This is a genomic window from Leifsonia sp. 2MCAF36 (genome assembly GCF_052115525.1).
GTDB lineage: Bacteria > Actinomycetota > Actinomycetes > Actinomycetales > Microbacteriaceae > Leifsonia.
Genome location: NZ_JBFRGV010000002.1, coordinates 56,520 through 283,308, shown reverse-complemented (window position 1 = coordinate 283,308; position 226,789 = coordinate 56,520). Strand labels below are relative to the sequence as shown.

Genomic DNA, 226,789 nt, shown 5'->3' with positions numbered 1-226,789 from the left:
CCAGGTTCCAGATCTCGACGTAGCGGTCGTCATCCGTCGCCGGACCGCCGTCGATGCCGTACGCCGGACCGCGGTCGAAGAAGATCTCCGAGCAGGGGCCCGCGGGTCCGGGCTGGCCGGTGGACCAGTAGTTGGTCTCCTTGCCGAGGTCCTGGATGCGCTCCGGCGGGAGGGTCGACACACGCTGCCAGATCTCGCGCGCCTCGTCGTCCTCCTCGTACACCGTGACCCACAGGTCCTTCGGGTCGAAGCCGAGTCCGCCGTCGTCCTCCGAGGTGGTCAGCAGGTCCCACGCGAACGTGATGGCCTGCTCCTTGAAGTAGTCGCCGAACGAGAAGTTGCCCGCCATCTGGAAGAACGTCCCATGGCGGGGGGTCTTACCCACCTCGTCGATGTCCAGCGTGCGGATGCACTTCTGCACACTCGTCGCGCGCGGGAACGGCGCCGGCACCACGCCCGTCAGGTACGGCACGAACGGCACCATTCCGGCCACCGTGAACAGCAGCGACGGGTCGTCGCTCACCAGCGAAGCGGAGGGGACGACGGTGTGGCCGCGCTGTGCGAAGAAGTCGAGCCAGCGGCGGTGGATTTCAGCGGTCTGCATGGGTTCCGGTCGATCGAAGTCGGAGTATGGGGAGGACGGGGCGTCAGTCGCCCTGGATGGCCGAACGGATCTCGGCCTCGCGCTGGCGGTAGCCGTCCGAGACGGCCTCGCCGAAATCGCGTGCCTTCTGGTCCATGCTGCTGAAGAATTCGCGACCCTTTTTGGTCTCGTTGACCTGGTGGGCGACGGCGAAGCCGACGGCGACACCGATGAGCAGCCACAGGAAACTCTTCATGCTGATCCTCCCTCTCTGGACGACGCCGCGCGCGGGCGCGCGACGCACGAGAACAAAGTCTAGTGGGAGTCGCTGCGACGCTTCCGGGAAGACGAGGCACCACGGGAGGCGAACCCGCCGGCGGCCGTGAAGGCGGCGCGGACGGCCGCACTGAATCCGGCCAGCTTGATCAGCGGACCGCCGACCGTGGCGGCGAACAGGGCCACCAGGGCGGAGACGTTGCCGGTCACATCCGCCACGTTCTTCGTGATGACGTCGACCCGGGCGAGCTGCTTGTTCGTCTCCTGCAGGGTCGTCGCCGTCTCGTCGAGGATCGGCGTGATGCCGTCGCTCGCCTCTTTGATCGCGGCGCGCGTCTGGTCGAGCACCCGCCCCAGTTTGATCAGCGGAATGGCGATGAAGCCGACGAGGACCGCGAACACGAGGGCCGCGATCAACCCTGCGATGTCTCCACCGGACATGTGGGCTCCTTCCATTCCGCCACGGGCATACCGGTCAAGCGTAGCCGTACGAACGGGCTGCGGGAACGCGGAACGGGGCCGCGGCGTGATGCCGCGACCCCGTTCCGGGAGTGAAGACGCTGTGCCTCAGCGGGCCGCGTAGTACTCGACGACCAACTGGACCTCGCAGGTCACGGGGACCTCGGCACGCTTCGGGCGGCGCACGAGGCGGGCCTGGAGCTTGTCGATCTCGACCTCGAGGTAGCCAGGGGTCTTCGGCAGGACGTCGAGGTGACCGCCGGCGGCCGCGACCTGGAAGGGCTCGGTGCCCTCCGAGCGGGCCTTGACGTGGATGAGCTGGCCCGGCTTGACGCGGAACGAGGGCCGGTCGACGAGCTGGCCGTCTACCAGGATGTGGCGGTGCACGACGAACTGACGGGCCTGCGTGATGGTGCGGGCGAAGCCGGCACGGAGCACGAGGGCGTCGAGGCGCATCTCGAGGAGCTCGACCAGGTTCTCACCGGTCAGGCCCTTGGTGCGGCGGGCCTCTTCGAAGGCGATCTTGATCTGCTTCTCGCGGATGCCGTACTGGGCGCGCAGACGCTGCTTCTCGCGCAGACGCACCGCGTAGTCGGAGTCGGCCTTGCGCTTGGTGCGGCCGTGCTCACCCGGAGCGTAGGGGCGCTTCTCCATGTAGCGCGCCGCCTTCGGGGTGAGCGGGATGCCCAGGGCCCGCGACTCGCGGGTCTTGCTGCGGGAACGTGAAGACACGGTTTCCTTTCGATTTCTCTCTGAAGTAGTGGATGCGGGCGCACATGCAGGTATAGACGCGTGCCCCGCAGAGAGAGGGATTGTCGCCAGGGACGCCCGGCTACAGGGCCAGTCCCGTCGAACTGTGTACGTGGCAGCCGCACCCCGGACACAGTTGTAGGCGGATCAATGATAGCAGAGCGCAGTCAGCGTCCGCGCACGATCCGGCGCAGCTTGGCGAGCCGCGCGGACACGTCGCGTTCGTTGCCGTGCTCTGTGGGCGTGTAGTAGGTCGTGCCGTTCAGCTCGTCGGGCAGGTACTGCTGTTCCAGCACCCCCAGCGCGTCGTCGTGCGGGTACTTGTAGCCCTTGCCATGACCGAGGCGTTTCGCACCGGAGTAGTGGGCGTCGCGCAGGTGCTTCGGCACCCGGCCGATCTTCCCGGCCCGCACGTCGGCGATGGCGGCGTCGAGCGCCAGATAGGAGGCGTTCGACTTGGGCGCCGTCGCCAAGTGCACCACAGCCTGCGCGAGCGGGATGCGCCCCTCCGGCATCCCGATCATCTGCACAGCGTCGGCGGCTGCGATCGCGATCACCAGAGCCTGCGGGTCGGCCATCCCGATGTCTTCCGACGCCAGAACGATGATCCGCCGTGCGATGAAGCGCGGGTCCTCCCCCGCCTCGATCATGCGCGCGAGGTAATGCAGGGAGGCGTCCACGTCGGAGCCCCTGACCGACTTGATGAACGCGCTGATCACGTCGTAGTGCTCGTCGCCGTTGCGGTCGTAGCGCAGCAGCGCGCGGTCGACGGCCTGAGCGACGAGCTCCGCCGTGATCACCGGCTTCTTCTTGGACGTGGCCGGCGTCGAGGACGCGGCGGTGACGGAAGCTGCCTCCAGCGCCGTGAGCGCACGTCGCGCGTCCCCCGACGCCAGGCGGATCATGGCGGCACGCGCCTCCGGCTCGAGGGTGTACTGGCCGCCCAGCCCGCGCTCGTCGGTCACGGCGCGGTCGATGACGACACCGAGGTCGTCGTCGCTCAGTGTCTCCAGCGTCAGCAGCAGGCTCCGGGAGAGCAGCGGAGAGATGACCGAGAACGACGGATTCTCGGTGGTCGCGGCCACCAGGATGACCCAGCCGTTCTCGACTCCCGGAAGCAGCGCATCCTGCTGCGCCTTGGTGAAACGGTGGATCTCGTCGAGGAAGAGGACCGTCGAGACGCCGTAGAGATCGCGGGTCGAGAGGGCCTCGTCCATCACGAGCCGGACATCCTTCACGCCGGCGGTCACCGCGGAGAGTTCGACGAAGCGGCGACCCGAGGAATGCGCGATCGCCTGCGCCAGCGTGGTCTTGCCCGTGCCGGGCGGACCCCACAGGATGACGGAGACAGAGCCGGACTGCCCCTCTTTGTCGGAGGCGAGAGCCACCAACGGCGAGCCGGGCTTCAGGAGGTGGCGCTGACCGGCGACCTCGTCGAGCGACTTCGGGCGCATGCGCACCGCGAGAGGAGTCGCTCCGGTGCGGAGCCCAGGTTGCACATCGACCACTCGTCAAGAGTAGTCGCCGCCACCGACACTGCCCCCGGGGAAGGCGCGCGCCCGATGACGGCGAGTTGGTCCTCCATAGGTCGGCCGGATAGGGTTCTCCATGATCCAGCGGGCGAGGCCTCGCGGACATCCCCCGTACGGACCGCCGGAGGACTTGACGTGGCACCGAAGCAGAACGACCGCGAAGCGCGACAGGCGCGGGAACGGCTCCGCGCCTACCAGGCGCGCCAGACCGTCCACGAGCACAAGGTCAAGCGCCGCAAGCGTGACAACTGGGTGGCCGGAATCGCGGCTGTGGTGATCGTCGCTCTCGCGGTCGGCACCCAGCTCCTCTACTTCTCGGCGGGACCGGGAATGGCCAAGGCGTCCTCCTCTGCGTCGCCGTCCGCCGCACCCACCGCCTCGCCGTCGGCCGGCGCCGTGCCGTCCAAGACGCTCGCCGAGGACCGCACCTGGACCGGCACGATGACCATCAACGGCATCCCGCTCGGAATCTCCCTCGACGGCGCCGCCGCCCCGCAGGCGGTCTCGTCGACCGTCTCGCTCGTCCAAAAGAAGTTCTACGACGGGCTCACCTGCCACCGCCTCACGAACGGCGGCTTCTACGTGCTGCAGTGCGGCGATCCGGAGGGCACCGGCGCCGGCGGACCCGGGTACTCCTACGGCCCGATCGAGAACGCACCGACGGACAACGTCTACAAGGCGGGCACGATCGCCATGGCGCGTCAGAGCAACAACGCCAGCAGCCAGGGCAGCCAGTTCTTCATCGTCTACGAGGACACCACCATCCCGGCGGACCCGGCCGGCGGCTACACCGTCATCGGGCAGGTGACCTCGGGCCTCGATCAGCTCAAGGCGCAGGTCACCGACAAGGGTGTCCAGGGCGGCACGACCGACGGGAAGCCCACGGTGCCGACCACCATCGACACCTTCACCCTGCAGTGATCCCGGCACGTGCAATAGGCTGAAACCCAACGTGGGGCGGCATCCCGCCCGCATCGCGCAGCAGCAAGGTGAGGCTCTTGGCTACTTCTGAACAGCACCCCTGGGGTCGGGTCGACGACACCGGGACCGTGTACGTCCGTGAGGGCGACGGCGAACGCGTCGTCGGCGAGTACCCCGACGGTACGGCGGAGGAGGCGCTCGCATACTTCGAGCGCAAGTACACCGACCTCGCCGGCCAGGTCGGGTTGCTCGAGCAGCGCGCCCGTCGGGGCGCTCCGGCCGCCGACATCGCCAAGTCCGTCGCGAACCTGCGGAAGTCCGTCGAGGGCGCCAACGCGGTCGGCGACCTCGCCTCGCTCCAAGTACGGCTGGATGCGCTGGGCGGCACCGTCGAAGAGCTGACCGAGCAGCAGACCGCCGAGGCCAAGGCCGCGGTGGAGGCGGCGATCGCCGAGCGCACCGCCATCGTCGACGAGGCGGAGGCCCTCGCCGCGCAGGACCCCGCACGCACGCAGTGGAAGACGACGAGCACCGCCCTGGACGAGCTCTTCGCCCGCTGGCAGGCGCACCAGCACGACGGCCCGCGCCTGCCCAAGAACGAGGCGAACGAGCTGTGGAAGCGGTTCCGTGCCGCGCGTGCGACCATCGAGCACAACCGCAAGGCGTTCTTCGCCGAGCTCGACACGCAGCACCGCGACGTGCGCAACCGCAAGAACGCGCTGATCGAGGAAGCCGAGAAGCTCATCCCCCTCGGCGCGGACGGTGTGCCGGAGTACCGCCGACTGCTCGACCAGTGGAAGGCCGCCGGTCGGGCGGGCAAGAAGAACGACGACGCCCTGTGGGCGCGCTTCAAGGCCGCCGGCGACGCGATCTACTCGGCCAAAGCCGAGGTGGACGCGCGCGACAGCGCCGAGTACGACGACAACCTCCAGCTCAAGCTCGCCCTTCTCGAAAAGGCTGAGCCGCTGCTGAAAGCGACCGACCGTGAGACCGCCCGCGCCCAGCTGCTCTCCATCCAGGAGCGGTGGGACCAGATCGGCAAGGTTCCACGCGATCAGGTCCGCCCGATCGAAGACCGCCTCCGCCGTATCGAAGCGGCGGTCCGCCGTCTCGACGAGGAGCACTGGGAGAAGAACAACCCGGAGAAGAAGGCGCGCTCGGAGGGACTGGCCAGTCAGCTCAACGCGGCGATCGCCAAGCTCGAGCAGGAGCTTGCCGACGCGCAGGCGACCGGCGACAGCTCCAAGGTGAAGGCTGCGCAGGAGGCGCTGGACGCCCGCAAGATCTGGCTCGACGCGCTGGGCTGACGTCGCGGGCATTTTGTCGGGCTGATCCGTCCACAACCCGGCTGACCGACGAGTTCTCCACTGTTTTGGTTCCTCCGAACCTTTGACGGGTGCGCCCGACGAGGCTGGAGGCATGACCTCGATATCGCCTCCTCTGCTCGATGCGAGCGTGCTTCCCATGGTGGAGCTGCTCGCCCTCTGCCTCGACGGCCACCTGTACCGGGTGGGCGACGCCTTCGCCACGGTGGAAACACCTGACGGTCCGGAGCTGCGCGCGCACGCGTTCGCCCTGTCCGCGCCGGGGTGGACCGTCGCTGACCGCGGCTCGGCCGCCTGGATCCACGGCACCCGAGCGTCCCCGCCACCCGTTCCGCAGGTCTGCGTGCCGCCGAACCGGCGAGGTCGTGTCTCCTCCCCCATGGTCGACGCCTGTCACCGCATTCTGAAACCGGAGGAGGCGGTCCTCCTGGGCCCGACACGGGTGACGACACCCCTCCGAACCGCCGTCGACCTCGCCAGCATGCCCGGCCGGTTCGACTCTGCCAACGCGCTGGAGGTGCGGCATCTGCTCGCCCTGGCCGGCGTCACTCCGGCGGAGTTCGACCAGCGGCTACGAGCGAGCCGCCGGATGGGATGCGCGCTGGCGCGCAGTCGCGTGCCCGCGGTCGCCCGCGCCACGCTGCCGTCGCCGGGTCAGCCGCCGGGTCGGCCGCCGGCTCAGCCGCCGCTGACGCGGTAGACGTCGTAGACGCCGTCGATGCGGCGCACGGCGTTGAGAACGCGGTCGAGGTGGGTGGTGTCGCCCATCTCGAAGACGAAGCGACTCAAGGCCAGCCGGTCGTTCGAGGTCGTGACCGTAGCGGAGAGGATGTTCACATGGTGCTCGGACAGCACCCGCGTCACATCACTGAGGAGGCCGGAGCGGTCGAGCGCCTCCACCTGGATCTGCACGAGGAAGATGCTCTTCGAACTCGGGGCCCACTCCACCTCGATCATCCGTTCGGGCTCCTGCAGAAGCGACTGCACGTTGTGGCAGTTCGCCTGGTGCACGGAGACACCTTGCCCGCGGGTGATGAAGCCGACGATCGGGTCGCCGGGAACGGGAGTGCAGCACTTGGCCAGCTTGACCAGGATGTCCGGGGCTCCGCGAACGAGGACGCCGGAGTCGCTGTTGCGCAGCTGGCGTCGACCCTTGACCGGGATGTCCAGCTCGCCGTCCGACTCGACGTCGGTCTGCAGCGACGCGACGATCTTCTCGATCATCGACTGCGTGGAGACGTGGCCCTCACCGATGGCCGCATAGAGCGCCGAGACGTCCGGGTACTTGAGCGAGGAGGCGACCTCGACGAGGGCATCCTGCGTCATCAGCTTCTGCAGAGGCAGGTTCTGCTTACGCATCGCGCGAGCGATGGCGTCCTTGCCCTGCTCGATCGCCTCGTCGCGACGCTCCTTCGTGAACCACTGACGGATCTTGTTCCGCGCCCGGGGGCTCTTGACGAAGTTCAGCCAGTCCTGGCTCGGTCCGGAGTCCGGGTTCTTCGAGGTGAAGATCTCCACCACATCGCCCGTGTTGAGGCTGCTCTCCAGCGGAACGAGACGCCCGTTGACCTTCGCGCCCATGGTGCGGTGGCCGACCTCCGTGTGCACGGCGTAGGCGAAGTCGACCGGGGTCGCCCCCGCCGGGAGGCCGATGACGCGACCCTTCGGCGTGAACACGTAGACCTCTTTGGCGCCGATCTCGAAGCGCAGGGAGTCGAGGAACTCACTCGGGTCGGCGGTCTCCGCCTGCCAGTCCGAGATGTGCGCGAGCCAGGCCAGGTCGGTGTCATTCCGCCCGGGTGCGCCCGCGCTCTTACCGGTCGTCTGCTCCTTGTACTTCCAGTGCGCAGCGACACCGAACTCGGCCCGCTGGTGCATCTCTTCCGTACGGATCTGGATCTCGACGGGGCGACCCTGCGGGCCGATCACAGTGGTGTGCAGCGACTGGTACAGGTTGAACTTCGGCGTCGCGATGTAGTCCTTGAACCGGCCGGGCATCGGCGTCCAGCGCGCGTGGATCTGGCCGAGCACGGCGTAACAGTCGCGCACAGTGTTCACGAGCACGCGGATGCCGACGAGGTCGTAGATGTCGTCGAACTCGCGGCCCCGCACCACCATCTTCTGGTAGATCGAGTAGTACTGTTTCGGCCGGCCGACGACCTTGCCGCGGATCTTCGCGGACTTCAGATCGTCGTTGATGGCATCGATGACGTGCTGCACCAGACGCTCGCGCTCCGGCGTCCGCTGCTTCACAAGGCTCTCGATCTCGGCGTACAGCTTCGGATACAGGACTGCGAACGAGAGGTCCTCCAGCTCCCACTTGATCGCCTGGATGCCGAGGCGGTGCGCCAGCGGCGCGTAGATCTCGAGGGTCTCTGTCGCCTTGCGTGTGGCCGACGCGGCCGGCACGAAACCCCAGGTCCGAGCGTTGTGCAGGCGGTCAGCGAGCTTGATGATGAGCACGCGGATGTCTTTCGACATCGCGACGATCATCTTGCGCACGGTCTCCGCTTGCGCACTGTCGCCGTACTTGACCTTGTCGAGCTTGGTGACACCGTCGACGAGCATCGCGATCTCGTCGCCGAACTGGTCGCGCAACTCGTCCAGCGTGTACTCGGTGTCCTCCACCGTGTCGTGCAGCAGCGCCGCGGCGATCGTCTTCGCCCCGATGCCGAGGTCCGCGATGATCTGCGCCACGGCGACCGGATGCGTGATGTACGGCTCGCCCGAGCGGCGCTTCTGGCCGCGGTGGGCCTGCTCGGCGACGGTGTACGCGCGCTCGATCAGCGACAGGTCGGCCTTCGGGTGGTGCGTCCGCACCGTGCGCATGAGGGTCTCGACCGCGCCGGAGGGCTGCGCCCGCGAGAAGATGCGCGGCACGAGACGGCGCAGGGATGCGCTCTGCGATGTCGTCGTGTCAACCATTCGCGCGCCTCCTTCGTCCATTATGGCCGTTCCGGGTCACCGTTCTTTCACGGTGAACGCCGTCAGACCTAGACGATCGCTCCTGGCGTACCGTCGTCGCGCTCGACCGATGCTCCGAGCGCGTGCCAGGCGAACATCCCGCCCGCGACGTTGGCGGCCGGGTAGTTCGCTTCGTTGAGTGCGTCCGTCACCATTCGTGACCGGCCACCGCCGCGGCAGACGACGAGGATCTGCCGGTCCTCCGGCAGTTCGTGCTGACGTGCCCCCAGTTCCGCGAGCGGGATGTGGTGCGCGTCCGGAGCGTGCCCGGCCTCCCACTCGTAGCCCTCGCGGACGTCCAGCAGCCACGCCGAGCCGGCGTCGGTCAGCTCGCGCGCCTGCGCAGCAGATACCTCGTCGACGGCGAGGAAGCCTGTGGAAGCGGCGGAGTCTGTCATCCGGCCGGGCTACTCCGCGGCCGTGGTGACGGCGTCGGTCTTGATGACGGCCTTCGGTCGGATGGAGCGCACCTTCTGGTCGTGCTTGCGGATCGCCGGTTCCTTCTCGCGGAACTGCGAGTACATCGGGGCCGCAAGGAAGATCGTCGAATACGTGCCGACGATGATGCCGATCAGCAGCGCGAGCGAGATGTCGCGCAGCGTCGCCGCACCGAGAGCGTAGGCACCGATGAAGAGGATGGACGCGACAGGCAGCACAGCAACGACCGCCGTGTTGATCGACCGGACCAGGGTCTGGTTGACCGCCAGGTTCACCGATTCAGCGAAGGTCCTGCGGGTGAGCTCCAGCTCTTCCTTGGTGTTCTCGCGGATCTTGTCGAAGACCACGACCGTGTCGTAGAGCGAGTAGCCGAGGATGGTCAGGAAGCCGATCATGGTCGCAGGCGACACCTCGAATCCGACGAGCGCATACACGCCCGCCGTGATGATGAGGTCGTGGAACAGCGAGACGATCGCCGCCGCCGACATCTTCCAGGTACGGAAGTACAGCGCCATCGCGATGAACGCCAGCAGGAGGAACACCACCAGGCCCTGGATGGACTGCTGGGTCACATCCGCACCCCACGACGGTCCGATGAACGTCGCGGAGACCTCCGACGGGTCGACGCCGTACGCGCTCGCCAGCGCATCCGAGACGTCGTGGGTCTGCGACTCGGACAGCTGGTCGGTCTGCACCCGCACCGCGTTGTTGCCGACCACGCTCACGTGGGAGACAGCGCCCGGCACCACACTGGTGACCGCTGCCTGAGCCTTGGTCGTGTCGGTGCTCGACACGTCGCTGACCTGGAACTGCGAGCCGCCGCGGAACTCGATGGAGAAGTTGAACCCGCCCCTGATCACCGGGACCAGGATCGAGAGCACCACCATGACGGCGGCGATGGAGTACCAGATCTTCCGTCGGCCGACGAAGTCGATCGAGCGCGCCCCGGTGTAGAGGTCGTTACCGAATTTCACGAGACGGTTGGCCATCAGGAGTCCTTCCCGTCGGTGGAGCGATCCGAGGACGCCGAGGCCCCGGCGAGCTCGGCCGCCTTGCGCTCGGCGATCGTCTGGCGGCGTGCCGCCTCCTTGCTGCTGCGGGCGGCCGTACCGGCGCCGACGGGGACCGTCGGAGCCCGGAACTTCGCCGCACCGCGATACACGGCGCCCAGCGCCTGCGGGTCGAGACCGGACAGCGGGTGCCCGGAGCTGAAGAACCGGGTGCGGGCGAGCAGCTGCAGAGTCGGGTGCGTGAAGAGCAGCACGACGATGACGTCGATGATGGTCGTGAGACCCAGGGTGAACGCGAACCCGCGGACGTTGGCGGCCGCGAGCACGTACAGCACCACTGCGGCGAGGAGGTTGGTCGCCTTCGACGCGTAGATGGTCCGGCGTGCCCGGTTCCATCCGGCTTCGACCGCGGATTCGAGTCCGCGTCCGTCGCGCAGTTCGTCTCGTATTCGCTCGAAGTAGACGATGAACGAGTCGGCTGTGAAGCCGATCGCGACGATCAGGCCGGCGACGCCCGCCAGCGAGAGCCGGTAGTCGTAGTGCCACGACAGCAGCGAGATCGTCAGCCAGGTGAGGACGCCCGCGACGACGAGCGAGAACATCGTGACCAGGCCGAGCAGTCTGTACTGGAAGAACGTGTAGATGGCCACCAGGATCAGGCCGATGAGACCCGCGATCAGACCGCTCAGGAGCTGAGCGGTTCCGAGCGTCGCCGAGATGGTGTCCTGGCTCTGCACCTTGAAGCTGAACGGCAGCGCGCCGAACTTGAGCTGGTCGGCCAGCGCCTTGGACGTGGTCTCGGTGAAGTTACCGGTGATCTGCGGCTTGCCGTCGGTGATCGCAGCCTGCGTCGTCGGGGCCGAGATGACCTTGCCGTCGAGCACGATGGCGAACTGGTTCTGTGAGCCCTGCAGGGCGACGAGGCGCGTCGTGACGTCGGAGAAGGACTTGGTGCCTGCGTCGTTGAAGACGATGTTCACGGCCCACTGACCGGTGGTGACGCCCTGCGAACTCTGGACGAGTCCCGCGCTGGCATCCTTGATGTCCTGACCCTTCACCTCGACCGGACCGAGCAGGTACTTGACCTGGTTCTGGTCGTCGCAGGTGATGAGCGGCTTGTCGGTCGGAGCCGAACTCGAGGTCTTGTTCGCGTTCGCCTTGCAGTCGTAGGCGTTGAACTCCGCCTGCAGTTGCGGCGTCACCCAGGCGAGGTCGCTGCCGTTCGTCGGCTTCGTGGACGGCGTCGACTCCAGGCCGGGTGCCGGGGTCGGCGCGGGAGTGGACTTGCCGTCCGCACCCACGACCTCGTTCGTCGGGCCGCCGGCGACGAGCACCGGGCGGAAGTCGAGCCGAGCGCTCGACTTGACGCGGTCGAGCGTCGCCTGGTCGGGCTTGCCCGGCAGCGAGACGACGATGTTGCGCGAGCCCTCGGTGGAGATCTGCGCCTCGGACACGCCGGACGCGTCGATGCGCTGACGGATGATCGACACCGCCTGGTCGAGCTGCTCCTGCTGCACCGACTGACCGTTCTGCACCTGAGGCGAGAGGATGATCTGGGTGCCGCCCTCGAGGTCGAGGGCGAGCTTGGGCAGCCACGTCGCGTTGGAGAACAGGACGCCCGCGGTGAGGGTGCCGAGCAGCACCACTACCAGGACGCCGAGCCACGTCAGCGAACGCCAGGCTTTTTTGACCGGGGTCGACTTTGCCACCTAGGTACTCAGCTTTCTACGAGTGCTCCGGCGCCTCTCGGGCGCCGGAGCCCAGGGAATGTGTCAGTCGTCGCTCTGCGAGCCGCGCTTCTTGGACTCGTCGAGGCGCTCACCGTATTCGGGCTGAGCGGCGTCGGAGTCCGAGGAGATCGCGTGGTCCTGGTTGAGCTCGACGCCCGGGGCGTCGGCGACTTCGTCGTCGGTCTCGGTGGCGGGCTCGGCGACCGTGGGCTCGACCACGCGGGCGAGGACCTGACGGTGCACCTTGACGACGTGGCCGGGGCTGGTCTCGATGAGCGCGGTGTTGTCGTTCTCGTCGACAGACACGAGTGTGCCGTAGAGGCCGAAGTTGGTCATCACCTCGGCGCCCGGCACCATCTTCGATTTGGTCTCATCCTGCTCACGGCGCCGCTTGCGGCTGTTCCGGAACATGAAGAAGACGAGGGCCGCCAAAATGACGACCATCACGATGGTCAACGGATCCATGGAGATTTGCCGAGCCTTTCAATGGGGGCAAGAGGTTGGCCGAACGGCCAGGTTGGATTATATGTCATCCACGAGGGTCGGAGGCTGGGAGGAAGCCACCTTGCGGCTGGGGATCCCCAAGTGGCGCCACGCCGCAGCCGTCGCCATGCGCCCGCGCGGGGTCCTGGTCAGCAGCCCGATGCGCACGAGGAACGGCTCGACGACCGACTCGATCGTCTCCGCTTCTTCTCCGACGGACACCGCCAGCGTGTTGAGCCCCACCGGTCCCCCGTCGAAGCGCTCCAGGATGATGTGCAGCACCGCGCGGTCGAGCCGGTCGAGGCCCAATGCGTCGACGTCGTACAGCTCCAGGGCGGCGCGTACCGCATCCACATCGGCACGGCCGCCGTGCACCAGTGCGTAGTCGCGCACGCGGCGCAGGAGGCGGTTGGCGATGCGCGGAGTGCCCCGGCAGCGACCGGCGATCTCGGCCAGCGCCTCCCGGTCGACGTCGAACTCGAGCATGGTCGCCGCTCGGGTGAGCACCTGGGTCAACTCGGCCTCGTCGTAGAACTCGAGGTGAGCGGTGAACCCGAAGCGGTCGCGAAGTGGATTGGGCAGCAGCCCGGAACGTGTCGTCGCCCCGACCAGGGTGAAGGGGGCCAGGTCGAGCGGGATGGACGTGGCGCCGGCTCCCTTGCCGACCATGATGTCGATCCGGAAGTCTTCCATCGCGAGGTAGAGCATCTCTTCGGCGGAGCGCGCCATCCGGTGGATCTCGTCGATGAACAGCACTTCTCCGGGAGTGAGCGACGACAGCAGTGCGGCGAGGTCGCCCGCGTGCTGGATCGCCGGCCCGCTGGAGAGCCGGAGCGGCCGCCCGCTCTCGTGGGCGACGATCATCGCGAGCGTCGTCTTCCCCAGGCCGGGAGGACCGGCGAGCAGGATGTGGTCCGCCGTCCGCTCCTGCATCCTCGCCGCGGTCAGCAGCAGCTGCAGCTGGCCGCGGACCTTGGCCTGCCCCACGAACTCGGCGAGACTGCGCGGTCGGAGGGCTCCCTCGAAGGCGAGCTCCGACTCCGACTCGACGTCGGGAGTGGTCAGGTCGTCGCTCATCGCGCCACCTGCTGCGCCGGACCGAGGCGCGCGAGGGTCAGCCGCAGCAACGTCTGAACGCTGTCGCGCTCCTTCTCAGCGGTGTCGGCGACGACGTCGGCGATGGTCTCCGCTGCCGTCCGCTCCGGCCAGCCGAGCCCGACGAGGGCGACGAGAACGCTGTCAGAGACCGAGGACGGCGCCCCCGCGGCCTTCGCCACCGGCGTGGGGCGGCGCACAGCGGCGAGCTTCCCCGTGAGCGAGACGACGATGAGCTTGGCCGTCTTCGGCCCGATTCCGGACACCTTACGGAACGGTGCGTCGTCGTCGGCCGCGACCGCGGACGCGATGTCGTCCGGCGAGAGCACGGACAGCACACCGATCGCCGACTTCGGCCCGACCCCGGAGACGCCGGTCAGAAGATCGAACACTTCCAGCTGCTCGCGGTCGAAGAACCCGAACAGCTGCAGCGCGTCCTCGCGGACGATCAGGGAAGTGTGGACGAACGCCTCCTCCCCGACGCGGAGAGACAGCACGTGGTCCGGGGTGAGCTGCACGGCGAAGCCAACGCCGCCCACCTCGATGACAGCGGTGCCGCCGCTCGCCGAGAGCACGGTACCGCGGAGGGAGGAGATCACCGTGCCAGCCTACGGGGAGCCGCCGACGCCCGGCCGGAGCGCTCTGCGGCGCGCCACGCCGACTGCGCAGGGGTGAGCGCCGTGCCCGCCCCGCCTGCGTCCGGCGCGACGGGGCCGCCCCGCCAGGCGTGGCAGATCGCGATCGCGAGAGCGTCCGCCGCATCCGCGGGCTTCGGCGCCTCGGCGAGCCCGAGGATGCGGGCCACCATCGCCTGCACCTGCTTCTTGTCGGCCGAGCCGTAGCCCGTGACGGCGGCTTTCACCTCGCTCGGCGTGTGCAAGCCGACCGGCAGGCCACGCTTGGCGGCGGCGTGGAGCGCGACTCCGCTCACCTGCGCGGTGCCCATCACCGTGCGGAGGTTGTGCTGCGCGAAGACGCGCTCGATCGCCACTGCTGCGGGCCGGTGCCGTTCCAGCAGCTCCTCGATCCCGTTCCCGACGGCGAGGAGGCGCTCCTCGAGCGGCATGCCCGGAGGCGTCCGGATGACGGTGACCTCGACGAGTGTCGCCCGGCGGTCGGGACGCACATCCACGATCCCGACGCCGCAGCGCGTCAGACCCGGGTCGATGCCGAGCACCCGGATCGTCACGGTCGCGACCTACTCGTCGTCGTCGAGCTGCGCCTGCACCTCGGGGCTGATATCGAGGTTGGTGTAGACGTTCTGCACGTCGTCCGAGTCTTCGAGCGCGTCGATCAGGCGGAACACCTTGCGGGCGACCTCGGCATCGGCGTCGACGTTGACCGTTGCGACGAACTCGGCGTCGGCCGAGTCGTAGTCGATCCCGGCCTCCTGCAGCGCGGTGCGCGCGGCGACCAGGTCGGACGCCTCGGTCACCACCTCGAAGCTCTCACCGCGGTCCGTGACGTCTTCGGCGCCGGCGTCGAGCACGGCGGCGAGGACGGTGTCCTCATCCACCCCGTCGGCGTGCGGAACAACGATGACGCCCTTGCGGTGGAAGTTGTAGGCAACGCTGCCCGGGTCGGCCATGGTGCCGCCGTTGCGGGTCATCGCGGTGCGGACCTCGGCGGCCGCGCGGTTCTTGTTCTCGGTGAGGCACTCGATCAGCAGGGCGACTCCGCCGGGGCCGTAGCCCTCGTACATGATCGTCGTGTAGTCGATCGACTCGCCGCTGAGCCCCGCGCCGCGCTTGATGGCCCGGTCGATGTTGTCATTCGGGACGGAGGTCTTCTTGGCCTTCTGCACCGCGTCGACGAGCGTCGGGTTGCCGGACATGTCGGCGCCGCCGGTCTTCGCCGCGACCTCGATGTTCTTGATGAGCTTGGCGAAGGACTTCGCGCGGCGGGAGTCGATCACCGCCTTCTTGTGCTTGGTCGTCGCCCACTTGGAATGCCCGGACACTGGTGCTCCCTCGTCTTACGCCTGAAAACTCGTCCATTGTACGCGAGCGTCGTCCCCGACCCTCTGCGCGTCGGCCACCTTCTGGAGGAAGTACTCGTGGAATCGCGTGTCGCCGGTGATCTCCGGGTGGAACGACGTGCCCAGGAGGTTGCCCTGCTCGACCGCGACCACGCGGCCGTCGGCGACCTGCGCAAGCGCCGTCGCGTTCTCACCGACGCTCTCGACGATGGGCGCACGGATGAATACCGCGTGCATCGGCTGCTCGCCGACGGCCGGAATGTCCAGGTCGGTCTCGAAGGAGTCCACCTGCGAGCCGAACGCATTGCGCCGCACCGCCACATCCAGACCGCCGAGGGTCTGCTGACCGGCGATCCCGTCCAGGACGCGGTCGGCGAGCATGATCAGGCCGGCGCAGGTCCCGTAGACGGGCAGGCCGTCGGAGATCGCAGCGCGCAGCGGCTCGGCCAGCCCGAACGCGCGGGACAGCTTGTCCATGACGCTCGACTCGCCGCCCGGGATGACCAGGCCGCCGATCTCGTCGAGCTCGGCGGCCCTGCGCACCGGAACGGCGTCGGCGCCCAGCCCGCGGAGGACCGCGAGGTGCTCGCGGAAGTCTCCCTGCAGGGCGAGGACGCCGACTTTCGGTCCGTTACCAGCCACGCTCGGCCAGGCGGTGCGGCGCCGGGAGGTCGGACACGTTGATGCCGACCATGGCCTCGCCGAGGCCGCGCGACACCTCCGCGATGACCGACGGGTCGTCGTAGAACGTGGTCGCCTTGACGATCGCGGCCGCGCGCTGCTCCGGGTTGCCCGACTTGAAGATGCCGGAGCCGACGAAGACGCCGTCCGCGCCCAGCTGCATCATCATCGCGGCGTCGGCCGGGGTGGCCACGCCGCCCGCGGTGAACAGCACGACGGGGAGCTTGCCGGTGTCGGCGATCTCGCGGACCAGTTCGTACGGCGCCTGCAGCTCCTTGGCCGCGACGTACAGCTCGTCCTTGGTCATCGAACTCAGCGCCTTGATCTCCGAGGTGATCTTGCGGATGTGCTTAGTCGCCTCCGACACGTCGCCGGTGCCCGCCTCGCCCTTGGAACGGATCATCGCCGCGCCCTCGTTGATGCGGCGGAGCGCCTCACCGAGGTTGGTGGCGCCGCAGACGAACGGGACGGTGAAGTTCCACTTGTCGATGTGGTTGACGTAGTCGGCGGGCGACAGCACCTCCGACTCGTCGATGTAGTCGACGTCGAGAGCCTGCAGCACCTGCGCCTCGACGAAGTGGCCGATGCGGGCCTTCGCCATGACCGGGATCGAGACCTCGGCGATGATCGCCTCGATGAGGTCGGGGTCGCTCATCCGCGCGACGCCGCCCTGTGACCGGATGTCGGCCGGAACGCGCTCCAGCGCCATCACGGCGACGGCTCCGGCGTCTTCGGCGATGCGCGCTTGCTGCGGCGTGACGACGTCCATGATGACGCCGCCCTTCAGCATTTCGGCGAGGCCGCGCTTGACCCGGCTCGATCCGATTGCGGTGCCCTGTTCGCTGTCAGTCATGGTCGCCCTCTCGTGCATACTCGTGCGGTACAAAAATAGTTTTGGCCTATGCCGAACGATAGCATCCTCGTCCCCTGTGGTTAGACTCGCAGGCGTCGGGAGGGACATGGACCAGCAGATCATCACTGGCGCGACAGCGTCCGAGATCGCGGCGAGCGTGCGGGCGCTGCACGAGCGCGGAGCACTCCGCACCGGCGACCCCCTCCCCCCGGTCCGCGAACTCGCCGCCCAGCTCGGGGTGAACCGCAACACGGCGGTCGCCGCCTACCGACTCCTCGCCCAGGCCGGCGTGGTCACGGCCCGCGGTCGCGCGGGCACCGTCGTCGCCGGCGTCGCGGCTGTCGCTCAGGAGGGCTACGCCCCCGACAGCGTGCTGCGCGACATCGGCACCGGCAACCCGGACCCCGGCCGCATCCCCGACCTGACATCCGCACTGGCCCGAGCGGTCGGGCGGCCCGTGCTCTACGGCGAGCCCGTGATCGACCCGGCCCTGGAAGAGCGCGCGCTCGCCTGGGTCGGCGACGCCCTCCCGGACCGTCCCATCCGGATCACCGTCACGAACGGAGCGGTGGACGCGGTCGAGCGGCTGCTCGCGCAGGCGCTGCTCCGCGACGACGCGGTCGCGCTCGAGGACCCGTGCTTCCTGGCAAGCATCCACACCGTCCGGCTGGGCGGCTACCGCGCCATCCCGGTACCGGTGGATGCCGAGGGCATGACCGTCGACGGCCTGCGCGCTGCGCTGGACGCGGGCGTCCGCGCGATCATCTGCACGCCCCGTGCCCAGAACCCGACCGGGGCCACCCTCTCGCCTGCCCGCGCCGCGGCCCTGCGCGCGGTGCTGGCCGACCATCCCTACGTGCTCGTCATCGAGGACGACCACTTCTCGATGCTCTCGCAGCGCCCGTACGAGACGCTGATCGGCCCGGACCACCGCCGCTACGCGCTCGTGCGGTCGGTGTCCAAGTCGCTCGGCCCGGACATGTGCCTCGCCGTCGCGGCGACCGACCCGGAGACGGCCGAGCGGCTCTCCTTCCGGCTCAGCCCGGGGACCACCTGGGTGAGCCACATCCTGCAGCGCCTCGTGCTGGCGCAGCTCACGGACGAGTCGGCGCTGAGCGAGGTGGCCGCCGCCGGCCGTCACTATGCCGAACGCAACGCTGCCTTCGCGGCCCGGCTGACCGAGCGCGGGCTCCCGACGGAGGCTGGCGACGGGCTCAACCTGTGGGTCGACCTCCCCGTCGAGGCACGGGTCGTCGCCGACCGTCTGATGCGACGCGGCTGGCTGGCCCGCACCGGCGACGAGTTCCTGCTGGGCGAGCATCCCGCCCCGTCGCACCACCTGCGGCTGACGGTCCACGACCTGACCGAGGACGAGACCGAGCGGCTCCTCGACGATCTGGCCGACGCCGTGAAGTGAGCGTGGGCCAGGATGAGAGGATCGAAGGATGAAGATCCTCTCGATCCAGTCCGCGGTCGCTTACGGTCACGTCGGCAACTCCGCCGCCGTCTTCCCGCTCCAGCGCATCGGCGTCGAGGTGCTCCCGGTCTACACGGTGAACTTCTCCAACCACACCGGCTACGGCGCCTGGCGCGGTCCGCTGATCTCCCCCGACGACGTCCGTGACGTGATCACCGGCATCGAGGAGCGCGGCGTGCTCGGCCAGGTGGATGCGGTCCTCTCCGGCTACCAGGGCGGCGAGGGTATCGGTGACGTCATCATCGACGCCGTCGCGCGCGTGAAGGCCGCCAACCCGCACGCCGTGTACGCCTGCGACCCGGTGATGGGCAACGCGAAGTCCGGCTGCTTCGTCGCGCCGGCGATCCCGGTGCTGCTGCGTGAGCGCGTAGTCCCGGTCGCCGACATCATCACGCCGAACCAGTTCGAGCTCGGCTTCCTGACCGACACCTCCCCCGACACTCTCGAGTCGACCTTGGAGTCGGTGGATGCGGCCCGCGCGATGGGGCCGAGCACCGTCCTCGTGACCAGTGTCGAGCGTCCCGACGCCCCCGACGACACGATCGAGATGCTGGCCGTCGACGACGCCGGCGCCTGGATCGTGCAGACTCCTCGGCTGCCGATGAAGGCGAACGGCTCGGGAGACGTCACGGCCGCGCTGTTCACCGCGCACTACGTCCGCACCGGCGACGCGGAGCTCGCGCTCCGGAAGACCGTCTCCAGCGTCTTCGACCTGCTCACCCGCACGCTCGAATCGGGCGAACGCGAGCTGCAGCTCGTCGAGTCGCAGGAGTCGTACGCGCACCCCCGCGAGCAGTTCCCCGTCCGCCAGCTCCGCTGACCCCGCACTCCCTCCGCGCCCCCACCAACGCGTCCTCGCTTAATCCGCGATCGGTCGGCGTGTCCCCGGATTAACCGAGGAAGCGATCATTACGGAGTCGGCCAGGCTTCGGCGATGGCGGCACGGACCTCGCCGAGCAGCTGGGGCAGCGCCTTCGTCTTGGCGATGATCGGCAGGAAGTTCGCATCCTGAGCCCACCGCGGCACGACGTGCTGGTGCAGGTGCGCGGCGATGCCTGCCCCTGCGATGACGCCCTGGTTCATGCCGAGGTTGAACCCGTCGTTCTTCGAGACCTCGCGGATGACGCGCATCGCGGTCTGGGTGAGGCTGCCGATCTCGGCCACCTCCTCCGGCGTCGCCTCGTCGTACAGGGCGATGTGGCGGTACGGGCAGACCAGCAGGTGACCGCTGTTGTACGGGAACAGGTTGAGCAGCGCGTACGCGTGCGTCCCGCGAGCAACGATCAGGGCATCCTCGTCGCTCATCGTCGGTGCGACGCAGAACGGGCAGTCGTCTTTCCCGGGCTGCTGACCGTTCTGGATGTACACCATCCGGTGCGGAGTCCACAGTCGCTGGAACTCGTCGGGCACACCGACCAGGTACGACGGGTCGTCGATGCGGACGCCGTCCTGCGACGCGCCGTCCTGCGACGCGCCGTCCTGCGACCCGCCCCCGTACGAGTCGAGGTTCAGTCGTGCCATGCCGTGTCGACCAGCTCGTGGCTGCGAATGCTCTCGACGATCCGCTCGATCGCCTCGTCCACGGTCACGCCGTTGCGCTGGGTACCGTCGCGGAAGCGGAAGCTCACCGTTCCCGCCGACGCGTCCTCCTCGCCGACGATCAGCTGGAAGGGCACCTTGGCCTTGGTGTGCGTGCGGATCTTCTTCTGCATCCGGTCGTCCGAGTGGTCGACCTCGGCGCGCACGCCGCGGGCGCGAAGACGCGAGATCACGTCGTCGAGGAACGGCGCGTACTGGTCGGCCACCGGGATGCCTACCACCTGGACCGGAGACAGCCAGACCGGGAACGCTCCCGCGTAGTGCTCCAGCAGGATTGCGAAGAACCGTTCGATGGAGCCGAGCAGTGCCCGGTGGATCATCGCCGGCTGCTTGCGCGTGCCGTCGGCGGCGTTGTACTCCAGCTCGAACAGCTCCGGCTGGTTGAAGTCGAGCTGGACGGTGGAGAGCTGCCAGGTGCGGCCGATCGCGTCGCGTGCCTGCACCGAGATCTTCGGGCCGTAGAAGGCGGCCCCGCCCGGGTCGTCCACGAGCTCCAGGCCGGACTCGATCGCGACCTCGCGCAGGGTCTCGGTCGCGGTCTCCCAGCTCTCGTCGCTTCCGACGTACTTGTCCGGGTCCTTCGTCGACAGTTCGAGGTAGAAGTCGGTGAGGCCGTAGCCGCGCAGCGTCTCCAGCACGAACTCGAGCTGGCGCGCCACCTCGTCCTTGATCTGCTCGTCGGTGACGTAGATGTGCGCGTCGTCCTGGGTCAGACCGCGGACTCGGGTCAGACCGGCCAGCGTGCCCGACTTCTCGTAGCGGTACACCGTCCCGAACTCGGCCAGGCGCAGCGGCAGCTCGCGGTAGCTGCGGCCGCGTGCCCGGAAGATCAGGTTGTGCATCGGGCAGTTCATCGGCTTGAGGTAGTAGTCCTGCCCCTGGCGGGTGATGTTGCCGTCGGCGTCACGCTCCTCGTCCAAGTGCATGGGCGGGAACATGCCGTCCTTGTACCAGTTGAGGTGCTGACTGATCTCGTACAGGTGCGCCTTGGTGATGTGCGGCGTGTTCACGAGTTCGTAGTCGTTCGCGATCAGACGCTCGCGCATGTAGTTCTCGATCTCGTTGCGGATGATCCCGCCCTTGGGGTGGAACACCGCCAGGCCCGAGCCGATCTCGTCGGGGAAGGAGAAGAGGTCCATTTCGGCGCCGAGCTTGCGGTGGTCGCGCTTGGCGGCCTCCTCCATGCGCGTCTGGTACGCGCGCAGCTCCTCTTTACTGGGCCACGCCGTCCCGTAGATGCGCTGCAGCTGCTTGTTCTTCTCGTTGCCGCGCCAGTAGGCGGCGGCGACGCGGGTGAGGGCCCAGCCGTTGCCGATCATGCGGGTGTTCGGCAGGTGCGGACCCCGGCAGAGGTCCTTCCACACGGTCTCTCCGGACTTCGGATCGACGTTGTCGTAGATGGTCAGCTCGCCGGAGCCGACCTCGACGCTCTCGCTCTCGTCGAACGCGGCGGTGTCGCCGTGCTGGGCGCCGCCCTTCAGGCCGATCAGCTCCAGTTTGTAGGGCTCGCCGGCGAGCTCGGCGCGTGCCTCCTCGTCGGTGACGACGCGGCGGACGAACCGCTGGCCCGCCCGCTGGATGCGCGACATCTCCTTCTCGAGTGCCTTCAGGTCCTCCAGGGTGAACGAGTCGAGCACGTCGAAGTCGTAGTAGAAGCCGTCGGTGATGGGCGGCCCGATGCCCAGCTTCGCCTCCGGGTTCACGGCCTGTACGGCCTGTGCGAGCACGTGAGCGGTGGAGTGGCGCAGGATGCTGAGGCCGTCCGGCGAGTCGATGGTGACCGGTTCCACGGTGTCCGTGGTCGTGACGGTCGTCGCGAGGTCCTTCAGCTCGCCGTTGACGCGCATCGCGACAACGGAACGGTCGGTGAAGAGCTCGAAGCCGTCGGCCACCTGTCCACTCCTTCTTCGTGGGTCGTCAGAGAACCCTCCAACTCTAGTCGGCTGCGGGATACGGCCAGCGCCGCCGTCCGCTTGGCCAAACCGCCCGTCATCGGGCAGCGAGCACGGCTTCCGCAAGCCAGAGGTACGACGCCCGCGAATCCGGGAGCTCGACCGAGTCTTCGCCATAGACCTCGTACGCAATGTCCACGAGTCGTTGCGGATCCGTGATCCCGGCGTGCCGAGCGAGGACACGCAGGTCGTGAAGATCCTGCTCCCGAGCGGCCGCCAGCTTCATCGCTATGAGCTGCTACGCCGATGCGACGATGACCTGAAAGTCGTCCACATCAGGTGACGGCGGGTCGACCTGCAGCCAGGAGGCTCCACGCGCGTTGCCGCGGACGCCGGCTCACACGCGCGCCAGCGATCGCTCATCGATGAAGATGTTGAGATCTCTCAACTCACGAGGCGTCGTCGTCTTCGCCCGCTCTCGGAGCGGCTCGAACTGGGAGACGAACCAGGGGCGTGGAAGCTTCCGCGGTACCGCCCACGACGGCTTGTCTTTGCGGGGAATGGCCTGCCCGTATACGGCCGCGAACAGCGTCTCCCACTTTCGATCTCTGATCACCGACGAACGGGACAGCTCGCGTTCGCCGAACTCGTCGCCGCGCTCCCGGAGGACTTGTGCGGCACGCGTAAGAACGCGGAACGCGTAAGCCTCGCTGCCGGAGTCGAGTGCAGCGTTGATCTCGTCGGTCACGGCCTCGGCACTGTATCGCGCGAGTGGCCCTTCCTGGATCACCGAATAGCCGAGCTTGCTTCCCATCCCGGCGAGAGCACGCTCGAGAGATTCGACTCGGATCGTCCCCTCCCGTTCCGATCTCTCCAGTTGCGATACCGCCCCAGGGGTGACACCGAGACGTCGCGCGAGTTCGGCACCGGAGATACCCAACTCCTGCCGAGTCGCCTGGATGAGATTAGACATGGCCAAAGTTTAGCTGTAGCTAAAGAAATGCACAACGATCAGCCCGCCGATTCGCGCGTACCGTGTTCGGCGTGAGCGCGAACCGCCGGAGCCTCCTGGACCGGACGTTCTTCGTCAGCCTGGTCCTCAAAGGGCTCGACGGAGCCGTCGAACTGGTCGCCGGCTTCGCGCTGCTCGTCGTCAGCCCGGCCCAGCTCGAGGCGGTCACCCGGGCGCTCACCCGCCACGAACTCCACGAGGACCCGCACGACCCGATCGCGAACGCGCTGGTGAACTACGCGGGCGGTCTGAGCGTCTCGACGACACTGTTCGGCGCCATCTACCTGCTGGCGCACGGGATCGTGAAGGTGATCCTGGTGGTCGCCGTGCTGCGTGACAAGCTGTGGGCCTACCCGTGGCTGATCGGGTTCCTGGTCGCCTTCATCGGCTACCAGAGCTACGAACTGGTCGTCCACTTCACCTGGGGCCTGGCCGCCCTGACCGCGTTCGACATCTTCATCGTCGTGCTCACGGTGCGGGAGTACCGGCTGCATCGGCGCCGGAGTCGGCATCCGGATGCGGTGGCCGCCTGACCGAACACGCGGAAATTCACCGAGCGGGGGCTGCCGCATCCCGCGCTCTCGTGCTTGCCTTACGGACAGGGCACGGTGAGGACAAGCGAGGATGCGAATGGCGTCGACACAACGGGTGATCGTGTTCATCCAGGAGAACAAGACCACCGACTTCTACTTCCCGACCATGGCGTCGTGGGGAGCGGCGGTGAAGAACTCCGGCAAGCTCCTCTCCGCCCCGCCGAACTTCGACCAGCCGCACGACCGCAACGCCTGGGTGCACTACGCGCTCGGCGACTACCCGGCCGAGGTCGCCCAGGTCGACAACGACACCGTCATCCCCTTCTACAGCTGGCTGGCGAAGCAGTTCGTGTTCAGCGACCACCACTTCGGTTCGGGGTCCAACTCGACGCCGGGTCACATGCTGGCGATCGGCGGCCAGATGCCGACGCTGAAGAACCCGCCGTTCGTCGGGCCGCACCCGGTCTGGAACCTGCCGTCGATCTTCAGCCTGGCCGAGTCGGCGAAGGTCTCGTGGGCGGCGTTCCCCGACCAGAGCGGCTACCCGACCAAGTTCTACACCTCGCTGACGCAAGCGCCGGGCAACGAGAATGTGCTGCGGCCGAACGAGTTCATCCCGATGGCGAAGGCGGGGACGCTCCCCCAGGTCTGCTACGTCTGGTCGCCGTCGGGATATGACGAGCATCCCCCTGCGGTCAGCGCGCCCGACTACATCACCAAAGGTCAGGACCTGGTGTGGCAGCGGGTGCAGGCGGTCATCGACGGCGGCGGCTGGGAGGACACCGTTTTCATCCTCACCTGGGACGACTGGGGAGGCTACGCGGACTCGGTGCCCACGCCGGACATCGAGACCGCTCCGGACGCGCTGCACCCGGACGGTTTCCAGATCATCGGCGGCTCCCGCATCCCCCTGCTGATGTTCGGCGGCCGCGTAGTGCAGGCGATCGACCCGGAATGGCACTCGCACGCGTCCATCCCGAAGACGATCATCGATCTGCTGGGACTGCCGAAGCTCGGCGTGAGCCGTGTGGACGAGGCACCCTCCCTCGCGCACCTGGTCGACCCGTCGCTGAACCGCCCGGTCCCCCCGGCCGCTGGCTCGAGCGTGGTCCAGCCGACGCCCCCGTCGCCGACCCCGAAGCCGGTCGCACCGAAGCCCTGGCGCGGACCGCTGAACACTCCCCTCCCGGCACTGGTCACCCTCGACGGGTCGGCGCTGCCCGCACCGACGGACGGAAAGGTGAACAAGAACCCGCCCAAGCCGCCGAAGAGCGCCTGAGGCGGCGAGGGATGCTGACCAGGCGTCAGCGGTAGGCGACGCTCAGGTTGAGGGTGGTGTCGCGGAGCAGCGTCGTGTCGCCGCGCCGCAGCTGCGGGTTGAGGTAGAACAGCTGATCCAGGGTGATCCCGAAACGGGCGGCCACGGCCTGGGAGTTGTCGTTGCCCCACACCGCGTAGCTGGCGAGCTCGCTGCCGAAGGACGTCACCGTGCCGCGTGCGAACGGTCGGGGACCGGAGTCCTTCAGGGTGAGCCCCGGAAAGAAGTCGGGAATGCTCCACGTGATCGGTGCCGCCGCGTACACCTTCCCGTCGCTCACCCGACGCTGTTGAAGTACGACAGGTCGCCGCGATCCCGCCGGCCGGCGGAGGGGAAGGGGAGCACAGGGTTGCCGCTGGTGGTCTCGATCTCGCCGACGGGATCGTCGCGCGCCGGGACGGTGGGCTCCCCCGTCGTCGATCCGAAGCGGTCAACGCTGAGGGCCACCGTCAGGCCGGGGCCGCTCGTCGTGCTGAAGCCGTCGATCGCGACCTGGAATCGGAGGTCCGGTGCGACACCGACCGTGACATCGCCGGTGGCGTGCCCATCGACGTCGCGGAGCGTCCCCGAACCCATGACGGTTCCTGCCGGGGGGAGGTACTCGAACTCGTCAGCGAACGGCGTCTCGGTGGCCGGAGTCGACTCCGGCACCGCCGTCTGGTGACTGCCGACCACGGCCTTCGCCGTGTGCGCCGGGTGGGCCGTCGTCTCCATCGCGGTGCACCCCACGAGCAGGGTGCTGCCGATGACGACCAACGCCGCTCCCGCGCGCAGCGCCGCCGGATGCATCCCCTGTCCCACACGGACACCCTGCCGCATCCGCACACGGCGCGCAATGACGTACGTGATGGGCTCTACCGCACGCTGATGGTTGCCGTGTAGCCGGCGCAGGACCCGAAGGTGGAGTCGGCGCAGTCGTCGTACGGGCTGCCCTTCACCACGATGGTCGCGTCGCCGGACGGGAACGTATTGGCGACCAGCACCGACGTCGAGAACGACCCGTCCTGATTCACCGCCACGGATTCCGGTGCCAAGCCCGTGCCGGCGCGGAGCAGGCTGACGTTGTACATCCGGTCCGGCGCATATCCGAGGTCGCAGCCGGCGGCCCTACTGGACACGGTGACCACCTGACCGGGCGAAACGACGGACGGTTCCACCTGCAACGGAGGCGGCAGGCACCTCGCACGCGAAAGGTCCGGCTGTTCCTTGCAGCCCAGCAGGGGCAGCGCGAGGACGGCGAGAGCTGCCGCTGCGGCCATCCGCCGGCCGATGGCCGCGGTCACCCCCACAGCCGGAAAGCCTTCGCCGTCCACCCCAGTTCTTTCCGCGCCCAGATCGGCGTCCCGTCCGGGTCGGGCTGCTGCGAAGCGTCCGCTTCGATCCGGTAACCGTCGGACGGCACCAGCGCGCGGCTGCCGGTGAACAGCAGCACAGCGGATACGGCCAGCAGCAGCGCGGCCGCAACCAGAATCCAGCCGAGGCCGTTGCCGTTCACCAGCCAGACGACACCCAACGGTCCGGTCAGGAAGACGCCCAACAGTGCCACCACCACCGCGACCATCAGCCAGCGCGCCTCGAGCACGATGCGACGCTCCCGGTCGCACTCGTCGATGAGACCCCCCACGATTCCCCCAATCGTTCGTGGGACCACTTTAGGGGCAAACTGTTGGGAGTCGCCAACAAAGCCGACCGAGCTCCCCAGTACAAGCGTTAACGGCGAGTATACTATCCGCTATTACATATTAGGAGGCAGCCACATGGTCAGCGTGCAGCCAGCAAGGGTCATCCGCGCCGCCAGGGAGATCGGCGAGGACTTCGCCGGCTGGCGAAAGATCCTGGGTCTCACCACTCAGCAGGTCGCCGAACGCGCGGACATCACGCGAGACACACTGCGCAAGCTGGAGCACGGCGACCCGTCCGTGGGCTTCCATGTCGTCCTGAAGGTCGCGCGTTCCCTGGGGATACTGGACACCCTCACGGAGGCGATGGATCCGCTGAACACCGACCTCGGCCGTGCCCGGGCGGCGCTCCTCTCTCGGCAGCGTGTGCGATGACGCATCACGAGGCACTCCAGGTGCATCTCGCGCTCGGCGGTACAACCGTGTTCGTCGGCCACGCCCAGTTCCACCGCAGCCGCGGCGCCCTGGCTTCGACCACCTTCCAGTACGACCAGAGCTACCTCGCGAACCCGACCGCCTACGCCATCGACCCGGCGCTGCGGATGGTCACCGGCACGCAGTACGTCCAGGGCCTTCCCGGGGCCTTCGCCGACTCGGCGCCGGACCGCTGGGGCCGCAACCTCATCACCAAGCGTGAGCGTGCCATCGCCAGGGAAGGATCTCGCCGTCCGCAGCAACTGGACGATGTGGACTTTCTGACGGGCGTCAGCGACATCACCCGCCAGGGCGCTCTCCGGTTCCGGCCGGATGACCGCGCTCGCTTCGTCGACCATGGTCACACCGTGCCGAGACTGGTCCGGCTGCCCGAGCTGCTGCGCGCCGCGGACGCCGCGGCCCACGACGGCGACAACCTCGACGCCGTGAAGGCCCTCCTGGACGCCGGAACCGGCTCGCTGGGCGGAGCCCGCCCGAAGGCCGCCGTGCTCGGAGAAGGCGGCGAGCAGCTGATCGCGAAGTTCCCGCACCACGAGGACGCCTGGGATGTCATGGCTTGGGAGGCCACGGCTCTCGACCTCGCCGCTGCTGCAGGAGTCACCATCCCCCCGCACCGGCTCGTCCGCATCGAAGGCCGGCACATCCTCCTGATCAACCGCTTCGACCGCACCCGCGGCGCAGACGGCGCTGATCCTGGCCGCGTCGGATACATCAGCGCGATGACCCTCCTGGAGCACCGCGACGGCGAGAGCGCCGACTACCTCGACATCGCCGAACGCCTCGAAGAGATCAGTGCCAGCCCGAAGGACGACGCCCGCCAGCTGTTCCGCCGTGTCGTGGTCAGCGTGGGCCTGAACAACACCGACGACCACCTGCGCAACCACGGCTTCCTCCGCGGCCGCGCCGGGTGGAACCTGTCACCGGCCTTCGACATCAACCCGAATCCTGACGCCGACGCCCGGCAGACCACCGTCGCCGGCGCCGACACCGCGGCCGACGAGGCTGATGGTCTGCGCGTGCTGGGCCGCGCCTGCAGACTCAGCAGCGACGAGATCGCCTCAGAGCTGGGGCGGACCGCCGAAGTGCTGGCGGGATGGCGCGAGGCTGCTGCGAGAAACGGCGTCAGGAACGCGGAACTCAGCCGCTTCGAGCGGAGCTTCGACGCCGGGATCACGACACTCCTCGAGGCCGCCGCACTGGCGCCGACCATCACCACGGATTAATTCGGCGGGATTCATACCTCCCGTCCGCGACGGCGATATTGCAGCAGCAGGCAACCGCCCGAGCGCTCGGAATCGATCAGCTCGAAGTGCTGCAACGCGCCATCGTCGGAGAACAGCCGCTTGCCGTGGCCTGCCAGACTCGGGGCGAGAACGAGGCGCACGTCATCCAGCAGCTGCGCGGCCAGCAGGTCGCGTGCCAGCGATAGGCTGCCGTGGATGCCGATGTCGCCGCCCTGTTGCCGCTTGAGTGCGGCGACGAAGGATGCGGCCGGATCGGTGATGGGGGTCGAATTCGCCCACTCGAGAGCCGATGGCGACGACGTGAAGACGTACTTGTGCGTGCCGTTGATGAAGTCCGCGAAGGGCTGCACTCGCGCTGTCGGCCAGTAGGGCGCCCACTTCTCGTACGTGCGCCGGCCGAGCAGCACGGCGTCCTGCGTCGCGATCGTCTTGCTGAGAAACTCTTCCAGGTGCTCACCCGTGTCTTGTAGCCACTCGCCCTCGCCGGGGTCGTCGGCGAAGCCGTCCAGCGACATCAGTTCGTAGAGGACGACGCGCCGGTTTCCGGCGTCAGCCTCGGTGCCGCGTGGGTCGTTGCCGCTCATGGTGCCTCCTCGTCCACGGCCTCCACGTGGAGGCCGTGAACCGAAAGCTACCGATCCGGAGCCGTTCGGGTCTTGTACAGCAGCGACAGCGGGCCATCCGGATGGGCGCCTGTCGCGAGCTCCGTCGCGGATGGGCCGATGAACCGGCGCAGCGACCGAGCCAGGTGCGGCTGGTCGAAGTAGCCGACGTCGTGGGCGACAGTAGCGGGCGGCTCCCCCGCCCTCAGGCGGACGGCCGCGTGATTCGCCCGCTCTATCTGACGGACCGTACGCTGCGGGAGACCCGTGGCGGCCAGGTACCTGCGCTGTCGCGTCCGGTCGCTCGGGACCGAGCCCTCCTGAAAGGTGGCAGAGAGCAGCAACTCCGTGCGAATGAGGACCTCGATGAACTCTTCGGCCTGGTCGAAGCGGGGCAGTCGTAGCCGTTCGCCTCCGAATCGGAACGCGTCCCCGTCGACAGGAAGGCTCACGAAGCGGTCGACGAACGCCGGCACGGGGAGGCCGGCGAGGAAGGTCCCGAGTGCGAGCCGGATCCCGGTGAATTCGGAGTCGTCCGCGACCGGGGCCCGCGTCGCGCGCGATTCTGGACCGTGCACTCCGGCATGGATGCCGTCGGGCGCCTCCCAGAACACGAAGTCCCAGTGGGCTCGGGCGACAGAGGTCATCCTCGTCGTGCCGGTGCTCCTGCTTCGCCAGACCCGCTCGATCCATGGCGAGTCGGACGCCCGGTGCTCGAATTCGAGGGCCACCGCTCACCCGCTCCAGGCCCGACGCCGCATGCGCATGCAACGACTCTACGGCTGACGGTCGCTGCAGGAGCGAACCGGTCATCCCCCGGGTGGATGTCTCCTCGCACGGTCGCGCGTTAGCGTCGATGCCATGAGTGGACGAGGAGCTGCTGTGGTCGCGATGCTGCTGACGGGGGCACTTCTCTCCGGATGCAGTGCCCTCCGCGATCTGGCAACGGGCGCAACCGGTGACGACTCGACCAACCCCGGCCAGACGTGTCTCCCTCGAGGCGCGGCACCAGACCGGTCACCCACCCTGGCGCCCACCTCGACGCCGACGCCGACGCTCGACCCTCACGTCGCCGAAGAGGTCCGATCGGCGGTCCGTGCGGTTCGTGAACTTCCCGCGGTGGACAACGTCGGCGAGCGCGCCTCCAACGCACAGAGCACCTCCCCGGACCCGGAGCGACCTGACTGTCTGCTCGTCGAAAACCACTTCTCGACGATGGTCTCGGTCACGATGTCGCCTGAGGCTACTCCGGAGGAGGCGGGAGCCGTGCCCTCGACGATGGCCGAGCATCTCGCCTGGACCGGGGTGAGCCTGACCTTGACGGTGCCCGCAGGGGACGGTCACGTGGGGACCGTCGTGCATTACGACCGCACCTTCGACCAGTCCATCCCCCGGGAGACATCGACTGGTGTCGCCGAGGGACTTGCGCTGATCGCGTCGACGCCGCAGGTCACGTCCGTTGAGGCGTCCATTCCCTACACGATGCGGGTGGACTACGGATCGCTCACGGTGACCGTCGATCCAGCAGACGAGGCGACGCTCGCTGCGGTGCGCAACATCATCGACATGACAGTGTTCTCGGACACGACGCTTCACGGATCGTTCCACAACGGCGCCAAGCCGTAAGGAGCGTCTCGATCCTGGCAGCCCTAGCGCGACCCGCAGATCGTCGCGACGTCGTCGCCGGGACGTGATCCGAGAACGGCCTCGCCGGTGAGCGGCACTCCGGGCCTCTGTGCGAATCGCAGCATCGCCCGGCCGCCACGCGAGAACAGCTCGTACCGGCCGGCCGAGAAGGCGTCGTAGCCGTCAAGCGGCAGCGCGTCACCGCACAGGGCCACCTCATGGAACATCAGCCCGTCGCCTTCCAGGAGGTGCTGGCTTCGGTGGTGCCAACTGAATGTCTGTACGACGACGCTGTGCTCCGGGACAGCAAGCGGCCGATACTCGTTCACCGTGGTGATGGCCGCAGCGAACACCAGCACGTACCCGACGGGCAGCGCCGCGACGAGCACCAGACAGGAAGCCACCCGTGCGAGCACACGGAGCGGCCACCGACGCAGCCGGCCCGCGAGGATCGCCGTCTGCACCGCGGTGAAGATCCCGCATCCCACCCCGAGGAGGAGGACCAGCATCCCGGCCTGGGATCCATCGACAGTTCCCAGCAACAGCACCTCGGGCGCGCCCAGATCGAGAGCGGCGAGCGACCACCCTGCGGCGACCAGCAACGCGAAGAGCGAGGCGGGGACCCAAGCCAATATCGATCGCCAGTGCACCCCTTCACCCTCTCGCCGTGCCGGCGCGGGCGCATCGCCCGAGCGGAGGAGTCGTGTCGCCCGCTAGGACGATCCGAGGCTGTCCTGATGGCGGCGAGTCCCGGTCTATCTGCTCAGCCGGACCTCTACCGGCTCGTACGACCACGGCCCCGGGCACTGACCCGACAGGCCCGTGCGCTCGGAACGGACCGGGATGTCGTGCACACCGTCGTGAAGCACCTCCGCATCCTTCGCTACGACGACGCGGACGGTCGTCAGTTGCACGGTCGCGCTCTTGAGGTAGGGTGCCCGCTGGGGCACTCGATGGCTGCCGTACGCGCCTGCCCCAACGGCCGCCGGCTCGCAGTCGCTTCCGAAGCACGCCGAGACCGTGGCGTCCGCGGGCAGGGACCCTTCGAACGCCAGCGCCACTGGTGAGGTGTCCAGGTATCCGACCGCCGGGCATGCGTCCAGTACGCACCCCGACAGTGCAAGTGTCGCCGCGAGGGCCGCCGCCGCGGCCGTGACTCTGCTCGCGCTTCGCCGCATGTCAGAAGGGTAGCTCTGTCGCTCCGCACGTGTCGCGTCGCGCTGCTCATCAGTGTCGGTGCCGCGATGGTCGGATGGGCCTCTGGCCCAGCGGTCAGCTGATGGTGATGGGCGTGCCGAGGGGCAGCAGGCCGGCGAGTTCGGTGATGTCGGGGTTGGCCAGGCGGATGCAACCGTGGCTGGCCGCGTGGCCGATGCTACCCGCGTCGTCGGTGCCGTGGAGCCCGATCTGGCCCGGGCCGCCGCCGAAGCTGGAGAGGACGTCCGAGAAGGCGGACAGCCCGAACGCGAACGGGCCGTACCCGCCGTTCGTGGGCTCCAGCAGTTCGGTGATGTAGAACGAGCCGTGCGGCGTGGGCGTGCCACCCGTGCCGGTCGCGGCGGAGTACGTCTTCACCGGCTCCCCGTTCTTCAACAACGTGAGCGTGTTCTGTTCCGTGGAGGCCTGCAGGCTGTAAACGAGGCTGTGAAGGGCGACGGAATCCGCCTGGATCCAGCCGGTGCTGCCGTTGGGACGCTGGGCCAGGTCGACCTGCAGCCAGGCGCCCTGACTGGATGCGACGAGGAACGTCAGCGGCGCTCCGGACGGCTGGGGGTTCGCCAGGTTCTCGATGACTGAGCCGTTCGGCGAACCGTACACGGCGACCTGTGCCGAGGTCGCCGTGGCCGAGGTTCCGATCGCGGAGGGAGCCGACGGTGTGGGCGTCGGCGTGGGTGACACGCTGCGCACGGTCGGGTGCGGCGCCGGGGAGTGCGTGGGTGCTGCCTCTGATGCGCAGCCGGTGAGGAGCAGGCCGGACATGATCGCCGTCGCGATTGCGACCGACGCTACCAAGCGGTTGGACATGAGGGCTCCTCCGAAGGGGCTGCTGATGGAAAACACGTTCGCCGGGCGGGAGCGAAGGCCCCTGCCCGGCGAACGGGTGATGCGTTCGGTGCTCAGCCGGTGAAGCTCGCGACGTGCTTGACCGGGGCAGCGGGTGCTGCGACGGGGGCGGCCGGTGCTGCAGCTGGGTCCGCGGTGACCGTCAGGGTGGCGGGCTCGGCGACGAGGCTTCCGTCAGCGTTGAAGGCCGTGAACGTGTACGTTCCCGGGGTCGAGTACTGCGTGCCTGCTGTCGCGACGTAGTGGAGAGTCGCGACTCCGGAGAGGTCCACGACCACCGGGGAACCCACCGGGCCGCCGGAACCCTGGTCACCCAGGCCGAAGGAAACGGTCGAGTTGGGCGTGAAGTTGCGGAAGGTCACGGTCACACCCGTGCTGAGGTAGGCCGACAGCGCGACAGTGGACGGGCTCACCGAGCTGGTCGGCGCGGCGATGAGCGTGATCGCGGTCGCCGCCGGTCCGGTTGTCGCACCGGTAACGGTGATCGCGTGCGTGCCGACGGTCGCGGCGCTGGGGACGTAGACGGTCGCGACGTACTGGCCCAAGCCGTCCGTGGTGTCCTGCGTGTACGCGCTGTCGGGGTAGGTGGTCAGCGGGGACGAGTCGAATGTCACCGTGAGGGGTTCGTTCGCCGCGAAGCCGTCGACTGTCAGCGTCAGTTGACCGTCAGCGGTCGCCGTAGGCGCGTTGACAGTCGCGGTGGCGAGGGGGGCTGCCTGAGCAGCGACAGTGCCACCGAGGCTCAGAGTAGCGGCGATCAGCCCGGCGGAGACGATGAGCGCCGAGCGCCTCGCCTGGGAACGGGTGGGGGTGGACGAAGCGAATGGCACGGTATTTCCCTTCACAGTGCTCGACGGCCGCGACTCGGAACAGAGAACGACGGTGGGTGGCGCGCACACTCTCGAAGGTTCGCGATCGGGTAAGCGCGTAGTCATACTATGTGCGCAAACATACCGACCGGTCGGGAATGTTCGCAGAGCACACACGTCGCCCCGAACGGGGGGCAACTCGTGGCTGGCGCCCGAGCGCTTACACGAAAAACCCGCCGGGTTTCCCGGGGATTCCTTGGTGGAATCCCCACCCGTTCGGCCTAAGCGATGACGAGATGAGCGGCGCACGATCCCGTGGCAATACGCTGCGTTGTGCCCGTGACCGACGACGAAACGCGCTTAGGTGCAGTTATCCCTTGCCCGACGTGCGGACTGTCCGCGCGACCCACGTGGGCCATTCATACAGGTCCCTCGAGGGCCCTATGGGTTTGCGTTATCCAGCTGGTCGCAGCCTTCGCTGCAGTTTCGTCAGTTCCAAGCCGACGGAGGAGCTGTGGATTCCTTTGGTAGTGGAACACCTGGTTTCGGAAGATTCGAAAGTGGTCGACGAATGGATCCTTCAAGAGCTCATCGAGTGCTTCGTCCCTAAGTCCGGTCTCGTTTCACCCGTCTATGACAACGTAAAGAGCCGCGTACCAGAGACTCAAGGCAATCAGATTGTCCTTAGTCTGAGCCTCGTTGAGTTGGTCCGGAGGGGGTTGCTTCCTTACGCGGCGGAGACCTTGTTCATGGCGGAACGCTAGCCCCGACTGGGAGGGACTGAACGGAGGGTCCCGAGGACGCACCCGCAAGGTTCCACGCACGCACGTTCTTCGTTCAAGACCGCCTAATGTAAAAATAGATAGCAGATGCCGTCTAAACACCACAGAACCCACTAGAATTGACAGGAAAACACGTCAATCGCGGGAGAAATCATGGTCAGCAGGCAATCGCCCGCACGAACTCGCCTACTCAGCGAACTGGGCGCGAACATCGAACGCTGGCGGAAGCTCCAGGGCCTCAGCGCCGTGCAACTCGCTGAGCGTGCTCACGTGACCCGCGACACCCTCCGGGCACTCGAGCAGGGCACCGGAGCTCCGCGCATCGACTCCGTGCTGGCTGTCCTCACCGCTCTCGGCATCGCGAACACCGTTATCGAGAGCACCGACCCATGGAACTCCCCCGCCGGACGCGCCCTAATGGACGAGGAAGTCGGCGTCCAGTCACAGAAGCACGAGAGGAGGTAGCAATGGCCGCCGAACAGATCACCCTGCACGACATCGTCGACGTCTACCTCGACGAAGGTCCTGACGAGCCCGTCCGCGTCGGCACGCTGCGCGCGTCTTTCATGGGCGGCCGCACCCTGGCCGGCAGCTCGTTCGAGTATGCAGCGTCCTACCTGGCGAGCCAGGAGAGCTACGCGCTCTCCCCCGACCTGCCGCTCGTCGCCGGCAAGCAGTTCTCCGGCGGCGACACGACGCTTTTCGGTGCATTCGCTGATGTCACGCCGGATGACTGGGGTGTCGGTCTCATCGACGCCGAGTACGCGCTGCAGCGCGGCGACCGGCTCCCGCCCGCGATCGGTGAGTTCGACCACCTGGTGCAGCAGAACGACCTCACCCGCATGGGCGCTCTGCGCTTCACGGCGCCTGGTGTGCTGCCCAGCGCCGACCGGTGGCTCACCGCGGCGAAGCACACGGCTGCGAACACGCACGACGTGCGCCGCATCGCGGAGGCCGCTACCCGATTCGAGGAGTACGAGGCCACTGACGAGGACATCGAGATCCTCGGTTTCGTGGGCTCCAGCCTCGGCGGTGCCCGTCCTAAGGCGACGATCCAGGAGAGCGACGGCACCCTGTGGATGCTGAAGCTCCCCTCCAACCGTGACCGCCGATCAGACCTCGAGGCCTGGGAGGCCACCGCGCTGGACATCGCCCAGCAGGCAGGCCTTCGCGCGCCGCGGCATCGGCTCATCCGCCTTGCCGAGCACGAGTCGTCGCTGTTGGTCGAGCGCTTCGACCGAGCTGGTAACCCCGGCACTGCCAGCCAGCACAGGGTCGGGTTCATCTCGGCGATGAGCGCGATGCAGCTCACCCAGCAGAACCAGCAGGCCACCTACGCCGACTTCGCGGACACGGTTGATCACCTCAACCCTGGGTCGTCCCAGGCCGACCTGCGCGAGCTGTTCCAACGGGTGGCGTTAACGGTGCTGGTGGGCAACGTCGACGACCATTGGAAGAACCACGGCTTCATCCGTGAGGAGACGAGCACCGGTGGCACAGCCTGGCGGCTGAGCCCGCTGTACGACGTCAACCCGACCAGGGCTGGAAGCCGGGTGCGCTCCCGGCGGATCAGCGACCGCGATGACCCGGCGAACCGCGACATCCGCCTGCTGATTGAGTCCAGCGGCGTCTACCAGCTGAACGCAGGCGACGCCGCCGAGGCTCTACTGCCGGTCGTGAGCGCCGTCAGCAACTGGCGCGAGATCGCCGCCGGCAACGGCATTCGCGCTGCGGAGATCGAGAGCATGGCGTCCGCATTCGACGAGACGCAGCTCGAGCGCGCCGCGGAGTTCGTGTCCAAGCACGAGTCCCCCACGGGCGCGAAGAGCCTCTCCGATCGACGACGCCGGCTCCCGGAGCTGTTCACGGACGACGGGCGGCCTAACCCGTAAACCGGTGACTTTCGGTCGATCGACAGGCCGTTCTAGCTGCAGCCTGTCGGATGGGTGCGGCGAGACCATCCGCCCTATACTGCCGATTGAGCAGCCGGGAGAGAGCAATGGATCTGGTCTTCATCATCGTGTACTTGATCGGCGGCCTGATCGGGTTGGCCATCCTGTACAGCGTGATCCGCTCGGCGGTACGCAACGCCCTTGAGGATCACTACAAGGTTGTTCGGTGGTACGAGCTCACGGGTGAGTGGCACGGTAGGCGGAAGCCCCGCGAGTTCACGCCCACCTCGCCTGCTGCGACCCAGAGCGTCCCACCCACGGAAAAGTGAGCTCAGTCCGCAAAAAGTCCGCAGCAATAGTGCACGTGTAGTGCACGAGCCCCCCAGGCAAAGCGAAAACCCCCGGTCTCCCGGGGGTTTCGTGGTGGGCGATACTGGGATCGAACCAGTGACCTCTTCCGTGTCAGGGAAGCGCGCTACCGCTGCGCCAATCGCCCGAGCCTGAACGTGAAGCTCAGGATCGAGGTGGATACGGGATTCGAACCCGTGTATACGGCTTTGCAGGCCGCTGCCTCGCCTCTCGGCCAATCCACCGAACTGCCACAACACGGAAAAACCGTACCGTACCTGAGAGGCCCGATCCGAAGACCGGGCCGACTCGAGCGGATGACGAGACTCGAACTCGCGACCCTCACCTTGGCAAGGTGATGCGCTACCAACTGCGCTACATCCGCATTGTGTTCCGCAGTTCCCTGCGGCACTTGAAAGACTCTAGCCGATCCCTGGGCGCAAGACAAAACCGGTTACGCCCGCCCGGGTGTGTCGTTCGGAGGGGCCGCGTCGATGTGCATCCGGGCCCGTGAGTCGGCTAGTATCGAATCTCGCGAGCCCCGGGCGATTGGCGCAGTTGGTAGCGCGCTTCCTTCACACGGAAGAGGTCGTCGGTTCGAGTCCGGCATCGCCCACATCAGAGAAACCCCCGGTCCGCCGGGGGTTTCTTCGTGGGTGCGGTGACATCCCGCCACATCGTGCTGACCGGCGCACCGTCGATCACCGACCGGAAGCGTCCCACCACCCGGTAGCCGGCACGCTTGTAGCGGTGGTCGTTGGCCGGGTTCGTCGATTCCAGGTAGGTCGGGAGCCCGTCCGCGTCGAACCGGGCGAGGGTCTCGGTGAGCAGTTGCTGGGCGATGCCACGGCCGCGGTGGTCGGGATGCGTCGCCAGCAGGCTGAGGTACATGTGCGGCGTCTCGTGCGGGTGGGTCTGCTCGAACAGCGTCCACAGGCGCCGGTAGGCGTCGAACCGCTCGGGCGTCAGTGTCCGCTGTATCAGCGCATCCGCCTCCCGTTCTTGCGCCTTGGTCAGTTCGTCGGCGCCCGGCGGGATCCAGAGGGCGACGGTGGCCGCCTCGCCGTCGGGGCCGTCCCGCAGAAACACCGTGCGGTGCGGGATGGCTCCCTCGGCGAAGAAGCGCCAGAAGGTCTTCAGGTGCCCGGCGCCGCCGTCCGCCGCCTCGAGGGCGGGGCCCCACACCGGGTCGTCGCGGAAGGCGAGCGCCAGGGTGGCGGCGATCGCGTCCGCGTCGTCCGGACCGGCGATTCGGGTGTCCATACCGGAACTGTAGCGATCGCCCCCGACGCCAATGGCGGCCTACCGCCAGCCGTAGCGCGACGCGAGCGCATCGCGGACCACACCGAAGCGACGGGCGTCCAGCGCGGCGGCCTCGCGGCGCATCCCGGACTGCTGCACTCGGAAGACCCGGTCCAACCGCACGAAGCTGGGTCGGCGGCGGCCGTCCCAGTCCCCCGTCCCGATGGGCAGGTATTCGGGTCGGCCGGTGTGCTCCTGGCTGGTCAGAGCGACCGCGAGCACCGAGCCGGAGGGTTCCGCTGCGACGACGAGCACCGGGCGGTCCTTGCCGCGGCCGTCCGCCTCCTCGTAGGGCACCCAGGTCCAGACGATCTCGCCGGGGTCGGCCGTGCCGCCGACGCTGGGGTTGTAGGAGGTGCGGATGCGGCCGAGCGTGCGCGGGTCGACCTGCCGCGTGATACCTACGCCGGAGCGGCCGGGCTCAGCGAGCGGGCCCGACCTCCGGGGGGTCCGTGACGGTGCCGGAGACCGGCGGCGCGACGGTGCCGGCGCCCGCGACGGGCGGAACAGTGCGGTCAGGGCGGACAGGACGCTTCTCAGGGATGCCACGAGCGGCACCATAGCGGATGCGCGTCAGCCCGACGCTGAAGCGCAGCGCCAGAGCGATCAGCAGCGACATCGTCGTCGCGTACAGGAGCACCGCCATCCCGGCGATCCCCTGTGCGATGAACAGGTCGAAGTTGCCGCTGTCGATCATGCCGCCGCCGCTGGCGAAGAGCCCGGGGAACAGCAGCCCCACGAGGCCGCCGACGGTGGTCACGACGCAGAGGGTGAGCGACGGCCCGAAGCGGGCACGGGCGGCCAGGTCGACCATCGTCGCGCACGCCAGCGCGGACAGCGCGCCGACGAGCATCGCCCAGCCGAGCGTCAGCACCCCGGAGGCCGCGGTCACCGAGACGAGTCCGGCGAAGGAACCCCAGAGCGCGCTGCCGAGGGTCGGGCGGCGGAGGAGGACCGCATCCACCAGCATCCACATCAGCACGCCGGCCGCCGACGCCACGAACGCGCCGACGGCCATGAGCGACGCGTAGGCGTCGAGGGCGCCCTCCGAGCCGACCACCAGTCCCAGCCAGCCCACCCAGACGGCCGCCCCGCCGAACGCGACCAGCCCCGGGCGGCTCGCCTGCGTCGGCTGGCGCTCGCCACGGCCGCAGGCGAGGAGCACGCCGATCGCGCTTCCGCCGGCCGCGATCACGGGCAGCGCTCCCCCGAAGTCGACGACCTGGAGCCCGGCGGCCGCCCAGCCGTCGTCGAGCGACAACACGCCGTACGCCACCGGGCTGACGACGAGGAGCAGCCAGACGACGGAGAAGACGATCCACGCGCGCAAGGTCAGCCGCGACGAGACGGCCACGGCGACGACCGCGGTGCAGAGCGCGAGCACGGCGATCACGTAGCCGGCATGCGCGGCAGGATACGGCGACGAGGCGGCCGGGTCGGTCCCGCTCAGCGACGCGAAGCCCGGGTCCGGAATCCCCAGCAGGTGCGGAATGAGGGGCGCGCCCGCCACCATGCCGTACCCGCCGAGGGCCGACAGCAGGATCGTCGCCACCGCACCCAGCGCCACGAAGCGGAAAGCGCGCGCGGCGCGAGCTCCGCCCGACAGCCCGCCGACGAAGAACGCCAGCCCGAACGCAGCAAGGAGGACGAGAGCACCGCAGAAGAACAGCAGCAGCGCATCCACCTGGTCCGGCGTCGCCTGCGCCAGGGTGCTCGCTCGCCCGGGGATCACGGACTCACCCTAGCGACGACGCCGGGCACGACGGTGCCCGGCGCGGTCGAACCACATGAGAACGGGGCGCCGCCCGCAGGCGACGCCCCGTCTCGTGTCGGGAATCGAGGTGACGATCAGACCGTCTCGAGGGCGTAGCCCTCTTCGCCGTGCACCGCGGTGTCGACACCGGCCAGCTCGTCCTCGTTCTTGATGCGGAAGCCCATCGTCTTCTGGATGGCCCAGCCGATGGCGTACGCCAGCACGAACGAGTAGAGCAGCACCGCGAAGGCTCCGAGTGCCTGCACGCCGAGCTGCTGGAAGCTGCCGCCGTAGAGCAGGCTCGAGAACGGCTTGGAGGCGTCGCCGTCCACGTGGGTGAAGCCGAAGAAGCCGATCCACAGGGTTCCGATGATGCCGCCGACCAGGTGGATGCCGACCACGTCGAGCGAGTCGTCGAAACCGAGGCGGAACTTTAGGTCGATGGCCAGGGCGCAGACGGCGCCCGCGACGACGCCGAGGAGGATCGCCCAGCCCGGGGTGAGGATGTTACAGGCCGGGGTGATCGCGACCAGGCCGGCGACGGCTCCGGATGCTGCACCGATCGACGTGGGCTTGCCGTCCTTGACCTTCTCCACGATCAGCCAGCCGATCGTCGCGGCGGCGGGGGCCGCGAGGGTGTTGATCCAGGCGAGGGCGGCGACGCCGTCCACAGCGGCCTCGGAACCGGCGTTGAAGCCGAACCAGCCGAACCACAGCAGGGCTGCGCCGAGAAGGGTCAGCGGCACGTTGTGCGGCTTGTTCATGCCCTTCTGGAAGCCGACGCGCTTGCCGAGCACCAGGGCGAGGGCAAGGCCCGCGGCACCCGCGTTGATGTGGACCGCGGTGCCACCGGCGAAGTCGTTGACGTGCAGGCCCGCGACGATCCAGCCGTTGGAGAGGTTGAACACCCAGAACGCGACCGGGAAGTAGACGACCGTGACCCAGATACCGGCGAACACCATCCAGGAGCTGAACTTGGCACGGTCGGCGATGGCACCGGAGATCAGGGCGACCGTGATGATCGCGAACGTCGCCTGGAAGCCCGCGAATGCGAGACCGCCGAGGTCGGGGGTGATGCCGTCCTTGCCCATCAGGCTGGAGAGGAACCAGTCCGGCGTGCCGAGGATGCCCTTGATGGAGGCCGGGCCGAACGAGAGACCGTAGCCGTACAGCACCCAGAGGACGCCGACCAGGGCCATCGCGCCGAAGCTCATCATCATCATGCTGATGACGCTCTTGGCACGGACCATTCCGCCGTAGAAGAAGGCGACACCGGGCGTCATCAGGAGGACCAGGGCCGCGGCGACGAGGAGCCAGAGGGCGTTGACCGTCCCTGCCTCCGCGTATTGCGCTGCAGTGTGGAGCACCATGCGAATTGTTACCTCTCTGTGCAGTGCCCCGCGGGTGACGCGTCCCGATCCGGGTGGGGGGCGCTTTCGGGGTGGAGCCAGTCTCGGACGGAGAGGTTTCCGCAGAGGGTTTCCCGTGTTTCGCGAGTGTTACGCATTCCCGCCTCGTGTAAACACTGTGTTTCGGGATGCTCCCGAAGTGCTCGGCAGGGGTACCGGCGCGTCAGGCGGCGAGCTTCTCGCGCACCTGCCGTTGTGCGCGGCCCAGCAGAGCCGACATGCCGCGGAGGCGCAGCGGCGACACGGCCTGCGTCAGCCCGAGGGTCTGCGGGTAGTCGTCGGGCACGGCGAGCACCTGATCGGCGGTCAGGCCGGCGAGACCCTGGACGAGGATGGAGGCGAAACCACGCGTCGTCGGCGCCTCACGCGGTGCCGTGGCGAACAGGTGGACGATGCCCTGCGCATCCACCTCGACGAAGATGAACACCGGCGCCTGGCACTCCTCCACCCGCTCGAGCAGGTCGGGGTGGTCGCGGTAGCGGTCCGGCAGCTCGGGCAGTTCGTCCGAGAACTCCAGCAGCAGCTGGAGCCGGTCGTTCTGCTCCAGCGCCTGGAAGTCGTCGCGGATTTCGGCGAGCGCGCCCGTCAGTTCGGCCATACTCCAAGCGTACGTCTGTTTGCGGGACGCGTTCCGCGAGCAGGGACCTCAGCGGGGCAGGGACCTCAGCGAGCCGGGACCTCGCCCGGCTCGGTGCCGGTGGCGATCGGGACGCGCACGGCGGATCCCCACTCGGTCCAGGAGCCGTCGTAGTTCTTCACGTTCTCGAAGCCGAGCAGGTGGGTGAGGACGAACCAGGTGTGGCTGGAGCGCTCCCCGATCCGGCAGTACGCGATGACGTCGTCGCCGGGCTTCAGGCCTGCGCCGTCGAGGTAGACCTGCTCGAGTTCCGCGCGGCGCTTGAACGTCGCATCCGGAGCCGCCGCCTTGGCCCACGGCACGGACTGGGCCGACGGGATGTGGCCGGCGCGCAGGGCGCCCTCGGTCGGGTATCCGGGGATCTCGGTCCGCTCTCCGCTGTACTCCTCCGGCGAGCGCACGTCGATGAGCGCCGCTCCTCCCGAAGGAACGAGCCCGAGGTGGGCGAGCACGTCGTCCTTGAACGCACGTTCGACGGTGTCGTCGCGCTCGACGACCGGGTAGTCCACCGGGGTCACCGTCACGGCGTCACGGGTGAGTTCGCGGCCTTCCGCGATCCACTTGTCCCGTCCACCGTCGAGCAGGCGCACATCCTCGTGGCCGAACAGGGTGAACACCCACAGCGCGTAGGCCGCCCACCAGTTGTTCTTGTCGCCGTAGATGACGACCGTGGTGTCGCGGGCGATGCCCTTCGAGCCGAGCAGCTCGGCGAAACGCTCGCTGCTCACGTAGTCGCGGACGACAGGATCGTTGAGGTCGGTGTGCCAGTCGATCTTCACCGAGCCCGGGATGTGGCCGGTCTCGTACAGCAGCACGTCCTCGTCGGACTCCACCACCACGAGTCCGGGTTCGCCGAGGTGCGCGGCGAGCCAGTCCGTGCCCACCAGGCGCTCGGGGTGCGCGTAGCCGGCGAACTCGGGCGACGGGTCGGTCTCGATGGTCATGCTGATGTGCCTCCAGGCGTCGGTTCAGGAAGTGGTCCACATCGCGCGCGCTAGGCTTGGGGAGGCCTGCGACAGCTGCGGATCCACCTCCAGCGTAGGCGGCCGCGAGCGGCCACGGTAAGACTTCGACACAAAGGTGCACACCCCGCCATGACCCTCGAGCAGACCGACGCCCTCCCCCGCCTCGCCGACCGTTCGCCCCAGATCACGGGCGCCGAGATCGCCGCCAGCCTGGTGCCGCCGTCGCAGTTCGAGCACGCGACGTTCGAGTCGTACCGACCCGACCACGACTATCCCTCGCAGGCCGAGGCGGTGTCGATGCTGAAGCTGTTCGCGAAGACGTGGGAGCCGCAGCGTCCGGCCGGCCTGTTCAGCCGCAGCCGCCGCAAGGTGGAGGCGATGAAGCCCGGCGTCTACTTGGACGGCGGTTTCGGTGTCGGCAAGACGCACCTCCTGGCGGCCCTGTGGCACGAGGCGCCCGGCCCCAAGTACTTCGGCACGTTCATCGAGTACACGGCGCTCGTCGGGGCGCTCGGGTACGCGGGCGCTGTCGACCTGTTGCGCGGGTCCACCCTGATCTGCATCGACGAGTTCGAGCTGGACGACCCGGGCGACACCATGATGATGACCCGGATGCTCGGCGAGCTCGTCGCGTCTGGCACCCGCATCGCCGCGACCAGCAACACTCCGCCGAACGCACTCGGCGAGGGCCGCTTCGCCGCAAGCGACTTCCTGCGAGAGATCCAGTCACTGTCCGCCAACTTCGAGACCATCCGCATCGACGGGCTGGACTATCGTCGCCGCGACACCACGGGCAGCGCGATCACCGTCGAGCCGGACGTCTACGAGCGCATCGTGGCCGCCATCGCCGGCCGCGGAGAAGCGGTGACGAGCGACGGCTTCCAGGACCTGATCGCCCACCTGGCCACGGTGCATCCCTCCCGCTACATCAAGATGCTCGACGGTGTGGATGTGATCGGCCTGACCGGCGTGGAGGTGCTGCACGACCAGATGGCCGCGCTGCGCCTGGTCGCCTTCATCGACCGCGTCTACGACGCCGAGATCCCGGTGGTGCAGACCGGCGTCCCGCTGAGCGACGTCTTCGACGACGAGATGCTCGGCGGCGGCTACCGCAAGAAGTACCTGCGCTCCACCTCGCGCATGATCGCCCTCACCGCGGGCGAGCTGCCGCCGCACGACGAATAGCCGCCGCGCCGGCCGGGGTGACCAGTCTTCTTCGATAGAGGCGGCGGCACCTATCGTCGGAGAAGGAGGGCCGAATCTCCGACGCACCGCGGTGGCTAGGAGAAATCCACGGTCAGGCGGCCGGATCTCCGACGGAAGCGGCCGGATCTCCGACTGAAGCGGCCGGATGTCCGACTGAGGGGGCAGTGGCGGCGGGGGCCGCGGCCGGGATGTGGTCGGCCAGCCAGCCGGAGATGGCGGCGGTCCACTTGGCCTCGTCGTAGTTCCACAGCTTCGTGTGGAGGGCGACGTCGAACGACACCAGCGTGACGATGTCGCTGCGCGCCTCGGCGAGCGCCCGCGAGCCGGTCGACGGCACGAAGCCGTCGTCGTCGCTGTGCAGGATGAGCATCGGCAGCTGCAGCTCGGAGGCGCGGGCCACGAAGTCCATGCTGCGCAGGTCGATAGGGGCACCCTGGCCGGTGATCGGTCCGCTCCACTCCGACTCGATGAGGCGCATCGCCGCACGGGTCACCACATCCGGCAGCCGCAGCAGGTTGCCCTGGTACTCGAGCGTGTCGACCCAGTCGATGACGGGCGACTCCAGCACGATGCCGGTCACGTGCTCCAGCGCACGCGAGCGGGTGATCGTCTGCAGCACGACGGCGCCGCCCATCGACCAGCCCATCAGGACGACCGAGCGGGCGCCGTGCGCCACCGCGTACTCGATGGCGGCCTCGATGTCGCGCCACTCCGTCCCGCCCAATCCGTAGCGGCGGTCCACGCTCTCGGGGGCGTCGCCGTCGTTGCGGTACGACGCGAGCAGGCAGGTGAATCCGGAGTCGTGAAAGGTGCGGACGGCGCGCAGGCCCTCCTGGCGGGAGGCACCCCAGCCGTGCACCTGGATCACCCAGCGACCCGGGTCGACGTCGTCCGGCGCGGGGAAGATCCAGGCCGGAGCCTCACCGAGGTCGGTCGGGATGTCGACGCTCGTCACCGGGAGGTCGAGCTCCTCGGGCTGCAAGTAGTAGTAGCCGCTGATCCGGGCGCGGCCGGCACGCAGCTGCCCGAACTCGACGCGCTCCACCTCGCGGGTGACGGTTCCGTCGCCGCGTTCGATGAGGCCGCCGAGCTTGGCGAAGCTGGTCTCGCTCCCCCACCACAGCCCGAACCGGCCCGGCATGGATGCGTCGGGCGTCGCCCGCAGGGTCACGGTGCCGAGTTCCTCGTCGAACGAGCGGATGGTCTGGTTCTGCGGCCGGCGCCGCACCGGCGTGATGACCGTCCGCGCGACCCGCGTCGTCACCCACGCAGCACCGGCCGCGGTCGCCAGCACCAGGACCCCGGCGACGATCGCCGCCGTGCCGAGTGCCTTGCCGAACGCCGAACCCGTGCCGCTCTCCGCCATAGTGTGCAGCGTACCGGCGGCCGACCGGGCGTGCCCTCAGGACATCCTCAGGCGGCGTGCCTTACGGCCAGGACCCGGCAAAGGCTTCTAGTGTTCGAAGCGTGCCGACACCGACATCCCCACCGCAGAACCCGGCGGAGTTCGCCACGGCGCTGCAGTCCATTCGAGCCGCAGTGTCGCGTCCGGAGCTCGTGATCGAGGAGATCCCCGCGCCCGCGCAGCTCGCGCCGTACTCCGTCGCGCTCGCCGCCGACGTACGCCCGGCCCGGCACGGCAGCGACTCGGACCTCGGCACCGGACGCTTCATCCTGCTCTACGACCCCGACGAGCCGGAGGCCTGGGGCGGCCCGTTCCGCATCGTCTGCTTCGCGCAGGCGCCGCTGGAGACCGACATCGGGCTCGATCCGTTCCTCGCCGACGTCGCGTGGTCGTGGCTGGTGGATGCGCTGGATGCGCGGCACGCCCGCTACACGGCCGCGAGCGGCACGGCCACCAAGATCATCTCCACCGGCTTCGGCGAACTGGCTGCACAGGGCGACGGCTCGCAGATCGAGCTGCGCGCCTCCTGGAGCCCGCTGGAGTCCGACGTCTCGGCGCATGTCGAGGGCTGGGGCGAACTGCTCTGCATGCTCGCCGGCCTTCCTCCGACCGGCGAAGGGGTCAGCCTGCTGAGCGCGCGGGCGACCACGCCGAGGAAGACACCGCGTGGCTGATCACATCGTCATCGACACGCGCGCCGCCTACCTGGCGGCGGTCGAGCGGATCGCTGCCGGGAACGGCCCCGTCGCCGTTGACGCCGAGCGCGCCAGCGGCTTCCGCTACTCCCAGCGTGCGTACCTCATCCAGGTGTTTCGCCGAGGTTCCGGCACCTTCCTGTTCGACCCGCCCGCGGTCGGTCGCTTCGACGAGCTGAACGACGCCATCCTCGACGACGAGTGGGTGCTGCACGCCGCCACGCAGGACCTGACGTGTCTCCGCGAGGTCGGGCTCGACCCGTCGATCATCTTCGACACCGAACTCGCGGCACGCCTCCTGGGGCTACCGCGCGTCGGCCTCGGGACGGTCGTGGAGGAGCTGCTCGGCATCCACCTGGCCAAGGAGCACAGCGCGGCCGACTGGTCGACGCGTCCCCTCCCCGAGCCGTGGCTGAACTATGCGGCCCTGGATGTGGAGCTGCTGCCGGACCTGCGGGACGCCATTGCCGCGCTCCTGGAGGAAGCCGGCAAGGTGGACATCGCCCATCAGGAGTTCGCCGACGAGCTGGTGCGCGAGCTGGCGCCGGTGCGCAACGAGCCGTGGCGCCGGCTGTCCGGCATCCACTCCATCCGGGGGCTGCGCAACCTGGCCGTCGCCCGCGAACTGTGGCTGGCCCGGGATGCGCTGGCGCGCGAGATCGACACGGCGCCCGGGCGTCTGGTGCCCGACGCCTCTCTGACCGCCGCTGCGAAGGCGATGCCGGAGAGCAAGCGCGCCCTCTCAGCGATGCGGGAGTTCACCGGCCGCGCCAGCCGCACCGAGATCGACCGCTGGTGGGAGGCGATCGAGGCCGGCCGGCAGACGGACGACCTGCCGGTTCTGCGCGGCAACGGCGACACCCTCCCCCCGCCCCGTGCATGGTCGGACCGCAACCCGGACGCCGACGGGCGGCTCAAAGCCGCACGCATCGCGCTGACGGCGGTGTCGGAGGAGCGCTCGATCCCCCTGGAGAACCTCCTCACGCCCGAGACGCTGCGCCGCGTGGCGTGGACGCCGCCGGACGAGATCACGCCAGACTCCGTCGGCGAATCGCTCGCCGACCACGGCGCCCGGCCCTGGCAGGTTGCCGCTACCTCACAGGCGATCGCCCAAGCATTTGTGGAAAGTACCCAAAGCGCCGACGAGGGGTCCGAGCCCGTTTCGTAGGAAGGATCAAACGATTCTTTCGTGCACAACGGTGTACCTAGGATCGTTTCCGACCTTGATTTGGGAGGCACTGTGGCCGAGAAGAACGAAGTCGTGTTCGTCGACGGAGTCCGCACTCCGTTCGGGCGGGCCGGCGAAAAAGGGCAGTACTGGAACACCCGCGCGGACGACCTCGTCGTGAAGGCGATGATCGGACTGCTCGAGCGGAACCCTGAGGTGCCCAAGGACCGGATCGACGATGTGGCGATCGCCGCCACCACCCAGCAGGGCGACCAGGGGCTCACCCTCGGCCGCACGGCCGCACTCCTCGCAGGCCTGCCGAAATCGGTCCCCGGTTTCGCGATCGACCGGATGTGCGCCGGCGCCATGACCAGCGTCACTACGCTCGGCTCCGGCGTCGCGTTCGGCGCGTACGACCTCGTCATCGCAGGCGGTGTCGAGCACATGGGCCGCCACCCGATGGGCTTCGGCGCCGACCCCAACCCGCGCTTCCTCTCCGAGAAGATGGTCGCCGAGGACGCCCTGAACATGGGCATGACCGCGGAGCGCATCCACGACCGCTTCCCCGCACTCACCAAGGAGCGCTCCGACCGCTTCGCGATGCGCAGCCAGCAGAAGCTCGCCGCCGCCTACGAGGCCGGCAAGATCCAGCTAGACCTGGTGCCGGTCGCCATCCGTTCCGAGTCCGGCTGGGGCCTCGCCACGCAGGACGAGGGGATGCGCCCGCAGACCACCATGGAGGGCCTCGCCACGCTGAAGACCCCGTTCCGCCCGCACGGGCGCGTGACGGCCGGCAATTCCTCGCCGCTCACCGACGGCGCCACCGCCTCCCTCCTCGCCTCGCACGACGCGGTGAAGGAGCTGGGCCTCACGCCGAAGATGCGCATGGTCAGCTTCGCCTTCGCGGGCGTCGAGCCGGAGATCATGGGCCTCGGGCCCGTCCCGTCCACCGAGAAGGCGCTCCGCAAGGCAGGCCTGACCATCGACGACATCGGGCTGTTCGAGCTGAACGAGGCGTTCGCCATCCAGGTGCTGTCGTTCCTCGACCACTTCGCGATCGCCGACGAGGACCCGCGCGTCAACCAGTGGGGCGGCGCGATCGCGATCGGCCACCCGCTCGCCGCGAGCGGGGTCCGCCTGATGATCCAGCTGGCCGCGCAGTTCGCCGAGCACCCCGAGGTGCGCTACGGCATCACCGCGATGTGCGTGGGCCTCGGCCAGGGCGGCACCGTGATCTGGGAGAACCCGAACTACGACAAGCGCGCTGCGCGGAAGGGCTGAGCCTCAGTGACCGACTACAGCACCATCGACTTCAGTCCGCTCGAGAAGATCACCGACGACGAGGTCGTCACCCACTCGTTCGTGAAGGACGTACGGCTCCCCAGCGGCAAGACCCTCGCGCTGGTCACCCTCGACAACGGCCGCGACCACACCCGCCCCAACACCATGGGGCCGGCGACGCTGCTGGAGCTGGGTCGCACCTTCGACGCACTCACCGAGCGCGCCGCCCGCGGAGAGATCGACGCCGTGGCCGTGACCGGCAAGCCGTTCATCCTCGCCGCCGGTGCCGACCTCAGCCGCGTCGGCGACATCCCGAGCGTGGAGGTTGCCAAGCTGCTCCCCCAGCTGGGCCACTACGTCCTGGGCAAGCAGGCGACCTTCGGGGTCCCCTCGTTCGTCTTCACGAACGGCCTGGCGCTCGGTGGCGGCGTGGAGATCGGCCTGAACGCCGACTACCGCACCATTGACCGCAATGCGGCCGCGTTCGCCCTTCCCGAGGTCTTCCTGGGCCTCATCCCGGGCTGGGGCGGTGCGACCATCCTGCCGAACCTGATCGGCATCGAGAACGCGCTCAAGGTCGTCGTCGAGAACCCGCTCAAGCAGAACCGGATGCTGAAGCCGCAGGAAGTCTTCGACCTCGGGATCGCCGACGCGATCTTCGACTCGGCGAACTTCCTGGAGGACTCGCTGCTCTGGGCCGACAAGGTCCTGACCGGGTCCGTCGTCGTGAAGCGACCGAACGAACCGGGCAAGATCGAGCGGATGGTCAAGTGGGACGCCGCCATCGGGATCGCCCGCAAGATGCTGGAGTCGCGCATCGGCACCGTTCCGAAGTCGCCGTACAAAGCCCTCGACCTGCTCAAGGCCGCCAAGGCGAACGACCGCGCTGGCGGCTTCGAGCTGGAGGACGACGCGCTCGCGGAGCTCATCTCCGGCGACCAGTTCCAGGCCAGCATCTACGCCTTCAACCTGGTCCAGAAGCGGGCAAAGCGTCCCGCTGGCGCCCCCGACCGGAAGCTGGCGAAGAAGGTCACCAAGATCGGTGTGATCGGCGCCGGCTACATGGCCAGCCAGTTCGCCCTGCTGTTCGTGCGCCGCCTCCGGGTGCCGGTGGTCATCACCGACCTCGACCAGGCGCACGTCGACAAGGGCGTCGCCTACATCCACGACGAGATCGGCAAGCTGCAGGAGAAGGGACGCATCTCCCCCGACGAGGCGAACCGCCTGCGCGCGTTGGTCACCGGCACGACGGATAAGGCCGACTTCGCCGACTGCGACTGGGTCATCGAGGCCGTGTTCGAGGAGCTCGGCGTCAAGCAGGACGTCTTCGAGCAGGTGGAGCAGTACATCTCCGACGAGGCCGTGCTGGCGACCAACACCTCCTCGCTCTCCGTGGAGCAGATCGGCGCCAAGCTGAAGCACCCTGAGCGTCTGGTCGGCTTCCACTTCTTCACGCCGGTCGCGGTGATGCCGCTCATCGAGGTGGTCAACACCCCGCAGACCGACGAGGCGACGCTGTCCACCGCCATGATGACCGCTGCCGCGCTGAAGAAGAACGCCGTCATCACAGCGGACACCCCCGGTTTCGTCGTCAACCGCGTGCTGGCGAAGATCCTCGGTGACGCGATGCACGCGGTCGACGACGGCACGCCGTTCGAGGTGGTCGACGAGGCCATCGCGCCCCTCGGCCTCCCGATGGCGCCGTCCGCCCTCCTCGACCTGGTCGGGCTGAAGGTCGGCGCGCACGTGCTCGACACCCACCACGCGGCCTTCCCGGACCGGTTCTACCGCTCCGAGAACCTCCACAAGCTGGCCGAGTACGGCACGCTGCTGGAGAAGGACGCCAAGGGCAAAGTGAAGGGCCTCGACAAGGGTGCGGCGAAGATCGTCTCCGGCGGCAAGAACCCGTGGACGAAGGAGCAGATCCTCCGCACGCTGGAGGACGGCCTGGCCGACGAGATCCACCGCATGCTGGCGGACGACCACGTGGTCGAGGCGCCGGAGGACATCGACCTGTGCATGATCCTCGGCGCCGGCTTCCCGTTCCAGATGGGCGGCATCACGCCGTACCTCGACCGTGTGGGAGCGTCGGAGCGGGTCTTCGGCGACACGTTCCATCACCCGCTGGTGAAGGGCGTCGCGTAACGCGCATCCACCGTTCACCCCGTCTCCGTTCACACAGAAGGCCCGTCCCGGTTCCCCGGGGCGGGCCTTCTGGTCGTATCGTGGCGGACGTCGGGAACGCAACGAGGAGGAACGCATGGAGAAGATCACACTCGGAACCGAGAAGCTCGAGGTGTCGCGCCTGGGGCTCGGCTGCATGGGGATGTCGGCCTTCTACACCGGGGCGGGCGCCGACGAGGGCGGCTCAATCCGGACCATCCACCGGGCCATCGACCTGGGGGTGACGTTCTTCGACACGGCCGAGATCTACGGGCCGTACACGAACGAGGAACTGCTGGCGAAGGCGTTCACGGACGGCCGGCGCGAGCGGGTGGTCATCGCGACGAAGTTCGGCACCATCCTGCACCGGCAGAACGACGAGCGCGGGCTCGACGGGTCGCCCGACAACATCCGCCTGTCGGTCGAGGGGTCGCTTCGGAGGCTGCAGACCGACTACATCGACCTCTACTACCAGCACCGGATGGACCCCGGTACGCCGATCGAGGAGACGGTCGGCGCCCTCAAGGAGCTGATCGGCGAGGGCAAGATCCGCCACTACGGCCTCTCGGAGGCGGCGCCGGAGACCATCAAGCGCGCCAACGACGTGCACCCGGTCACGGCCATCCAGACCGAGTACTCGCTGTGGACACGCGACCCGGAGTCGGCGGTGCTGCCGACGGCCCGAGACCTGGGCATCGGCTTCGTGCCGTACTCGCCGCTGGGCCGCGGCTTCCTGACCGGAACCATCAGGTCGCTCGACCAGCTCTCCGACGACGACTTCCGCCGCTTCAACCCGCGCTTCGCGGGCGACAACCTGGAGGCGAACATCCGCATCGTGGAGCAGGTGGATGCGGTGGCGCGCGAGGCGGGCGCGAAGCCCGGCCAGGTGGCGCTCGCATGGCTGCTGTCGAAGGGCGACGACATCGCGCCCATCCCCGGCACCACGAAGGTCGAGAACCTGGAGCAGAACGTCGCGGCGGCCGATCTCGACCTCAGCCCCGAGCAGCTCGCCCGCCTGGACGCCGTGGCCGCCCCCGTCGGCGACCGCTACGCCGACATGAGCCCGCTCAACCGCTGAGCCCGCCGCGCGCCGCCCGCGCCCGCGCCCGCCCCCGCGCGTCGAGTCGCGAGCAGACGCTCCAATCCGCGCCGAGTGGTGACATGATGTCGCCACTCGGCGGGGGTGGCGCCGAGGGTCAGGCGCGGCGCTTCTTCGCGGGCGTTGCCTCGTCGGCTGCCGCCTCGTCCGGGAGCGGGCGCGCGATCGGTACGCGGCTGCCGAGCACCTGGGCGACCAGGTCGCGCGCGATCTTCTGGGGCGTGAGGCCCGCGTCCTCGAGGATCTGGTCGCGGGACGCGTGGTCGATGAACGCGTCGGGAAGCCCCAGCTCGTCGACCGCGGTGTCGATGCCGGCCTCGCGCAGGTCCTGACGGACGCGCGTGCCGATGCCGCCGACACGGATGCCGTCTTCGATGGTGACGACGATGCGGTGCTCCGCGGCCAGCGAGAGGATGCTCTTCGGCACCGGAACCACCCACCGCGGGTCGACGACGGTCGCCCCGATCCCCTGCGCGGCCAGCCGGTCGGCGACCTTCAGGCCGAGGTCGGCCATCGGGCCGACCGTCACCAGCAGGACGTCCTTGCGGTCTCCCTCCCGCAGCACGTCGACGCCGTCGTCGAGGCGGCGCAACGCGTCGATGTCGGGCTGCACCGATCCCTTCGGGAATCGCAGCACGGTGGGGGCGTCCTCGACCGTCACCGCCTCCCCCAGCTCCTCACGGAAGCGGGTGCCGTCGCGCGGCGCGGCCAGGCGGATGTTCGGCACCACCTGCAGGATGGCGAGGTCCCAGATCCCGTGGTGGCTGGGGCCGTCCGGGCCGGTGACGCCCGCCCGGTCGAGCACGAACGTGACGCCCGCCTTGTGGAGGCCCACATCCATCAGCACCTGGTCGAACGCGCGGTTCATGAACGTCGCATAGATGGCGACGACAGGATGCAGCCCACCGTAGGCGAGACCGGCCGCGCTGGTGGCGGCGTGCTGTTCGGCGATGCCGACATCGTGGACCCGGTCGGGGAAGCGCTCGGCGAACTTGTGCAGGCCGGTCGGGCGGAGCATCGCGGCGGTGATGCCGACGATCTTCGGGTTCTTCTCGGCCAGCCGGACGATCTCATCGGCGAAGACGTCCGTCCACGCCGGCTTGCTCGACCCGTCCGTCGGCTCGCCGGTCTCTGGGTCGATCTGGCCGACCGAGTGGAACTGGTCGGCCGCGTCGCGGAGGGCGGGCTCGTAGCCGCGGCCCTTCTGGGTGATCGCGTGCACGATGACGGGCGCGCCGTAGTTCTTGGCCTGCCGGAGCGCCTCCTCCATCGCCTCGATATCGTGGCCGTGGATCGGCCCGATGTACTTGATGTCGAGGTTGGAGTAGAGCGCCTCATTGTTGGTGAAGCGGCTCAGGAAGCCGTGCAGGCCGCCTCGCACGCCCCGGTAGAACGAGCGGCCCGGCGTGCCGAGCTTGTCGAATGCGCGACGCGACGTCAGGTACAGGCTGCGGTAGCTCTTCCGCGTCCGCACGGTGTTGAGGAACCGCGCCATCCCGCCGATCGTCGGGGCGTAGGACCGCCCGTTGTCGTTGACGACGATGATGAGCTTCCGGTTGTTGTCGTCGGAGATGTTGTTGAGCGCCTCCCACGTCATGCCGCCGGTCAGGGCGCCGTCACCCACCACCGCGATCACGTGGCGATCGTTCTGCCCGGTCAGCTGGAAGGCGCGCGAGATGCCGTCCGCCCAGGACAGCGACGAGGAGGCGTGGGAGCTCTCCACAATGTCGTGCTCCGACTCGGAGCGCTGCGGGTAGCCCGCCATGCCGCCGCGCTGGCGGAGCTGCGAGAAGTCCTGCCGTCCGGTCAGCAGCTTGTGCACGTACGACTGGTGGCCGGTGTCGAACACGATGGCGTCCTGCGGGGAGTCGAAGACCCGGTGGATGGCGATGGTCGTCTCGACCACGCCGAGGTTCGGGCCGAGGTGTCCACCGGTCTTCGATACGTTGGCGACCAGGAACGCCCGCACCTCCGCGGCGAGCTGGACGAGTTCCCCGTCCGTCAGCCGGTCGAGGTCGCGTGGACCGTGGATGGTCTCGAGGATGCCCATGGATTCGAGTCTAGGCTCGCGGATATCAAGAGAGGCTCGGAACGTTCATTCCGAGCCTCCCGTGATGTGCCGCTGCTTAGACGAGGCTCCGCAGGACGTACTGCAGGATGCCGCCGTTGCGGTAGTAGTCGGCCTCACCGGGGGTGTCGATGCGGACGACCGCGTCGAACTCGACCGGCTGCTTGCCCTCGGGCGAGTGCTCGCTCGGAGTGGCGGTGACGTGCACCGTCTTCGGCGTGGTGCCGTCGTTCAGCTCGGTGAGTCCCGTGATCGAGAAGACCTCGGTGCCGTCGAGCCCGAGCGAGTCGGCGGACTCACCGTCCGGGAACTGCAGTGGCACGACGCCCATGCCGATGAGGTTCGAGCGATGGATGCGCTCGAAGCTCTCGGTGATCACCGCGCGGACGCCGAGAAGGCTGGTGCCCTTCGCCGCCCAGTCGCGGGAGGAGCCGGAGCCGTACTCCTTGCCGCCGAGGATCACGAGCGGGGTGCCCTGCGCCTGATAGTTCTGCGACGCGTCGTAGATGAACGACTGGGGGGCATCGGGCTTGGTGAAGTCGCGGGTGTATCCGCCCTCGACACCGCTGCCCTCGTTGAACGAGCTGAGGAGCTGGTTCTTGAGGCGGATGTTCGCGAACGTCCCGCGGATCATGACCTCATGGTTGCCGCGGCGCGAGCCGTAGGAGTTGAAGTCCTTGCGGTCGATGCCGTGCTCGGTGAGGTACTGGCCGGCCGGGCTCTCCGCCTTGATGGAACCGGCGGGCGAGATGTGGTCTGTGGTGACCGAGTCGCCCAGCTTCGCCAACGCGCGAGCATCGACGATGTCGCTGACCGGGGTGGTGTCGAGCGTCATGCCGTCGAAGTACGGGGGCTTCCGCACGTAGGTCGACTTCTCGTCCCACTCGAAGATCGAGCCGGTCGGGGTCGGGAGGGACTTCCAGCGCTCGTCGCCCTCGAAAACCGACGCGTACTGGTGGACGAACATCCCCTCGTTGATGGACGAGTCGATCGTCTCCTGCACCTCGGCGGCGTCCGGCCAGATGTCCTTCAGGAAGACGTCGTTGCCCTCGCTGTCGGTGCCGAGCGGGTCGACCTCGAAGTCGAAGTTCATCGAGCCGGCGAGCGCGTACGCGATGACCAGCGGCGGGCTGGCCAGGTAGTTCATCTTCACGTCGGGGTTGATGCGGCCCTCGAAGTTGCGGTTGCCCGAGAGCACCGCGGTGACGGCGAGGTCGCTGTCGTTGACCGCCTGCGAGATCTCGTCGATCAGTGGACCCGAGTTACCGATGCAGGTGGTGCAGCCGTAGCCGACCGTGTAGAAGCCGAGCGCCTCGAGGTCTTTGGTGAGGCCGGCCTTCTCGTAGTAGTCCGTGACGACCTTCGACCCGGGAGCGAGGGTGGTCTTGACCCACGGCTTGGCCTTCAGGCCCCTCTTGGCCGCGTTGCGCGCCAGGAGGCCGGCCGCGAGCATCACCGACGGGTTGGACGTGTTGGTGCACGAGGTGATCGCCGCGATCGCGACGGCACCGTGGTCGAGCACGAACGCCTCGCCGCTCTCGGCCAGCGTCACGGGAGTGGGGTTGGAGGCCGTCTTCGGCGCGTGGCTGTGGTGCGAGTGCACATGGGTGTTGTGGTCGTCCTCCGGCTGGAGCTCGCCCGGGTCGGACGCCGGGAAGGACTCCGAGATGGTCAGGTCGACCAGGTCGTGGGAGATGTCGGCGTAGTCGACCAGGTCCAGCTCGAACTGCTGCTTGGCGCGGTCGAGCTCGATGCGGTCCTGCGGGCGCTTGGGACCGGCGATCGACGGGACCACCGTCGACAGGTCGAGCTCCAGGTACTCGCTGAACACGGGCTCCACCGAGGGGTCGTGCCACAGGCTCTGCGCCTTCGAGTACTGCTCGACCAGCTGTACCTGCTCCTCGCTGCGGCCGGTGAGGCGCAGGTAGTCGAGGGTCACGTCGTCGATGGGGAACATGGCGGCGGTCGAGCCGAACTCGGGGCTCATGTTGCCGATGGTGGCGCGGTTGGCGAGCGGCACCTCGGCGACGCCGGCGCCGTAGAACTCGACGAACTTGCCGACGACGCCGTGCTTGCGCAGCATCTGCGTGATGGTGAGCACGACGTCCGTCGCGGTGACACCGGTCGGGATGGTGCCGGTCAGCTTGAAGCCGACGACCTTGGGGATCAGCATGGAGACCGGCTGGCCCAGCATGGCCGCCTCGGCCTCGATGCCGCCCACGCCCCAACCGAGCACGCCCAGGCCGTTGACCATGGTGGTGTGGGAGTCGGTTCCGACGCAGGTGTCCGGGTAGGCGAGCAGCTCGCCGTCGATCTCACGGGTCATGGTGACGCGAGCGAGGTACTCGATGTTGACCTGGTGGACGATGCCGGTGCCCGGCGGGACGACCTTGAAGTCGTCGAACGCGGTCTGGCCCCAGCGCAGGAACTGGTAACGCTCGCCGTTGCGCTCGTACTCGATGTCGGTGTTGCGCTCGAGCGCATCCGGCTGGCCGAACAGGTCGGCGATGACGGAGTGGTCGATGACCATCTCGGCCGGCGCCAGCGGGTTGATCTTCTCGGGGTCGCCGCCGAGAGCGGAGACCGCCTCGCGCATCGTGGCGAGGTCGACGATGCAGGGGACGCCGGTGAAGTCCTGCATGATCACGCGAGCGGGCGTGAACTGGATCTCGGTGTTCGGGTCGGCCGCCGGGTCCCAGCTGCCGAGGGCGCGGATGTGGTCGGCGGTGATGTTGGCGCCGTCCTCCGTGCGGAGCAGGTTCTCGAGCAGCACCTTGAGGCTGAACGGCAGACGCTCATACCCCTCGACGGTGTCGATTCCGAAGATCGTGTAGTCGCGCGACCCGACCGTCAGCGTCTTCTTCGCGCCGAAGCTGCCGTGCCCCGAGTTGTCCGTACCAGCGTTCTCCGTAGCCGTCACAATGCCCTCTCCTTCGTTGGCAGGCGATGTTCACGCACGCCTCGTCCATCTTCGTCGTCCGTCGAAGCGCCTTTCCAGCAAGGTAAGCCTAATTCAGCCTTGAGGGAAAGTATCTTGACGTCGAGATAAATCTACCACGATCAGAGCCGGTCGAAGACCAGCGCGCGCCGCTTCGCGAAGCGGTAGAACAGTTCGACCCCGGCGGCCCCCACAGCTCCGGCGGCAATGCCCCAGGCGAGTGCAGCATCCAGTTGGAGATGCATCTCGAAGAACGACGATGTGAAGGGGATGACGCAGACCAGGACGAACGCTGTGGCGACCGCTGCGAGCAGCAGCCAGCGCACCCCGGTCAGGGGCCGGGTGAGCACGCACAGGATCCACAGCGAGACGCAGAACAGTGCCACGGTCGTGACACTGCGGGCTTCATGCAGCGGAAGGCTGCGGTACAGCGGCGCGTAGGTGACGATCGCGGTGACCCCCGCGATGAGTCCGGTCGGCACGGAGTACTTCAGCACGCGTCCGAGCACGCCGGGCGTGTAGATGCGCTTGTTGGGTGCGAGAGCCAGCACGAACGCGGGGATGCCGATGGCCAGCGACGAGACCAGGGTGAGCTGGCGCGGGAGGAACGGGAACGGCCACAGCAGCACGGCGCTGACGAGCGCCAGCAGGATGCCGTACGTCGTCTTCGCCAGGAAGATGTTGGAGACGCGCTCGACGTTGGCGATCACCCGCCTGCCCGAGGCGAGAACGTCGGGCAGCCGATCGAAGCGGTCGTCCAGCAGCACAACGCGGGAGACCGCTTTCGTGGCGGCGGTGCCCGTGCCCATCGCGATGCCGAGGTCGGCGTCTTTCACGGCCATCGCGTCGTTGACGCCATCGCCCGTCATGGCGACGGTCCGCCCCTGCTCTTTGAGCAGGCGGACGGCCGCGCGCTTCTGGTCGGGGCTGACCCGGCCCAGCACGCCGGCTGTTTCGAGGGCTTCGGCGAGCGCCTCATCGGTCGCCAGCGTGGAGGCGTCGACGGTCTCGCCCTCCAGCTGGAGTTCGCGGGCGATGGCCGCGACCGTGACCGGGTTGTCGCCCGACATCACGACGACACGCACCGCCTGCTCGCGGAAGTAGCCGAGCGTGTCGCGCGCCTCCGGCCGGAGCGTCTCCGACAGCAGGACGAGCAGCGCCGGTTCCCGTCGGGTGCCGGAGAGCGGCACGTGGATCTCCTGCGGCAGCGGGTCCACTGCGCGCGCGAGAGCCAGGGTCCGCAGCCCCGTCGCGGCCAGCTCGGTCGCCCGGGCGAGCGCGTCGGGGTGCCCCTCGAGCACGCGTTCCGGCGCTCCCAGCACCCAGGCGCTCTCGGCACCGTCGACGGTCATCGCCAGCGCGCTGTATTTCGTCGCCGAGCTGAACGGGATGCGCCTGGTCACCCGGAAACGGTCGCTGCGAAAACGCGAACCCAGGATGCCGGAGGTCGCGTTGCCCGCTTCGTCCGAGCCGAACGCCGCGAGCGCGGTCTCCGCATCGACGGCCGATCCACTCTCGTCGCGGCCCACCCACTCCGTGCCGTGCAACGACAGCTCGCCGGTCGTGAGCGTCCCCGTCTTGTCGAGGCACAGCACATCCACGCGGGCGAGCACTTCGACCGCCGCGAGTTCCTGCACGAGCACCTTGCGGGTGGCGAGTTGGATGGCCGCGACACCGAAGGCGAGGCTGGTGAGCAGCACGAGACCTTCGGGGATCATGCCGACGACCGCCGCCACCGCATCGAGGAGCGCCCGCCGCCAGCGGCCGTCGACGAACACCTCGGTGAAGCCCCCGTAGGTCAGCACACGACCGATGAGCGTGATCAGGATGAGCGGCCCGAGCACCCAGGAGAGGTAGACGAGGATGCGATTGGTCGCCTCCCGCAGCTCGGACCGCACCAGCGAGTGCTTGCGGATCTCGCTGGTCAGCCGGCTCGCATACGAGTCGGCACCGACCGCGGTCACGACGGCGAGCCCGGTGCCGGTGACCACGTGCGAGCCGGACAGCAGCGGGGCGTCGTCGTCTTTGAACATCGGGTCCGACTCACCGGTCAGCATCGATTCGTCGAGCGACAGCCCGACGCTCTGCACCACGACCGCGTCAGCGGGCACCTGGTCGCCCGGGCGCAGCACCAGCAGATCGTCGAGCACCACGTCTTCGAGCGCCACCGTGACGACCTCGCCGTCGCGACGCACGCGACTGTGCGGAGCGGCCAGCAGGGCGGCGCGGTCGAGGACCCGCTTGGCGCGGTATTCCTGCACGATGCCGATCAGCGCGTTGACGATGACGATTCCGAAGAAGAAGCCGTCTCGCAGGTCGCCGAGGAGCACCACCACGGCGAAGCAGGCAGTGAGGATGCCGTTGAACAGCGTGAAGATGTTCTCGCGCAGGATGTCGCCCACCGAGCGCGAGCTGGGCTGCGTCTGCGTGTTGACCCGGCCGTCGGCGACGCGCTCCGCCACCTGCGCGGCGGTCAGCCCCTCGCGTGTCCCCGCCTCCAGCATCCGTCCCCCTCCGTCGCCGCGAGCTGCGTCGTGCTTCTACTTCTGAGACGTGGTTCGGCCCGCGTTCGTGACGGGCTTCTGCGGAAATTGACCCTTGACCACGAACCAGGTCACGAGCAGCAGCGGCGCATACAGCGGCACGCCCATCAACAGTTTGGTGAGCGCGAGCGCGCTGGTGGCCGCATCCGTGTGCGCCAGGTAGAGCGGCACCTGCACCAGGAGCCGCGCCGCGAAGAGCAGGAACCAGAGGAACGTCAGCGCCTGCATGACCCGGAACTTCCGCTTGTCGCGGCGCCAGGCCACCCCATCGCCCATCAGGTATCCGGCGGCGAGCCCGATGATCGGCCAGCGCAACAGCATCGAGATCAGGATGCCGGCCGCGTAGGCCGCGTTCGTCCAGATGCCCAGCAGGAAGTTGTCCTCGCCGCGCCCGGAGATGAGCGCGAGGATGGCCGAGATCCCGACGCCGATCAGGCCGGCGAGCGCCTGCGTGAGCGGAGTCTTTCCGATGACGCGTGCGACCGTGAAGACGACTGCCACGGCCACTGAGGACACGATGGACAGCGGAACGTTCTGCGTGAACGTGAAGAGCACGAGGAAGACCAGCCCCGGGAGGATGGTCTCGCACAGCCCGCGAACGCCGCCGAGGGCGCCGAGCAGCGCCGTGCCGGTGGAGGTCTCCGTCTCGGCCAGCTGGCCGAGCCCTGAGCGGCGGGCGGCGGCGGCGATGCTCTCGCTGAGGCCCGGGGCTGCGGCAGCGTCGGCGCCGGCGGCGTCGCGGCCGGACGCACCCGCTCCTGCGCCGGCCTGGGTCTCCGGACGGTCCTGATCGGTCATGCTCGCGCCTTAAAGAGAGGAATAGTCGTTCTCGTTGCCCGTCGTGGGCGCCGCCGGCATCCGCAGCGGGATGAGGTCGCGCGGGGGCATCGGGACGGAGCCGCGCACGACGACGATGCTGCGGAACAGGTCTTCGACGAGCGCCGCGGCTTCCGGCTGCACGGCAGCGTCGCCCGCGATGACGCCGCGGAGGAACCAGCGCGGCCCGTCCACGCCGACGAACCGTGCGACACGCGTCTCGACCGGGCCGCCCTGCGGAGCGGCGACGGGGATCTCTGCTACGAGCTCGGGGCCGAAGGCGCCGTCGCGTTCGGTCACCCGACCGCCCTGGCGCTGGATCTGGTCGGTGATCTGGTCGCGGATCTCGTGCCACAGCCCACTCGACCGGGGAGCCGCGAACGGCTGCACCTGGAGGGTGGAGTTCGCGTAGTCCAGCCCGACGGCGACGACGCGCTGCGACTCCTCCTCGACCTCGAGCCGCAGGTGCAGGCCCTCGCGCGGCAGGATCTTCACGCCGCCCAGGTCGACGTAGGGGCGGACCGGGTTGGCCTCGCTCTCGTCGAGCGGCCCCTCAGACTCGCGGTCCTCGGGGGCCGACTTCTCGAACTCGAGGTCGTCGCCCTGCAATTCGAGCTCGGCGTCCCCCTCGGACCCACGAGGGGTGTCGCTGATGTCGCTCACGCGTGTTCTCCTGACTCGGTGACGGTGTACCCGGACGAGCCGAAGCCCGCTGTGCCGCGGTGGCTGTCCGGGAGGGTGTCGACGGGGATGAACCGGGCTCGCGTGACCGGCATGACGATCAGCTGGGCGATCCGGTCGCCGACGGCGATATCGTACGGCATCGATCTGTCGGTGTTCAGCAGGGTGACCCTGATCTCGCCGCGGTAGCCCGCATCCACGGTGCCCGGAGCGTTCACGATCGTGAGACCGTGCCGCATGGCCAGACCGCTGCGCGGGACCACGAAAGCGGTGTAGCCCTCCGGCAGGGCGATCGACACGCCGGTCGGCATCGTGAACCGCTCCCCCGGACCCAGCACGACGGCCTCGGCGGCGCAGAGATCGGCCCCTGCGTCGTCCGCGTGCGCGTATGCGGGGAGGAACGAGGCCATGATCGGGACGTCGACGGTATCGGTCACGTGTCGAGGGTAGTGCAGAAGTCTGATCGAATAGGGGGCATGGACCTGTACCGAGAGCGACTGTGGGCGACGCCCTGGCTCTTCATCTCCACCCTGCTCGTCATTCCGGCCATCATGCTCGTCTTCGCGCCGATCAACCTGACCGTCGGTGTCGTGCTGGCGATCGTGGTGTACGTCGCGTGGGCGATCTTCCTGATCACCACGGCACCCGTCATCCGCGTCACCGAGGGCGAACTGGTCGCCGGGCCCGCGCGCATCCCGCTGCCGCTGGTCGGTGAGCCGACCGCCTACCGCGGCGAGGATGCGACGCTCGAGCGCGGGCGCCGCCTCGACGCGCGGGCGTGGCTGCTCATCCGCGGCTGGATCAAGCCGGTCGTGAAGGTGCCGCTCCTCGACCTCGACGACCCGGCGCCGTACTGGCTCCTCTCAACAAGAAACCCGGACCAGCTGGTCCGGGTTCTCGGTGAGGCTCGACGGTCTTCGTGACTTATGCTGCGCACTCCGCGCAGATCGGCCCGAGCTTCGTCTCGTGGTCGATCTGCGAGCGGTGCTTCACCAGGAAGCAGTTCACACAGGTGAACTCGTCCGCCTGAGGAGGCAGCACCACGACGTCGAGATCGAGGTCCGAAAGGTCGGCACCGGGCAGTTCGTATCCGCCGGGATTGTCGGCGTCCTCGACGTCGACGACGCCCGACATCTTGTCCGGGACACGCTCCTTGAGGGCCTCGATCGACTCGGAGTCGTCCTCGGTCTTCCGCGGTGCGTCGTAATCCGTTGCCATGCCCATCCACTTCTCGTCGTAACGGCCGATTCTCGCAATCGGCGGCCATAGTTTGCATCAATCGCCCCGGAATAGCAAAACCACGCAGGGGGCTCTCGGTGATTGCTCGGTGTTCAACTTCCGGCACGCCCGCCGTATTCCCCGGAATGCCCTCGTTCGCGTGGCATCCTGAGGCCGTACGAACGAGCTCGGAAGGCAATCCACATGCAGGATTTGAAGGTCATCGGGGTCGAGAACGGCGCACTCGTCGCCGTCGGCGACGACGGTGAGCGTTTCCGCATCGCCGTCGACGAAGCATTGCAGTCGAAAGTGCGGCAGGTGCGTCAGGAGACGCCGGCCGACGCCCCCAAACTCTCCCCGCGCGAAGTCCAGGCGCACATCCGCTCCGGCATGTCCGCGGAGGATGTGGCCGCGGTCACCGGCGCGCCGCTGGAGTACGTCCAACGGTTCGAGGGACCGATCCTCGCCGAACGCGAGCACATCGTCGCGAGCGCGCTGAGTGTGCCCGTGCACACCACCGACGCCGTCGACCCGCTGGGCGAGGCGGAGACGTTCGGCACGGTCATCCGCGACCGGCTCGCATCGCTCGGTGTCTCCGGCGAACGCTGGGCGAGCTGGAAGGACAGCGAGACGGGCTGGATCGTCAAGCTCGAGTTCACGGCCGACACCATCGACCACGACGCGCGCTGGTCGTACGACGCCCGCAAGCACTCGCTCGCGCCGCTGAACTCGGAGGCGACCACGCTCTCCCAGGCAGGCGAACTGCGCGGCGGGGCGCTCATCCCGCGCCTGCGCGCCGTGCTGCCCAACGAGGGCGAGCCGGACACCTCGCGCTTCGACAGCGGCGCCTTCACGTTCCCCGCCCCCTCCGTCGACCTGCTCGGCCCGGAGATCACCGCGCCGATCGAGCCGTTGCCGCAGGGCCGGACGCCGGGCGCCAACAACTCGATCGCGGTCTCCGCCATCAAGCGTGCCGACGACGGAGCGCCGCGCGACCTGCACCAGACCGCCGACCTACTGGAGGCCCTGCGCCGCCGCCGAGGCGAGCGCGAGGCAGCGACGTACGACGATCGGGCGACGTCGGCGGAGTCGCCGGTACCGGCCGAGCACCCCGTGACGCCTCCGGTGGCGCCGACACCTCACGCCTCGACACCTCACGCCTCGACATTTCGGACGCCGACAACGGTTCCGCCGACGCACGACGCTCCCGCGCACGACACCCCGGCGCCCGCCGCGCCGACGCCGTTCCGGGTCGTGACCGACCGGCCCCCGATCGCCGAGCAGCCGCCGCTACCGCTGGACGTGCCCGCTCCCCCGCCTGCGTCGTCGAACGACTCGGGGCCGCAGCCGTCCGCGCGCCGCAAGGGCCGTGCGTCGATGCCGAGCTGGGACGAGATCGTCTTCGGCGCGCGCACGGACGACGACCTGGCCTAGGAAGGTCCCTGTCGGCCTCAGCCGGCCGTGCCGAACCGCAACAGCGGAACCCGCGTCTCCTCCGGCGTGATCGAACCGTGCTGGCCGACCATATTGCGGCCGATGCGCTGCGGGTCGCGACCGTCGTAGTACGCGATGCGCTTGCGCGCGGCGACCAGCACATCCCCGATCCGCGGCGCGACCTCCGCGTCGACGGACGGCCCGAACCAACCGGCATCGGTCGCCTCGGTGCGCGTCGCCACCCAGGAGCGGTCGCCCTCCGAGTCGCGCCAGCGTTCCGCGACCGCGGTGGCCGACGCGCCCGGTTCGAGATAGATGTGGAGCAGCCGCGGCTCTCCCGCGATGCCGGCAACACCATCCAGCAGCTCCGGCGCCGTGTCGTACAGGATGTGGCCGCTCTGCGGAACGTCGACCACCCCGTGGTCGGCTGTGAGCAGGGCACCGCGTCCGGGGCCCAGGCGGCGGGTGAAGGAGGCGACCAGCGCATCCACGGTCTCCAGTGCGGCCGTCCAGTCGGGCGACTCCCAGCCGCGCGCGTGCGCGAGCTGATCGAGTTCGGCCACATACAGGTAGGTGAGGCCCGGGCCCGAGCCGGCCACGATCTCGGCCGCGGTGTCGAACCGCTGACTCAGCGACTGCACGCCGATGAACTCGGCGCCGCGCAGCACAGCTGCCGTGAAGCCGGTGCCCTCGAACTTGGGCAGGCCGATCGCACGAGCGCGCACACCCTCGTCGGCGGCGCACTCGAACACGGTGCGGGACCGCTGCCAGGTGGCGGGATCCATATCCGCGTCCCAGCCGGACAGCTGGTTGGTCAGTCGACCTGACCCGTCGCGGACCCGGTAGCCGACCAGACCGTGCTCGCCGGGGGTCGTTCCGGTCGTGAGGGTGGCCAGCGCTGCGGCCGTCGTGGTCGGGAAGCCGGCGTCGATCGTGGTCGCCTTGCCGAGAAGCGGCGCCAGCGTCCGGGCGTGACCGGAACGCGCCCGCAATGCGGCCGCGCCGAGGCCGTCCACCACGATGAGGACCAGGTGCTCCATGCGCGGCAACGCCAGGTCGTTCGACGCACCGGTGACGGCGGCCAGCGAACTCGGCAGAACCGTGGCGAGGCTCGCTCGGGTGGTGAAGGCGGCCGGTAGCATGGGTGGCATCCGGCCCAGTCTGGCACAGCCCTCACAGGCCGGCCGAGCCGCCCCCACGCTCCACCCGAACCCTGCTCCACCCGAGCCCCACTGCACAGAATGCACGAATGACACCAGCAGACGACCAGCCCGCCGCCGGAACGACGGAACGCATCGAAGACGTCGACGTCACGACCGAGATGCAGGGCTCGTTCCTCGAATACGCCTACTCGGTGATCTACTCGCGCGCCCTGCCTGACGCCCGCGACGGTCTCAAGCCGGTGCAGCGCCGCATCCTGTACATGATGACCGAGATGGGCCTCCGCCCCGACCGCGGCCACGTCAAGTCGGCGCGTGTCACCGGTGAGGTGATGGGAAAGCTCCACCCGCACGGTGACAGCGCTATCTACGACGCCCTGGTGCGGATGGCACAGGACTTCACCCTCCGCGTGCCGCTGGTCGACGGTCACGGCAACTTCGGCTCGCTCGACGACGGGCCGGCCGCCGCGCGCTACACCGAGGCGCGACTCGCCGCCGCCGCACTGGCGATGACGGAGGACCTCGACGAAGACGTCGTCGACTTCGTCCCCAACTACGACAACCAGCTGATGCAGCCCGATGTGCTGCCCGCCGCCTTCCCCAACCTCCTGGTCAACGGCGCGAGCGGCATCGCCGTCGGCATGGCGACCAACATGGCGCCGCACAACCTGATCGAGGTCGTCGGCGCCGCACGTCACCTGCTGGAGAACCCGGAGGCGACGCTCGACGACCTGATGGCGTACGTGCCCGGCCCCGACCTGCCGACCGGCGGCACCATCGCCGGGCTCTCGGGAGTGCGCGACGCGTACGCCACCGGGCGCGGCAGCTTCCGGATGCGGGCGAAGGTCGCCGTGGAGCCGATCACCGCGCGCAAGAGCGGCCTGGTCGTCACCGAGCTGCCGTACCTGGTCGGCCCCGAGAAGGTGATCGAGAAGATCAAGGACGGCGTCAACGCCAAGAAGCTGAACGGCATCTCCGACGTCACCGACCTGTCCGACCGCCAGCACGGCCTGCGTCTCGTCATCGGCATCAAGACCGGGTTCAGCCCGGAGGCGGTGCTCGAGCAGCTCTACCGGCACACCCCGCTGGAGGAGGGCTTCGCGATCAACAACGTCGCCCTGGTCGCCGGCGGCCCCCAGACCCTCGGCCTGCGCGAACTGCTGCAGGTCTACCTCGACCACCGCGTCAGCGTCGTCACCCGGCGGTCGCAGTTCCGCCTCGCCCGCCGTACAGAGCGACTGCACCTGGTCGAGGGCCTGCTCATCGCCATCCTGGACATCGACGAGGTCATCCAGGTCATCCGCACCTCCGACGACACGGAGCAGGCGCGCGGCCGGCTGATGCAGGTCTTCGACCTGAGCACTCTGCAGGCCGACTACATCCTGGAGCTGCGCCTGCGGCGGCTGACCAAGTTCAGCCGCATCGAGCTGGAGACCGAACGCGACCAGCTGCTGGCCGAGATCGCCGAGCTGGAGGCGCTGCTCGCCTCACGCCAGCGCATCCACGACCTGGTGTCGGACGAGCTGGAGCGGGTCGCCGCGACGTTCGGCACCCCGCGTCGCACGTTGCTCACCGAGGCCAAGCCCTCGATCGCCGGAACGTCGCGCAGCAAGGCCGCGAACGTCCAGCTCGAGGTGGCCGACGTGCCGACGCGCGTGTACCTGTCGACGACGGGGCGCATCCTGCGCGTGGATGCGGTGGCCGGGGCGGACGGCGCGGAGGGCGGGCTCGACCGCATCCAACCGCCGGCCCGGCGCAGCAAGCACGATGCGATCCTGTCGCAGCTGGACACGACCAGCCGTAGCGAGATCGGCGCGGTGACGAACCGGGGACGGTTGATCCGTTTCTCCCCCGTCGACCTTCCGGGCGTGCCGGCCAACTCCATCCAACTCGGGGCGGGAGTCCGGGTCGGCGACTACCTGGCGCTCGCGGACAAGAAGGAGCGCATCCTGGCGGTGGTCTCGCTCGGCTCCGACCGCACGATCGCGCTCGGGACGAAGCAGGGCGTCGTCAAGCGCGTGACCGCGGGCGACTGGGCGAACAAGCCGGAGTTCGAGGTCATCTCGCTGAAGCCGGGCGACGAGGTCGTCGGCGCGACCACGGTGACGGATGAGGACGAGTTGGTGTTCATCGCCAGCGACGCGCAGCTGCTGCGGTTCGCCGCCTCCAGCGTGCGCCCGCAGGGACGAGCGGCAGGCGGCATGTCCGGCATCAACCTTGGCGCAGACGCGCGGGTCGTCTACTTCGGCGCCATCGCCGCAGCCAACGCGGAGGAGGCGGTCGTCGCGACCATCGCGGCGAGCGACGCCACCCTGCCCGGCGCAGACCCGGGAACGGCCAAGGTGAGCGACTACGCGGAGTTCCCGGTCAAGGGGCGCGCGACCGGCGGTGTGCGTGCCCAACGATTCCTCAAGGGCGAGAACGAACTCGTGGTGGCGTGGGCCGGCCGCGGTCCCGCGCTGGCGGTCGCGCCGGACGGCGCTGCGCGCACCCTCCCCGAGGGCGGTGCCCGCCGCGACGGCTCAGGCACGCCCCTCGACACGGTCGTCGGCTCGATCGGCCGCCGCGTCGGCTGACCCCCGCGGCGGCGACGGAGGAGTTTCGCGCCGTCGCCGACCGCGCCGTCCTCCGTTTCCCGCCGTCCGGCAATCCGCGCGCGGCTTCTCCTCCGCTTCCCGCAGTGGGGAAAACGGAGGAGTCGGCGGCCGACGCGCCGCGACCGGTTGGCAAACGGAGGACCTACGGTCCGGTTCAGGCGTCGGTCTCCTCCGTAGCCGACGGGCCGTCATGGCTGGCTACACGAGCAGACAGACAGAGCACCCGACACCACGGGCGGGGTCAGGCGTCGATGCGGGCGCGGCTCAGGTCGTCGGCGCCGGCGATGATGAACTCCTTGCGCGGGGCGACGTCGTTGCCCATCAGCAGCTCGAAGACCCGGTTGGCCGCCTCGGCGTCGGGGACGCGCACCCGGCGGAGAGTGCGGTGCGCCCGGTCCATGGTGGTGGTCGCCAGCTGGTCCGCATCCATCTCGCCGAGCCCCTTGTAGCGCTGGATCGGCTCCTGGTAGCGCTTGCCGCGCTTCTTGAGGTCTGCGAGCACCGCCTGGAGCTCCGCCTCCGAGTACGTGTAGATGGTGTCGTTCGGCTTCGAGCCGGGATTGATCGCGACGACGCGGTGCAGCGGCGGAACCGCCGCGAAGACGCGCCCCTCCTCGATCATCGGCCGCATGTACCGGAAGAACAGGGTGAGCAGCAGGGTGCGGATGTGCGCACCGTCCACATCCGCGTCCGACATGATGATGACCTTGCCGTAGCGGGCCACCGACAGGTCGAAACTGCGACCGGAGCCGGCGCCGATGACCTGGATGATGGCCGCGCATTCGGCGTTCGACAGCATGTCCGAGATGGATGCCTTCTGCACGTTCAGGATCTTGCCGCGGATGGGCAGCAGCGCCTGGTACTCGCTGTCGCGTGCCCGGCGCGCGGTGCCGAGAGCCGAGTCGCCCTCGACGATGAACAGCTCGCTGTTGGCGACGTCGTTGGAACGGCAGTCGACCAGTTTGGCCGGCAGGGAGGAGGTCTCCAGCGCGTTCTTGCGGCGCTGTGTCTCCTTGTGTGCGCGGGCGGAGATCCGCGACTTCATCTCGGCGACGACCTTGTCGAGCACCAGGGCAGACTGTGCCTTATCGTCGCGCTTGGAGGAGCCGAAGCGCTCCGCCATCGCCTTCTGCACGACGTTCGCGACGATCGCCCGGACAGCCGGGGTGCCCAGGATCTCCTTCGTCTGACCCTCGAACTGCGGCTCCGGGAGGCGCACCGTGAGCACGGCGGTCAGGCCCGCCATCACGTCGTCCTTCTCCAGTTTGTCGTTGCCGGCCTTCAGGCGGCGGGCGTTCAGCTCCATCTGCTGCCGCAGGAACTTGAGCATCCCCTGGTCGAATCCGGCCTGGTGGCTGCCGCCCTTCGGCGTCGCGATGATGTTGACGAAGCTGCGCATCACCGTGTCGTAACCGGTGCCCCAGCGCAGGGCGATGTCGACCTGGCAGTCCCGCTTCAGCTCGGTCGGCAGCATCGCCCCCGAGTCGGAGAGCACCGGGACGGTCTCGGTGAAGTGTCCCTCGCCGGTCAGGCGCCAGGTCTCGGTGATCGGGCTGTCCGGCGCGAGGAAGTCGACGAACTCCGAGATCCCGCCCTCGTAGCGGAACGTCGTCAGCCCGGTCGGCTCGCCGCCCTCGGCCGCGGGACGCTTGTCATCGATGGAGATCGAGATGCCCGGCACCAGGAACGCCGTCTGACGGGCGCGACCGATGAGATCGGAGGTGGAGAACTCGGCGCCCTTGGTGAAGATCTGCCGGTCGGCCCAGTAGCGGATGCGCGTTCCCGTCACGCCCTTGCGCACCTTGCCGACGACCCGCAGCTCGCTGCCGCTGACGAACGGCGTGAAGGTGCTGTCCGGGCTCGGCACGCCGTTCTTGTCGTCGAAGGTCCCTGGCTCGCCGCGGTGAAACGACATGGCCCAGGTCTTGCCGTCGCGGTCGACCTCGACGTCGAGTCGCTCGGAGAGGGCGTTGACGACGGAGGCGCCGACGCCGTGCAGGCCGCCCGACGCGGCGTACGACCCGCTGCCGAACTTGCCGCCGGCGTGCAGCTTGGTGAAGACGACCTCCACCCCCGACAGTCCGGTCTTGGGCTCGATGTCGACGGGGATGCCGCGAGCGCTGTCGTGGACCTCCACGCTGTCGTCGGAGTGCAGGATGACCTCGATGGAGGTTCCGTGCCCGGCGAGGGCCTCATCCACCGAGTTGTCGATGATCTCCCAGAGGCAGTGCATGAGCCCGCGGGAGTCGGTGGAGCCGATGTACATGCCCGGTCGCTTGCGCACGGCCTCCAGCCCCTCGAGCACCGAGAGGTGCCTGGCCGAATAGTCCGAACTCGCCACGGGCGCTCCTTGCAGGATCGAAGGCGCCCAGCGGGCGCATGCTCCCTCAAGCGTAAGCTGCGGGCGCGGCAGCCTACGCCACCGACACCCGGGGCTCCGGGATGCTACGCGTTGAGCGAAATAGCAGCCAACACGCGCCTGGTTGCCGAGTATCCGTGGTTCTATAGAGGTACCGAGTTCATCGGTTGCGACGGAAGGAGCATCACATGTCGACACTTACCTCGGAGAACGGGGCCGTTGACGAGCTCGCATCGGGGCCGCAACTGACGGCCGCGGACCGTTGCGACAGCTGCGGAGCGCAGGCATACATCCGGGTCGTCGTGAACAACGGCGAGCTGCTGTTCTGCGCCCACCACGGCAAGAAGCACCAGGAGAAGCTCTCTCAGATCGCCCACAGCTGGCACGACGAGACCGCTCGCCTGTTCGAAGAGCAGCGCGCCTGACCCCGGGCTCCCATCGCGAAGCGCGAGGCCGACCGGAAAGACGAGCTGACCTGAGCATGGCGAACAGGACGAGTGTGCGCCGACGCGCCCACATCGATCTCGACGCCATCCGCTCGACGGCAGCCTCCGCCGGTTCCCCGCTTCCCGACTGCACCGCCGATCTCCGCGCCGACGCGTACGGACACGGGCTCATCCCCGTGGCCCGTGCGCTGACGGATGCGGGGGTCGGCGGTTTTGTCGTCTCACGGGTGGAAGATGCGGCCAGCATTGCGGACGAGGGTTTCCCGGTCCGCGTTTCGGTGGGCGCCCCGCGTTCGTCAGCCAGCCGTGACGGCCGGCTTCTCGGCCCCGAGCTCTTCGGCCTCGACCCGGTACAGGCTTCGGCGCCGGCCATGCGACTCGAGGGCGAGGTCATCGCCGTGAAGCGCGTCCCTGCCGACCGTGGTGTCTCCTACGGCTACACCTACCGCACAGCGCGGGCGAGCACGCTCGTGCTGGTCGCGCTCGGCTACGCCGACGGCATCCTCCGGGTCGCATCCAACAGGGCGCCGGTGAAGGTCGGCGACACGGTCGGCCGCATCACCGGGCGCATCGCCATGGACCAGTTCGTCGTCGACATCGGCGACGACTCCGCTTCGCCGGGCGACCCTGTCATCCTGTTCGGAGACCCGGCCCGGGGTGAGCCGACGGTGCTGGACTGGGCACGCGTGCTGGGCATCGCGGCGCCGGTGATCACCAGCCGGCTCGGCCGGCGCATCGAGAGGATCACCACCGGATGAGGACGCCCGCATGACCATCGTGGACGCCGTCGCCGAGCCGCTCCCCCGCGCCGTCGTCGACCGTGCAGCCGTGCGCCACAACGTGGCGCACCTGACACGGCTGATCGCACCGGCCGAGACGATGCTGGCGGTCAAAGCCGACGCCTACGGGCATGGGCTGCTGCCGGTGGCCGAGGCGGGGCTGGAGGCCGGGGCGACCTCGCTCGCCGTCCTCGAGATCCCCGCCGGGCTCGTCCTCCGGCACGCCGGCATCACGGTTCCGCTGCTCGCCTGGCTGCACGGCCGCGACACGGACTGGCGCGCGGGTATCGAGGCCGACATCGAACTCGGCATCTCTGCCACCTGGCAGCTGGAGGCGATCGCAGCCGCGGGGGCCGACCGTCCCGCCGTCGTTCATCTCAAGGTGGACACCGGGCTGAGCCGAAACGGAGCGACCCGCGAAGAATGGCCCGGCCTCGTCCGGACCGCGCTCGACCTGGAGCGCCGCGGCGTGGTCCGCATCCGCGCCGCCTGGTCGCACCTGGCCGACGCGTCGATCGCGGACGACGAGGCAGCGCTGGAGGAGTTCCGCGATGCGGTCGCCGAAGCCGAATCCCTCGGCGCCCACTTCGAGGCGCTGCACCTGGCGGCGAGCTCCGCGGGCATCCGGATGCCGGAGGCGCGGTTTTCGTTCGTGCGCTTCGGGATCGCGGCGTACGGCTTCTCGCCGTTCGACGACTCGACCGGCGCCGAACTCGGGCTCATCCCGGCGATGCGGTTGGAAGCGCCGGTGATCGAGGCGCACGTCGCTGGCACGACTCGGGCGCGCCTTGGCATCGGCTTCGCCGACGGCGTCCCGACACTCGGCATCGCGAAGACCTCGATCCAGCTCAATGGACGGCGCTGCCCGGTCATCGAGGTCGCCGCCGACAGCATGCTGGTGGATGCGGGACCTCACCGCGTCGAGGTCGGCGACACCGCCATCCTCTTCGGACCGGGCACCGACGGTGAACCGACCGCGGAGAAGTACGCCGACTGGGCGGAGACGATCGCCGACGAGATGATCACGGGCGTCGCCGCGCGCGTTCCGCGCGTCTACGTCAACTGACCGGTCGCGCAGCGCCGAAAGGCTAGAGCGAGACGCCCAGTCGGTCCGCGATCGCGCGGCGCGCGTTGTGGGCGTAGCGATCCACTCGCTCCGTCTGCGGAATCGGCGGAACCTCGCCCCGCAGCGCCGCCCCGAGCAGCCGGTCGGCCAGCGCCGGGTTCATCGGGAGCACCGGGCCGTGGAGGTGGGTTCCGATCGACGAACCGAGGGCCACGCCTTCGGCCCCGTCGCCATTCCCGGTACCGCTGGCGACGCGCCCGAGCGGTTCGGCGCCGTCCAACACGGTGCGCGCGGAGTGGTTCTCGAAGCCGGCGACCGACGAGCCGTCCGCCAGCCGCACGACGATCTCGCCGACGTGACGCTTGGCGCCCAGTGCGGCGCGGGTCGGGAACACGCCGGCACCCGCCAGCAGGTCGCCCTCCGGCGTCTCCAGTCCCGTGCCGAGCAGCTGCCAGCCGCCCGCGATCGCGAGGAACGGCACACCGGCGTCGCGCCACGCGCGCAGTTGCGGAGCAATGCGCAGAACGTCCTCGTGGACGGCACGCTGACCGGAGAGCGGACCGGAGCCGATGTGCACGATGTCGACACTCGCGGGCAGCGTGGCGCCGCTTGCGTGAGAGACGACCTCCACGTCGACGCCACGCCAGCGCGCACGCTCGGCCAGCGCCAGCACATTGCCGGCATCGCCGTTGATCCCGAGCTCGGCCGGGTACAGGTGCAGGATGCGCAGGACGGTCACCGCTTGCTGCCCTCCAGATCGAGGAAGCCCAGCTGCTTCCGGATGAGCATCATCTGCTCGTAGTTCACGATCATCGTCTTGGTGCCACGGGTCGGCTTCGGGAGGGCGAGGAAGGCCTGCAGCGCGGGCTTCAACTCGGGGACCACCTGATCCACCGCGATTCCCGCGTAGGCGAACCGGGTCGCGAACTGCCAGGCCTTGGTACCGGACACCACGTCGACCCTGGCGAGCTTGGTCAGGTCGATGTCGTAGATCCAGGACGGGTCGGGCGTCCCTTCGTCGACCGCGACGAACACCTGCTCGGGCGACTCGGCCAGATAGTCGAGATTCAGCTGAAGGCTCGGCGGGTTCTTCATCATGATGATCTCGACGTCCTCGTCGCCCACCCGCAGGGTCTCGCCACGGCCGTAGACGGTCCGCAGCGCCGCCATCGCGGCGACCACGGTGTTCGCCCGGAACCGGTCGCCCAGCAGGCGACGCGCCATCGCGGTGGCGCCGGCCGCATCCACCGCGTAGTGCAAACCACGAGCAGGCAGGCCGATGCGGACGCTCTCGCCGCCGATGCTGAGCTGCGCGCTCTGCACTTCCAGTTTGCTGACGAACACCGACGGAACGGGAAGGGAGCCTTCGGCCGCGCCGGACAGGTCCTTCACGTTCGCAAGGCCGTTCGGAGACGACTCGATGATGGAGGGCGCGACAGCGAACGTCGTCACGTCACGACCCTGCGCTGTGAGCTCGGCGCCGACGCGCGCGAGGCTGTCGTCGTCCGCGTTCACGACGACGAACTCGGACGAGCCCTCGGCGATGGAGCGCAGCATCCCGATCACCCTGGTCGGCTCGAAGAAGCGGTTGAGCTGGTCGATCTGCACGTTGAGGAGCAGCGACCCGCGCGGCTTCAGTACCCGCGCCAGGTCGACCCCGTACGCCTCGTCGACCTCGATCACACCGACGTCGCCGCGGACGAAACCGTCGAGCGGGACGTCCGCGAGCAGCGCCGAGGCGATCCCCTGCGGGAGGTTGCCGCCGGACGGGTTGGTGAAGACATCGAGGCCGTGCTCGCGCAGGATCGCCGTGAGCATGTTGGTGGTCGTGGACTTGCCGTTGGATCCGGACACGAACACCACGCCGAGCGGAAGTCGACTGACCGCACGCTCCAGGAACTTCGGAGCGATCGCCAGTGCGACACGGCCGGGGACCGCGGAGCCGCCTCCCCGCAGGCGCAGAAGCCAGCGGGCGAGGCGGCCGGCGATGACCGCCAGTCGGTAGCGCACCGGTTTACTCGAGGTAGTCGCGCAGCGACTGCGAGCGCGACGGGTGACGCAGCTTCGCCATCGTCTTCGACTCGATCTGACGGATGCGCTCGCGCGTCACGCCGAAGGTGTCGCCGATCTGGTCGAGCGTCTTCGGCATTCCGTCGCCGAGGCCGAAGCGCATGCGGATCACGCCCGCCTCACGCTCGGAGAGCGAGTCGAGCAGGCTCTCCAGCTGCTTCTGCAGCATGGTGAAGCCGACCGCGTCCGCCGGGACGACCGCCTCGGTGTCTTCGATCAGGTCGCCGAACTCGCTGTCCCCGTCTTCACCCAGCGGGGTGTGCAGGGAGATGGGCTCGCGACCGTACTTCTGCACCTCGATGACCTTCTCCGGGGTCATGTCGAGTTCCTTCGACAGCTCCTCGGGGGTGGGCTCGCGGCCCAGGTCCTGCAGCATCTGGCGCTGAACGCGCGCCAGCTTGTTGATGACCTCGACCATGTGGACCGGGATGCGGATGGTGCGAGCCTGGTCGGCCATCGCACGCGTGATCGCCTGACGGATCCACCAGGTGGCGTAGGTGGAGAACTTGAAGCCCTTCGTGTAGTCGAACTTCTCGACGGCACGGATGAGGCCCAGGTTTCCCTCCTGAATGAGGTCGAGGAACTGCATCCCGCGACCGGTGTAGCGCTTGGCGAGGCTGACGACGAGTCGCAGGTTGGCGCCGAGCAGGTGGCTCTTGGCGCGCTGGCCGTCGCGGGCCACCCACCTCAGCTCGCGCTCGAGCTCCTTGGTGAGGTTCGGCGTGTTCGCGAGCTTGTCCTCGGCGAAGAGTCCGGCCTCGATCCGCATGGCGAGCTCGACCTCTTCGGCCGCGTTCAGCAGGGGGACCTTACCGATCTGCTTCAGGTAGTCCTTGACCGGGTCGGCCGTCGCACCGGTGATGGTGCTGGAGTAGACGGGGATGTCGTCGTCTTCGTCGACCGCGCGCAGCACGAGCGCGTCGGTCGGCAGCGGAAGGTCGCCGGCCGGAGCGACGACAGCGGGCGCGGCGCCCCCGGTCGCTGCGTCACCGTCGGAGTCCTCCGCGTCGTCCGACTCGGTGTCGTCCGTCGCTTCGGTCTCCTCCGCGACGTCCTCCGCCTCGATCTCGACCTCGGCGTCGTCGTCGACCTCGACATCGTCCTCGTCCGTCGCGCTGCCCTTGGCCGCGGCTGAGGTCTGCTTCTTCGCAGCCGCCGTCTTGGCCGGGCCCTTCGCGGCCGTCTTCTTCGCAGCCGGCTTCTTGGCTGCGGGCTTCGTCGTCTCGTCCGCCGCGACGGTCGTGGTCTCGTCGACCTCGACCTCCGCTTCGCGGGTCTTCGTTGCTGCACGGGTTGCCATGTGAACACCTTTCATACCAAGCAGAGGGGCCGGATCCTGACGGCCGAGCCTGGCTCAGGGTTGCGTGCGGACACTACTAAGACCCGAGTCAAGTCCTGGTGGTGGCGTCGGGCATCGTCGAATGCTCCGACCCAGGGACATGAACGGGTCCAGACACTAATTATTGCACGTTCTGCACGAGCCCCCGACCACGTTCGGCCATTTCGGAACCGGATTCGCCTCAGCGCCCTCAGCGCCGGCTACAGCGCTTCGTGCCCGCCGCGCCTCCTCCACGCTCCGACGAGTGCAACCCAGAGCGGGGCCACTTCTATTCCCTCTTCCTCCTGCAGACGACGGCGGGTGCGGCGGCGCGCACGCACCAGGAAGCCGACGCCGATCCCGACGATGACGTACTGGATGGCGAACGCCCAGCGGAAGTGGTCCAGCTGGTAGAGCTGGGCGTCGCTGCCGGCTCCGTGGGCCTGCAGGTCGAGGGAGACGCCGATGAGGAACATCATCACGAAACTCGCCAGGAAACCGCCGACATTCACGATGCCGTTCGCCGAACCGAGGCTGTGCAGAGGGTTGAAGGTGCGCGCGAAGTCGAAACCGATCAGAGACCCGGGCCCGCCGATCCCGATAGCCGTGATCAGCACGATCACCGTCCACAGCGGCGGCTTGCCCGGCCAGAGCAGGACGAGCGTCCACGCTGCGGCCATCATGACCACGATGCCCAGGACGAGGTTGCTGCGCCGGAGCGGGAACCGCGCGGTCAGGATGCCGAGGATCGGACCGGAGATGAGGCCTGCGCCGACCAGCACCGTGAGCAGTGCGGACGCCTCCGCCGGCTCGATCCCCATGGCGAAGACCAGGAACGGAATGCCCCACATCAGGCTGAACACGGTCCCGGACGACTGGGTGACGAAGTGCGACCAGAAGCCGAGCTGTGTGCCCGGACGGGCCAGGCTGATCCGCAGTTGCCGCAGCGAGTCCGACCAGGTCGCCGGCCGTGGCCCCTCGCTCGCGCCGACCGGGCGATCGGAGACGGCCACCGCGACCCCGATCAGGGCGACGACCGACAGCGCCGCAGCGGACAGGAAGGCGACCGTCCACCCCGACAGGTGCAGGAGCAGGGCGAAGGGTATGGCCGAGAGCACCTGCCCGAGCTGGCCGACATTCCCGATCCATTGAGAGAGCTGCGGAACGATGCGACCGCGGAACCAGGAATTCACCAGGCGCATGAGGGAGGTGAAGACGGTGGCGTCCCCGGCACCGACCAGGATGCGGCCTACGATCGCGATCGCGATGCTCGGCGCGAACGCCACAGCCACCTGCCCGACCACCATGAGGGCGGTGCCGATGAGCATGAGAACGCGGGAGCCGATGCGGTCGATGAGGACGCCGACCGGCACCTGCATCCCGGCATAGACGATCAGCTGCACGACGGCAAGCGTGGAGAGGACGGACGCCGAGACGTGGAAACGTTCGGTTGCTGCGACGCCCGCGACACCGATCGTCGTGCGCTGCATGACGGCGATCAGGTAGGCGAAGACGCCGATCCCGTAGACGACCCAGGAGCGACGCGAATTCACCGGACGATCCTACGCCCGGCTATGCACTCCCGCCGTCCGCAGCGGTCGGCCGGCCCACGCGGTGTGCGCTCACCGGTCGCCTCGCCCGTTCTCCTCGTCGCCGTGACGGCGGAACGCGAGGAAGTTCTCCAGTTCGGCCGCGATCTCGTCGGCGCTCGGAAGCTCCCCGTCGCTGTCGGTCAGCGGCGAGCGCAGCTGCGTGTCCTCCATGTAGGAGTCGTGGCGCTCCTCCAGCGTGCCGACCAGCCGGCCCAGCTCGGTGTTCCCGGCGACCTGCTCGTCGATGTTCGCGATGAAGTCGCGGTCCTCCTGGCGCAGGCGGTCGGTCGGGAAGATCAGCCCCGTCGCCGCGCTGATCGAGTCGAGCGCCGCGACCGCGGCCGCCGGGTACTCGGTGTCGGCCAGGTAGTGCGGGATGAGCAGGATGAAGCCGGCGATCGGGTACGACAGCTGCTGCAGCCGGTACTCCAGCAGGTGCAGCGCGTTCGCAGGGACCTGCGTGTTCGGCTTCCAGATCGACATGGAGTCGATCAGGTCCTGTCGGTTGCCGCTCACCGTCACGCCGATCGGGCGGGTGTGCGGAACCGGCATGGGGATCGAGTGCACCCAGGTGATGCTCTTCACCCGGAAGCGCTCGATCAGGCCGAGGACGGCCTCCGTGAACGCCTCCCAGCGGAAGTCCGGCTCGAACCCGGAGAGCAGGAGGAACGGCTGGCGGAGCTCGTCGTAGGCCAGGTACAGCTTCAGGGTGGCGGGCTGGTAGTCGGTCAGGTGGTCCTGGTCGAAGTAGATGATGGGGCGGCGCGCGCGATAGTCGAGAAGGATGTCCGCGTCGAAGGTCGCGACGACTTCGCTGTCCAGCGTCCCGAGCAGGTAGGTGCCGAGCTGGCTCACGCCCGAGCCCGCGTCGGCGAAGCCGGTCAGGCCGGCGACCAGGGGGAGCCCCTCCGGCACCTCCAGTGCCGGATTGAGCTCGAACAGTTCGCGGGGGTCACGCATGGTTCAACTCTAGAGCGGACCTCGCCGGACGGCCCCCGTCGAGGCTCCGCCGTGGCAACGCCCACAGCGAACACCCGCGTTAGGGTCGAGACATGACCGTTCCCACGCTGACCGTGACCGACTCCCCTACCCCTACGACCTCCGCCGACGTCGTCGTCGTCGCCGCCCGGGTCGCGCGCGATGGCGTCACCGTGCTGTCGGGAGATCGTCGGGACGAATTGGCGCAGCAGCTCCGCGAGGTGGGCTTCTCGAGCGGCAAGGACGAGCTGGTGCGACTCCCCGGCCACGGCGACGGCCCCTCACTGGCGGTGATCGGGCTCCCTGAGGGCGGAGAGGACGCGCTGCGGTACGCCGCCGGCAGTGCGGTGCGCCAGCTCGCCGGGACCGCCGCCGTTGCGCTCGACCTGCCGGCCGGGAGCGGATCGGAGCTCGCTGCGGTGCTGGAGGGCGCGGCTCTCGGCGCGTATGCCTTCACGGAGTACCGCGAGAAGAGCCGCGCCGCCGCGAAGGACCCCGTGGGGTCGATCGAGGTGCTCGGCGGGGGCACCGACGCGGACATCGATACGGACGTGCTGGTCGCCCGTGCGACCGCTGTCGCCGAGGCGGCCTCCCTGGTGAAGGACCTGGTCAACATGCCACCGCTCGACCTCTACCCGGAGACCTTCGCGGAGCGCGCGACCGCCGCCGCGTCCGACCTGCCGGTGACCGTGACGGTGTGGGACGAGCAGAAGCTGGCCGCCGACGGGTTCGGCGGCATCCTGGGCGTCGGCCAGGGCTCCGCCCGGCCGCCCCGGCTGGTCAAGGTGACCTATGCCCCCGAGGGCGCGGAACGTCACCTGGCCCTCGTCGGCAAGGGCATCACCTTCGACTCCGGCGGCCTGTCGCTGAAGCCTGCGGGTGGAATGGTCGGCATGAAGTACGACATGACCGGCGCTGCGACCGTCCTCGCGGTCGCGCTCGCTGCCGCGCGCCTTGCTCTGCCCGTGCGGGTGACCGCTTGGCTTTGCCTCGCCGAGAACATGCCGTCGGGTTCTGCCATCCGCCCGAACGACGTGCTCCGCATCCGTGGCGGTCGCACCGTCGAGGTGCTGAACACGGACGCCGAGGGCCGGCTCGTGCTCGCCGACGGCCTCGTCGCCGCGAGCGAGGAGCAGCCGGACGCGATCGTCGACGTGGCGACCCTGACCGGCGCCGCCATGGTGGCGCTGGGCACCCGCTACGCCGCGCTCATGGGGTCGGATGAGCTGATGGATGATCTGCTCACGGCAGCGAAGGAGACCGGCGAGCTGCTCTGGCCGATGCCGCTCCCGGCCGAGCTGCGCGCCACGATCAACTCGGATGTCGCGGACATCGCGAACGCCAACCCGGGTAACACTGCGGGCGGCGCTCTGCTCGCCGGTGTGTTCCTGCAGGAGTTCGTCGGTCGCACAGGCGACGAGGACGACGCGCCGCGCATCCCGTGGGCGCACCTCGACATCGCTGGGCCCGCGAAGAGCCCCGCGGCGCCGTACGGCTTCACCGGCAAGGGACCGTCCGCCGTCAGCGTAAGGGCGCTCATCCGCCTGGCCGAGAGCTTTTCCGGGAAGTAGTAGGGTCGTATGGGCGGGAAAACCCGCCCATCAACACGTCTCCCGGAGCAATCCATTCCGGGTGGCTTCGTGTCAATGATCCTGATGCGCGAGGGAGTAGCTGGGTGTCCGAGCAGAACTTTGACATTGTGGTGCTCGGCGGTGGGAGTGGAGGCTACGCAGCAGCGCTGCGTGCGGCCGAGCTCGGTTTCACCGTCGGGATGATCGAGAAGGACAAGGTCGGCGGCACGTGTCTGCACCGCGGCTGCGTCCCGACGAAGGCGCTGCTCCACGCGGCTGAGATCGCCGATTACTCGCGTGAGTCGTCCAAGTACGGCATCGTCACCCAGCTGCAGGGCATCGACATCAATGGCGTGACCGAGTACCGCCAGGGAATCGTCGCCAAGAAGTACAAGGGCCTGCAAGGCCTGGTCAAGGCTCGCGGCATCACGGTGATCGAGGGCGAGGGCCGCCTCGTCTCCCCCACGACCGTCCAGGTCGGTGAGGACAACATCGTCGGCAAGAACGTCATTCTCGCCACTGGCTCCTACTCGCGCTCGCTCCCCGGTCTGGAGATCGGCGGCCGCGTGATCACCAGCGAGCAGGCGCTCGAGCTCGACTTCGTCCCGAAGAAGGTCGCCGTTCTCGGCGGCGGTGTCATCGGCGTGGAGTTCGCCAGCGTCTGGAAGTCGTTCGGTGCGGACGTCACCATCATCGAGGCGCTCCCCCACCTGGTCCCGAACGAGGACGAGGCCATCAGCAAGTCGCTGGAGCGCGCGTTCCGCCGCCGCGGCATCGACTACCGCCTGGGCATCCGCTTCCAGGGCGTCACCCAGAACGAGAGCGGCGTGGTCGTCACACTCGAGAACGGCGACACCGTCGACGCTGACCTGCTCCTCGTCGCCGTGGGCCGCGGCCCGCTGACCCAGGGTCTCGGCTTCGACGAGGTCGGCGTGACCATGGACCGCGGCTTCGTCATCACCGACGAGCGCCTGCACACCAACATCCCGGGCGTCTACGCCGTCGGCGACATCGTCCCCGGCCTGCAGCTCGCGCACCGCGGCTTCCAGCAGGGCATCTTCGTCGCCGAGGAGATCGCGGGCCTGAACCCGATCATCGTCCCCGACGTCAACATCCCGAAGGTGACCTACTGCGACCCCGAGGTCGCGTCGGTGGGCCTCACCGAAGCCAAGGCGGCCGAGAAGTACGGCGCCGACAGTGTCTCGAGCTACGACTACAGCCTCGCGGGCAACGCGCGCAGCGAGATCATCGGCACCAACGGCAGCGTGAAGGTCGTCCGTCTGAATGACGGCCCCGTGCTCGGCGTGCACATGATCGGCGCCCGCGTCGGCGAGCTGATCGGCGAAGCGCAGCTGGTGGTGAACTGGGAGGCGTACCCGGAGGACATCGCGCCGCTCGTGCACGCGCACCCCACGCAGAACGAGTCCCTCGGCGAGGCGTTCCTGTACCTCGCGGGCAAGCCGCTGCACACCCTCTAGGACCACCGGGCGGGTCCGCCTCTCGCGGGCCCGCCTGCAATAAGCTACTGAACGATCAGGTTTGAAGGAGAGAAGCTCATGAGCGAATCCGTCAGCCTCCCGGCGCTCGGAGAGAGCGTCACGGAAGGCACGGTCACCCGCTGGCTGAAGAATGTTGGCGACCGTGTCGAGGTGGACGAGCCTCTGCTCGAAGTCTCGACCGACAAGGTTGACACCGAGATCCCGTCGCCGGTCGCCGGCGTCATCGAGGCGATCCTGGTGCAGGAGGACGAGACGGTCGAGGTGGGCACCGCGCTCGTGACCATCGGCGACGGCTCCGGCGCGGGCGCCGAGGCACCGGCCGCTCCGGCTGCCGAGGCAGCTCCTGCAGAGGCCGCTCCGGCCGAGGAGGCCGCACCGGCCGAACAGGCCGCGCCCGCTGAGGAGTCCGCTCCCGCCCAGGCCGCACCGGCCGAGCAGGCCGCCCCTGCACCTGCTCAGGAAGCGCCGCAGGCTCCGGTCGCACCGGCGCAGCCGGCCCCCGTCGAGGAGGCTCCCGCTCCGCAGCCGGCCCCCGTCGAGGAGGCTCCGGCCCAGCAGGCCGCACCCGCTCCGGCGGCCGCACCCGCTCCCGCTCAGCAGGCTCCCGCACAGGCGGCGCCTGCCACCCCGGCTCCGGCCTCGTCGGGCGCTCACGCCGGCAACGCCGGCTACGTGACCCCTATCGTCCGCAAGTTGGCGAACGAGCAGGGTGTCGACCTGTCGACCATCACGGGCACGGGAGTAGGGGGTCGGATCCGCAAGGAGGACATCCTCCAGGCCGCAGCACCGGCCGCGTCCGAGTCCGCGGCTCCCGCCGCCGCTGCACCTACGCCTGAGGTCTCGCCGCTCCGCGGCACGACGCAGCCGATGTCGCGACTCCGCAAGGTCGTCGCCGAGCGCGCCGTCGTCTCGATGCAGTCGACCGCTCAGCTCACCAGCGTGGTTGAGGTCGATGTCACCAAGGTGGCCGCATTCCGCGACCGGGTGAAGGGCGACTTCCTCTCCAAGACCGGCGTCAAGCTGTCCTTCCTGCCGTTCTTCGCCCTGGCCGCGGCCGAGGCGCTGAAGACCTACCCGGTCATCAACGCCACCGTCGACGGTGACAGCATCGTGTACCCGGACCACGAGAACCTTTCGATCGCCGTGGACACCGAGCGCGGCCTGCTCACCCCCGTGGTGCGCAACGCGTCCGAGCTGGACCTCGCGGAGCTCGCGAAGCAGATCGCCGACCTGGCGGGCCGCACGCGCGACAACCGCCTGAAGCCGGACGAGCTCGCCGGTGGCACCTTCACGCTGACGAACACCGGTTCGCGCGGCGCCCTGTTCGACACCCCGCTGGTCTTCCTCCCGCAGGTCGCGATCCTGGGTACGGGCATCGTCGCGAAGAAGCCGGTCGTGGTCTCCGCGGACGGTTCCGACTCCATCGCGATCCGTTCCACCGTCTATCTGGCGCTCTCGTACGACCACCGCATCGTTGACGGCGCCGACGCGGCCCGCTTCCTCGTCGCGGTGAAGAACCGCCTCGAGGGCGGCAACTTCGAGGGCAACCTCGGTCTCTGACCCCGTCACGGGAACACCGCCCGCAGTCGCCAACCGGCCTCGCCCCTCACCAGCAGGAGCGAGGCCGGTTCGCTGTGCGGGGTCCGCATCGTGTCCGGCACCACAGCGATCAGCGCCGCGTCTCCCCACCGCTCGACGAGGCTCAGACCGGCCCCGGTGTAGTCCCGAGTCGCACCTGCTCCCTCAGCCTCCAATGCGTGCGTCTCCTGTGCGACGAACGCGGGCTCGCCATCCAGGACGTCCTCAAGGCACGCCTCCACGACCGGCCGGGCGGTGTAGCACGCATGTCGCGCGTCGAGCACGGCGCCGGCCGCCACCACGGGGTCATCCGACTGTGTACCGCCGGCCACGAGCGGGCGTCCCTCGGATGCAGGGCGAACCGATGGTTCCCCCTTCGGGGTCGGCGGTGCTGTCGCGTGAGAACTCCTCGTCGGGTGCGCTGCCGGCAGCGGCGACCCCATCGGCGACCGCGATGCCGATGTCGGACTCGTGCCAGAGGGGGACGGTAGGAGGGCGACGAGGGCCAACCCGGCGGCCAACGGAACAAGCCCGGCGACCACCACCGCCGGGCGGCGTTTGAGCCACGCGCCCAGCCGCTGACCCACCGCGCGAGCGGGATCGCCGTCGAGGAAGGCCAACGCCGTCTCCCACGGGTCTCCAAGCCTCCGTTTCGGCAACCGGCGAGCGACGACCGACTGCGTGTCGCCGGCCGGATCCTCCCGGCTCTCGGCGGGATCACAGAGCCTGACCGGTTCGGGCCCGATCGCGGACAGCACGGCCTGCTCCACCGACGGCCAGCTCCCCTGCCGCAGGCCGGCTTCGAGTGCCGACAGCAACGTCATTCCGGAGCCGTCCGTCACCTTCAGGCAGATGCTGTGAGCCAACGAATAGAAGGCCTCTGCGTCCGCCACGGCCGCCTCCGGCCCGTAGGGCACCACCCCGTCGAGCACATCGAGCGCAGGGCAGCCGTCCGCAGCGAACACGATCGCGCCAGTGGTCAATCCGGGGCGCGCCCATCCGCTCGCGTGCAGCGCCGCGAGACCGGCGGCCACTCCCAGCAGCACGGTCGCCGCCTCACCGCCACGCAGGCCACCGTCGCGGCGCAGGAGCTCATCGAACCCGCCGGCGGGGGCGTGCTGGAGGAGGACCGCATCCCACTCCCTTCCGCGTACACGACGCACCGGAAGTTCCCGCACCACCCCGACCACGTGCTCGGAGGCGGCGTCACGGCGAGCCCGGACATCGCGCGGCTCCTCCCCTCGTCGTTCGCGGACGCGCAGGAGGCAGGGACCGGGCAGCCCGCTCCCGGATACCACGACACGCGCTTCGGGCGGCCCCTCCGCTGGGTCGGCACCCTGCCGTGCGTCGCGCACCTCGACGACCCGCCACCCTTCGGCATGAACATGGAACGTCGCAGCGCGGTGGAGCTCGACAGAGGTGGGACACAGGGAGCGAGTGGAAGTCGTTCGGATCATGAATCCATTCCAGGCGACACCGCAACGGTGCACCGGGCCATCGCTGAATCTGTGGAGAGCCCGACTCTTCCCTGTGCTGTGAACGCATCGCCCGATCGCGCTTAGACTGAACCCGTGACCACGTATGACGTCACGGGGCTAAGCGCCAACTCCGTGCCGTATCTCGAGGCCCTTCAACAGCAGCGTGCACTTCACGCCGCTGTCGTCGCAGGCCGGGCGCCCGATACCGTCATCCTCCTCGAGCACCCGCCGGTGTACACCGCGGGCAAGCGGACCGCCCCGGACGAACGTCCGACCGACGGAACACCCGTCGTCGACGTCGACCGCGGCGGGAAGATCACCTGGCACGGGCCGGGGCAGCTCGTGGGGTACCCGATCCTCCGCCTCCACGAACCCATCGACGTGGTCGGCTACGTCCGCGCGCTCGAACGGGTGCTCATCGACGTGCTCGCCCGGGTGGGCGTCACCGGCGTGCAGATCGAGGGCCGCTCCGGCGTGTGGATGCGACCTGAACACAATCCCGGAGCCGTCAACGACGAGAAGATCGCCGCCATCGGCATCCGTGTCGCTGAGGGCGTCACCATGCACGGCTTCGCGCTCAACTGCTCCAACAGCCTGGACGCGTACGAGCAGATCGTCGCCTGTGGCATCCGCGACGCCGGTGTCACGACGATCTCGCGCGTGCTCGGCCGCACCGTCACGCCGCAGGACGTCGCGCCCCTCGTCATGGACGCGTTCGACCTCGAGTTCACCGCCGCCGAGGCCGTCGCGTGAGCGCCGTACCCGAGGGGCGCCGGATGCTGCGCCTGGAGGTCCGCAACGCCCAGACGCCGATCGAGCGCAAGCCCGAATGGATCAAGACCAAAGCCAAGATGGGCCCGGAGTACCGCCAGCTGCAGAGCCTGGTGAAGTCGGAGGACCTGCACACGGTGTGCCAGGAGGCCGGCTGCCCCAACATCTACGAGTGCTGGGAGGACCGGGAGGCGACCTTCCTCATCGGGGGGTCGCAGTGCACCCGCCGCTGCGACTTCTGCCAGATCGACACCGGTAAGCCGGCCGAGTTCGACCGGGACGAGCCCCGGCGCGTCGCCGAGTCGGTGCAGCGAATGGGCCTCCGCTACGCCACCGTCACCGGTGTCGCGCGCGACGACTTGGAGGATGAAGGCTCCTGGCTGTACGCGGAGACCATCCGGGAGATCCACCGCCAGTCCCCCGGGACCGGTGTCGAGATCCTCGTCCCCGACTTCTCCGGCAACCCCGCCTACCTGGGTGAAGTGTTCTCGGCGAACCCGGAAGTCTTCGCGCACAACGTGGAGACGGTGCCCCGGATCTTCAAGCGCATCCGGCCGGCCTTCCGGTACGAGCGCTCCCTCGACGTCCTCACGCAGGGACGCGCCGCCGGCCTGATCACGAAGTCGAACCTCATCCTCGGGATGGGCGAGGAACGTCACGAGGTCAGCACAGCCCTGCGCGACCTCCACGACGCCGGCACCGACATCATCACCATCACGCAGTACCTGCGACCAAGCCCGCGTCACCTGCCGGTGGCGCGCTGGGTGCACCCCGACGAGTTCGTAGAGCTCAAGCAGGAGGCGGAGGAGATCGGGTTCCTCGGCGTGCTGGCCGGCCCACTGGTGCGTTCGTCCTACCGGGCGGGGCGGCTGTGGGCCCAGTCGATGCAGGCCAAAGGACGGCCGGTCCCGGACGAGCTCCGGCACCTCGCGGACGCATCACTCGGTTTCGCGCAGGCGGTCTCCTGAGCACCCTCTCCCCGTAGCGAACGGGTCATCTGAAACCCCGCCGAACCGGTATCCTTGGACTCATGGCAAAGGACAAGTCCACCAAGGAGCCCGGCCGTCTGAAGCAGATGTGGCAGGTGTTCCAGATGACCCGGCGGTACGACAACCGCGCGGTGCTCTACATCGTCCTCGGGGCTGTCCTTCCGATCATCCTCGGCGTGCTGCTCGCGGTGTTCCTCTCCGGCGGCAACGTCTTCACGATGGTGCTGTGGATCCTCGCGGGCGTGCTCGCGGGTGTCCTGATCGCGCTCATCATCCTGGGTCGTCGCGCAGAGCGCGCCGCCTACTCGCAGATCGAGGGCCAGCCGGGCGCCGTGGGCGCCGTGCTGCGCTCGTCGCTCAAGAAGAGCTGGCGCGGCTCCGAGATGCCGGTGGCCGTGAACGGCAAGACGCAGGATGCGGTCTATCGGGCGACCGGCCGCGGCGGTGTCGTGCTCATCAGCGAGGGCCCCGCCACGCGGACCAAGCGCATGGTCGACGAGGAGCGCCGCAAGGTCAACCGGGTGCTTCCGAACGTTCCCGTCACCGTGATCACGGTCGGACCCGACGCCGACTCGGTGCCCTTGCACCGCGTCCCGCGCACGCTGGCCAAGATCAAGCCGACGCTGACGAAGGCCGAGGTGCTGGCGATCAGCAACCGCCTCCAGTCGATCGAGAACCAGATGCCGATCCCCAAGGGCATCGACCCCATGAAGGTCCGCGCGCAGCGAGCCCGCTGAGCCGCCCAGGCCCCAGCTGCCGAGTACACAAGAACTGCACGGAATCCGCTCGATTCCGTGCAGTTTCTGTGTACTCGACGGCGTGGAAGTGCGCGGACGGGACCGCGTCAGGCGCGGATGAGGACGGTTCCGGCGACCTTGTCGTGGAAGCCGCGCTGGTCCGAGTCCCAGACGAGCGCCGGGATCGCGAGGCACAGGAGCAGTGTGCGCACGCCCGGGCGCCACACCCCGACCCAGCCGCCGCGGACCGCGACCACACGCATCCCGAAAATACGGTGGCCGATGCTGCCGCCGATGGTGGGGATGAAGACGATCTGCAGGAGAGCGAAGATGCCGATCGTCGCCCACGAGTCATAGCGGAAGAACGCGAACGACAGGAACGACGCGATCGCCCAGTCGACGACGATCGCCCCGATCCGGCGACCCAGCCGACCGACCGAGCGCGGACCGGCCTCCGGCAGACCGAGGCGCTCCCCCGGGTAGCGGCTGGGGGCGACGTCTCCGGGGCGGTTGGCGGGGTTCTGCGGCACCCGCCGAGTCTACCGAGCGCCGCGCGGCGCATCCCGCACCATCTCATCCCCGACCCGGGTACGCGTAACATGCTGGAAACATTTGCGTCACCCCGGGGAAACGGCCTCCCCGTACCTTTGACCCGTGGGCTGCACGTGCAGCCCCTCACCCGCAAAAGCCATTTGGGAGTCGTCCGCATGTTCCGTGATTCTTCCGAGGTGCTCAAGTTCATCAAGGACACCGACGTCAAGTTCCTTGATATCCGCTTCACCGACCTTCCCGGTGTGCAGCAGCACTTCAACATCCCCGCCGCGACCGTCGACGAGGAGTTCTTCTCCGTCGGTCAGCTGTTCGACGGCTCATCGATCCGCGGCTTCGCGTCGATCCACGAGTCCGACATGCAGCTCATCCCGGATGTGTCGACGGCGTACGTCGACCCCTTCCGCGCCGAGCGCACGCTGATCATGGTGTTCGACATCTACAACCCGCGGAACGGCGAGATCTACGCGAAGGACCCGCGCCAGGTCGCCAAGAAGGCCGAGAAGTACCTCGCCTCCACCGGCATCGCCGACACCGCGTACTTCGCCCCCGAGGCGGAGTTCTACATCTTCGACGACGTGCGCTACGAGGTGAAGCAGAACTCCAGCTTCTACTCCGTCGACTCCGAGGAGGGCGCCTGGAACTCGGGCCGCGTCGAAGAGGGCGGCAACCTGGGCAACAAGACCCCGTACAAGGGCGGCTACTTCCCCGTGAGCCCGGTCGACAAGCAGGCCGACCTGCGCGACGACATCTCGCTCAAGCTGATCGACGCCGGCCTCATCCTGGAGCGCGCGCACCACGAGGTGGGCACCGGCGGCCAGGCGGAGATCAACTACCGCTTCGACACGATGGTGCACGCGGCGGACGACATCCTCAAGTTCAAGTACATCGTCAAGAACACGGCGAACGAGTGGGGCAAGACGGCGACGTTCATGCCGAAGCCGCTGTTCGGCGACAACGGTTCGGGGATGCACACGCACCAGTCGCTGTGGAACGACGGTAAGCCGCTGTTCTACGACGAGGCGGGCTACGGCGGCCTCTCCGACGTCGCGCGCTGGTACATCGGCGGCCTGCTGAAGCACGCCCCGGCCGTCCTCGCCTTCACGAACCCGACGGTGAACTCGTTCCACCGTCTGGTCCCCGGCTTCGAGGCCCCGGTCAACCTGGTCTACTCGGCCGGTAACCGCTCGGCGTCGATCCGCATCCCGATCACGGGCAGCAACCCGAAGGCGAAGCGCATCGAGTTCCGCGCGCCCGACGCCTCCGGAAACCCGTACCTGGCCTTCGCGGCCCAGCTGATGGCCGGCCTCGACGGAATCAAGAACCGCATCGAGCCGCACGAGCCGGTCGACAAGGACCTCTACGAGCTTCCGCCCGAGGAGGCCAAGAACATCCCGCAGGTGCCGGCATCGCTCGGCGAGGCCCTCGACGCGCTCGAGGCCGACCACGACTTCCTCACCGCAGGCGGCGTGTTCAGCCCGGAGCTCATCGAGACCTGGATCGAGTACAAGCGCGAGAAGGAGATCAAGCCGCTCGCGCAGCGTCCGCACCCGTTCGAGTACGAGCTGTACTACGGCGTCTAACCAGAAACCCGCGGCAACACGCGGTTTCTGAGATGTCGCGGGCTCGCTAGTCCGCATAAAGTCCGCACGAGTTGCAGGACGGTCCGCGAAAGCGACCGAAACCGCAGCTCGTGCGGACTTTTCTTTGTGCAGGCAGACGTTCGATCGTCGCTCGCGATCACCCAGCCGGATGTGGGTTCGGCGGCCCCTTCCAATACCCATCCTTGGGCGTGTTGTCGTACCGCACGAGATCGTCGGCGCGCTCCAACGTCTCGCATACAGCCATGAGCCGGCGCTGTGCCGGGTCGAGATCCCACCTGATCACCAAATACTGGTCGGCACCGCGCTTGTCGGTGTACCGGCGGATGACAGCTTTCGGCAGCACAGGATTGTCGCGCATCACCAGCCAGGTGTCCCTGTCGTAACGGATGGGCTTCGGACGCGTCACATGATCATTAGAACATACGTTCGAATGCGCGCAACTATGGAACCATTCCGGCCCGTCCGGACATTAGTAGGTGAGGGCACCCGCCCATCAACACCTTGGGGGACCACATGAAGAAGCTCACGCTGCTCGTAGCCGCGGCCATCGTACTGACCATTTCCGGCTGTTCGGCACCGCCGCTGTCCGGTACTGCGCCCGTGGCGCTGGTCTCTGCGCGGCCGAGCGTGAGTGCTCCCGCGAGTGCGACACCGGCGACACCGGGAACCAGTACCAACTCCGCAACTCCGACCGCAGCCGCCCCCACGCCTTCCGCCGCAGCGCCGGCCGACGGCGGAGCGGTCAGCAACACCACCCCGGACCCGCAGCGTGTGCAGCCCGTGCAGCCCACTCAGCCGGCTCAGCCCTCACCTGCGCCTGACCCGAACGGTGTAGACCCCGCGGGCTATGCTTCGCACGCCATCGACCCCGGGAACGGTGGCGTTGCACTGCCTGGCCTCGAGTTCATGACGGCTGACGGGAATGTCATCTGCGGGATCAAGCCGACCACCGACGGAGCTCCCGGTTTCGCGACCTGCACACCGAGCACCTGGCGCACCGTCATCCCGCAGAACGGTAACGGTATGCCGGAGCACGCGGTCATTCTTTTCACATCCAACGCCGCAGGTTGGCTGTTCCCGGACTTGTACTCACAGCCGGCGCGCACGATCCCCGTCCTTCCGGAAGGGAAGAGCATCCGCCTGGAGAGCATCACCTGCTCGGTCAGCGGCGGAGCGGTGACGTGCGTGAACGCCCCAGGGGGCGCTGACTTCGTCGTGTCGACGGCCGCGGTTACCTACCACAACTGACCCCGTTTCCATCTGTTGCGGTATGTTTCCGGCCGCCTGGGAGAACGCCGTGCGCCCACCTAGCGTGGAAGCATGACTTCGCTCTCCACATCCTCACCAGGCCAGGTGACGCGCCGCCGTCCGCGCTGGTTCCGCTCGTTTGGCGTCCAGGTCACCGCCGCCCTCATCCTCGGTGTCGTCGCCGGACTCGTCGCCCGCCAGCTGGGCGCGCCGGGCGGCCAGCCGAACGCCCTCACCGCGACCCTGAACACGATCGGGCAGTCCTACGTCTCCCTGCTGAAGGCGGCCGTCGTCCCCCTGGTCTTCCTCGCCATCGTCTCCAGCATCGGCAACCTGCGCCGGGTCTCCAACGCCGCACGGCTCGCCGGTCGCACCCTGCTCTGGTTCGCCATCACCGCGTTCATCGCCGTGAGTATCGGGATCGCGCTGGGCGTCGTCATCCAGCCGGGCAGCCGGGCGTCGCACGGCGAACTCGCGGCCTCCGACCCTGGAGTGACCGCCACCTGGTGGAACTTCCTGCTCGGTCTGGTGCCGTCGAACTTCGTCGGCGCGCAGGTGAACACCCACGTGGATGTGGCGGATGGCGTCGCGACCGCCACCTCCGCTGTCAGCTTCAACGTGCTGCAGGTGATCGTCGTCGCTGCCGCGATCGGCATCGCCGCGCTGAAGGTGGGCCGTCGGGCGGAACCGTTCCTGGCCTTCACGGATTCGGCGCTCAAGATCGTGCAGCGCGTGCTCTGGTGGATCATCCGCCTCGCGCCGCTCGGCACCTTCGCCCTCATCGGCAACGCCGTCGCCACCTACGGCTGGACGACGATCGGCTCGCTCGCCTGGTTCGTGTTCGCGATCTACCTGGGCCTCGCCATCGTCCTCTTCGTCGTGTACCCGATCATCGTCCGCAGCAACGGGCTTTCGATCCGCCAGTACTACTCGGGCGTGTGGCCCGCCGTCCAGCTCGGCTTCGTCAGCCGGTCGTCCATCGGGACGCTGCCGCTCACGCAGCGGGTCGTGGAGCGGAACCTCGGCGTCCCGAGTGCGTACGCCTCGTTCGCCGCTCCGCTCGGCGCGACCACGAAGATGGATGGCTGCGCCGCCATCTACCCGGCGATCGCCGCGATCTTCGTGGCCCAGTTCTACGGGCTCCACCTCAACATCCTGCAGTACGTGCTCATCATCGTCGTCTCCGTGGTCGGCTCGGCGGCAACGGCGGGGACGACCGGCGCGATCGTCATGCTGACCCTGACGCTCTCGACACTGGGCCTGCCGCTGGACGGCGTCGGCCTGCTCCTGGCGGTCGACGCCATCCTGGACATGGGCCGCACGGCGGTCAACGTGGCAGGGCAGGCGCTGGTGCCGACGATCGTGGCCAAGCGCGAGGGCATCCTCGACCTGGAGCTGTACAACGCGCCGCGCACCGGCGACCCGTTCAACGACAGCGACGAGGCGACCGCTGAGGGTGCCGAGCCCGACGCGACCGTGCACGGCGGCGAGTCGGAGCCGTCTCGCGATGAGGTCGCTCAGCCCGCCTGACCCCACCCGATTCCCACAAAGGGCCGCTCCTGAGGAGCGGCCCTTTCGTGCGTCACCGGTTGCGTGTTGATCCGCAAGAAAATTTCCCGACCCGTGTCGACCTCCACGCGCGCCGTTCGACACGAAGATAGGAGGGTGCGAGAAGCGCACCCCGGACGTTGAAGGAGTCACCCATGAAGTACATGCTGATCATGCGATCGACGGATGCCGCCAAGGAGGCCTACGAGGAGATGGACTTCAACGAGGTCATCACCCGGATGGGCCAGTACAACGAGCAGCTCATCTCCGCCGGCGTGCTGCTGGCCGGTGAGGGGCTCTCCGACGATGTGGAGACCACCGGCTTCGTCGTCGACTTCTCGACGACGCCGCCCGCCGTCACCGATGGACCCTACGGGGAGACGCACGAGCTGTTCAACGGCTTCTGGATCCTCGACGTCAGCTCGAAGGAGGAGGCCGCGGAGTGGGCGAGCCGCTGCCCGCTGGGGCCGGGGTCGAAGCTGGAGGTGCGACGTGTCACCGACGAGAGCGACTTCGCCGCGTTCGCCGACAACGAGTACATCCAGAAGGAGGCCGAGTGGCGGGCGGCCGCCGACAAGGCGTGACCGGCGCGACGACGAGGAGCGCAGTCCGGTGAACGGGATCCCGGCCCGGGTCGACGCCGTCTGGCGCATCGATGGGGCGCGCGTCGTTGCGACGCTCGCCAAGATGACCGGCGACGTCGGCCTGGCCGAGGATCTCGCCCAGGAGGCTCTCGTCGAGGCTCTCCGGCAGTGGCCGAGGGATGGCGTCCCGGACAACCCTGGCGGCTGGCTGACGGCGGTGGCCAAGCGCCGCGCCATCGACCAGTGGCGCCGCCGGGACCGGCTCGACGATCGCTACCGGGCGATGGCGGCGACCCTGGAGGAGGCAACCGAGTCGGACTGGGAGCCGATCGACGACGACGTCCTCCGCCTCGTCTTCACCGCGTGCCACCCGGTCCTCTCGCGGGAGGCGCAGGTCGCGCTCACGCTGCGCATCGTCGCCGGTTTGAGCACGGAGGAGATCGCCAGGATGTACTTCGTGCCGGTGGCGACGGTGCAGCAGCGGATCGTCCGGGCGAAGAAGACCATCTCTGCCGCGCGCATCCCGTTCGCCTCCCCCGAGCCGGCCGAGTGGAAGGACCGCTTGGCGGGCGTACTCAGCGTTGTCTACCTGGTCTTCACCGAGGGGTACGCGGCGACCACCGGGCCCGAGTGGATGCGCGCCGACCTCGCCACCGAGGCGCTCCGCCTCGGCCGGACTGTCGCAGCGCTGCTCCCCCGCGAACCGGAGGCGCACGGCCTGGTGGCTTTGATGGAATTGCAGGCTTCGCGATTCGCCGCGCGGACGAGACCCGACGGCACCCCGATCCTGCTCACCGACCAGGACCGGACGCGGTGGAACCGTTCGCAGATCGTGCGCGGCCGGGCGGCGCTGGAGCGTGCGGATGCGCTCGGGCGCGGGCGCGGTCCCTACGCCCTGCAGGCGGCCATCGCCGAGTGCCACGCGGTCGCCCCGAGCGCGGACGACACCGACTGGGACCGCATCGTGGTCCTCTACGAGGCCCTCGGCCGCATCGCGCCGAGCCCGGTCGTCGAACTCAACCGCGCGGCTGCGGTCTCGATGGCGACGGGCCCCGCCAGCGCGCTCCGGATCGCCGACGAGCTGGCCGCCCAGGGCGCCCTGCGCGGCTCGCACCTGCTCCCGAGCGTCCGTGGGGAGTTGCTGGCACGCCTGGGCAGGACCGAGGAGGCGGTCTCCGAGTTCACGGCAGCGGCGGCGCTCGTCGGAAACGACCGCCAACGGCAGGTGCTGCTGGACAAGGCCGCACGCCTCCGCACCCTCTGACCGCCGAGCGCCAGGCCTGGGACGGTCAGCCGGCCAGAAGGGGCCGGATCTCGTCGAAGTCGGACGCGTGAGTGGACAGCGCTCGCTCCAGGTCGTAGTGCGCCTGCAGGTTCAGCCAGAACTCTGCGGTCGTCCCGAACGCCCGCGAGAAGCGCAGGGCCGTGTCCGGAGTGATCGCCCGCTTTCCTGCAACGATGTCGCCGATGCGCTGGGCAGGAACGTGCACCGCCTTGGCCAGGGCGTACTTCGTGAGGCCGAGGGGCCGCATGAACTCCTCGTAGAGAACCTCGCCCGGAGTGATGAAGTCATTCATGGCGCCCTCCTCGATAGGTGACCCGTGGGCTCTGGGTCAGTGGTAGTCGACGATTTCGACAGGTCGGCGGCGGCGTTGAGCATCGTGAGCTTCCGTCGTGCGACCCGTCGAAGGTCTGGCCCGAAGCGCTTGACGGCGATTCCCTGCCACACCGCCTCGATATCGCGGTCGGCGAAGGAGTGGAGCATACGCAATAGTAACGCGGTGCATTAATAACGTCAAGCGTTACTATCTACGCGGTGGGCGGCGGGCGCAAGGGCAGGCCGTAGAAGCCGCGCTCGAAGACCTGGCGGGCGCGGCGGGTCACGGCCAGGTAGTCCTCCTCCAGCCGCGAGGCGGAGCCGGGAGGGTACTCCATCAGCCGCGCGACGCCGTCGAGGGCGACGCGGTCCGAAGGCAGCACGTCAGCTGTCTTGTCGGTCCAGAGCGTCATCGCCGAGCGGGTGCGAGAGGCGAAGAGCCACGCGTCGCGCAGGCGGGCCGCATCCTCCTCGGTCACGAAACCGTGCGCGGCGGCCGCCGCCAGCGCGTCCAGAGTGGAGGTCGTGCGCAGGGCGGTGACCTCGGCGGCGTGCTCCAGCTGGATGAGCTGGACGAACCACTCCACGTCGCTCAGCGAACCACGCCCCAGCTTGAGGTGGCGGGACGGGTCCGCGCCCTGCGGGAGGCGCTCGTTCTCGACCCTGGCCTTGATGCGCTTCACCTCGCGCACCTGCTGTTCGCCGATGTCGTCGGGATACCGGACCTCGTCGGCCAGCTCGGCGAAGTCGGCGAGGAGTGCGGCGTCCCCGGCGATTCCTCGGGCGCGGAGCAGCGCCTGCGCCTCCCACGTGAGCGACCAGCGCCGGTAGTAGGCGCGGTACGACTCCAGGGAGCGGGCCGGCGGGCCGTTCTTGCCTTCAGGCCGCAGACCGATGTCCAGGTCGAGCGGGAGGCGGTTGTCCTCGGTGAGACGGTTGAGCTCCGACACGATCGCCAGGGCGCCGCGGTTGGCCGCGTCCTGCTCCGCATCGAGCGGACGGAACACGTACATCACGTCGGCGTCGGAGCCGAAACCCAACTCCCGGCCGCCGAACCGGCCCATCGCGATCACCGCGAACTCGAACTGGTCACTCTCGCCGCGAGCCGACCGGACCGCCTGCAGCACGCCGCCGATGATGTTCTCGTTGACGTCGGTCAGGCCGTGGGCGAGCTCCTCGATGGTGGCGAAGCCGAGGATGCCCGAGATCGCGAGCCGGAGGACCTCCCGACGGCGCATCGCGCGCAGGGCGGAGGCCGCCGCGTCCACCGACTCGTGCCGCGCCAGGATCGCGGCGGTCTCATCCCGGAGCAGGGCAGCCGGTCGCGGACGGAGCTCGTCCTCCGACTCCAACCATGCCGCCGACTCGGGGATACGCCCCAGCAGCTCCCCGGCGAACCGTGACCCCGACAGCACCCGGGTCAGACGCTCGGCGGCGCCGCTGGAGTCGCGCAGCATCCGGAGGTACCAGTGGGTGCCGCCGAGCTCCTCGCTCAACCGGCGGAAGGTCAGCAGCCCGTAGTCGGGGTCCGGGCCGTCGGCGAACCACTGCAGCATCACAGGCAGCAGGTGCCGCTGGATGGTCGCCCGCCGTGAGACGCCGGAGGTGAGCGCGCCGATGTGGGCCAGCGCACCCCGAGGGTCGCGGAAGCCGATCGCCGCGAGCCGCGCCTCCGCCTGCCCGCTGGTCAGTCCGGCTCCCCCGGCCAGGCGGGCGTCCTCGCTGGAGGTCGCCGCGACAGCGCTCAGCAGCGGGCGGTAGAACAGGCGCTCGTGGAGACCGCGCACGCGGTGCTTGATCTCGTTCCAGGTGGCCAGCAGCTGATCCGCATTGGCCGCCAGACCGGTTGCCCGCGCCAGGATGCGGACGTCGGCCTCCTCGCGCGGCATCAAGTGTGTGCGAGTCAGGCGACGCAGCTGGAGGCGGTGCTCCATGAGCCGAAGGGAGCGGTAGTCGTGCGAGAAGGCCGCTGACTCCTCCCGCCCGATGTAGCCCTGGGCGGCCAGCGCCGCGAGCGCACCGAGGGTGTCCCGTTGCCGGACCCGTTCGTCGGTCTGCCCGTGGACCAGCTGCAGGAGCTGGACCGTGAACTCGACATCGCGCAGCCCGCCCGGCCCCAGCTTCAACTGGTAGTGCACCTCGTCGTCCGGGATGTTCTCGGTGACGCGAACGCGCATGCGCTGCACGGACTCGACGAAGTTCTCGCGGGAGGCGCTGCTCCACACCTTCGGGGCGAGGGCGTCGACGTAGCGCTCCCCCAGTGCCCGGTTGCCGGCGAGGGGACGCGCCTTCAGCAGCGCCTGGAACTCCCACCCCTTCGCCCACCGGTCGTAGTAGGCGAGGTGCGATTCGAGCGTGCGGACGAGCGCGCCGTCCTTGCCCTCGGGCCGCAGGTTGGGGTCGACCTCCCAGAGGCCCGGCTCGATCGCGGGCTCGTAGATCCCGCGCATGGTCAGCATCGCCAGCCGCGTCGCGATGTCGACGGTACGACCCGGCTCGAGGCCCGCATCCTCGACACCTTCGGTGACGAAAATGACGTCGACGTCGCTCAAGTAGTTCAACTCTCGGGCGCCGGCCTTGCCCATCCCGATGACGGCGAACGGTGTGGCCCGCACCTGCGCCTCAGGGAAACGGCCCGGACCGGTGCCCACCGTCATGCGACGGGCGACGGCGAGGGATGCGTCCAGCGCCGCCGCGGCGAGGTCGCTGAGGGCGGCGGCCACCCCGTCGAAGCCTGCTACGGGGTCCACCTGCTCGAGGTCGAATGCAGCCAGTTGAACGAGGCGGCGGCGGTACCGGATGCGCAGGGCGGTCCACCCGCTCTCGTCGGCTTCGGCGGCGACGCCGTCGACCGCATCGACCGCGTCCAGGAGGTCGTTGCGCAGATCGTCTGCCGACGGAAGGTCGCGCGTCGGACGAGCGAGCGCCTCGAGCTGGTCGGGCTGCCGTAGAAAGAACTCCGCGATCCCCTCCGACGCCCCGATCACCCGGAACAGGCGCCGGGCGTCCTCTTCGGAGCGGAACGACTCGGCCGCCCTGTCGGGCGCCTGCCGCACCAGGCGGAGCGCCCAACTCAGCGCGGTATCCGGGTCGGCGGCCACGGAGATCGCGCCCGCGAGGGTCTCCGCGGGCAGACCGGTGAGGTCGGCGAGCTCGTCCAGCTCGGCCCGGACGGAGCTCAACCCGACGAACCCGGCGCGCGCCAGGGCGGTGAGGGAGAGCTGTTGCCGGGTCACGACGAACGGGTCAGAGGATCTCGAGGTTCGACCGCAGCTCGTACGGGGTGACCTGCGCCCGGTACTCCGACCACTCGCGGCGCTTGTTGAGCAGGACGTAGTTGAACGCCTGCTCCCCCAGCGTCTCGGCGACGAGCTCCGAGTCCTCCATCAGCGAGATGGCGTGGTCGAGGCTCGCAGGAAGCTGGCTGTAACCGAGCGCACGACGTTCCCCATCGGAGAGCGCCCAGACGTTGTCCTCCGCCTCGGGCGGGAGCTCGTACTGGCCCTCGATGCCCTTGAGCCCGGCTGCGAGCAGCAGCGAGAACGCGAGGTACGGGTTCGCCGCCGAATCCATGGCGCGATATTCGACGCGCGAGCTCTGACCCTTGTTCGGCTTGTACAGCGGGACGCGGACCAGCGCGGAGCGGTTGTTGTGCCCCCAGCTGACGAAGCTGGGCGCCTCATCCCCGCCCCACAGGCGCTTGTAGGAGTTGACGAACTGGTTGGTCACCGCGGTGATCTCCGGCGCGTGGCGCAGCAGACCGGCGATGAACTGGCGGCCGATCTTCGACAGCTGGTATTGGGCGCCCGCCTCGAAGAAGGCGTTTGTGTCGCCTTCGAAGAGCGACATGTGCGTGTGCATCCCGGAGCCCGGGTGCCCGGACAGCGGCTTCGGCATGAACGTCGCGTAGACGCCCTGCTCGATCGCCACCTCCTTGATCACCGTGCGGAACGTCATGATGTTGTCCGCCGTGGTCAGCGCGTCGGCGTAGCGCAGGTCGATCTCGTTCTGGCCCGGACCGGCCTCGTGGTGGCTGAACTCCACCGAGATGCCCAGGTCTTCGAGCATCCGCACCGAGCGGCGGCGGAAGTCGTGCGCGGTGCCGCCTGGCACGTTGTCGAAGTAGCCGGCGGAGTCCACGGGCTCAGGACCCTCCTGGCCGAACGCCGACGACTTGAGCAGGTAGAACTCGATCTCGGGATGCGTGTAGAAGGTGAAGCCGCGGTCGGCCGCCTTCTCGAGCGTCCGCTTCAGGACGTTGCGAGGATCGGACACGGCAGGCTGGCCGTCCGGCGTCGTGATGTCGCAGAACATGCGGGCCGTCGGGTCGATCTCGCCGCGCCACGGCAGGATCTGGAACGTGGTCGCATCCGGGAGCGCGAGCAGGTCGGACTCGTAGTTGCGCGTCAGGCCCTCGATGGCGGAGCCGTCGAAGCCGAGCCCTTCGCTGAAGGCCCCCTCGACTTCGGCAGGGGCGATGGCGACGGACTTGAGTGTGCCGACAACGTCGGTGAACCACAGCCTCACGAACTTGACGCCACGCTCCTCGATCGTGCGAAGAACGAAGTCGCGCTGCTTGTCCATCCTGCCCCTTTCCTCGGCCGCTCCCAGACTAGTGGGACAGCGAGCTCGATGAGGCGGTGCAACACCATTGTGTGGGGTGGTACACTTCGAGCCATGCCTACGACTCTGCTCCGCACCCAAATAACCCACACTCCGTCGGTGACACGTGCGCTGCAGGCCGCTCGCGAGACCTGGTCGGCCGAGACGGACGGCAAACTCCTGTTGCACCTGATCGAGGTGGGCGAGCGAGCACTCCGTGAGCAGCGCGACCGCGATGATGAAGGACGACGGGCGGAGATAGCTCGGATCAGCGGCCGATACGCACACGCGTTCATCGAAGGGACGTCGAGCTTTCGCGGAGGTCGGGCCGAATGACCTTGGTCCTGGATGCGAGCGTGCTCATCGGATTGCTCAATCCGAAAGATGCGCATCACGCAGCATCCTCGGAAGTGTTCGCCCTGGAGCGCCGGTTCTTGGTCCATCCCGTTAACGTCGCGGAGGCACTCGTACACCCGCATCGGGTAGGGCTCGGGCTGGAGGCCTTCGAAGACCTGCGAAGCCTGGGCGTCGTCCCCACACATCTCGGCGAGCGGGGGCCGCTCATCCTGGCGGGGGTCCAGGTGACTGACGGATTGAGCGAGATGGACGCCTGCGCGCTCGGCCTGGCGATGGACAACGACCTACCGCTGGTCACCTTCGACAGGCAACTGGCCTCAGCAGCTAGTAAGCGCGGACTGCTCCAACCGGCTCCCGCGTGACTCGGGCCGCGCGTCGCGCCGTCACTAGACTGGCCGCATGAGCGAGCAGTCACCGGTGCCCTCCGTCCATCCCGCCACGTCATCGATGGAGGCGCTCAAGCGCGTACGCACCCGCCACTTCCAGGCGGCGAAGGAAGAGGGCTCGCCGTTCACCGGGCTGACCAGCTACGACATGCTCACGGCGCAGATCTTCGATGAGGCCGGGATCGACTTCCTCCTCGTCGGCGACTCGGCCGGGAACAACGTTCTGGGCTACGACACGACGCTTCCGGTGACGGTGGACGACCTCATCCCGCTCACCCGTGCCGTCGCCAAGGCTGTGAAGCGCGCCTTCGTCGTCGCCGACATGCCGTTCGGCTCGTACGAGACAGGTCCGCTGGAGGCGTTGCACACCGCCGTGCGCTTCATGAAGGAGACCGGCGCGCACGCGGTGAAGCTCGAGGGCGGACGGCGCAGCGCCGAGCAGATCCGGCGCATCGTGGACGCGGGCATCCCCGTCATGGCGCACATCGGCTTCACACCGCAGAGCGAGCACGGCCTCGGCGGTCACCTCGTGCAGGGCCGCGGCGACAGCGCCGACGAGCTCCTGGCCGACGCGCACGCGGTGGAGGAGGCCGGCGCGTTCGCCGTCGTCCTCGAGATGGTGCCGGCCGAGGTGGCGAAGCGGGTCACGGCGGAACTCCGCATCCCCACGGTCGGCGTCGGAGCCGGCCCGCACGTCGACGGGCAGCTGCTGGTGTGGACGGACTGGGCCGGCTTCACGACCGGGCGCATCCCCCGCTTCGTCAAGCAGTACGCCGATCTGAAGACGGTGCTCGGCGATGCCGCCGCCGCCTACAAGGCCGACGTCCAGGGCGGGACGTTCCCCGGCCCGGAGCACAGCTTCTAGCGGTTGTCCTCCGCGTCCTCCTCCGCCCACTTGGCGGAGTTCTCGCGAAGCTTCTCGAGCGCGTGCTCGGCCTCCTCGCGGGTGTCGAACGGGCCGACGCGGTTCGGTGCGGGAGACAGGAAACCCTGCTCGACCTCACCGGTCTTCATGTTGTACCAGTACTTGTGCTCGGCGTCCTGCTTGATGCCGTACTCGTCGCTCGTCATAGAGTTGATCGTATGCCCAAGGATTCCGCCGGTCACCTCCTCCCTGGCCGCGTCACCGCGATGCGCCCGGTGCCCAGCCGCATCCCGCGACCGGAGTACGTTGGCCGGCCGGGACCGGCGCCGTACACGCGCGGCGACGTCTACACGCCCGGCGAGGTGGAGTTGATCCGCGAGTCGGGGAGGATCGCCGCGCAGGCGATCGCGACGGTCGGCGAGGCGGTGCGCCCGGGCGTGACGACCGAAGAGCTGGATGCGATCGGGCACGAGTTCCTGCTGGCCCACGACGCCTACCCGTCGACCCTCGGCTACCGCGGCTTCACGAAGTCGATCTGCAGCTCGGTCAACGAGGTCGTCTGCCACGGCATCCCGGACGACACCGTGATCGAGGACGGCGACATCGTCAACATCGACATCACGGCCTACAAGAACGGGTTCCACGGCGACAGCAACCAGACCTTCATCGCGGGCACAGCCTCCGAGGAGGTGACGCAGCTGGTGGAGCGGACCAGGGAGGCCCTCAATCGCGGCATCAAAGCGGTCGCACCGGGTCGTCAGGTCAACGTCATCGGGCGCGCGATCGAGTCGTACGCGAAACGCTTCGGATACGGCGTCGTGCGCGACTTCACCGGTCACGGGGTCGGAGCGGCCTTCCACTCCGGCCTGATCATCCCCCACTACGACGCGGCACCCGCCTTCGACGACGTGATGGTGCCCGGGATGGTGTTCACCATCGAGCCGATGCTCACGCTGGGCACGCACGAGTGGGAGATGTGGCCGGACGACTGGACGGTCGTCACCCGCGACCGCAGCATCACGGCCCAGTTCGAGCACACCCTGGTCGTGACCGAGCGCGGGGCGGAGATCCTCACCCTCCCCTGACGCCGAGCCGCGGAGACGCGGAGCCGCGGAGCCCCCGCCGCCGTGACCGGCGAATGCGCGGTAGATTCGTGCCATGACTTCGCAGAAGCACGCGATCGGCATCGACATCGGCGGCACCGGGATCAAGGGAGGGCTGGTCGACCTGACGACCGGCGAGCTGGTCAGCGACCGGGTCAAGCTGCCCACCCCGGACGGCGGCAAGCCGGACGACATCGTCGAGACGACCAAAGAGATCGTCGACCAGCTGGCGAAGGCGGAGCCCGACGCGCCGGTGGGCGTCTGCTTCCCCGCGATCGTCAGTCACGGCGTCACCCTGTCGGCAGCGAACGTGGCGAAGGACTGGATCGGCCTGCACGCCGAGAACCTGTTCGAGAAGGCACTGGGGCGCGACATCCACTTCGTCAACGACGCGGACGCGGCCGGCTACGCGGAGACCCGCTTCGGCGCGGCTAAGGGCAAGGACGGCCTCGTCATCATGACGACGCTGGGCACCGGCATCGGCTCGGCACTCATCTACGACGGCATCCTCATCCCCAACGCCGAACTCGGCCACATCGAGATCGACGGTCACGACGCGGAGTCGCGCGCGGCGTACTCGGCCAAGGAGCGTGACGACCTCAGCTGGGAGAGGTGGGCCAAGCGCCTGCAGAAGTACTACTCGGCCGTCGAGTTCCTGTTCACCCCCGACCTCTTCATCGTCGGAGGCGGGGTGTCGAAGCACTACCAGGAGTTTCTGCCGCTGCTGAAGCTGAAGACGCCGATCGTGCCGGCCGTGCACCGCAACAACGCCGGCATCCTGGGCGCCGCCGCGCTCGCTGTCCGCAGCGAGCGCCGGCAGGCCGGCCACCGCGGCCGCAGCGGCGAGGTCGGCACGCCGGACGACGCTCCGACGCCCGCCGGCGTCACGCCGGGCACCTGACCCGGCCTCCCGCGCCAGCGTCCCGCAGAGATTCGTGGCCGGGGCGTTAGGGATGCGTTAGGACGCTCCTCCCGCACCGTGCGCGGGTGTGGACTCTCTCCTGCTGCGACCGATCGGTCGCAGCGTCCAGATGGATGGAGAGAGTCGTGCTCGACGTCGTCTACCTCCTCGCCGTGGCCGTACTCGCGCTCGTCGTGGGTCTGGCCGGCCGGGGGGTCGAGAAGCTGTGATCGTGATCACTCTGATCGCCGCGCTGCTGGGGGTGGCCGCGATCGGCTACCTGGTGGTCGCACTGGTGAGACCGGAGCGGTTCTGATGGCGCCGGGAGTACTCCTGTTCGTCGCCCAGCTGGCGACGGTCGTCCTCGTGCTCGCCGTCGCCCACCGACCGCTCGGCGACTACATGGCGCGGGTGTTCACCTCGCCCACCGACCTGCGGGTGGAGCGCGGCGCCTACCGGCTGATCGGTGTGGATCCGCGCTCGGAGCAGTCCTGGCCCGCGTACCTACGGGGCGTGCTGGCGTTCTCGGTGGTGGGCATCCTGTTCGTGTACGGGATGCAGCGGCTGCAGCAGTTCCTGCCGTACTCGCTGGGCATGCCCGCCGTGCCGGAGGGGACCGCCTTCAACACCGCGATCTCATTCGTCACCAACACGAACTGGCAGTCGTACTCCCCCGACGTCACCCTCGGCTACACCGTGCAGGCGGTGGCGCTGGTCGTGCAGAACTTCGTGTCGGCCGCCGTCGGCATCGCTGTCGCGGTGGCGCTGGTCCGCGGGTTCGCCTCCCGGTCGACCGGCACCATTGGGAACTTCTGGGTGGACCTGCTGCGCGCCACCGTCCGCATCCTGCTGCCGCTGTCGCTGGTGGCTGCGGTCGTGCTGATCGCCGGCGGTGTCATCCAGAACCTCAACGGTTTCGAGCACGTGACCACGCTGACAGGGGCGACACAGTCGATTCCCGGCGGGCCGGTCGCATCGCAGGAGGCCATCAAGCTGCTCGGCACCAATGGAGGCGGCTTCTTCAACGTCAACTCGGCGCACCCGTTCGAGAACCCGACAGCGTGGACCAACCTGGTTGAGATCGTGCTCATGCTGCTGATCCCGTTCTCCCTCCCACGGACCTTCGGGACGATGGTCGGCGACAAGCGTCAGGGGTACGCGATCCTGGCGACCATGGGGCTGCTGTTCGCCGTCTCTCTCGTCGCCATGACGGTGTTCGAGTCGACCAGCGGATCCCTGGAGGGCAAGGAGACGGTGTTCGGCGACCTCGGCTCGACGCTGTTCGACACGACCAGCACGGTCACCTCGACCGGCGCGGTGAACTCGATGCTCGACAGCTACAGCCCGCTCGGCGGGATGATGGCCCTGATCAACATGATGCTCGGCGAGATCGTACCGGGCGGCGTCGGCTCGGGACTGTACGGCATCCTCGTCATCGCGATCATCGCCGTGTTCGTGGCCGGCCTCATGGTCGGACGCACGCCGGAGTGCCTGGGCAAGAAGCTGGGGCCGCGGGAGATCAAGCTGGCCAGCCTCTACATCCTGACCACCCCTGCGATCGTGCTGATCGGCGCCGGGCTGACGTTCGCCGTTCCGGCGATCCGGGCGGATGTCGAGAAGACCTCGATGCTCAACCCCGGTCTGCACGGCTTCAGTGAGGTGCTGTACGCGTTCACCTCGGCGGCCAACAACAACGGCTCGGCGTTCGCCGGGCTCACCGCTGCGACGCCCTGGCTCAACACGGCTCTCGGAGTTGCGATGTTCTTCGGACGGTTCCTGCCGATCGTGTTCGTGCTCGCCCTCGCCGGCTCTCTCGCCGCGCAGGGCCGCGTGCCCGCGAACGCCGGCACGCTCCCGACGCACCGCCCGCAGTTCGTCGGGCTCCTCACCGGGACGATCGTGCTCGTCTCGGCCCTGACCTACTTCCCCGTTCTCGCGCTGGGCCCCCTGGCGGAAGGACTGAACTGACATGACCACCACCCTCCCCACCTCCATTCCACCGGCTCCCCCTTCGGCCCGGAAGAGCGCGGCGCCGCCCCGGGCCTTCACCGGACGGCAACTCCTCGCCGCCCTCCCCGGCGCACTGCGGAAGCTCGATCCCCGCTCGATGTGGCGCAACCCTGTCATGTTCATCGTCGAAGCAGGCGCTGCGCTGACGACCGTCGTCGCCGTCGCACAGCCGTTCGTCAGCTCGCCGGCGACCGGCCCCGCGGCGGCAGGCCCCGCCGGACTGGCCTTCACCTGGTCCATCGCCGTCTGGCTCTGGCTCACCGTCGTCTTCGCCAACCTGGCGGAGGCGGTGGCCGAGGGCCGCGGGAAGGCGCAGGCTGCGACACTCCGGCAAACCCGCTCGACGACGCAGGCCAACCGCGTCCAGCGCTACGACGAGGCCGACCCGGATGCCCGGGAGACAGCGGTCGAGCAGGTGGCGTCGAGCGACCTGCGGCTCGGCGATGTCGTCGTCGTGACCACCGGTGAGCTCGTCCCGGGCGACGGTGATGTCATCCACGGCATCGCGACCGTGGACGAGTCGGCGATCACCGGCGAGTCCGCGCCGGTGGTACGCGAGTCGGGCGGCGACCGCAGTGCCGTCACCGGCGGCACCCGCGTGCTCTCCGACCGGATCGTGGTGCGCATCACCAGCAAGCCGGGCGAGACCTTCGTCGATCGGATGATCGCACTGGTGGAGGGCGCCTCACGCCAGAAGACGCCGAACGAGATCGCGCTGAACATCCTGCTGGCCAGCCTGTCGATCGTGTTCGTGGTGGTCGTGCTCGTCGTGCAGCCGGTGGCCGGCTACTCGGACGCCGCACCGACGGTGCCGGTGCTGATCGCGCTGCTGGTCTGCCTCATCCCCACCACCATCGGCGCTCTGATCTCGGCCATCGGCATCGCCGGCATGGACCGCCTGGTCCAGCACAACGTCCTCGCCATGTCGGGTCGCGCCGTCGAAGCGGCGGGCGACGTCACCGCCCTGCTGCTGGATAAGACGGGCACCATCACCTACGGCAACCGCCGCGCGAGCGACTTCGTCGCGGTCGGCACGACCTCCGCCGACGAGCTCGTGCGGGCGGCGGCGCTGTCGTCGCTCAGCGACCCGACACCCGAGGGCGTCTCCGTCGTGGAGTTGGCGGAGACCCGCGGCTACAGCCGGTCCGACCGGGTGAGCGGTGAGATCGTGCCGTTCACCGCGCAGACCCGGATGAGCGGTCTCGACCTCCCCGACGGGACGCAGATCCGGAAGGGTGCCGCGAGTTCGGTCATCTCCTGGGTGCGCACGGCCAGCGAACCCTCCGATGCGGTCCTGGGCGAGCTGGAGGCGCAGGTCGAGCGCATCTCTCAGGACGGCGGCACCCCGCTCGCCGTCGCAACGCGGGTGGCCACCGGCGAGGCGTCCCTGCTGGGCGTCATCCACCTCAAGGACGTGGTCAAGGAGGGGCTCGCCGAGCGCTTCGCGGACCTGCGCCGGATGGGCATCCGCACGGTCATGGTCACCGGCGACAACCCGCTCACCGCCCGCGCGATCGCGGCGGAGGCCGGCGTCGACGACTTCCTGGCCGAGGCGAAACCCGAGGACAAGCTGCAACTGATCCGGAAGGAGCAGGAAGGCGGACGGCTCGTCGCGATGACGGGAGACGGCACCAACGACGCTCCGGCGCTCGCCCAGGCGGATGTCGGTGTGGCGATGAACACCGGGACGTCGGCGGCGAAGGAAGCCGGCAACATGGTCGACCTCGACTCCGACCCGACCAAGCTGATCGACATCGTCCGGATCGGCAAACAGCTCCTGATCACGCGCGGAGCGCTGACCACCTTCTCCATCGCCAACGACGTCGCGAAGTACTTCGCGATCATCCCGGCGATGTTCGTGGCGACCTTCCCCGGCCTCGGGGCGCTGAACGTGATGGGTCTGCACTCCCCCGCGTCGGCCATCCTCTCGGCGGTGATCTTCAACGCGATCGTCATCGTCCTGCTGATCCCGCTCGCCCTCCGCGGGGTCCGCTACCGGCCGGTCGCCGCCTCCCAGTTGCTCAGCCGCAACCTCCTCATCTACGGTCTCGGCGGGATCGTCGCCCCGTTCATCGGGATCAAGCTGATCGACCTCGTCGTCTCCCTCCTCCCCGGCTTCTGACGCTCAGAACCTGAAAGGCACTCCGCACATGAATCGTCTCCGAGGCGCCTGGCGCCACTACTGGGTCGCGCTGCGTGCCATGGTCGTACTGACCGTGGCGCTGGGCATCGGCTACACCCTCATCGTCACCGGGATCGGGCAGCTCGCGTTGCCGGCGCAGGCGAACGGCTCACTCGTGACCGAGCGCGGCACGGCCGTCGGCTCGGCGCTGATCGGGCAGTCCTTCACCGACGCGAAGGGCGCACCCCTCGCGCAGTGGTTCCAGTCGCGCCCGTCCGCCGCGACCGCGAACGGTCCGGCCGGCTACGATGCCTCCGCCTCGTCGGGCAGTAACCTGGCGGCCTCCAACCCCGCACAGGCGAAAGCCGTCCGTGAGCGGACAGCCGCGATCGCGGCGTCGGACGGCGTGCTTGCCTCGCAGGTTCCGGACGACGCGGTCACCGCCTCCGGCTCTGGCCTCGACCCGCACATCTCCCCCGCATATGCGCTGCTCCAGGTGAAGCGCGTGGCCGAGGTGCGCGGGCTTCCGGAGGACGCCGTCCGGAAGCTCGTGACGTCTAGGATTCAGGGACGGGACCTCGGCTACCTCGGGGAACCGACCGTGAACGTGCTCCAGCTGAACCTGGCCCTGGCCGCGCTGGACCGATAGCAGAGGGCGGACGCATGCCTCGTGGTCACCTCCGGGTGATGCTCGGCGCCGCCCCCGGCGTGGGCAAGACCTACGCGATGCTCGAAGAGGGCAGACGGCTGAGCGCTCTGGGCAAGGATGTGGTGGTCGCCATCGCGGAGACGCACGGCCGCGCCGCCACCGCTGCGATGCTCGACGGCCTCGAGATCACTCCCAGGTCGACGACCGAGCACCGCGGTGTGACCCTGGACGAGCTGGACCTGGATACCGTCCTGCGACGTGCACCGCAGGTCGCACTGGTCGACGAACTGGCTCACACCAATGCCCCCGGATCGCGCAACCCGAAGCGCTGGCAGGACGTCGAAGCCATGCTGGACGCGGGCATCGACGTCATGTCGACGGTCAACATCCAGCACATCGAGTCACTGGGCGACGTCGTCCAGCAGATCACCGGTGTGCAGCAACGGGAGACGATCCCGGACGCGGTCCTGCGGCGTGCGGACCAGATCGAAGTCGTCGACCTGGCCCCGCAGGCGCTGCGCGACCGCCTCGCCGAGGGCGTCGTCTATCCCTCCGCCCGGATCGACGCAGCACTGTCGAACTACTTCCGGCTGGGCAACCTGACCGCTTTGCGTGAGCTTGCGCTGCTCTGGCTGGCCGACGAAGTGGACAGCGCGCTGCAGCGCTACCGTGCCGAGCACGGCATCGCGGGCACCTGGGAGGCGCGCGAGCGCGTGGTCGTCGCACTCACCGGCGGCCCCGAGGGCGAGACCCTGCTGCGGAGGGGAGCCCGGATCGCGGCACGCAGCGCCGGTGGCGACCTGATCGCGGTGCACATCACCAGCCCGGACGGCCTGCGCGAGGCGGCACCAGACGCCCTTGCGGCTCAACGTTCGCTGGTCGAGCAGCTCGGCGGCAGCTACCACCAGGTCGTCGGCGACGACATCCCGAGAGCGCTGGTGGAGTTCGCCCGAGGTGAGAACGCGACCCAGCTCGTCATCGGGGTCTCCCGTCGTAGCCGGCTGGCCGCGCTCCTCACCGGGCCCGGGATCGGCGCGACCGTCATCCGCGCATCCGGCGACATCGACGTTCACATCGTCTCCCACGGTCGGGCGGGGGGACGATTCTCGTTGCCGCGACCGCGCGGCGGCCTGACCGCTCGCCGCCGGGCGTATGGCTTCGCGGTCGCCCTCGTCGGCGGCCCCCTGCTGACGCTGGCGCTCGCGAACTCACGCTCTCCCGAGTCGATGACCGCGGATGTGCTGAGCTACCAGCTGCTCACCGTGGTGGTCGCGCTGGTTGGAGGCATCTGGCCGGCGCTCTTCGCCGCGCTGCTCTCGGGACTCACGCTGGACTACTTCTTCGTGGAGCCGCTCTACACGATCACCGTTGGCGAGCCGCTGCACCTGATCGCCCTCATCCTCTACGTGGTCATCGCCGCCCTGGTCAGCCTGGTCGTCGATCTCGCGGCACGACGCACCCGCGAGGCGCGGCGCGCGGCGGCGGAGGCGGAACTGCTGGCGACCGTCGCGGGCGGTGTCATCCAAGGCGAGGATGCCGTGCAGGCGTTGGTGACGCGGACCCGCGAGGCGTTCGGCCTCACCTCGGTGCGGTTGTGGTCCGCCGACGGCGCCGAGCTGATCGCAGCCGACGGCGACGCGACGGGCGCGGACACGGCTAACACGGCTGGCTCGACTGGCACAACCGGCATGCCTGATGAGGCCGACGCCGAATCGGGGACGCAGCGCCTGCCGGTCGGGTCGCGGGCGGTTCTGGAGCTGTCCGGCCGGGACCTGGAAGCCGGGGATCGACGCCTCCTCGCCGCGATCGTCGCGCAACTGGACGCCGCCCTGGAGCATCGGATCCTCGCCGCAACCGCCTCCGAGCTGGACGCGCTCGCCGAGGCCGACCGGGTACGGACCGCGCTGCTGGCCGCCGTCGGGCACGACCTGCGCCGACCGCTCGCTGCGGCCACAGCCGCGGTCACCACGCTGCGTCAGCCCGATCTCCCGCTCAGCGTCGACGACAGGGAGGCGCTGCTGGAGACGGCCGAGGACAGCCTCCGCGGGCTGGCCGGCCTCGTCACCGACCTGCTCGACGCGAGCCGGATCCAGGCAGGCGTCCTCGCGGTGTCGCTCGCCTCGACTGAACTCGACGACATCATCCCGCCCGCGCTCGACGAGCTCGGGATCGGTCCAGGCGATGTCGAGCTGGAGCTGCCCGCCGACCTCTCACCCCTGCTCGCCGACGGCGTCCTGCTGCAGCGTGTGGTCGTCAATCTGCTGGGCAACGCCCTCCGCTACAGTCCGGTGGGTGTCCACCCGGTCCTCGCCGCGAGCGAGTTCGCCGGCACCGTGCAGCTACGTGTCATCGATCACGGTCCGGGCATCCCCGCCGAACGCCGGGAGGCCGTCTTCGCGCCGTTCCAGCGACTCGGCGACACCGACAACGACAGCGGCATCGGGCTGGGCCTCGCCCTCTCCAAGGGTTTCGTGGAGGGCATGGGCGGGTCGCTCGAAGCGGAGGACACCCCGGGCGGCGGACTCACCATGGTGATCGCGCTCCCGGCATCCGGGGAGGACGCCGCATGAGGATCCTGATCGCGGACGACGACCAGCAGATCCTGCGCGCGCTGCGCATCCTGCTGACCGCCCGCGGCTACGAGGTGCTGACGGCCCGCACCGGCGCCGAAGCCGTCACCGAGGCCGTCGAACACCACCCCGACCTGGTGATGCTCGACCTGGGGATGCCGGAGCTCAACGGCATCGAGGTGATCGAGGGGCTGCGCGGCTGGACGAGCGTGCCGATCCTGGTCGTCTCCGGCCGCACCGGGTCCGGCGACAAGGTGGATGCGCTCGACGCCGGCGCGGACGACTATGTGACGAAGCCGTTCGCGGCGGATGAGCTTCTCGCCCGGATCCGCGCCCTTACCCGGCGACAGCAGGCCGTTCCGGACGAGCCGGTCGTCATGTTCGGGGACGTGACGGTCGACCTGGCCGCGCGCCAAGTCACCCGGCGGACCGCGGACGGGTCGGACACCGTGCGGCTGACACCGACCGAGTGGACGATCCTCGAAGTGCTGCTGCGGAACCCCAGCCGCTTGGTGACCCGCCAGGCGCTGCTGACGCAGGTGTGGGGGCCGCAGTACACCAGCGACACGGGCTACCTGCGGCTCTACCTTGCGCAACTGCGCAAGAAGCTGGAGCCCGAGCCGTCGCGACCCCGCTACCTGCTGACCGAGCCGGGGATGGGGTACCGGTTCTCTCCGGACTCCGCCTGAGGCGGCGGAAGGGAATGGGCCGGCTGATACGCCGGGTTCTGTCACGGTGCGCTGCACCGCGGACGGCCATCTATCTCGGGACGACGTTGCCGCCGCCCTCCAGCGGTCTACCCGGGGACGAGACGAGCAGCCTCATGGTCCCCTGTCCGACCTTGCTCCGGGCGAGGTTTACCCAGCCGGCCGGGTCACCCCGGCCGCTGGTGGTCTCTTACACCACCGTTTCACCCTTACCGCGGGCCGGAGCCTGCGGCGGTCTGCTTTCTGTTGCACTTTCTCGCGGGTTGCCCCGGGTGGGTGTTACCCACCGCCCTGCTCTGCGGAGCCCGGACGTTCCTCGGCGGCCCGCTGACGCGAACCGACGCGACCGTCTTGCCGACCCATTCCGGGCTCCACCCTAGCGCAGGCGCCGGTGGGCGGATGGGCCGATCAGCGTGAAGTGACGAGTCCGGGGTCAGAGCCCGGATTCTTCGCCGCGAACCAGGATCGCACTGCTGTCCGGGCAGAGCACGACGTCGTCCGCGGCGGCCTTGCGGATGTCCGAGAGGTCGGACTCGGTCAGCTTCACGTTCGATCCCATCGAGACGCCGCGCACGAGTGCCGCGGCGCCGAGGCCGTAGCGGGCGCGTTGCCGCTCGTACAACTCCACCAGATCGGCCGGCAGCGCCTCGGCGATGGTGGCCCGGTCGGCCGCTGCCGCCTTCCGCTGCACCTCCAGCTTCGCGCCCTCCTCGGCGCGCTGCGCCTCCAGCGCCTCGACCCGGCCGCTGAGCTCGGCGCGCTCCCCCTCGACGGCGGCGAGCGCCTCTTCTAAGCCCTCGACGCGTTCCATGACCGTGAGCTCGATCTCTTCGAGGTCGTCCTTGCGCTTGGCGAGGGACGCGAGCTCGGACTCGAGCGCCTGCACATCTTTCACGGACGACGTCTGCTGAACGCGGTCGCTGTCGCGCTTGACGCGTGCCTCGACGATCTCGACGTCGGATTCCACCCGCTTGAGTTCGGCGCGGGCGTCCTCCAGTTCACCGGTCGCGGCGATCCAGCGCGCGCGCAGGGCGTCGACCTCCGGCTGCAGCTTCGCCAGTTCGGCCGACTGCGGGAGGTTCTTGGTGGCGTGCGCGAGCTGCGCCAGGCGGGTGTCGGCGGCCTGGAGGCGCAGGAGCTCGTTCTGGTCGGCGGGACTGGCTTTCACGATGCGGTGCTTCCTTCGGGGAGGGTGGTCATTGGAGGATGGCGAAATCCCAGGGGTCGGTGCGCAGCTCGCTGACGACGACCTCCGTGCCGGGGAGCGCCGCGCGGAGCTGTTCGGCGGCGGTGTCGAGCCACAGCCATTCACTCGCCCAGTGCGAGACGTCGAGGAGCGCCGGCCCGCCGCCGAGCGCCGCCTGCTCGCGCGCTTCGGACGCCGGATGGTGGCGGAGGTCGGCGGTGATGTAGACATCCGCAGCGCGGACGGCGTCGCTGCCCAGCAGGGAGTCGCCTGCGCCTCCGCAGACGGCGACACGGGTCACCGGCTGGTGGTAGTCGCCTGCCGCTCGCACACCGCCGGCGGTCGGCGGCAGGAGGTCGGCGACCGCGCGGGCGAGCAGCCCGAGGGTCGTCGGCTGGGCGAGGTCGCCGACGCGCCCGATTCCGGTCACGCCGTTTGTAGCGGGCGCGATGGGACGCGTGTCGCGCAGTCCGAGACGCGCGGCGAGCACGTCGCTGGTGCCGTCGGCGACGACGTCGGCCGTCGTATGCGCGGCATAGAGAGCAACGCCGCCGCGGATCAAGCGTGCGAGCAGAGCGCCCTTGTACCGGTCTTCCGCGACGCTGGTCACCCCGCGCAGCAGCAGCGGGTGGTGCGCGATCAGCAGGTCGGCGCCCACCTCGACGGCCTCGTCGACGGTGGCGGCAACCGCGTCGACGGCGAGGAGGATGCGCTCGACGGGCGCCTGCGGATCGCCCGCGACGAGACCGGGCGCATCCCAGCTCTCGGCACCGGCGAGCGGCCAGAGCTGCTCGATGGTGTCGCGGACGGAGGTGAGGGTGTTCGGCACGTCGATCAGCCTAAGGGATGGGTCCCGGCCGACGCCGGGCGGAATGGTTTCTGTGGAGAAGCGGCCGTGCTGTGGGCAACCGTCACACGGCGGCCTGCTCCTGCCGGCGCACAGCAGGTGCCGCGGATACGAGAACACCGACCAGGCCGATGACCAGGGCGATCAGGACACCGATGTTGCTGGTGCCCACACCGGCGTGCGGGTCGATGCCCACCAGAGTGAAGAGGTAGCCCTCCCAGCCGAGCCACGGCAGAGGAGAGCTGACCGTGCCCCACCCCACCACCGTGCCGACGGCCAGCAGCGCGAGATTGATCCAGCGCCAATCCGGGTAGACGCCTCCGCTCTTCAGAAGCGACGGCTGGTGGAAGCGCCGGGTCCGCAGCATCATCTCGCCCGAGAACACGCCGACCCAGGCGGCCACCGGCACGGACAGCGCTGTCGGCACACCCCGGATCACCGCGGACAGATCGCTGACCGTGGCGGCGAGCACCCCGCCGGCGATCGCGACCACCACGCCGGCGGCCACTGTGCTCCAGCGCCGTCCGAGTCGCACCCCCAGCGCGTCGATCGTGAAGCCCGTGGAATAGAGGGTGAGCACGAGCGCCGACACCAGCGACAGCCCGACCGCCAGCAGCAGCGGTACCGGGTACCAGTCGGGCAGGCCCAGACGCACGAGAGCCGACACCGGATCCCGCGCCAACTCCCCCGCGAAACCCGGGTTGGAGGCGGCGAGCAGGCCGCCGTACGACACCAGCACGAACGGCGGCACGGCCGCACCGAAGGTCGCCCACAGCATCGCGGCGCCACCCGACGAGAGCGGCCGCTGGTAGCGCGCCACCTCCGCGCTGCTCATCGCCCACGCCAGGCCGACATAGCTGAACACCAGGACGGCTCCGGTCACGGCGTGCGTCCACAAAGCGTCCGGGGTGTTGAGCGCCCTGGTCATATCCACGTGCCGCCAGGTCGCCATCACCATCAATCCGATCAGCACGGCGGAGGCGATCGTCAGAACCAGCTGCACCCGGGCGACGAGCCCGTAGCCGACGTACGCGACGGCGACGGCGAGGATGATCGTGGCGGCGAGCCCGACCGACGTCTCGACGAACACGTTGCCCGGCCACCGCTCGGCCCGCGTCAGCGAACCGGCCGCGGACCCCGCCAGCCAGAGCAGCACGGCGCCCCAGAACAGTTTCACGATCAGCGCGAGGACGGTCGGGACGACATTCCCCCGGACTCCGAAGGCCGCTCGCGACACGACCAGGGTCGGCTGTCCGCTCCACTTGCCCGCCAATGTCCCGAGCCCGAGCGGAAGGAAGCTCAATGCGACACCGACGAGCGTCGCGACGAGCAGCTGACGCAGGCTGAGGCCGAGGACGAACAGTGTTGCACCGACGCCGACACTGATCAGGGAGGAGGTGCCAGCGAACCACAGCCAGAACATCCGCGAGGCCCGGCCCAGCCGGCGCTGGACGGGCACCGTCTCGAGGTCGGTCGTCTCGGGCGTGAGGATGCCGGAGCGGATGTGACGGCCGGCGACGAGCGCGGAGGCTTCGCCTGATTGCGGATCGGATGCCGGGGTGCCCGCCGGGGCGTCGGCGCCGGCGTCGCGAGCCTGGTCGGGGTCGCCGTCGGGTTCTTTCGCGGACTCGGCCTCCGGTTCGGACGGCGAGGCGGGTGTCGGCGGGATGGGCAGGAGGGGCACGGGTTCGGAGTCTCGCGGAGCCATGTCGGGCGGCACCAGGTCGAGCGGCTCGGCACGGGCGACACGCTGGAAGGTCGGCGGTTTCACCGGATCCGCGGTCTGTTCGGGTTCGGCGATGGGAGTGGACTCCGGCTCGGACGTGTTGACCGGCTCGGCCCGCTGGACCGGGGTGGCCGCCGTCGCGACCCACGGGCTGAACGTCGGTTCGGGTCCGGTCGGCTCGCGCTTCGCCGGGAGGTCGTCGAAACTGATTCGCTCCGCCGGCTCCGTCGGCGGCCGGACGACGATCGGGATGGCGGATGTGATGCGCGCGACCTCCTCCTCCAGCGCGCTGGCCAGCTCGTCGTCGCTGTGCCGGTCGTCGCTGTGCCGGTCGTCGCTGTGCCGGTCGTCGCTGTGCCGGTCGTCGCTGTGCGGACCACCGCCGTTCTGCCGGTCCTCGCCGTGCCGGTCGCCACGCGCTGCCGAGTCCATGACGCCAGACTACGACGCGCCGCGCCCTCGCGGAGAGAGGCGACCCGCCCGGCGAAGTACGATCGGAGCGTGAGCCAGATTCCCACCCCGTACGAGGACCTCCTGCGCGACGTGCTGGCCAACGGCACGCACAAGTCCGACCGCACCGGAACCGGCACGCGCAGTGTGTTCGGGCGCCAGCTGCGGTTCGACCTGGCCGACGGTTTCCCGCTGATCACGACGAAGCGCGTCCACTTCAAGTCGATCGCCTACGAGCTCCTCTGGTTCCTGCGCGGCGAGAGCAATGTCGGCTGGTTGCGCGAGAACGGCGTCACCATCTGGGACGAGTGGGCCGACGAGGATGGCGAGCTCGGCCCGGTCTACGGCGTCCAGTGGCGTTCCTGGCCGACGCCGGACGGCCGCCACATCGACCAGATCCAGCAGGTGATCGACACCCTGCGAACCGACCCGGACTCCCGACGGATCATCGTCTCCGCCTGGAACGTCGCGGAGATCCCCGATATGGCGCTCGCGCCGTGCCACGCGTTCTTCCAGTTCTACGTCGCCGACGGCAGGCTGTCGTGCCAGCTGTACCAGCGCAGCGCCGATATGTTCCTCGGCGTTCCGTTCAACATCGCGAGCTACGCCCTGCTGACCCTCATGGTCGCCCAGCAGGTGGGTCTCGAGCCGGGCGAGTTCGTGTGGGCCGGCGGGGATGTCCACATCTACGACAACCACCTGGAGCAGGTGACCGAGCAGCTCACGCGCGACCCGTTCCCGGCGCCGACGCTGCGGTTCGCCCGCACGCCGGACAGCATCTTCGACTACGACTTCGAGGACTTCGTGGTCGAGGACTACCAGCACCACCCGGCCATCCGCGCCGCCGTCGCCGTATGACGCTCGGTCTGATCTGGGCGCAGGCCCGCGACCGCATCATCGGCGCCGACGGTGTCATGCCGTGGCATCTGACCGAAGACCTGCGGCACTTCCGCGCCCTGACCGGGACCGATCCGGTCGTGATGGGACGCCGCACCTGGGAGTCGCTGCCCGAACGCTACCGGCCGCTGCCAGGTCGCGAGAACGTCGTGGTCACCCGCCAGCAGGGCTGGCAGGCTCCGGGCGTCGCCGTGGCGCATTCGGTCGAGGATGCCCTGGCTGCCGTCGCCGACGCAGCCACCGTCTGGGTGATCGGGGGCGCCGAGCTCTACCGGCAGACTCTTGCCGCCGCCGACCGCCTGGAGGTCACCGAGATCGACCTCGACGTGCCCGGCGACACGCGCGCTCCCGAGCCCGGTCTGGGATGGAGCGTCGACGCCGGCGAGTGGCTCACCGCGTCGAACGGCCTGCGCTACCGCTTCCTCACCTACACCCGCTGACGGCTGCGTGGGGTCGGAGCGGAGGATTTGCCGCCCATTCGCGCTTCCGACTCCTCCCCTACCGGCCCTCGCCCGGCGCGCCGGCCACGACATCCTCCGTTCCCCACATTCCCGACGCCCGGGCTCGAGTGCGGGAATGGGAGGAGGGACGACCCGAAACACCGGCGAATGTCTCCGAACGGAGGAGAATCTCGCTATCGAGGGCCCCGAGACCTCCGCCACCTGCCGCGGTCAGCCGAGGCCGGCGACCAGGTTCACCGTCGCCGCAACGATGACCGTGCCGAACAGGTACGACAGCAGCACGTGATGCAGGATCGACCGGCGGATGTATGAGCTGGAGATGTCGGTGTCCGACACCTGGAACGTCATGCCGAGTGTGAACGACAGGTACGCGAAGTCGCTGTACTGCGGCAGCTCCTTCTGGTTGAAGTCGATTCCGCCGCCGGAGCGGTAGAACATGCGGGCGTAGCGGAGGGCGTACAGCGTGTGCACCAGCGTCCACGACAGAGCGACGGACACCACCGCCAGCAGCGCGACGCCCAGCTGTTTTCCGCCGCTCAGGTGTTTGGCGTCGACCAGGATGTAGACCACGGCCACCACACTGGCGGCGGCGGCGAGGATCAGGATCAGGTCGGCGGTGCGGCGTCCCGGATCCTCCAGGGTGGCGTGACTCTGGGTGGACTCGCCGTCCAGTTTCCAGACGGCCGACCAGACCCAGGTGACGTAGACCAGGCAGGCCGCCGCCCATCCCGCGATGATCGCGTAGTGCCAGGCGTTGAGGAGGCCGACGACCACACCGACCACGAGGCCGGCGCCGAGCGCCGTCGTCATCTTGACAGCGGTGCGCCCACGCCGGTGCTTCAGTTCGTTCGTCACAGTTCGGATGTTCGCACACGTCGGCCGAGCGGCCCGGCCAGCACGCCGGTACGATCGATGACGTGACGTCCGCTACTCTCTCGCCCTCCCCCCTGGCCGACCTCGACACCGCCTCCCTGCGCGAGGCGCACTCCGCCTTCGCCCGCGCCTACGACGAGCTGAAGGCCGCCGGTCTGAAGCTCGACCTCACCCGCGGCAAGCCGTCCGCCGAGCAGCTCGATCTCTCGAACGACCTCCTTCACCTGCCGGACGGCCGGTTCCGCGACGCCGCCGGCACCGACCTCCGCAACTACGGCGGCGCCTCCGGGCTGCCGGAGCTGAGGGCGATCTTCTCCGACGCCCTCCGCGTCCCCGTCGACCAGCTCCTGGCGCTCGGCAACTCGAGCCTCACCCTGATGCACGACACGATCGCCTTCGCGATGCTGCACGGCGTCCCCGGCGGCGAGCTGCCCTGGGGCAGCCGGGGCATCTCGTTCCTCGCGCCGGTCCCCGGCTACGACCGCCACTTCACGATCGCCGAGCGTTTCGGCATCCGTCTGATCCCGGTGCCGAGCGACGAGAACGGGCCCGACATCGAGGCCGTCGCATCCCTGCTCGAGACCGACGACAGCATCCGTGGGATGTTCTGCGTGCCCGTGTACTCGAACCCCTCCGGGGCGGTCTACAGCGAGGAGGTCGTCCGCGCCCTCGTCTCGCTGCCCGCGGCCCCCGACTTCCGCCTGATCTGGGACAACGCCTACGCCGTCCATCACCTGACGGATGAGCGCCCCGAGCCGTTCGACGTGCTCGCTCTCGCAGCCGAGGCCGGCAACCCGGACCGCCCGCTGGTGTTCGCCTCCACCTCCAAGGTCACCTACCCTGGCTCCGGCGTCTCCTTCTTCGGTGCCTCCCCGGCGAACGTCGAGTGGATGCTGCACCACCTCTCCGCACAGAGCATCGGCCCGGACAAGATCAACCAGCTCCGCCACGCCGAACTGCTGAAGGACGCCGACGGGCTGGCGGCCCACATGGAGAAGCACCGCGCCATTCTCGCGCCGAAGTTCGCGGCCGTGGATGCCGCCCTCCGCGACCGGCTCGCGCCGTGGGGCGCCGGTGCGTGGTCGCAGCCCAAGGGGGGCTACTTCGTGAGTCTCGACGTCCCCGACGGCGCCGCGAAGCGGGCCGTGCAGCTCGCGAAGGAGGCCGGCATCGCGGTCACCCCGGCGGGTGCCACCTTCCCGTACGGGGATGACCCTCGCGACGCCAACATCCGCATCGCGCCGACGTTCCCGCCGCTGGGCGAACTGACGACCGCGCTCGACGGCCTGTGCACGGCGATCCTGCTCGCCACCGCTGAGGCGCTACTCGCCGACCGGGTCTGACCGATGGCCGGCTGGGTCGTCCGCGCGAGCACCGAGGACGACTGGCAGGCGTACCGCGCCCTCCGGTTCGAGATGCTCGAGGATGCGCCGATCGCCTTCCTGGAGACCCTCGAGCAGGCGCGGCAGCACCCCGATGAGCACTGGCGGCGCCGCGCATCCAACATCGCCCGCACCACCCGGCTGTTCGCCGCGGTCGCAGAGGACGGCCGGTGGCTCGGCAGCATGGGCGGCTTCCAGTCCGCCACGTCGCACGACCCGTACCTGGTCGGCGTGTACGTCACCCCGACCTGGCGCGGCCGCGAGCACGGGGTGACGGATGCGCTCCTCGACGCGGTCATCGACTGGGCACGTGGGCGCGGTGAGCGGCTGCTGCTCGAGGTGCACGAGGACAACGAACATGCCATCCGCTCCTACCTGCGCCGCGGCTTCGTCTTCACGGGACGGACGCAGCCCTACCCGCTGGACCGCACCGCCAACGAGCTCGAGATGGCCCTGCCCCTCGCGACGCGCTCCACCGACTGGTGAGTCGTTGTCGTTATCCCGAGCGGATTACGACAACGACTCACCAGTCGGCGGTGGATGCAGGAGGTCGGAGGTCAGGCCTCGCCGAAGCCGGTGTCGACCAGGTCGGCCAGGGCGTCCACTGCGCCGCGGCCGTCGGGGGCGTCCGACGCGATGCGGGCGGTCGCGCCGGCGGTCAGCCCGAGCGACATGATGCCGAGGAGGCTCTTCGCGTCTTTTCCGTTGACGGTGACCTTGACCGGGAAGGTGTTGGCCAGCTTGACGAACTCGGCAGCCGGCCGCGCATGCAGGCCCTCCGGGTTGCGGACGAGCACCTCGCGCTCGTAGGGGCCGGCCATAGGCGTCGCCTCCGCGGGAGCGGACGGCGCCGCGTCGTCGGTGCCCGCGCCGGCCCAGGCATCCACCGCCCCGCGGGCAGCAGCGGCGACCTCGTCGAGGGGGCTTCCGGATTCGGCGGCGACCGCCGCGGCCACCCCGCCCTCCACGAACGGCACATCGACCACGCGGACGCGCGTGCGCTGCTCCTCGTCCAACAGGTCGAGCACGGTCTCCGCGGTCAGCAGGGCGGATCCGAGGTCGCTGACGACCACGACCCCATCTCCGCTGTCCGCCTCGGAGACGCCGGACATGACCTTTGTGAAGCTGGTCCCGATCCCCTCGTCATCGGTGCCGCCGGCCGCGACCAGGCGGACCGAGCCGGCCATTTGACCGGCGAGGTCCACCATCCCGGCCGCGATCTTCGGACTGTGCGAGACGAAGACGATGCCGACCCTGCCGGTCATCCGGCCGCTCCCGTTGCCGCGCGCAGCAGCAGGGCCGTGGATTGGGCACCCGGGTCGCGATGTCCGGCCGACCGTTCGCCGAGGTAGCTCGCGCGGCCCTTCCGGGCGACCAGCGGCTCGGTCGCCTCCGCGCCCTTCTCGGCGGCGTCCGCGGCGGCAGCCAGGATGTCCGAGGCGGATGCCCCGGCCTCCTGGGCCGACCGCGCCGCATCGACCGCCGGGGTCCAGGCGTCGATCATGGTCTTGTCGCCGGTCTCCGCCTTACCGCGGGACACGATGCCGTCGCGCGCGGCCGCCAGGACCGCCACGAGGGTGGCCTCGTCGATCGCGGCGGCGTCCCCCACAGGGTCCGCCGCCTTGAGGAACGCGGTCCCATAGAGCGGACCGGACGCCCCGCCGACCGTCGAGATCAGGGTCATGGCGATCGAGCGCAGCGCCGCATTGGGCGTTGCGTCGTCCGGGAGCTTCTCCAGCGCCGCGACCGAGGCACGCATGCCGCGGTCCATGTTCTCGCCGTGGTCGCCGTCGCCGATCTCACGGTCGAGTGTGTTCAGCTCCTGCTTGTGCTCCCCGATGGAGTCCGCGGCGGCGGAGATCCACCCCTTCACCCAGTTCGTGTCCAGCGTCATCGACGCCTCCTCCTCTTGTCGGTTCCGGCTCTAGAGTCCCCAGCGCAGCGCGGCCGTGTGGACCGGTGCGTCCCAGAGCTGCGTGAACTCGTCGTCCAGCTTCAGCACCGTGATGGATGCGCCCTGCATCTCCAGCGAGGTGACGTAGTTGCCCACCAGCGACCGGCTCAGGGTGATCCCGCGCTCGTCCAGGATCTCGGCGGCGCGACGGAACAGGATGTACAGCTCCGACAGCGGCGTGCCGCCCATCCCGTTGACGAACAGGAGCACCGGCGAGCCGTCGAACGACAGGTCGCCGAGGATCGCGTCCATCATCCGGTCGACCAGGCGGTCGGCCGGCTCCAGCTTGATCCGCTCGCGGCCCGGTTCGCCGTGGATGCCGACGCCGAACTCGATCTCGTCCTCCGGGAGCACGAATCCGGGCTGGCCGGCGTGCGGCACTGTACCGTCGGTCAGCGCCAGGCCGATCGAGCGGACGTTCGCGTTCACGCGCTCGGCGACCGCCGTGACCGCGTCCAGGTCGTCACCGCGGTCGGCGGCGGCGCCCGCGATCTTCTCCACCAGCACCGTGCCGGCGACACCGCGACGGCCCGCCGTGTACAGGGAGTCCTGCACCGCCACGTCGTCGTTGATCACGACCGAGCGGACGTCGATGCCCTCGGCGCCGACCAGATCGGCGGCCGTCTCGAAGTTGAGCACGTCGCCCGTGTAGTTCTTGACGATGTGGAGCACACCGGCGCCGCCGTCGGCGGCCTTGGTGGCCTCCACGATCGGCATGGGTGTCGGCGAGGTGAACACCTCGCCGGGCACAGCAGCGTCGAGCATGCCCTTTCCGACGAAACCGGCGTGGAGGGGCTCGTGGCCGCTGCCACCGCCGCTGACCAGGCCGACCTTGCCCTTCACCGGGCCGTCGGCCCTGGCCACGAACATCGGATCCTGCGACACCCGGACGATGTCGGCGTGAGCCCGACCGAACCCCGCGAGGGACTCGGTCACGACGTCGGGAACGTCGTTGATGAGCTTCTTCATCGAAACCCTTCCTTCCACGTGCAGCGGAGCATCCACTGCGGTCAGTGCGTCGCCGCCACCCACTCGTCGAGCTTCGCGGCCGCGGCCCCGGAGTCGATCGCCTGGGCAGCGACCGCCATTTGCGAACGGAAACGATCCAGGATGGACACCTGGACCCTCGACGGGTCGGACGCGAGCTCGTAGGACACGAGCCCGGCCGCCGCGTTGAGCAGGACGATGTCGCGCACGGGGCCTTCTTCTCCCGACAGCACGGCACGCACGACCGCCGCGTTGTACGCGGCGTCCTTTCCGAGCAGGTCCTCGATCCGCGCCCGAGGGATCCCCAGATCGCGCGGGTCGATGTCGTGCTCGGTGACGAGGCCCCGGGAGACCTCCCAGACGTGACTGTGACCGGTGGTCGACAGCTCGTCCAGCCCGTCGTCGCCGCGGAACACCAGCGCGGTCGCACCGCGGGTCTGGAACACGCCGACGATGAGCGGGATGCGGTCGAGCGCCGCGACGCCGACCGCTGATGCCTCGGGGCGCGCCGGGTTGCAGAGCGGTCCGAGGTAGTTGAAGACGGTGGGCACGCCGAGCTGTGCGCGCACCGGTCCGGCATTCGCGAAGCCGGGGTGGAAGGCGCTCGCATAGGCGAACGTGATGCCCGCGGTGCGCAGCACCTCGGCGACGCGCTCCGCCGAGAGCGTGAGGTCGATCCCGAGCGCCGCAAGCACATCCGACGACCCCGACGACGAACTGGCCGCGCGGTTGCCGTGCTTGATCACCGGGACACCGGATGCGGCGGCGACGATCGAGGCGGTGGTGGAGACGTTGACGGTGCCGAAGCGGTCACCGCCCGTGCCGACGATGTCGAGCGCCATGGGGTCCACCGGCAGCGGGACGGCATGGTCGAGGATGGCGTCGCGGAAGCCGACGATCTCGTCGACGGTCTCGCCCTTGGCCCGCAATGCGATGAGGAAAGCGGCCAACTGGGCATCCGTCGCCTCGCCGCTCATGACCTGGTCCATGGCCCAGGCCGCGTCCGCCACGCTCAGGTGCTCTCCGGCGAGAAGAGCCGTCAGCACGGACGACCAGGACTGCGTATGGACCATGATGCGATCCTATCGGCGGCCGACACGCCACGGCGATACCGGCCGATCCACCCCGCTGAGGCTGCCCAAACCGGAAATCGGGCCGATTCAGGCCCCATGAGTGGGAAAACCATGGCTTCTTTTCAGCCATAATGGGTTACGTGACGAGCACCTCCCTTTCTCCCTCAGCGAGTGCGCCGGCGATCAACCGGCCCAATGTCGTGGCCGTCGGCACGATCGTCTGGCTCGGCTCGGAGGTGATGTTCTTCGCGGGCCTGTTCGCGATCTACTTCACCCTGAAGTCGACGTCGCCGGATCTATGGGCCGCGGAGACGCAGCACCTCAACATCCCCTACGCGGCGACGAACACCCTGGTCCTGGTGCTCAGCTCGGTCACGTGCCAGTTCGGCGTCTTCGCCGCTGAGCGCATGCAGCCGCGTCGCTCGGGTGGCGCGTTGCAGTTCTGGCGCTGGGGCATGGTCGAGTGGTTCACGCTCACCTACATCATGGGAGCCATCTTCGTCTCCGGCCAGGTGTTCGAGTACGCGACGCTAGTCTCCGAGGGCATCTCGCTCAGCGCCAACGCCTACGGCTCGGCCTTCTACCTGACCACCGGTTTCCACGCCCTGCACGTGACGGGCGGCCTCATCGCCTTCCTCCTCGTCATCGGCCGCGCGTTCGCGGTCAAGATCTTCGGCCACAAGGAGGCGACCAGCGCCATCGTCATCTCCTACTACTGGCACTTCGTCGATGTCGTGTGGATCGGACTGTTCGCGGTCATCTACCTCATCCGATAGAAACAGGAGCGTTCTTCACCCCATGCGTCCGAAAAACCGCAGCACGGCCAAGCCGGCCACGACCACCGGTCGAGGCCAGGCCTCTCGCAAGGCCGGCCGTCGCCACCCGCTGGCCACCGTCGCGCTCCTCGCGATCGGTCTGGGGCTGACCGGCGGCGCCTACGCCGCGTTCACCACCACCACCGCGTCCGCCGACGAGCCGCAGGTCGCCGCTGCCAGCCAGAGCTCGGTCGACCAGGGCAAGAAGCTCTTCCAGGCCAACTGCGCCACCTGCCACGGCCTGAGCGCACAGGGCAGCTCCGTCGCCCCGAGCCTCATCGGAGTGGGTGCCGCGGCCGTCGACTTCCAGGTCGGCACCGGCCGCATGCCCATGCAGATGCAGGGCCCTCAGGCGCAGGAGAAGCCGGTCCAGTTCACCGACGACCAGGTGAAGGCGCTGGCCGACTACGTCGCCTCGCTGGCCCCGGGTCCCTCGATCCCGGAGCAGAAGTACCTCGCGGGCAAGGGCGACGCCGCCCACGGCGCCGAGCTGTTCCGCATCAACTGCGCGATGTGCCACAACGTCGCCGGAGCGGGTGGCGCGCTGACCGAGGGCAAGTACGCCCCGCCGCTGACCGGTGTCAGCGCCCAGCACATCTACGAGGCCATGGTGACCGGTCCGCAGAACATGCCCGTGTTCAACGACCTCAACATCACGCCGCAGGGCAAGGCCGACATCATCACGTACCTGAAGTACATCCAGAACAACCCCTCCCCCGGCGGCTTCGAGCTCGGCTCGCTCGGCCCGGTGGCGGAAGGCCTCTTCCTCTGGATCTTCGGGCTGGGCGCCATCGTCGCCCTCACCGTGTGGATCACGGCCAAATCGAATTAGCGGACGGCCAACCAGCCGGCACGCAGGTACGAACACCCCCTAAGAAGGAGAGCAATGGCACAGGACGAGAACGGTGGTCACGAGCTGACTCCCGCCCGTTCGCCTGAGGAGCACCGGACCGGCGACCCCGGCACCGCTGTGATCATCCGCGACGCCGTCGAGAACCCCGGGTTCCCGCCGCACCGGCCGCGGGTCACCGACCTCGACCCGCGGAAGGAGCGGCGCGCCGAGCGCACCGTCTACACGCTGTTCTACCTGTCGATCGCCGGCTCCGTCTGGGCGGTCGCCGCCTACCTGGCCTTCCCGATCGTCGACGGCGACCCGGGTTCGGTCCGGCTGAACAACCTGTTCATCGGTATCGGCAGCGCGCTCGCACTCCTCGCCATCGGAATCGGCGCCGTCCACTGGGGCAAGGCGCTGATGCACGAGAAGGAGGGCGTCGACCTCCGCCACCCCGTGCGCGGCAGCGAGACCACGACCGAGCGGGCGGCGGAGATCTTCCGCCAGGCCGACGAGGAGTCCGGCTTCAGCCGCCGCACCCTGGTGCGCAACAGCCTCATCGGCGCCCTGATCGCGTTCCCGCTCCCTGCGGTCATCCTGTTCCGCGGCCTCGCGCCTCAGAACGAAGACCCGGCCAACCTCCTCGCCAACACCATGTGGGCCAAGGGCGTGCGTCTGACGCGCGACCCAACCGGAACCCCCATCAAGGCCTCCGACGTCACTCTCGGCAGCGCGTTCCACGTCATCCCCGAGGGTCTGAACGAAGCCAGCAACATGCTTGAGGAGAAGGCCAAGGCGGCCGTGCTCCTCATGCGCCTCAAGCCCGAAGACCTCCACGTCTCCAAGGGCCGTGAGACCTGGAACTACGACGGCATCGTCGCGTACTCCAAGATCTGCACGCACGTCGGGTGCCCGGTGGCGCTCTACGAGCAGCAGACCCACCACCTGCTCTGCCCGTGTCACCAGTCGCAGTTCGACATCACGCACGAAGCGCAGGTCATCTTCGGACCGGCGAAGCGGCCTCTGCCGCAGCTGCCGATCACCGTTGACGCCGATGGCTACCTGGTCGCCCGCAGCGACTTCCACGAGCCCGTCGGCCCAAGCTTCTGGGAGCGCCATTGAGCACCACGACCGCCGCACGGCCTGCGGCACAGACGACGGCTTCGAAGGGCGGGTTCACGGCAGCAGCCGCGAACTACCTCGAAGACCGCACCAGCATCTCGGGCGCCGTCAAGGAGTTCGGTCGCAAGATCTTCCCGGATCACTGGTCCTTCCTCCTCGGCGAGGTCGCGCTCTACAGCTTCATCGTGATCCTGCTGACGGGCACCTTCCTGACGTTCTTCTTCCAGGCATCCATGGCGGAGGTCGTCTACAACGGCTCGTACGTGCCGCTGAAGGGCATCTCGATGTCCTCGGCCATGCAGTCGACGTTGAACATCTCGTTCGAGGTGCGCGGCGGTCTGCTCGTTCGTCAGATCCACCACTGGGCGGCACTGCTGTTCGTGGCCGCGATCGGCCTGCACATGCTCCGCATCTACTTCACCGGTGCGTTCCGCAAGCCGCGTGAGCTGAACTGGGTGATCGGCTTCGTGCTGTTCATCCTGGCGATGGCCGAGGGCTTCACGGGCTACTCGCTGCCGGACGACCTGCTGTCGGGCAACGGCCTCCGCATCATCGACGGCCTGGTCAAGGGCCTGCCGGTGGTCGGCACCTGGATCTCGTTCCTCCTCTTCGGCGGCGAGTTCCCGGGAACGGCGATCGTCGGACGCCTCTACACGCTGCACATCCTCCTGCTGCCTGCCCTGGTCGTCGCATTCATCGCGCTGCACCTGATGTTCGTGGTCATCCACAAGCACACGCAGTACGCGGCCCCCGGACACACCCAGGGCAACGTGGTCGGCTACCCGGTCCTCCCGGTGTACGCCGCGAAGGCCGGCGGATTCTTCTTCATCGTGTTCGGTGTGGTGGCCCTGATGGCGTCGCTGTTCACCATCAACCCGATCTGGAACTACGGCCCGTACGACCCCTCTCCCGTCTCGGCCGGTACCCAGCCCGACTGGTACATCGGCTTCGCGGACGGCGCACTGCGTCTCGTCCCGCCGGGCTGGGAGTTCGTCTGGCTCGACCGCACCTGGTCGTTCAACATCATCGTGCCGGTGGCGATCCTCGGACTCTTCATCATGGTCGTCATGTTCTACCCGTTCCTCGAGGCGTGGATCACCGGGGACAAGCGCGAGCACCACATCCTGGACCGTCCGCGCAACGCCGCCAGCCGCACGGCCGTCGGCGCCGCCGGTGTCACGTTCTATGCGGTCTTCTGGGCCGCGGCAAGCTCGGACATCATCGCGACGCACTTCAAGCTGACGATGGAGGGCGTGATCCACACCCTCCAGGCGCTGCTCTTCGTCGGGCCGCTCATCGCCTACGTCGTGACGAAGCGCGTCTGCCTGGCGCTGCAGAAGAAGGACCGCTCGATCGCCCTGCACGGGTACGAGAGCGGCCGCATCGTGAAGCTGCCGGGCGGCGAGTACATCGAGGTGCACGAACAGCTGAGCGACTACGAGCGCTGGCGGCTGATCTCGTACGAGTCGTACGAGCCGCTGATGCTGCGCCCCAACCGCCGAGGCAAGATCACCGCGGCGAACCGCGTCCGCTCGGGCCTGTCCCGCTGGTTCTTCGAGGACCGCCTGGTCCCGCCGACCCGCGGCGAGCTCGAGTCCGGACACGGCCACCACTGAGGCTCGACCCCGCGACAAGCGCCGGTGCGAACATTCGCGCCGGCGCTTTCGCGTACCCCCGTCCATCCACTCACTCCCTCGCTGAGGCACCCCGCCATGCCCGTTGACCTCGTCCGGCTCGCCTCCTGGCTGCGCTGCCCCGTCTGCAACGCCGACCTGGAAGCGGCGGCTCCGTTGACGCTGGCCTGCGCCAACGGTCACCGCCACGACGTCAACAAGCGCGGATACGTCTCCCTGCTCGGCGGGGGAACCAAGCATCTCGGGGACACGGCCCAGATGCTGGACGCGCGCGACCTGGTCCTCGAAAGCGGCGCGTACTCCCCCATCGCGGCGGCCGTGACGTCAGCAGCGCAGGGTGAGCGCATCATCGACGCGGGGGCGGGTACCGGCTACTACCTGCGAGCCGCCCTCGCCTCGTCGACCGCAGCAACCGGACTCGCGATGGACCTGTCGCCGCAGGCGGTGGCACGCGCCGTACGATCGTCGGGGCGAGTCGACGGACTGGTCGCCGACACGTGGCGCCCGCTCCCGGTGCGGTCGGAGTCGGCAGACACCGTGCTCGACGTGTTCGCCCCGCGCAACCTGCCGGAGTTCCACCGCGTCCTGCGCCCGGCAGGCACACTGGTCGTCGTGGTGCCGCGCGCCGACCACCTCGCGGCGCTCAGGGCTGAGGGCAGGATGCTCGACATCCCGTCGGACAAGGCAGAGGACGTCATCGCCGCCTCAGCGGCCCTGTACGCCCTGCACAGCCGCGAACATGTGTCCTACGACGTAGGCCTCGATGACGCACTCCGCGATGCGCTGGTGGGCATGGGGCCTTCCGCACGGCACTCGGCCGCAGGGGGCACCCCGGACGCCGCAGTCGCGACCACGTCGACCACGGTCTCGGTGGATGTCATCCGCCTCACCCGTCGCTGACGCCACCCGCGGGCATCTGTGGGACGCAACACGCCGTTCAGCGAGCGTGTTGACGGCGTGTCGCGTCCCATAGATGACTCCCACACGCAGCGAGGGCCGCCTCCCGTGGGAGACGGCCCTCGCAGGTGGTGCAGGCTCAGCGCGCGAAGTAGCCGCGGTAGTACTCGTAGACCCAGCCCACGATGCAGACGAGGCTGAACGCGACACCGATGAAGCAGATCCAGATGCCGACCGCGAGGCCGAGGATCACCAGGCCGGCGCCGACCGCCAGGGAGAACGGCCACCAGCTCCACGGGCTGAAGGACCCGAGTTCGGCGTCGCCGTCGTCGATGTTGGCGTCGAGGCGGTCCTCCGGCAGCTCACCGCCCTGGGACGCGTGCGACCGACCGACGTAGAAGGCGATGAACGCCGACAGGACGGCGGCCAGGAGCATGCCGACCGTTCCGACCCACTCCACGTTGCGGTGGAACTGGTCGAGCAGGTTCCACAGCGTGTAGACGATCGCGGACAGGACGAAGAAGACCGAGAGGATCCAGAACAGGATGGCATTGGCGCGCATGGGTTACCTCACCTGGTCGTTCGCGACGTCGTGCACGGGTGCGTCGGGGGCGTCCTTCGCCGAACCCACACCGATCGGGATGCCCGCTTCGGGGTGGTTCAGGTCGAACGCCGGCGACTCCGAACGGATGCGCGGGATCGACGTGAAGTTGTGCCGCGGCGGCGGGCAGCTGGTCGCCCACTCGAGCGAACGGCCGTAGCCCCACGGGTCGTTCACCATCACCTTTGGCGCGTTCCGCGCGGTCAGGTACACGTTCACGAAGAACGGGATCATCGAGATGGCGAGGATGCCGGCGCCGATCGACGAGACCTGGTTCATCCAGGTGAACCCGTCGGACGGCAGGTACGTCGCGTACCGACGCGGCATACCGACCACGCCCAGCCAGTGCTGGATGAGGAAGGTGGTGTGGAAGCCGATGAACAGCAGCCAGAAGTGCCACTTGCCCAGCCGGTCGTTGAGCATCTTGCCGGTCCACTTGGGCCACCAGAAGTAGAACCCGGCGAACATCGCGAATACGACGGTACCGAACACCACGTAGTGGAAGTGCGCGACCACGAAGTACGTGTCGGACACGTGGAAGTCGAGCGGCGGCGACGCCAGGATGACACCGGTCAGACCACCGAAGGTGAAGGTGATCAGGAAGCCGATCGACCACAGCATCGGCGACTCGAAGGTCAGTGAACCGCGCCACATCGTGCCGATCCAGTTGAAGATCTTCACACCGGTCGGAACCGCGATCAGCATCGTCATCAGCGAGAACCAGGGCAGCAGCACCGAGCCGGTGACGTACATGTGGTGCGCCCACACGGTGACAGACAGGGCGGCGATCGAGATCGTCGCGTAGATCAGCGTCTTGTAACCAAAGATCGGCTTCCGGCTGAACACCGGGAAGATCTCCGACACGATGCCGAAGAACGGCAGCGCGATGATGTAGACCTCCGGATGCCCGAAGAACCAGAACAGATGCTGCCAGAGCAGAGCTCCGCCGTTCGCGGCGTCGTAGATGTGCGCGTCGAACACGCGGTCGGCGGCCAGAGCGAACAGCGCAGCGGCCAGAACCGGGAAGGCCATCAGCACGAGGATCGAGGTCACCAGGGTGTTCCAGGTGAAGATCGGCATGCGGAACATGGTCATTCCGGGAGCACGCAGGGTGATGATCGTCGTGATGAAGTTCACGGCACCCAGGATGGTGCCGAAGCCCGACAGCCCGAGGCCCAGTACCCAGAGGTTTCCGCCGATACCGGGCGAGAACGTCGTACTGGAGAGTGGCGCGTAGGCGAACCATCCGAACGAGGCCGCACCCTGCGGAGTGAGGAAGCCGGCGACCGCGATCAGCGAGCCGAACGAGTAGAACCAGTAGGCCAGCGCGTTGAGTCGCGGGAAGGCGACGTCAGGCGCGCCGATCTGCAGCGGCATGAGCACGTTCGCGAAGCCCGCGAACAGCGGCGTCGCGAACATCAGCAGCATGATCGTGCCGTGCATCGTGAAGAGCTGGTTGTACTGCTCCTTCGTGCCCACCACGTTCAGGCCGGGCTCGAAGAGCTGGGCACGGATGATCAGGGCCATCACGCCGCCGATCAGGAAGTACACGAACGACGAGATCAGGTACATGTACCCGATGGTCTTGTGGTCCGTCGACGTGATGTAGTTCACGAGGATGTTGCCCTTGCGCTCCACACCGTTCGCGGTGAGGAACGTAGGCGTTGGCTTGGGAGCGGTGGTGGCTCCCGGTGCCGGTGCTGTCGTCGTCATCAGTGCGTCCTACTCGTTGCCGCCCTGGGGGCCCGGAGTGGCGCCCCTGCCCGGCAGGTTCTGGTTGCGGTCGTACTCGGAGCCCAGCTGGCCCTCGTATCCCTGGTCCTTCAAGCGCTGGATGTGTGCGTCGTACTCCGCCTGCGACACGATCTTCACGTTGAAGAGCATCGCCGAGTGGTACTCGCCGCAGAGCTCGGCGCACTTGCCGACGAACGTGCCGGTGCGGCTCGTCGTCTGGAAGTAGATGTAGTTGGTCTTGCCCGGGATGACGTCTTTCTTGTAGAGCATCGCCGGCACCCAGAACGAGTGGATCACATCGCGCGAGTCGAGCTGGATGGTGATCTTCTTGTTCTCGGGCAGGTACAGGGTCGGGACCTTGCCCTCCTGGACCGATCCCGGAGTTGCGCTGTTGTCGTCCGGCTGGACCTGGACTCCCGGGTCGTAGACGTTGTCGGTCACGTAGTTGAAGTCCCACGCCCACTGCTTCGCGTAGACCTGGATCTTGAGGTCCGGGTTCGCGTACGGCTTCTCGATCGCGGCCTGGTCACGCGCGGTGAAGGCGAAGAAGCCGAGCACGAGGATGAGCGGCACAATCGTGTAGAAGATCTCGATCGGCATGTTGTAGCGCAGCTGAACCGGGAGGCCGGTCTGGCCCTTGCGGCGGCGGTAGACGATGACGGCCCAGAGGATCAGCCCCCACACGACGATGCCGACGATGAGGAGGACGATCCAGCTCGTCACCCACAGGCCGCTGATGCGCTCGGTGTGGTTCGTGACGGGCGGTTCGCCCTCGACGAAGCCCGGGAGGAATCCGTGCAGCTGGGCCTGAGTGCAGCCCGCGAGAGCCACGACGAGCGCCGCGGCAATCGGGATGGCAGCCCATCGGAGACGGCGATTGTGACGCACCGGTGACCTTTCGAGTGACTACTGGGACAGTTCACATGCAACTGTATGTGGCTGTCTCTACCCTACTCCGACTGACACCCTGATCCGAACAAAAGAGCCGCCCCACGAGGGGGCGGCTCCAGTGAATTCCTGTGCTATACGGCTCAGTGGAACGAGTCTCCACAGGCGCACGAACCGGTCGCATTCGGGTTGTCGATGGTGAAACCCTGCTTCTGGATCGTGTCCTCGAAGTCGATCGTCGCGCCGTCGAGGTACGGAACGCTCATCTTGTCGACGATGACCTCAACCCCGTCGAAGTCGACGGTCGCGTCTCCGTCGAGCATGCGCTCGTCGAAGTACAGCTGGTAGATCAGACCGGAGCATCCACCGGGCTGGACGGCGACGCGCAGACGCAGGTCGTCGCGGCCCTCCTGCTCGAGCAGGCTCCTGACCTTCGACGCCGCGGTGTCGGTCAGGCCGACTCCGTGGGCCTTGGTCGCGGTCAGCGTTGTGTCGGTCATGGATCTCCTCACGAAAGGATGGTTCGGACTTCGGAACGAAATCTGGATCGATTGTACGTCGCCCAGGTGCCAATTCGCTCAGTGCGCGCTGCGCTCGTTCAGACGGGCCAGCAGCAGCGCCTCCGAGAGGATGGCGCGCTTGAAGACGCCGAGGTGCAGCGACTCGTTCGGGCTGTGCGCGCGCGTGTCCGGATCCTCAACGCCGGTGACCAGGATCTGGGCCTCCGGGAAGTCGCGCACGAGGTCGGCGATGAACGGAATGGACCCGCCGATACCGGTCTCGACCGCCTCCTTCCCCCAGGCGTCTGTCATGGCGCGCTTCGCCTCGGTGGCCGCCCAGCCCGCCGTGTCGACGAGGAACGGGTCGCCGAGGTCGACGTCGTCGATGGCGACGTGGGCGCCGAAGGGCGCGTGCGCCCGCAGGTGTCGTTCGAGCGCCTCGTACGCGGCCCGTGCCGGTTGCCCGGGTGCGACCCGCGAGCTGATCCGGACGGCGACGCTCGGCAGGAGTGTGTTGGAGGCGTTGGCGACGGTGGGGGCGTCGATGCCGGTGACCGTGATGGTCGGCTGCGACCACATCCGGGACAGGATGGGGCCCGTCCCGACGCTGGTGACCCCGTCGAGGAACCCGGCGTCCTCCGCCAGCTGCTCCTCGCTGAACGCGGGCGGCTCCGGGGCGTCCGTGTACGAGGTCAGGCCCTCGACCGCGACCGCTCCGTTCTCGTCGTGCAGGGTGGCGAGCAGCTTCACCAGCGCGAGCATCGCATCCGGGGCCGCGCCGCCGAACATGCCGGAGTGCGAGGCATGCTCGAGCGTCGACACGGTGAGGCGGAAGGTCACGTTGCCGCGCAGCGACACCGTGAGCGCCGGGGTGTCGATATCGACATTGTCGGAGTCGGCCACGACGATCACGTCCGCGGCGAGGGCCGCCTGGTTCTGCTCGAGGAAGTTCGCGAACGAGCGCGAGCCGAATTCCTCCTCCCCTTCGATGAAGACGGCGAGTCCGAGGTCCAGGTCGTCGCCGAACGTCTCCCGCAGGGCGCGCACCGTCGCGACGTGCGCCATCACGCCCGCCTTGTCGTCCGCGGCTCCCCGGCCGTAGAGGCGGTCGCCGCGCACGGTCGGCTCGAACGGTGGCGTGTTCCAGTTCGCTTCGTCGCCCTCGGGCTGCACGTCGTGGTGCGCATAGAGGAGGACCGTCGGCCGGCCGTTCCGGGCGGCGCGTGTGGCGAGGACCGCCGGCTGACCGAGCGTCTCTCCGTCGCCGATCGGCGCCTGCTTGATCTCCACGGTGTCGAACGCACCCGTGTCGGTCAGCAGTGCGGCGACGGCCTCGGCGCTGCGACGCACGTTCGCCGGGTCGAAAGCGGACCAGGACACCGAGGGGATGCGGACCAGCTGCGAGAGGTCGGCGACGGCCGACGGCAGGCCCGCATCGACCGCGGTGCGGACGTTCTGCTCTGCATCCTCCACGGCAGCGGCGGCGGATCCGGAGGAAGTGGGCGGAACGGGGGTCTGCTGGCTCTCTGTCATGCGGGTAATCTTAAGCGGACCCCACGATCGAAGGCACGAAGTTGGCAAAGCGACAGAACCCGGCCGAGGCGGAGACGCCTGCGGCGGAGACCCCGGAAGAGACGGCTGCCCGTCTGAAGCAGGGCAAGGGCGCCCCGACGCCCTCGCGCCGCCAGCAGGAGGCCGCGCGCAAGCGCCCCCTGGTGCCGACCGACCGCAAGGAGGCGGCCCGCACCGCACGCGCGAAGCAGGCCGAAGCCCGCGAGAAGGCGCGCGTCGGCATGGCGGCCGGTGATGACCGCTATCTGACCGCCCGGGACCGCGGACCGCAGCGACGATGGGTCCGCGACTACGTGGATGCGCGTTTCTCGATCGGCGAATTCCTCATCCCGGTGATGCTGATCGTCATCGTCCTGACGTTCCTCCCCTCGCCCGCGCTCCAGGTGTACGGCCTGTTCGCACTGTGGGGCTTCTTCGCCATCGCCGTGATCGACTGCGTCGTGCTCGGGTTCCGCATCCGGCGCCGCATCGGCGACAAGTTCGGCAAGACGAAGGTGGAGCGCGGCCTGCGCTGGTACGCCGCGATGCGCGCAGTGCAGCTGCGGGTCATGCGCCTCCCGAAGCCGCAGGTCAAGCGCGGCCAGTTCCCGAGCTGACGTGACGATCGTCGCGGCGGCGGACGGCTCCGCCCTCGGTAACCCCGGTCCGGCCGGCTGGGCCTGGTACGTGGACGATGACCACTGGTCCGCGGGTGGATGGCCGCACGGCACCAACAATCAGGGCGAGCTCATGGCCGTCATCGACCTCCTCGAGGCGACGGCGCACCTGGGCGAAGACCTGCACATCTTCTGCGACAGCCAGTACGTGATCAACGCGGTGACCAAGTGGATGCCGGGCTGGAAGCGCAAAGGCTGGCGCAAGGCCGACGGCGCGCCCGTGCTCAACCGCGAACTGCTGGAGAGGCTGGATCGTGCCCTGCAGGGGCGCAGCTACCGCTTCGAGTGGGTGAAGGGCCACGCCGGTCACGACCTGAATGAGGCCGCGGACGATCGCGCCCGCGCCGTCGCGACGGCGTACCAGAAGGGCGACGCGATCCCGATCGGTCCGGGATGGCCGGGCCGCGCGGTCGTCGAGGCGGCGCCGCCTGTTGCGCTGGCTCCCGCGCCGGCCGCTGCGGCGGCTCCGTCCGTAGCGACTGCTGCCGCTCCGGCCACCGCTGCGCCCGCCGACTCCGCACTGGAGTTCGACCTCTTCGATGCGCTCCCGCCGGAGGAGACGGACGAAGAAGCCGTCGCCCGCCTCGAGCGCGAGCTGCTTGAACCGTCCGTCCGTTCCGACGCGTCGCGCCTGGCCGAGCTGCTGCATCCCTCGTTCGAGGAGATCGGCCGATCCGGGCGCCTCTGGGGCCGCGACGCCCTGGTCTCCGAACTCGCGGTCGACGACGCTCCGGCGGCCGCCATCGAAGTGCTCGGCGTCGACCGGGTCGCCGGGGACGCGCTGCTCCTCACCGCCCGGACGACGGATGCGCGCGGCGCGACCCTGCGCAGCTCGCTGTGGGTGCGCAGCTCGGGACGCTGGCGCCTACGCTTCCACCAGGGCACGCCGGAGGCGTAGCAGCCCACGGTTGATCTGCCGCGCCCACAGCGGGCCGCGGTAGAGGAACGCGGTGTAGCCCTGCACGAGCGTGGCTCCCGCATCCAGGCGCTCCTGCACGTCCTCCGCGGTCTCGACGCCGCCCACCGAGATGACGCAGAGCTCGGGCGGTACGACGGCGCGGATGAGACGCAGCACCTCCAGCGACCGGGCCGCCAGCGGCGCTCCGCTCAGGCCACCGGCCCCGGCGGCTTCGACCACGGGGGCGTCGGTCGACAGCCCCTCACGGGAGATCGTGGTGTTGGTGGCGATGATGCCGGCCAGGCCCAGTTCCACGGCGAGTCGCGCGATGCGCTCGACCTGATCGTCCGTCAGGTCGGGGGCGATCTTCACCAGCAGCGGGGTCTCCCCCGCGACGTCCTTCACCGCAGCCAGCAGCGGGGACAGGAGCTCGAGCTCCTGCAGCCCGCGAAGACCGGGAGTGTTCGGCGAGCTGACGTTCACGACGAGGTAGTCGGCAACCGGCGCGAGCGCGCGAGCGCTGGTCAGGTAGTCGGCGGTCGCGTCCTCGACGGCGACGACACGGGACTTGCCGATGTTGACCCCGAGCACAGGACGCCGCCCGGATCGGCGCACGCGCAGCAGGCGGTCGGCTGCAGCGCCGGCTCCGTGGTTGTTGAAGCCCATCCGGTTGATCACCGCCCGGTCCGGGATGAGACGGAACAGCCGCGGCTTGTCGTTGCCCGGCTGCGGGAGTGCCGTGATCGTGCCGACTTCGACGTGGCCGAAGCCGAGGGTGCCGAGCCCGAGCACCGCCTCGCCGTCCTTGTCGAAACCGGCGGCCACGCCGAACGGCGACTCGAAACGGAGGCCGAGGGCCTCCACTGCGAGCGACGGGTCGGGCGCGGTGAACCGGCGCGCCAGCCCGCCGAGACCCACAGCCGGGAGGGCGCGGATCACCACGAAGGCGAGGTGATGGGCCCGCTCGGGGTCGAGGCGGGAGAGGACGAGGTTGAAGAGTGCGCGATACATGCCGGTTCGAGAATACCGGTAGGTGACGCGATAGAAGCGCTACTTCGCCTCGACCGGTTCCGGCTGGTGCGCCAGGCGCAGCGAGCGGATCGCCGACTCGAAGTCGTCGAGCGAGTCGAACGCCTGGTAGACGCTCGCGAAGCGCAAGTACGCGACCTCGTCGAGTTCCCGCAGCTCCGGCAGGATGGCCAGGCCGATGTCGTTGGCCTCGATCTGGGAGGCGCCCGTCGACCGGATGGTCTCCTCCACCTTCCCCGCCAGCACAGCGAGGTCGGAGTCGGTGACCGGGCGGCCCTGGCACGCCTTCCGGACGCCGAGCACGATCTTCTCGCGGCTGAACGGCTCCGCCACGCCGCTGCGCTTGATCACGCTGAGGCTCGCGGTCTCCGTGGTGGAGAAGCGGCGGCCGCACTCCGGGCACTGCCGACGGCGACGGATGGAGAGCCCGTCGTCACTCGTCCGCGAGTCGATGACACGGGAGTCCGGGTGGCGGCAGAAGGGGCAGAACATGGTTCGATTCTATCGCTCAGCTGGTGCGGAACCGCTGGGTGACGGCCTCGCCGTGGGCTGGCAGGTCCTCCGCGCTGGACAGCGCCACGATCCGGTCGGCCACCTCACTCAGCGCCTCACGGTCGTAGCGGATCACCTGCTGCGGCCGGAGGAACGAGTAGGCGCCGAGTCCGGGTGAGAAGCGGGCCTGACCCCCGGTCGGGAGCACGTGGTTGGAGCCGGCGAGGTAGTCGCCCAGGCTCACCGGCGAGTTCGGCCCGAGGAAGATCGCACCGGCGTTGTGGATGGACGCGAGCAGCGCATCCGGATCGGCCGTCTGCAGCTCGAGGTGCTCGGGGCCGTAGGCATTGCTGAACGCGGCGGCCGCAGCCAGGTCGTCGACGAGGACGACGGCGGACTGCGGACCGCCCAGCGCGGTGCGGACGCGTTCGGCGTGCTTGGTCGCGTCGACCAGCCGCCCCAACTCCGCGACGACGCGGTCGGCGAACCCGGGGCTGTCGGTGACCAGGAGGGACGCGGCCGCTTCGTCGTGCTCGGCCTGGCTGACCAGATCGGAAGCAACGTAGGCGGCGTCGGCCGTGTCGTCGGCGATGACGAGGATCTCCGTCGTCCCGGCCTCCGAGTCGATGCCCGCCTGGCCGCGGACGACGCGCTTCGCCGCGGCGACGTAGATGTTGCCCGGACCGGTGATGACCTGCACCGGCTCCAGCCCCAGCTCTTCGACGCCGTACGCGAGCGCGCCGATCGCACCGGCGCCTCCCATCGCGTACACCTCGTCGATGCCGAGCAGCCCGGCGGCGCCCAGGATGACCGGGTGGACGGCTCCCCGGAACTCTCGCTGCGGCGGGCTCACCAGGGCGACGGAGGCGACGCCCGCGACCTGCGCGGGCACCGCGTTCATGACGACGCTGGACGGGTAGGCGGCCTTGCCGCCCGGCACGTACAGTCCGGCCCGCTCGACCGGCTCCCAACGCTGCACGATACTGGCACCGGGACGGATGATGGTCTCGGCCGGAGCAGGGACCTGGGCGGCGGTCGCCTCGCGCACCCGTGCGATGGCCTCCTCGAGCGCTTCGCGCACCAGGGCGGGAAGAGCCTCCACGGCGGCATCGATCTCATCCTGCGGCACGCGAAGCGATGCTGGCGCGCCGCCGTCGAACCGCTCCGCCTGTTCCCGCAGCGCAGCGACGCCGCGCTCCCGGACGTCGGCGATGAGTTCGGAGGCCACCGTCATCGCGGCCTGCACGTCGACGACGGGACGGGGCACGAGTCGTTGGAAGGCCGCACGGGTAGGCTGGACGCCGCGGAGGTCGAGGGTCTGGATCATGGCCCGTCAAGCCTATCCGCTGGACGACCCCGCACCGGAATGGCCTCCCGCGGAATGACCGACGCAGATTCGAGCTTGTAAGCAGAGTATGAACAGCGCATCCCCCGACCCCACCGACGGCACGGTCACCGACGCCACTCCCGATCTCGCCGCTTTCCGGCAGACGTTCCGTCGCCATGCGGCCGGGGTCGCGGTTGTGACCGCACAGCGGGCGGACGGGACGCCGGTGGGTTTCACCGCCACGTCGCTCGCGTCGCTGGCGGCGGTTCCACCGTTGGCGACCTTCAACATGGCGCTGTCGGCGTCCAGCTGGTCGGCCCTCGTCGAGACGGACCGGGTCGTCATCCACACGCTCGGGGTGCGCAACCGAGGGGTCGCGCAGATCCTCTCCGGCGACAACCAGCAGCGCTTCCTCGGCGACCACTGGTACCGCGGCCCGCACGGGCTGCCCGTGATCAAGGACACCACGGCGTGGATGGTCGGCCGCATCCTGGAGCGGGTGCAGGTCCACAACAGCGCGGTCGTGATCGTGCAGATCGAACAGGGCGAGCTGGGTGAGGACGACGCTCCCCTCGTCTACCACGAGCGGACGTACTGGCGCCCCGGCACCGCCGTCTGACCGCGGGCCGCACCCTGCCGAGTCGCGACATCATGTCGCAACTCGCGTGGAATAGGCGCACCTAATCACGACTCGAGCGTCTGACCGCGGGCCGCGTCAGACCAGGCAGTTGGGGCCGAGGAGGCCTTTCAGCTCGCCGTACAGGTCGGCGGAGACCGTGACCGGCTTCGGCACCTCGAAGACCCGGGCGACCTGACCCTTCACCAGGCGCAGACGAACCTCGCTGTCGCCCGGATGGCGCGCGAGCACTTCGCTGAGCGACGTCACCGTGTCGGTCGTCGCCCGCTGGTCCGGCATGGTGATCATGAGCGGACCCGCGTCGTTCGCCTGGCCCAGATCCGGCGTCATCAGCGAGAAAGCGTGCAGGTTCATCCCGTCGTCGCGCAGGCTGACCCGCCCGCGCACCACGACGATCGCGTCGCCCTGCAGAGCCTGCGAGTACTCCTGGTACGCCTTGCCCATGAACATTACGGTGAGTTCGCCGCCGAAGTCTTCGACCTGGATCATGCCGTACTGGTTGCCGGAAGCCTTCGCCACGCGGTGCTGCACGCTGGTCACGAGTCCCGCGATGGTGACCGTCTCGCCGTCCTGGATATTCTCCGAGCCGACGAGCTCCGCGATGCCGGTGCTCGCCAGCTTCGCCAGCGGCAGCTCGAGACCGGCGAGCGGATGGTCGGAGACGTACAGGCCGAGCATCTCGCGCTCGAACGCCAGCTTGTCGCGCTTGGCCCACTCCGGCCGCGCCGGGATGTGGTGCTGAGCCTGGTTCGGCTCGTCGTCGCCCCAGAGGCTGTCGAAGTCGAACCCGACGTCGCCGTTCGCCTCGTTTCGTTTGATCTTGACTGCGGACTCCACCGCATCCTCGTGCACCTCGACGAGGGAGCGGCGGGTGTGACCGAGCGAGTCGAACGCGCCGGCCTTGATCAGCGACTCGACGGTCCGCTTGTTCGCCGCGTGAATGGGGACCTTGTTCAGGAAGTCGTGGAACGTCTCGAAGCGGCCCTTGCCCTCGCGCGCCTCCCGGATGCCCTCGACGACGTTCGCGCCGACGTTGCGCACCGCGCCCATGCCGAAGCGGATGTCCGACCCGACGGCCGCGAAGTACAGGTTCGACTCGTTGACGTCGGGGGCGAGCACCTTGATGCCCATCCGGCGGCACTCGTTCAGGTAGAGCGCCATCTTGTCTTTGGAGTCGCCGACGCTCGTCAGCAGCGCCGCCATGTACTCGGCCGGATAGTGCGCCTTGAGGTACGCGGTCCAGTACGAGATCACGCCATAGGCGGCGGAGTGCGCTTTGTTGAAGGCGTAGTCGGAGAACGGGAGCAGGATCTCCCACAGCTTGTTGACGGCCTCCATCGAGTAGCCGTTCGCCTGCATACCCTGCGAGAAGCCCGCGAACTGCTTGTCCAGCTCGGACTTCTTCTTCTTGCCCATCGCGCGCCGCAGGATGTCTGCTTGGCCGAGCGAGAAGCCGGCGACCTTCTGGGCGATCGCCATCACCTGCTCCTGGTAGATGATGAGGCCGTAGCTGGTCGAGAGGATCTCCGCGAGGGGCTCGGCGAGCTCCGGGTGGATGGGCGTGATCGCCTGCAGACCGTTCTTGCGGAGCGCGTAGTTGGTGTGCGAGTTCGCGCCCATCGGGCCCGGCCGGTACAGCGCGATGAGCGCCGAGATGTCCTCGAAGTTGTCCGGCTTCATCAGGCGCAGCAGGGAGCGCATCGGGCCGCCGTCGAGCTGGAACACACCCAGGGTGTCGCCTCGGGACAGCAGCTCGTAGGCGGGCCGATCGTCGAGCTCCAGGTCTTCGAGCACCAGGTTCTCGTCGCGGTTGTCGCGGATGTTGTCGAGTGCGTCGTTGATGATCGTGAGGTTGCGGAGCCCCAGGAAGTCCATCTTGATCAGGCCGAGCGACTCGCAGGCCGGATAGTCGAACTGGGTGACGATCTGGCCGTCCTGCTCCCGCTTCATGATCGGGATGATGTCGATCAGCGGGTCGGACGACATGATGACGCCGGCGGCGTGCACACCCCACTGCCGCTTCAGATTCTCCAGGCCCAGGGCCGTGTCGAAGACGGTCTTGGCCTCGGGGTCGGTCTCGACGACCGCACGGATGTCGACGGCCTCTTTGTAGCGCGGGTGGTCCCTGTCGAAGATCCCGGTCAGTGGGATGTCCTTGCCCATGACGGGCGGCGGCATCGCCTTCGTGAGCTTCTCGCCCATGGAGAACGGGAAACCGAGGACGCGGCCGGAGTCTTTCAGCGCCTGCTTGGCCTTGATGGTGCCGTACGTGACGATCTGAGCGACGCGCTCCGAACCGTACTTCTCCGTCACGTACTTGATGACCTCACCACGGCGGCGGTCGTCGAAGTCGACGTCGAAGTCGGGCATGGAGACGCGGTCCGGGTTCAGGAAACGCTCGAAGATGAGGCCGTGCTGGAGCGGGTCGAGGTCGGTGATCCGCATCGCGTATGCGGCCATCGAACCGGCGCCGGAACCACGGCCCGGGCCCACCCGGATGCCGTTGCGCTTGGACCAGTTGATGAAGTCGGCGACCACGAGGAAGTAGCCGGGGAAGCCCATCTGCGAGATCACGCCGATCTCGTAGTCCGCCTGCTTGCGTACTTCCGGGGTGATGCCCGCGGGGTAACGCTCCTGGAGGCCCTTCTCGACCTCCTTGACGAACCAGGTCTGCTCGGTCTCCTGTTCGGGGACCGGGAAGCGCGGCATGTAGTTGGCGGCGGTGTCGAACTGGACATCGCAGCGCTCCGCGATGGCCAGCGTGTTGTCGCAGGCCTCCGGGTAGTCGCGGAACAGCTGCCGCATCTGCTCCGGCGTCTTCAGGTAGAACTCGTCCGCGTCGAACTTGAAGCGATTGGGATCGTCGAGGGTGGAGCCCGACTGCACGCACAGCAGCGCCGCGTGGCTCTTCGCGTCCTCGGCGTGCGTGTAGTGGAGGTCGTTGGTGGCGACCAGCGGCAGTCCCAGGTCTTTCGCCAGCCGGATGAGGTCGGACATGATGCGGCGCTCGATGCCGAGTCCGTGGTCCATGATCTCGGCGAAGAAGTTCTCTTTGCCGAAGATGTCGCGGTAGTCGGCCGCGGCCGCCCGGGCGGCCTCGTACTGGCCGAGGCGGAGCCGGGTCTGCACCTCGCCGGACGGGCACCCCGTCGTCGCGATGATGCCCTGCGAGTAGCGGCTGAGCAGGTCGCGGTCCATGCGCGGCTTGAAGTAGTAGCCCTCCATGGAGGCGTACGACGACATCCGGAACAGGTTGTGCATGCCCTCGGTCGTGGCCGCGAGCATCGTCATGTGCGTGTAGGCGCCGGAGCCGGAGACGTCGTCGCCGCCCCCGTCGCCCCAGCGGATGCGGGTCTTGTCCGTCCGGTGCGTGCCGGGCGTGAGGTACGCCTCGGTGCCGATGATCGGCTTGATGCCGGCATCCGTCGCGGTGCGCCAGAAGTCGAACGCACCGAACATGTTGCCGTGGTCGGTGACCGCGACGCCGGGCATCCCCTGCGCGGCGGCGGCCTCGATCAGGGGTTTCACGCGCGCCGCCCCGTCGAGCATCGAGTACTCGCTGTGGACGTGGAGGTGGACGAAAGAGTCGCTCATGACGCCTTCAGCCTACGGACTTTTTCGCGCCCGCGGGGCGGCCGCGCGGACAACGGAGGAGGTTCCCCGCGACACGCCGACGGGTTGCGGGGAGGGGAGGAAAAGCGACGCCCGGATGGGATGAAATTCCTCCCTTTTTCGGCGGCGGGCCGGGAGGTTACGACTCTCGGAGGACGTCGAGGGCGTGCTGCAGGTCGGCCGGGTAGGTCGTCGTGAAGGTGACCCACTCCCCTGTGGCCGGGTGGTCGAAGGAGAGTTGGACGGCGTGCAGCCACTGCCGGGTGAGGCCCAGTCTCGCACTCAGCACGGGGTCGGCGCCGTACATCGCGTCGCCGACGCAGGGGTGCCGCTGCGCCGCCATGTGCACCCGGATCTGGTGGGTTCGCCCGGTCTCGAGGTGGACCTCCAGAAGGCTGGCCGAGGGGAACGCCTCGATCGTCTCGTAGTGCGTGACCGACGGCTTGCCCCCCGCGACCACCGCGAACTTCCAGTCGGAGCGCGGATGGCGCCCGATCGGGGCATCGATGGTGCCGGTGAGCGGGTCCGGGTGTCCCTGCACGACCGCGTGGTAGATCTTCTCGACCGTCCGGTCGTGGAAGGCGCGCTTCAGCGCGGTGTACGCGCGCTCTGACTTCGCGACCACCATGAGACCGCTCGTGCCCGCGTCGAGGCGGTGCACGATCCCGGCACGCTCGGCGGCACCGGAGGTGGCGATGGTGAATCCGGCGGCGGCCAGCGCGCCGAGCACCGTCGGGCCTTCCCAGCCGACCGAGGGATGCGCGGCCACGCCGACGGGTTTGTCGATCACGACGATGTCGTCGTCGTCGTGCACGACCGTCAACTCGGGCACCGCGATCGGCACGATTTCGACGTCCGACTTCGGCTGCCAGGAGACCTCGAGCCAGGAGCCCGCCGTCAGGCGGTCGGACTTGCCCGCCTCGCGCCCATCCACTGTCACACCGCCCGACTCGGCGATCTCAGCGGCGAAGCTGCGCGAGAAGCCGAGGAGCTTGGCGAGCCCGGCGTCGACGCGCGAGCCGTCGAGCCCGTCCGGGATCGGGAAGCTGCGCGACTCCATCTAGCTCTGCGGCTTGTCGTGCGTGTCTGGTGCGGGCGCGTCGGACGTGTGCGCGTCAGGAGTCGGCGCGTCAGGAGTCGGCGCGTCAGGCGCAGGTGACTCGACCGCGGGAGTGCCCTCCGCATCCCCGAGCTCTGCATCCTCGAGCTCCTCGTCCTGCCCGCGCCGGCCGTCGAGGCCGATGCCGCGCAGGGTGAGGATCAGGAACAGCGCCATGCTGGACACGATCGCCACGTCGGCCAGGTTGAAGATGGCGGGGAGCAGCGGGATCTGCAGGAAGTCGACCACATGGCCGACCCCGAACCCTGGAGCCCGGAACAGGCGGTCGGTCAGGTTGCCGAGCAAGCCGCCGAGGAGCAGACCGAAGAGCACGGCCCAGGCGACGGAGCGGATGCGCGGGGCGTACCAGATGACGAAGCCGAGGACGCCGACCCCGACGATGGAGAAGATCCACGTCGAGCCGCTCCCGATGGAGAATGCGGCGCCGGCGTTCTTGACGAAATGGAACTGAAGCAGCTGGCCCAGGACCTCGAGCTGCTGGCCCTCGTACAGGTTCGAGACGACCAGGACCTTGGCGATCTGGTCGATGAGGTACACGCACAGCGCGACCACCGCCAGGACCGCCAAGGCCCTGATGCTGACCTTGGGCCGGGAGGGACTAGCCTCCAAAACCGGGGAAGACCGGGGGCTGGCCCTGGTTGCTCGACTCGTCGGAACCACCGGCCGAGACCGGTGCGGGGACTGAGTTGCCGGCGCTCACCGGCGCGGCGGAGCGGCCGCCGGCGTTCTGGCCGCCGCCCTGGACCGGGGCGTCGAGGTCGCGCAGTTGGCTTTCGATGTACGTCTTGAGGCCCTTGCGGTAGTCGCGCTCGAACGTGCGGAGCTCGTCGATGCGGCGCTCCAGTCCGGTGCGCTCCTGGTCGAGCGCGCTGATCTGCGCGCGCTGCTTCGACTCGGCCTCTGCGACGATGCGAGCGGCGGTGGCGTGCCCCTCGGCGATGAGCTGGTCGCGCTTCTCCACACCCTCGCGCACGTGCTCCTCGTGGAGGCGGCGGGCGAGCTGGAGCAGGTTGTTGGTGGCGTTCGGGTCGTTCGCGTCGTCAGCCGGCGCCTGGTAGGCGGCGGGGGCGGCCTGAACCTGCTGCTCGGCCTGCTGCTTGGCCTGCGCGGCTTCCTGCTGGGCCTGGGCGAGGCGCTGCTTGAGCTCCTCGTTCTCGCGCTGCAGGCGCTCGGCGTCGCCGTTCCCGCCCTGCGCGGGGGCGGCAGCGACGGGGGCGCCGCCCTGGCCGGCGCTGCGCTGCAGCTCGGCGATCCGCGAGTCGGCGGCCACGAGGCGCTGCTTGAGCTCCTCGTTCTCCTGGTTCAGGCGACGCAGCTCGACGACGACCTCATCGAGGAAGTCATCGACCTCGTCCTGGTCGTAGCCCTCGCGGAACTTCGTCGGCTGGAACCGCTTGTTGACTACATCTTCCGGAGTCAGCGCCATGGCAAGCCACCTTAATCGGGATATCGGAACTCGAACGCGTGCAGCCCAACGCTAGCAAAGCGGGCGTCGGTCGCGCACGCCGACGCACGTCGGCGCGTCGGCTCGTCAACGATACAACGAGGCTGAGCGCGGGACCGGGAGCGACGCTCAGCGGAATCCCAGGGTCACGTACAAGCCGATGATGACGACGAGCATGGTGAGACTCCAGCCGAAGTCGATCGCCACCCGCCCCATCGACACCTGCGGGATGACCCGGCGGAAGAAGCGGATGGGCGGGTCGGTGACCGCATAGGTCGACTCGGCCAGCACGAGGCCGAAGCCGCGCGGACGCCACTGTCGGGCGAACACGCGCACCAGGTCCAGGACGAACCGCGCCCACAGCACGAAGAAGTAGATCAGCAGCGCGTAATAGAGGACGGTCGCGATGATCGAGACGACGAGGAACACTCTCCCAGTATGGACGACAGCGCGTCGCGTACCGGACGTCAGGCCTGGGCGAAGAAGGAGGCGTCGACCTCCGCGTCCTGCCCGCCGTGCTCGCCGGAGACGACGACGTGGCTGGGCGAGAGCAGGAACACCTTCGGGGTGACCCGCTCGATCTTGCCGTAGAGGCCCTGCGAGAGGCCGCTCGCGAAGTCGATGAGGCGGCGGGCGTCGCCCTCGCTCATCTGCGAGAGGTTGATGATGACCGGGATGCCCTCGCGGAACGACTCGGCGATCGCCTGGGCGTCGCGGTACTGGCGGGGGTGGACCGTGAGGATCTCGTTCATTTCCTGTACCGATGCATTCCGTGCGGTTGTTGAGGTCTTGCGCAGCGGCGTGACCGGAGCGCGGCCGGCCGTGGGGGCGACCGGTGCGGGGTGGGGGACGGCCTGGACCGGCGATGCGGCAGGCGTGTGGACGGGAGCCTCGCGGCGGGGCTGGTGCTGGACCTGCTCCTGCTGCTCCTCGTACTCCAGTTCCTCGTCGGCGAGGCCCAGGTAGACCATCGTCTTCTTCAGCGGGTTGGCCATCGCTTCCTCCGTACAGACCTGCGCGTCGACGCCTCGCCACGCGTGTGAACTCTTGTTTCGAGATTAACGAAGCTCTGGCCGATTCCCGGTAATGGCCGTCCCGATGCGAAGGTGTGTCGCGCCTGCCGCGATCGCCTCGCGGTAGTCCTGCGACATTCCGGCCGAGATTGCGGACGCCTCGGGAGCGAGCGAGCGCACGCGCTCGGAGGCGGCCCGTACGCGCTCGAAAGCGCGCGCCGGCTCCTCCCCGAGCGGGGCGACGGCCATGACGCCGAGGAGGCGCAGCCCGGACGTGGCGAGGACGTGCTCGACGAGGGGCTCGAGGTCGCCGTCGGCGACGCCGCCGCGGGCGGGGTCGTCGGTCAGGTTGAGCTGGACGAACGCGTCTACAACCGCCTCGTCGGAGGCCAGCGCATCCACCAGCGACAGGCGGTCGACCGAGTGGATGACGGAGGCGTACCGCCGCGCCTGGCGCGCCTTCTTGCTCTGCAGCTGACCGACGAAGTGCCAGCGGAGGTCCAGGTCGGCCAGCTCGGCCGCCTTCTCCTGCGCCTCCTGGTGGCGGTTCTCCCCCACGTCGCGCACGCCGAGCGCCGCGAGCTCGCGCACCAGCGACGCCGGGTGGAACTTGGTCACGACGATGGTCGTGATCTCCTCCGGGGACCGGCCGGCGGCCCGGGCGGCGTCGGTGACACCCTCCCGGACCGCGGCGAGCCGTTCGGCCAGCCCGTTACTTGAGGAAGTCGGGGATGTCGAGGTCGTCATTCTCGTCGTCGAACGCCGGGTCCTTCTGTGGGGCTGCCTCGGTGACCGGGTTCTCGCCGGTCTGCCAGGGAGAGGTGTCCGGGGCCGGGATCTCGCCGGCCTCGACCTCGGCCGAGGAGGCCACCTGGTCGTGCTCGGAGCCGGCCTCGACGAAGCTCGCGCGGCGCGAGTCCGCTGTCACCGGGCGGGAGTTCGGCTCGCCGCCGTCGAAGCCCGCGGCGATGACGGTCACGCGGACCTCGTCGCCGAGGGTGTCGTCGATGACCGCACCGAAGATGATGTTCGCCTCGGGGTGCACCGCCTCCTGGACCAACCGGGCGGCGTCGTTGATCTCGAAGATGCCGAGGTTCGATCCGCCCTGGATGGAGAGCAGCACGCCGTGCGCGCCGTCGATGGACGCCTCGAGCAGGGGGGATGCGACGGCCAGCTCCGCGGCCTTGATGGCACGGTCGGCGCCGCGGGAGGAGCCGATGCCCATCAGCGCGGACCCGGCGCCCTGCATGACCGACTTGACGTCGGCGAAGTCGAGGTTGATGAGGCCGGGCGTGGTGATCAGGTCGGTGATGCCCTGGACACCGGCGAGGAGCACCTGGTCGGCGGTGGAGAACGCCTCCAGCATGCTGATGCCGCGGTCGCTGATCTCCAGCAGCCGGTCGTTCGGCACGACGATGAGGGTGTCGACCTCTTCCTTCAGGCGCTGGACGCCGGCCTCGGCCTGCTGCTGGCGGCGCTTGCCCTCGAAGGAGAACGGCTTGGTGACGACACCGATGGTGAGGGCGCCGATCGACTTCGCGATACGGGCGACGACGGGCGCGCCACCGGTGCCGGTGCCGCCGCCTTCCCCCGCCGTGACGAAGACCATGTCGGCGCCCGCGAGCGCCTCCTCGATCTCTTCCGCGTGGTCTTCGGAGGCGCGGCGGCCGACCTCGGGGTCTGCACCCGCACCCAGGCCGCGGGTGATCTCGCGGCCGACGTCGAGCTTGACGTCGGCGTCGCTCATCAGCAGCGCCTGCGCGTCCGTGTTGATGGCGATGAACTCGACGCCGCGGAGGCCGAGCTCGATCATGCGGTTGACGGCGTTGACACCGCCTCCGCCGATACCGACGACCTTGATCACGGCGAGGTAGTTCTGTTGTGCTGTCACGTCCGGCCTCCACGGGAACCTTCAACCTCAAGTTGAGGCTTAAAGTCTTGCTGAGTATACAATTCTCGATTTCGACGTTAGGTCCGCGCGGGCTGTGCCCAGGGAACCCGACAGGCGTGTCGGAAAAGTCCCGGCCATCCGGCGCCTAACCCGTCGTCACGCTGTGCGGAGAGGACACGTCGTAGCGGGACGCCCCTGCCGCACTCTTCAACAGCGCGGCGAGGTCCGCCGCCTTCAGCGACGAGTCCTCCGCGCTCCCCCAGACCACGGTCGCACCACTCTTTCGGAGGGTGAAACTCACGTCGTCCTTCGTCTTCGCGGCGATCGTGTCCACCTGCGCCAGCACGTCGGCCGGCAGCGCGCTGAGCACGTTGGCTGCGGCGGCGAACCCGGAGTCCGCATCCACGTCGGCCGCGCCTCCGCCGGCGGCGATCAGCGGGAAACCGTCCGGCCGCTTCTCGCTGCTCGCGATCGGGACCTTCGCCGCATCCACCAGGGTGAATGCATTGCCGCGCTGGATGACACCGACAGGCTGCCGCTCCACGACGCGGATCACGATGGAGTCGGGCGGGTGGCTCTCCACCGTGTAGCTGCGGATCAGCGGGAACGCCGCCAGATCGCTGGAGATTCCGGCCTGGTCGAGCAGCGGCAGCGGCGTCCCGAGCTGGTCGGAGAGCTTCTTCTGGACGGCGGTCGCATCCAGCCGCGACGTCCCGGTCACCTGGATGTGCTTGAGCGCGAGCAGCGGAGAGAAGGCGATGAGCACAACGGCCAGCGCCAGCGCGACGACGACCGCCGCCGCGCCCAGCCAGGCGTAGCGGCGGCGTCGCGACCGCTTGGTGAACCGGCGGACCTCACCGCGCTCCAGGCGCTTGCGCTCGCGGCGCGCGGCGCGGAGCGCCTTGTCGATCTCGCGGTTGCTGGGCAGGCGAGAGTACGGCGACGATTCCGTGCGGGGCGTTTCCGGCGACGGCGCGTGCGGTGCGGCGGTCTCCGGTGTCTGCACGGGGATGGGGTCGGTCACGGTCCCGACCGCACGCGAGGACTCTCGGGCGGTCGCGTCGCGGCGCGACGACGCCTCGCGCGGCGGCGCGGGAGCGGCCGGCGCGGCCGACCGGTCGAAACCCTGGGGACGCTTCACCGAGTGGCCCTCGTCACTCCGCCGGCGCTGGGGACGCCTCGGCGCCCTCCGGGGACTCCCGGCGCAGTGCGTCGAGCAGCTGCGGCACGATGCGGTACACGTCGCCGCAGCCGAGGGTGATGACGTAGTCGCCTTCGCGTGCGATCTGCGCCGTGTGGTCGGCCGCCTGCTGCCAGTCGGCGATGAACGCGACGTGCTCGGGATGCTCGAAGCGGTCGGCGACCAGCGCGCCGGTCACGCCGGGCTCCGGGTCTTCGCGGGCGCCGTACACGTCGAGGACGACCGTCTCGTCGGCATACTGCTCGAGCGTCTCGGCGAACTCCTTCGCGAACAGCCGGGTGCGGCTGTACAGGTGCGGCTGGTGCACGGCGATGATGCGTCCCTCGCCGACCACGGTGCGTGCGGCCGACAGGGCGGCGGCGACCTCGGTCGGGTGGTGCGCGTAGTCGTCGTAGACGCTGACGCCGTTGACGGTCCCGTGCAGCTCGAAGCGGCGCTCCGTACCGCCGAACTCGGCGATGGCCGCGAGAGCGGCGGCCGGGTCGAAGCCGAGGCCGGTCAGCACGGCGAACGCCCCGCCCGCGTTGATGGCGTTGTGGCGACCGGGCACCCGCAGCCGGGCCGTGTAGTCGGCGCCCTGGTAGCGCAGGGTGAACGCGACCGGCCCGTCGGTGACGATGGAGTGGACGCGCACCTCGGCGTCCTCGGCCTCACCGAACGTGATGATGCGCTTCTCCGGCGCCTGCTCGCGGAGGCGGTTGGTGACGTGCACCGCACCGGCATCGTCGGAGGACACGACGACGAACTCGTCGGCCTCGCGTGCGAAGGTGACGAACGCATCCTCGAAGGCCTGCAGCGAACCGTAGTGGTCGAGATGGTCCGGGTCGACGTTGGTGATCAGGGCGACCGCGGTGTCGTAGAGCAAGAACGAGCCGTCCGACTCGTCCGCCTCCACGACGAAGAGCTCCCCCGTGCCGGTCTGCGAGCTCTTGCCGAGGGAGGCGATCACTCCGCCGTTGACGAAGCTGGGGTCTTCGCCGAGCCCGAGCAGGCCGGTGATGATCATGCCGGTGGATGTGGTCTTGCCGTGCGCGCCCGCGACCGCGACGAGGCGCGAACGGTTGATCAGCCAGGCGAGCGCCTGCGAGCGGTGCAGGACGGGCAGGCCTGTCGACAGGGCGAGCTGATACTCCGGGTTGTCCTGCCAGAGGGCGCCGGTGACGACCAGGGTGTCGGCGTCGCCGACGTTCGCCGCGTCGTGCCCGATCGCGATGGTCGCGCCCAGGCCGCGCAGGGTGTCGATGTTCGCGGAGTGCCGGACATCGGATCCGGTCACGGGGTAGCCGGCCTCGAGGAACAGGCGGGCGATGCCGCTCATCCCGGAGCCGCCGATGCCGACGAAGTGGAGCTTTCCGAGCTCCTCGGGGAGGGCGAGGGAGAGGTCGGGCTTGATCGTCACAGGTGCAGCTTTCGGTTACGAGAGAAGGACTCCATCAAGTATGAGGCTACGCGGCGAAGGTCCGGATCAGCCGAGGGCGCTCCGGATGAGCGCGACCGTCCGGTCGGAGATCCCGCTGCCTCGGTCGGAGATGCGCCCCGCCATCGCCTCCGCACTCCGACGGACCGCGGTCCGTCGGAGATTCTCACCGCGATCTCCGACGGAGGCTTCGCGTGGAGGCGGGAAGCCGGCGAAGGTCCGGATCAGCCGAGGGCGCTCCGGATGAGCGCGACCATCCGGTCGGAGATCCTGCCGCTTCGGTCGGAGTTTCGCCCCGCCGGCGCCCCCACGCTCCGACGGACCGCGGTTCGTCGGAGATTCTCACCGCGATCTCCGACCGAAGCCACGAAATTCCACGGGACCGCCGTTGCCGCTCAGGCCTCCGTCGGAGATGCACCGGCTCCCGTCGGAGGTATTCCGCGCTGTGGCCCCTCATCTCCGACGGTCCGCGGCCCGTCGGAGATTCTCACCGCGATCTCCGACGGAAGCGCCGCGTCAGCGAGCGCCGAGGGCGCTCCGGATGAGCGCGACCATGCGGTCGGAGCCGTCGATGACGCCGGCGGAGGCGGCCCGGCGGCCCATGTCATCCACGGCGGGACGGTCGGCCAGCAACGGCAGAAGCGTCGCGTCCACCCAGGACGGGTCGAAGTCGGCGTCGTCGACCAGCAGGCCGCCCCCGGCACGGAGCACACCGGCCGCGTTGTAGCGTTGCTCGCCGTTGCCGATCGGGAAGGGGACGTAGACGGCGGGGATGCCCAGTGCGGCGAACTCGCTCACGGTGGCGGCCCCGGCGCGGGCGACGGAGAAGTCGGCGATGGCGAGGGCGAGGTCCATGCGGTCGCAGTAGTCGAGCAGGCGGTAGCCCTCGACACCGGGGTCGGCGAGTTCGCCGCGGCCGCCCTGGATGTGCAGCACCTGCCAGCCTGCCGCGGTCAGCTCGGCGGCCCGTGCGGCGACGGTCTGGTTGATCCGCCGCGCGCCGAGCGAGCCTCCGGTGACCAGCAGCGTCGGCCGGTCGACGGACAGGCCGAACTCCGCGGCTGCGGCGGGCCGTGCCGCTGCCCGATCGAGCTGCTCGATCTCCACCCGCAACGGCATGCCGACGAAGGCGGCGTGCGGCAGCGGCGTGCCCTCGAAGGCGACGCCGACCCACGGTGTGTAGCGGGCGCCGAGACGGTTCGCCAGCCCAGGTCGCGCGTTCGCCTCGTGCAGCACGAGAGGCACGCCCTCCTTGCGTGCGGCCGAGTACGCGGGGGCGGCGGCGTAGCCGCCGAAGCCCACCACGGCGTCGATCCCGCGAGAGCGGATCAGGTCACGAACCGTCCGGATGCTCCTCCGGTACTCCCCCGGGAACCGCAGCGCTGCACCGTTCGGGCGCCGCGGGAACGGCAGCTTCGGGATGGTCGCCAGCTGGTAGCCGCGCTGGGGCACGAGCCGCGCCTCCAGCCCCTCCTTCGTCCCGAGCACGAGCACCTCGGCCGCCGGATCGTCACGGCGCAGACGGTCGGCGACCGCGAGCAGCGGATTGACGTGGCCCGCGGTCCCGCCGCCGGCCAGCAGGTAGCGGGTCACCGACGCGCACCAGCCCGGTCGGTGTCCTGGGCGGCGAGCGATTCCCGATGGGACTGCCGTGCGAACGACAGCACGATTCCGATGGCGACCATGGAACTGATCATCGCAGTGCCACCTGCAGAGATCAGTGGGAGCGGCACGCCCAGCACCGGGATCACCCCGAGCACCACGGCGATGTTGACGAACGCCTGGCCGATCAGCCAGACCATGATGGCGGCCGTCGTGACCCGGGCGAACGGGTCGGTGGAGGCGTGGATGATCCGCAGGAAGACCACGGCGAGCATCACGAACAGCAGTAGGACGACGACCGCGCCGATGAGCCCGAGCTCCTCGCCGATGATCGCGAAGATGAAGTCCGTGTCGGCCGCCGGCAGCCACGACCACTTGGAGTGCGAGTTGCCGAGGCCGACTCCGAACACACCGCCGGAGGCGAGAGCGTAGAAGCCGTTGTTGATCTGCCAGTTCACGTCCGGGTTGGCTGCGCTGGTCCCGCCGAAGAGGGCGGCGATGCGGCCGATGCGGCTTGCGCTCGATAGTGCGACGATCACGCCGACGACGGCCACGGCCACGACGCCGGCTGCCAGGTAGCGCATCCGCACGCCCGCGAAGAACAGGGCGCCGAGGATCAGCGCCGCCATGATCATGGTGGTTCCCAGGTCGCCGCCGAGCGTGACCAGGGCGACCGCACCGCCGGCGATCGGCACCACCGGGATGGCGACGTGCTTCCACTGGTCGAGGACGTCGCGCTTTCGCGCCAGGACGATCCCGAGCCAGACCACGAGTGCGAGCTTGATCGCCTCCGACGGCTGCACCGTGAGGGAGCCGATCTTCAGCCAGTTGCGGTTGCCGCCGATTTCCATGCCCAGCGGCGTGACCAGGACCAGCACTTGCAGGAAGCATGCGGCCGCGAGGAAGAACCAGATGGTCTTGCGCCAGAAGGTGCGCGGGATGCGGGACACCACGAACATCAGCGGCAGGCCGACCAGCGCGTACGCCCCCTGCGACCAGAACCGCGAGAAGAAGTTGTCGCTGTCGTTGTGCGACTCCACGGCGGACGACGACAGCACCATCACGAGCCCGAAGACCACCATGAACAGCGTGACGCCGAGCAGGAGGAAGTAGTTGGCCGATTCGGAGCTCATCGAGCGGCCCAGTTGGATGCGGGTCGTCAGAGCACCCAGACGGGTGGCCGGGCTCAGGCGCTCAGTGGTCGGCCGGGTCGGGACGCGAGGCGGGCTCGTCGTCATCCGCCTCACCTCCCAAGTACTCGTGGACTGCCGTCTGGAAGCGGCGGCCGCGTTCTGCGTAGTCGGCGAACTGGTCCATCGACGCCGCCGCCGGAGCCAGCAGAACGGTGTCGCCTTCGCGGGCGAGACCGCCGGCCAGCCGTACCGCCGTCGGCATGACCTGATCAGTCTCGTCGGCCTCGACCTCCAGCACCGGAAGCTCGGGCGCGTGTCGCCGGAATGCGGCGCGCAGCAGCTCCCGGTCGACGCCGATCAGCACCGCGCCGCGCAGGCGGCCGACGTGCTTGCCGACCAGGGCGTCCACATCCACACCCTTGAGCAGTCCGCCCACCAGCCAGACGACCGAGGGGTAGGCGCGGAGGGATGCGTCGGCCGCGTGCGGGTTGGTCGCTTTCGAGTCGTCCACCCAGTTGACCCCGGCCTGCGCGCGCACCAGCTCGATGCGGTGCGCGTCCAGCCGGAAGGCGGTCAGCACATCCCGGATCACCTGCGGGGCGACGCCGTACGAACGTGCGAGCGCGCTGGCGGCGAGGATGTTGGCCACGACGTGCGGCGCGTCCAGCCCCGCCTCGTGCAGCTCGTCCAGAGTGGTCAGCTCGATCGCCGAGTTCGCGCGGTCCTCGAGGAACGCCCGGTCACAGAGAATGCCGTCGACGATCCCGAAGTCGCTGGGGCCGGGAACGCCCAGCCCGAAGCCGATGGCGCGGGCGCCCTCGACGACCTCGGCCTCCTCGACCATGCGCAGCGTGTTCTCGTCCGCCTTGTTGTAGACGCAGGCGACCTGGGCGTTGTCGTAGACCTTCGCCTTTGCGGCGATGTAGGCCTCGAGCGAGCCGTGCCAGTCGAGGTGGTCGTCGGCGATGTTGAGGCACGCGGCCGAGAACGGCGAGAGTTCGCCGCCCACATTCCGGTTGACCCAGTGCAGCTGGTAGCTGGAGAGCTCCACCACCAGGACGTCGAAACCCTCCGGGTCGCGGATCGCGTCGAGCACCGGCACGCCGATGTTGCCGCACGGAGCCACCCGGGTGCCGCCGGCCAGGATCATCGTCGCGGTCAGCTGCACCGTGGTGGTCTTGCCGTTGGTTCCGGTGACGCAGATCCAGTCGGCCGGTCCCTCGGCGCCGTCCGGGCGCGCGACCTTGTCGCGCAGGCGCCAGGCCAGCTCGATGTCGCCCCAGACGGCTGTGTCGCGCTCCTGCGCCCACACCAGGAGCGGGTGGTCCCAGTGGAAGCCGGGAGAGGCGATCACGAGCTCCGGATCGAACGCGGCGAGGCGTTCGGGCGGTGCGGACAGGTCGGCCTGCTCCATGAGGTCGACGCCGATGACCTCCAGCAGCATCCGGCGCTCCTCGTCGGCCTTCGCCGCGACGACGACCACGTCGGCGCCCAGCTCGGCGAGGGTGTCGGCGACCGAGAAGCCGGTGACGCCGAGCCCGTACACGGCCACGCGCAGCCCGCTCCAGTCGGCGTGCCAGCTCGTCAGCCCCGCGAGGCGGTCCTGCAGCGCGGTCACGTTGCCAGCCACTCCAGGTAGAAGGACCCGACGCCCGCCGCCACCAGCAACCCGGCGATGATCCAGAACCGGACCACGACGGTCACCTCTGCCCACCCCTTCAACTCGAAGTGATGATGGATGGGACTCATCAGGAAGATCCGTTTGCCGTGCGTGAGCTTGAAGTAGGCCCGCTGAACGATCACCGACCCGGCCTCGATGACGAAGAGGCCGCCGACCAGGACGAGGAGGAGCTCGGTGCGGCTCAGGATGGCGAGGGCGGCGACCGCGCCGCCGAGCGCGAGCGAACCGGTGTCGCCGAGGAAGATCTGGGCGGGCGACGTGTTCCACCACAGGAAGCCGACGACCGCGCCGACGATCGCCGTCGCCACGATGGCGAGGTCGAACGGGTCGCGCACGTCGTAGCACTTGGGCACGTTCTCGGCGCTCAGCTTGAGGCTGGTGCACGACTGGATGTTCTGCCAGAACCCGATGATGATGTACGCGCCGATGGCGAGGATCGACGCTCCGGAGGCCAGACCGTCGAGCCCGTCGGTGACATTCACACCGTTGGACGTCGCCGCGACCAGGAAGTTGATCCAGATCAGGTAGAGGCCGTACCCGACCAGCACGCCGATCACGCCGAACCGCGTGATGGACCCGAAGTCGATGGCCGGCAGGTCGCGGATGAACGAGACGGTCATCGTCGCCGGGGTGTAGCCGTTGCCGTTCGGGAACCGGATCGCCAGGAACGCCCAGATCGAGGCGACGATCACCTGGCCGGCCACCTTCGCCCATCCGGTCAGCCCGAGGCTGCGCTCGCGCCGCGTCTTCAGGAAGTCGTCGACGAATCCGACGATCCCGAGCCCCACCATCAGGAACAGCACGAGCAGGGCCGAGACGCTCGTCCCGTCCCCGGTCAGCAGCAGCGCCGTGAAGTAGCCGAACAGCGTCCCCAGGATGACGACGATGCCGCCCATGGTGGCCGTTCCGCGCTTCGCGTGGTGGCTCTGCGGGCCGTCGTCGCGGATGAACTGGCCCCACTGCAGCCGTCGGAACAGCCGGATGAACAACGGGGTCAGGAACAGCGTGAACGCCATCGAGAGCGCACCGGAGGTCAGCAGGGCTTTCACGAGAAGAACTCCCCCAGTCGGTCGCCGAGGAAGCGCAGTCCGGCCGAGTTCGACGACTTCACGAGCACCGTGTCGCCAGGACGCAGTGCGCCCTGCAGGTGGTCGAACGCGGCATCCTGCGTCTCGAAGTACAGGGACTCGCCGTCCCAGGAGCCCTCGTTGATCGCCGTGATGTGCATCCGGCGGGCCTCGGGGCCGACGACGACCAGCTGGTCGATGCCGAGGCGGACGGCGAGCAGGCCGATGCGGTCGTGCTCCTCGCCCGAGAACTCGCCCAGCTCGCTCATCTCGCCGAGGACGGCGACGGTGCGCCCACCCGGCTCTGCGATCTGCGCGAGCGTCTTGATCGCAGCGGACATGGAGTCGGGGCTCGCGTTGTACGCGTCGTTGATGACGGTCACCTCGCTGTCGCCCAGCACCTCCATCCGCCACCGCTCGGCCGTCTTCACGGTCTGCAGTGCGGCGACGATGGTGTCGATGTCGACGTCGAGGACGTGCGCGGAGGCCGCAGCGGCCAGGGCGTTCATGACGTGGTGCTCGCCGAGCACCTGGAACCGCACCGGGCGCGACTGAGCCGGGGACTGACGACCCTCGCCGCCGTCTCGCGGCGGCAGGTGCAGGGTGAAGGACGTGCCCCGGCGGTCGGAGACCACATCGGTGGCGCGCACGTCGGCACGCTCGTCGAGGCCGAACCACAGCACGCGGGCGGCGGTCTTGCCTGCCATCGTGGTCACCCGCGGGTCGTCCAGGTTCAGCACCGCGACATCCGACTCGAGGAGGTCGGTGACCATCTCGGTCTTCGCCTGCAGCGTCTTCTCGATCCCGCCGAACTCGCCGGCGTGGGCGAGACCCACCTTGAGCACGACGCCGACGTCGGGCCGCGCCATGCGCACAAGGCGGGCGATCTCACCGATGCCGCTCGCACCCATCTCGGCGACCAGGAACTGCGTCTCCTCCGTCACCTCCAGCATGGTGACGGGCGCCCCGACCTCGTTGTTGAAGGAGGCGCGCGGCGCGATGGTCGGTCCGACCTGCTCCAGCACGGCGCGGAGCAGGTTCTTGGTGGTGGTCTTGCCGTTGGAACCGGTGATTCCCACGATCTTCAGGCGGCCGAGCGAACGGACCCGCGCGATGACCTCGGTAGCGAGGTCGCCCAGGGCGACCACCGTGTCCTCGACCAGCAGCTGCGGCACCGCCAGGTCGAGTGGATGGTCGACCACGACGAGCCCGGCGCCCGCCTCCGCGGCCTGCGGGGCGAACAGATGGCCATCGGTGACCTCGCCGGGCTTCGCGAAGAAGATCGTGCCGGGCACGACCTCCCGCGAATCGGTGGTGGAGAGTCCGGACACCGGCGTCTCCGGCGTGGCATCGGTGCCGTCGAGCAGCAGCGTTCCGCGGGTCGCCGCGGCGATCTCGGCGAGAGTGAGGGCGATCATCAGAGCCACCCGGCCTCTCGGAGAGCCAGGCGCACATCCTCGCGGGCGGAGTACGGCAGCCGCTGGCCGGCGACCTCCTGGTAGTCCTCGTGGCCCGGCCCGGCGTAGAGCACGACGTCGCCCTCCCCCGCCAGAGACAGCGCGGTGCGGAAGGCGGCTCGCGGATCGGGGACCTCGTACAGCTCGCGCTCCGGCTCGGCCCCCCGCGCACCCTCGAGCAAGGCGGCGCGGATAGTGGCCGGGTCCTCCCAGCGCGGGTGGAAGTCGGTGATGACCACGGCATCCGAACCGCGGGCAGCGATCGCGCCCATGTCGATGCGCTTCGTGGTGTCGCGGTTGCCGTCGGCTCCGAACACCATGACGATCCGGCCGTCCGTCACCTTGCGCAGAGCGCTCAGCATCGACAGGAAGGCGTCCGGGCTGTGGCCGTAGTCGATGAAGACGACCGGGCCGCGGTCGCCGGAGAGTCGCTCGGCGCGTCCAGGGATGTACGCGTCGATTCCGCCGTCGCGCTCGAGTGCGGCGCCGATCGCGTCCAGGTCGTAGCCCGACTCCACCAGCATCACGATCGCGAGCGCGGCGTTGGCGGCGTTGTACGCGCCGAGCAGCGGGATGCTCGTCTCGAGCCGACGGCCGTCGGGGCCCTCCAGGGCGAACGCGGTCCGCTCCAGGGTCTCCTCGAGCACGGTCAGCATCCACTCGGCATCCGTGCCGGGCGAACTGGTGAGGGTGGCGACCGGGATGCGCGACTGGTCGACGACCTGCCGACCCCAGTCGGAGTCGACGGTGACGACGCCGCGGCGGGCGCGGTCCGGCTGGAACAGCTCCAGCTTGGCGGCGAAGTAGTCCTCCATCGCCGCGTAGTCGTCCAGGTGGTCGTGGCTGAGGTTCGTGAAGCCGACGACGTCGAAGACGATCCCGTCGACGCGGTGGCGGCTGAGCGCCTGCGCGGACACCTCGATCGCGGCGGCGCGGACGCCTTCCTCGCGCATCCGGGCCAGCAGTGCGTGCAGCTCGCTGGCCTCCGGCGTCGTGAGCTTGCTGGTGATGACCGTGTCGCCGATGCGGCGCTCCGCGGTCGAGCTGAGCCCTGCGACGACGCCGAGCTGGCCGAGGATCGCGTTCAGCAGGTACACGACGCTGGTCTTGCCGTTCGTGCCCGTCACGCCGAACAGTGTGGCCGCGTTCTCGTCGGTGCGGTAGATCCAGGCGGACACGGCGCCGAGCGCTGCACGGGGATCCGGCGTGACGATGACCGGCAGCCCGGAGTCGGCCGCGAGCGTCGCGCCCTCCTCGTCGGTCAGCACGGCGACGGCCCCCGCCTCGGCAGCCGCAGCCGCATAGCTCGCGCCGTGGGAGTTCCGGCCGGGGACGCCGACATAGAGGTCGCCGGGCTCGACGGCGGAGTTCGCCAGCGCAGCACCGGTGGCCTCGACGCCGTCGAGGTCGCCGCGCGAATCCAGCCCGAACTCCGCGACCAGCTGGGCGAGCGGGCGGGCGACGGGATGCTCGGGGCGCAAAGAAGAGGGCGCCGGTCCTGTCACGAGGCTCACTTTCCGTAGTCGGGTTCAGTAGTAGGGGGGATAGTCGGCCGGGCTCGACGTGGAGGGCTTCACCCGGTAGGTCTTCAGCACCTGACTCATGATCGTGTGGAACAGCGGAGCGGCAGCAGCCGACGAAGTAATGGTAGTCGGGAACCCGAGGTTGACCGAAACGACGTACTGCGGATCGTCGACCGGAGCGACGCCCATCACCGAGACGTAGTACGACGGCAGGTAGCCGCCTTTCCCGTCCGGCTGCTGGGCCGTTCCGGTCTTCGCAGCGATGCGGTAGCCGGGAATCTGCAGCTGCTTCTTCAGCTCGCCGCTGGTGACGATCGACTCCATCATCCCGAGCGTCGTGGCGGCCGTCTGGGCGGAGACGACCGGCGTCGGCTTGGTGTTCGGGACGTCGGTGACGGAGCCGTCCGGGTGCTGGCAGCCCTCCACCATCGACAGCGGGATGCGGGTGCCGCCGTTGGCCAGCGCCTGGTACGCATCCACCATCTGCAGCTGCGTCGCCGAGACGCCCTGACCGAACATGGTGGCGTACTTGGTCTGGTCGTCCCAGTCCTTCACCGGGTTCAGGAGCCCGTCCGACTCGCCCGGGTACGCCAGACCCGTCGGCTCGCCGATCCCGAACTTCTGGAGGTAGTCGTACCGCGTCTGGTCGCTCAGCGCGCGGCCCAGCTGAGACATGCCGGTGTTGGACGACATCATCAGCACGCCGGTCAGCGTCAGCCGCAGCGGGTCGTGGTAACCGGAGTCGTGCAGGTCCGCGCCGTTGCCGGACTTCCACGAATACGGTGCGAGCACCTGGGTCGCCGGAGTCGCCTTGCCCTGGTCGATCAGCATCGCCGCGGTCAGCGCCTTGAAGGTCGAGCCCGGCTCTCGCGGATCGGTGAACGGCTGCAGGCGCCAGAAGGACGGGTCGGTCGCACTGATGTTGTTGGGGTCGAGGGCCGGCCACTGCGCGATCGCCTTGATCTTGCCGGTCTTGGCCTCCGCGACCGTGACGAAACCGAACTTCGACCCGGTCGCGCCGACCTGCTGGGCCAACGTCTGCTCGGCGAACCACTGGAGGTCGCTGTCGAGGGTCAGCGTGAGGGTGCCGCCGTCCTTCGCCTGCTTCTGCACGACCGTGCTGCCCGGGATGGCGACGCCGTCGGCGCCGCGCTGGTACGTCTCTTCGCCGTCGACGCCCGCGAGGCAGCCGTTCTCGCTGTCCTCCAGACCCGAGTTGCCGCCCTGGGAGAGGAAGCCGAGCAGGCTGCCGGCGACGGCACCGTTCGGGTAGCTGCGCGCCTGCTTCTTGGTGAAGGTGAGCCAGGGATACGGGAGCTTGTCCAGCTTGTCGAAAGCGGCCACATCCATCCCGGACTTGATCAGCACGTACTTCGACTTCGGGTTGTCCTTGAGGGCACCGTCGAGCAGAGCCACGACCGCGTCGCCGCCCTGCCCGGTGATCGCGCCGATCTTCGCCGCCGCCGCGACCATCTTGTCGCGGCCGCCCTGGACGGCGTCCGACGGGGAGGCTGCGGCGGTGTACGTGTAGATGGTGGTCGCCATGATGGTGCCGTTGGCGTCCACGATGTCGCCGCGGTCGCCGAGAAGCGGACTCGACACTTCCTTGGCCTTCACCGACTCGCGTTGCAGATCGTCCGCGCGGACCACCTGGATGTCGACGAGCTTCGCGCCGAGGATGGCGACGGTCGCGGCGACGGCGAGAACCGTCACGGCGGTCCGCCGCCGCAGCATCTTGTTGCCGACCATGCGCGCGCCCGTTCCGTCGTCAGTGCGTCACCGGGGTCGGCAACGCTCCTTGCAACGGTACGGTCGGGGCGGTCTTGGGCGCGGTAGCGGCACCCGGGGTTGCGGAATTCCCAGCTTGCGCGGCCGGCGCCTGGGTCGCCGGCGTCTGGGCCTGCGCCTGAGTGACCAGCGGGACGCCCGCGAGCAGCGAGTTCGGCACCAGGTTGCCCTGCGTGCCGGTCACCGTTCCGGCGGCTCCGGTTGCGGGCAGCGGCGCGCCGAGCACCGCGCCGTCCGAGAGGCGCAGGTACGCCGGACTGCTGTTGCTGACCATCCCGAGCGCGTTGGCGTTCGCCGCCAGGTTCTGCGGCGAGGACACCCGGTTGAGGTCCTCCGAGACGGCCTGGTACGACCGCTGGAGCTGCGTCTGGGTGGCCTGCAGCGAGTTCAGCTGGTAGGCGCCCTGCGAGATTCCGATGCTCAGCAGCAGCTGCGCCACCACGATCGCGAGCAGAGCGCCGACGGAGACGGCCGCATACAGGGCACGCGGACGAGCCCGGCGCTGCGACCGGGTCGGCACCACCTCCAGATGGGTGCGCTTCGGCTCCTCCACCGGTGCGGGGAGGGCGCCGCCGTTCCACAGCGCCGCGGGCCGTTTGCGGTTCGGCGCCGCAACGGCTGCTGCCAGGTTGGTGCTCATGGGCGCCTCCTCGTCTGATCGGTGGTGGTGATGTTCGCGGCGCGGACCCGCTCGGCCGCCCGCAGGCGCACCGGGGTGGCACGGGGGTTGGCGGCCTTCTCGTCGTCGTCCGCCAGCTCGGCGCCGCGGATCAGCAGTTTCAGTTCGGGGCGGTGCTCCGGAAGCTCGACAGGCAAGCCGGCCGGAGCGCTGGACGTGGATCGCGCCTGCAGTTCGCGCTTGACGATGCGGTCCTCAAGCGACTGGTACGCCTCGACCACGATCCGGCCGCCCACGTTGAGCGCGTCGATGGCGGCCGGGATGGCGCGCTGCAGCACCGCCAGCTCCTGGTTGACCTCGATGCGGAGCGCTTGGAAGACCCGCTTCGCCGGGTGTCCCTGGCGCTGCACGGCGACCGGGGTCGCCTTGGTGATCAGGTCGACGAGCTGCGCCGAGCGGGTCAGCGGCTCGCGCTCCCGTGCCTCGACGATGCGCGCGGCGTACCGGCCGGCCAGCTTCTCCTCGCCGTAGTCACGGAAGATGCGGCGCAGGTCCGCTTCGGAGTACTCGGCGAGCACCGTCTCGGCGGTCAGGTCGCTGGTGCCGTCCATCCGCATGTCGAGCGGGGCGTCCTTCGAGTACGAGAACCCGCGCTCCACCCGGTCGAGCTGCAGGGAGGACACACCGAGGTCGAACAGCACGCCGTCGACCGCGTCGAAGCCGAGGCCGTCGATCGCCTCGCGGATCCCGTCGTAGACCGTGTGGACGAGGTGGACCCGATTCCCGAACCGCTCCAGCCGCTCCCCCGCGATCGCCAGCGCCTCGGGGTCGCGGTCCAGGCCGACCAGTGTGGCATCCGGGAAACGCTCCAGGATGCCTGCGGAGTGTCCGCCCATCCCGAGCGTGGCGTCCACGAAGACGGCGCCGGGCCGCAGCAGGGCGGGGCCGAGCAGCTCGATGCAGCGCTCCAGGAGGACCGGGGTGTGGATGCGGGAAGTGTCGTCGCTCATGGCCGTTCGGGACGGGCCGCCGCCCCTGGTTCCGGATCCCCATCCATTCCGACCTGACACCGGGGAAGTGGTGTCAGGGCGTATGGCTGGGAGTCCGGCGTCAGGGACTTAGCGGCTCAGAACAGTCCCGGAATCACCTCCTCCTCCGTATTCGCGAACGCCGCTTCCTGCTCGGCCAGGTAGGTCTCCCAGGCGGTGGCGTCCCAGATCTCCGCGCGGCTGCCCGCGCCGATCACGACCAGGTCGCGATCCAATCCCGCGTACGAGCGCAGCGCGCCCGGGATGGTCACGCGGTTCTGCTTGTCCGGGACCTCCGCGCTCGCCCCGGAGAGGAAGACGCGCAGGTAGTCGCGGGCCTGCTTGCTCGTCACCGGCGCCTGGCGGATCTTCTCGTGCAGCGCCTCGAACTCACGCTGCGAGAAGACGTAGACGCAGTGCTCCTGGCCGCGGGTGAAGACGAGCCCGGACGCGAGCTCGTCCCGGAACTTGGCGGGAAGGATGATGCGCCCCTTCTCGTCGAGTTTGGGAGCGTGCGTACCGAGGAACATCGGCTGCCACCCCCACTCTCCGGCCCAGGTTGCGGTGTGACCTCCACTTTACTCCACTCTCATCCACAATGTCGCGCAAAAGTCACCAATTGCCCCGAAGTGGGTACGTCGAGCCGCGAAATCACGCGGATTTCGGCGGTGGAGGAAAATGGAGCGCCTGGGATGCCGGATGGGCATGAAAAAAGGGCCGATCCGGAGATCGGCCCTTCGTCTGAGAGCTGGTGGAGCGGAGTGGAGCGGCTAGCCCTCGCCGCCGTCGTTGCGCTTTTCCCAGCGGTCGTTCATGCGATCCATGAAACCGGGCTGGCCGCCGCGAGCTTTCGCGCCCTTCGGATCCGGTGCGCCCGGCTCGACCGCGACGCGCTTGCCCGGGGCTATCGCCACCAGGACGCCGACGAACATCACGATGAAGCCCAGGATGCCCACGAGGGGCTGCCGGAAGTAGACGCCGACCACGAGCACCGCAATGCCCACGACGGCGAGCAGAATGCCGAGGACGATCGATCGGTAAGCCGGCCGTGCCCGCTTGCCGCCGACCTTGGCGACGAAATCTGCATCGTTCTGATAGAGACTGCGTTCCATCTCTTCGAGGAGGCGCTGCTCGTGTTCCGAAAGCGGCATCCGATTCCCCCTCTTTCTCACGGGTTCGAGGCTAGGTGAGCCTGATTCTAGTCTCGCCGGTCTGGCTAGGCTAGGCGTGTGTCTGAAAGCATCCGATTCGTCGACCTCATCCAGTCAAGAATCGATGGATTCTTCGATGCGCGTGCCTCTATTCTCGTCTCCATCGCCGACGAGCTCGCTCCCGTCGCGGCGTTCTCAAGGGATTTTCTCAGCGGCGGCAAGCGGTTCCGTGCCTTGTTCTGCTTCTGGGGATGGCAGGCGGTTCGCAGCTCCGACGACTCCTTCGACCACGACTCCGTTGGAGGCGCCATCACTGCGGGCGGACCGCTCGACGCGGTGGTCTCCGTGGCGAGCGCTCTCGAGCTTTTCCACGCGGCCGCGCTCGTCCACGACGACCTGATCGACAACTCCGACACCCGCAGGGGCGCGCCCGCAGCGCACAAACGTTTCGAGCGGCTGCACGGCGACGAGGAATGGGGCGGCTCGGCTGCGTCGTTCGGTACAGGAGCGGCGACCCTCCTCGGCGACCTGCTCCTCATCCTGAGCGACGAGCTCTTCGACGACGGCCTCAGCCAACTGGTCAGCGCGTCCGCACGCCGGGCGGCCCGCGCCGAGTTCAACCGGATGCGGCTGGATGTGACCGCCGGCCAGTACCTCGACATCTTCGAGGAGATCGGCTGGGCCGGACGGCCGGACTCCGACCAGCTCGCCCGAGCCGAGCGCGTGATCGTCTACAAGTCGGCGAAGTACTCCATCGAGTCACCGCTGCTCATCGGCGCGAGCCTCGCCGGGGCGACGGTGGGCCAGCTGCAGTCACTGCGCGACTTCGGCCTCCCCCTGGGCATCGCGTACCAGCTGCGGGACGACCTGCTCGGGGTCTTCGGCGACGCGGAGGTCACCGGGAAGCCGAGCGGCGACGACCTCCGGGAGGGAAAGCGCACCGTTCTCATCGCGCTCACCCGGCAGGCCATCCCGTCCGGCGCGCGTGCGGCGCTCGACGAGCTGCTCGGCGACCCGGACCTCACGCCGGAGCAGATCCGGACCATGCAGCTGACCATCCGGGAGTCCGGCGCGGTCGAGACCGTGGAGCGGATGATCGCGAACAACGTCGAGCGCGCGATCGCGGCCCTCGACGCTGCGCCGATCGGCGCGGCTGCGGCGGCCCAGCTCCGCGACCTCGCGGTCACGGTGACGCGCCGAACCTCCTGACGCGCGTCTGCGTCGCTACGTCACGTCTGCGCATGTTCGCGCGCCCGCAGGCGTGACGAACTACCGCAGACAGGGCCCGTGGCCGCGGCCGCGGTCAGGCCAGGGCCTGGGCCACCCGGCGGACCTCCGCCTTGCGGCCGGCGCGGAGCGCCTCGATCGGCGACGTCCCGAGGCTCTCCTCCTCGGAGAGCAGCCAGTCCACCGCCTCGTCGTCGGTGAAGCCGTCGTCGCCGAGGACGATCAGCGTGCCCCGCAGCTCGCTGAGCGGCTGGCCGTCGCGCACGAAGGACGCGGGGACCTTCAGGACCCCGTCCACGCGCTTGGCGGCGAGGTGGCGGTCCTCGATCAGCCGACGGACCCGGCTCACGCTCAGGCCCAACTGCTCGACGAGGTCGGGGACGGTCAACCACTCGGTGGTCTGGACGTGCTCGGTCACCCCTCCAGCGTGCCACGATTCGGGAGGTTCCGCACATTCGGGCAATTGTTACGATCAGGTAAACTCATGTCACATGCGTCACTTGCGTTGACTCCAATGCACTTGTGTGCCAGCGTGGGGATCTCGTCGTGTCACTCGAACAGGGGGTCGTATGGCTCTGGCAGACACCGGTCGGATCCGCGGCGCATTGGGGACCGTCCCGATCGCTCTGGTGAGTTCGCTCGCCGTGACCCTCAACCTCGTGGCCCCGGCGCACGCCGCGCCGAGGGAGGACACGACCACCGACCACGCGGGCGACACCGGCGAGGCGAGCGCACTGCAGCGCGCGACCATCACGAGCACCATCTCGCGCGGCGCGGACGTCTCCCCGGCCCGCACCGGTGTCGCCGCGGCGCCCGCGACGTACCGCGTCCAGTCCGGAGACACCGTCTCGGGCATCGCCGCCCGCTTCGGTCTCTCCACCGCCGCCCTCCTCACGATGAACGGCCTGAGCTGGAAGAGCCTGATCTTCCCCGGGCAGGTGCTGGCATTGACCGGACCGGCGCAGAGCGCTCCTGCCGCGGCTCCGGCCGCGCCGGCTCCGGCCGCACCGACGCCGGCTTCTACCGGGACGACGTACACGGTCGCCCGCGGCGACACGATCAGCGGAATCGCCGGCCGGTTCGGAGTGACGTCGCGAGCCGTCCTCGCCGCCAACGGCCTCACAGCGTCCAGCCTGATCTTCCCCGGGCAGAAGGTGAGCATCCCGGGCATGACGACGGCCGCACTGAACACGCCCGCCGCGCCCGCGCCGGCTGCCGCGCCCGTCGTGGCCGCGCCGGTGGTCGCTCCCGCTCCGCTGCCCGCCGCCTCGGCCGGCCAGGTGGTCGCCCTCAGCGACGAGATGCGCGCCAACGCCCAGCTCATCATCCGTATCGGCCGCGAGCGCGGCGTCCCCGACCAGGGCATCGTCATCGCCCTGGCTGCGGCCGCGCAGGAGTCCGGCCTCCGAAATGTCCGCTATGGCGACCGCGACTCGCTCGGACTGTTCCAGCAGCGGCCCAGCACCGGCTGGGGAACGCCCGACCAGGTGCTCGACCCCGCACGCGCCACACTCGCCTTCTACGGCGGCCCCGGAAACCCGAACCAGGGGCACACACGCGGCCTCCTCGACATCTCCGGTTGGACCTCGATGAGCGTGACGCAGGCCGCTCAGGCCGTCCAGATCTCCGCCTTCCCCGACGCCTACGCCAAGTGGGAGACGTCGGCGCGGGCGTGGCTGGCCCAGCTGGGCTGACGCAGAATGTCACAGCCCGGTCACAGGCCTTGCCTCCACCGGTGTTTTGCAGGGTTCCCGCACCCGACGTTCCCTAGACTCGATCCGTGACCACGAGCCAGACCGACCCGATGATCGGCCGTCTCATCGACGGCCGCTATCAGGTGCGCTCCCGGATCGCCCGCGGCGGCATGGCCACGGTCTATCTGGCCACCGACCTGCGCCTGGAGCGCCGCGTCGCCATCAAGATCATGCACGGGCACCTGGCCGACGACTCCACCTTCAAGAGCCGCTTCGTGCAGGAGGCCCGCTCGGCTGCGCGACTCGCGCATCCCAATGTGGTCAACGTCTTCGATCAGGGTCAGGACTCGGACATGGCCTACCTGGTCATGGAGTACCTGCCGGGCATCACGCTGCGCGACCTGCTCAAGGACTACGGCAAGCTCACCTCCGAGCAGACCATCGACATCATGGAGGCGGTGCTCTCCGGCCTCGCCGCCGCGCACAAGGCGGGAATCGTCCACCGCGACCTGAAGCCCGAGAACGTGCTGCTGGCCGACGACGGACGGATCAAGATCGGCGACTTCGGCCTGGCGCGCGCCGCGTCGGCCAACACGGCGACCGGGCAGGCGCTCCTCGGCACCATCGCCTACCTCTCCCCCGAGCTCGTCACCCGCGGCATCGCCGACGCACGCAGCGACATCTACGCCCTCGGCATCATGATGTACGAGATGCTCACCGGCGAGCAGCCGTTCAAGGGCGAGCAGCCGATGCAGATCGCCTACCAGCACGCCAACGACGCGGTGCCCGCACCGAGCGCGAAGAACCCCGCGGTTCCGGCCGAACTCGACGAGCTCGTCCTCTGGGCGACAGAGAAAGACCCCGACCGCCGGCCGCGCGATGCCCGCGAGATGCTCGACCGCCTCCTGGAGGCCGAGAAGGCACTCCGCGGCGAGGCGGTGCTGCAGCCGACCATGGTGCTCTCCCCGGCCCTCGACGTCGACGCCGGCGACACCCAGATCATCAACCCGGCCATCCGGCAGCAGGTGGCGTCCAGCACGCCCGCCGCCACGGCGACACTCACCCAGGCGGCGGCCAAGCGCCGGTCGAAAGGCTGGTGGCTGTTCGCCCTGGTCATGCTGCTCGCGGGTCTCGCGGGAGGCACCGGCTGGTACTTCGGTGCCGGCCCCGGCTCGCTGATCGCCATCCCGAACGTCGTGAACACGGCTCCGGATGCCGCGACGACGCAGCTGCAGAAGCTCGGCTTCAAGGCCGCCCAGGCGCCCGAATACAGCACCACCATCGCCAAGGGGATGGTGTCAAGCACCGACCCGGGCGCCGGTGCACGCGCCGGGCGGGGCAGCACGGTGACCCTGCGTGTGTCGCAGGGGCCGAAGCCGGTCGACATCCCGGCTCTCGCCGGTCAGAACGTGGACGCCGCCAAGAAGTCGATCACCGACGTCGGCGCGAAAGTCGGCACTGTCACGCAGCAGTTCGACGGAAAGGCGGCGGCGAACACGGTGCTTTCGGCCAGCCGGGCCGACAATGGTGCGGACATCTCGGGCGGCGGCTCCTACTTCGAGGCGGCCGCGGTCAACCTGGTCGTCTCGTCGGGTGCCATCCCGGACGTGGCGGGCAAGTCGGTGGCCGACGCCTCCGCCGCGCTCACCAAGGTCGGCCTCCTCACGTCCGCCGGGCCGCAGAGCTACAGCGACACCGTCGCTCAGGGCGATGTCATCGCCGCGCATCCGCAGCACGACCCGGTGCGCCCGGGCGACACGCTCCTGCTGGAGACGTCGAAGGGCCCCGAACCGGTCAGTGTGCCGGATGTGGTCGGCAAGAACTGGGCCGACGCCAAGAAGGCCTTGACCGACGCCGGCTTCACGCTCAAGTACAGTGCGATCGCGGACGTGGCACCGACCGCCTTCGTCGTCTCGAAGATCACCCCCGGCGCCGGAACGCAGCAGCCCAAGGGTTCCAGCATCAGCATCAACTTCGCCGGCTTCTAGCCGCCGGCAGGCGCCCGGACACGCAGGCGCCGCAAACGGAGGAGTTCCGGGCCGGGTAAGTGGCAACCCACCTCCTTTCCGCTCCAGCAACGGTGAGTTGCCTCGGACCATCCTCCGTTTCCCGACGCCCGTGGCAACCGGAGGAGACGCGCTCCGGGATCGAGCCTTACGACGCAAACGGAGGAGTCCGGCGGCACGGCGGCCGCCGGACTCCTCCGTTCGTGATGTGCGTCAGTCGGTCCGGGCGGCCGACAGCTCCTCGGCGACCAGGAAGGCCAGCTCGAGGGACTGCATGTGGTTCAGGCGCGGGTCGCAGAGCGACTCGTAGCGCGTGGCGAGGGTCGCCTCGTCGATGTGCTCGGAGCCGCCCAGGCACTCGGTCACGTCGTCGCCGGTCAGCTCGACGTGGATCCCGCCCGGGTTCGTCCCTGCCGCGCGGTGCGCCTCGAAGAAGCCCTTCACCTCGTCGACGACATCGTCGAAGCGCCGCGTCTTGTAGCCGTTCGGGGTGGTCAGGCCGTTGCCGTGCATGGGGTCGGTGACCCAGAGCGGCTTCGCGTCCGTACGCTTGATCGCGTCGAGCAGCGGGGGCAGCGCGTCCCGGATCGTGCCGGCACCCATGCGGGTGATGAACGTCAGACGGCCGGGCTCGCGCTCGGGGTCGAGCTTGTCGATCAGGCGCAGCATGTCATCGCGCGAGGTCGACGGGCCCAGCTTCACACCGATCGGGTTGCGCACCCGCGACAGGAAGTCGACGTGCGCACCATCGATCTCGCGCGTCCGCTCGCCGATCCAGACGAAGTGCGCCGAGGTGTTGTACGGCGTCCCGGTGCGCGAGTCGATGCGCGTCATCGGACGCTCGTAGTCCATCAGCAGCGCCTCGTGGCTGGAGTAGAACTCCACCCGCGTGAGCTCGTCGAAGTCGGCGCCCGCCGCCTCCATGAACTTGATGGCCCGGTCGATCTCGCGCGCCAGACCCTCGTACCGCTGGTTGGCGGGGTTCGCCGCGAAGCCCTTGTTCCAGCTGTGCACCTGACGGAGGTCGGCGAAGCCACCCTGAGTGAAGGCACGGATGAGGTTCAGGGTGGAGGCGGCGGTGTGGTACCCCTGCACCAGCCGGCGCGGGTCGGCCTGGCGCGACTCGGGCGTGAAGTCGTAGCCGTTGACGATATCGCCGCGGTAGGCGGGAAGGGTCACGCCGTTGCGGGTCTCGGTGTCGCTGGACCGCGGCTTGGCGAACTGCCCGGCCATGCGGCCCATCTTGATGACCGGCACGGATGCGCCGTAGGTCAGCACGACCGCCATCTGCAGCACCGTCTTGACCCTGTTGCGGATCGCATCGGCCGTGGCGCCCGCGAAGGTCTCGGCGCAGTCGCCGCCCTGCAGCAGGAACGCCTGCCCGCTGGCGGCGCGTGCCAGACGTGCCCGCAGCTGGTCGACCTCGCCGGCGAAGACGAGCGGCGGCAGCGTCGCGATCTCGGCGGAAGCGGCGGCAGCGGCCTCCTGGTCCGGCCACTGCGGCTGCTGCTTGATCGCGAGCGTGCGCCAATACTCCAGGCCCTCGATCACGGACTCGTCAGGTCGCACGACGGGCTCTGTGGTCTGTAGCACTGGTCTTCCGCTCACTCGGGATGGTTGGGATATCCGAGCCTATCGCGAAAGGATGACGGTCCGTCCTACTGTGACAGCGTCGCCCGCTTCTCCTTGACGGTGCTGGCGTAGACGTCGACGTACTCCTGCTCTCCGAGCCGCTGCAGCTCGTACATGATCTCGTCGGTGACCGAGCGCAGGATGAAGCGGTCGCCCTCCATCCCGTCGAACCGGGAGAAGTCGAGCGGCTCGCCGATGATGATGCCGATCCGCCCGATCTTGGGGAGCCGGCGGCCGATCGGCATGATCTTCGCGGTGTCCACCATGGCGACGGGGACGACCGGGACGCCGGCTTCCAGGATCATCCGGGCGACGCCCGTCCGTCCCCGGTAGAGCTTGCCGTCGGGGCTGCGGGTGCCCTCGGGGTAGATGCCGAGGACCTTTCCTCGAGCGAGCACCCGGAGCCCCGTGTTGAGGGAGGCTTCCGACGCCTTGCCGCCCGAGCGGTCGATGGGAAGTTGACCCGTCGCATTCATGAACGCCTTGGTCGCCCAGCCGCGCAGGCCCCGCCGGGTGAAGTAGTCGCTCTTCGCCAGGAAGGAGACGCGGCGTTCGACCTCGAGCGGCAGGAAGACCGAATCGATGAACGAGAGATGGTTGCTGGCCAGGATGACCGGGCCGTCCCCTGGGATGTTCTCCAGGCCGACGACCCAGGGCCGGAAGATGCCGCGCAGCAGCGGTCCCACCACCACGTACTTCATCAGCCAGTAGAACATCGCACCGAAGCCTATCCCCCGCGGCGTCCTAGAGCGAGGAGGCGTGCAGGCGCGCCAGGTCGGCGGCACCCACGACCCCGGCGTCGTTCACGAGCTCGGCGATGGCGAACTCCGGCTCCGGATGGAACCCGCGCGCCGGCAGGTTCTCCAGGTAGGCCTGGCGGATCGGCTCGAGCAGCAGCTCGCCGGCCTGGGCGACACCACCACCGAACACGAACAGCTGCGGGTCGAGGATGGCGCCGAGGCTCGCGCAGGCCTGGCCGAGCCAGTCGCCGAGCTGGCGCAGCGCGGCAAGCGCGCCCGGGTCGCCCGCGCTGATGAGCGCGCTGATGTCGTGGCCGGTGAGTGCACCGGTGCGCAAGCGCACGTCCGCCAGCGCCTGCCCGATTCCGCCGGCGTCGGCGAGCTCGTTCGCCATCCGCTGCAAAGCGCGTCCCGATCCGTACTGCTCGATGCAGCCGTGGGCGCCGCAGCCGCAGGGCAGCCCGCCGGGCACCACGCGCATGTGCCCGATCTCGGCTCCCGCGCCGAAGCCGCCGCGGAACAGCCGGTCGTTGCTGACGATGGCGCCGCCGACGCCGGTGCCGATGGTGAGGACGACCATGTCGGAGACCAAGCGGCCGGCGCCGTACCGGAACTCCGCCCAGCCCGCCGCGTTGGCGTCGTTCTCGATCAGCACCGGGAGGTCGATCCGGTTCTCGAGCTTCTCGCGGAACGGCTCGTGTCGCCAGCTGATGTTCGGCGCGTAGTAGACGGTGGACTGCGCCGCGTCGATGAAGCCGGCCGCCGCGACTCCGGCGCCCGCGATTTCCTCGGGGCCGTCGGAGAGCCGCTCGATCATCGCGACGACCGCGTTCTCGATCTCCTCCGGACGGCTGGCGTCGGTGGGCACGCGGTCTTCGCGCACGATCGTTCCGAGCTCATCCACCAGGGCGCCCGCGATCTTGGTCCCGCCGATGTCGATGCCGATCGCGTGCACGTGTGGCCTTCCTGAGCGCGGGCGTGGAGATGGTCCCGACCGGGTCGAGGTCGACCTCCGGCAGGACCATCTAGAGTGTAATCAACCCCTTCGGTCGAAGCCATTCGGCCGGATGTCCGCCCGCCCGGTATCGAGGGAGCTACCGTGAACCTGATCGAAACCCCCGCCATCGTCGCAGCAGACCCTGACGCGAACGCGACCGACCTGCTCGTGCAGCGGATGGCGCAAACCCCCGACCAGCCGCTGTTCAGCCTTCCGGACGGCGCGGGATGGAAGGACGTGACGACCGCGGAGTTCTACCACCAGGTCATCGCGCTGGCGAAGGGTCTGGTCGCCGCCGGCATCCAGCCGGGCGACAAAATCGGGCTGATGTCGAAGACCCGCTACGAGTGGACGCTGATCGACTTCGCGACCTGGTTCGCGGGTGCGGTGCTGGTGCCCATCTACGAGACCTCCTCCCCCACGCAGGTGCAGTGGAACATGTCCGACTCGGGTGCCATCGCGGTTTTCCTCGAGACCGCGGAGATGCACGCGCGCTTCGACGAGGTGCACCCGGAGCTTCCGCTCATCCACACGGTGTGGCAGCTGCATCTGGGCGACCTCGACAAGCTCGCCGCCGCCGGGCGGGACGTCCCGGACGAGGAGATCGAGCGCCGGCGCCGGATCGCCAAGGGTTCCGACATCGGCACCCTGATCTACACCTCCGGCTCGACGGGACGTCCGAAAGGATGCGTCCTCACCCACTCCAACTTCGTCGAACTCTGCCGCAACTCGGCCGAGGCGCTGAAGGATGTCGTGCAGAGCGGCGCATCCACTCTGCTGTTCATCACGACCGCGCACATCTTCGCGCGGTTCATCGCGGTCCTCTGCGTGACCGGCGGGGTGAAGGTGGGCCACCAGGCCGACACCAAGCAGCTGCTTCCGGCGCTGGCGAGTTTCAAGCCGACGTTCCTCCTCGCGGTGCCACGCGTGTTCGAGAAGGTCTACAACTCGGCGGAGCAGAAGGCGGAGAGCGGCGGACGCGGCAAGATCTTCCGTGCGGCGGCGGAGGTCGCCGTGGAGCACTCCAAGGCGGTCGAGGCCGGCTCGGTGCCGTTCGGCCTGAAGCTGAAGTTCGCCCTCTACGACCGGCTCGTGTACTCGAAGCTGCGTGCGGCGATGGGCGGGCGCGTGAAGTTCGCGGTGTCAGGCTCCGCTCCGCTCGGCTCGCACCTCGGCCACTTCTTCCATAGCCTCGGCATCAAGATCCTGGAAGGCTACGGTCTCACCGAGACGACGGCGCCGGCCACGGTGAACCGGCCGGACTCGTTCCGGATCGGCACGGTCGGCCCGGCACTCCCCGGCGTCGACCTCCGGCTCGCCGACGACGGCGAGATCCAGGTGCGCGGCATCAACGTCTTCAAGGAGTACTGGAAGAACCCGGAGGCGACAGCTGCCGCGTTCGAGGACGGCTGGTTCCGCACGGGCGACATCGGATCGTTCGACGAGGACGGCTTCCTCACCATCACCGGCCGCAAGAAGGAGATCATCGTCACGGCGGGCGGCAAGAACGTCTCCCCGGCGGCGCTCGAGGACCCGATCCGCGCCAACCCGCTGGTCAGTCAGGTGATCGTTGTCGGTGACCAGAAGCCCTTCATCTCGGCGCTGGTCACGCTCGACACGGAGATGCTGCCCACCTGGCTCGCCAACAACGGCGAGGACAAGGACATGACGCTGGCGGAGGCGTCGGTGAACCCGGCCGTGCACGCCGAGATCCAGCGCGCCATCGACCACGCGAACGCCGGCGTCTCCCGCGCGGAGAGCATCCGCAAGTTCGTCGTGCTCGCCACCGAGCTGAGCGAGGCGAGCGGGCACCTGACGCCGAAGCTGAGCATCAAGCGCAACGTCATCCTGGCCGACTTCGCCGACGTCATCGACGGCCTCTACAGCGACAACCCGAGCACGCAGGGCTTCTCGCTGGCCCACTGAGCCGCTCCGATCAATCGACACCTTTGTACATTTGAGGGGCACAAATGTACAATTGCCGTATGGACGTCGTCAGCGCAGCGGAAGCGCGCAACCACCTGGCCGAGGTCATCGAGCGCGCCGCTCACGGCCCTGTGGCCATCGAGCGCCGCGGAGAGCGGGCGGCGGTGATCGTCAGCCCACAGGAGTACGACCGGCTGATGGAGGCACTCGAAGACATCGAGGATGCCGCCGCTTACGACGCCGCAATCGCGGAAGAGGGCACGAACATCCCTTGGGACCAGGTGAAGGCCGACCTCGGTCTCGCATGAGTTACCGGATCGAACTGCGCCCGGCGGCGGTGCGCGCCCTCCGGAAGATCGACCGGCAGCACCTTCCCCGCATCCAAGGCGTCATCGCCCTGCTGGCGCAGGACCCACGACCCCCTGGCACGACCGCTTTGCGAGGCCGTCCCGGCTTTCGAGTGCGCGTTGGCGACTACCGCGTCCTCTACACCGTCGAAGACGACGTCCTTCTTGTGGTCGTCATCGACCTCGGGCATCGCCGAGAGATCTACCGCTAGCGTCAGACCTCGTCGCGCCAGGTGTGCTGGGGAGCGTAGCCGAGGATGCGGCGCGCCTTGTCGATGGAGAGCAGGGTGTCGTTGGTGCCGAGTTCGCGCTTCAGCGAGACGCCGGGGAAGACCTCCGCGACCAGTTCCTCGTTGGGGCGGCTCATCACGGTGTCGGCTGCGGCGATGATGAAGCGGTCGAAACCGGTCGTGTCCCACTCCAGTGCTCGGCGGATGGCCTGGGCGCCGTCCCGGCCGTCGATGTAGCCCCACAGGTTCCACTTGCGCGCACGCGCGTCCCCGTCGAACGCCGGGAAGGCGGCGTAGTCCTCGGGGTCCATCACGTTCGAGAAGCGGAGGGCGACGATCTTCAGCGCCGGATCCCAGCGGACCAGCTGGATCGCCATCTGCTCCTCGAGGTGCTTCACCAGCGAGTAGGTGCTCTCCGGGCGTGCCGGGTAGTCCTCGTCGACGGGGATGTACGGCGGCGGCACGTCGAACGGCAGCCCCAGCACGGTCTCGCTCGATGCGTAGACGACGTTGCGGATGCCGGCGCGGCGCGCGGCCTGGAACACGTTGTAGGTGACCCGGATGTTGTTGTGGAACGTCGCCACGTCGCTCAGGATGCCCGGTGCCGGGATGGCGGCCAGGTGCACGATCGCGTCGAAGCCGTCGTGCTGGTCGTTCACACCCAGGATCGCGTCGATCGTCTGACCGTAGTCGGTCAGGTCGACCCGGACGAACCCCGGGCCGCGCTCCCCGGTCGCATCGAGGGAGATGACCTCATCCCCCGCCGCCCGCAGCTCGCGCACCACCGTGCGTCCGAGCTTGCCCGATCCTCCTGTGACCGCAATTCGCATACGGTCATCCTAGGCGCGGGCCGACCACGCGCACCGCGAGGTGCTCGCAGACGTTCGCGACACGCCGTAAGCCCGCGTAGGTGCGAGCACCTCGCGTCAGAACCAGTCGGACTCGCGCACCTGACGCATCGCCTCGCGGCGGGTCTCCTTGTCGAGGCGGTCCAGGTAGAGCTTCCCCTCGAGGTGGTCCGTCTCGTGCTGCAGCGCCTGGGCCAGCACGCCGGTGCCGGAGACCTCGATCGGGTTGCCGTCCAGGTCGATGCCGGTCACCCGCGCGAACGGGTAGCGGAGCGTCTGGAACCACAGGCCCGGGACGGAGAGGCAGCCCTCGTCGACCAGCTCGGGCTCGCCCGACACCTCGGCGAGCACCGGGTTGATCACGTACCCGACCTCGCCGTCGACGTTGTAGCTGAACGCGCGCTCGTTGACGCCGATCTGCGGTGCGGCCACGCCGGCGCGGCCCGGAGGGAGGACGCTGTCCACGAGGTCCTCGACCAGCCCACGGACGCCCTCGTCGATCTCGCCGATCGGGTCCGACGGGGTCTTCAGCACGGGGTCGCCGAACAGGCGGATCTGACGCTCGGTCACGGGAACTCCTCGGAAAACGGCGGGGACGGTCGGGGTGGCTCAGTCGCGCTCGGCCGGGAGACCCTCGACGACGAGGGCGGCCAGCGTGCGGGCGGACAGCCGGGTCAGCGGCTTGAGGTCCTTCCACGACACAACCGAGCCGGCGGCCAGCTGCGGGTCGTACGGGACGCGGACGATCTCACGGACGCGCGAGCGGAAGTGCGCCTCGATCTCCTCCAGCTTGACCAGGTTGGTCGCGTGCGTCGCCGTGTTGAGCGCGACGACCGCGTTGCGCACCAGTTCGCCGTAGCCGTTCGCCTCCAGCCAGGTGAGTGTCTCGGAGGCCAGCCGGGCCTCGTCGACGCTGCCGCCGGAGACGATGACCAGCGAGTCGGCGCGCTGCAGCGTCGCCCGCATCACGGAGTGGACGATCCCCGTGCCGCAGTCGGTCAGGACGATCGAGTAGAACCGAGCCGACAGGTCGGCGACGACGTTGTAGTCGTTCTCGTCGAACGCCTCCGAGAGCATCGGGTCGGTGTCGGACGCGAGGATGTCGAGGCGCGTCTCATCCCGCGACACGAGGGCCGAGAAGTCGGTGAACCCACCGATGCTCGCCGCCTTGTGCACGACATCCCGAACCGTGGACCGGGTCTGCCGCGGCACCCGCTCTGACAGCGTCCCGCGGTCCGGGTTGGCATCGATGGCGATGATGCGGTCCTCGCGGGCCGAGGCCAGCGCCATCCCGAGCAGCGCGGTCACGGTGGTCTTGCCGACGCCGCCCTTGCGGGTGAGGACGGGCACGAACCGGGCACCGCCCTCGAAGTGCTTCTGGATGCGGTGATCGAGCTCCTTGCGGGCGCGCACCTTGGCGGAGTCGCCGAGGTTCACGGTGCGGAAGGTGATGTTGTAGACGAAGCGCTGCCACGGGCCTTCGGGGCCGGGGCGCGTCTTGCGGTTGACTTCGAGCAGGCGGTCGGCGGTCAGCATCGCGGCCGGCTCGGGCTGCGTGGAGGACTCCCCACGCAGGCGGTCGCGCCGGGAGCCCGCGAACGGCTCGCTCGGCGGGAGCGGCGGGGCGTCGCCGGCGGAGATCGCGGCGAGCCCGGCCGGGGCCTCGGGCGGCGTGGTGGTCAGGCGGGACGCGACGATGGCCACCGACATGGTCGACGGCTCGGTCGGCGAGGGGACGAAGCCCGGGTCGACCGGGACGTCGTCGATCGCGACCGCGGCCTCGTCCTCCGGCACCTCACGCGGGGGCACCGGGGGCAGATCGATGTCGATGCTGAGTGTCGAGTCGACCTCCAGCGATGGGACAGGCTCGAAGGCGGACGCCGGCGTCAGCTCGTCGTCGGCCGGCACGAGGTCGCGCGGGGTGCGCTCCTCCGGCGTGTCGGCGTCGGGGACTTCTGCCACGGCGTACGTTCTCCTTTACGTCTCGCGCGGTGCCGGACACGGCCCGCGACTCGTCATTGTAGGCCGTCGCGACCCCGAGGGGGCGCGACGGCCGTGTTCTGGCCCTGCGTCAGGCGGGCTGGATGACCACGATGAGGTCGCCGGCGTCCACCTGCTGCGTCTTCGGGATGGCGAGCCGCTCGACCGTTCCGGCCACCGGTGCGGTGATCGCCGCCTCCATCTTCATGGCCTCGATGGATGCGACGGCCTGGCCGGCCGCGATCGGGTCGCCGACGGCGACCTGCAGCGTGACAACGCCCGAGAACGGCGCCGCGACCTGGCCGGGCTTGGCGGAGTCCGCCTTCTCGGCCGCCTTCGACTCGACGACGATGCTGCGGTCGCGCACGAAGACCGGCCGCAATTGGCCGTTCAGCGTGGTCATGACCGTGCGCATCCCCTTCTCGTCGGCCTCGCCGATCGCCTCCAGGCCGATGTACAGCCGAACGCCCCGGCTGAACTCGATGACGTGCTCGCTGCCCTGCTGGAGGCCGTAGAGGTAGTCGAGGGAGTCGACGACCGACAGATCGCCGAAGAGCTCCCGCATCTGCTCGTAGATGCGGGTCGGGGCGGGGAACAGCAGGCGGTTCAGCGTCGCGCGACGCTCCTCGCTCGACCCTTCGAGCGCGGACGCGTCGTCGGCCGAGAGGTCCTCCACGCCGACCTTGATCGTCTTGCCGGCCAGCACCTTCGTGCGGAACGGCTCCGGCCATCCACCCGGCAACTCGCCGAGCTCACCGGCCATGAAGCCGACCACCGAGTCCGGGATGTCGTAGTTCTGCGGGTTCTCGGCGAAGTCGTCCGGGTCGGCCTTCACGGCCGCGAGGTGCAGGGCCAGGTCGCCGACGACCTTCGAGGACGGCGTCACCTTCGGGATGCGGCCCAGGATGCGGTTCGCTGCCGCGTACATGTCCTCGACGAGCTCGAAGTCCTCTGCTAGGCCGAGCGCCTTCGCCTGCTGGCGCAGGTTGGAGAGCTGACCGCCCGGGATCTCGTGCTTGTAGACGCGGCCGGTGGGGCCCGGGAGGCCCGACTCGAACGGCCGGTACACCTGGCGCACGGCCTCCCAGTACGGCTCGAGGTCTTCGACCGCGGAGAGCGAGATGCCGGTGTCGCGCTCGGTGTGCGCGAGCGCGGCGACCAGGGCGGACGCGCTCGGCTGGCTCGTCGTCCCGGCCATCGGCGCGCTCGCCACGTCCACCGCGTCGGCACCGGCGCGGGATGCCGCCAGCAGTGTCGCCAGCTGGCCGCCGGGGGTGTCGTGCGTGTGCACGTGCACCGGGAGGTCGAACCGCTCGCGGAACGCGGCCACGAGCTTCTCGGCGGCGGAGGGGCGCAGCAGGCCCGCCATGTCCTTGATGGCCAGGATGTGCGCACCGGACTCGACGATCTGCTCGGCCAGACGCAGGTAGTAGTCGAGCGTGTAGAGGTCTTCGTTCGGGTCGAGCAGGTCACCGGTGTAGCAGACGGCGACCTCGGCGATGGACGTCCCGGTCGCCAGCACCGACTCGATCGCCGGACGCATCTGCGAGACGTCGTTGAGGGCGTCGAAGATGCGGAAGATGTCGACGCCCGTCGCCGCGGCCTCTCGCACGAAGGCGTCGGTCACCTGCGTCGGGTACGGCGTGTAGCCCACGGTGTTGCGGCCGCGGAGCAGCATCTGGATGTTGATGTTCGGCAGCGCCTCGCGCAGGGTCGACAGGCGCTCCCAGGGGTCCTCGCCGAGGAAGCGGAGGGCGACGTCGTAGGTCGCGCCTCCCCAGGCCTCGACCGAGAGCAGTTCCGGCGTCATCCGCGCCACGTACGGCGCGACCGCGACCAGGTCGCGGGTGCGGACGCGGGTCGCCAGCAGCGACTGGTGCGCATCCCGGAACGTCGTCTCGGTGACCGCGAGGGCTTTCTGTGCCCGCAGCGCCTCCGCGAAGCCCTGCGGGCCCAGCTCCAGCAGACGCTGCCGCGAACCGGCCGGCGCCGGAACGCTCAGGTCGATCTTCGGCAACTTCTCCGTCGGGTGAGCCGTCTCCGGGTGGGCGCCGTTCGGCTGGTTGACCGTGACGTCGGCGAGCCAGTTGAGCACCTTCGTGCCGCGGTCCTTGGATGCGCGGCCGCGGAACAGCTCCGGACGCTCCTCGATGAAGGAGGTGGAGACGTTGCCGGCGATGAAGTCCGGGTCCTCCATGACGGCCTGGAGGAAGGGGATGTTGGTGGCGACGCCGCGGACGCGGAACTCGGCCAGGGCGCGCCGGGCGCGCAGCACCGCGGCAGGGAAGTCGCGACCGCGGCAGATGAGCTTGGCCAGCATGGAGTCGAAGTGCGGGCTGATCTGCGCACCCGGGTTGATCGTCCCGCCGTCGAGGCGGATGCCCGCCCCGCCCGGGGAGCGGTACGTGGTGATCTTGCCGGTGTCAGGCCGGAAGCCGGCCGTCGGGTCCTCCGTCGTGATCCGGCACTGGAGCGCGGCGCCGCGCATGTGCACGGTCTCCTGGCTGAGACCCAGGTCGGCCAGCGTCTCCCCCGCGGCGATCCGGATCTGCGACTGCACCAGGTCGACGTCGGTGATCTCCTCGGTGATGGTGTGCTCCACCTGGATGCGCGGGTTCATCTCGATGAAGACGTGCTGGCCGGCGCGCTCGCCCGCCGTGTCGAGCAGGAACTCCACCGTTCCCGCGTTCTCGTATCCGATCGAGCGGGCGAAGGCGACCGCGTCACGGTAGAGCGCCTGACGGATGTCCTCGGACAGGTTCGGGGCCGGCGCGATCTCGACCACCTTCTGGTGGCGGCGCTGCACCGAGCAGTCGCGCTCGAACAGGTGCATGGTGTCGCCGGACGAATCGGCGAGGATCTGCACCTCGATGTGGCGCGGCCGCAGCACGGCCTGCTCCAGGAACATGGTCGGGTCGCCGAACGCGCTGTCCGCCTCCCGCATCGCCTCCTCGAGCGCTGCGCGCAGGTCGTCCTTCGTGTTCACGCGACGCATGCCGCGCCCGCCGCCGCCCGCGACCGCCTTGGCGAAGATCGGGAAACCGATCGCGTCGGCCCCGCCGATGAGCTCGTCGATGTCACGGGAGGGCGGCGTGGACTTGAGCACCGGGACACCCGCCGCGATGGCGTGCTCCTTCGCGGTGACCTTGTTGCCGGCCATCTCGAGAACCTCGGCGCGCGGGCCGATGAAGGCGATACCGGCCGCGCGGGCCGCTTCGGCCAGCTCGGGGTTCTCGGAGAGGAAGCCGTAACCGGGGTAGATCGCGTCGGCACCGGACTCCTGGGCGACGCGGATGATCTCGTTCACATCCAGGTACGCGCGGACCGGGTGGCCCGGCTCGCCGATCTGGTACGCCTCATCAGCCTTCAGACGGTGCATCGAGTTCCGGTCTTCGTACGGGAAGACGGCGACCGTGCGCGCGCCGAGCTCGTACGCGGCCCGGAAAGCCCGGATGGCGATTTCACCGCGGTTGGCAACGAGGATCTTTCGGAACATGGGGACCTTTCGAGCAGGGGTCGACACCACACAGCAAACGGTTAGGTTCTCTAAGACTAGTAAAGGTAACGTGGCTGTCGTGCACGTACTCAGCGTTAGCTCCCTCAAGGGCGGTGTCGGAAAGACGACGGTGACGCTCGGACTGGCATCGGCGGCGTTCGCGAAAGGCCTCCGCACGCTGGTGGTCGATCTCGATCCGCAGTCGGATGTCTCCACCGGCATGGACATCCAGGTCGCCGGACACCTCAATGTCGCCGACGTGCTCGCCTCCCCCAAAGAGAAGATCGTCCGCGCCGCGATCGCCCCGTCCGGCTGGACGAAGGGCCGCTCGGGCACCATCGACGTGATGATCGGAAGCCCGTCGGCCATCAACTTCGACGGCCCGCACCCGAGCATCCGCGACATCTGGAAGCTCGAGGAGGCGCTGGCGAACGTCGAGCACGACTACGAGCTCGTGCTGATCGACTGCGCACCCTCGCTGAATGCGCTCACCCGCACGGCCTGGGCCGCGAGCGACCGTGTCGCCGTCGTCACCGAGCCCGGCCTGTTCTCCGTCGCGGCCGCCGACCGTGCGCTGCGCGCGATCGAGGAGATCCGCCGCGGTCTCTCCCCGCGCCTCCAGCCGCTCGGCATCATCGTGAACCGGGCGCGCGTCCAGTCGCTCGAGCACCAGTTCCGCATCAAGGAGCTGCGCGACATGTTCGGCCCGCTCGTGCTCTCCCCCCAGCTGCCGGAGCGCACCTCGCTGCAGCAGGCGCAGGGCGCGGCGAAGCCGCTTCACGTCTGGCCGGGCGAGAGTGCCCAGGAGATGGCGCACAACTTCGACATGCTGCTGGAGCGCGTGCTGCGCACCGCCCGCCTCGGCGAGTACGCGACCACTCCCTGACCCTCACCGCTCGATTCGCGCTCCGTAGCGGTAGCGGGAGGATTCTTCGCGCTTTCGGTTGACACACTCCTCCCTTTCCGACTCTCAGCGGCTCGGGCGGCCGAATCTCCTCCGTTTTCTCAGCGCTGCCGCGAGGTCCGCTGCCAGTGCCGGACGGTGACAAACGGAGGATTCCAGGAGTAGGCGTGCCCAAATGGCGGGCAAGGGAGGACGGAAGTGGCCTCGGCGGCTCGGGTTCCTCCGTTTTCCGGGGCGGCACGCGCGGGGGCCGCCGGACAACGAAAAACGCCCGACCAGCGGGCGTTTTTGTGGCGGAGGGCCGAGGGTCAGCTGGCGCGCGTGCGCGCGGCACGGCGCGCGGCGAGCTCGTCCATCGCGTCGGCTTGGGTGTCCAGCTCGACGAGGCTCGTCTCCACCTCGCGCAGCACCTTGCCAACGGCGATGCCGAAGACGCCCTGCCCACGGCTGACGAGATCGATCACCTCGTCGTTGGAAGTGCACAGGTAGACGCTCGCGCCGTCGCTCATCAGCGTGGTCTGGGCGAGGTCGCTCACGCCCGACTCGCGCAGCTGGTTGACGGCTGTGCGGATCTGCTGCAGCGAGATACCGGTGTCGAGCAGGCGCTTGACCAGCTTGAGGACGAGGATGTCGCGGAAGCCGTAGAGGCGCTGCGAGCCGGAGCCGGCGGCGCCGCGGACGGTCGGCTCGACCAGTCCGGTGCGCGCCCAATAGTCCAGCTGACGGTACGAGATTCCGGCTGCACGGGCGGCGACCGCGCCCCGGTAACCGTTCACGTCGTCCATCTCGGGGAGGCCGTCCGTGAACAGGAGGCCCAGGTCGTAGCGGGAGGCGCCGTCGTCACGACTCAGTTCGCTCATGAAGATCGCCTCTCACCCGGGTAGTGAATCTCGCGCCGCAACCGCGTCGCTTCATCCACGGTACCCATGCGGCGGTCCGCGGGCAACGACATCCGCGGTTTCGGCGTCGGCGTGTCGAACCGGGTCGCCCGCGTCACGGGCGGAGCCGGGCAATGGATGAGCGGATGATGCTGCCGCGGACCGCGTCGAGCTGTGCCGCGATCTCGCGGGCGAGCTCCGCCGTTCGCGCCTTGCTGCTCACGTCGTTGCGCCGTGCGATCGGCACCAGGGCCGTCTCGATGAGGCCGATCTCGCGCTCGGCGGCCGCGCGGAAGCCGCGGAGGTGCCGGGGCTCGATGCCGCTGCGCCGCAGTTCGGCGAGGGCGCGCAGCACGGTCAGTGCGTCGTCGCCGTAGACGTCGGAGGCGACGATGAGGGAGGCGCTGACCGCCTCCTGCAGCAGGTGGGCGTCGGCTCCGGCCTCACGCAGCAACTCGTCCCGGCGGTAGCGTCGGGCGCCGCCCAGCATGGAACCGGTCGGCGTCGTGCCCGGGAAGGCGGGATCGAGCCCGGCATCCAGGTCGGCGAAGTACTTCTTGATCACCTTGAGCGGGAGGTAGTGGTCGCGCTGCATGGCCAGCACGGCGCGCAGCCGCTCCACGTCGGCGGGCGAGAACTTGCGGTACCCCGACGCCGTGCGCGACGGGGACACCAGCCCGCGCTCCTCCAGGAAGCGCAGCTTCGACGACGACAGGTCGGGGAACTCTGGGCTCAGCCGACCGAGGACCTGGCCGATGCTGAGCAGGGCCGGAGCGTCGCCGGCGGCCCTCTGGGCCGGCCGGGCCACTAGCCGTTCGCCGCTGCGGCGAGGTCGTGGCGCGACGCGTAGAACGTCAGCCGGAACTTCCCGATCTGGACCTCGGCCGAATCGGCGAGCAGGGCGCTCTCGATCCGGACGCCGTCGTAGTAGGTGCCGTTGAGCGACCCCAGGTCGCGGACCTCGAAGGCCGTACCGCGGCGCGTGAACTCCGCGTGGCGGCGCGACACGGTCACGTCGTCGAGGAAGATGTCGGCGTTCGGGTGGCGGCCCGCGGTCGTGACGTCGGCATCGAGGAGGAAGCGCGCTCCCGAGTTCGGCCCGCGGCGCACGATGAGCAGTGCGGAACCGGTGGGCAGAGCCGCGATCGCCTCCTTCTCTTCAGGCGATACCTCGCCCGACGGGTACATCTTCGAGATGAATTCCTCACCGAAGCGCGCGGTCGTGTCCTCGTTGCCGCCGGCGTCGCGCAGGGGGCCCTGGGCGGCGTCGTCGTCTCCGCCGGCCGCAGCGTCTGGGTTCTTGTCTTCAGGCACCGTCTACCTCCTTGCCGTCCAGCGTATCCGATGGAGCGCCCCTGTCATCGGCCGGAAGGCGGATGACCCTGGCTGTCTCCCGGATGTACAGCACTCCGGCCCACCAGTAGAGGAACGCTCCCCACAGCGCGAACGCCCAGCCGAGGGGCAGGGACACCGGCGCGAGCGGCGCGAACGCCTCGCCCAGCATCAACAGCGGGAGCGCCCAGAACAGGCAGAAGGTCGCGACTTTTCCGAGGTGGTGAACCGGGAGGGGGCCGAACCCGTGGTTCGCGAGGATGATGCCGAGCACCGCGAGCATCACATCCCGCCCGACGATCACCACGAACAGCCACCAGGGGATGACCTCACGCCAGCAGAGGCCGATCAGGGCCGCGAAGATGTACAGCCGGTCGGCAGCCGGATCGAGCAGCTGGCCGAGGCGCGACTCCTGCCGCAGCCGGCGGGCGAGCCAGCCGTCGAGGAAGTCCGTCACGCTCGAGAAGACCAGCACCAGCAGCGCGTAGCCGTCCTCGCCGGTGATCACCAGCCAGAGGAAGACCGGGACGAGAGCGAGGCGGAAGAAGCTCAGGACGTTGGGGATCGTCCAGACCCGCGAACTCACGACGGCGCTGTCTCCCTCCACGCGTACGAGTCTAGTGAGGACGGGGCGTCCAGCCCGCGAGCCGGTCGCGGAGACCCATCGCGTCGTACGGGGCGCGAACCTTCACGTCGTTGTCGAAGTAGGCGTAGACGTCCATCCCGCGCTCCAGCCAGCCGCCGAGTTCCGCCGCCCAGCGGTCCAGCGACTCGTCGGTGTAGCCGCTCGTGTAGAGCTCCACGTCGCCGTGCAGGCGGACATACGCGAACCCGGCCGTCGACTCCCGAATGACGGGATAGCGGCCAGCCGTGTCGGCCAGCACGATCGCGACGCCGTGAGCGCGGGCGAGCGCCGTGAAGGCGGGGACATCGAACGACGCGTGCCGCACCTCCACCACATGGCGGAGCGGACGGTCGGCGTCGGCTGCCACGTGAGTGCGGTCCTCGTCCAGCGTCGCCTCCCCCGCCAGCGCCGCCGCCTCGGTGGTCGTCCGCGGCAGCATCCCGAAGAATGCGTCCACGGACTCGGCGTCGAACTGGAGGGTCGGAGGCAGCTGCCAGAGCAGCGGGCCCAGCTTGGGGCCGAGGGCGAGCACGCCGGAGGCGAAGAAGTTCGCGAGCGCCGTCCTGACGTTCCGCAGGCGCAGGATGTGCGTGATGTAGCGGCCGCCTTTGACGCTGAAGACGAATTCGTCCGGCGTGTGCTCGGCCCAGGTCCGATAGCTGGACGGCCGCTGCAGGGAGTAGAAGCTGCCGTTGATCTCGATGGAGTCGAGCCGCTCGGAGGCGTACTCCAGCTCCAGCCGGTGCTGGAGCTTCGGCGGGTAGAAGACGCCGCGCCAGGGCGCGTAGGTCCACCCCGAGATCCCGATGCGCGCGAGCGCCATCAGCGGCGCCGGAGGTGGTCCAGCATGCGCCGCTCACGCTTGGTCGGCCGGCCCGCGCCGCGTTCGCGGATGACGGTCGCCGGCGTCTCCGTGCGCAGCGGAGGCGGCGGGGTGCGGTCCTCGAAGCATCCGGCGGCGACGGCCGCGCTGACCCGCTTCACGATCAGCCGGCGGGCGATGTAGATGTGCTCGGTGCCGCCGGCGAAGGCGCGCACCTCATCCCCCACCTTCACCGGCTGCGCCGGCTTGGCGCGTTCGCCGTTGACCTTGAGGTGGCCGGCCTTGCAGGCGTCCGACGCGGCCGAGCGGGTCTTGAACAGCCGGACCGCCCACGCCCAGGAGTCGACGCGGACGCTCGACGGTCCCTGCTGCAGGATCGCACCGGACGCGGCAGACCCGGGCATCTCAGACCGCCGAGACGGGCCGCCGCTCGGCCGGCTGACCCTCTTCCGGCTGCCGCTCGGCGGGCTGCCCCTCCTCCGCCAGCGACGCCTTCCACGTCACCAGGCTGCGGACCGTGCGGCTGCGGTCGGTGGCCAGCTTCTCCATCACGTCGGACGGCACGAAATAGTTGACGGCCACCCAGCCGCGCACGGTCTCGGAGCGGTCGTCCGCGAGCATGCGCAGGATGTCGCACGGCGTCGCCTCGTTCTTCGCCACGCAGCCGCGGACGCCCTCGTCCGGGTCTTTCGCCAGGGTCAGGAAGAGGTCCTCCGGCGTGTTGTAGCTGCTGGCCACCGCCTCCCGGATCTTCGGGTTGGGGTCCGTCGCCAGCAGCCGCAGCCGGCGGACCTTGCTCTCCGTCACCTCCGGCGCGGGATGCAGCGCCGCGGCCTCCTCGGCGGTGAGCATCGCCGGCCGGTGGCTCCGCATGGCCTGACGCTGAGCGGGTGTGTTGAACCGGATGCACGACATATTCCCACCGTAGCCCGGGTTACCGTAAACGCATGGAAACTCTCCTCGCGCGGCTCGACCGCATCGCGGGAGGCCGTCACGCCGCCTACACGGTGCCCGAGGAGGGCCGTGCGCACCCGCTCACGCGGCGCGCGTTCACCGTCATCGGCTGGCTTCTCGCCGCCGAACTGCTCATCGGGCTGGCCGCGGTCGTTGTGGCGTTCGTGCTGACCCGCGACGGGGTGGCCGTGCCGTTCCCGGTGTGGATGCGGTCGGTGATCGTGCTCGGCATGACGACGACGCTGTTCTACTTCGCGTGGCGCGCGCAGCGGGGCTACTACTGGGCCTACTCGAGACTGCGGCTGTTCGCGAAGATCTTCCCGGTGGTGACCCTGGTGATCGCCGCGATTCCCGGGCTGTACCCGCTGTGGATGGTGACCGAGCAGATCGTCTTCAGCCTCATCCTGATCGGCGTCGCCGACTACCTGGACTCCGACCACATGCGCTCGGTGTTCCTGCGACCGGGGAACCAGGGCACGACGGGCGACGTGCGGGCCTGATACTCGGCGTACTCCGGGTAACGGGAGCGGGAGATGCTCTCGGTGAAGATCGTCGACCCGACGAACAGGCCGGTGAGCAGCAGTGGGCCGACGACCGTCCACTGCAGCAGCGAACCGGCCGCGACACAGCCGAACAGGAACACGACCCACCACTGCGCCTGCTCGAAGAAGAAGTTCGGGTGCCGCGAGAAGCGGAACAGGCCGGACTGCAGGAACCGCGGCGACGGCTGACGTCCGGCGGCGGTCTCCGCGCTCTTCCACTGGTGGAATCGCCACTGCTGCTGGTCGGCGATCGTCTCGCCGGTCAGGAACGCCAGGAACACCGCGGCGAGGATGACATCCAACGGGGTGAGCGGGGTGCGGTGCTGGTAGGCCGTCCAGACGGGCAGCGCGATCAGGAGCAACAGGATGTTCTGGTAGATCACGATGAAGAACAGGTTGAAGAGCTGGAACGCACCGGCGCCCATCCGGCCGCGGAGCACCTGCCAGCGGTAGTCCTCGCCGCCCGGCGCATAGCCGCCCTTGCGCGCGAAGTTGACGGTGAGCCGCGCCCCCCAGAGTGTGACCAGCACCGCGACGAGGTCGAGCCGCGGGTCGGCCAGGCCGGCCGATCCGGCGAACACCCAGACGTAGACGACGGGCACGATGGACCAGATGCGGTCGACCCAGGAGTGCTCCCCCGTGACGAGCGAGAGTACCCAGGTGCCCAGGCAGGCGACGGCCAGGATCCACAGGCAGATGATGAACGGCTCCACGGCCACATCCTACGTCCCTGTTCGCCGAGCGAATGCCTGCTGTGCGTACGCTGTGTCGCGCTCGCGACACCCGGTGGACGCGCCTAACGTATGGACGTGTCGACTTCCGGCTCGCGGACCTTCCGTGCGGTGCTCCTTCGAGAGAACGGGCAACCACCGCACGCACTGACGCTGCCCACCGAGGTGGATGTGCCGCCGAGCCGAATCCGCATCCCCGCCGACTTCGCGGGGGCGTCCGCCTTCGAGGTCTTCGAGCTCGCCGACGACCGCGGTTGGCCGGACGAGGCGACCTACCAGCTCGTGGCGACCATCCCCCGGTCCACCGCGGACCTGCCCGTTCGCGACGGCATCGCCGACGACGCGTACGGCTTCCGCAGCGGCGACGAGCCGCCGGCCTGAACCGCGCCGGTCAGTTCTGCAGCACCGACAGCACGTTGCCTGCCGGGTCGCGGAACCAGGCGATGTCGGGTCCCCGGTCGGACGCGCGCCCGCGGAGGACGCCCTTCTGGTCGGTCGGAAGCTCCGGGTCGTCGTAGATGGCCGTCGCGACACCCTTCGCGTTCAGCTCGTCGACGGCCTGGTCGATGTCGTCGACGACGAGGTTCAGGATGGTGAACGTCGCCGGCGTGTGGTCCGCCTTGGGGTAGATGAACACGTGGCCGCCGGCCGGCAGCTCCAGGTCCAGGTTGCCCATGGGGCCGTCGGTGATGCGCAATCCGAGCGTCTCGCCGTAGAAGGCTTTCGCCGCGGGGATGTCGTCGACGCTGAAGCCGCTGAAGATTTCGAGTGGGGTGACCATGGCGTCCACTCTGCTCGCCCTGCACCGCGGATGTCTAGTGCGCCACCGCGCCGGTACGGACGACAGGTCAGACGAAGCGCACGGCCTCCTGGAGACGGGTCCGGAGTTCGAAGGCCCGGTCGACGCTCTCCCGGCCGGCCGCGTTCGCCCCATCGCGGAGGACGCGCGGCAGGAGCGACCGGCGCACCAGCAGCGAACCGGAGAGGCGGCCCCGCCGCACCACGTCGAAGGGGACGTCCAGGTCGTTGTCGGGCACCACGACGATCAGGCCGGTGAACCGCACGCCCGCCTGACGTCCGAAGCTCTTCGACGCGTGGTACAGGTCGTGGAACGGCTCCTCGTCCGGCCCGATCCCGGCACCCACGACCTCGCCCTTGGCGAGCTTGACCGGGCCGCCCCAGTCGGCGGAACGGAGGGCGAACAGCCCGGCCGGCCCGAGCACGATGTGGTCGAGCTTGGCATCGGTGGCGGGATGCACGGCAACGTCGTTCCAAATTGTGAAGCCGATCCCGAGGCCGGTGACCGCGCGCGCCGTCGCCTCCTCGGCGAGCGCGACCGCGAGCAGCCGGCGGATCTCGAGCGGGGCCGAGCGGACGAGGGCGGGGTCGTACGGGTCGCGGTCGTCGGTGCCCCGGCCCATCCACTCGCGCATCAGGCTGAGGAACCGCTCGCGCGACCGGCCGCCGGGGTGCCCGTAGCTGCGGGCGCGGACGGTCGCTCCACCCGATCCTGGCCGCGACGTGTGGACGGTGGCGCTGAAGCCGCCGCCCGCCGAGTCGCCGGCGACCGCGTCGACCGTGACGGTCTCCCCCCGGTCGTACCGTGCGCGGTCGTCCGGCTCGCCGACGAGCTCCCACGCCTGCTGGAGCGCCTGGAAGGCGGCCGCGGTCCCACCGGTGTCGGGGTGTGTCTCGCGGAGCAGCCGCCGGTAGGCACGGCGCAACTCCTCGTGGCTCACATCGGGGCGGACGCCGAGCACCTCGTACGGGGTCGGCGAGGCCGGTGAGTCGCTCATCGCTCAGCTGACGCTTTCGGTTCTGGACGGTCGGAATTACGACGATAGCGCCCGCATCCGCGAAATGGCCGAATTCTCATTGCGGCCGGAAACTGTCCGCATGCGGTCATAGCGTGGTGTCAACCGAACAGAAAGGCACGGACCATGACCATCAGCGACTGGCGCATCGAGCTCATCATCGTCCCCGTCACCGACGTCGACCGGGCGAAGGCATTCTACGTGGACGCCCTCGGCTGGCACGGCGACTTCGACCAGCGCGTCTCCCCCACCCTCCGTTTCGTGCAGGTCACGCCTCCCGGCTCCGCCTGCTCGATCGCGTTCGGCGAGGGCCTCACCGACATGAGCCCCGGCACCATGAAGGGGCTGCAGATCGTGGTGCCGGACGCGGACGAAGCGCTGGCGCACCTCACCGAGAAGGGCATCGAGGCCCAGGGTGTCAACGACCTGGCCTGGGGCCGCTTCGTCGACTTCACCGACCCGGACGGCAACGCCTGGACGCTGCAGCAGCTGCCGAAGAGGGACTAGCGCACCGCCGCCCACAGGATGAGCAGGAGGGTCACGACGAACCCGCAGGCGTAGTTGATCCAGAGGAAGCGGCGCCAGCCGCGATTCGCGACGCTCGAGCCCGCGTCGGTCACCGCCCAGAACGGCGCCGCCGTCGCGATGTAGGGCAGCGCCAGCAGGGCCGCCAGCGGCCCGGGCCACGGGGTGAACAGCATGGCCACCCCGGCGAGCGCCCACGCCGCGATGGCGAGGCGGACGGTCGCGGCAGCCCCGACCGCGGTCGCGATGGAGGCGATGCCCGCGTCGCGGTCGGGGACCACATCCTGCACGGCACCGAAGGCGTGGCTGCCGATGCCCCACAGGAAGAAGGCGAGCAGCACCAGCCAGAGCTCCGGCGTGAACGTCGCGCCGGCGAGCACGAGCCCGTACAGGGCCGGGCTGACGAAGTGGACGCTCGAGGTGACCGAGTCGAGCAACGGCACCTCCTTGAAGCGCAGGCCCTTCGCCGAATACGCCACGACGGCGAACAGCGAGAACGCCAGCACCAACCACGACAGCGGGGAGCCGACGATCACCAGGTAGATCACGAACGGGACGGTCGACACGACCGCCGCGATCAGCGTGCGGCGGTGGGTCGAGCGGTCGAGGAGTGCACCCTCCGCTCCACCCTTCCTCGGGTTGCGCAGGTCGGACTCGTAGTCGAAGACGTCGTTGATCCCGTACATCGCCAGGTTGTACGGGATGAGGAAGAAGACGGTCCCGACGACGAAGGTGACGTCGACCCTGCCGGTCGTGAGCAGGGAGGCCGCGGCGAACGGGAACGCGGTGTTGATCCAGCTCAGCGGGCGCGAAACCAGCACCAGCTGCCGGATCGGGGGCGGAGCCACGGCGGTCACGACCTCGTCCCCCGGCGGCGCGTGAGCAACCAGAGGGCAGGGAGCAGCAGCAGGGCGGCGAGCGGGTAGGAGAAGTCCTCGATCGGCACGAGTCCCAGCTTGGCACCGCTGATGTGCGCGTCGGAGTAGGTCATGAAACCGGCGAGGATCATGACGTTGTCGAACACGGCGGTCAGGGCCAGCACGACGACGGCGGCGAGCAGTGTAGGAACCCACCAGTGTCGGACCAGATGCGCGCGGTCCGGGGCCCGGATCAGCGCCACCGCGAGCACGGCGGCCGCCACTCCGAGGAAGAGCAGGCTGAGCAGTGCGTACGTCATCCCCTGCTCCCCCGTCCCCGTCTGCCCGGCCGGTCCAGTAGCGCACGGCCACCGAAGAGCAGCACCAGGGTCAGGTAGCAGAGGAAGACCAGGAAGAAGAGCTCCTCCAGTGGGAATTCGGGCGCCAGCACGACGCCGGTCATGAAGCGGGAGCCGCCGCGGGCGAAGACTCCGAGGGCGATGCCGGCCGCATCCCAGGCCAGGAAGAAGACGAGCCCGAGCGCCAGCACGATCGACGCGCGACGCGCATGCCGCCAGAAGACCAGCCGGAACCGCGCATCCAGCAGCACCATCGCACCGAGCGCGACCAGAAGACACGCAAGGTAGACGACACTCACGACACGCGCTCCGCCTGCGGAGCCGGGAGGGACTCCGGAAGTGGACCAGCGCTCCGGTCCTTGCGGAGGCGCTTCACCACCAGTTCGGCGCTGATCAGGCACATCGGCAGCCCGATACCGGGGATCGTGGAGGACCCGGCGTAGAGCAGCCCGTCGACCTTCTTGGAGGCGTTTCCCGGGCGGAAGAACGCGCTCTGGCGGAGGGTGTGGGCGGCGCCCAGCGCGCCACCGCGCCAGGCGTTCAGGTCGGTGGCGAAGTCCTCGGGGCCGAGCGTGCGCCGCACCACGATGCGGTCGGCGAGGTCCGGGATACCGCCCCAGGCGGCGATCTGGGCGATGGCCGCGTCCGCCGCGCGCTCGATCGCGCGGTCACCGGCGCCGTCGACCCCGCCGGCACCGAGCGAGACGTCGGCAGGCACGGGGATGAGGACGAACAGGTTCTCGTGGTCGTCCGGCGCGACGTCGGGGTCGGTCTCGCTCGGCATGCAGACGTAGAGCGAGGCCGGGTCCGGGATGCCCGGGTCGGGCCCGTAGATCGTCTGGAAGTTCGCCTCCCAGTCGGTCGTGAAGAAGAGATTGTGGTGGGTCAGCTGCGGCAGCCGCCCGCGCACTCCCAGCAGTGCGAGCACCACGCCAGGGCCAGGGTCGCGGCGGTCCCAGGCCTTCTCCGGGTGGGTGCGCAACGCCTCCGGGAGCAGGGCGGTCTCGGTGTGGTGCAGGTCGGCGGCCGAGACGACGATGTCGGCGTCGACGGCGTGCGACCGGCCCGCCGCGTCGCGGTACTCGACGCCGGCCGCGTGCGGCCGCCGCGGGCCGTGCGTGGTGCGGATGGCTGTGACGCGCGCGCCGGTGATCAGGTGCGCGCCTGCATCCGCGGCCAGCGCGGCGATCCGGTCGATGAGCTCCGCGAATCCGCCGAGCGGGTAGCGGACGCCGTCGTCGAGGTCCAGGTGGCTCATCAGGTGGTACATGCTGGGCGCGCGACCGGGAGACGTCCCCAGGAACACGGCCGGGTAGCCGAGGACCTGCCGGAGTCGGTTGTCGGCGACGAAGCCGGCGGCGTAACGGTCGAGCGGCTCCAGCAGCAGGCGGGCGAGTCGCGGCAGGTGGCGCAGCAGGTCGGGGGCGAGCAGCGGCCGCAGGTCGGCGAACGTGCTGTAGAGGAAGCGGTCGACGGCCAGGCGGTAGGTCTCGGCTGCACCCTTCAGGTACCGGTCGAGCGCGGCGCCCGCGCCCGCCTCCTCCCGCTCGAAGAGAGCCCGGTTGGCGGCGCCGTCGGCCCGGATGTCCAGCGGTGGACGGCCGTCCTCCGAGAAGACCCGGTAGCCGGGATCGAGCGTCACCAGGTCGAGCTGCTCCCGGGTGGAGGTCCCCATCAGCTCGAAGAAGTGGTCGAACACCTCCGGCATCAGGTACCACGACGGGCCCGTGTCGAAGCGGAAACCGTCGTGCTGCCACGAGCCGGCTCGCCCGCCGAGCGCATCCTTCTGCTCCAGCAGGGTCACCGCGTGGCCCTCGCGCGCGAGCAGAGCGGCCGTCGCCAGGCCGGCGATGCCGCCGCCGATGACGGCGACGCGTCGCCCGGTCACGGCCGCTGTCCCGGTCTCGCCGCCGATGCCGGGACGATGGAGGCGGACCGCACCGGCCTGGCCCCACCGCGCGGGACGGCCGAGACGATCGTCGCGCGAGCGAGGATGGCCAGCTTCACCGCGGTCGGTACCCGTACCCGCCGGGTCAGCAGCTGGGTCGCCGGTGTCTCCCGGATCCGGTCGCTCAGCTCCGAGAACAGCCCGTGCGCTGCCGCGACCGCGCGACGGCAGTTGTCGGGCAGGTATGGGATGGCGTCGGCGGCGGCACCCAGGTCGCAGTCGATGTCGACGACCAGCGCGAGCTTCTGCCGCTCGGTCAGGTGTGTCGGTTCGATGCCCGGGAAGTAGCTGCGCCCGAGCTCCGTCCAGTCGACGGCGAGGTCGCGGAGGAAGTTGATCTTCTGGAAGGCCGCGCCCAGCCTCCGCGCCCCCACTTCGAGGCGGTGGCGCGTGTGGTCGGGAACGGGTGCGTCGGCCAGGAAGACCTTCAGGCACATCAGTCCGATCACCTCGGCCGAACCATAGACGTACTCCCGCAGCTCGTCGGAGGAGAAGTCGACCGGGCTGAGGTCCCGCCGCATGGACGAGAAGAAGGGCCGGGTCAGGTCGAACCCGATGCCCGCGGCGCGAGCGGTCACGGCGAACGAGTGGACGACGACGTTGGCGCTGTAACCGGTGCGCATGGCGCGCTCGGTGTCGTCCTCGAGCGCGTCGAGGAGCTCGCGCTGGTCGTCGAGGCTCAGCCCGGCTTCCGCCGCGGCGCCGTCCACGATCTCGTCCGCGATCCGGACCAGGGCGTAGACGTCCTCCACCTGCGGGCGGATGCGCTGCCCGAGCAGGCGGGTGGCCATCCCGAACGACGTCGAGTAGGCGTGGATGATGGTCGCGGCGCCCGCGTGGGCGGCTGCGGTGTAGGTGGCGAGGTCGGTCGGCTGTGTGCCGGCCGGGGCCTCCGGTGCGCGTGTCATGCGATCCTCCCGATACACGAGCGTGCCACGTCGGTCAGTGGTTCTGAAAGGGCGGCCGGGATGGACGGGGTGTCGAGCACTGCGATGGCGCGCTCGACATACTCGGCGAGCAGGCGCTCGACGAACCGCCGCGCGCCGCACTCCTCGAGCAAGGCGGCCAGTCGGCCGGCCTCGCGCCGGTCGAGGTCGCCGCGTCCGAGCGACGGCGCCACGTCAGACCAGCGGGCGGTGCCACGGGCGTAGGCGATGAGCGACGTCTCCTTGCCCTGCCGCAGGTCGCTCACGATGCTCTTGCCGGTGACGTCCTCGCTGCCGAACACCCCGAGCAGGTCGTCGCCGAGCTGGAAGGCGATGCCCACCAACCGGCCGTACTCGGCGAGCGGCGCCAGCACGTCCTCTCCGCCACCGGCGAGCAGTGCACCCGTCATCAGGGGTCCTGACACGGAGTACGCGGCGGTCTTGTGCTCGGTCATGGCCAGGACATCCTGAAGCGCCGGTGCGTCGGGCCCGAGCCGCTCGGCGAGGGCGACGTCGGCCAGCTCGCCCGCGGCGGTGACGAAGACACCGTGGTCGAGGATGTCGAGGAGGCGCTCGCGCGTCCACTCGTCGACCTGCACCCTGCCCAGCGTCGAGGAGGCCGCGTGGAGCAGGAGGTCGCCGGCGAGGATCGCGCCGGCCGCGCCCCAGCGGCGGCCGCGACCGCTGTCGGCGCCCCGGGCCACGGCTTCCGCCCGGAAGGCACCGGCCACGTTGGGCCGGCCGCGCCGAACCGTGTCGCCGTCGATCACGTCGTCGTGGAGCAGGAAGGCGGTGTGCAGCAGTTCGTAGGCGACAGCGGCAGTGCGCGCAGCCTCCTGGTCGGCCGCGCCGGCGCCGGCGCGGGCACCGGCGAGGCCTCGGTAGGCGGTGAGGACGAAGCGGGGACGGATGCGTTTGCCCCCGTCGGCGGCATCGCGGGCGCTCTCCCAGAGCCGTCGGTAGGACGGGTCGTAGGCCGAGGCGGCGGAGATCCGCTCCGCGAAGTGGCGGGCCAGTCGCGCATCGACCGCCGCCAGGTCGGGCTCGACAGCAGACCGGGTGTCGTGCAGTTGCGTCATGTCAACGCTCCCTTATCTAGCTTGGGTAGCAAATAACTTAGCACGCATCTTACGAATAGGAATAGGATGATCGCATGACACCGGCCCGGGACGATGCGCGACGCGACGCGCGCCGGATCTCGGCATCGCTCACCGATCCCCGCATCATCGACCCCCGCCAGGAGCTCGTCCGCCACGACGACCTCAGCGAAGAGGAACTGACGCAGATCGTTCGACTGCTCGCCGCGATGCGCGAGTGGCGCGAGGCGGACCAGCGGCTCAGCTTCGAGTCCCGCACGCACATGAAGCTCAACGAGACCGACATGCGTGCGCTCCGCTACATCATCGCCTCCATGAACGCCGACGTGCCGGTCACCGCCGGTGCGCTCTCCGATCACCTGCACATCTCCACCGCCTCCACCACGAAGCTGCTGGACCGGCTGGAGCGTGCCGGGCACGTCGTCCGTCGTCCGCATCCCACCGACCGCCGGGCGGTGACCGTCGAGATCACCCCGGAGACCCACCGGGAGGTCCGGCGGACCATGGGCCTTCAGCACGCCCGCCGGTTCGAGGTGGCGCGGGCGCTCAGCCCGCACGACCGCGAGACCGTCACGGCGTTTCTCCGGGACCTGAGTGCGACGACTCTCGCTGCGGTACCGGCGCCGGCTTCGGTTCCGGCTGCGGAGGACGATTCTCCTCCCGAAGCGGACGCGCAACGCGGCTAGCCGTCGTCGGGTGCAGAGAGTACGCCCGGGATCCGGCCCTCTGCTGTTCGCCGAGCGAATGCCGGTTCCAGCATTCCCCGGGCGTCCTGTATTTTTCTGGGATGGGCAAGCTCATCTACGGCGGGACCACCGAGATCGGATTCGAGGACCGCGTCCTCGCGCACCTGCAGATCGTGATCGGGCTGAAACTACGCCGCAAGGAGGGATTCTTCTTCTCCTGGCGGGACGAACAGAGCGTCGGCGACGGTCGCAGCGCGATCTGGATCGACCCGGCGATCCCGCTGCTGTTCCGCTACAGCGGAGGCCGCACGCCGCGCATCAACCGTGCCTGGCTCGACCAGCTGACGCTCTCGTCGAACAGCGCGCAGGGCCTGCAGCTGACCGAGGAGATCGGCGCCCTCGGCGCCGACGAGGTCGACGCCGACTCGCCTCCCGGCCGCTGACCCCCCGACGCTCGCCACGGAGGCGGAGGAGAACGCACGCGACACGCCATCCAGCGCGGGTGAATGGAGGAGAAACGGAGTCAGGGAGCGCGGATTTCCTCCCGGAGCGAAAGGACCCCGCACCGATCGGTGCGGGGTCCTTCGTCGCGTCGAGAGGCGCTCAGCGCAGGTACTCGAGCAGCTCCGGGCAGCGCAGGCGCTTCAGGCTGCGGGTCTCGAGCTGGCGGACGCGCTCACGCGTGATGCCGTACACCTCGCCGACCTCGTCCAGGGTCATCGGCTTCTGCCCGTCGAGCCCGAAGCGCATGCGCACCACCTTGGCGTCGCGCGGCGGGAGCTCGCGGAGGCGCTCCTCCAGGTCGCGGTGACGGAACTCCACCTCCACGGCCTCCGGGGGGCCCGGGAAGTCGTCGTCCTCGATGAGGTCGCCCAGTTCGGCGCCCTCGTTCTCGCCCACCGGCACGGCCAGTGAGACGGTCTCGGAGTCGCTCATCTGCAGCTTGTGCACCTCGGCTGGGTCGAGGTTCGAGGCCTCGGCCATCTCCTCCAGGGTGGGCGTGCGGCCCAGCTCGCCGCCGAGGTCGCGCCGGATGCGGTCCAGCTTGTCGATCTTCTCCACGGTGTGGACCGGGATGCGGATGAGGCGGGCCGTGTCGGCGATGCCGCGCAGGATCGACTGGCGGATCCACCAGGTCGCGTACGTGGAGAACTTGTTACCGGTCCGGTAGTCGAACTTCTCGACCGCACGCACCAGGCCGAGGTTGCCCTCCTGGATGAGGTCCATCACGGGGAGGCCGCGGCCGGCGTAGCGCTTGGCGATGCTGACGACGAGCCGCAGGTTCGCCTCGATGAAACGCTCGAAGGCGCGCTTGCCGTCGTCGGCGAGGTACTGCAGTTCGCGCTTTTCGCGCGGGGTGAGGTTCGGGCGGACGGCCAGCCGCTCTCCGGCGAGCACTCCCACCTCGATCCGCTTGGCCAGCATCACCTCTTCGTCTGCTGTCAACAGCCTCGTCCGGCCGATCGAATTCAGATAGTCGCGTACCGGATCACTGGTCACTTCGAGCGTCGTCATCGTGTCATCCCATTCAGCCCGCGTACTCGCGGGCGGCCATCGTTTCGTGCTCTCAGTTCGGGTGTCCCCGCACCCTTTCGGGGGTGTGGAGTCATCAGCAACGATAAGCAATGCACCCCTCCCACCAACAAGGGGTTGACAGTTGCGCATTATGTGAGCTACTCACTGCGCAAAGCGCACAATCGGCCATTTGTCAAGGCTCTGCCGGGTGACGCACAGGCACAATACAGTCCCCCGGGTGAGCGCACAGACCTCCTCCTCAACGAAGGGCGCGGCGTCGCTGAAGACGATCCGCACCACCATCCCGGCACGGATGGACCGCCTCCCCTGGTCGAAGTTCCACTGGCTCGTCGTCGTCGGGCTCGGCACCGTGTGGATCCTCGACGGGCTCGAGGTGACCATCGTCGGTGCCATCGGCAGCCGGCTGACGGAGCCGTCCAGCGGCCTCGGCCTGACCACCGCCCAGGTCGGTCTCGCCGCCGCCATCTATGTCGCGGGCGCCTGTACCGGGTCGCTGGTGTTCGGCTACCTGACCGACCGCTTCGGCCGGAAGAAGCTGTTCATCCTGACCCTCGGGCTGTACCTGCTGGCGACGGTGCTGACGGCGTTCTCCTTCACGCCCTGGATGTTCTTCCTGTTCCGCTTCTTCACCGGGGCCGGCATCGGCGGCGAGTACGCGGCCATCAACTCCGCCATCGACGAGCTCATCCCGGCCCGCCGTCGCGGTCTGGTCGACCTCGCCATCAACGGGTCCTACTGGCTCGGCACAGCCTTCGGCGCCGTGCTGACCGTCTTCCTCCTGAACACCGCGATCTTCCCGCCCAACATCGGCTGGCGCATCGCCTTCGGGCTGGGCGCCGTCCTGGGCCTGGTCATCCTTCTGGTCCGCCGTAACGTGCCGGAGTCGCCGCGCTGGCTGTTCATCCACGGACGGGACGAGGAGGCGGACACCCTCGTCGGGAAGATCGAGCTCGACATCGAGGATGAGACCCACGAGCGCCTGGAGACGGTGCCGGACGACAAGGGCATCACGATCCACCAGCGCCGGTCGACCGGCTTCGGCGAGATCGTGCGGACCGCGGTCACGCGCTACCCGAAGCGCTTCGTGCTCGGGCTGTCGCTGTTCATCGGCCAAGCGTTCCTCTACAACGCGGTGTTCTTCACGTACTCGCTGGTGCTGACCAAGCTGCTGCACGTTCCGGACGACCTGGCGCCGTGGGCCCTCGTCCCGATCGCCGTCGGCAACTTCCTCGGCCCGCTGCTGCTCGGCCACCTGTTCGACTCGGTCGGTCGCCGGTTCATGATCACCCTGTCCTACGTGGGCAGCGGAGTGCTGCTGGTCGGAACGGCGATCATGTTCGACGCCGGGCTGCTCGACGCCTTCTGGCTGACGGTGTGCTGGATGGTCGTGTTCTTCTTCGCCTCGGCCGGCGCGAGCAGCGCCTACCTGACGGTGAGCGAGATCTTCCCGATGGAGACCCGGGCGATGTCGATCGCCTTCTTCTACGCGATCGGGACGGCCATCGGCGGCATCATCGGTCCGATCCTGTTCGGGCACCTGATCGAGGCCGGCAGCCACGCGGTGGCGATCGGCTACTACATCGGCGCCGGTCTGATGATCGCCGCCGGGCTCGTGGAGCTGTTCCTCGGCGTCAACGCGGAGCGCAAGTCGCTGGAGGAGATCGCCGCACCGCTGTCGTCGGAGACGCCGGCTCAGCGGCCGAACCGCTGAGCCCATCCCCCGCGATCAGCTCAGCAGCTCGAGGAGCGCGGGTTCGGCGGCGCGGCCGTTCGAGACGTCGATGACCTCGCCGTTGCGGTAGCGGTCGAAGATGCGCGGGTCGATGTAGCTGTTCCGCGCGATCGTCGGCGTGTTGCCGAGCTCTGCGGCGGCCTCGTTCACCGCAGCGCTCACCCGCTTCTTCCGTTGCGAGTCCGTCCCGGCCACCCCGAGGGCGGCGAGCGCCTCCGCCGCGACGATGGTGCCGTGCAGCGTCCGGAAGTCCTTCGCGGTGAACTCGCCGCGGGTCTGGCGCCGGATGTACTCGTTGAGCGAGGCCGGCCGGATGGTGTGCCAGGTGCCCTCCTTCCACGACAGCAGGCGGGAGCGCGGGCCGCGGAGCGCCTGGATCTGGCGCAGCAGTTCCGCGAGATCGGGGTCGCTGATGGTGCTCGTCCACTTCTGGGCCGACTTCGCGGGGAAGATCAGCGTGATGTCGTCCCCGCCGATGCTCGCGTGCCGGCACAGCAGCGTGGTCAGCCCGCGGCTTCCGTTGGCGTGCAGGTACTCCTCGCTGCCGATGCGCACGCTTCCGAGGTCGATGATCCGGAACGCGGCCGCGAGGATGCGGTCCCGTCCGAACCCCTCCTGGCGCAGGTCCATGGTCACCTTGCGGCGGGCGGAGGGCAGCGTCTCGGCGAGCTGCGCGGCGCGCTCGAACTTGAGGCGGTCCTGGTTCAGCCTCCAGGAGTCGTGGTACCGGTACTGACGGCGGCCGGCCCCATCCGTGCCGACGGCCTGGATGTGCCCGCGGGCGTCCGGCGAGATCCAGACGTCCTGCCAGGCCGGCGGAAGCACAAGCGAACGGATGCGGTCCAGCTCGCGCTCGTCGACGATCCGGTTGCCCGCCTCGTCCTCATAGACGGGCCCCGAGTGGGTCATCGTCCGGTGGTACCCCGGACCGGAGGGATTGCTGCGCTTCAGGCGCGTCACGCGGGCTTCTTCGCGGACTTCTTGGCCGGTGCCTTCCGGGTGGCGGGCTTCTTCTCGGCGGTCGAGGACGACGCCTTCGAGGACGACTGCTTCGAGGTGGACGACTTCGACGACGACGACTTCGACGACGACGACTTCGACGAGCGGCTGCGCTCCACGCTGCGCTGCAGGGCCTCCATCAGGTCGATGACCTCGCCGCCGCCCTTCTTCTCCTCCTCCTCGCCGAAGGTCGCCGCCGTGTCGACGCTCTCGCCCTGCTCGAGCTTCGCGTCGATCAGCTTGCGCAGCTCCTCCTGGTACTCGTCGCTGAACTTCTCCGGCTCGAAGTCGCCGGCGAAGCTCTCCATGAGCGCGCTGGAGAGCTGCAGCTCCCGGTCGGTGATCCGCGGCGTCTGGTCGAGTGACGGGAACTCGGCTTCGCGGATCTCGTCGTGCCAGAGCAGCGTCTGCAGCACCAGCACATTGCCGCGGACGCGCAGCGCCGCGAGCCGGGTCTTCTGGCGCAGGGCGAACTCCACGATGGCGGTCCGCTCCTCGTCCTCGAGCGTCTTCCGCAGGAGCGCGTACGCCTTCAGCGACTTGGAGTCCGGCTCCAGGTAGTAGCTGCGGTCGAACATCAGGGGGTCGAGCTGGTCGTTGGGGACGAACTCCACCACGTCGATCTCGCGGCTCCGCTCCGACGGCAGCGACGCGAGGTCCTCCGGGGTCAGGATGACGGTCCGCTCGCCGTCGTCGTACGCCTTCGCGATGTGCTCGTACGGGATCACCTTGCCGTCGATCTCGCAGCGGCGCTGATAGCGGATCCGTCCGCCGTCCTCGTCGTGCACCTGGTGCAGGGAGACGTCGTGATCTTCGGTTGCGCTGTACACCTTCACCGGGACATTCACGAGTCCGAAGGTGATGGCGCCCGTCCAAATGGCCCTCATGTGCCCATCGTGTCCGGGGATCAGCGTATTTTCAAGCAGTGATCAGGGAATGCACCGGGAGGGGCGCCCTGGCGTACGGTGTGGCTATGGCCGCCCAGGACACCGAGGTCGTCGACATCGACGGTCACCGCCTCAAGCTGACCAACCTCGACAAGGTGATGTACCCGGAGACGGGGACCACCAAAGCCGACATCTTCGGCTACTACAACGCGGTCGCCGAGGCGATGATCCCGCACGTCCGCGACCGGATCGCCACCCGCAAGCGCTGGGTGCACGGTGTGGGCACACCGGAGGACCCGGGGCAGGTGTTCTTCCACAAGGATCTGGACCCGGCCTCCACGCCCGACTGGGTGCGACAGGCGACGATCGAGCACTCCTCCGGCCCGAAGAGCTACCCGCTGGTGAACGACCGGGCGACCCTGATCTGGCTGGCGCAGATCGCGTCGCTGGAGATCCACGTTCCGCAGTGGCGGGTCGGACCGGGCGGCGAGCGCCGCAATCCCGACCGGCTGGTGCTCGACCTCGACCCGGGCGAGGGCGTCACCCTGACGGACTGTGCGGAGGTCGCGCGCCTGGCCCGCGTCATCCTCACCGACATGGGACTCGAGCCGTTCCCTGTCACCTCCGGCTCGAAGGGCATCCACCTCTACGCGGCACTCGACGGCTCGCAGACCAGCGACCGGGTCTCCGCCGTCGCCCACGAACTGGCGCGGGCACTGGAGGCCGACCATCCGGACCTGATCGTCAGCGACATGAAGAAGTCGCTGCGCGCCGGCAAGGTGCTCGTCGACTGGAGCCAGAACAACGGTGCCAAGACGACAATCGCGCCGTACTCGCTGCGCGGCCGGTTCCGGCCGACCGTCGCGACGCCGCGCACCTGGCGGGAGCTGGCCTCGAAGGACCTGCGGCATCTCGACTACCTCGAGGTGATGGATCGGCTGAAGCGGCGCGGCGACCCGCTGGAGGAGCTGTCCGCGGGCGCGGGAGGAGCGCACGGCTCAGCGCATCCTTCCGAGCCCGACCGGCTCTCCACCTACCGGTCCATGCGCGACGGGGAGAAAACGCCCGAGCCGGTGCCCGCCGACCGGCCGACGGCAGGAGAGGGACGCTCGTTCGTCATCCAGGAGCACCATGCCAGGCGGCTGCACTGGGACTTCCGCCTGGAGCGGGACGGCGTGCTGGTCAGCTGGGCCCTGCCGAAGGGCACACCGACCGACCCGAAGCAGAACCACCTCGCCGTGCACACGGAGGACCACCCGCTCGAGTACGGCGGCTTCGCCGGCGACATCCCGCACGGCGAGTACGGCGCCGGCCACGTCGATATCTGGGACCACGGCGACTACGAGCTGGAGAAGTGGCGCGACGACGAGGTCATCGCGACCCTGCACGGCCAGCCGGACGGCGGACTCGGCGGTGTGCCGCAGAAGTTCGCGCTCATCCGCACGGCACGCGACGGGGACGACAAGAACTGGCTGATCCACCGGATGAAGGCGGACGGCGACGCGGAGGCCGCCGGGCACAAGCAGGCGGTCGGGCACGAGGTCGCGCCCACTGCGTCGCGCGCCACCCGCACACCCGGACCAGCCCTCACCGACGCTCCCGTCTCCCCCATGCTGGCGACCCTCGGCTCGTCGGCCGAGATCACCGACGAGGACGAGTGGGCGTTCGAGATGAAATGGGACGGCATCCGAGCCGTCGCCGAGGTGCGCGGCGGACGGCTGCGACTGACCACGCGCAACGGCAACGACGTCACGGTGACGTACCCCGACCTCGCCGGGCTCGTCGACCTCGCGGGCGATCATGACCTCGTCCTCGACGGCGAGATCGTCACGCTCAACCCGCGGGGCCGGCCCGACTTCGGGCTGCTGCAGACCCGCATGGGGCTGACCCGGCCGGCCGACATCCAGGCCGCGCTGAAGCGCGCGCCCGCCCACTACATGGTCTTCGACGTGCTCGAGATCGACGGGACCAGTCACCTGCGCGAGCCCTACGATCGGCGGCGCGAACTGCTGCTCGACGTGCTCCGGCCCGGCCGGAACGATCCCGTGCAGGTGCCGCCGGCCTTCGACGGCGACCTGGAGCACGCTGTCGTCTCCAGCAAACAGCTCGGTCTCGAGGGCGTCATGGCCAAGCGACGCGATAGCACCTACTCCACCGGCCGCCGCTCCCGCGCCTGGATCAAGATCAAACACCACCTCGCGCAGGAGGTCGTCATCGGTGGATGGACGCCCGGCAACGGCCGGCGCGCGAACACCATCGGCGCCCTGCTGCTCGGCATCCCGGACGGCGACACGCTCCGCTACGTCGGCAAGGTGGGCACCGGATTCAGCGACCGGGCGCTCGACGACCTCGCCGCGAAGCTGGGGGTGCTGGAGCAGAAGGAGCGCCCCATCGAGGGCGTGCCCACGGCGGATGCGCGCGGCGCGCACTGGGTGCGACCCGACCTCGTCGGTGAGGTCGAGTTCGCCGAATGGACCGGTCCGGGCCGACTGCGGCAGCCGTCATGGCGGGGTCTGCGGCCCGACAAGCGACCCGACCAGGTCGTGCGCGAGTCCTGAGCACGGCCGCCGGTCTGCGCCCGCGATTCAGGGCGTCGGCGCGAGCGCGTCGTAGCGGCGGAACGAACCCTGGACTCGCACGATGGTCGCCACCAGGACCACGATGAGCAGCCCGCCCAGCAGTGGCGGGAACCACAGCGCTCCCGTCAATGCCAGCACCCCGATGTAGAGATCGCCGAGGCGCGGGCCGCCGGTGACGACGACGGTGAACACGCCCTGCAACCGCCCGCGCATCACGTCCGGAGCCGACGCCTGCAGGATCGTCATCCGGAAGATGGAGCTGACGTTGTCGGCGGCGCCGGACGCGGCCAGCATCAGAGTGGCGACGAGCAGGGCGGGCAGGTTGGCCTGCGCGAACGAGGCACCGCCGCCCGCGGTCCCGGTGAAGGCCACCACCGCGAGCACGATGCCGAAGCCGAGGATGCTGGCGCCATAGACGACGATCGCCCTGCCCACCGCCCGGCCCTGCCACCGCACACTGCCGAGCCGACCCGAGAACACACTGGACACCAGGGTCCCGACGGCGCCCGCGGCGGTGAGGATGCCGACGGTCATCGGTCCGCCGCCGATCAGCAGGGCCCCGACCGCCGGGAACAGCGCACGCGGCTGCCCGAACGTCATCGCGATCACATCCAGTACGAACGTCATGCTGAGGTTCGGCGCGGTGCGGAGGAAGCGCAAGCCCTCCAGCACGGACGCGAGCCCGGCGCCCGTTCGCTCCCCCTCCGGCACGATCGACGGGAGCGTGAAGATGCCGAGGAACGCGGCGGTGAAGAGCACCGCATCCACCGTGTACGTCCACGGGATGCCGACGGTCGCGACCAGCAGGCCCGCGAGCGCCGGGCCGACGGTCACCATCACGCCCATGCTGATGCCGCTCAGCGCGCTGGCCGCCGGCAGCAGGCGCACCGGCAGCAGCCGGGGGGTGATCGCCTGGCGGGTGGCCCCGATCATGACGCTGGCGACGGCGTTGATCGTGGTGATGATGTAGAGCGGCCAGACGACGGGGATGTGCATCCAGGCGAGCAGCGCGAGCGCGGCGGTCGACAGCCAGGCGACGATCGCCGTGACCAGCGCCACCTTCCGACGGTCGAACGCGTCAGCGAGGACACCCCCGTACAAGCCGAAGACGATCATCGGGACGAGCGCGAACAGCGCGACAAGCGCGACGGCGAGGGTCGAATGCGTGAGGTCGAAGATGTGCAGCCCGACCGCCACGATGGTCATCTGTGAGCCGATGCCCGAGATCGCGCCACCCAGCCAGAGGCGCGCGAAAGGCGGCGACTCCCGGAGCGGAGACAGGTCGACCATGTGCCGGCGGCGCGGCACGGTGGGTGCGGGGTCGGCGGTGCGGTCCGCCGGGTCCCCGCTCAGAACCGCGGCTGCTTGCTGAGGCGGACCGCGGCGGCCGAGAACACCACGCCCCCCAGCATGATCACGACGGTGATCGCCTGGAGCAGTACCTGGAAGAACGGAGCGAAGGGCGTGACCGAGACCCAGAGCCAGAGGATGGCGCCGATCAGCGTGATCACGTAGCTGAACGTCCGGCGGGCGTAGAGCGCGTTGAGCGCCACGACGGTGGCTGCGACGCTCACCTGGAAGAACGGCAGGAACGAGTCGGAGTTGCCCGTCCAGGTCGCGACGAGACTCCAGATGCCGATCACCAGGGACACCAGCACCACGAGGGTGGCGAGGAGGTTGCCGAGAGCGCTCGGCAGGGTGGTGCTCAGGCTGCGGACGAGAGTGCCGTGCTCGTCGCTGCCGACGACCTCGCGCTCGTGCTCGATGGGCTGGGAGATGACGTGCGTGCTCACGACGATGATCCTACCGCCCGCCGGGAGACCGCGCAGGCGACGCTCCATCGCAAAAGACCCCGCGGCGTACATTGACGGCATGGCCTCGCCCCGCCGCCGCAACCGCTCGCGCATGCCGCTCCCCGCCCGCATCAAACGAATGGATGCGCGGGTCGCGTCGCGCATCAACGCCCGCACCACGGGCGCGGTGTCGGACGGCTTCTGGCGCGGCCTGACGCTCGCGGCGAACCACGGCAAACTCTGGTTCGCCGCCGCGGCGGTGCTGCTGGCGCTCGGGCGACCCAGGGCGGCGGTCCGCGGGCTCGCGTCGCTCGGGCTCGCCAGCCTGGTCGCCAACCTGGTCGGCAAGCGCCTGGTCGGCGGCGACCGGCCGGCGCTCACCTCCATCCCTTTCGCCCGACGGCTGGAGCGCACCCCGACATCGCCGTCGTTCCCGTCCGGCCACACGGCGAGCGCCGCCGCGTTCGCGACCGGTGTCGCGCTGGAGTGGCCCACCGCCGGCGGTGCGCTCGCGCCGCTCGCGGCGGGGGTCGGCTACTCGCGGCTGCACACCGGAGCCCACTGGTTCTCCGACGTCGCCGGAGGGGCTGCCATCGGAGCCGGCGCCGCCCTGGCGCTCAAGGCGGTCGCACCCGCGGTCGCGCCTGCGGTGCGCCGCGATCCACCGACGGCGCGGATGCTCGACCTCCCCGCGACCGAGACGGGCGATGGCGTGTTCATCGTCGTCAACCCGGGGTCGGGTCGGGGCCTCGGGCGTCCCGAGCCCGGTCCGCTGCTGCGCGAGCGTCTGCCGCGGGCGCAGATCCACGAGCTGGCCGACGGGGACGACATCGCCGACGTGGTCGCACGGCGGCTCGATTCGGAGGACCCGCCCCGGGTACTCGGCGTGTACGGCGGCGACGGCACCGTCGCCGCCGTGGCGCAGCAGGCGCGAAAAGCGGACCTGCCGCTCCTGGTATTCCCGGGCGGCACGTTCAACCACTTCGCGAAGGCGGCACTGCTCGACTCCGTCGATGCGACCCTCGACGCGCTGGCCGCCGGAAGCGGACGGGAGGTCGATGTGGCCGACCTCGGCTTCGCCGACGGCACCGAGCTCACGGTCCTGAACACCGCCTCCGTCGGCATCTACCCGTCTTTCGTCGAGGAACGCGAGAAGCACGAGCGCCGGCTCGGCAAACCGATCGCGGCCGTGCTCGCGGCGATCCGGGTGGTCCGGCGCGGGAGCCCGCTCCGCGTGGAGATCGACGGCGTGGCGCGCGACGTCTGGTCGGTGTTCGTCGGCGTCGACCGGTACTACCCCGTCGCGGTGGCGCCGATCGAGCGCCGACGGCTCGACGATCACCTGCTGGATGTCCGCATCCTGTTCGCCGACGGACGACCCCGCACGCGCGGCGCCGTCGCGCTGGCCTTCGGCGGGCGGACCGATGCGCTCGTCGCCCGGCTGCCCTTCCTCCAGGGGCCGCCGGCGCTGGAGGCGCGGACCGTCGAAGAGATCACGATCGCGGCTGCCGGGGAGGATCCCGGCTACGCGCACGACGGCGAGGCATCGACCGAGACCCCCGGCGAGCAGAAGAAGCTCACGATCCGGGTGCGGCCTTCCGCCGTGCGGGTGTACTCGCCGCGGGCGTGAGACCCGGGCGGGTGCGACCGCGCCTCACGATGCCGCTGGCACCTTCGCCGGCAGCGGGACGGGTGCGGCCGGCCCCACGTACCGGGACGACGGCCGGAGGATCTTGCCGTCGGCCGCCTGCTCCAGGATGTGCGCCGTCCAGCCGACCACGCGCGCCGCGGCGAAGGTCGGGGTGAACATCTCGCGCGGGATCCCGCACAGCTCCATCACGACCCCCGCGTAGAACTCGACGTTGGTGTGCAGCTCTCGTCCCGGCTTCAGCTCGGCGAGCAGCTCCTGCACGCGCCGCTCCACCTGCACGGCGAAGTCGACGCGCGGACCGCCGAAGCCCTGCGCGAACTCGCGCAGCATCCGGGAACGCGGATCCTCCGTCCGGTACACCGCATGCCCGAAGCCCATCACCCGGCCGCCCTCGGCGAGCGTGCGCCGCACCCACTCGTCCGTGCGGTCGGGCGTGCCGATCTCGTCCAGCGTGTCCAGCGCGCGGCTCGGTGCGCCGCCGTGGAGCGGCCCGGACAGCGCGCCCAGCCCGCCGCCGACGGCGGAGGACACATCGGCTCCCGTCGAGGCGATCACCCGCGCGGCGAACGTGGAGGCGTTGAAGCCGTGATCGATCGCGGCCGTCATGTAGGCGCTGAGCGCGCGCTCCTGGTCGACGCTGGGAACCCGTCCGGTCACCAGGTACAGGTAGCCGGCCACGTGGCCGAGGTCGTCGCGCGGCTCCAGCGGCTCCCGGCCCGCGGCGAGCGCGTGCAGGGCTGCGAGCAGCACGGGCGTGACGGCGGCGACACGGATCGCGTCGCGCATCCGCTCGTCCGGCGTCGCGTCGTATACCGGCCGGGCGCGATCGGCCGCGGCGACCGCCGCGAGCGCCATCCGGAGGCCGGCCAGGGCGTCGCCGCCCGCGGTCAGGCCCGCGATCCCCGGCAGCAGGGCCCGGACGTCGTCCGGGATGCCGCGCGCGGCGGCGATGCGGGCGCGGAAAGCGTCCAGCTCGTCGGCGCTGGGCAGCGTGCCGAAGAGGAGGAGGTGCCACGCCTCCTCGAACGTCCGCTCGCGCGCGAGGTCGACCGCCGAGTACTGCCGGTAGTGGTAGAAGCCCTCGTGCCCGCGCACGTCGCCCAGCTCCGTCCGGGCCGCCACCACGTTCGTCAGGCCGCGCGGGACGTCGATGAGGGTGTCGTCCATCCTGTCCATACCGGTAGTGTGAACTGGATGTAACACGTCGTCAACGTTGATCGGATCAACATGGATGCACTCCCCCGGCTGACCGCCGAGCAGACCGCCGACCGCCTCGGCGTCAAGCTGGAGACCCTCTACGCGTACGTCGCCCGAGGGCGGCTCCGACGGGAGCGGACGGCTGGCGGTTCGAGCTTCGACCCGCTCGAGGTGGAGCGGTTCGCGGCGACCCGTCGTCGGCGTCCGGCGCGCGACTCGGGCCACTCGGACGGACGACCGCTGATGGTGATCGAGACCGGGTTCGCCCTCATCGAGGACGGCGAGCTGTCGTACCGCGGCCGTCCCGTCGAGGAGCTGGTCGCAGAACCGTTCGAGACGGTGGCGCGCTGGGCGCTCACCGGAGAGTGGGATGCGACGGCACGGTTCACCCCAGGGGCCGGGCTCGACGCTGCACGTGCCTCGGCGGCCGCGCTCCCCGCGGCGGCCGGCTCCCGCGACCGGCAGGTCGTCGCGGTGACCGCCCTGGCGGCGGCCGACCCGCTGCGCGCCTCGCTCGACCCGGCGGTGGTGGCGTCCGCGACGGAGCGCCTGGTCGCCGGGATGGTCGAGGTGCTGCCCGCTGCAACACCGGAGGGAGCCGAAGCGGGGACGCTCGCCGGGCGCCTGTTCCGGCGGCTGACCGCAGTGCGCGGCAACCGCATCCCTCTTCCGCCCGACATCGCGCTCCTGAATTCGGCGCTCGTGCTGCTCCTCGACCACGACATGGCGGTCTCGACGCTCGCCGCCCGGGCCTCCGCGTCCGCCCGGGCCACCCCGTACGGCGTCGTCACCGCGGGCATGGGCGCCCTCGACTCGCCCCTGCACGGCAACGCGAGCCGCGCCGCCCACCAGCTGCTGGAACGCGTCGCCGATGGCGCCGACCCCGCCCGCGCCATCGCCGACGCCGTGGTCACGACGCACGGCCCGGTTCCGGGGTTCGGCCAGCCGCTCTACCCCGACGGCGACCCGCGGGCGCGCATCCTGCTCGGGATGCTGTCCGCCGACCCGCGCCACGCGTCCACGATCGCCGCGGTGGATGCCGTCGCACGCGTCATCGGTGAACGCACCGGTGCGCGTCCCAACGTCGACCTCGCGCTGGGGGCCCTCACCCTGGCGGCGGGGATGCGCGACGACGCGGGCGAGGTCGTCTTCGCGACCGCGCGCACCGTCGGCTGGATGGTCCATGCCCTCGACGAGTACGCGCAGCCCCCGCTGCGGCTGCGCCCGGTCGGACGCTACGTCGGGCCGTGAGTCGCATCCATGGGACGCAACACGCCGTCATCGCCTCGCGATAACGGCGTGTTGCGTGCCACAGTTCGCTCAGCGGCGCAGCGCCTTGCGCGCCAGCGCGTTCCCCAGGAACTGCGCGGCCTGCACCAGCACCACGATCGTGATCACGGCGATCCACGTGACGGCCCAGTTGTACCGCTGGTAGCCGTACGAGATCGCGAAGTCGCCGAGGCCGCCGCCGCCGATGCTGCCGGCGATCGCCGACAAATCCACGATCGCGACGAAGATGAACGTGTAACCGAGGATCAGCGGTCCGAGCGCCTCCGGGATGAGCAGCGTCGTGATGATCCGCCACGGACTCGACCCCATCGCGCGCGCCGCCTCGATCACGCCCGGTTCGATGGTGACCAGGTTCTGCTCCACGATCCGCGAGATGCCGAACGTGGCGGCGATCGTCATCGGGAAGATCGCAGCGGGCGTGCCGAGGAAGGTGCCGAGTACCAGCTGGGTGAGCGGCGCGATCGCCGTCATGAAGATGATGAACGGGATGGGACGGATGAAGTTGACGACCACATTCAGCACCGTGAAAAGACCGCGGTTCTCCAGCAGGCCGCCGCGCCTGGTCGTGTAGAGCAGGACGCCGAGCGCCAGGCCCAGCACACCGCCGAGCACGAGCGTGGCGACGACCATCCAGAGCGTCTGGCCGATCGACGTCAGGTACACCGGCCACAGGGTCGACCAGTCGGTCATGCGGCCACCTCCTCCACCTCGGTGACGGTCCGGAGCTCGGCGACCAGCGCATCCACGTCGGCCGGCTCGCCCACCAGTTCCAGCGTGAGGCTGCCGAACGAGCGGCCCTGCAGCGCCGAAATGCCGCCATAGACGATCTCGAAACGGACGTTGTGGCGGCCGACCGCATCCGAGAGCACGGACCCGAGCCGACCGTCGTCATGGATGCGCGCCGACACGATCCGGCCGGCGTGCTTCGTGCGGAGCCGCTCGATGTCGGCCGCGCCCGGCTGGTTGCGGAGCACGGTCCCCACGAACCGCTGCGCGGTCGTCGTCTGCGGCGCCGAGAACACCTCGAAAACGCTGCCCGACTCGATGACGCGGCCGGCATCCAGCACGGCGACGCGGTCGGCGATCGACCGGACCACCTCCATCTCGTGCGTGATGACGACGATCGTCACCCCGAGCTCCCGGTTGACGCGCTTCAGCAAGGCGAGGACATCGGAGGTGGTCTCCGGGTCGAGCGCGCTGGTCGCCTCGTCAGCCAGCAGGATGTCGGGGTTCGTGGCGAGCGCGCGGGCGATACCGACTCGCTGCTTCTGGCCGCCGGAGAGCTGGTCAGGGTAGCTCCACGCCTTCTCCGTCAGCCCGACGAAGGCGAGGAGCTCGGCGACGCGGGCCTTCCGCTTGTCCGCCGGCCAGCCGGCCACCTTGAGCGGGTACGCGATGTTGCCGAACACCGTCCGCGAGCGGAACAGGTTGAACTGCTGGAAGATCATCCCGATCCCGGCGCGGACCCGGCGGAGGTCGCGCTCCTTCAGCGTGGTGAGATCGCGTCCTTCCACGATCACCGAGCCGGCGCTGGGATGCTCGAGAGCGTTGATCAGCCGCACCAGGGTGCTCTTCCCCGCCCCGGAGTAGCCGATGATGCCGAAGATCTCGCCGCGCCCGATCGCCAGGTCCAGCCGGTCGACGGCCGGGACCGCGGCGTCCCCGGAGCCGAAGCTCTTGGTGACGCCGCGGAACTCGATGATCGGCGCCGCGCTGTCGCGCTCCGGCACTACTGGGCCGCCCGGATGGTCTTCTTCAGGCCGTCGAGGATCCCGACCAGGTCGGACGCCTTGCGGTCGACGATGACCGCCGTGTTCTTCGACTCGGCGAGCACCGCAGCCGTGACGGCCTTGGTGTGGTAAAGCTCGGCGACCTTCAGGTAGGTCTTGTTGTCCTTGTCCTTATCCCGGGCGACGAACGCGTTGATGTACGGCTCGGCGGTCTGCGACTTCGGGTCGTCCTGGAAGAGGGCCGACTTGGGGTCGATGCCGGCGGTGAGCGCGTAGTTGTTGTTGACGATCGCGCCGTCGGCCGAGCTGAGCGCCGGGGCGGTCTGCGCCGCATCCACCGGGATCACCGTGACCTTGGAGGCGGACGCGTCGATGTCGGCCGGGGTCGCCAGCGTGCTGCCGCCGTTCTTCAGCTTCAACAGCCCCGCCTTCTGCAGCACGAGCAGTGCCCGGGCCTGGTTGGTGGGGTCGTTCGGGATGGCGATCTTTCCGCCCTGAGGGATGTCGCCGATCTTCGTGTACTTGGTCGAGTACAGCGGCAGCGGGACGACCAGGGTGGCGCCGATCGGCACCAGGTTCTGCTTCGCCTGCACGTCGTAGTTGGCGAGGAACTGCAGGTGCTGGAACAGGTTCAGGTCGAGCTGCCCGTCGGCGAGCGCCGGGTTGGCCTGGGTGTAGTCGCGGAAGTTGACGGTCTGGATGTCGATGCCCTCCTTCGCGGCTTCCTTCTTCAGCACGGCCCAGTAGGGAGATGACGCCTCGGTGGTGCCGATCTTCACGGTGACGGTCTTCGCCGAGGCGGCGCCCGATCCCGTGCCCGTGACGTTGACGACGACGAGCACGACCGCGACGATCACCGCGACGACGACGATGCCGATGCCGACGAACCAGCCGGTCCGGGAGCGCTTCGGCTTCTCCGGCAGCGCGGGGGTGGACGGGGTGGAATCGGACATGGCTGTGCCTCTCTTGTGAAGGGGTGTGGGAGGGATCGCCGGCGACGGTTGGCGGCCCTTCGAGCCTCCCGCGGCACACAGGGATGGTCAAAACGTCTTGCGAAATGTGACGCACCGGCGGGCCGCGGGCGTTCATCCGGCGGCCCTTCCGGCGGCCCCTGCCCCGCGCGTACTGTGAGCTTCGTCAGGGTGCCCACGGACGAACGGGAGACGGAATGAGCGACATCAACGACGACGACATCACGACGGATGCGGCGGGCGGCGGCGAAGGAACCGCCGACGGCGGCGCCAACACCGGCGGCCAGGACGGCGGAGCCGACGGCTCGGCCGGGTCGGGCGGCGGGGAGGGCACCGCAGACGGCGGCGCCAACACCGGCGGCCAGGACGGCGGAGCCGACGGGTCCGCTTGATGACGACGGACGAGCGCGGGTCGGGTGACCGGCCCGCGCTTTCGCGTTGCGTGCCGGTCGATCGGGAGCGTTTCGCGACGGAGTTCTGGGGACGACGGCCGCTGTTCACCCGGGCGGCCGACCTCGGCGGGGACTTCTCCGACCTGTTCAGCGTGGACGCGGTGGATGAGCTGGTCTCATCACGCGCGTTGCGCACCCCGTTCGTGCGCATGGCCAAGGAGGGTGCGGTCCTCCCCGCGTCGCGGTTCACCGCAGCGGGCGGGTTCGGCGCCGACGTCGGCGACCAGCTGGACTCGGCGAAAGTGCTGGCGGAGTTCGGGAACGGCGCCACCCTGGTGCTGCAGGGGCTGCACCGGACCTGGCCGGCGGTCGCCGAGTTCTCCCGGCGACTCGCGGCCGAACTCGGCCACCCGGCCCAGGTCAACGCGTACATCACCCCGGCGTCGTCGCGCGGTTTCGACCCGCACTACGACGTCCACGACGTCTTCGTGCTGCAGATCGCGGGCGAGAAGCACTGGCGCATCCACGAGCCGGTGCATGTCGATCCGTTGGCTGACCAGCCGTGGAGCGACCACGCCGCTGCGGTGGCGGCTCGTGCGGAGGACGCGCCTGCCATCGAGGAGACCTTCCGTCCCGGTGACGCGCTGTACCTGCCGCGTGGGTGGATCCACTCGGCCGAGGCGCTGGGCGGGGTCTCCGTCCACCTGACCATCGGGGTCGCCCCCTACACCCGACACGACGTCGTGCGGGAAGCGGTCGAGCATGCGGCGGACGTCGCCGCACTGCGGGCCTCGCTGCCGCTCGGTTTCGATCCGGGTGACCCCGCGGCGGTCGCGCCCGTGGTGGAGCAGACGGTGGAGGCCCTGATCGAGGCCCTGGCGGAGCCGTCTGCACGGTCGGCGGTCGCCGGGGCCGTCGCGGATCGGCTGCTCCGGCGGAAGCGCTCGGACTCGCCGCCCGCCCCGGTCCGGCCGTTGGCGACCATCGCCGCGGCGGAGGAGCTGTCGACGGGCTCGGTCGTGGTCGCACGGCCGGGGCTGGGAGCGAACGTGACGGTCGAGGTCGAGACGGTGACCGTGCGACTCCCCGGGAAGGCGATCGCGCTGCCGCTCGCCGCGCACGGCGCGGTGGGACGGCTCCTGGACGGCCGTCCGGTGACGGTCGGTGAGCTGCCGCTCGATGAGCGGTCAGCGGTGGTGGTCGCGCGTCGGCTGCTGCGCGAGGGCCTCCTCGCGTTGGCGGACGAGCCCGGCGGTCAGCCCAGTCCGACGGCGGACGAGGCCGAGGCCGAGGACGAGGATGAGATCGACTTCGCCGACCCGGCCGGTGTCTCGTCGGACGGCGAGCGCAGCGCGTCAGCCGACTTCGGGACCGCGACGGCCACGTGACGGACACGGTCGTGCCCGAGTGGCTGCCGTGCAGCGACCGGGCGGTGGGACGCGGCGACCCGTTGCCCGGGACGGCCGGCTTCGGCGAGCGCTGGCTGCTCGTCGAAGTGGAGAGCGGATGGGGTCGTCACGCGTTCTTCGACTCCGCCCTCGACCCCGACGTCGGCTCCCGCATCGTCGCCCGGGCGGAAGGGTCCGGCATCCGGCCGCTCGCCATCCGCCGCACTCGGCTTCGTGCCCCGCTTCGTCGGCAGCAGGCGTCCTGGCGCTGGGCGCTGGTGGATGCCCGGCTCGGCCGGGAGAGCATCCGCTGGGGCCGCGTGGACGATCCGGCGGATCTCCTTGAGCTCCCCCTCGACGGCTCCGCCGGTGAGCCGAGCGACGCGCCACTGTACGCGGTGTGCGCACACGCACGGCACGACCAGTGCTGCGCCGTGCGCGGACGGCCCGTCGTCGAGGCTCTGGCTGCCGCGCACCCCGAGCTCACCTGGGAGTGCTCCCATCTCGGCGGCGACCGGTTCGCCGCCACGATGATCGTGTTTCCGCACGGCCTGCTGTACGGACGGGTGTCCGCCGCCGAAGCTGCCACCGTCGTGGAGCGCTACGCAGAGGGCCGGGTCGTCGCCGACCGGCTGCGCGGCCGGACCTCTCTCACGACCATTGCGCAGGCGGCCGAGGCGTTCGCCCGGACGGAGACCGGCGACGACCGGATCGACGCGTTCCGGGTGCTGTCGGAGCGCGCCCATCCCCACGGCTGGACGGTCGAACTGGCGCACGGCGACGAATTGCTGACGGTCGAGGTCGGCGAGCGGCTCTCGGAACCTCTGCTGAGCACGTGCGCCGCAACGGTGGCGCATCCGGTGCGCGAGTTCGTCCCGGTGTCGGTGGCTCGGGCCTGAGCCGTCGCGGTCAGGCGCTCTGCGTCGCGGGCGCCGTCTGGAGGATGCGCACCATGTTCCCCGACGGGTCGCGGAACGCACAGTCGCGGGGACCCCACGGCTGATCGATGGGCTCCTGGAGCACTTCGGCGCCGGACGCCCGCACGCGCTCGAACGCAGCGTCGAGGTCGTCTGTGCGGAACACGATCGGACTCATGGAGCCTTTCACGACGAGTTCTTGGAGGGCGTCGCCATCGGCTCGGGAGCGGCCGGCGTGCGGGTCGCTGAGGACGACGGCGGCGTTCTCGTCGCCGGCCACGCCGAGCGTGACCCAGCGGTGGTCGCCGGAGGTGACGTCTTGGATGACGTCGAGCCCGAGGGCGTCGCGATAGAACGCGAGCGACTCCTCGGGGTCGAGGACGGTGATCTGCGAGTACTGGAGTGAAACGGTCATGAGTCGACTCTAAGGAGAAGCGTCCCGGGGCGCTTCTCGAAAACTGCTCTCTGTGGAGAAGTCGTCCTCCGCGTCGTCAGTGGACGCAATCGCGCGGTCAGCCGCGGGACCGGACCGGCCGTGTGCGCTGCTTCGCGATGCAGTCCGGCATGGCGCGCACTGCGGCGTGCTCTCGCGTCCGGTAGGCGGTCGGCGTCATGCCGACCACTTCGGTGAACTTCGAGCTGAACGAGCCGAGCGACGTACAGCCGACGGCCATGCACGCGTCGGTGACGCTCATCCCACCTCGCAGGAGGGCCATGGCCCGCTCGATTCGCCGCGTCATGAGGTAGCTGTAGGGCGTCTCTCCGTACGCCGCCCGGAAGCGCCGCGAGAAGTGGGCGGGCGACATGAAGGCGCGGGCGGCCATGGTCGGGACGTCGAGCGGCTTGGCGTAGTCGCGGTCGATCAGATCCCGGGCCCGGCGCAGGTGCGCCAGCGTCTGCAGCTCCTCCGGTGACACGCGTCGAGCGTAACACCGGAGCGGCCGCAGCTCACCCCACCGGGATCGCCGCCGTCTGATCGACGGGTTCTACGAGTCGGATGAAGGCGCTCAGCTCCCCCACCCCCGCCGGTGTGGTCGGCAGGAACTCGGTGAGCTCCGGTGAGTGCACCAGGTAGGCCGCCCATTTCGCCCGTGAGATGGCCACGTTCAGCCGGTTCTTCATGAGCAGGAACGACATACCTCGGGGGACGTCGACCGCGGAGGAGGCCGCCAGGCTCACGATGGAGATCGCGGCCTCCTGACCCTGGAACTTGTCGACGGTTCCGACGCGCACGCCGCGGTAGCCGGCGGCGTCGAGGAGCGCACGGACCTCGGCGAGCTGAGCGTTGTACGGCGTCACCACGATGATGTCGTCCTCGGCAAGGGGTTCGTCGTCGCGCCCCGCGCCCGGGTCGCTCCAGGACCGCCCGATGAGGTCGCGCACGAGGTCGACGACGACCTCGGCCTCTTCGGGTGCCGCGGTCGAGTTGCCGACGTGCAGTACCGGCACGGGATGCACACCGGCCTCGACCCCGAGCAGCTCGCGCTCCGAAGCGCATTCGTGGGCACGCAGCTTGCCTTCGTACGACAGCCGCGAGACGGCCGCCGCCAGAGCGGGATGCATCCGTCGCGTCTCGGCGAGGAAGTAGCCGAGCTCCGGCGGCAGGACGTCGTGTCCGTCGCTCACCCAGCCGAGAGCCGAGCCGTCTACCGGCTCGGGATGCCGCCCCTGGCTGACCTGCGGCAGCTGCTGCGGGTCGCCGAGGAGCAGCAGGTTCTTCGCCGCGACGCCGACGGCGACCGTCGACGCCAGCGAGAATTGGCCGGCCTCGTCGACGACCAAAAGGTCGAGACTCCCGCGAGGGACACGCGCCGGGTTGGCGAAGTCCCACGCGGTGCCGCCGATCACGAAGCCCTGCTCCTCGTGGATACCGGCGAACTCCAGCTGGCCGTTCGCGGGCAGCGGGGTGAAGCGGTGCTCGGCGTCGGCGGTCGCATTCGCGTCGCTGGTCGTCGCCCCTCCACTGGGCACCTTGCCGACCGCGTCCGCGTCCAGGCCCGCGTCGACCACCCGGTCGAGCAGGTTCTCGACCACCGCGTGCGACTGCGCGACGACGCCGACCTTCCAGCCGTGCTGGGCGACGAGTCGTGCGATGACATGGGCGCCGAGGTACGACTTGCCCGTCCCGGGCGGTCCCTGCACCGCGAGATAGGAGCGGTCGAGATCGAGCAGGCTCGCCACGACGGCGTCGATCCGGCCGGAGCCGTCGCCGCCAGTGCCCGCACCGACACCGCCCGCACCAACACTGCCCGCGCCGACACCGTCCACACCGGCCGCAGCCAGCGTTGGGTCGGGCACGAGCCTGCCCGACCGGGTGCGCGGCGGCGTGCGTCGCAGGAGGTCGATCGTGGCGTCGACCGGCCAAGTGTCGTGGTGGCGGGCGATGAGCAGCGCCGTCCCCCACTCCCGGATCGCCTCCGCCAGTCGCCGCGAGTCCGGCGGAGCGGCCGGTGTCAGCGCGCTCGGCAGGTCGCGGTAGGGCGGAACCTCCGGCGGCAGGGTCTCCCGGACGACGATCGAGCCGTCGTCCAGCGCCTCGATGAGCGCCACCGTTCGGGAGGCTCGCGCGCCGGGTTGCGCGCGCGGCTGGCGGAACGGCCCGGGGTACTCGTACAGCAGGTACGGACCGCCGCGCTCGCTGACCCGCACCGCGCTCCCGGCGCCCCACTGGCCCGTCAGCAGCAGCTCGCGTCGTTCGACCCGCTGGCCTTCGTCGAGGTACCAGTCGCGCAGCACCACAGCAGTCTCGCCGACCAGCACATCGCGCGTCTCGGCCCACTCCTCGATCGGCTGGATGAGCCGGGCGAAGTGCGACTGCCAGAAGCTCTTCTGCTCGCGACGGTGGAAATCGATCGCCGCCGCGGCCAGCGCCATGGCCTCTCGGTCGCTCGAACGATGAGGATCGAGCGGATCGCCGGCGAAGGCCAGCAACCCGGCACGGAGCGGCGACTCGTCCGGGGCGACCTCCGACTCCTCCGCGGGAGAAGCGCCGACCGGGATGCCCTTCTCGGCCGCTCGCGCGAGCAGCCAGTCACGCAGCCGCAGAGTGGAGACGCAGTCGTAGCGGTTGTAGGCCCCGATGTCGTCGAGCAGCGGCTGCGCCTCGTCGAGCCGGCCGAGGGCGATCAGGTCGCGCGCATTGGCGTACTCGGTGATGGAGTCGGCACCGTTCGTCACGTCGCTCTCGCGCAGCTCGTCGCCCATGTACAGCGGTTCGAGCTTCTTGATCGAGTACGAGCGCGACCCGACGCGCACGGACTTGCGCACCAACGGATAGAGGTCGACCATCACGTTCTCGCGGAGCAGCCCGTCGACGTCCTCCTCGCCCACCCCGTGCCGGGCGGCGAGGGCGAGAAGATGCGTCTGCTCGTAGGCGGCGTAGTGGTAGATGTGCATCCGCGGGTACTGCCTGCGGCGATCGCGCACGAAGGCGAGGAACGCCTCGAGAGCGACACGCTCCGCTGCGAAGTCGTGCGCCCAGAAGGCGGTGAACCGTTCCTGCTGGTCGACGAGCCCGAAGAGGTAGTCGAGGTTCCAGCGCTCCCCCGCGCCCTCCGTGTAGAGGGGGTCGCCCTCGAAGTCGAAGAAGATGTCGCCGGGGTCGGGCTGCGGCAGCACCGCGAGGACGGGCGCATTGAAGACGCGCACCGGGGGCGGACTGCCGGGCTCGGCCTCCAACTGAAGACGGGCCTGCTCGCGCAGCCCGTCGAGCGTCCCCTCGGGAACGCCCTCGACCGGCCCCGTCGAGGCGGCGAGAGCGTCGATCGTCCCGAGCCCCGCCGCGATCAGGTGTTCGCGCTGGGTCACACGCATCCCCGCCACGAGGAGCACATCGCGGGTCGCCTGCACCTCGGCGTCGCAGGTGTCGCAGCGCCCGTCCACCGTGAAGCGCGGGTCTCCCCAGGCCACCGGGCCTGGATCGGCGACGTGCTCGCCGATGATCGTCAGCAGCCGAGCCCGACGCTTGCGGTACACCGGTTCGATGTCGGAAAGCGAGTGCTCGCTGACCGAGCCGTCACCCAGCAAGAGCTCGACGGTCTCGTCGACGTCGACGCCCATCCGCCTCAACTGCTCCGCGTACGCCGCGAGCTGAAGCAGCGCGGTCACCCGGGCACTGCGCGCGAGCTTCGAGTCTTGCACCCGGTACCGCCCGTCGGGCAATCGCACCACGAAGTCGGCGAATCCCACGAAGGAGCCGTCGAAGAACGTCGCCTGGAAGACGACCTCCGCCCCGCGCTCAAAGGCCTCCGACGTACGCATCACGGCGTCGGCCAGCGACTCGGCCGTCAGCTTCTCGGGCCGCTCGATCTCGGCTACCCCGCTACCGAACCGCTCGCGGTAGCGCTCCAGGATCCGGTGCTCGTGCTCATCGCCCATCCGCGCCGAACGCACATACATCGGGTCTTCGACCTCTTCAGTCTTCTCGAGCCGACCCAGCTTGACGTCCAGCGTGCGCAGGAAGGCGAACTCGCACTTCGACGCCTCCGTGAGGTCGCTGGCGCTCGTGACGATGACCCCGTCGAGTAGGAACACGGCGACCTCCCTTCATCCCGTGCTGCGAGACTATCGGCGACCACCGACAGCCGGATGCGATCCACAGCGACGCCGAGCAACTCCCGATGACGGCCGCGCTGTGGACAGTTTCCGCCCGGTCACTTCGCCTTGGCGGCGGCCTTCATCGCGCGCTTGTGCTCGCGAACGCGCGCCAGCGAGTCGGCGTCGACGATGTCGGCAACCGACCGATAGCCGACGCTGCCGTAATCGCCCGCTGCCGCCTGCCACCCCGGCGCCTGCAGACCCTTCTGCTTGCCGAGCAGCGCGAGGAAGATCTTCGCCTTCTGCTCGCCGAATCCCGGCAGCGCCTTGAGTCGCCGCAGGATCTCGGCGCCGTCGGGGTCACCCTGTGTCCAGATCGCCGCGGTGTCGCCACCCCAGTCGGACACGATCGCCGCCGCGAGCGCCTGGACCCGGCCGGCCATCGAGCCGGGGAAGCGGTGCACCGCCGGCGTCTGCTTCATGATCTCGGCCAGTTTCTCCGGATCGACCGCCGCGACGGTCGCCGGGTCGAGGGCACCGAGTCGGTCGCGCAGCTTGGCAGGACCGGCGAACGCCGTCTCCATCGGGATCTGCTGGTCCAGCAGCATCCCGGTCAGCAGTGCGAAGGGGGACTCGTCCAGGAGGGCGTCCGCGGCGGCGTCGCCGGTGATGTTGAGAGGCATGCCCTCAGCCTGCCACCAGGAGGAGGATGCCCGCCACAGCGGACAGCGCGGCCAGGAGCAGCGCAATGCCGAGCAGCACGCCGTGAACGACGAGGAACGGGGTCGCCCGGCCCGCAGCATCCCGCGCCCGCTGGTCGTTTCGGACGCGGGCGAAGAACCGTGGCCACGCGACGACGTTGAAGACGGTGTTCAGGAACAGCACGATGGCAGCGAAGACGGTCATGGTGCCTCCAGCCTAAGCGTCGCGCTCTGCAGGCCCGGCCGCTCGAGAAAACGGCTCTTCAGTCGTCGGACGCGACCAGCTGCACCCGAAGCGAGTCGACCCGTGTGGCGATCACGTCGTCCGCCGCCCAGCGCTGCGCGAGCCGGGCCAGGATGGCGTCGAGCTCCTCGCGCGTGAGCCCGGCCGCCAGGGCCAGCCGGACGACGAGCTCCTCGCCGGCCAGCCGGCTGAGCGGGTCGCCGGAGAGGAGGGCGACACCGTGGACTCCCAGCTCGGAGGCGATGGAGGCGCGGAACGCCTCGGCGACGGCAGGGTCGCGGTGGCAAGGCACCCAGGGGGTGCCTTGCGCGACGGCCCAGACCGCCGGCCGCCGCAGCACGAACTCGGTCTCGGAGGTGGGGTCGAGAACGATCAGCTCGGTCCCCTCCGACGCGGCCGCCAGCGCCACCCGCCGGCCTTCGGCGGGCACCGGCCGGGCGGCCGGGTTCCAGGCCTGCATCGCGGTCACCGATGAGAACACCGGCTGCACCGTCCGCCCGTCGGGCCCGGCGACGGTGACGATGGAGAGCTCCTGCGTCTTATCCACGAGCATCCCGACCTCATTCGCGCCCTCCTCGCCGAGTTCGGCGACCAGGGGGATGAGGAGGCGTGAGCCCCGCAGCGCGTCCACCACCGACTCCGCGCCGGCCTCACCCGCACGGAACGCGGCGAATGCGCCGAGCAGGGCCGCGGGCGCGGAGCCGTCGTCATCGCCGAACGGGTTGTCGTCGAACTCGCGTCCCTGCCACACCTGACCGGCCGAGTCGGCGAGGGATGCGGCGAATCCGGCCAGGCGGGCAGCGCCCGTCTCGCTCGGACCGGCTTCAGCGTCCCGCCCCGGCGGCGTTCGGTCAGCGTCCGGCGACATCCAGCGCCTCGGGCAGCGTAAAGGCGCCGGCGTACAGGGCTTTGCCGACGATCGCACCTTCCAGGCCGAGCGGCACGAGCTCGCGCAGCGCGGCGATGTCGTCGAGGTTCGAGATGCCTCCCGATGCGACCACGGGACGTTCCGTCCGGTCGAGCACCTGCCGAAGGAGGTCGAGGTTCGGGCCGCGCAGCGTGCCGTCCTTGGTGACGTCGGTGACCACGTAGCGTGCGCACCCGGCGTCCTCGAGTCGGTCGAGCACCTCCCACAGGTCGCCGCCCTCGCGGGTCCAGCCGCGCGCGGCCAGCGTCGTGCCGCGCACATCCAGCCCGACGGCGATCGCCTCGCCGTAGTTGCTGATCGCGCTGGCGGCCCACTCCGGATTCTCCAGCGCGGCCGTGCCCAGGTTGACACGAGTCGCGCCCGCCTCGAGAGCCTGCTCGAGCGAGGCGTCGTCGCGGATGCCGCCCGACAGTTCGATGCTGACCCCGTGCACCTGGCGGATGACCCGCTTCAGCAGCGACCGGTTCTCGCCCCGGCCGAACGCGGCATCGAGGTCGACCAGGTGGATCCACTCGGCCCCCGCCTCGGCCCACTCGGCAGCAGCGTCGACCGGGTCGCCGTAGCTCGTCTCACTTCCGGCCTCCCCCTGGGTGAGCCGCACGGCCTTGCCGTCGGCCACATCCACAGCGGGCAGGAGGACGAGCGGGGGCGTGGAGATGAAATCGGTCATGTGCTTCCTCGGGGAACGGGGGATGACGGGTGGATGTTGCGGGCGCCCCACTACAGGGAGCGGACCCAATTCTTCAGCAGTGCGATACCTGCGCTGCCGGACTTCTCCGGGTGGAACTGCGTGGCGCTGAGCGGGCCGTTCTCGACCGCAGCCACGAACGGCACGCCGTGGTCGGCCCAGGTGACCTTGGGTTTCGGGAACGGAGCCTCCGGGTGCAGTGTCCAGTCCTGCGCCGCGTAGGAGTGGACGAAGTAGAAGCGTTCGTCCCGGAGTCCCGCGAACAGCGTCGAGTCCTCCGGCGCACGCACCGTGTTCCAGCCCATGTGCGGCACGACCTCGGCTCGGATGAGGTCGACTGTTCCCGGCCACTCCCCCAGTCCTTCGGTCTCCAGCCCGTGCTCCACACCGCGGTCGAACATGATCTGCATGCCGACGCAGATGCCCAGCACCGGGCGTCCTCCCGCGAGCCGGCGGTCGATGACCTCGTCGCCGTGGGACGCGCGCAGCGCCTCCGCGACGGCGGTGAAGGCGCCGACGCCGGGGACGAGCAGGCCGTCGGCCTCCTGCGCGCGCCTCCGGTTGCCGGTCAGTTCGACGTCGGCTCCGGCGGCCTCGAGAGCCTTGACCGCCGAGTGGACGTTGCCCGTTCCGTAGTCGAAGACGACGACCTGGGGCCTCCGCCCGTCGGTCACAGCGCGCCCTTGGTCGACGGGATGCCGCTGACCAGCGGGTCGAGCGCCTTCGCCTGGCGGAACGCCCGCGCGAACGCCTTGAATTCGGCCTCGGCGATGTGGTGCGGGTCGCGGCCGCCAACGACGGTGATGTGCGTGGTGATGCGCGCATTGAACGAGATGGCCTCGAAGACGTGGCGCACCATCGACCCGGTGAAGTGGCCGCCGATGAGGTGCAGCTCGAAGCCGGCCGGCTCGCCGGTGTGCACGAGGTACGGCCGACCGGAGATGTCGACGACCGCCTGAACGAGCGCCTCGTCCAGGGGCACCAGGGCGTCCCCGTAGCGCGAGATGCCCGCCTTGTCGCCGAGCGCCTCGGCGATCGCCTGGCCAAGGACGATTCCGACGTCTTCGACCGTGTGGTGCACGTCGATGTCGGTGTCTCCGGTGGCGCGGACGCGCAGATCGGTCAGCGAGTGCTTGGCGAACGCGGTGAGCAGGTGGTCGAAGAACGGGACGCTCGTCTGGATGTCGGACGTGCCGGTGCCGTCGAGATCGAGGCTCAGCTCGATGCTCGACTCACTCGTTCCCCGCGAGACCGTTGCGGCGCGATTCGTCATGCGTCCGAGTCTACTGGGGCGCTCTGAGACCGCTCGGGGGCACCGTCTTCCGCGGTCGCACGCGCGGGACGGCCGAGTGCGGCGAGGGCCTCGAGGAACGCCGTGGTCTCCTCCTCGGTTCCCGCGGTGACCCGCAAGTGGTTCGGGATGCCGACATCGCGGATGAGGATGCCGCGCTGCGCCAGCGCCTCGAAGGTCGCGTGGGGGTCGTCGACCCCGCCGAACAGCACGAAGTTGCTGCCGCTGCGGTGGGGCGTGTAGCCGAGCCTGGCGAGTTCGGAGACGAGGCGGTCGCGCTGCACGCGGATCTCGCCGACGGTCGCCAGCATCTCGTCCGAGTGGGCGAGCGCACCGAGGGCGGCGGCCTGCGTGAGGGCGGACAGGTGGTACGGGAGGCGCACCAGGCGGAGCGCGTCGATGACCGCCGGGTCGGCGGCGAGGTAGCCGACACGCGCGCCGGCGAAGGCGAACGCCTTGCTCATCGTTCGCGAGATCAGCAGCCGGGGTCGGCCCGGCAGCAGGGTGAGCGCGGACGGCGCGCCCTCGGGGAGGAACTCGGCGTAGGCCTCGTCGACGACCACGATCCCGCGCGCGGCGTCGTAGGCCGCCTCGATGGTGTCCAGATCGAGCGGCGTCCCGGTCGGGTTGTTGGGCGAGCACAGAATGACGATGTCCGGGTCCACCTCGCGGATCTGTGCGGCGGCGGTCTCGGGCGACAGCTCGTAGTCGGCGTCCCTGCTGCCGGCCAGGTAGCTGGTGCCGGTGCCCGAGGCGAGCAACGGATACATGGAGTACGTGGGTGCGAAGCCGAGCAGGGAACGGCCTGGGCCACCGAACGCCTGCAGGATGTGCTGCAGCACCTCGTTTGACCCGTTCGCCGCCCAGATCGCATCGGCGGTGAGGCCGTGCCCGAGGTAACGCGCGAAGGCTTCGCGCAACTCGGTGAACTCCCGATCGGGGTAGCGATTCACTCCGCCGACGGCCGCCGCGACCCTGGCCACGATGTCGGCCGCGACATCCGCCGGGACCGGATGCGTGTTCTCGTTCACGTTGAGCGCGACGGGCACCGGACGCTGTGGCGCACCGTACGGGGAACGACCGCGGAGGTCGTCTCGGATCGGCAGCTCGGAGAGGGAGGTCACCGTTCAATCGTAGTCAGCGGCTGGGCCCGGCATCCTTACGTGACGTAACGCAGGAGCTCGCACGGCGCCACCCGCCGTTCTCCTCCGATTGACCTCGCGCCGGCCTCTATGCCGCCGGTTCTCCTCCGCTTCCGCGGCACGAGACGACGGGGTGGTCGACCGATTCTGCGACGCCAGCAAGGTCGCTGCCCGGCGGAAAACGGAGGACTGTGCGATCGATCAAACCCGGGGGAACGAAAAAGAAGGAGACGCGAGGACGACTCCTCGCAAACTCCTCCTACTTCGCGTACTTGGCAGGAACGGCGAGTTGCTGGCCGGGCGACACCACGGCCGACTCCAGACCGTTCAGGGAGACGATGTCGGCGATCACGTCGCGCGGGTCGGCGTTCGGCGCGACGCGCTCGGCGACCGACCACAGCGAATCGCCCGACTGGACGGAGACGTACTGGAAGCTCACGTGCGTCTGCTCGCCGCTGGCGATGGCGCCGCCACCGTTGAGGGCGAAGACCAGAGCACCGATCACGAGCGGCAGTGCCACCAGGGCCGACAGCACAGCTCGGCCGCGTCGCGTGAGACGCAGGCGGACGCGTGCGCCCTCCGGCAGGGGCGGAACCGCACGAAGGGCGGGAACCGACTCGCTCATCAGTACTGCACTCATTGCCGTGACCTCCTCAGACTCGCGGATGCGAAGCTGTGTTCCGAATGTATCTTCGAATGTCTGAATCCGCAAGGAGCCCGTCGACGAGGAATTTCCCGAGAAAGTTCGCGACACACTCGAACACATGTTTGTCTTCCCCTCTCGACGCGGATACAGTTTCGACTGTCTGAGGACATCAGATCAGGAACCACCGACATTCCTGCCGGACCGCAGTGCAGGGCACCGCAATGCAGACCACTGCAGGCATACCGGTGGACGGCCCCGGCCAGGAGAGGACGCCCGTGTCGAACGAGAACCAGGCCCGCGGAGGCACCCGCCGCCGCAAGAACCTGAGCGACAAGCAGTTGGCGATCCTGGATGTCATCCAGCGGTCGGTGAGCCAGCGCGGCTATCCGCCGAGCATGCGCGAGATCGGCGACGCCGTGGGGCTCTCGTCCCTCTCCTCCGTGACGCACCAGCTGAATCAGCTGGAACTGAGCGGCTACCTGCGACGCGACCCGAACCGTCCCCGTGCGCTCGAGATCCTCATCGACCTCCCGTCGCAGTCCGCGACGCCCGATTACGAGAACCAGACCCCCGTCGGCGACGCCGCCATGGTCCCCCTGGTCGGCCGGATCGCGGCCGGAATCCCGATCACCGCCGAGCAGCAGGTCGACGAGGTGTTCCCGCTCCCCCGCCAGCTGGTCGGCAACGGCGAGCTGTTCATGCTCAAGGTGGTCGGCGAATCCATGATCGATGCGGCCATCTGCGACGGCGACTGGGTCGTCATCCGGGCGCAGAACACGGCCGAGAACGGCGACATCGTCGCGGCCATGCTCGACGAGGAGGCGACGGTCAAGGTCTTCCGTCAGCGCGACGGCCACACCTGGCTGCTGCCGCGCAACTCCAACTTCGAGCCGATCCTGGGCGACTTCGCGCAGGTGCTCGGCAAGGTCGTGGCGGTCCTTCGCGCGGTCTAGCCGCTCAGCGGCCGGCGGGCGGTCACGCCCAGCCGAGTTCCTGCAGGCGCTGGTCGCTGAGGCCGAAGTAGTGCCCGATCTCGTGCACGAGCGTCACCCGCACCCGTGCCCGCAGCTCCTCTTCGGTCGCTGACGTCGCCTTCAGGTTGTTCCGGAACAGCGTGATGCGGTCCGGCAGCTCGCCGAATCCGTACACACCACGACGCGTCAGCGGCCGCCCGCTGTACAGCCCGAACAGGCGCGGCCTGGCTCCGGGCGGCTGGTCCTCGATCAGGATGGCCACATTCTCCAGCGGGCCGACCATGTCGTCCGGCAGCGCATCGAAGATGTCGCCGACCATCCGCTCGAACTCGTCGTCCGCCATCGTCACCATGAGCTCACCCGCACCATGCGCTCATCCTCACACGCCTCCCCGCTCGGCAACGGCCCCGGTTCGCTGTGCGCGTACCGGGGCCGGCCGGGCCGTCGGCCCAGGGAGGAGGTCAGGCCGTGACGGCCGCCCGCTCGCGGACGGCGCGGGTCGCCTCGATGATGTTGCGCAGCGACGCGACCGTCTCGTCGTAGCCGCGGGTCTTCAGCCCGCAGTCCGGGTTCACCCACAGCTGGCGGCCCGGGATGGCCTCCAGCGCCGTCTCCAGCAGCTCGGTCACCTCGGCGACCGATGGGACGCGCGGCGAGTGGATGTCGTAGACGCCCGGGCCGATGCCGTGCTCGAAGCCGGAACGCTGGATGTCGTGAACGACCTCCATCCGGCTGCGCGCGGCCTCGATGCTGGTCACGTCGGCGTCCAGGTTGCGGATCGCGTCGATCACCACCCCGAACTCCGAGTAGCAGAGGTGCGTGTGGATCTGCGTCTCGTCGGCCACGCCGGCGGTCGCCAACCGGAACGAGCCGACCGACCACTCCAGGTAGTCGTCCTGCGCCGCCTTCTTGAGCGGCAGCAGCTCGCGCAGGGCCGGCTCGTCGACCTGGACGACGCGGATGCCCGCCTCCTCCAGGTCCGCGATCTCGTCGCGCAGCGCAAGCGCCACCTGACGGGCGGTCTCTCCGAGCGGCTGGTCGTCGCGCACGAACGACCAGGCCAGGATGGTGACAGGGCCGGTCAGCATCCCCTTCACCGGCTTCTCGGTGAGGCTCTGCGTATACGCCGACCAGTCGACGGTGATCGGGGCGGGACGCGACACATCGCCCCAGAGGATGGACGGCCGCGTGCAGCGCGAACCGTACGACTGCACCCAGCCGTTCTGGGTCACCGCGAAGCCGTCCAGGTTCTCGGCGAAGTACTGGACCATGTCGTTGCGCTCGGGCTCGCCGTGCACGATGACGTCGATCCCGATCTCCTCCTGCAGGTCGACGACGCGCTTGATCTCGTCGCGCATCCGCCCGAGGTACTCCGCCTCGGTGATGAAGCCCTTCCCGAACTGGGCGCGCGAACGGCGGATGTCCGCGGTCTGCGGGAACGACCCGATCGTGGTGGTGGGGAGGAACGGGAGGCCCAGCGCCGCATCCTGCGCCGCCTGGCGCGTGTCGTAGTCGCCGCGACGGAAGTCGGCCCGGGTGAGCGCCGCCTCGCGCTCGCGCACCGCGGGAACACGCACTCCGGGTGCCGAAGCGCGGTCGGCCAGCGCCGCCGTCGCCGCGCTGAGCTCGTCCTGGATGGCCTCGTGGCCGTCGACGATGCCGCGGGCGAGCACCGCCACCTGCGCGACCTTCTGGTCGGCGAAGGCGAGCCAGGTCTTCAGGCGCGCGTCGAGGTCGGGCTCGTCGTCCACGTCGTGCGGGACGTGCAGCAGCGACGTGGAAGTGGACACCGCCACATCCGGGCTGAGGGAGAGGAGCTCGGTCAGCGTGCCGAACGCCGACTCCAGGTCGCCGCGCCAGATGTTGTGGCCGTCGATGACGCCACCGACGATGGTCTTCTGCTTCAGAGCGGACGCAGTGGCCGCGTCGATCCCGGACGGCACCGAGCCGCGGACCAGGTCGAGGGAGATGGCCTCCACCGGGGTGGCCGCGAGCGGCGCGAGGGCGTCGTCGAGGCTGCCGTAGGGGGCGGCGACGAAGATCGCCGGCCGGTCGGTCGCCGTGCCCAGCTCGTCGTACGCTGCGCGCACCGCCGCCAGTACCGCATCCCGCGGCTCGTCGATGCTCTCGCTGACCAGGGCCGGCTCATCCAGCTGCACCCACGGGGCGCCTGCGGCCGCAAGACGCGCCAGCAGCTCGCGGTACACCGGGAGCAGATCGGCGAGACGGGAGAGCGGCCGGAAGCCCTCAGGGGCGTCGTCGCCCGGCTTGCTCAGCAGCAGGAAGGTCACCGGGCCGACGAGGACCGGGCGAGTGACGAAGCCCGCTGCTCGGGCCTCCTCGAACTCGCGCACGAGGCGGTCGGACGCGAGACGGAAGTCCGTCTCCGGCCCGATCTCCGGCACCAGGTAGTGGTAGTTGGAGTCGAACCACTTGGTCATCTCCAACGGCGAGTTGTCACCCTCGCCGCGGGCGATCGTGAAGTAGCCGGCCAGGTCGACGGAACCGCCCGTGCGCACGAGCGCGCTGAAGCGCGACGGCACGGCGCCCACGGCGACGGCAGCATCCAGCACCTGGTCGTAGTAGCTGAAGCTCTCCGGGATGGACGCGTCGGTGCGGCCGAGGCCCAGCGACGCGAGGCGCTCGCGGGTGACGGCGCGCAGCTCGGCGGCGGT

The 226,789-nt window shown here is 69.4% G+C and carries 220 protein-coding genes, 4 tRNA genes and 1 other RNA gene (2 of these 225 only partly in view); 80 read left to right on the top strand and 145 right to left on the bottom strand.

Annotated elements, in window-relative coordinates:
- The 5 genes from alaS to AB4079_RS04895 all read right to left on the bottom strand — a co-directional run.
- Nucleotides 1-604, bottom strand: the start of a protein-coding gene (gene alaS, locus AB4079_RS04915; protein ID WP_441786167.1) for an alanine--tRNA ligase. 2,054 nt of this gene lie to the left of the window's left edge; the window shows 604 of its 2,658 coding nt (coding positions 1-604); its start codon is at nt 602-604; the stop codon falls past the left edge of the window.
- Between the two features lie 43 nt (nt 605-647).
- Nucleotides 648-839: a hypothetical protein gene (locus AB4079_RS04910; RefSeq protein WP_441786166.1), complete on the bottom strand. Its 192-nt coding sequence runs from the start codon at nt 837-839 to the stop codon at nt 648-650.
- A gap of 59 nt (nt 840-898) precedes the next feature.
- Nucleotides 899-1,300: a DUF948 domain-containing protein gene (locus AB4079_RS04905; protein WP_441786165.1), complete on the bottom strand. Its 402-nt coding sequence runs from the start codon at nt 1,298-1,300 to the stop codon at nt 899-901.
- 126 nt (nt 1,301-1,426) lie between these two features.
- Complete coding sequence (gene rpsD / locus AB4079_RS04900; RefSeq protein ID WP_441786164.1) at nt 1,427-2,050, bottom strand: 30S ribosomal protein S4; 624 nt, start codon at nt 2,048-2,050, stop codon at nt 1,427-1,429.
- A gap of 185 nt (nt 2,051-2,235) precedes the next feature.
- Nucleotides 2,236-3,576: a replication-associated recombination protein A gene (locus AB4079_RS04895; protein WP_441786163.1), complete on the bottom strand. Its 1,341-nt coding sequence runs from the start codon at nt 3,574-3,576 to the stop codon at nt 2,236-2,238.
- Between the two features lie 159 nt (nt 3,577-3,735).
- Between AB4079_RS04895 and AB4079_RS04890 the strand changes: the two genes are divergently transcribed.
- From AB4079_RS04890 to AB4079_RS04880, 3 genes are all read left to right on the top strand, one after another.
- Complete coding sequence (locus AB4079_RS04890; protein WP_441786162.1) at nt 3,736-4,521, top strand: peptidylprolyl isomerase; 786 nt, start codon at nt 3,736-3,738, stop codon at nt 4,519-4,521.
- Nucleotides 4,522-4,598: 77 nt separating this feature from the next.
- Nucleotides 4,599-5,828, top strand: coding sequence for a DUF349 domain-containing protein (locus AB4079_RS04885; protein WP_441786161.1), 1,230 nt, complete (start codon nt 4,599-4,601; stop codon nt 5,826-5,828).
- A gap of 112 nt (nt 5,829-5,940) precedes the next feature.
- Nucleotides 5,941-6,546 carry a type IV toxin-antitoxin system AbiEi family antitoxin gene (locus AB4079_RS04880; protein WP_441786160.1) on the top strand — a complete coding sequence of 202 codons (606 nt, stop codon included), beginning with the start codon at nt 5,941-5,943 and terminating at the stop codon, nt 6,544-6,546.
- On the opposite strand, the gene AB4079_RS04875 is transcribed toward AB4079_RS04880, so the two are convergent.
- The 11 genes from AB4079_RS04875 to pdxS all read right to left on the bottom strand — a co-directional run bounded on the left by AB4079_RS04875 (nt 6,525) and on the right by pdxS (nt 17,078).
- The gene (locus AB4079_RS04875; RefSeq protein ID WP_441786159.1) at nt 6,525-8,771 is read right to left on the bottom strand and encodes a RelA/SpoT family protein; all 2,247 of its coding nucleotides are present in this window, start codon (nt 8,769-8,771) and stop codon (nt 6,525-6,527) included. The genes AB4079_RS04880 and AB4079_RS04875 overlap by 22 nt on opposite strands.
- A gap of 68 nt (nt 8,772-8,839) precedes the next feature.
- Nucleotides 8,840-9,208 carry a rhodanese-like domain-containing protein gene (locus AB4079_RS04870; RefSeq protein ID WP_441786158.1) on the bottom strand — a complete coding sequence of 123 codons (369 nt, stop codon included), beginning with the start codon at nt 9,206-9,208 and terminating at the stop codon, nt 8,840-8,842.
- Nucleotides 9,209-9,217: 9 nt separating this feature from the next.
- The gene (gene secF, locus AB4079_RS04865; RefSeq protein WP_441786157.1) at nt 9,218-10,237 is read right to left on the bottom strand and encodes a protein translocase subunit SecF; all 1,020 of its coding nucleotides are present in this window, start codon (nt 10,235-10,237) and stop codon (nt 9,218-9,220) included.
- Nucleotides 10,237-11,967 (bottom strand): protein translocase subunit SecD, encoded by a 1,731-nt coding sequence (gene secD, locus AB4079_RS04860; RefSeq protein ID WP_441786156.1) that lies wholly within the window; start codon nt 11,965-11,967, stop codon nt 10,237-10,239. The genes secF and secD overlap by 1 nt, the downstream gene beginning before the upstream one ends.
- Nucleotides 11,968-12,030: 63 nt before the next feature.
- Nucleotides 12,031-12,453, bottom strand: coding sequence for a preprotein translocase subunit YajC (gene yajC, locus AB4079_RS04855; protein WP_441786155.1), 423 nt, complete (start codon nt 12,451-12,453; stop codon nt 12,031-12,033).
- A gap of 57 nt (nt 12,454-12,510) precedes the next feature.
- Nucleotides 12,511-13,548 (bottom strand): Holliday junction branch migration DNA helicase RuvB, encoded by a 1,038-nt coding sequence (ruvB, locus tag AB4079_RS04850; RefSeq protein WP_441786154.1) that lies wholly within the window; start codon nt 13,546-13,548, stop codon nt 12,511-12,513.
- Nucleotides 13,545-14,165, bottom strand: a complete 621-nt coding sequence (gene ruvA, locus AB4079_RS04845) for a Holliday junction branch migration protein RuvA (protein ID WP_441786153.1) — start codon at nt 14,163-14,165, stop codon at nt 13,545-13,547. The genes ruvB and ruvA overlap by 4 nt, the downstream gene beginning before the upstream one ends.
- Nucleotides 14,162-14,749, bottom strand: a complete 588-nt coding sequence (gene ruvC, locus AB4079_RS04840) for a crossover junction endodeoxyribonuclease RuvC (RefSeq protein WP_441786264.1) — start codon at nt 14,747-14,749, stop codon at nt 14,162-14,164. The genes ruvA and ruvC overlap by 4 nt, the downstream gene beginning before the upstream one ends.
- Before the next feature lie 15 nt (nt 14,750-14,764).
- Nucleotides 14,765-15,526, bottom strand: a complete 762-nt coding sequence (locus AB4079_RS04835; RefSeq protein ID WP_441786152.1) for a YebC/PmpR family DNA-binding transcriptional regulator — start codon at nt 15,524-15,526, stop codon at nt 14,765-14,767.
- A 15-nt stretch (nt 15,527-15,541) separates the two neighbouring features.
- Nucleotides 15,542-16,186 carry a pyridoxal 5'-phosphate synthase glutaminase subunit PdxT gene (gene pdxT / locus AB4079_RS04830; protein ID WP_441786151.1) on the bottom strand — a complete coding sequence of 215 codons (645 nt, stop codon included), beginning with the start codon at nt 16,184-16,186 and terminating at the stop codon, nt 15,542-15,544.
- Nucleotides 16,176-17,078: a pyridoxal 5'-phosphate synthase lyase subunit PdxS gene (gene pdxS, locus AB4079_RS04825; protein WP_441786150.1), complete on the bottom strand. Its 903-nt coding sequence runs from the start codon at nt 17,076-17,078 to the stop codon at nt 16,176-16,178. The genes pdxT and pdxS overlap by 11 nt, the downstream gene beginning before the upstream one ends.
- 106 nt (nt 17,079-17,184) lie before the next feature.
- On the opposite strand from pdxS, the gene AB4079_RS04820 reads away from it, so the two are divergent.
- Entirely contained in the window at nt 17,185-18,495 is a 1,311-nt protein-coding gene (locus AB4079_RS04820; RefSeq protein WP_441786149.1) for an aminotransferase class I/II-fold pyridoxal phosphate-dependent enzyme, read from the top strand.
- A 28-nt stretch (nt 18,496-18,523) separates the two neighbouring features.
- On the top strand, nt 18,524-19,375 hold the full coding sequence (gene pdxY, locus AB4079_RS04815) for a pyridoxal kinase PdxY (protein WP_441786148.1): 852 nt from the start codon (nt 18,524-18,526) through the stop codon (nt 19,373-19,375).
- Between the two features lie 89 nt (nt 19,376-19,464).
- Here pdxY and AB4079_RS04810 read toward each other — a convergent pair whose 3' ends face one another.
- From AB4079_RS04810 to AB4079_RS04795, 4 genes are all read right to left on the bottom strand, one after another.
- Nucleotides 19,465-20,076, bottom strand: coding sequence for an HIT family protein (locus AB4079_RS04810; protein WP_441786147.1), 612 nt, complete (start codon nt 20,074-20,076; stop codon nt 19,465-19,467).
- On the bottom strand, nt 20,064-22,046 hold the full coding sequence (gene thrS / locus AB4079_RS04805; RefSeq protein ID WP_441786146.1) for a threonine--tRNA ligase: 1,983 nt from the start codon (nt 22,044-22,046) through the stop codon (nt 20,064-20,066). The genes AB4079_RS04810 and thrS overlap by 13 nt, the downstream gene beginning before the upstream one ends.
- A gap of 97 nt (nt 22,047-22,143) precedes the next feature.
- Nucleotides 22,144-22,332: a hypothetical protein gene (locus tag AB4079_RS04800; protein WP_441786145.1), complete on the bottom strand. Its 189-nt coding sequence runs from the start codon at nt 22,330-22,332 to the stop codon at nt 22,144-22,146.
- Between the two features lie 111 nt (nt 22,333-22,443).
- Nucleotides 22,444-23,019 carry a helix-turn-helix domain-containing protein gene (locus tag AB4079_RS04795; RefSeq protein WP_441786144.1) on the bottom strand — a complete coding sequence of 192 codons (576 nt, stop codon included), beginning with the start codon at nt 23,017-23,019 and terminating at the stop codon, nt 22,444-22,446.
- Between the two features lie 71 nt (nt 23,020-23,090).
- On the opposite strand from AB4079_RS04795, the gene AB4079_RS04790 reads away from it, so the two are divergent.
- Together AB4079_RS04790 and AB4079_RS04785 are read left to right on the top strand one after the other, a co-directional pair.
- Entirely contained in the window at nt 23,091-23,591 is a 501-nt protein-coding gene (locus AB4079_RS04790) for a DUF2127 domain-containing protein (RefSeq protein WP_441786143.1), read from the top strand.
- A 97-nt stretch (nt 23,592-23,688) separates the two neighbouring features.
- On the top strand, nt 23,689-24,870 hold the full coding sequence (locus AB4079_RS04785; RefSeq protein ID WP_441786142.1) for an alkaline phosphatase family protein: 1,182 nt from the start codon (nt 23,689-23,691) through the stop codon (nt 24,868-24,870).
- Nucleotides 24,871-24,895: 25 nt separating this feature from the next.
- Here the strand turns inward: AB4079_RS04785 and AB4079_RS04780 are convergent, their stop codons facing one another.
- Genes AB4079_RS04780 through AB4079_RS04765 form a run of 4 tightly spaced genes read right to left on the bottom strand, consistent with a single transcriptional unit; the run spans nt 24,896 to nt 26,533 of the window.
- Nucleotides 24,896-25,189, bottom strand: coding sequence for a hypothetical protein (locus AB4079_RS04780; protein ID WP_441786141.1), 294 nt, complete (start codon nt 25,187-25,189; stop codon nt 24,896-24,898).
- Complete coding sequence (locus tag AB4079_RS04775) at nt 25,186-25,710, bottom strand: hypothetical protein (RefSeq protein WP_441786140.1); 525 nt, start codon at nt 25,708-25,710, stop codon at nt 25,186-25,188. The genes AB4079_RS04780 and AB4079_RS04775 overlap by 4 nt, the downstream gene beginning before the upstream one ends.
- Nucleotides 25,711-25,763: 53 nt before the next feature.
- On the bottom strand, nt 25,764-26,192 hold the full coding sequence (locus AB4079_RS04770) for a hypothetical protein (RefSeq protein ID WP_441786139.1): 429 nt from the start codon (nt 26,190-26,192) through the stop codon (nt 25,764-25,766).
- Complete coding sequence (locus tag AB4079_RS04765; protein ID WP_441786138.1) at nt 26,189-26,533, bottom strand: hypothetical protein; 345 nt, start codon at nt 26,531-26,533, stop codon at nt 26,189-26,191. Before AB4079_RS04765 ends, AB4079_RS04770 begins: the two co-directional genes overlap by 4 nt.
- 133 nt (nt 26,534-26,666) lie before the next feature.
- On the opposite strand from AB4079_RS04765, the gene AB4079_RS04760 reads away from it, so the two are divergent.
- The gene (locus AB4079_RS04760) at nt 26,667-26,963 is read left to right on the top strand and encodes a helix-turn-helix domain-containing protein (RefSeq protein ID WP_441786137.1); all 297 of its coding nucleotides are present in this window, start codon (nt 26,667-26,669) and stop codon (nt 26,961-26,963) included.
- Complete coding sequence (locus tag AB4079_RS04755; RefSeq protein WP_441786136.1) at nt 26,960-28,246, top strand: type II toxin-antitoxin system HipA family toxin; 1,287 nt, start codon at nt 26,960-26,962, stop codon at nt 28,244-28,246. Before AB4079_RS04760 ends, AB4079_RS04755 begins: the two co-directional genes overlap by 4 nt.
- Before the next feature lie 11 nt (nt 28,247-28,257).
- On the opposite strand, the gene AB4079_RS04750 is transcribed toward AB4079_RS04755, so the two are convergent.
- On the bottom strand, nt 28,258-28,851 hold the full coding sequence (locus AB4079_RS04750) for a dihydrofolate reductase family protein (protein WP_441786135.1): 594 nt from the start codon (nt 28,849-28,851) through the stop codon (nt 28,258-28,260).
- Between the two features lie 47 nt (nt 28,852-28,898).
- Nucleotides 28,899-29,516 (bottom strand): AraC family transcriptional regulator, encoded by a 618-nt coding sequence (locus AB4079_RS04745; protein ID WP_441786134.1) that lies wholly within the window; start codon nt 29,514-29,516, stop codon nt 28,899-28,901.
- Between the two features lie 214 nt (nt 29,517-29,730).
- Between AB4079_RS04745 and AB4079_RS04740 the strand changes: the two genes are divergently transcribed.
- The gene (locus AB4079_RS04740) at nt 29,731-30,495 is read left to right on the top strand and encodes a hypothetical protein (RefSeq protein ID WP_441786133.1); all 765 of its coding nucleotides are present in this window, start codon (nt 29,731-29,733) and stop codon (nt 30,493-30,495) included.
- Between the two features lie 23 nt (nt 30,496-30,518).
- On the opposite strand, the gene AB4079_RS04735 is transcribed toward AB4079_RS04740, so the two are convergent.
- The 4 genes from AB4079_RS04735 to AB4079_RS04720 form a co-directional block, all read right to left on the bottom strand.
- Nucleotides 30,519-31,145, bottom strand: a complete 627-nt coding sequence (locus tag AB4079_RS04735) for a hypothetical protein (RefSeq protein ID WP_441786132.1) — start codon at nt 31,143-31,145, stop codon at nt 30,519-30,521.
- Nucleotides 31,146-31,250: 105 nt separating this feature from the next.
- Complete coding sequence (locus tag AB4079_RS04730) at nt 31,251-31,673, bottom strand: hypothetical protein (protein WP_441786131.1); 423 nt, start codon at nt 31,671-31,673, stop codon at nt 31,251-31,253.
- Nucleotides 31,674-31,767: 94 nt separating this feature from the next.
- Complete coding sequence (locus tag AB4079_RS04725; protein WP_441786130.1) at nt 31,768-32,520, bottom strand: L,D-transpeptidase family protein; 753 nt, start codon at nt 32,518-32,520, stop codon at nt 31,768-31,770.
- Between the two features lie 92 nt (nt 32,521-32,612).
- Entirely contained in the window at nt 32,613-33,389 is a 777-nt protein-coding gene (locus AB4079_RS04720) for a hypothetical protein (protein ID WP_441786129.1), read from the bottom strand.
- Nucleotides 33,390-34,303: 914 nt separating this feature from the next.
- On the opposite strand from AB4079_RS04720, the gene AB4079_RS04715 reads away from it, so the two are divergent.
- The 3 genes from AB4079_RS04715 to AB4079_RS04705 all read left to right on the top strand — a co-directional run bounded on the left by AB4079_RS04715 (nt 34,304) and on the right by AB4079_RS04705 (nt 36,371).
- The gene (locus AB4079_RS04715; protein WP_441786128.1) at nt 34,304-34,615 is read left to right on the top strand and encodes a helix-turn-helix domain-containing protein; all 312 of its coding nucleotides are present in this window, start codon (nt 34,304-34,306) and stop codon (nt 34,613-34,615) included.
- Nucleotides 34,616-34,617: 2 nt separating this feature from the next.
- Complete coding sequence (locus AB4079_RS04710) at nt 34,618-36,042, top strand: type II toxin-antitoxin system HipA family toxin (protein WP_441786127.1); 1,425 nt, start codon at nt 34,618-34,620, stop codon at nt 36,040-36,042.
- 107 nt (nt 36,043-36,149) lie between these two features.
- Entirely contained in the window at nt 36,150-36,371 is a 222-nt protein-coding gene (locus tag AB4079_RS04705; protein ID WP_441786126.1) for a hypothetical protein, read from the top strand.
- Between the two features lie 92 nt (nt 36,372-36,463).
- On the opposite strand, the gene AB4079_RS04700 is transcribed toward AB4079_RS04705, so the two are convergent.
- The 3 genes from AB4079_RS04700 to AB4079_RS04690 form a co-directional block, all read right to left on the bottom strand.
- Nucleotides 36,464-36,538 (bottom strand) — tRNA-Val (locus AB4079_RS04700).
- Nucleotides 36,539-36,564: 26 nt separating this feature from the next.
- Nucleotides 36,565-36,635 (bottom strand) — tRNA-Cys (locus tag AB4079_RS04695).
- Between the two features lie 67 nt (nt 36,636-36,702).
- Nucleotides 36,703-36,775, bottom strand: a tRNA-Gly gene (locus AB4079_RS04690).
- 158 nt (nt 36,776-36,933) lie between these two features.
- Between AB4079_RS04690 and AB4079_RS04685 the strand changes: the two genes are divergently transcribed.
- Nucleotides 36,934-37,006, top strand: a tRNA-Val gene (locus AB4079_RS04685).
- Between the two features lie 2 nt (nt 37,007-37,008).
- Here AB4079_RS04685 and AB4079_RS04680 read toward each other — a convergent pair.
- The 6 genes from AB4079_RS04680 to AB4079_RS04655 all read right to left on the bottom strand — a co-directional run bounded on the left by AB4079_RS04680 (nt 37,009) and on the right by AB4079_RS04655 (nt 42,435).
- Nucleotides 37,009-37,653, bottom strand: a complete 645-nt coding sequence (locus AB4079_RS04680; RefSeq protein WP_441786125.1) for a GNAT family N-acetyltransferase — start codon at nt 37,651-37,653, stop codon at nt 37,009-37,011.
- Nucleotides 37,654-37,692: 39 nt separating this feature from the next.
- A complete protein-coding gene (locus tag AB4079_RS04675; RefSeq protein ID WP_441786263.1) occupies nt 37,693-38,004 on the bottom strand; it encodes a type II toxin-antitoxin system PemK/MazF family toxin in 312 nt (103 codons plus the stop codon).
- A 109-nt stretch (nt 38,005-38,113) separates the two neighbouring features.
- Complete coding sequence (locus AB4079_RS04670; RefSeq protein WP_441786124.1) at nt 38,114-39,424, bottom strand: ammonium transporter; 1,311 nt, start codon at nt 39,422-39,424, stop codon at nt 38,114-38,116.
- A gap of 116 nt (nt 39,425-39,540) precedes the next feature.
- Nucleotides 39,541-40,815 (bottom strand): ammonium transporter, encoded by a 1,275-nt coding sequence (locus tag AB4079_RS04665; RefSeq protein ID WP_441786123.1) that lies wholly within the window; start codon nt 40,813-40,815, stop codon nt 39,541-39,543.
- 202 nt (nt 40,816-41,017) lie between these two features.
- A complete protein-coding gene (locus AB4079_RS04660; protein ID WP_441786122.1) occupies nt 41,018-41,452 on the bottom strand; it encodes a SufE family protein in 435 nt (144 codons plus the stop codon).
- 65 nt (nt 41,453-41,517) lie between these two features.
- The gene (locus AB4079_RS04655; protein ID WP_441786121.1) at nt 41,518-42,435 is read right to left on the bottom strand and encodes a sulfurtransferase; all 918 of its coding nucleotides are present in this window, start codon (nt 42,433-42,435) and stop codon (nt 41,518-41,520) included.
- A gap of 150 nt (nt 42,436-42,585) precedes the next feature.
- Between AB4079_RS04655 and zapE the strand changes: the two genes are divergently transcribed.
- Entirely contained in the window at nt 42,586-43,641 is a 1,056-nt protein-coding gene (gene zapE, locus AB4079_RS04650) for a cell division protein ZapE (RefSeq protein WP_441786120.1), read from the top strand.
- Between the two features lie 112 nt (nt 43,642-43,753).
- Here the strand turns inward: zapE and AB4079_RS04645 are convergent, their stop codons facing one another.
- Complete coding sequence (locus tag AB4079_RS04645) at nt 43,754-45,028, bottom strand: alpha/beta hydrolase family protein (RefSeq protein ID WP_441786119.1); 1,275 nt, start codon at nt 45,026-45,028, stop codon at nt 43,754-43,756.
- A 101-nt stretch (nt 45,029-45,129) separates the two neighbouring features.
- Here AB4079_RS04645 and AB4079_RS04640 point away from each other — a divergent pair, with 101 nt between their 5' ends.
- The 5 genes from AB4079_RS04640 to AB4079_RS04620 all read left to right on the top strand — a co-directional run bounded on the left by AB4079_RS04640 (nt 45,130) and on the right by AB4079_RS04620 (nt 51,452).
- The gene (locus tag AB4079_RS04640) at nt 45,130-45,741 is read left to right on the top strand and encodes a DUF3000 domain-containing protein (protein WP_441786118.1); all 612 of its coding nucleotides are present in this window, start codon (nt 45,130-45,132) and stop codon (nt 45,739-45,741) included.
- Nucleotides 45,734-46,930: an HRDC domain-containing protein gene (locus AB4079_RS04635; protein ID WP_441786117.1), complete on the top strand. Its 1,197-nt coding sequence runs from the start codon at nt 45,734-45,736 to the stop codon at nt 46,928-46,930. The genes AB4079_RS04640 and AB4079_RS04635 overlap by 8 nt, the downstream gene beginning before the upstream one ends.
- A 72-nt stretch (nt 46,931-47,002) precedes the next feature.
- Nucleotides 47,003-48,211, top strand: a complete 1,209-nt coding sequence (locus AB4079_RS04630; RefSeq protein ID WP_441786116.1) for a thiolase family protein — start codon at nt 47,003-47,005, stop codon at nt 48,209-48,211.
- Between the two features lie 6 nt (nt 48,212-48,217).
- On the top strand, nt 48,218-50,356 hold the full coding sequence (locus AB4079_RS04625) for a 3-hydroxyacyl-CoA dehydrogenase NAD-binding domain-containing protein (protein WP_441786115.1): 2,139 nt from the start codon (nt 48,218-48,220) through the stop codon (nt 50,354-50,356).
- 115 nt (nt 50,357-50,471) lie between these two features.
- Nucleotides 50,472-51,452 (top strand): aldo/keto reductase, encoded by a 981-nt coding sequence (locus AB4079_RS04620; RefSeq protein ID WP_441786114.1) that lies wholly within the window; start codon nt 50,472-50,474, stop codon nt 51,450-51,452.
- A gap of 118 nt (nt 51,453-51,570) precedes the next feature.
- Here AB4079_RS04620 and dxs read toward each other — a convergent pair whose 3' ends face one another.
- The 6 genes from dxs to dut form a co-directional block, all read right to left on the bottom strand.
- Complete coding sequence (gene dxs / locus AB4079_RS04615) at nt 51,571-53,523, bottom strand: 1-deoxy-D-xylulose-5-phosphate synthase (RefSeq protein ID WP_441786113.1); 1,953 nt, start codon at nt 53,521-53,523, stop codon at nt 51,571-51,573.
- A 76-nt stretch (nt 53,524-53,599) separates the two neighbouring features.
- Nucleotides 53,600-56,461, bottom strand: a complete 2,862-nt coding sequence (gene acnA / locus AB4079_RS04610; protein ID WP_441786112.1) for an aconitate hydratase AcnA — start codon at nt 56,459-56,461, stop codon at nt 53,600-53,602.
- 140 nt (nt 56,462-56,601) lie between these two features.
- Nucleotides 56,602-58,983, bottom strand: coding sequence for an HAD-IC family P-type ATPase (locus AB4079_RS04605; protein ID WP_441786111.1), 2,382 nt, complete (start codon nt 58,981-58,983; stop codon nt 56,602-56,604).
- Between the two features lie 36 nt (nt 58,984-59,019).
- Nucleotides 59,020-59,820 (bottom strand): DUF3159 domain-containing protein, encoded by an 801-nt coding sequence (locus AB4079_RS04600; RefSeq protein WP_441786110.1) that lies wholly within the window; start codon nt 59,818-59,820, stop codon nt 59,020-59,022.
- 9 nt (nt 59,821-59,829) lie between these two features.
- Nucleotides 59,830-60,447, bottom strand: a complete 618-nt coding sequence (locus AB4079_RS04595; protein ID WP_441786262.1) for a DUF3710 domain-containing protein — start codon at nt 60,445-60,447, stop codon at nt 59,830-59,832.
- A gap of 50 nt (nt 60,448-60,497) precedes the next feature.
- Nucleotides 60,498-60,956 (bottom strand): dUTP diphosphatase, encoded by a 459-nt coding sequence (gene dut / locus AB4079_RS04590; protein WP_441786109.1) that lies wholly within the window; start codon nt 60,954-60,956, stop codon nt 60,498-60,500.
- 39 nt (nt 60,957-60,995) lie between these two features.
- Here dut and AB4079_RS04585 point away from each other — a divergent pair, with 39 nt between their 5' ends.
- Nucleotides 60,996-61,442: a DUF3093 domain-containing protein gene (locus AB4079_RS04585; protein WP_441786108.1), complete on the top strand. Its 447-nt coding sequence runs from the start codon at nt 60,996-60,998 to the stop codon at nt 61,440-61,442.
- Nucleotide 61,443: 1 nt separating this feature from the next.
- On the opposite strand, the gene AB4079_RS04580 is transcribed toward AB4079_RS04585, so the two are convergent.
- A complete protein-coding gene (locus AB4079_RS04580; protein WP_441786107.1) occupies nt 61,444-61,737 on the bottom strand; it encodes a DUF4193 domain-containing protein in 294 nt (97 codons plus the stop codon).
- A 204-nt stretch (nt 61,738-61,941) separates the two neighbouring features.
- Between AB4079_RS04580 and sepH the strand changes: the two genes are divergently transcribed.
- The gene (sepH, locus tag AB4079_RS04575; RefSeq protein WP_441786106.1) at nt 61,942-63,171 is read left to right on the top strand and encodes a septation protein SepH; all 1,230 of its coding nucleotides are present in this window, start codon (nt 61,942-61,944) and stop codon (nt 63,169-63,171) included.
- A gap of 17 nt (nt 63,172-63,188) precedes the next feature.
- Here sepH and AB4079_RS04570 read toward each other — a convergent pair whose 3' ends face one another.
- On the bottom strand, nt 63,189-64,322 hold the full coding sequence (locus AB4079_RS04570) for an alkaline phosphatase family protein (RefSeq protein WP_441786105.1): 1,134 nt from the start codon (nt 64,320-64,322) through the stop codon (nt 63,189-63,191).
- 98 nt (nt 64,323-64,420) lie between these two features.
- On the opposite strand from AB4079_RS04570, the gene AB4079_RS04565 reads away from it, so the two are divergent.
- Nucleotides 64,421-66,907: a DNA gyrase/topoisomerase IV subunit A gene (locus AB4079_RS04565; RefSeq protein WP_441786104.1), complete on the top strand. Its 2,487-nt coding sequence runs from the start codon at nt 64,421-64,423 to the stop codon at nt 66,905-66,907.
- A 262-nt stretch (nt 66,908-67,169) separates the two neighbouring features.
- Here AB4079_RS04565 and AB4079_RS04560 read toward each other — a convergent pair whose 3' ends face one another.
- A complete protein-coding gene (locus tag AB4079_RS04560; protein ID WP_441786103.1) occupies nt 67,170-69,269 on the bottom strand; it encodes a DNA gyrase/topoisomerase IV subunit B in 2,100 nt (699 codons plus the stop codon).
- Nucleotides 69,270-69,475: 206 nt separating this feature from the next.
- Between AB4079_RS04560 and AB4079_RS04555 the strand changes: the two genes are divergently transcribed.
- The 3 genes from AB4079_RS04555 to alr are packed head-to-tail and all read left to right on the top strand — an operon-like array spanning nt 69,476 to nt 71,578.
- Nucleotides 69,476-69,712: a DUF7455 domain-containing protein gene (locus AB4079_RS04555; RefSeq protein WP_018191296.1), complete on the top strand. Its 237-nt coding sequence runs from the start codon at nt 69,476-69,478 to the stop codon at nt 69,710-69,712.
- A 56-nt stretch (nt 69,713-69,768) separates the two neighbouring features.
- Complete coding sequence (locus AB4079_RS04550) at nt 69,769-70,491, top strand: alanine racemase (RefSeq protein WP_441786102.1); 723 nt, start codon at nt 69,769-69,771, stop codon at nt 70,489-70,491.
- Between the two features lie 10 nt (nt 70,492-70,501).
- Nucleotides 70,502-71,578, top strand: coding sequence for an alanine racemase (gene alr / locus AB4079_RS04545; protein WP_441786101.1), 1,077 nt, complete (start codon nt 70,502-70,504; stop codon nt 71,576-71,578).
- Nucleotides 71,579-71,600: 22 nt separating this feature from the next.
- Here the strand turns inward: alr and AB4079_RS04540 are convergent, their stop codons facing one another.
- The 5 genes from AB4079_RS04540 to AB4079_RS04520 all read right to left on the bottom strand — a co-directional run bounded on the left by AB4079_RS04540 (nt 71,601) and on the right by AB4079_RS04520 (nt 77,518).
- Nucleotides 71,601-72,317, bottom strand: a complete 717-nt coding sequence (locus AB4079_RS04540) for a type 1 glutamine amidotransferase (RefSeq protein ID WP_441786100.1) — start codon at nt 72,315-72,317, stop codon at nt 71,601-71,603.
- Nucleotides 72,314-73,588: a MurT ligase domain-containing protein gene (locus AB4079_RS04535; protein ID WP_441786099.1), complete on the bottom strand. Its 1,275-nt coding sequence runs from the start codon at nt 73,586-73,588 to the stop codon at nt 72,314-72,316. Before AB4079_RS04535 ends, AB4079_RS04540 begins: the two co-directional genes overlap by 4 nt.
- 4 nt (nt 73,589-73,592) lie before the next feature.
- On the bottom strand, nt 73,593-74,948 hold the full coding sequence (locus tag AB4079_RS04530) for an RNA polymerase sigma factor (RefSeq protein ID WP_441786098.1): 1,356 nt from the start codon (nt 74,946-74,948) through the stop codon (nt 73,593-73,595).
- Between the two features lie 239 nt (nt 74,949-75,187).
- A complete protein-coding gene (locus tag AB4079_RS04525) occupies nt 75,188-76,519 on the bottom strand; it encodes an MFS transporter (protein ID WP_441786097.1) in 1,332 nt (443 codons plus the stop codon).
- A gap of 69 nt (nt 76,520-76,588) precedes the next feature.
- Entirely contained in the window at nt 76,589-77,518 is a 930-nt protein-coding gene (locus tag AB4079_RS04520) for a proteasome assembly chaperone family protein (protein ID WP_441786096.1), read from the bottom strand.
- A gap of 92 nt (nt 77,519-77,610) precedes the next feature.
- Between AB4079_RS04520 and AB4079_RS04515 the strand changes: the two genes are divergently transcribed.
- The 3 genes from AB4079_RS04515 to sucB all read left to right on the top strand — a co-directional run bounded on the left by AB4079_RS04515 (nt 77,611) and on the right by sucB (nt 82,166).
- The gene (locus AB4079_RS04515) at nt 77,611-79,107 is read left to right on the top strand and encodes a leucyl aminopeptidase (protein WP_441786095.1); all 1,497 of its coding nucleotides are present in this window, start codon (nt 77,611-77,613) and stop codon (nt 79,105-79,107) included.
- Between the two features lie 104 nt (nt 79,108-79,211).
- Nucleotides 79,212-80,585, top strand: coding sequence for a dihydrolipoyl dehydrogenase (gene lpdA, locus AB4079_RS04510; RefSeq protein WP_441786094.1), 1,374 nt, complete (start codon nt 79,212-79,214; stop codon nt 80,583-80,585).
- A gap of 78 nt (nt 80,586-80,663) precedes the next feature.
- Entirely contained in the window at nt 80,664-82,166 is a 1,503-nt protein-coding gene (gene sucB, locus AB4079_RS04505) for a 2-oxoglutarate dehydrogenase, E2 component, dihydrolipoamide succinyltransferase (RefSeq protein ID WP_441786093.1), read from the top strand.
- Nucleotides 82,167-82,171: 5 nt separating this feature from the next.
- Here the strand turns inward: sucB and AB4079_RS04500 are convergent, their stop codons facing one another.
- Complete coding sequence (locus AB4079_RS04500) at nt 82,172-83,641, bottom strand: hypothetical protein (RefSeq protein WP_441786092.1); 1,470 nt, start codon at nt 83,639-83,641, stop codon at nt 82,172-82,174.
- Between the two features lie 114 nt (nt 83,642-83,755).
- Between AB4079_RS04500 and lipB the strand changes: the two genes are divergently transcribed.
- From lipB to AB4079_RS04485, 3 genes are all read left to right on the top strand, one after another.
- On the top strand, nt 83,756-84,415 hold the full coding sequence (lipB, locus tag AB4079_RS04495; RefSeq protein WP_441786091.1) for a lipoyl(octanoyl) transferase LipB: 660 nt from the start codon (nt 83,756-83,758) through the stop codon (nt 84,413-84,415).
- Nucleotides 84,412-85,401, top strand: a complete 990-nt coding sequence (gene lipA, locus AB4079_RS04490) for a lipoyl synthase (RefSeq protein WP_441786090.1) — start codon at nt 84,412-84,414, stop codon at nt 85,399-85,401. Before lipB ends, lipA begins: the two co-directional genes overlap by 4 nt.
- Nucleotides 85,402-85,463: 62 nt before the next feature.
- On the top strand, nt 85,464-86,159 hold the full coding sequence (locus tag AB4079_RS04485) for a DUF4191 domain-containing protein (RefSeq protein ID WP_441786089.1): 696 nt from the start codon (nt 85,464-85,466) through the stop codon (nt 86,157-86,159).
- Between the two features lie 107 nt (nt 86,160-86,266).
- Here AB4079_RS04485 and AB4079_RS04480 read toward each other — a convergent pair whose 3' ends face one another.
- Entirely contained in the window at nt 86,267-86,689 is a 423-nt protein-coding gene (locus AB4079_RS04480; RefSeq protein ID WP_441786088.1) for an RDD family protein, read from the bottom strand.
- 177 nt (nt 86,690-86,866) lie between these two features.
- Here AB4079_RS04480 and glnA (AB4079_RS04475) point away from each other — a divergent pair, with 177 nt between their 5' ends.
- Nucleotides 86,867-88,291 carry a type I glutamate--ammonia ligase gene (gene glnA / locus AB4079_RS04475; RefSeq protein WP_441786087.1) on the top strand — a complete coding sequence of 475 codons (1,425 nt, stop codon included), beginning with the start codon at nt 86,867-86,869 and terminating at the stop codon, nt 88,289-88,291.
- 157 nt (nt 88,292-88,448) lie between these two features.
- Here the strand turns inward: glnA (AB4079_RS04475) and AB4079_RS04470 are convergent, their stop codons facing one another.
- Nucleotides 88,449-88,718: a hypothetical protein gene (locus tag AB4079_RS04470; RefSeq protein ID WP_441786086.1), complete on the bottom strand. Its 270-nt coding sequence runs from the start codon at nt 88,716-88,718 to the stop codon at nt 88,449-88,451.
- 107 nt (nt 88,719-88,825) lie between these two features.
- Here AB4079_RS04470 and AB4079_RS04465 point away from each other — a divergent pair, with 107 nt between their 5' ends.
- The 4 genes from AB4079_RS04465 (at nt 88,826) to AB4079_RS04450 (ending at nt 92,956) form a co-directional block, all read left to right on the top strand.
- Nucleotides 88,826-89,560 (top strand): hypothetical protein, encoded by a 735-nt coding sequence (locus tag AB4079_RS04465; protein ID WP_441786085.1) that lies wholly within the window; start codon nt 88,826-88,828, stop codon nt 89,558-89,560.
- A gap of 72 nt (nt 89,561-89,632) precedes the next feature.
- The gene (locus AB4079_RS04460) at nt 89,633-91,090 is read left to right on the top strand and encodes a dicarboxylate/amino acid:cation symporter (RefSeq protein ID WP_441786084.1); all 1,458 of its coding nucleotides are present in this window, start codon (nt 89,633-89,635) and stop codon (nt 91,088-91,090) included.
- A gap of 173 nt (nt 91,091-91,263) precedes the next feature.
- Complete coding sequence (locus AB4079_RS04455) at nt 91,264-91,692, top strand: YciI family protein (protein WP_441786083.1); 429 nt, start codon at nt 91,264-91,266, stop codon at nt 91,690-91,692.
- Nucleotides 91,693-91,720: 28 nt separating this feature from the next.
- Nucleotides 91,721-92,956, top strand: a complete 1,236-nt coding sequence (locus AB4079_RS04450) for an RNA polymerase sigma factor (protein WP_441786082.1) — start codon at nt 91,721-91,723, stop codon at nt 92,954-92,956.
- A gap of 25 nt (nt 92,957-92,981) precedes the next feature.
- On the opposite strand, the gene AB4079_RS04445 is transcribed toward AB4079_RS04450, so the two are convergent.
- From AB4079_RS04445 to glnA (AB4079_RS04435), 3 genes are all read right to left on the bottom strand, one after another.
- Nucleotides 92,982-93,269, bottom strand: coding sequence for a HigA family addiction module antitoxin (locus AB4079_RS04445; protein ID WP_441786081.1), 288 nt, complete (start codon nt 93,267-93,269; stop codon nt 92,982-92,984).
- Between the two features lie 232 nt (nt 93,270-93,501).
- Nucleotides 93,502-96,525: a bifunctional [glutamine synthetase] adenylyltransferase/[glutamine synthetase]-adenylyl-L-tyrosine phosphorylase gene (locus AB4079_RS04440; RefSeq protein WP_441786080.1), complete on the bottom strand. Its 3,024-nt coding sequence runs from the start codon at nt 96,523-96,525 to the stop codon at nt 93,502-93,504.
- A gap of 10 nt (nt 96,526-96,535) precedes the next feature.
- Entirely contained in the window at nt 96,536-97,873 is a 1,338-nt protein-coding gene (gene glnA / locus AB4079_RS04435; protein ID WP_441786079.1) for a type I glutamate--ammonia ligase, read from the bottom strand.
- 93 nt (nt 97,874-97,966) lie between these two features.
- Here glnA (AB4079_RS04435) and AB4079_RS04430 point away from each other — a divergent pair, with 93 nt between their 5' ends.
- From AB4079_RS04430 to panB, 3 genes are read left to right on the top strand one after another with little or no spacing between them, the layout of a single operon-like run.
- A complete protein-coding gene (locus tag AB4079_RS04430) occupies nt 97,967-98,227 on the top strand; it encodes a hypothetical protein (RefSeq protein ID WP_441786078.1) in 261 nt (86 codons plus the stop codon).
- Nucleotides 98,224-98,610, top strand: coding sequence for a type II toxin-antitoxin system VapC family toxin (locus tag AB4079_RS04425; RefSeq protein WP_441786077.1), 387 nt, complete (start codon nt 98,224-98,226; stop codon nt 98,608-98,610). The genes AB4079_RS04430 and AB4079_RS04425 overlap by 4 nt, the downstream gene beginning before the upstream one ends.
- A gap of 37 nt (nt 98,611-98,647) precedes the next feature.
- Complete coding sequence (gene panB, locus AB4079_RS04420) at nt 98,648-99,499, top strand: 3-methyl-2-oxobutanoate hydroxymethyltransferase (RefSeq protein WP_441786076.1); 852 nt, start codon at nt 98,648-98,650, stop codon at nt 99,497-99,499.
- Here the strand turns inward: panB and AB4079_RS04415 are convergent.
- Entirely contained in the window at nt 99,496-99,705 is a 210-nt protein-coding gene (locus AB4079_RS04415; protein ID WP_441786075.1) for an SPOR domain-containing protein, read from the bottom strand. The genes panB and AB4079_RS04415 overlap by 4 nt on opposite strands.
- Nucleotides 99,706-99,717: 12 nt before the next feature.
- On the opposite strand from AB4079_RS04415, the gene map reads away from it, so the two are divergent.
- From map to AB4079_RS04375, 8 genes are all read left to right on the top strand, one after another.
- Nucleotides 99,718-100,584, top strand: coding sequence for a type I methionyl aminopeptidase (gene map / locus AB4079_RS04410; protein WP_441786074.1), 867 nt, complete (start codon nt 99,718-99,720; stop codon nt 100,582-100,584).
- 73 nt (nt 100,585-100,657) lie between these two features.
- Nucleotides 100,658-101,503, top strand: coding sequence for a polyphosphate--glucose phosphotransferase (ppgK, locus tag AB4079_RS04405; protein ID WP_441786073.1), 846 nt, complete (start codon nt 100,658-100,660; stop codon nt 101,501-101,503).
- 226 nt (nt 101,504-101,729) lie between these two features.
- The gene (locus AB4079_RS04400) at nt 101,730-101,819 is read left to right on the top strand and encodes a potassium-transporting ATPase subunit F (protein WP_441786072.1); all 90 of its coding nucleotides are present in this window, start codon (nt 101,730-101,732) and stop codon (nt 101,817-101,819) included.
- On the top strand, nt 101,819-103,471 hold the full coding sequence (gene kdpA, locus AB4079_RS04395) for a potassium-transporting ATPase subunit KdpA (protein WP_441786071.1): 1,653 nt from the start codon (nt 101,819-101,821) through the stop codon (nt 103,469-103,471). The genes AB4079_RS04400 and kdpA overlap by 1 nt, the downstream gene beginning before the upstream one ends.
- Nucleotide 103,472: 1 nt before the next feature.
- Nucleotides 103,473-105,635: a potassium-transporting ATPase subunit KdpB gene (gene kdpB, locus AB4079_RS04390; protein WP_441786070.1), complete on the top strand. Its 2,163-nt coding sequence runs from the start codon at nt 103,473-103,475 to the stop codon at nt 105,633-105,635.
- A 28-nt stretch (nt 105,636-105,663) separates the two neighbouring features.
- The gene (gene kdpC, locus AB4079_RS04385) at nt 105,664-106,284 is read left to right on the top strand and encodes a potassium-transporting ATPase subunit KdpC (RefSeq protein WP_441786069.1); all 621 of its coding nucleotides are present in this window, start codon (nt 105,664-105,666) and stop codon (nt 106,282-106,284) included.
- 14 nt (nt 106,285-106,298) lie between these two features.
- On the top strand, nt 106,299-108,854 hold the full coding sequence (locus AB4079_RS04380) for an ATP-binding protein (RefSeq protein ID WP_441786068.1): 2,556 nt from the start codon (nt 106,299-106,301) through the stop codon (nt 108,852-108,854).
- A complete protein-coding gene (locus tag AB4079_RS04375) occupies nt 108,851-109,543 on the top strand; it encodes a response regulator (protein WP_441786067.1) in 693 nt (230 codons plus the stop codon). Before AB4079_RS04380 ends, AB4079_RS04375 begins: the two co-directional genes overlap by 4 nt.
- Before the next feature lie 11 nt (nt 109,544-109,554).
- Here AB4079_RS04375 and rnpB read toward each other — a convergent pair.
- The 4 genes from rnpB to AB4079_RS04355 all read right to left on the bottom strand — a co-directional run bounded on the left by rnpB (nt 109,555) and on the right by AB4079_RS04355 (nt 113,752).
- An RNA gene (gene rnpB, locus AB4079_RS04370) (RNase P RNA component class A) lies at nt 109,555-109,923 on the bottom strand.
- Nucleotides 109,924-109,994: 71 nt separating this feature from the next.
- Nucleotides 109,995-110,729, bottom strand: coding sequence for a zinc ribbon domain-containing protein (locus AB4079_RS04365; protein WP_441786066.1), 735 nt, complete (start codon nt 110,727-110,729; stop codon nt 109,995-109,997).
- Between the two features lie 28 nt (nt 110,730-110,757).
- Complete coding sequence (locus AB4079_RS04360; RefSeq protein WP_441786065.1) at nt 110,758-111,576, bottom strand: Nif3-like dinuclear metal center hexameric protein; 819 nt, start codon at nt 111,574-111,576, stop codon at nt 110,758-110,760.
- A gap of 82 nt (nt 111,577-111,658) precedes the next feature.
- On the bottom strand, nt 111,659-113,752 hold the full coding sequence (locus AB4079_RS04355; protein WP_441786064.1) for a cytosine permease: 2,094 nt from the start codon (nt 113,750-113,752) through the stop codon (nt 111,659-111,661).
- A gap of 69 nt (nt 113,753-113,821) precedes the next feature.
- Between AB4079_RS04355 and AB4079_RS04350 the strand changes: the two genes are divergently transcribed.
- Together AB4079_RS04350 and AB4079_RS04345 are read left to right on the top strand one after the other, a co-directional pair.
- A complete protein-coding gene (locus AB4079_RS04350; protein WP_441786063.1) occupies nt 113,822-114,628 on the top strand; it encodes a thymidylate synthase in 807 nt (268 codons plus the stop codon).
- Nucleotides 114,625-115,107 (top strand): dihydrofolate reductase, encoded by a 483-nt coding sequence (locus AB4079_RS04345; protein WP_441786062.1) that lies wholly within the window; start codon nt 114,625-114,627, stop codon nt 115,105-115,107. The genes AB4079_RS04350 and AB4079_RS04345 overlap by 4 nt, the downstream gene beginning before the upstream one ends.
- A gap of 231 nt (nt 115,108-115,338) precedes the next feature.
- On the opposite strand, the gene AB4079_RS04340 is transcribed toward AB4079_RS04345, so the two are convergent.
- Entirely contained in the window at nt 115,339-115,983 is a 645-nt protein-coding gene (locus AB4079_RS04340) for a DUF1345 domain-containing protein (protein WP_441786061.1), read from the bottom strand.
- Between the two features lie 62 nt (nt 115,984-116,045).
- On the opposite strand from AB4079_RS04340, the gene AB4079_RS04335 reads away from it, so the two are divergent.
- Together AB4079_RS04335 and AB4079_RS04330 are read left to right on the top strand one after the other, a co-directional pair.
- Entirely contained in the window at nt 116,046-117,344 is a 1,299-nt protein-coding gene (locus AB4079_RS04335) for an aminotransferase class I/II-fold pyridoxal phosphate-dependent enzyme (RefSeq protein ID WP_441786060.1), read from the top strand.
- Between the two features lie 3 nt (nt 117,345-117,347).
- A complete protein-coding gene (locus AB4079_RS04330) occupies nt 117,348-117,869 on the top strand; it encodes a GNAT family N-acetyltransferase (RefSeq protein ID WP_441786059.1) in 522 nt (173 codons plus the stop codon).
- A gap of 71 nt (nt 117,870-117,940) precedes the next feature.
- Here the strand turns inward: AB4079_RS04330 and dhaM are convergent, their stop codons facing one another.
- The 4 genes from dhaM to trpD are packed head-to-tail and all read right to left on the bottom strand — an operon-like array spanning nt 117,941 to nt 121,397.
- Nucleotides 117,941-118,648 carry a dihydroxyacetone kinase phosphoryl donor subunit DhaM gene (gene dhaM, locus AB4079_RS04325; RefSeq protein ID WP_441786058.1) on the bottom strand — a complete coding sequence of 236 codons (708 nt, stop codon included), beginning with the start codon at nt 118,646-118,648 and terminating at the stop codon, nt 117,941-117,943.
- On the bottom strand, nt 118,645-119,277 hold the full coding sequence (gene dhaL / locus AB4079_RS04320; protein ID WP_441786057.1) for a dihydroxyacetone kinase subunit DhaL: 633 nt from the start codon (nt 119,275-119,277) through the stop codon (nt 118,645-118,647). Before dhaL ends, dhaM begins: the two co-directional genes overlap by 4 nt.
- Nucleotides 119,278-119,307: 30 nt before the next feature.
- Nucleotides 119,308-120,306 (bottom strand): dihydroxyacetone kinase subunit DhaK, encoded by a 999-nt coding sequence (dhaK, locus tag AB4079_RS04315; RefSeq protein ID WP_441786056.1) that lies wholly within the window; start codon nt 120,304-120,306, stop codon nt 119,308-119,310.
- A gap of 41 nt (nt 120,307-120,347) precedes the next feature.
- Nucleotides 120,348-121,397, bottom strand: a complete 1,050-nt coding sequence (trpD, locus tag AB4079_RS04310; protein ID WP_441786055.1) for an anthranilate phosphoribosyltransferase — start codon at nt 121,395-121,397, stop codon at nt 120,348-120,350.
- 131 nt (nt 121,398-121,528) lie between these two features.
- Here trpD and ctaE point away from each other — a divergent pair, with 131 nt between their 5' ends.
- From ctaE to AB4079_RS04285, 5 genes are all read left to right on the top strand, one after another.
- Entirely contained in the window at nt 121,529-122,173 is a 645-nt protein-coding gene (ctaE, locus tag AB4079_RS04305; RefSeq protein ID WP_441786054.1) for an aa3-type cytochrome oxidase subunit III, read from the top strand.
- A gap of 22 nt (nt 122,174-122,195) precedes the next feature.
- Nucleotides 122,196-123,044 (top strand): cytochrome bc1 complex diheme cytochrome c subunit, encoded by an 849-nt coding sequence (gene qcrC, locus AB4079_RS04300; protein ID WP_441786053.1) that lies wholly within the window; start codon nt 122,196-122,198, stop codon nt 123,042-123,044.
- A gap of 54 nt (nt 123,045-123,098) precedes the next feature.
- Complete coding sequence (qcrA, locus tag AB4079_RS04295) at nt 123,099-124,166, top strand: cytochrome bc1 complex Rieske iron-sulfur subunit (protein ID WP_441786052.1); 1,068 nt, start codon at nt 123,099-123,101, stop codon at nt 124,164-124,166.
- Nucleotides 124,163-125,782 carry a cytochrome bc1 complex cytochrome b subunit gene (qcrB, locus tag AB4079_RS04290; RefSeq protein ID WP_441786051.1) on the top strand — a complete coding sequence of 540 codons (1,620 nt, stop codon included), beginning with the start codon at nt 124,163-124,165 and terminating at the stop codon, nt 125,780-125,782. The genes qcrA and qcrB overlap by 4 nt, the downstream gene beginning before the upstream one ends.
- Nucleotides 125,783-125,878: 96 nt before the next feature.
- Complete coding sequence (locus AB4079_RS04285; RefSeq protein WP_441786050.1) at nt 125,879-126,700, top strand: putative RNA methyltransferase; 822 nt, start codon at nt 125,879-125,881, stop codon at nt 126,698-126,700.
- A 136-nt stretch (nt 126,701-126,836) separates the two neighbouring features.
- On the opposite strand, the gene AB4079_RS04280 is transcribed toward AB4079_RS04285, so the two are convergent.
- From AB4079_RS04280 to AB4079_RS04260, 5 genes are all read right to left on the bottom strand, one after another.
- Nucleotides 126,837-127,259, bottom strand: coding sequence for a cytochrome c oxidase subunit 4 (locus AB4079_RS04280; protein WP_441786049.1), 423 nt, complete (start codon nt 127,257-127,259; stop codon nt 126,837-126,839).
- A 3-nt stretch (nt 127,260-127,262) separates the two neighbouring features.
- Nucleotides 127,263-129,011, bottom strand: a complete 1,749-nt coding sequence (gene ctaD, locus AB4079_RS04275) for an aa3-type cytochrome oxidase subunit I (RefSeq protein WP_441786048.1) — start codon at nt 129,009-129,011, stop codon at nt 127,263-127,265.
- 9 nt (nt 129,012-129,020) lie between these two features.
- Nucleotides 129,021-129,920: an aa3-type cytochrome oxidase subunit II gene (gene ctaC, locus AB4079_RS04270; protein WP_441786047.1), complete on the bottom strand. Its 900-nt coding sequence runs from the start codon at nt 129,918-129,920 to the stop codon at nt 129,021-129,023.
- A gap of 143 nt (nt 129,921-130,063) precedes the next feature.
- Nucleotides 130,064-130,420 carry an iron-sulfur cluster insertion protein ErpA gene (erpA, locus tag AB4079_RS04265; protein ID WP_441781937.1) on the bottom strand — a complete coding sequence of 119 codons (357 nt, stop codon included), beginning with the start codon at nt 130,418-130,420 and terminating at the stop codon, nt 130,064-130,066.
- 78 nt (nt 130,421-130,498) lie between these two features.
- Nucleotides 130,499-131,953 (bottom strand): dipeptidase, encoded by a 1,455-nt coding sequence (locus tag AB4079_RS04260; protein WP_441786046.1) that lies wholly within the window; start codon nt 131,951-131,953, stop codon nt 130,499-130,501.
- A 41-nt stretch (nt 131,954-131,994) separates the two neighbouring features.
- Here AB4079_RS04260 and AB4079_RS04255 point away from each other — a divergent pair, with 41 nt between their 5' ends.
- The gene (locus AB4079_RS04255; protein WP_441786045.1) at nt 131,995-132,588 is read left to right on the top strand and encodes a DUF3043 domain-containing protein; all 594 of its coding nucleotides are present in this window, start codon (nt 131,995-131,997) and stop codon (nt 132,586-132,588) included.
- 1 nt (nt 132,589) lies between these two features.
- A complete protein-coding gene (locus tag AB4079_RS04250; protein WP_441786044.1) occupies nt 132,590-133,546 on the top strand; it encodes an RNase H family protein in 957 nt (318 codons plus the stop codon).
- On the opposite strand, the gene AB4079_RS04245 is transcribed toward AB4079_RS04250, so the two are convergent.
- Genes AB4079_RS04245 through hisD form a run of 3 tightly spaced genes read right to left on the bottom strand, consistent with a single transcriptional unit; the run spans nt 133,514 to nt 136,394 of the window.
- Nucleotides 133,514-134,557, bottom strand: a complete 1,044-nt coding sequence (locus AB4079_RS04245; protein ID WP_441786043.1) for a quinone-dependent dihydroorotate dehydrogenase — start codon at nt 134,555-134,557, stop codon at nt 133,514-133,516. The genes AB4079_RS04250 and AB4079_RS04245 overlap by 33 nt on opposite strands.
- Nucleotides 134,558-134,596: 39 nt before the next feature.
- A complete protein-coding gene (gene nrdR, locus AB4079_RS04240) occupies nt 134,597-135,067 on the bottom strand; it encodes a transcriptional regulator NrdR (RefSeq protein WP_441786042.1) in 471 nt (156 codons plus the stop codon).
- A 16-nt stretch (nt 135,068-135,083) separates the two neighbouring features.
- Entirely contained in the window at nt 135,084-136,394 is a 1,311-nt protein-coding gene (gene hisD, locus AB4079_RS04235; RefSeq protein ID WP_441786041.1) for a histidinol dehydrogenase, read from the bottom strand.
- A gap of 88 nt (nt 136,395-136,482) precedes the next feature.
- Between hisD and AB4079_RS04230 the strand changes: the two genes are divergently transcribed.
- Nucleotides 136,483-137,013 carry a flavin reductase family protein gene (locus tag AB4079_RS04230; RefSeq protein ID WP_441786040.1) on the top strand — a complete coding sequence of 177 codons (531 nt, stop codon included), beginning with the start codon at nt 136,483-136,485 and terminating at the stop codon, nt 137,011-137,013.
- A 96-nt stretch (nt 137,014-137,109) separates the two neighbouring features.
- Here AB4079_RS04230 and dnaE read toward each other — a convergent pair whose 3' ends face one another.
- From dnaE to AB4079_RS04125, 21 genes are all read right to left on the bottom strand, one after another.
- Nucleotides 137,110-140,625: a DNA polymerase III subunit alpha gene (dnaE, locus tag AB4079_RS04225; RefSeq protein ID WP_441786039.1), complete on the bottom strand. Its 3,516-nt coding sequence runs from the start codon at nt 140,623-140,625 to the stop codon at nt 137,110-137,112.
- A 157-nt stretch (nt 140,626-140,782) separates the two neighbouring features.
- On the bottom strand, nt 140,783-141,703 hold the full coding sequence (locus AB4079_RS04220; protein ID WP_441786038.1) for an RluA family pseudouridine synthase: 921 nt from the start codon (nt 141,701-141,703) through the stop codon (nt 140,783-140,785).
- Nucleotides 141,704-142,330, bottom strand: coding sequence for a signal peptidase II (gene lspA, locus AB4079_RS04215; protein ID WP_441786037.1), 627 nt, complete (start codon nt 142,328-142,330; stop codon nt 141,704-141,706).
- Between the two features lie 31 nt (nt 142,331-142,361).
- Nucleotides 142,362-143,189, bottom strand: coding sequence for a DivIVA domain-containing protein (locus tag AB4079_RS04210; protein WP_441786036.1), 828 nt, complete (start codon nt 143,187-143,189; stop codon nt 142,362-142,364).
- A gap of 147 nt (nt 143,190-143,336) precedes the next feature.
- Nucleotides 143,337-143,636 carry a YggT family protein gene (locus tag AB4079_RS04205; protein WP_441786035.1) on the bottom strand — a complete coding sequence of 100 codons (300 nt, stop codon included), beginning with the start codon at nt 143,634-143,636 and terminating at the stop codon, nt 143,337-143,339.
- Nucleotides 143,637-143,674: 38 nt separating this feature from the next.
- The gene (locus AB4079_RS04200) at nt 143,675-144,202 is read right to left on the bottom strand and encodes a cell division protein SepF (protein WP_441786034.1); all 528 of its coding nucleotides are present in this window, start codon (nt 144,200-144,202) and stop codon (nt 143,675-143,677) included.
- A gap of 63 nt (nt 144,203-144,265) precedes the next feature.
- On the bottom strand, nt 144,266-144,967 hold the full coding sequence (locus AB4079_RS04195) for a YggS family pyridoxal phosphate-dependent enzyme (protein WP_441786033.1): 702 nt from the start codon (nt 144,965-144,967) through the stop codon (nt 144,266-144,268).
- A complete protein-coding gene (ftsZ, locus tag AB4079_RS04190; RefSeq protein ID WP_441786032.1) occupies nt 144,933-146,111 on the bottom strand; it encodes a cell division protein FtsZ in 1,179 nt (392 codons plus the stop codon). The genes AB4079_RS04195 and ftsZ overlap by 35 nt, the downstream gene beginning before the upstream one ends.
- 145 nt (nt 146,112-146,256) lie before the next feature.
- A complete protein-coding gene (locus tag AB4079_RS04185; RefSeq protein WP_441786031.1) occupies nt 146,257-147,252 on the bottom strand; it encodes an FtsQ-type POTRA domain-containing protein in 996 nt (331 codons plus the stop codon).
- Nucleotides 147,253-147,265: 13 nt separating this feature from the next.
- The gene (gene murC / locus AB4079_RS04180) at nt 147,266-148,711 is read right to left on the bottom strand and encodes a UDP-N-acetylmuramate--L-alanine ligase (protein WP_441786030.1); all 1,446 of its coding nucleotides are present in this window, start codon (nt 148,709-148,711) and stop codon (nt 147,266-147,268) included.
- Nucleotides 148,712-149,245: 534 nt separating this feature from the next.
- Nucleotides 149,246-150,322, bottom strand: coding sequence for a UDP-N-acetylglucosamine--N-acetylmuramyl-(pentapeptide) pyrophosphoryl-undecaprenol N-acetylglucosamine transferase (locus AB4079_RS04175; protein WP_441786029.1), 1,077 nt, complete (start codon nt 150,320-150,322; stop codon nt 149,246-149,248).
- On the bottom strand, nt 150,319-151,569 hold the full coding sequence (gene ftsW, locus AB4079_RS04170; RefSeq protein ID WP_441786028.1) for a putative lipid II flippase FtsW: 1,251 nt from the start codon (nt 151,567-151,569) through the stop codon (nt 150,319-150,321). Before ftsW ends, AB4079_RS04175 begins: the two co-directional genes overlap by 4 nt.
- On the bottom strand, nt 151,526-153,082 hold the full coding sequence (gene murD / locus AB4079_RS04165; protein WP_441786027.1) for a UDP-N-acetylmuramoyl-L-alanine--D-glutamate ligase: 1,557 nt from the start codon (nt 153,080-153,082) through the stop codon (nt 151,526-151,528). Before murD ends, ftsW begins: the two co-directional genes overlap by 44 nt.
- Nucleotides 153,079-154,194, bottom strand: coding sequence for a phospho-N-acetylmuramoyl-pentapeptide-transferase (gene mraY / locus AB4079_RS04160; RefSeq protein ID WP_441786026.1), 1,116 nt, complete (start codon nt 154,192-154,194; stop codon nt 153,079-153,081). Before mraY ends, murD begins: the two co-directional genes overlap by 4 nt.
- Nucleotides 154,191-155,630: a UDP-N-acetylmuramoyl-tripeptide--D-alanyl-D-alanine ligase gene (locus AB4079_RS04155; protein ID WP_441786261.1), complete on the bottom strand. Its 1,440-nt coding sequence runs from the start codon at nt 155,628-155,630 to the stop codon at nt 154,191-154,193. The genes mraY and AB4079_RS04155 overlap by 4 nt, the downstream gene beginning before the upstream one ends.
- A complete protein-coding gene (locus AB4079_RS04150) occupies nt 155,630-157,174 on the bottom strand; it encodes a Mur ligase family protein (protein ID WP_441786260.1) in 1,545 nt (514 codons plus the stop codon). The genes AB4079_RS04155 and AB4079_RS04150 overlap by 1 nt, the downstream gene beginning before the upstream one ends.
- Before the next feature lie 24 nt (nt 157,175-157,198).
- Nucleotides 157,199-158,941 carry a peptidoglycan D,D-transpeptidase FtsI family protein gene (locus AB4079_RS04145; protein WP_441786025.1) on the bottom strand — a complete coding sequence of 581 codons (1,743 nt, stop codon included), beginning with the start codon at nt 158,939-158,941 and terminating at the stop codon, nt 157,199-157,201.
- Between the two features lie 19 nt (nt 158,942-158,960).
- Nucleotides 158,961-159,620 (bottom strand): hypothetical protein, encoded by a 660-nt coding sequence (locus tag AB4079_RS04140; protein WP_441786024.1) that lies wholly within the window; start codon nt 159,618-159,620, stop codon nt 158,961-158,963.
- Entirely contained in the window at nt 159,617-160,609 is a 993-nt protein-coding gene (gene rsmH / locus AB4079_RS04135; protein ID WP_441786023.1) for a 16S rRNA (cytosine(1402)-N(4))-methyltransferase RsmH, read from the bottom strand. The genes AB4079_RS04140 and rsmH overlap by 4 nt, the downstream gene beginning before the upstream one ends.
- Before the next feature lie 116 nt (nt 160,610-160,725).
- Nucleotides 160,726-161,157: a division/cell wall cluster transcriptional repressor MraZ gene (mraZ, locus tag AB4079_RS04130; protein ID WP_441786022.1), complete on the bottom strand. Its 432-nt coding sequence runs from the start codon at nt 161,155-161,157 to the stop codon at nt 160,726-160,728.
- A gap of 240 nt (nt 161,158-161,397) precedes the next feature.
- Nucleotides 161,398-161,778 (bottom strand): DUF3040 domain-containing protein, encoded by a 381-nt coding sequence (locus AB4079_RS04125; RefSeq protein WP_441786021.1) that lies wholly within the window; start codon nt 161,776-161,778, stop codon nt 161,398-161,400.
- Nucleotides 161,779-161,856: 78 nt separating this feature from the next.
- On the opposite strand from AB4079_RS04125, the gene AB4079_RS04120 reads away from it, so the two are divergent.
- Nucleotides 161,857-162,987, top strand: coding sequence for a polyprenyl synthetase family protein (locus AB4079_RS04120; RefSeq protein ID WP_441786020.1), 1,131 nt, complete (start codon nt 161,857-161,859; stop codon nt 162,985-162,987).
- A gap of 94 nt (nt 162,988-163,081) precedes the next feature.
- Here AB4079_RS04120 and AB4079_RS04115 read toward each other — a convergent pair whose 3' ends face one another.
- Complete coding sequence (locus AB4079_RS04115) at nt 163,082-163,423, bottom strand: Rv2175c family DNA-binding protein (protein WP_441786019.1); 342 nt, start codon at nt 163,421-163,423, stop codon at nt 163,082-163,084.
- Between the two features lie 151 nt (nt 163,424-163,574).
- Here AB4079_RS04115 and AB4079_RS04110 point away from each other — a divergent pair, with 151 nt between their 5' ends.
- The gene (locus AB4079_RS04110; RefSeq protein ID WP_441786018.1) at nt 163,575-164,699 is read left to right on the top strand and encodes a LysM peptidoglycan-binding domain-containing protein; all 1,125 of its coding nucleotides are present in this window, start codon (nt 163,575-163,577) and stop codon (nt 164,697-164,699) included.
- An 86-nt stretch (nt 164,700-164,785) separates the two neighbouring features.
- Nucleotides 164,786-166,687 carry a Stk1 family PASTA domain-containing Ser/Thr kinase gene (pknB, locus tag AB4079_RS04105; protein WP_441786017.1) on the top strand — a complete coding sequence of 634 codons (1,902 nt, stop codon included), beginning with the start codon at nt 164,786-164,788 and terminating at the stop codon, nt 166,685-166,687.
- A gap of 231 nt (nt 166,688-166,918) precedes the next feature.
- Here pknB and AB4079_RS04100 read toward each other — a convergent pair whose 3' ends face one another.
- The 3 genes from AB4079_RS04100 to AB4079_RS04090 all read right to left on the bottom strand — a co-directional run bounded on the left by AB4079_RS04100 (nt 166,919) and on the right by AB4079_RS04090 (nt 170,032).
- Nucleotides 166,919-168,256, bottom strand: coding sequence for a class II 3-deoxy-7-phosphoheptulonate synthase (locus tag AB4079_RS04100; protein WP_441786259.1), 1,338 nt, complete (start codon nt 168,254-168,256; stop codon nt 166,919-166,921).
- Between the two features lie 107 nt (nt 168,257-168,363).
- A complete protein-coding gene (locus tag AB4079_RS04095) occupies nt 168,364-169,053 on the bottom strand; it encodes a lysophospholipid acyltransferase family protein (protein ID WP_441786016.1) in 690 nt (229 codons plus the stop codon).
- 28 nt (nt 169,054-169,081) lie between these two features.
- Nucleotides 169,082-170,032, bottom strand: coding sequence for an ROK family glucokinase (locus AB4079_RS04090; protein ID WP_441786015.1), 951 nt, complete (start codon nt 170,030-170,032; stop codon nt 169,082-169,084).
- 144 nt (nt 170,033-170,176) lie between these two features.
- On the opposite strand from AB4079_RS04090, the gene AB4079_RS04085 reads away from it, so the two are divergent.
- From AB4079_RS04085 to AB4079_RS04075, 3 genes are read left to right on the top strand one after another with little or no spacing between them, the layout of a single operon-like run.
- Nucleotides 170,177-172,000, top strand: coding sequence for an AMP-dependent synthetase/ligase (locus AB4079_RS04085; RefSeq protein ID WP_441786014.1), 1,824 nt, complete (start codon nt 170,177-170,179; stop codon nt 171,998-172,000).
- A 59-nt stretch (nt 172,001-172,059) separates the two neighbouring features.
- Nucleotides 172,060-172,308 (top strand): type II toxin-antitoxin system Phd/YefM family antitoxin, encoded by a 249-nt coding sequence (locus AB4079_RS04080; RefSeq protein ID WP_441786013.1) that lies wholly within the window; start codon nt 172,060-172,062, stop codon nt 172,306-172,308.
- Complete coding sequence (locus AB4079_RS04075; protein ID WP_441786012.1) at nt 172,305-172,559, top strand: type II toxin-antitoxin system RelE family toxin; 255 nt, start codon at nt 172,305-172,307, stop codon at nt 172,557-172,559. The genes AB4079_RS04080 and AB4079_RS04075 overlap by 4 nt, the downstream gene beginning before the upstream one ends.
- Before the next feature lie 2 nt (nt 172,560-172,561).
- Here AB4079_RS04075 and AB4079_RS04070 read toward each other — a convergent pair whose 3' ends face one another.
- From AB4079_RS04070 to AB4079_RS04055, 4 genes are all read right to left on the bottom strand, one after another.
- Nucleotides 172,562-173,407: an NAD-dependent epimerase/dehydratase family protein gene (locus tag AB4079_RS04070; protein ID WP_441786011.1), complete on the bottom strand. Its 846-nt coding sequence runs from the start codon at nt 173,405-173,407 to the stop codon at nt 172,562-172,564.
- Between the two features lie 96 nt (nt 173,408-173,503).
- Nucleotides 173,504-173,995 (bottom strand): peptide deformylase, encoded by a 492-nt coding sequence (locus tag AB4079_RS04065; protein WP_441786010.1) that lies wholly within the window; start codon nt 173,993-173,995, stop codon nt 173,504-173,506.
- A gap of 39 nt (nt 173,996-174,034) precedes the next feature.
- Nucleotides 174,035-175,387, bottom strand: coding sequence for a nucleotide-binding protein (locus tag AB4079_RS04060; protein ID WP_441786009.1), 1,353 nt, complete (start codon nt 175,385-175,387; stop codon nt 174,035-174,037).
- 109 nt (nt 175,388-175,496) lie between these two features.
- Nucleotides 175,497-178,901: a pyruvate carboxylase gene (locus AB4079_RS04055; RefSeq protein ID WP_441786008.1), complete on the bottom strand. Its 3,405-nt coding sequence runs from the start codon at nt 178,899-178,901 to the stop codon at nt 175,497-175,499.
- 79 nt (nt 178,902-178,980) lie between these two features.
- Between AB4079_RS04055 and AB4079_RS04050 the strand changes: the two genes are divergently transcribed.
- Complete coding sequence (locus AB4079_RS04050; RefSeq protein ID WP_441786258.1) at nt 178,981-179,787, top strand: ParA family protein; 807 nt, start codon at nt 178,981-178,983, stop codon at nt 179,785-179,787.
- 326 nt (nt 179,788-180,113) lie between these two features.
- Here the strand turns inward: AB4079_RS04050 and AB4079_RS04045 are convergent, their stop codons facing one another.
- The 7 genes from AB4079_RS04045 to AB4079_RS04015 form a co-directional block, all read right to left on the bottom strand.
- Entirely contained in the window at nt 180,114-180,665 is a 552-nt protein-coding gene (locus AB4079_RS04045; RefSeq protein WP_441786007.1) for a MerR family transcriptional regulator, read from the bottom strand.
- Between the two features lie 133 nt (nt 180,666-180,798).
- Entirely contained in the window at nt 180,799-181,491 is a 693-nt protein-coding gene (gene ftsR / locus AB4079_RS04040) for a transcriptional regulator FtsR (protein ID WP_441786006.1), read from the bottom strand.
- Nucleotides 181,491-181,997, bottom strand: a complete 507-nt coding sequence (locus tag AB4079_RS04035; protein ID WP_441786005.1) for an FHA domain-containing protein — start codon at nt 181,995-181,997, stop codon at nt 181,491-181,493. Before AB4079_RS04035 ends, ftsR begins: the two co-directional genes overlap by 1 nt.
- Nucleotides 181,990-182,622, bottom strand: coding sequence for a CDP-alcohol phosphatidyltransferase family protein (locus tag AB4079_RS04030; RefSeq protein WP_441786004.1), 633 nt, complete (start codon nt 182,620-182,622; stop codon nt 181,990-181,992). Before AB4079_RS04030 ends, AB4079_RS04035 begins: the two co-directional genes overlap by 8 nt.
- A gap of 10 nt (nt 182,623-182,632) precedes the next feature.
- Entirely contained in the window at nt 182,633-183,463 is an 831-nt protein-coding gene (locus tag AB4079_RS04025) for a DUF72 domain-containing protein (protein ID WP_441786003.1), read from the bottom strand.
- The gene (locus AB4079_RS04020; protein ID WP_441786002.1) at nt 183,463-183,867 is read right to left on the bottom strand and encodes an RNA-binding S4 domain-containing protein; all 405 of its coding nucleotides are present in this window, start codon (nt 183,865-183,867) and stop codon (nt 183,463-183,465) included. The genes AB4079_RS04025 and AB4079_RS04020 overlap by 1 nt, the downstream gene beginning before the upstream one ends.
- Nucleotide 183,868: 1 nt before the next feature.
- Entirely contained in the window at nt 183,869-184,336 is a 468-nt protein-coding gene (locus tag AB4079_RS04015; protein ID WP_441786001.1) for a HEAT repeat domain-containing protein, read from the bottom strand.
- 74 nt (nt 184,337-184,410) lie between these two features.
- On the opposite strand from AB4079_RS04015, the gene AB4079_RS04010 reads away from it, so the two are divergent.
- Complete coding sequence (locus tag AB4079_RS04010; protein WP_441786000.1) at nt 184,411-184,917, top strand: hypothetical protein; 507 nt, start codon at nt 184,411-184,413, stop codon at nt 184,915-184,917.
- Here AB4079_RS04010 and AB4079_RS04005 read toward each other — a convergent pair.
- A complete protein-coding gene (locus AB4079_RS04005) occupies nt 184,839-185,672 on the bottom strand; it encodes a DUF1295 domain-containing protein (protein WP_441785999.1) in 834 nt (277 codons plus the stop codon). The genes AB4079_RS04010 and AB4079_RS04005 overlap by 79 nt on opposite strands.
- A 96-nt stretch (nt 185,673-185,768) precedes the next feature.
- Between AB4079_RS04005 and AB4079_RS04000 the strand changes: the two genes are divergently transcribed.
- Nucleotides 185,769-186,071: a hypothetical protein gene (locus tag AB4079_RS04000; RefSeq protein ID WP_441785998.1), complete on the top strand. Its 303-nt coding sequence runs from the start codon at nt 185,769-185,771 to the stop codon at nt 186,069-186,071.
- A gap of 10 nt (nt 186,072-186,081) precedes the next feature.
- Here the strand turns inward: AB4079_RS04000 and AB4079_RS03995 are convergent, their stop codons facing one another.
- Both AB4079_RS03995 and AB4079_RS03990 read right to left on the bottom strand, forming a co-directional pair.
- A complete protein-coding gene (locus AB4079_RS03995; RefSeq protein ID WP_441785997.1) occupies nt 186,082-186,471 on the bottom strand; it encodes a VOC family protein in 390 nt (129 codons plus the stop codon).
- Nucleotides 186,472-186,538: 67 nt separating this feature from the next.
- Entirely contained in the window at nt 186,539-187,486 is a 948-nt protein-coding gene (locus AB4079_RS03990; RefSeq protein WP_441785996.1) for a DnaJ domain-containing protein, read from the bottom strand.
- Between the two features lie 144 nt (nt 187,487-187,630).
- Here AB4079_RS03990 and AB4079_RS03985 point away from each other — a divergent pair, with 144 nt between their 5' ends.
- Nucleotides 187,631-188,011 (top strand): glyoxalase superfamily protein, encoded by a 381-nt coding sequence (locus AB4079_RS03985; protein WP_441785995.1) that lies wholly within the window; start codon nt 187,631-187,633, stop codon nt 188,009-188,011.
- Here the strand turns inward: AB4079_RS03985 and AB4079_RS03980 are convergent.
- Genes AB4079_RS03980 through AB4079_RS03955 form a run of 6 tightly spaced genes read right to left on the bottom strand, consistent with a single transcriptional unit; the run spans nt 188,008 to nt 193,198 of the window.
- Nucleotides 188,008-188,886: a prenyltransferase gene (locus AB4079_RS03980; RefSeq protein WP_441785994.1), complete on the bottom strand. Its 879-nt coding sequence runs from the start codon at nt 188,884-188,886 to the stop codon at nt 188,008-188,010. The two genes, AB4079_RS03985 and AB4079_RS03980, sit on opposite strands and share 4 nt — an antisense overlap.
- Complete coding sequence (locus AB4079_RS03975; RefSeq protein ID WP_441785993.1) at nt 188,883-189,206, bottom strand: lycopene cyclase domain-containing protein; 324 nt, start codon at nt 189,204-189,206, stop codon at nt 188,883-188,885. The genes AB4079_RS03980 and AB4079_RS03975 overlap by 4 nt, the downstream gene beginning before the upstream one ends.
- Complete coding sequence (locus tag AB4079_RS03970) at nt 189,203-189,544, bottom strand: lycopene cyclase domain-containing protein (RefSeq protein ID WP_441785992.1); 342 nt, start codon at nt 189,542-189,544, stop codon at nt 189,203-189,205. Before AB4079_RS03970 ends, AB4079_RS03975 begins: the two co-directional genes overlap by 4 nt.
- Nucleotides 189,541-191,133 carry a phytoene desaturase family protein gene (gene crtI / locus AB4079_RS03965; protein ID WP_441785991.1) on the bottom strand — a complete coding sequence of 531 codons (1,593 nt, stop codon included), beginning with the start codon at nt 191,131-191,133 and terminating at the stop codon, nt 189,541-189,543. Before crtI ends, AB4079_RS03970 begins: the two co-directional genes overlap by 4 nt.
- Complete coding sequence (locus tag AB4079_RS03960) at nt 191,130-192,101, bottom strand: phytoene/squalene synthase family protein (RefSeq protein WP_441785990.1); 972 nt, start codon at nt 192,099-192,101, stop codon at nt 191,130-191,132. Before AB4079_RS03960 ends, crtI begins: the two co-directional genes overlap by 4 nt.
- Nucleotides 192,098-193,198 carry a polyprenyl synthetase family protein gene (locus AB4079_RS03955; protein ID WP_441785989.1) on the bottom strand — a complete coding sequence of 367 codons (1,101 nt, stop codon included), beginning with the start codon at nt 193,196-193,198 and terminating at the stop codon, nt 192,098-192,100. Before AB4079_RS03955 ends, AB4079_RS03960 begins: the two co-directional genes overlap by 4 nt.
- Nucleotides 193,199-193,272: 74 nt before the next feature.
- On the opposite strand from AB4079_RS03955, the gene AB4079_RS03950 reads away from it, so the two are divergent.
- Both AB4079_RS03950 and AB4079_RS03945 read left to right on the top strand, forming a co-directional pair.
- Entirely contained in the window at nt 193,273-193,902 is a 630-nt protein-coding gene (locus tag AB4079_RS03950; RefSeq protein ID WP_441785988.1) for a MarR family winged helix-turn-helix transcriptional regulator, read from the top strand.
- A 101-nt stretch (nt 193,903-194,003) separates the two neighbouring features.
- Complete coding sequence (locus AB4079_RS03945) at nt 194,004-194,345, top strand: DUF7882 family protein (protein WP_441785987.1); 342 nt, start codon at nt 194,004-194,006, stop codon at nt 194,343-194,345.
- Nucleotides 194,346-194,505: 160 nt separating this feature from the next.
- Here the strand turns inward: AB4079_RS03945 and AB4079_RS03940 are convergent, their stop codons facing one another.
- The gene (locus AB4079_RS03940; RefSeq protein ID WP_441785986.1) at nt 194,506-195,417 is read right to left on the bottom strand and encodes a sigma-70 family RNA polymerase sigma factor; all 912 of its coding nucleotides are present in this window, start codon (nt 195,415-195,417) and stop codon (nt 194,506-194,508) included.
- 313 nt (nt 195,418-195,730) lie between these two features.
- On the opposite strand from AB4079_RS03940, the gene AB4079_RS03935 reads away from it, so the two are divergent.
- The gene (locus AB4079_RS03935; protein ID WP_441786257.1) at nt 195,731-197,149 is read left to right on the top strand and encodes an MFS transporter; all 1,419 of its coding nucleotides are present in this window, start codon (nt 195,731-195,733) and stop codon (nt 197,147-197,149) included.
- Between the two features lie 15 nt (nt 197,150-197,164).
- On the opposite strand, the gene AB4079_RS03930 is transcribed toward AB4079_RS03935, so the two are convergent.
- The gene (locus AB4079_RS03930; protein WP_441785985.1) at nt 197,165-198,130 is read right to left on the bottom strand and encodes a DNA topoisomerase IB; all 966 of its coding nucleotides are present in this window, start codon (nt 198,128-198,130) and stop codon (nt 197,165-197,167) included.
- On the bottom strand, nt 198,127-199,056 hold the full coding sequence (ku, locus tag AB4079_RS03925; RefSeq protein WP_441785984.1) for a non-homologous end joining protein Ku: 930 nt from the start codon (nt 199,054-199,056) through the stop codon (nt 198,127-198,129). The genes AB4079_RS03930 and ku overlap by 4 nt, the downstream gene beginning before the upstream one ends.
- 86 nt (nt 199,057-199,142) lie before the next feature.
- On the opposite strand from ku, the gene AB4079_RS03920 reads away from it, so the two are divergent.
- Nucleotides 199,143-201,614 (top strand): ATP-dependent DNA ligase, encoded by a 2,472-nt coding sequence (locus AB4079_RS03920; RefSeq protein ID WP_441785983.1) that lies wholly within the window; start codon nt 199,143-199,145, stop codon nt 201,612-201,614.
- 27 nt (nt 201,615-201,641) lie between these two features.
- Here AB4079_RS03920 and AB4079_RS03915 read toward each other — a convergent pair whose 3' ends face one another.
- On the bottom strand, nt 201,642-202,925 hold the full coding sequence (locus tag AB4079_RS03915; RefSeq protein ID WP_441785982.1) for an MFS transporter: 1,284 nt from the start codon (nt 202,923-202,925) through the stop codon (nt 201,642-201,644).
- A 59-nt stretch (nt 202,926-202,984) separates the two neighbouring features.
- Nucleotides 202,985-203,428 (bottom strand): hypothetical protein, encoded by a 444-nt coding sequence (locus AB4079_RS03910; RefSeq protein WP_441785981.1) that lies wholly within the window; start codon nt 203,426-203,428, stop codon nt 202,985-202,987.
- Nucleotides 203,429-203,507: 79 nt separating this feature from the next.
- On the opposite strand from AB4079_RS03910, the gene AB4079_RS03905 reads away from it, so the two are divergent.
- The gene (locus AB4079_RS03905) at nt 203,508-205,058 is read left to right on the top strand and encodes a bifunctional phosphatase PAP2/diacylglycerol kinase family protein (RefSeq protein ID WP_441785980.1); all 1,551 of its coding nucleotides are present in this window, start codon (nt 203,508-203,510) and stop codon (nt 205,056-205,058) included.
- Nucleotides 205,059-205,082: 24 nt separating this feature from the next.
- Here AB4079_RS03905 and AB4079_RS03900 read toward each other — a convergent pair whose 3' ends face one another.
- On the bottom strand, nt 205,083-206,255 hold the full coding sequence (locus tag AB4079_RS03900; RefSeq protein WP_441785979.1) for a citrate/2-methylcitrate synthase: 1,173 nt from the start codon (nt 206,253-206,255) through the stop codon (nt 205,083-205,085).
- A 51-nt stretch (nt 206,256-206,306) separates the two neighbouring features.
- Between AB4079_RS03900 and AB4079_RS03895 the strand changes: the two genes are divergently transcribed.
- On the top strand, nt 206,307-207,527 hold the full coding sequence (locus tag AB4079_RS03895) for a citrate/2-methylcitrate synthase (RefSeq protein WP_441785978.1): 1,221 nt from the start codon (nt 206,307-206,309) through the stop codon (nt 207,525-207,527).
- A gap of 69 nt (nt 207,528-207,596) precedes the next feature.
- Here AB4079_RS03895 and AB4079_RS03890 read toward each other — a convergent pair whose 3' ends face one another.
- Genes AB4079_RS03890 through AB4079_RS03880 form a run of 3 tightly spaced genes read right to left on the bottom strand, consistent with a single transcriptional unit; the run spans nt 207,597 to nt 210,249 of the window.
- A complete protein-coding gene (locus tag AB4079_RS03890) occupies nt 207,597-208,256 on the bottom strand; it encodes a methionine ABC transporter permease (protein WP_441785977.1) in 660 nt (219 codons plus the stop codon).
- A complete protein-coding gene (locus tag AB4079_RS03885; protein WP_441785976.1) occupies nt 208,253-209,296 on the bottom strand; it encodes a methionine ABC transporter ATP-binding protein in 1,044 nt (347 codons plus the stop codon). The genes AB4079_RS03890 and AB4079_RS03885 overlap by 4 nt, the downstream gene beginning before the upstream one ends.
- Nucleotides 209,296-210,249 carry a MetQ/NlpA family ABC transporter substrate-binding protein gene (locus AB4079_RS03880; RefSeq protein ID WP_441785975.1) on the bottom strand — a complete coding sequence of 318 codons (954 nt, stop codon included), beginning with the start codon at nt 210,247-210,249 and terminating at the stop codon, nt 209,296-209,298. Before AB4079_RS03880 ends, AB4079_RS03885 begins: the two co-directional genes overlap by 1 nt.
- A 215-nt stretch (nt 210,250-210,464) precedes the next feature.
- On the opposite strand from AB4079_RS03880, the gene AB4079_RS03875 reads away from it, so the two are divergent.
- From AB4079_RS03875 to AB4079_RS03865, 3 genes are read left to right on the top strand one after another with little or no spacing between them, the layout of a single operon-like run.
- The gene (locus AB4079_RS03875; RefSeq protein WP_441785974.1) at nt 210,465-210,659 is read left to right on the top strand and encodes a BatC protein; all 195 of its coding nucleotides are present in this window, start codon (nt 210,465-210,467) and stop codon (nt 210,657-210,659) included.
- Entirely contained in the window at nt 210,659-212,047 is a 1,389-nt protein-coding gene (locus AB4079_RS03870) for a cupin domain-containing protein (RefSeq protein WP_441785973.1), read from the top strand. Before AB4079_RS03875 ends, AB4079_RS03870 begins: the two co-directional genes overlap by 1 nt.
- On the top strand, nt 212,044-212,946 hold the full coding sequence (locus tag AB4079_RS03865; RefSeq protein WP_441785972.1) for a sucrase ferredoxin: 903 nt from the start codon (nt 212,044-212,046) through the stop codon (nt 212,944-212,946). The genes AB4079_RS03870 and AB4079_RS03865 overlap by 4 nt, the downstream gene beginning before the upstream one ends.
- Before the next feature lie 10 nt (nt 212,947-212,956).
- On the opposite strand, the gene AB4079_RS03860 is transcribed toward AB4079_RS03865, so the two are convergent.
- From AB4079_RS03860 to AB4079_RS03810, 11 genes are all read right to left on the bottom strand, one after another.
- Nucleotides 212,957-213,379 carry a VOC family protein gene (locus AB4079_RS03860; protein ID WP_441785971.1) on the bottom strand — a complete coding sequence of 141 codons (423 nt, stop codon included), beginning with the start codon at nt 213,377-213,379 and terminating at the stop codon, nt 212,957-212,959.
- A 97-nt stretch (nt 213,380-213,476) separates the two neighbouring features.
- Complete coding sequence (locus AB4079_RS03855; protein WP_441785970.1) at nt 213,477-213,881, bottom strand: helix-turn-helix transcriptional regulator; 405 nt, start codon at nt 213,879-213,881, stop codon at nt 213,477-213,479.
- 31 nt (nt 213,882-213,912) lie between these two features.
- Complete coding sequence (locus AB4079_RS03850) at nt 213,913-217,497, bottom strand: TM0106 family RecB-like putative nuclease (RefSeq protein WP_441785969.1); 3,585 nt, start codon at nt 217,495-217,497, stop codon at nt 213,913-213,915.
- A gap of 119 nt (nt 217,498-217,616) precedes the next feature.
- Complete coding sequence (locus tag AB4079_RS03845) at nt 217,617-218,183, bottom strand: HhH-GPD-type base excision DNA repair protein (protein WP_441785968.1); 567 nt, start codon at nt 218,181-218,183, stop codon at nt 217,617-217,619.
- A gap of 4 nt (nt 218,184-218,187) precedes the next feature.
- A complete protein-coding gene (locus AB4079_RS03840; protein ID WP_441785967.1) occupies nt 218,188-218,406 on the bottom strand; it encodes an SCO4848 family membrane protein in 219 nt (72 codons plus the stop codon).
- A gap of 58 nt (nt 218,407-218,464) precedes the next feature.
- Nucleotides 218,465-219,313, bottom strand: a complete 849-nt coding sequence (locus AB4079_RS03835; RefSeq protein WP_441785966.1) for an SseB family protein — start codon at nt 219,311-219,313, stop codon at nt 218,465-218,467.
- Complete coding sequence (gene priA, locus AB4079_RS03830) at nt 219,297-220,043, bottom strand: bifunctional 1-(5-phosphoribosyl)-5-((5-phosphoribosylamino)methylideneamino)imidazole-4-carboxamide isomerase/phosphoribosylanthranilate isomerase PriA (protein WP_441785965.1); 747 nt, start codon at nt 220,041-220,043, stop codon at nt 219,297-219,299. Before priA ends, AB4079_RS03835 begins: the two co-directional genes overlap by 17 nt.
- A 50-nt stretch (nt 220,044-220,093) precedes the next feature.
- Nucleotides 220,094-220,735 (bottom strand): imidazole glycerol phosphate synthase subunit HisH, encoded by a 642-nt coding sequence (gene hisH, locus AB4079_RS03825; RefSeq protein WP_441785964.1) that lies wholly within the window; start codon nt 220,733-220,735, stop codon nt 220,094-220,096.
- Nucleotides 220,732-221,334 (bottom strand): imidazoleglycerol-phosphate dehydratase HisB, encoded by a 603-nt coding sequence (gene hisB, locus AB4079_RS03820; RefSeq protein ID WP_441785963.1) that lies wholly within the window; start codon nt 221,332-221,334, stop codon nt 220,732-220,734. The genes hisH and hisB overlap by 4 nt, the downstream gene beginning before the upstream one ends.
- Nucleotides 221,331-222,476, bottom strand: coding sequence for a histidinol-phosphate transaminase (locus AB4079_RS03815; RefSeq protein ID WP_441785962.1), 1,146 nt, complete (start codon nt 222,474-222,476; stop codon nt 221,331-221,333). Before AB4079_RS03815 ends, hisB begins: the two co-directional genes overlap by 4 nt.
- A 277-nt stretch (nt 222,477-222,753) precedes the next feature.
- Nucleotides 222,754-223,119, bottom strand: coding sequence for a LysM peptidoglycan-binding domain-containing protein (locus AB4079_RS03810; protein WP_441786256.1), 366 nt, complete (start codon nt 223,117-223,119; stop codon nt 222,754-222,756).
- Between the two features lie 242 nt (nt 223,120-223,361).
- Between AB4079_RS03810 and lexA the strand changes: the two genes are divergently transcribed.
- A complete protein-coding gene (gene lexA, locus AB4079_RS03805) occupies nt 223,362-224,093 on the top strand; it encodes a transcriptional repressor LexA (protein WP_441785961.1) in 732 nt (243 codons plus the stop codon).
- Nucleotides 224,094-224,115: 22 nt separating this feature from the next.
- On the opposite strand, the gene AB4079_RS03800 is transcribed toward lexA, so the two are convergent.
- Both AB4079_RS03800 and metE read right to left on the bottom strand, forming a co-directional pair.
- A complete protein-coding gene (locus tag AB4079_RS03800) occupies nt 224,116-224,466 on the bottom strand; it encodes a metallopeptidase family protein (protein WP_441785960.1) in 351 nt (116 codons plus the stop codon).
- Between the two features lie 109 nt (nt 224,467-224,575).
- Nucleotides 224,576-226,789, bottom strand: partial view of a 5-methyltetrahydropteroyltriglutamate--homocysteine S-methyltransferase gene (metE, locus tag AB4079_RS03795; RefSeq protein WP_441785959.1) — the 3' portion only. Its footprint extends 138 nt past the window's final position; only the last 2,214 of its 2,352 coding nucleotides appear in the window; its start codon lies off the right edge, out of view; its stop codon occupies nt 224,576-224,578.

Excerpts from the sequence above, each read along its gene's own strand:
- AB4079_RS04195 (WP_441786033.1), bottom strand. The coding sequence starts at position 144,967 with ATGACGACCTCGACATCCCCGACTTCCTCAAGTAACGGGCTGGCCGAA.
- AB4079_RS04355 (WP_441786064.1), bottom strand. The coding sequence starts at position 113,752 with ATGGACTCGGCAGCGCGTGGCGACCGGCACGGCGAGGACCGGCAGAAC.
- AB4079_RS04875 (WP_441786159.1), bottom strand. The coding sequence starts at position 8,771 with ATGGTTGACACGACGACATCGCAGAGCGCATCCCTGCGCCGTCTCGTG.
- AB4079_RS03880 (WP_441785975.1), bottom strand. The coding sequence starts at position 210,249 with ATGTCCGATTCCACCCCGTCCACCCCCGCGCTGCCGGAGAAGCCGAAG.
- hisD (WP_441786041.1), bottom strand. The coding sequence starts at position 136,394 with ATGATCCAGACCCTCGACCTCCGCGGCGTCCAGCCTACCCGTGCGGCC.
- AB4079_RS04055 (WP_441786008.1), bottom strand. The coding sequence starts at position 178,901 with ATGTTCCGAAAGATCCTCGTTGCCAACCGCGGTGAAATCGCCATCCGG.
- AB4079_RS04810 (WP_441786147.1), bottom strand. The coding sequence starts at position 20,076 with ATGGCACGACTGAACCTCGACTCGTACGGGGGCGGGTCGCAGGACGGC.
- AB4079_RS04550 (WP_441786102.1), top strand. The coding sequence starts at position 69,769 with ATGGCGAACAGGACGAGTGTGCGCCGACGCGCCCACATCGATCTCGAC.
- kdpA (WP_441786071.1), top strand. The coding sequence starts at position 101,819 with ATGGCGCCGGGAGTACTCCTGTTCGTCGCCCAGCTGGCGACGGTCGTC.
- qcrA (WP_441786052.1), top strand. The coding sequence starts at position 123,099 with ATGGCACAGGACGAGAACGGTGGTCACGAGCTGACTCCCGCCCGTTCG.
- AB4079_RS04020 (WP_441786002.1), bottom strand. The coding sequence starts at position 183,867 with ATGCCCGGGTCTGCCGCGTCCGGTGCGATCCTGCAGCAGGGACCGTCG.
- dhaL (WP_441786057.1), bottom strand. The coding sequence starts at position 119,277 with ATGACGCTGGACACGAACTGGGTGAAGGGGTGGATCTCCGCCGCCGCG.
- AB4079_RS04045 (WP_441786007.1), bottom strand. The coding sequence starts at position 180,665 with ATGAGCGAACTGAGTCGTGACGACGGCGCCTCCCGCTACGACCTGGGC.
- AB4079_RS04010 (WP_441786000.1), top strand. The coding sequence starts at position 184,411 with ATGGAAACTCTCCTCGCGCGGCTCGACCGCATCGCGGGAGGCCGTCAC.
- AB4079_RS04330 (WP_441786059.1), top strand. The coding sequence starts at position 117,348 with ATGGCCGGCTGGGTCGTCCGCGCGAGCACCGAGGACGACTGGCAGGCG.
- AB4079_RS04520 (WP_441786096.1), bottom strand. The coding sequence starts at position 77,518 with ATGCGTGACCCCCGCGAACTGTTCGAGCTCAATCCGGCACTGGAGGTG.
- priA (WP_441785965.1), bottom strand. The coding sequence starts at position 220,043 with ATGACCGATTTCATCTCCACGCCCCCGCTCGTCCTCCTGCCCGCTGTG.
- ctaD (WP_441786048.1), bottom strand. The coding sequence starts at position 129,011 with ATGACGACGACAGCACCGGCACCGGGAGCCACCACCGCTCCCAAGCCA.
- AB4079_RS04580 (WP_441786107.1), bottom strand. The coding sequence starts at position 61,737 with ATGGCAACGGATTACGACGCACCGCGGAAGACCGAGGACGACTCCGAG.
- AB4079_RS03890 (WP_441785977.1), bottom strand. The coding sequence starts at position 208,256 with ATGACCGACTGGTCGACCCTGTGGCCGGTGTACCTGACGTCGATCGGC.
- AB4079_RS04645 (WP_441786119.1), bottom strand. The coding sequence starts at position 45,028 with ATGGCGGAGAGCGGCACGGGTTCGGCGTTCGGCAAGGCACTCGGCACG.
- zapE (WP_441786120.1), top strand. The coding sequence starts at position 42,586 with ATGACCCTCGAGCAGACCGACGCCCTCCCCCGCCTCGCCGACCGTTCG.
- AB4079_RS04570 (WP_441786105.1), bottom strand. The coding sequence starts at position 64,322 with ATGCCACCCATGCTACCGGCCGCCTTCACCACCCGAGCGAGCCTCGCC.
- AB4079_RS04565 (WP_441786104.1), top strand. The coding sequence starts at position 64,421 with ATGACACCAGCAGACGACCAGCCCGCCGCCGGAACGACGGAACGCATC.
- hisB (WP_441785963.1), bottom strand. The coding sequence starts at position 221,334 with ATGACGAATCGCGCCGCAACGGTCTCGCGGGGAACGAGTGAGTCGAGC.
- AB4079_RS03905 (WP_441785980.1), top strand. The coding sequence starts at position 203,508 with ATGGCCTCGCCCCGCCGCCGCAACCGCTCGCGCATGCCGCTCCCCGCC.
- sucB (WP_441786093.1), top strand. The coding sequence starts at position 80,664 with ATGAGCGAATCCGTCAGCCTCCCGGCGCTCGGAGAGAGCGTCACGGAA.
- AB4079_RS04785 (WP_441786142.1), top strand. The coding sequence starts at position 23,689 with ATGGCGTCGACACAACGGGTGATCGTGTTCATCCAGGAGAACAAGACC.
- AB4079_RS04530 (WP_441786098.1), bottom strand. The coding sequence starts at position 74,948 with ATGGCAACCCGTGCAGCAACGAAGACCCGCGAAGCGGAGGTCGAGGTC.
- AB4079_RS03840 (WP_441785967.1), bottom strand. The coding sequence starts at position 218,406 with ATGACCGTCTTCGCTGCCATCGTGCTGTTCCTGAACACCGTCTTCAAC.
- AB4079_RS04465 (WP_441786085.1), top strand. The coding sequence starts at position 88,826 with ATGAAGAAGCTCACGCTGCTCGTAGCCGCGGCCATCGTACTGACCATT.
- pdxY (WP_441786148.1), top strand. The coding sequence starts at position 18,524 with ATGAAGATCCTCTCGATCCAGTCCGCGGTCGCTTACGGTCACGTCGGC.
- AB4079_RS04140 (WP_441786024.1), bottom strand. The coding sequence starts at position 159,620 with ATGAGCACCAACCTGGCAGCAGCCGTTGCGGCGCCGAACCGCAAACGG.
- AB4079_RS03985 (WP_441785995.1), top strand. The coding sequence starts at position 187,631 with ATGACCATCAGCGACTGGCGCATCGAGCTCATCATCGTCCCCGTCACC.
- AB4079_RS04760 (WP_441786137.1), top strand. The coding sequence starts at position 26,667 with ATGGTCAGCGTGCAGCCAGCAAGGGTCATCCGCGCCGCCAGGGAGATC.
- AB4079_RS04445 (WP_441786081.1), bottom strand. The coding sequence starts at position 93,269 with ATGAATGACTTCATCACTCCGGGCGAGGTTCTCTACGAGGAGTTCATG.
- pdxS (WP_441786150.1), bottom strand. The coding sequence starts at position 17,078 with ATGACTGACAGCGAACAGGGCACCGCAATCGGATCGAGCCGGGTCAAG.
- AB4079_RS04515 (WP_441786095.1), top strand. The coding sequence starts at position 77,611 with ATGACCGTTCCCACGCTGACCGTGACCGACTCCCCTACCCCTACGACC.
- AB4079_RS03950 (WP_441785988.1), top strand. The coding sequence starts at position 193,273 with ATGACACCGGCCCGGGACGATGCGCGACGCGACGCGCGCCGGATCTCG.
- AB4079_RS03835 (WP_441785966.1), bottom strand. The coding sequence starts at position 219,313 with ATGTCGCCGGACGCTGACCGAACGCCGCCGGGGCGGGACGCTGAAGCC.
- AB4079_RS04025 (WP_441786003.1), bottom strand. The coding sequence starts at position 183,463 with ATGGCGCTCGCGCGCATCGGGATCTCGGGGTGGACCTACGCGCCCTGG.
- AB4079_RS04095 (WP_441786016.1), bottom strand. The coding sequence starts at position 169,053 with ATGTTCTACTGGCTGATGAAGTACGTGGTGGTGGGACCGCTGCTGCGC.
- AB4079_RS04070 (WP_441786011.1), bottom strand. The coding sequence starts at position 173,407 with ATGCGAATTGCGGTCACAGGAGGATCGGGCAAGCTCGGACGCACGGTG.
- dhaM (WP_441786058.1), bottom strand. The coding sequence starts at position 118,648 with ATGACCGGCAGGGTCGGCATCGTCTTCGTCTCGCACAGTCCGAAGATC.
- AB4079_RS04910 (WP_441786166.1), bottom strand. The coding sequence starts at position 839 with ATGAAGAGTTTCCTGTGGCTGCTCATCGGTGTCGCCGTCGGCTTCGCC.
- AB4079_RS04555 (WP_018191296.1), top strand. The coding sequence starts at position 69,476 with ATGTCGACACTTACCTCGGAGAACGGGGCCGTTGACGAGCTCGCATCG.
- AB4079_RS03995 (WP_441785997.1), bottom strand. The coding sequence starts at position 186,471 with ATGGTCACCCCACTCGAAATCTTCAGCGGCTTCAGCGTCGACGACATC.
- AB4079_RS04075 (WP_441786012.1), top strand. The coding sequence starts at position 172,305 with ATGAGTTACCGGATCGAACTGCGCCCGGCGGCGGTGCGCGCCCTCCGG.
- AB4079_RS03845 (WP_441785968.1), bottom strand. The coding sequence starts at position 218,183 with ATGCCTCTCAACATCACCGGCGACGCCGCCGCGGACGCCCTCCTGGAC.
- AB4079_RS04715 (WP_441786128.1), top strand. The coding sequence starts at position 34,304 with ATGGTCAGCAGGCAATCGCCCGCACGAACTCGCCTACTCAGCGAACTG.
- ppgK (WP_441786073.1), top strand. The coding sequence starts at position 100,658 with ATGACTTCGCAGAAGCACGCGATCGGCATCGACATCGGCGGCACCGGG.
- AB4079_RS04260 (WP_441786046.1), bottom strand. The coding sequence starts at position 131,953 with ATGACAGAGAGCCAGCAGACCCCCGTTCCGCCCACTTCCTCCGGATCC.
- ctaE (WP_441786054.1), top strand. The coding sequence starts at position 121,529 with ATGGGTTACGTGACGAGCACCTCCCTTTCTCCCTCAGCGAGTGCGCCG.
- AB4079_RS04455 (WP_441786083.1), top strand. The coding sequence starts at position 91,264 with ATGAAGTACATGCTGATCATGCGATCGACGGATGCCGCCAAGGAGGCC.
- AB4079_RS03920 (WP_441785983.1), top strand. The coding sequence starts at position 199,143 with ATGGCCGCCCAGGACACCGAGGTCGTCGACATCGACGGTCACCGCCTC.
- AB4079_RS03875 (WP_441785974.1), top strand. The coding sequence starts at position 210,465 with ATGAGCGACATCAACGACGACGACATCACGACGGATGCGGCGGGCGGC.
- AB4079_RS04725 (WP_441786130.1), bottom strand. The coding sequence starts at position 32,520 with ATGTCCAACCGCTTGGTAGCGTCGGTCGCAATCGCGACGGCGATCATG.
- alr (WP_441786101.1), top strand. The coding sequence starts at position 70,502 with ATGACCATCGTGGACGCCGTCGCCGAGCCGCTCCCCCGCGCCGTCGTC.
- trpD (WP_441786055.1), bottom strand. The coding sequence starts at position 121,397 with ATGGTCCATACGCAGTCCTGGTCGTCCGTGCTGACGGCTCTTCTCGCC.
- AB4079_RS03990 (WP_441785996.1), bottom strand. The coding sequence starts at position 187,486 with ATGAGCGACTCACCGGCCTCGCCGACCCCGTACGAGGTGCTCGGCGTC.
- AB4079_RS04500 (WP_441786092.1), bottom strand. The coding sequence starts at position 83,641 with ATGATCCGAACGACTTCCACTCGCTCCCTGTGTCCCACCTCTGTCGAG.
- AB4079_RS04755 (WP_441786136.1), top strand. The coding sequence starts at position 26,960 with ATGACGCATCACGAGGCACTCCAGGTGCATCTCGCGCTCGGCGGTACA.
- AB4079_RS04605 (WP_441786111.1), bottom strand. The coding sequence starts at position 58,983 with ATGCTGGAGGCGGGGACACGCGAGGGGCTGACCGCCGCGCAGGTGGCG.
- dhaK (WP_441786056.1), bottom strand. The coding sequence starts at position 120,306 with ATGAAGAAGCTCATCAACGACGTTCCCGACGTCGTGACCGAGTCCCTC.
- AB4079_RS03870 (WP_441785973.1), top strand. The coding sequence starts at position 210,659 with ATGACGACGGACGAGCGCGGGTCGGGTGACCGGCCCGCGCTTTCGCGT.
- AB4079_RS04230 (WP_441786040.1), top strand. The coding sequence starts at position 136,483 with ATGAACAGCGCATCCCCCGACCCCACCGACGGCACGGTCACCGACGCC.
- AB4079_RS03955 (WP_441785989.1), bottom strand. The coding sequence starts at position 193,198 with ATGACGCAACTGCACGACACCCGGTCTGCTGTCGAGCCCGACCTGGCG.
- AB4079_RS04795 (WP_441786144.1), bottom strand. The coding sequence starts at position 23,019 with ATGTCTAATCTCATCCAGGCGACTCGGCAGGAGTTGGGTATCTCCGGT.
- AB4079_RS04345 (WP_441786062.1), top strand. The coding sequence starts at position 114,625 with ATGACGCTCGGTCTGATCTGGGCGCAGGCCCGCGACCGCATCATCGGC.
- AB4079_RS03800 (WP_441785960.1), bottom strand. The coding sequence starts at position 224,466 with ATGGTGACGATGGCGGACGACGAGTTCGAGCGGATGGTCGGCGACATC.
- AB4079_RS04680 (WP_441786125.1), bottom strand. The coding sequence starts at position 37,653 with ATGGACACCCGAATCGCCGGTCCGGACGACGCGGACGCGATCGCCGCC.
- AB4079_RS03915 (WP_441785982.1), bottom strand. The coding sequence starts at position 202,925 with ATGGTCGACCTGTCTCCGCTCCGGGAGTCGCCGCCTTTCGCGCGCCTC.
- AB4079_RS03895 (WP_441785978.1), top strand. The coding sequence starts at position 206,307 with ATGGATGCACTCCCCCGGCTGACCGCCGAGCAGACCGCCGACCGCCTC.
- mraZ (WP_441786022.1), bottom strand. The coding sequence starts at position 161,157 with ATGTTCCTCGGTACGCACGCTCCCAAACTCGACGAGAAGGGGCGCATC.
- AB4079_RS03960 (WP_441785990.1), bottom strand. The coding sequence starts at position 192,101 with ATGACACGCGCACCGGAGGCCCCGGCCGGCACACAGCCGACCGACCTC.
- glnA (WP_441786087.1), top strand. The coding sequence starts at position 86,867 with ATGTTCCGTGATTCTTCCGAGGTGCTCAAGTTCATCAAGGACACCGAC.
- AB4079_RS04655 (WP_441786121.1), bottom strand. The coding sequence starts at position 42,435 with ATGACCATCGAGACCGACCCGTCGCCCGAGTTCGCCGGCTACGCGCAC.
- kdpB (WP_441786070.1), top strand. The coding sequence starts at position 103,473 with ATGACCACCACCCTCCCCACCTCCATTCCACCGGCTCCCCCTTCGGCC.
- AB4079_RS03945 (WP_441785987.1), top strand. The coding sequence starts at position 194,004 with ATGGGCAAGCTCATCTACGGCGGGACCACCGAGATCGGATTCGAGGAC.
- panB (WP_441786076.1), top strand. The coding sequence starts at position 98,648 with ATGAGCGAGCAGTCACCGGTGCCCTCCGTCCATCCCGCCACGTCATCG.
- AB4079_RS04750 (WP_441786135.1), bottom strand. The coding sequence starts at position 28,851 with ATGAGCGGCAACGACCCACGCGGCACCGAGGCTGACGCCGGAAACCGG.
- dxs (WP_441786113.1), bottom strand. The coding sequence starts at position 53,523 with ATGGGCATCCTCGAGACCATCCACGGTCCACGCGACCTCGACCGGCTG.
- AB4079_RS04285 (WP_441786050.1), top strand. The coding sequence starts at position 125,879 with ATGCCCGTTGACCTCGTCCGGCTCGCCTCCTGGCTGCGCTGCCCCGTC.
- AB4079_RS04740 (WP_441786133.1), top strand. The coding sequence starts at position 29,731 with ATGAGTGGACGAGGAGCTGCTGTGGTCGCGATGCTGCTGACGGGGGCA.
- yajC (WP_441786155.1), bottom strand. The coding sequence starts at position 12,453 with ATGGATCCGTTGACCATCGTGATGGTCGTCATTTTGGCGGCCCTCGTC.
- qcrC (WP_441786053.1), top strand. The coding sequence starts at position 122,196 with ATGCGTCCGAAAAACCGCAGCACGGCCAAGCCGGCCACGACCACCGGT.
- rsmH (WP_441786023.1), bottom strand. The coding sequence starts at position 160,609 with ATGAGCGACGACACTTCCCGCATCCACACCCCGGTCCTCCTGGAGCGC.
- AB4079_RS04220 (WP_441786038.1), bottom strand. The coding sequence starts at position 141,703 with ATGGAGTCGCGCAGCTTCCCGATCCCGGACGGGCTCGACGGCTCGCGC.
- AB4079_RS04245 (WP_441786043.1), bottom strand. The coding sequence starts at position 134,557 with ATGTATCGCGCACTCTTCAACCTCGTCCTCTCCCGCCTCGACCCCGAG.
- ruvB (WP_441786154.1), bottom strand. The coding sequence starts at position 13,548 with ATGAGCGACGACCTGACCACTCCCGACGTCGAGTCGGAGTCGGAGCTC.
- AB4079_RS04015 (WP_441786001.1), bottom strand. The coding sequence starts at position 184,336 with ATGCGGAGCCACCGGCCGGCGATGCTCACCGCCGAGGAGGCCGCGGCG.
- AB4079_RS04745 (WP_441786134.1), bottom strand. The coding sequence starts at position 29,516 with ATGACCTCTGTCGCCCGAGCCCACTGGGACTTCGTGTTCTGGGAGGCG.
- glnA (WP_441786079.1), bottom strand. The coding sequence starts at position 97,873 with ATGGACAAGCAGCGCGACTTCGTTCTTCGCACGATCGAGGAGCGTGGC.
- ftsW (WP_441786028.1), bottom strand. The coding sequence starts at position 151,569 with ATGACGACGAGCCCGCCTCGCGTCCCGACCCGGCCGACCACTGAGCGC.
- AB4079_RS03940 (WP_441785986.1), bottom strand. The coding sequence starts at position 195,417 with ATGACGACGCTCGAAGTGACCAGTGATCCGGTACGCGACTATCTGAAT.
- AB4079_RS04600 (WP_441786110.1), bottom strand. The coding sequence starts at position 59,820 with ATGACCGATCAGGACCGTCCGGAGACCCAGGCCGGCGCAGGAGCGGGT.
- AB4079_RS03860 (WP_441785971.1), bottom strand. The coding sequence starts at position 213,379 with ATGACCGTTTCACTCCAGTACTCGCAGATCACCGTCCTCGACCCCGAG.
- AB4079_RS04155 (WP_441786261.1), bottom strand. The coding sequence starts at position 155,630 with ATGATCGCCCTCACTCTCGCCGAGATCGCCGCGGCGACCCGCGGAACG.
- AB4079_RS04880 (WP_441786160.1), top strand. The coding sequence starts at position 5,941 with ATGACCTCGATATCGCCTCCTCTGCTCGATGCGAGCGTGCTTCCCATG.
- AB4079_RS03935 (WP_441786257.1), top strand. The coding sequence starts at position 195,731 with ATGGACCGCCTCCCCTGGTCGAAGTTCCACTGGCTCGTCGTCGTCGGG.
- AB4079_RS04280 (WP_441786049.1), bottom strand. The coding sequence starts at position 127,259 with ATGCGCGCCAATGCCATCCTGTTCTGGATCCTCTCGGTCTTCTTCGTC.
- AB4079_RS04375 (WP_441786067.1), top strand. The coding sequence starts at position 108,851 with ATGAGGATCCTGATCGCGGACGACGACCAGCAGATCCTGCGCGCGCTG.
- AB4079_RS04660 (WP_441786122.1), bottom strand. The coding sequence starts at position 41,452 with ATGGCCGAACTGACGGGCGCGCTCGCCGAAATCCGCGACGACTTCCAG.
- AB4079_RS04430 (WP_441786078.1), top strand. The coding sequence starts at position 97,967 with ATGCCTACGACTCTGCTCCGCACCCAAATAACCCACACTCCGTCGGTG.
- AB4079_RS03900 (WP_441785979.1), bottom strand. The coding sequence starts at position 206,255 with ATGGACAGGATGGACGACACCCTCATCGACGTCCCGCGCGGCCTGACG.
- AB4079_RS04125 (WP_441786021.1), bottom strand. The coding sequence starts at position 161,778 with ATGCCGCTTTCGGAACACGAGCAGCGCCTCCTCGAAGAGATGGAACGC.
- AB4079_RS04710 (WP_441786127.1), top strand. The coding sequence starts at position 34,618 with ATGGCCGCCGAACAGATCACCCTGCACGACATCGTCGACGTCTACCTC.
- AB4079_RS04620 (WP_441786114.1), top strand. The coding sequence starts at position 50,472 with ATGGAGAAGATCACACTCGGAACCGAGAAGCTCGAGGTGTCGCGCCTG.
- AB4079_RS04585 (WP_441786108.1), top strand. The coding sequence starts at position 60,996 with ATGGACCTGTACCGAGAGCGACTGTGGGCGACGCCCTGGCTCTTCATC.
- AB4079_RS04210 (WP_441786036.1), bottom strand. The coding sequence starts at position 143,189 with ATGGCGCTGACTCCGGAAGATGTAGTCAACAAGCGGTTCCAGCCGACG.
- AB4079_RS04800 (WP_441786145.1), bottom strand. The coding sequence starts at position 22,332 with ATGAAGCTGGCGGCCGCTCGGGAGCAGGATCTTCACGACCTGCGTGTC.
- map (WP_441786074.1), top strand. The coding sequence starts at position 99,718 with ATGCCCAAGGATTCCGCCGGTCACCTCCTCCCTGGCCGCGTCACCGCG.
- AB4079_RS04080 (WP_441786013.1), top strand. The coding sequence starts at position 172,060 with ATGGACGTCGTCAGCGCAGCGGAAGCGCGCAACCACCTGGCCGAGGTC.
- lexA (WP_441785961.1), top strand. The coding sequence starts at position 223,362 with ATGCAGACCACTGCAGGCATACCGGTGGACGGCCCCGGCCAGGAGAGG.
- AB4079_RS04905 (WP_441786165.1), bottom strand. The coding sequence starts at position 1,300 with ATGTCCGGTGGAGACATCGCAGGGTTGATCGCGGCCCTCGTGTTCGCG.
- AB4079_RS04485 (WP_441786089.1), top strand. The coding sequence starts at position 85,464 with ATGGCAAAGGACAAGTCCACCAAGGAGCCCGGCCGTCTGAAGCAGATG.
- AB4079_RS04665 (WP_441786123.1), bottom strand. The coding sequence starts at position 40,815 with ATGGTGCTCCACACTGCAGCGCAATACGCGGAGGCAGGGACGGTCAAC.
- AB4079_RS04870 (WP_441786158.1), bottom strand. The coding sequence starts at position 9,208 with ATGACAGACTCCGCCGCTTCCACAGGCTTCCTCGCCGTCGACGAGGTA.
- AB4079_RS03975 (WP_441785993.1), bottom strand. The coding sequence starts at position 189,206 with ATGACGTACGCACTGCTCAGCCTGCTCTTCCTCGGAGTGGCGGCCGCC.
- AB4079_RS04705 (WP_441786126.1), top strand. The coding sequence starts at position 36,150 with ATGGATCTGGTCTTCATCATCGTGTACTTGATCGGCGGCCTGATCGGG.
- AB4079_RS04110 (WP_441786018.1), top strand. The coding sequence starts at position 163,575 with ATGGCTCTGGCAGACACCGGTCGGATCCGCGGCGCATTGGGGACCGTC.
- AB4079_RS04820 (WP_441786149.1), top strand. The coding sequence starts at position 17,185 with ATGGACCAGCAGATCATCACTGGCGCGACAGCGTCCGAGATCGCGGCG.
- ku (WP_441785984.1), bottom strand. The coding sequence starts at position 199,056 with ATGAGGGCCATTTGGACGGGCGCCATCACCTTCGGACTCGTGAATGTC.
- erpA (WP_441781937.1), bottom strand. The coding sequence starts at position 130,420 with ATGACCGACACAACGCTGACCGCGACCAAGGCCCACGGAGTCGGCCTG.
- AB4079_RS04415 (WP_441786075.1), bottom strand. The coding sequence starts at position 99,705 with ATGACGAGCGACGAGTACGGCATCAAGCAGGACGCCGAGCACAAGTAC.
- AB4079_RS04460 (WP_441786084.1), top strand. The coding sequence starts at position 89,633 with ATGACTTCGCTCTCCACATCCTCACCAGGCCAGGTGACGCGCCGCCGT.
- nrdR (WP_441786042.1), bottom strand. The coding sequence starts at position 135,067 with ATGTTCTGCCCCTTCTGCCGCCACCCGGACTCCCGTGTCATCGACTCG.
- AB4079_RS04730 (WP_441786131.1), bottom strand. The coding sequence starts at position 31,673 with ATGCGGCGAAGCGCGAGCAGAGTCACGGCCGCGGCGGCGGCCCTCGCG.
- kdpC (WP_441786069.1), top strand. The coding sequence starts at position 105,664 with ATGAATCGTCTCCGAGGCGCCTGGCGCCACTACTGGGTCGCGCTGCGT.
- dnaE (WP_441786039.1), bottom strand. The coding sequence starts at position 140,625 with ATGAGCGACTCTTTCGTCCACCTCCACGTCCACAGCGAGTACTCGATG.
- AB4079_RS04200 (WP_441786034.1), bottom strand. The coding sequence starts at position 144,202 with ATGGCCAACCCGCTGAAGAAGACGATGGTCTACCTGGGCCTCGCCGAC.
- AB4079_RS04145 (WP_441786025.1), bottom strand. The coding sequence starts at position 158,941 with ATGGTCGGCAACAAGATGCTGCGGCGGCGGACCGCCGTGACGGTTCTC.
- secF (WP_441786157.1), bottom strand. The coding sequence starts at position 10,237 with ATGGCCAACCGTCTCGTGAAATTCGGTAACGACCTCTACACCGGGGCG.
- AB4079_RS04425 (WP_441786077.1), top strand. The coding sequence starts at position 98,224 with ATGACCTTGGTCCTGGATGCGAGCGTGCTCATCGGATTGCTCAATCCG.
- sepH (WP_441786106.1), top strand. The coding sequence starts at position 61,942 with ATGCAGGATTTGAAGGTCATCGGGGTCGAGAACGGCGCACTCGTCGCC.
- AB4079_RS03810 (WP_441786256.1), bottom strand. The coding sequence starts at position 223,119 with ATGAGCGAGTCGGTTCCCGCCCTTCGTGCGGTTCCGCCCCTGCCGGAG.
- AB4079_RS04380 (WP_441786068.1), top strand. The coding sequence starts at position 106,299 with ATGCCTCGTGGTCACCTCCGGGTGATGCTCGGCGCCGCCCCCGGCGTG.